Raw genomic sequence first — 195,578 nt, 5'->3', positions numbered from 1 at the left:
TTTTTTCTCTGAATAAGCGGAAAAATTACCCTTATTTACAGGCAAAACTAGCGCCATGGTGCATATAACCGGAAAATCTCCGCTTATTTTACTCGTTACTTAATGAAGGACCGGGCGGTTTTTGCCTGGCTTTTCTTGCAACGTTAGCACCAGATGATGATTTTGTAGGGCGTGGTCTGTGCGAGGATACTTTTTGTCGAGGGACCATAAATCACAATTAAATTCCGATTGGCGGGATTGTGCGAAAAATACTGTCCATTTGTTAGTAAAATTTGTGTAAAAGGTGCCGGTGTCAAGATTAATTGTCCGTCACTGCTCAGAAGATGATCGTTGAAGAAATCGACTTTGACATTTTGATTCGGATCATCTTTAACGATGATGAGCGCTCGATACTGTGGAGGATAAATCAGTGGAACAGGTACGTTTCCGTCATAATAACCCGTGATCCTGTCGCCCACGGCTACTCGGACATGATCCACAAAGTAGGTCGTAGGCGATACGACAAAATTTACGGTACCGGAATGATTTTCTAGGGTAAATAGTTTGTAACAGCCCTGACCTTCTTCGCTTGGTCCGATCATAAAATCACTGATCATTGTGACCACGCCTTGAAAGGATTGCCAGTTAATGTTCATTTAAATCACCCGGATTCTCTGCAGATTTATTCAATCTACACTATGACAATGGCCCGAATCGGTGATTCGTAATTGAATGCTTGAGGGCATAAAAAACCGTGTTCAGATTTCTGAACACGGTTGGTCAGCCTGCTTGTCCTGTTAAGGATTCAGTATGTTTTCAATTTGATTTAATGTTTCTGTATTAAGTGCGACATCAGCCGCCTTAGCGTTATCCACGATTTGGTCGGGCCTGCTGGCGCCGACAACGACACTGGCAACGTTGTCTTGACGAAGAATCCAGGCGAGTGCCAACTGAGCCATGCTGATGCCAAGTTCGGCAGCGATTTTCTTAAGCTCAGCAACTTTATTCAAGTTATCTTCCGTCAAATACTCTCGGATACCGCCTTTGTTTTCAGCTGCCCGACTTCCGGATGGGAAATCGCTAATCGACGTATATTTTCCGGCCAGAACACCCTGAGCGAGCGGAGACCAGCATACTTGGCTGACTCCATGTGCCTGACTCGCGGGAATGACTTCTTTTTCAATTTCTCGTGCGAGCATATTGTACTTCGATTGATTGGCGACAAAATGATTGAGCAATTTCTGATCGGCAATCTGCGCGGCCTCGGTGATCTGAGCTGCGGTCCATTCGCTGACGCCGATATAGTTGACTTTGCCCTGGTGGATCAGGTCATCGAACGCGCGCAAGGTTTCTTCAATTGGTGTTTCGTTATCAAAGCGGTGGCAGTAGTACAGATCGATGTAATCGACATCCAGTCGTTTTAGACTGGCATTCGCTTGCTCCATGATATGCTTACGAGACAGACCGCGGTCATTCGGTCCGTCGCCCATTGGGAAGTAGACTTTTGTTGAGAGTACGATTGATTCGCGGGGAAAGGCTTTGATTGCTTTGCCAACCACTTTTTCCGCTTCTCCGCGCATATAGACATTTGCCGTATCAAAGAAATTAATGCCGAGATCATAAGCTTTTAGAATCGTATTCACTGCATTTTCGTTGGCGACATAGCCACCGTAAGTTAGCCAGCTGCCGAGACTGACGGTGCTGACCTTAAGACCTGTGTTGCCAAGACGACGATAGTTCATGGAAACCCTCCTCAAGCCATATTTAATTATCGTTGTGTGTATGCTGCAACGTATAGTTCTATGATAATCTTGCGCATTTGTAAGCGTCAAACAATAGGGGAACAAAAAGCTAGTATGTGCAACGATTGATTCGGATGTCCGTTTGGCAATAGCTCTGTTTTTCGGTTGCTATTTTAATTGGCCATGATATAATAAAAAACAACCTTAAACAGAAAGGATCTCGAAGATGATGAACCAGCTGAAGACGAAAGACTGGTATTATTATACTTTCTATTACTTTAGATAGTCGTTCGTACCCCTCTGTGTACGAACGAGTCATTCGTTTGTATCTAGAGTTGGGGAGCTAATAATACAGCACCAGCCGGATGCAGTAAGGCAGAAAACCCGACTGGTCAGAAAGCTTCAGCATTATCTTGAGATTTCTCGAAACCAGCCGGATCGCTATTGGCTGGTTTTTATTTTTCATTATAGATAAGGGATAGGAGAGGAAAAGATGGAGAACGCAAGGCATCTACGTTTGAAAAGTGTGTTGTACCTGAATTATTTGGTGCATGGAATGGGCTTAATCATCCTGACGCAGAACATGAGGGCATTGGCGGAGAGCTGGCAGACGCCGCTCGCGACGGTTTCCTATGTCGTTTCCGGCATCGGAATCGGACGTTTGCTTGCGTATTACATTTTAGGCACATTGTCTGACAAATACGGACGGAAAACATTCATTGCCTTTGGTATGATCAGCTACGCGGTTGCTCTTTTCGGCATGGCAGTGACCACTGATTTTAAGATTGCTTATTTACTAGCGATACTCCTCGGTGTTGCTAACTCCGCACTGGATTCCGGAACTTACCCTACATTTCTTGAATTAAAGGGAGAAAATGGGTCAGCCAATATTCTGATTAAAGCAGCAATGTCGATTGGGGAATTCATCTTGCCGATCATGATTGCCTTTAATGAAAGCATCAATGGCTGGTACGGCATTATTTTTCTTTTCGTTGGAGCAATTGTTCTGATCAATCTGCTGATGCTGATTAAACTTCGATTCCCGGAACGAGTGTATCAGGAAAAAAGTCAGGCAGCATCGAATACGAGAGCAGTGAGGATTTCGCGGGCACGAATTGGCTTGTTCATCATTCTCTCGTTATACGGATATTGTTCCATGGCGATGATGATTCTCTTTACGCAATGGATTACCTTATTCGGCGTTAGCGTTCTGCACATGAGCAATTTTTCTGCACATTTTCTTTTGTCGCTCTACAGCATAGGATCAATCACGGGTGTGCTGTTAATCTTTATTTTGCTCCACCGGATTACTGATGAAATGAGATTTGTAGCGATTTTGAATGGCCTTTCATTTCTGATCCTGCTTGTCATTTGTTTTTCCGGTAATGCAATGCTCGTTACGCTTTGCTCGTTCTTTTTCGGTATGACAGCCGCAGGCGGTGTCATGCAGGTGGGTTTGAATATTTTCGGCAAGCTTTTCCCGGAGAAAAAAGGAAAGATAACAGGTATTTATTTTTCTTTTGGCAGTCTTGCTTCATTTACGATCCCGATTATTACCGGTATGCTCTCTCAATACAGTTTTGCCGCCGTCATGCGTGCGGACGGTGTGATCGCCCTCTTTTCTTTCGTCTTATGTATGATTGGTCATCGTCTCATGGAAACAGCGGATAATCAGAAGGCCGTTCTGGTCCGATGAAAACGATCGTTATTGACGGGTTAGGTCTGATCGGCGGATCGCTCGCGATGGGGATCAGAAAGCAATGGCCGAATGCTAAAATTTATGCAGTTGATACCAATCGGGCATCTCTTGAATTTGCCAAAGTACAAGGCATTATCGATGATGGCTGCGATACGTTAGAAGATATTACGAGGCAAGCAGATTTCATCATTCTTGCGACATCGGTCGATTTAATCCTCACGCATCTGAACGTATTGTCACAGCTTAAGTTAAAGAGAGGCGCTATCGTCACGGATGTCGGAAGTACAAAAAAGGAAATCATGGAGTATTCGGAACCGCTTATACATCAAGGAATATCATTTATCGGTGGGCATCCGATGGCAGGCTCGCAGCGAAGCGGCATCCATGCCGCACGTTCGGATCTGTTCCAGGAGGCAAATTATTTCCTGATTCCGCATGACGAGGATATAATGAGCGAGCAGGCCATGGGACAAATAAAAGAACTATTAAACGGATTGGGCGTCTGCTGGAAACAGTTATCAGCGGAAGCACATGATCGAATAGTCGGTCAGCTCAGCCATCTCCCGCATATTCTTGCGGCAGGTCTCGTTAATCGGACAAAGTGTGAAGCGGAGCAAATGCATTTCCCAATCCAGTATGCAAGCAGCGGATTTAAAAGCACGACGCGGATTGCCGCATCCGATCCACAGATGTGGACAGCCATTTTGCAAAGTAATTCGGACATACTGATTGAAGATATTGAGCGTTTTGAATCTTATCTTGATGAAATGAAAACGGCACTTCAAAAGGGTGATATGGAATACATCTGCCGCTATTTTCGTCAGGCGAAGGCGATCCGAACAACCTTAGACCAAGATAAAACATATAATTCAGATCGTTTCAGGTGATAAAAAAATGGTGGAAGCAATAGTGACAGGTTTTATGGGAAGCGGAAAAACGACGATAGGCAAATTGCTGGCAAATGGTGCGCATCGAAGGCATCTTGATCTGGATGATCTTATCGTGCAGCATGCATCAAAAACAATAAATCAGATCTTCGCCGAGCATGGGGAAGCCTATTTTAGAGCGCTGGAGACAGAACTCTTGTCGGCGGCTCTCGGTCAATCCGGCGTTTTATCAACGGGCGGCGGAACAATCGGAAGTGAAAAAAATCAACAACTGCTCGGGAAAAATGAAGCTCCGGTGATTTACTTAAAAACCTCCTTTGAGTCAATTATCGAACGATTGAACGGCGATCAAACACGTCCTCTTGTTCGGAAGGGCACCGAAGCATTGAAAGATCTCTATCAGCGCAGAAGACACTATTATGAACAATCGGCTGATTTGGTCATCGTCACAGATGATAAGTCTCCGGAACAAATAGTGAATGAAATTCAACAAAGCATTAGGTTGTGAACCTCATACATGGTCTAGAAAGAAGCAGGAATCTCATGATCTTGCTTCTTTTTTATACAATAAGTGATCATAAGGAATTTGCTGCACGTGAGTTTGTTTTTGCGTTCATCTTCCGTTCATTAATAGCCGCTATCATCTGATTTTAAAGAACAAGCGATAAAAAATCCGTCTGTAGGTGGAGATCATTCCCGTCGCGCGTTCATTATAAAAAATCTGGATTCCAATTATAGTAGGAAAAAGAGGAGGAATGAACATGAACGTAAATAAAAACATGCCAGTCAATGGCAAATGGGCCGTTGAAGCGCAAGGATTAGTCAAAAAATTTGGCAGCAACTATGCTGTTAACGGCGTCAATCTTAATGTGAGGCCGGGAGCTATTTATGGTGTGCTCGGGCCAAATGGAGCAGGGAAAACCACAACAATTAAAATGCTTGCTACTTTATTGCGACCTGATGCAGGATCGGCAAAAATATTCGGATACGATGTGGTCAAGGAGCCACAGATTGTACGTCAATTGATCGGAGTAACAGGACAGTATGCTTCGGTTGATGAATCGCTCACAGCAACTGAGAACTTGGTAATTTTCTCTCGGCTGCTTGGCCTAGGACGTGCAGAAGCAAAGCATAAATCAGCAGAACTGCTTGAAGAATTTGGCTTAACAGAAGCTGCAAAACGTCCGTTAAAAAATTTTTCAGGAGGCATGCGGCGCCGCCTCGATCTGGCAGCAAGCCTGATCGCCCAGCCGCCGCTCATTTTTTTGGATGAACCGACAACAGGACTGGATCCGCGGACGCGCAATCAAATGTGGGACACCATTCGCCGATTGGTCAAGACAGGTTCAACCGTGCTTTTGACAACGCAGTACTTGCAGGAAGCAGATGAACTGGCGGATCGGATCGCGGTCATTGATCGCGGGCGAGTCGTTGCGGAAGGTACAGCAGATGAGCTGAAAGCCTCAATCGGTCGCTCATCGCTGCAATTGAGAATCCAGGAGTCTCAAGATACTGAGCTTGTGCGCCGGACTGTTGAACAGGTGCTTCGTGTTCATTCCGCCGTTTCACCGGAAGGCGCTAAGATCACCGCACCAATGGCTGACGCAGACAAGGTTACCGATCTTCTTATTGCACTTCGGGCAGCCGGAATCAAGCTGGCTGAAATGAGTGTGCAGAAACCGACCCTCGACGAGGTTTTTCTGACCATCACCGGTCATGGGGTTAAGGAGGACGCATCAGAGGAGACGGACGCACGAAAAAAAATGAACGAGGAGGTTAAGTGATGAAGAACGCTTCCATTACACCGGTATCCGAACGCCGGCTGAAAAATAACACCAGCCTTGGACAGACTTTTCGCAATTCATTAACGATGGCTTACAGAGGATTATTGAAAATTCGGCGCACACCCGAGCAATTATTCGATGTCACACTTCAACCCATTATCTTTACACTGATGTTTACGTATATCTTTGGCGGAGCAATCTCCGGAGATGTACAAAGCTATCTACCGGTTATTATTCCCGGCATCCTCGTGCAGACAGTCATCACGACATCAATCGTTACAGGGGTGCAGCTGCGTGAGGATATGGATAAAGGCGTATTCGATCGATTTAAGTCGCTGCCGATCGCGCGTATCGCCCCACTTGCCGGAGCTCTGCTGGCGGATACGATCCGCTATACCATTGCGACCGTACTCACGTTCTCCATGGGGTATATCATGGGCTACCGTCCTGACGGAGGCTTGGGAAATGTCATACTTGCCGCTCTTCTTGTCATTGTGTGCTCCTGGGCAATCAGCTGGATCTTTGCGTTTTTTGGTGTGATCGCGCGAACGGCTTCAAGCGTACAGGGCATCTCAATGCTGGTACTGTTTCCGCTCACGTTTCTTTCCAATGCGTTTGTACCGGTCAAAACAATGCCGAGCTGGCTCCGATGGTTTGCAGACATCAATCCGGTTTCGCATTTAATTACAGCAGTTCGGCATTTGACGAACTCCGGAAGCTTCGGTTGGGATTTTGCATTGACGCTTATCGGTGCGGCAGTTATTGTAATTGTTTTTGCTCCGCTTACCGTTCGCGCGTACATGCGCCGTACTTGAACTTAATTTTTAAACCTGCGATCATTTGATTCATTTATATGCCGGTGATGGAATCCGTGAAAATAAGTCTTAAGGCGTAGCGAATTCCCCGCCTCACGCTCATTATCAAAACTCCAGCCGTGCATTATAGTAAGCATATAGACTTAGATCTGCATAAGTAATGGATTATTTTTTCGCTGATCAAGCTCGTACAGGGCTTACGAATGTGTCACGAAAGGAACGAATGAAAATGGGAATGATCTTTGGATTCATTGCAGCGATTATTGTTTTTGTCGTGCTTATCGTGGTTGGCGGCGCGTTAATTACAGCCTTTGCGTGGATTGCGGTCGGTATTCTTGCACTGATTTTATTTCTCTTTTTCGGGTTTATGCTGAAATGGTTATTGATCATTTTGATCATTGTAGCTATCTGGAAATTAGTGAAATGGATGTTCACGAGATAATTCCGAAAGCAGTTGAGAGAATGTCACTACTTGTTTTTGGAAAACTATTCGCGATTTCCATATTGAAAGAGCAGATCTGCACGAGGCGATCTGCTCTTTTGTCATGTTCCTGTCTTACAGATTAAGCTAATACCAACTGGTAGGCCCATCGTTTTCCGTTCGGCATATCCAAATGAACAACGCCGCGATACTCGAATCCTGCTTGCTTGATGACATGCTGCATGCGGGGATTTTCAGGATGCGTATCAATGCGGATGTCAGTATGGCCATTCAGTGCAGCGGCAGTAATGAGAAATGTCATGAGCGAAGAAGCCAAATGACGGCCGCGATAATCAGGAGAGAGCGCTACTCGATGAATGGATGCATATGAGGATGCACTCGTTTGAATCCAAGAGCCGGACTCAATGGCCTCATAGGCAGGTTCTATTTTCGCAAAAAGAACTCCGGTACCTGCAACTCGTCCGTCAACGATGAGCACATGGCTGATCTCCTGGGCGATATCCTCTTTCAAGGTTGCGTCGTCTGGGTATCCGTCCTGCCATTGATCAATTCCATCAGCCTTCAATAAGAGCTTAGCCTCATCAATAATCTTTTTAATCTCAGGAAAATCATGGCTTGTTGCCTTACGTAAATAAGTAGTCAAACGTGGTCCCCCTATCGCAATTCATACTCCTGTTGCAAAAAAATCTATGTATGCTCATTATAGGATACAGGTTCAACAAGAGGCAATTAATACACTAGTGTTTAACAAGGGAATCGTTGAAAGATGACACAATAAATAAAGGCAATGTGCTGCTAATAAAAATGGAGGAATGAACATGGATAAAAAAGAGCGTGCAACAATATTGGGTATTGGGGTCATCGGAGGGATGATTACAGGTTTGGTTTTTAAAGCTGTGTATCCGTGCCTTGTGTCAGGCATCCTTGTATCGGCGATCATAACGGTCATGCTGACACAGAAGCAGAAAAGGAATCAAAAATGAAGGTCACTAAGATCTTTACTTTTATTATGGGCCAAACAATGAACGTGAGACGTATTAATCACGTATACATATGATTTGCGATGCTCCGAGCCTAAATAGTTACGCTTTTTCTCCTTGATACGGTAAACTTAAAACGAAAAGTAGGACCACAGTACTCAAAGTAACCAGTGGTGATCAAAAAAGTGAGAGGCTTCTCGTGTAGTATGGAGAAAAATAAAGAATTCGGCCTTGGTGCGACATCGGGGCTGCTTCTTTGTAATCGAGTGATGACAAATTCATTTGGGAGTGGAGCATATGGTATTAGGTTCAATTGAAGCAGGCGGAACAAAATTTATCGCGGCGATCGGTGATCATCAAATGAATATCATCGACACGATTACAGTTCCGACAACGAAACCGGAAGAAACGATGAAGCCGATTTTTCGTTTTTTCGATCAGTTTCAACTCGATGCGGTCGGTATCGGTTCCTTTGGCCCAATTGATGTTAACCAGGATTCGAACACCTACGGGTATATTACATCAACTCCGAAACCCCATTGGAAAAATTTTAATTTTGTCGGGAATCTGAGCAGTCATTATGAAGTGCCGATCGCGTGGAATACGGACGTGAATGCGGCAGGCTATGCTGAGTATGTTTTGGGGAACGCCAAGGGTACGAAAAGCTGTCTGTATTTGACGATCGGTACCGGGATCGGCGGAGGCTTTGTCAATCAAGGCAAAATTCTGAATGCATACAGCCATCCGGACGATAACTATGAGGGAAATTGTCCGTTTCACAAGGATTGTCTGGAGGGGATGGCTTCCGGTCCGGCAGTTGAAAAGCGTTGGGGGAAAAAGGGTGTTGATCTTGCCGAACGGTCCGAAGTCTGGGAGCTTGAAGCTTATTACCTTGCTCAAGCACTGATTAGTTACACACTTGTTCTGCGTCCGGAACGGATTATTCTGGGAGGCGGGCTCATGAAACAGAAGCAGATATTTCAGCTGATCAGAGCGCATTTTAAGAACATGCTTAACGACTATGTGGATCTGCCTGACTTAGAAAACTACATCCAGCCTGTTGGACTTAACGATCAGGCAGGAATTATCGGCGGCTTTTTGCTGGCGAAAAATCAATTGGAAAAATAAATAGGTTTGCATGCAAAAATCCCTCCTAGACCGGTACTAAACCGGTGAAGGAGGGAGTTTCAAATGATGATCTTAAATTTGCCGGCGAAGTTGTCAGTCTAACGGTGTCCATTCCCAATTCACTACTTCCGGAAGGTCTGCACCTTCCTCGCGGATGTAGCGATTATGCTTGGCGATCATGCGATCCATTTGCGCAATGAACGCATCGCCTTTCTCTGCATAGCTCGGCTGCAGCATAATTGCCGTTTTGGCAAGATGGAACCGATCCAAATGGTTCAGCACGCGCATGTCAAACGGTGTTGTAATATCTCCATTTTCACGATAGCCGTGTACGGTCAGGTTTGTGTTGTGACGGCCAAAGAACAGATCTTCGATTAAGTCCTCATAGCCATGAAAAGCAAAAAGTACTGGTTTGTTTTTTGTAAAATAGTGATCGAATGCTTCATCCGTTAATCCTCTCGGACTCTTTCTAGGACTTTTCAGCTTCAACAAATCCACCACATTAATGAAGCGAATTTTCATTTCAGGGAAAGCATGGTGCAGCAATTGAATGGCGGCGAGACTCTCCAGTGTCGGTTCGGTGCCGGAGCTTGCAATAACGAGATCGGTCTCTGTTCCTTGATCGGTACTGGCCCAGTCGATAATTCCCAATCCGTTATCGACCAATTCGGAGGCCTCATCAATGGAAAACCATTGTTGCCGCGGGTGCTTCGAGGCCACGACTAAATTAATCTTGTCTCGGCTCCGGAACAGTTTATTCGCGACGGCGAGCAGTGTATTGGCGTCTGCCGGAAGGTATTCACGAATATATTCATGCTTTTTCTCAGCGAGATGCGAGAGCAGTCCCGGATCCTGGTGTGTGTAGCCGTTGTGATCCTGCTGGAAAACCGTTGAAGAAGCAATAAGGTTTAACGATGGACACGACTTTCTCCAAGCAAGTTCACTCGATTTGCGCAGCCATTTGAAATATTGTGTGAGCATCGAATCCACAACTCTCAGGAACGCTTCATAGCTGGCAAAAAATCCATGACGGCCGGTCAAAATGTATCCTTCAAGCCAGCCCTCGGCTTGATGTTCGGAGAGCTGTGCATCCAATACCCGACCGGAAGGCGCGACGAATTCATCGCGAGGCTCATCAATTTCACCCAACCATTGTCGGCTTGTGACTTCGAAAATAGATGTCAGCCGATTAGATGCCGTTTCATCAGGACCGAAAATGCGGAAATTATGCGGATTGAGCGGGATGATATCTCGGACATACTTCCCTAAGATAATCATATCTTGAGTAACTTGACTGCCTCGTTCCCGGATGTCGACCGCATAATGACGATAATCCGGCAGGCGAAGCGCTCGCGGTTCGATTCCTCCGTTCGTGATCGGATTGACCGCCATCCGCTTGTTTCCTTTAGGAATGATCGAAGCAATCTCAGTTTTTAAGGAACCGTCCGAGTTGAACAGTTCTTCCGGTTTATAAGATTTCAGCCACTGAATCAGTGCATCCACATGCTCCAAATGATGCTGGTCAACCGGAATGGGAATTTGATGAGACCGGAAAGAATCTTCAACAGGCTTGCCTTCCCACATCTTCGGTCCCGTCCAGCCTTTAGGGCTTCGGAAGATGATGACCGGCCATTTTGGCATAGCTGCATCGTTATGATCTCGGGCATTTTTCTGGATGGTTTTAATTTTTTCAAGGGCTTGGTCCAGCACTTTTGCCATGGCCGGATGAACGGCTTGCGGATCGCTGCCTGCGACAAAGTAAGGATCCCAACCCAATCCCTCAAAATAGCTTCTTAAATCCTCATCGGAAGTTCGGGAAAACAGGGTCGGATTGCTTAATTTATACCCATTAATATAGACAATCGGCAAAAGAGCGCCGTCGTATATTGGGTTAATGAAATGGTTTGCGTGCCACGAGGCGGCAAGAGGTCCTGTTTCAGCCTCACCGTCACCCACTACGACAGCAGCGATTTGATCCGGATTATCCAGAATGGCACCGACGCCGTGTGAAATGGAATAGCCGAGTTCGCCGCCTTCGTGAATGGATCCGGGGGTTTCGGGAGCGGCATGCGACGCAACACCGCCCGGCCAGGAAAATTGTTTGAAAAGACGCTGCATACCTGCTTTATCCTGCGAGATATTCGGATAAATTTCACTGTAGCTGCCGTCAAGATAGGCATTCGAAACCATAACCTGTCCGCCGTGACCGGGTCCTTCAATATAGAACATGTTCACATCATACTTGTTAATAATTCGATTCAAATGGGCATAGATAAAATTTTGACCGGAGATCGTTCCCCAATGTCCAATCGGATGAACTTTAATGTCGCTTGGCACAATCGGCCGATCAAGCAGCGGGTTGTCTTTTAAGTAAATTTGACCGATGGACAGATAGTTCGCGGCACGCCAGTATTTATCAACTTTATCCAGATAGGATTCAGAAGAGTAGTCCACTATTTTTTCTACTGATTCATTCATCATACGCGGCTCCTTTCAAAAGCGGGAATAAGTTTGACTGGTACAATAGTGCGGATAGTATAGTGTTCGTCAAGCGGGATAAAAAAATAAGTAAATGCTGGTTAATTCATGGAATGCTTTATTCTTACCATAAGTCTATTTTCGCTAAATGGGAAGCAGATTCCTGTTTGGTTTTCTGCGTACTTGGCCTTATCAATGAAAGCACTGTGAAACATATCGTGTTATGGATATAATGGAGAAGGATCCGTTAAGTGATTCAAGGCAGCAATAGGCGTGGACGCTCTGATGACCGCACTTATTAAAAATACAGATGGCAGACAGATCTCAACATAAGCAATGGAGGTTATGAGCATGAGTGAAGAACAATTGAAGCTTAGCTATTTCTTTGAGAATATGGATAGCTTCTACGTTCCGGAAGTTTTCCAAGGGGTTGAGTATCCTTGGGAAGCATTGCAAAAGGCGACGGAAATTATAAAGCAACGTGTGGAAAACAACAATCTGAAAAAGAATGACGGAGAACTTGCTGAGGGAAGCTATCTGCACGGCAATTATTCGATCGGCAAGGGGACACAAATTCATTCGCAAGTCACCATTGAAGGACCGGTCATTATCGGCGAAAACGTCACAATTCAGTCCGGGGCGCTGATTCGTCCGTATACGATGATCGGCAATAACTGTGTGATCGGCCATGGCTGCGAAGTGAAGCATGCAATTATCAGCAACGGTGCTAAGGTACAGAGCTTCACGTTTGCCGGCGACTCGGTCATTGGACAAGGCGCACGTGTCGGTTCCGGTACGATTATTGCAAATAGGCGTTTTGATCAGGGTATCATCGGGGTCAAGGTCGGCGATACGTATACAAAGTTTGATACTGATTTCTTCGGTTGTGTGCTTGGCGATTTCAGCCGAATCGGTGCCAATTCGGCAACCTTACCTGGAACGTGCATCGGGCCGTATACATGGGTGTTCCCATTGACGCGCGCCCACGGATTTATTCCAAAAGAAACACGAGTATCGATGGGCGGCAAGGAACTTAACCTTACACCGAACAAGAAAATGAAGCTGAAGCCGTAAATAAAACTGAAAGTAAAGAGAAGCGTTCTCCCGCGGAGCGCTTTTTTTTGCGCGCTTTGTGACGGATGCGACACCTCCTGGCCCCGTATTTCTTGATTTGCCCTTGGGGATGATATAATAATTAATAAAGAAACCGATTTCAATTATGAGGTGATTTAGATGAGTCGAACGGAAAAGGCGACATTTGCCGGCGGGTGTTTTTGGTGCATGGTGCAGCCCTTTGATCAGGAGCCGGGCATCGTTGACGTCGTGTCCGGCTATACCGGCGGCCATGTGGAGAATCCGACCTATCGTGAAGTATGTTATGGAAAAACCGGGCATGCCGAAGCGGTCCAGATTACGTTTGATCCGGATGTTTTTCCATACGCTAAGCTGCTTGAGCTGTACTGGCAGCAGATTGATCCTACCGATCGCAAGGGACAGTTCCATGATCGGGGCAGTCAGTATCGTACAGCTATTTTTTATCATAGTGATGAACAGAAGGCACTTGCCGAAGCGTCCAAAAAAGCACTTGAGGAAAGCGGGCGCTTTCGGAAACCGATTGTGACCGAAATTGTTCCGGCAGAACCTTTTTATCCAGCAGAGGACGTTCATCAAAATTATTATCGCAAGGATCCGATGAGCTATAAGCTTTATCGCCAGAACTCCGGGCGGGAGGATTTTATTGCGAAGCACTGGAGCGTAAAAAAAGATCGTAAACAGTTACAGGAAAAGCTGACGCCGCTTCAGTATAAAGTGACACAGAAAAAAGGAACGGAACCGCCGTTTCACAATGAATTTTGGGACAATAAAAGTCCCGGAATCTATGTGGATCTTGTTTCCGGCGAACCATTATTTTCAACCACCGATCAATATGATGCCGGCTGCGGTTGGCCGAGCTTCACCCGACCAATCAGCACGCACCGTATCGTAACGGTTCCGGACAACAGCTTTCTCATGCATCGCAATGAAGTACGTAGCAAACTTGGCGATTCGCATTTAGGGCATGTGTTCCCTGAGCCGTCTGTTTCGACGAAACATCGTTTTTGCATTAATTCCGCCGCGTTGCGATTTATTCCAAAAGAAGACTTGGAGGTGGAAGGTTACGGTGAATATTTAGCGTTTTTTAAATAGAATGATGCGCAATGAGTGGTCTTGAGGCTGCTCTTTTTTTCTGATGAAAAAACGTCTACACTGAAAAGTATTGGAAAAAAGGGGCGTTTAATCAATGCTGCAGAGGAACAAGAACCAACAGGATCATAACCAGGCGGTATTTAAGCTTTCGCCATTTAAAAAACTTTCGGAACAGCAACTGGAGCTGAAACAAAGGATTATGGACTTCTGCAGAGCACATGTATCCAATGACCAAACCGCCTTGTTTATAATACAGGGGGATGCGGGAACTGGAAAGAGCGTCGTGCTCAATTCGGTGTTCAATGAAATCCAGACGGCGGCACGAGCAGGAGGTGCCGATGATTCGCTCACGCATACCAATAATTACTTGATTGTCAATCATTCGGAAATGATCAAATTGTACAAGGAAATCGCCGAGCAACTTCCGAGTGTTCGAAAAAAAGACTTTATAAGGCCTACATCATTTATTAATCAAATGCAGAAATCCGGTAAACGCGCGGATGTGGTGCTGATTGACGAGACTCACCTTCTCCTGACCAAGAGTGATCGCTACAACCGGTTTAATCAGGACAATCAGCTTGAAGAGATTTTAAAGTGCAGCCGCACAGTGATCATGGTCTTCGATGAAAAACAAGTACTGAAACTGAAAAGCTATTGGGATGAAAGCAGGGTTCAGGAATTCATGAGGCGTGTTCCGCACGAAATTTTCTATTTGACTGATCAGTTCCGCATGCGCGCCGATAAGGATGTTCTTAACTGGATTCATGCATTTGTACATAAAGAAGTTTTACCGCTTCCTAAGAAGCAAGACTTTGATTTTCGCATTTTTCAGGATGCCGGCGAACTGTACCAGATCATCAAGGCACGAAACAGTCAGTACCATCTTTCACGATTGATCGCAACCTATGACTATCCGTATGCCTTAGACGGCAGCGATTATTATATCGACGAACCGAATTTTCATGTGCGGTGGGACCGTTCGAAGCCGACAGAAAAGCAGGCATGGGCGGAACGCGCCGATACGATTGATGAGGTTGGCTCGGTATATACCATTCAAGGTTTCGACCTGAACTATGCCGGTGTCATCCTCGGTCCATCGGTGTCCTATGACGAACACGAAGATCGAATCGAAATTCGTACCGAAAACTATGAGGACGGCGCTGCGTTTGTAAAACGAGACGATCTGAAAAATCTTGATGGCATTAAAGAAAAAATCATACTGAACTCCATAAATGTCCTGATGACGCGGGCTGTCCACGGCTTGTACATCTATGCAAGCGATCCAGGGCTGAGACGCAGATTGGCGGAGCTGCAGAAATGAGAAACAAGGGGATTTAACAGCTTCTTTTTTGTACTCAGTCATGCAAAAATTGATAGATTTTCCAAGCCATCGCCAAATTCATCCAATCCTCTGTGCTGGAGAGCTTGACGGACAAAATCTGCTCGATTTGACTGATTCGGTAGTAGAGGGTATTGTGATGAATTGAAAGCGCTTCTGTTGTTTTTTGCAGGTTACGATTGTTTTCCAAATAGACAAAGAGTGTGTGAAGCAAGTCTTTGTTTTTTTGCACATCGTATTCCAGAAGCAACCCAAGATGATCATCAACAAATAAATGCAGTTCATCAGAATCGTGGTTCATCAGCAAATGATCAATGCCGCCGCTTGAGAAGCGATAAATTTTTCCGCTTTTCTTTTTGTGGAGCAGACGGATGCACTGCTTCGCATCATTATAGGATTGATTAATCCGAATAAAGCCCAGTTCAAGACGGCCAATTCCGACTTTTATATGGGACGGAAATTGATTCATGCGTGCGCAGAAACGTGTCAATTTCTGATCGATGGCGCGTTTATCGGACTCCGATGGAAATGAAAGAAAGGCGACTATGTTGCCTCTCCGGTGAGTAACCAGCCCCTTGATGCTCATTTCTCTCATTGCTTGCTCAAGCCACTTCATGCAGGCTTCGCTCGCAAACTTTTCATTAATGCTTGACGAAACATCATGTCCGTATTCGCAGACCAAAACGGTGTAAAAATCTTTTTCGTTTAAATCCAGATTTTTAGCTTGCTGAAGCATCGTTTCATTAAAATTATTCGAAATTATTTGCTCGAAAATATCACCGAACAATTGTCGTTTCGTATTATCAATGGCCTGTCTTTTCATCGATTCCAGCCCAAGAATGGACGCGCTGTATTCCAAAAGGGTTCGATCACTGTCATTGAATGTCTGTACATTAATCCAGGCACAGAGAAAGCCAATTACTTTCTCTGCACCAACGACAGGAATAATCAGAAGAAGGTTTTCGTGGTCCAATTTGAGAAGCTGCCATTTTTTTACACGGATGGAGTAGCGTGCTTCTCTTGTTTTCAGAAAGTTTTCCGGCAGTACATGGCTATTATTCGTCCCACATGAAGCGATCGGGAGAAGCAACTCATCATAATAAGTGATGGGCGTAAGCGTCATTTCGTACATGGCGCGCATAATTTCTTTAATCCCTTTGTTATTACGGATTAGTGTTGTCAAGATATTATACAAATCAAGAGTTTTCTGCAGTTGCTTATGCTCAGTTCGGAGCGCCCGGTAGGTAATCTCAAGTTCACGTTTCGTTTTTTGGGTGTCACGGTGATTCTGATAACGGCCAAACAAAAGGGATACATAATCCATAATGTGGTACATGGTTGTCGCGACTTCATGTGGGAAACAAGCCTTGTCGCTGGATCCTTGGAGGACGACGACACCGAGTGTCCGGCCATCATTAATGATCGGAAAAGAGAGCACGGCATGAGGAGGCTGGCTCATTTTGTTCGCTTGTATCAGCAAGCGTTTATTATCCGGAGAAAGTGATTCCATCCCTTTGCACAGCGCACCTTCATCATTGAAGACAAGTAACTCTTGTTTGGTGAACGTCGTACCCGCAATCGATTCGGTTGGAGCAATCTGGATCTTCTGGTAATATTCTTGATCAAAACCAATTCCTGATCGGACGGCGAGTTTGCGTGTCCGTTGATTATAGAGCAGGAACAAGCCGGAATCGGCACTTGGAATGCTATCAATCAGTATGTTTAATAGTTTCTCATAAAAGGAACCATCGAAAACAGAGACCAGATCATCTGTCAGTTCGCGCCATAGTGTCCGATTAATAGCATATTGCTGTGAGGCAAGTGCGGATTCAAACAAAATCGGCAACCAGTGCCTTTGTTTACGCAAATGAGCGAGGAAAGCTTCCGGTTTGTCGGCAATAAAGGTAACAACATAATTTTCAGTTACAGAAAAATGGCTTGCTCTTTCTGTGTCTGTCTTTTTGAAAAATTTTGAATCAACAACCCAGATGCAATAACTTTGTTTGTTTAGGCATTCCCATAGTGAAAGGTGTTCCAATTGAAAATGAACAGACCACTCTCTAAGCAGCTCATTGAAATAGTGGCGGCTATGCTGTTGTTCTGAGTTGCTGTGTTTGAACGTCAAATTTATATTCCTCTTTCTTTGTTCATGGATGCCTGGTGATCCTCAAGCTTAATCCCTGCCTTTACTGCATTGACCCACTCATAATATTGGTCAATTAAGACATGCTTATTATTTTTATAAATTGAGTACAGTTCTTGAACAGGTTCCGGAGAATCATCGACGCGAAAGTCCACGTATGGGAACCCTTCTTCGGCAGCAACTTTTATCGCCGCTGCTTGTTTTCCACGTGAGTCACCGCCAATTTTGTCTCCTGCGAGCATAGCGGCAAGTAAACGTTCCTGAATCGGACCTTTTGTATTTTCAAAGGTTTCCGCCACGGCGTAAAGAACATCAAGGCTGGTAAGAATATTTCCTTGAACAGCAAATTGATCCCCGATGATATGGCCCTTGGCATCATCGTTTTCAACACCGGTATAGACGGCACTATTACCGAAATGATCCATAACGATGAGCTGACGCAGCTCTCTTCCCGGATCTTTCATCAGCAGTGTATTTAACGTTTCGTTGGCGGTCTTTCCTTCCTCCAAATAGGTCATTCCAATCGGACCGAGAGCAGGGTTGACCCAGCCTTGCGAAGCGATAATACCGATGTTGGCTTTTATCGTCGGCGAATAGGCGCCAATCCCGGGAAAGCATGAAGTCACTGCCGCTCCGAATAATCCTGTTTCTTTACACTTCGCCACAATGGAATAAGTCATTGTCGCGCCTCCTGTACAATGTGACATGCAACATAATGATCTTTCTCTAGTTCAACCCATTCGGGATTCTTTGTTGCACAAATATCTTTAGCAAAGGGACATCGTGTTCGAAAACGGCATCCGGATGGCGGATCAACAGGACTTGGAATTTCTCCTTTAAGCATGATTTTATTTTTTGCCCGGTTTGGATCTGCGATTGGAATTGCCGAAAGTAAAGCCTGAGTATAAGGATGAAGCGGTGTTCGATAAAGTGAATCCCGATCTGCTAATTCTACCATTTTTCCAAGATACATGACGCCGATATGGTTGCTCATGTAGTCGATGACACTTAAATCATGCGAAATAAATAAATAAGTATAATTAAATTCTTTTTGAAGATCCGTCATGAGGTTCAGAATTTGTGCTTGAATACTCATGTCCAGCGAGGCGACCGGTTCATCGGCAACAACGAATTTAGGTTTTAATGCAAGTGCGCGTGCGATGCCGATTCGCTGAAGCTGCCCACCAGAAAATTCATGTGGATATCGGTTCAGATACTGTGAAGGAATCCCAACTGCATCTATTAATTGATTAATAGTCTTCTTTCTATTCTTGCTGTTTTCACCATACGCTTTGAGCGGTTCATTAAGACTGTCATTAATGGTCATTCTTGGATTCAATGCAGAATAAGGATCCTGGAAGATAAGCTGTAAATCTCGTCGCCGTCTCCATAGGTCATGTTTTGACAGTTTAGTCAAATCATGGCCGTCAAAGGAGACCGTGCCCGCGGTAGGCGCGAGAAGCTGCAAGATTAAGCGGCCGGTCGTTGATTTTCCGCAACCTGATTCTCCGACGAGGCCAAGCGTTTCACCCTCGAAAATAGAAAATGAAACGTCATCAACTGCTTTGACTTCTTGCGCGTTCTTCCGCCGCCAACCTTTATTAATTGCGAAAGACTTTTTTAGATTGCTGACTCTGATTAACTCTTTTTTTTGTGAATTCAAATGGAATTCATCCCCTCACTGTGTAGATGGCATGCTACGTGATGATCCTCCGCTGATCTATGCAGATCGGGGTATACCTGCTGACATCTATCAAATGCAAAGGGGCATCGGTCTTTAAACAGACAGCCTGCATTCTGCTCATACAAGTTAGGCGGATGGCCGCTGATTGGGATTAGCTTTTTTCTTGAACCAATTTTCGGAATGGATGCCAGCAATCCCTTCGTATAAGGATGCAGGGGATTATTGAAAAGTGCAGCCACAGGCGCCTGTTCCACAATTTTCCCCGCATACATAACAGCAACGCGGTCACAGATTTCTGCAACAACGCCAAGGTCATGGGTAATCAATAAAATGCCGGCCTGAGTATCATCTCTGAGCTTGACCATTAAATCAAGAATCTGTGCTTGTATGGTCACGTCAAGCGCTGTAGTCGGTTCATCGGCAATAAGCAATGAAGGATTGTCGGCTAGCGCCATGGCAATCACGGCCCGTTGCTTCATGCCACCGCTGAATTGATGTGAAAATTGCTTGGCGCGCGTCTCATGATCCGGAATGCCCACCTTTTGCAGCATTTTTAAAGCAATTGACCATGCTTTATTTTTCGAGGTGCGCTGATGTATCTGTGGTACCTCTGCAATTTGATTGCCGATTGTATAGACCGGATTCAGTGATGACATTGGATTTTGGGCAATAAAGCCGATTTTATTTCCGCGAATTTTCTGCATTTGTTTATCACTTTTCTGAATAAGATCCTCACCTTCAAAAAAAGCTTCGCCTTCCAAATGTTCATTTTTTCGATAGCCGATTAGTCTGAGAAGCGCTTGCGTCGTCGTGCTTTTTCCGCAACCTGATTCTCCAACCAACCCGAGAATCTCTCCTCTTTTTAAGGTGAAGGAAAGGTCATCGACTGCCTTGACGGTTCGCTTGTTTGTTTTGAAATATGCCTTGAGATTCCGTACATCAAGAAGCAGATCATCCATTTCTGTTTCCTCCAATCTGTCATTGTCCATTGTTGATTCTCGGATCAAGTGCATCACGTAAGCCGTCCCCAACGACGTTGAAACTCAGGACAGCGAGTGTGATCGCGAGCCCTGGGAAGACTGCGGTCCACCAGGACAATTCCATCCAATCCTTAGCGCTGCTCAGCATGATTCCCCATGATGGGGTATCCGGAGAGACGCCGAGTCCTAGAAAGCTCAGTGAAGCTTCAGCTAATATTGCAAAAGCAAAGGAAAGCGTAATTTGTACGATCAGCGGGGATAAGATATTTGGCAGCAGGTGCCGCAGCAGGATTTTATACTGCTTGACCCCCATTGAATAGGCTGCCTCGATGAACAAAGAGTCCCTGATGTTTAAAACAGCTCCTCGCGCAATACGGGAAAAGATCGGTGTATAGACAATACCGATGGCAAGCATTAGATTATTCAGACTTGGACCAAGAATAGCCATGATGACCAGCGCAAGAAGAATATCAGGCAAGGCAAAGAGTATATCAGTAATTCGTGAAATGATCTGATCAATCCATCCGCCTGCATACCCGGCAATAACGCCCATGAGCGTGCCTAACACAAAAGAAAAACCAACGGCGATGATGCCCACTTGAAGGGAAATGCGCGATCCATAAATTATTCTGCTGAAAATGTCTCGGCCAAATTGATCGGTACCGAACCAATGCACGGCACTGGGGCCGGTCAAACGAGCTGTTGTACTCATTGCGTACGGGCTTTGCGGGGCCACTTGTTTTGCTAATAGAGCGGAGGCGATCAACAAAAGAATAAACAGCAGACCGCCTACTGCCGCCGGATTATGTCGAAATCGATCCCAAATTTTTATCATGCATCATTACCCCATTTCACTTACATAGTGCTGATTTAGCATTAACTGCAAGTCGTCCGTCTGGAAGGACTTATTTTTTGCATTTATTTATAACGAATTCTTGGGTTTATCAACCCGTAGATGACATCGATAGCAAGATTGATCACAATGAACGTAAGCGCGACAAACAGGATTGTTCCTTGGAGCAGACTGTAGTCGCGGTTGGAAATCGCCTGAAGTGCAAGCTGACCGATTCCCGGTAAGCCGAAAATCTGTTCAATGATCACTGAGCCGCCGAGCAGGTAACCGATTTGAATGCCGACGATCGTTGCGACCGGGACCATGGCATTTCGCAGTGCATGCTTCCAGATGATTCTTAAGTTCCCCGCGCCCTTCGCTTTTGCCATCTTGATGTAGTCCTCTTCAAGGACATCGAGCATTGCTGATCGCGTCGATCGCATTGTAACTGCTCCGACCGCTGTTCCCAGTGCAATCACCGGCATGATCATGGAAAGAAGGTTTCCAGGCACGCTTTTACTCAGCGATTGAAAACCGCTGGATGGAAGCAGGTGCAGATGTAATGAAAAGATTAGGATAAGCAATGTACCGAGCCAAAAGTTAGGGACTGAAATGCCGAACATACCCAGAATACCGGAACCATAATCGGCGGCTGTACCTCTTTTGGACGCGGCGCAGATGCCTAGCGGTATGGAAATAAGCAGGGCGGCAAGAACGCTGAGCAGGGCAAGCTCCAATGTTACAGGCAGACGCTGCAGCAGAGCAGTCAACACCGGCTGATCGGTAAATGAAGAATAACCGAGATTACCACAAAGCACATGGCCGATCCAAATAAAGTATTGGATAATGACCGGCTTATCCAGTCCCATTTGTGCTCGAAGCCGAGCCGCCTGTTCAGGGTTATAATTCGTTCCAAGCATGGCTGTGACTGTATCTCCCGGAACCAGACGAATAAGAAAGAAGGTCAGAATCGAAATGCCAATTAATATAGGAACAGCGATAATCAATCGATGAAGTATATATCTACCCATAAGCCCGCCTCTGATTTTTTTATGTATGAAAAAGACAAGTTGATTTCTTGTCTTTTCCAGGTGGAAATTATAATTATTTGCTCAACCAAGTACTTTCAAGCGACTTTGTTGTAACGGTTGGATTCACATCGAATCCATGAACATTATCTGTCATGGCAGAAGACTGATTGTTGGCATAAAGGAATACCATTGGCGCATCTTCCACGATCAATTTTTGTGCTTGTTCATAAATTTGTTTGCGTTTTGTCTGATCCATGGTCACGCGTCCTTCATCAAGCAGCTGATCAACCTTCTTATTTGAGTAGCCTTGTTGATTGTAAGCGCCGCCTGTATGGAAAATATTGTAGAAAAATTCATCCGGATCTACAAACCCAACCCAGCCTACAATCGTCATTTCAAATTGTTTCTTACCTAAAGCATTGAAGAATACACTGTCTTCCTGCTGCTGAATTTTAACCTTGATGCCAACATCTTTCAGTTGGGCCTTTACGACTTGCGCAGCGTCGATTTGATCCTGAGTTTGACCGACTTTCAATGTGACCGAGAACCCTTTCGGATAACCTGCATCGGCAAGCAGATGTTTAGCCTTTGAGACATCTCGTTTGTTGTACGTATTCAAGTTGGCATAATAAGCGTGTCCCGGAGGAATAGGTCCACCTGTAAGCGGTGTTGCTTGACCGAATTTCACTTGTTTGTTCAGTGCGTCCCGGTCAACAGCCCAAGCGATTGCGTCGCGTACATCCTTATTTTTTAACGGTCCTTTTGTAACGTTTAAGCCAATGTATTCCCAGTAGGTTCCGGTTACAGATTTCACATTAATGCCTGGAGATTTCTGAAGTAGCAGCTTGTCCTTGGACGACAGTTGGAGATCAATGTTCAATTCCTTGTTTCGAATGGCTGTTGTACGGCCGGTATCATCGGGAATAGCTTTGAAAACAACTTTGTTCAAATAAGGCAGTCCCTTTTTAAAGTAGGATTTATTCTTTTCAAGGACCATTTCTTGATCTTTCTTCCATGAAACCAGTTTAAAAGGACCGCTTCCAGCGTCAGTCTGATCAAGCTTTCCTCCGTGTGCGTCAACCACTTTTTGGTTAACGATTGCGTTCATCGGATTAGCCAGAAATGTCAGGAATGGGGCTACCGCTTGTTTCAATGTGATGACTACGGTTGTTTTGTCCGGTGTTTGGATGGAGCTTACAGCCTCAAATTGCTGCGCGCGTACACCCATTTTTTTAATTCGATTAATCGAATACTTAACATCCTTTGATGTCAGCGGATCGCCGTTGTGGAACTTAACATTGTTATAAAGATGCAGCGTGTAGATCTTTCCATCTTTCGAAATTTTGTAATCCTTCACAAGATCTTTTTCAATCACACCGTATTTGCCTTTCTTGTATTGAAAGAGTGTGTCATACATATTTTCAATATAATGAAATGATTGAGCGTTGGTTTCTTTATGCGGATCGAGCCCTTTTGCGTCATTAAGATCGGCAATAGTCAGTGTTCCGCCATATACGGGTTTTTGATCAGACTTGGATGTGCTTGTACCGCCGCTGGACGTATTGCTTGAGGAACATGCGGTTAAGATACCGAATAAAAGCAAGAAACACATTAAGAACGACAACTTCTTCATTGAGTTAAACGCCACCTCTATAAAAATTTGATATCTAAATTATAGATGAGTAAAAATACGAATTATACAGAAAATTCACCAAAAAACAAAAACCGTTTTTTGGGATATATCCCAAAAAAACGGTTGAAATTTGTTAACAAGTACAGATAGTGAGGTGATCAGTGCTATTCCCCTCGCTTAAGAGTCACCGGCAAAACGTAATTTTTCTTAATATCATTGAAATCGTCATTGATTTCTTTTAAGAGCAGATCGACGGCTAATTGAGCCATGGATCGAATGGGTTGAACGATGGTTGTCAGTTCAGGCAGACAGGTCGTGATCGTTTCCGTTCCGTCATACCCGACAATGAAAATATCTTTTTCCCGTTTTCTGACCATGCTCAATGCAATAGCCGCAGTTATATCGTCACCAAGAAACATGCCGTCAAGGTCGGGATGTTTGTCTAAAATTGATGAGAGAATCTGCTTCTTTACTTCTGTATCAAAAGGTAGATCCATTGTATACGTTTTAAAAGGCAGTCCGTGCTCCGTCATTACATCTTCGTAGCCTTTTCGTCGCTGATAGCTGGACAGTGCTTCACGCTGCATCACACTGTTAATGTGAATAATCTTGGTCCGGCCCTGGCGGAGCAGTTCCTCCGCAGCCATTCGGCCGCCTTGATAATTATCGCTGCTGACAACCGTAATCGTATCGGAGACCTTGCGGTCAATCGCGACAATGGGCAGATGCGCACGTTGATAGGTTTCAATGCCGATATTATGTGCACCGACAATCATGCCGTCTACTTGATTGGCGAGAAGCATATTTAAGTATTTATTCTCTTTTTCGGCCTGATCCATTGTATTGCAAATCAGCACTTTATAATTTTTGTCGGATAAAATAGATTCAATTTGAAAGACAAGTTCACCATAAAAGGGATGTCCGGTTGTCGGAAAAATGAGCCCTATGAAATGTGTCTTACTGACAAAGAGCGACCGTGCGATTTCATTTGGGTGATAGTTCAGCTGCTCGATCGCATTATTCACGCGCCGCCTCGTTTTATCACTGATTGCACCTCGGTTGTTGAGCACACGTGAAACGGTTGTCGGTGAGACGCCGGCAAGTTTCGCCACATCTTCTAGTTTTGGTTTTTCTGTCACAATCGAAATCCTCCTCATTGGCGCGAGTGTCCTGCTGATCTTTTTAAATAAATGGATGAAATTCCACCTTTTACTAGTATAACTTAATTTACCGGTAAAAAAGGAATTGTCATTGACTTTCCATTAATGAAAGGGATAACAAAATAAAAAAGTCCCTGCCGGTTCAGACAGAAACTTTTTCATAATGATCTTTCGTGTTAATTGATCATTTTTTTGCGATGAAGCAAGTAGGCGATGGCAAGAATCAAAAACCAGACCGGAGTCACAAAGAGTGCGACGCGCGTGTCGGAAGCCATGCCGATCAAGATGAGCAGGAAGACAAAGAAAACGAGAATGACCCAGTTGATGAACGGTGCAAGCGGCGCCTTGAATTTGGAAGCAGCTGCAAGATCAGGACGCTTTTTCAAATAAATGATGTGGGACACCAAGATAACGCCCCACACCCAGATGAAACAGATGGCACTAATGCTGGTTACGAGTGTGAACACAATATCAGGCAGGAAGTAGTTCAGAACAACACCTACTGAGAGCGCGAGCGTTGAGCTGATGAGCGCCGTGCTAGGCACGGCGCTCTTGCCCAAGACGGAGAAGCTCTTCGGTGCGCTGCCTTCACGGCCGAGTGAGTAGAGCATGCGGCTCGTTGAGAACAGACCGCTGTTGCATGCCGAAGCCGCTGAAGTCAGAACAACGAAATTAATGATTCCGGCTGCGGCGGGAATACCCACAAGCGTAAAGACCTTAACAAAGGGACTGTTGTCTGCATTCAGCTGTGTCCATGGAATAATGCAGAGCATGACAAATAGTGCACCAATATAGAAGAGTAGGACACGAACCGGCAGGCTGTTAATCGCGCGCGGCAGATTTTTCTCCGGGTCTGCGGTTTCAGCAGCAGTTACACCGACAAGTTCAATGCCGACAAAGGAAAAGACCGCCATCTGGAATCCGAGAAAGAATCCGTTAATACCATGCGGGAACAATCCGCCGTACGACCAAAGATTTTGAATAGACGCATGTCCGGTATCCGTTTTGAATCCGGTAATGATCATAATCAAACCAAGAATGATGAGCGCGATAATTGTAATGACCTTTATAATGGCGAACCAGAATTCGATTTCGCCGAACATTTTCACCGTGAGCAAATTCAAAATGGTCAGAATGATGAGGCAAAGAAAAGCAGGAAGCCATTGGGGCACGTTAAACCAAAATTGTATGTATTTACCGACGGCAGTAATATCAGCCATTGCCGTCATAATCCAGCAGAACCAGTAGGTCCATCCAGTTACAAAACCAGCCCACGGGCCAAGATACTCCACAGCAAAGTCTGTGAACGATGTGTATCCTGTATTTGACAGGAGCAGTTCCCCAAGTGAGCGCATGACAAAAAATAATGCAACCCCAATGATCAAGTAGGCAAACAAAATAGATGGTCCGGCCAAATGGATTGCTTTTCCCGATCCAAGAAATAATCCGGTACCAATGGCGCCACCAATTGCAATCAATTGAATGTGGCGATTTTTCAGCTTTCTTTCTAATTGTTGTGTCACTTCTTCATTTCCTTCCTGTTTACAGTCTCTATTTTTTGTGTGTCTTTAAAAAAATATGTGTAAAGACAGCGTTTTTTCATTATAGCAAATTGAATGAAAAAATTGATTGAAGTTTAAGTATAAAGAAATATTTTACAACGTAACAGTGTTATGTTATATTGTTGGAAGTGCTAAGAAAGTGGGGTTGTATATGGAAGATGAATTGATTGCCAAGAAAGATTTACTGGAAATGACCGGGATTTCTTATGGACAGCTGTATCGTTGGAAAAGAAAACAGCTTATTCCAGAGGCATGGTTCATTCGAAAAGCAACATTTACCGGTCAGGAAACCTTTTTCCCGAAAGTTAAGATTCTAAAACGTGTTCAATCCATTTCCGAGATGAAAGATACACTGTCGCTGGATGAGCTTGCTGAACGGTTTTCACCGCAGTCGGTAACAAAAATTGTATTATCTGAGACTGAACTGCTTGATCGAAACATTGTTTCGAATGCTACGCTCACTATTTTCAAGGAATTCGGGTCCGTGCAGCATCGTTTTGACTTTCATGATTTGCTGGCGATGTTCTTTCTTGATCACATGCTGAAAGCGGGTCAAATGAATCGCGCTGAGGCAAACGATTTGCTGAACGTGCTCAAAGAGAGCAGCCATAAAATTTATGATAAGAACAGCTGTCTCTATTTCATTCGAAAAATGGGCGTTTCCATGGTTTTCATTGCCGCAGATGATGTCGCACTTTATTTTGATGACGGCGTGAAGGTTATTGACAAACAGTTAATTTCTGCTGGTGTTGAGGCACTCAAAGCATGTATTGAAAAATCCAGTCGAGACGAAATTTCAAAGGAGGACGTGCAGTCATGAATCAGGAACACAAGCAGAATTTAAAGGTAATGGGAGAGACACAATCAAGCGGCGGTGTGTTTGATAAGGTGAGCATAATGGGTGAATGCACCATTAACGGTTCCGTTGAGGCGAATTCTTGTAAAGTGATGGGCGAGTGCATGGTGTCAGGCGATCTTAGCAGCGATTATTTTCGTAATATGGGTGAAGTAACCATTGGCGGCAGGCTGGCTGCAGCAGAATCTCGGTTTATGGGTGAGACGCGCGTTAAGGGTGATTGCGCGTTAAAGCAGGCATCTATATATGGGGAATTATTTGCCGAGCGGAATCTCACAGGCGAAGACCTGACAATACGCGGAATGCTTCATGCAGCGGGCGATGTGTCTTTGGAAACGCTTGATATGCGCGGTGGAATAAACGTCGACGGCATGCTGAATTGTGATGATATCGACATTACGCTCAAAATAAATACAGATAATTATGTGAACGAAATCGGTGCCGGACGTGTCTCGGTGAAACGAAAACATGCGATTTTCAGTGCCGCGCCTACAAAGCGGTTTCGTGCGGAAACAATTGAAGGCGATCATGTCTCTTTGGAATTTACCGAAGCCAAAATTGTCCGCGGTGTTGATGTAGAAATTGCGGACGGTTGCGCGATTGACCGTGTTGAGTATTCCGGTTCCTATAAGACTAGCGGCCATTTTGATGTTGGAAAGGTCGTCCGTTTAGACAATCAGACGAATTAATTTAATTTCGAAATGAGGGAAAATGAGAATGACTGAGGAAAAGAAAAATTTATCAATCTCCGGTTCCGGAAGCGCGCCAGGCGGCTGTTATGAGGATGTAAAGATCAGCGGCAGCGGCAAGATTCAAGGCGACTTGATTTGCAACAGTATTAATATTAATGGTTCAGGCCGCATCACTGGTGACGCAAAGGCATCGAACGTTGTGATCAGCGGTTCGGCAGTCGTTGAAAAACGACTAATTGCTGAGTCAATCATCATCAATGGCTCATGCAAAACAGAGGAAGATGTCTCGGGCGAACGCATTCAAATTAACGGCAGGGGCAAGGTGCTTGGTTCCATTCATGGTGAAAATGTACGTGTTTCAGGCATTTTGTCGGTCGACGGCGATTTAGAGGCTGAGGAATTTATTGCGGAGGGGCCGGTGAAAATCGGTGGATTATGCAGCGCAGAGCGTATTGATATTGCCTTGTCCGGCATGGCTTCTCATATTAAGGAGATCGGATGTGGGACGCTAAACGTCCATTCTCGTTTTACATCCGCTCTGTTCGGCCAGCTTTTGAATGCATTCAGCAAAAGAAAACTGATTGCCGATACGATTGAAGGCGACACTATTGTTCTTGAGGATACCGAAGCGAAAGTCGTAAGAGGTAATCGCGTGTCCATTGGCGCAGGCTGTTCCATTGGACGAGTATATTATAAGAGTGACTATAAAAAAGATGATAAAGCTACTGTGCAATCTGCGGTGAAGGAATAACAGAAATCGAGAGATGGAGGGAATTGATGAACACGAATGAGCCGATCTATTCGATGCCGAAAATTATTGGAAAAGATGCGCGTGTTCTGATTTTAGGGTCGATGCCCGGCGTCCAATCCCTGACGAAGCAGCAATACTATGCTAATCCACGCAACCAATTTTGGCGGATCATGTACGCACTTTTTAACCAAGAATACGTGAACCCGTCCTATGCTGAGAAAACGAATTTTGTTAAGAAACATCAGATTGCACTGTGGGATTCCATTCACTATTGCAAACGCCAAGGCAGCCTTGACTCTGCAATTAAAGACGAAGAGCCTAATAATATTCCCGGCTTGCTTCGCACGTATCCGGACATCCGAGCGATCGCTTTTAACGGAAGCAAGTCTTTTGCCGTATTTAAAAAGCATTTTAAATCAGTGATCCCAACCGGCATAGACTTGATTAAAATGCCGTCTACCAGTCCGACGCCTTCTCGATATCCGAAGACACTGGACGAGAAGATCGAAGAATGGTCGAAGATTAAAAATTACTTGTGAACACACTTAGATCGGAAGGATGCGCGTCGCAACTACCACGCCAAAAAAAATGGTCAGAAAAACCGTCGAAGACAGCGAAAGCAGATAGTGTTTTTTCTCATGCTCATATCTCCATTCCATCAAAGCGCGCAGACCATTGATAACAGTGACGTAAGCAATGATGCCAAAGACTTCGGCATTGAAGAAAAAAAGAGCAATGATAAAAAGAACGAATAAAAAAGCTTCCATACTGGAATGAAATCGATTTAGTGGGTGATAGAACCAACCTTTGCTTTTTGCGATGTTATACTTTCTCTTTAGGTAGTGATTCACAAGTAGGTTACTGGCGGAAAAAATGGTGCCGACAATGAAAAATGGAATAATTTTCGTAAGGAACACCTCTGCGGGATAATAAGATATAAAAAGCTGCCTATTTCTCAAACACAATACGCTCGTTCACTATGGTTTTGTGCACCGAAATGTTGCGCAGGTCGGCGGGATCAAGCGAAAAGGGATCTTGATCGAGAACTGTGAAGTCAGCTGCTTTGCCGATCTCAATCGTGCCGCGCGCCTCTTCTTGACCGCATGCGGCGGCGCTTCCTGTTGTGTAGAGTGCGATCGCTTCAAAAACACTTAATGCTTCGTTGGGAAAATAGCGTTTTCCATTTAAGTCTGTATTACATGTACGCGTTACTGCTGAGTGAATGGCCAAGAAAGGGTTTGGCACTTCGATCGGCGCATCACTGCCGCCGGCAATCGTGAATCCTCTTTTCTGAATCGCTTTCCATGCAAAAGCGAGCGGCGGGAAAGTCGGCCCGAGCACGTCCAGCGCCCATGGCATATCACTGCTCATGAATTGCGGCTGAATATCAAAAATAAGCGGCATGCCTTGCGCCGCATCCAGCATATGCGGACGGAGCCACGGCGTATGAATCATGCGATCTTTTTGACCCGGAAGCGGCGGGTATTTTTTTAGAACGCGAATCACCTGCTCGAAGGCGCGGTCGCCAATAATGTGAATGGCGACCGGCAGCTGCGCGGCGCGCGCCTGACGCACAAGATCTTCAAACACATCATCCTCATGAAATTTTAGACCGTAGTTGTGCGGCTCCCCAGCGTATGGCTTAGTCATGAAGGCGGTATGAGATCCGACCGTGCCGTCATAAAAGATTTTCATAGCGCCGAGCGCAACAAATGGATCAGATGTTTTGAGCGCTTCCGGAGCCTGAAGATAGGCATCTAATTCTCTATGATGAACAAGCAGATGTGCTCGAAACGGGTAATTTTCGTTGAGCGTGTTGCGGAATGCGCGAACGGTACCTTCAAAACCATTAAAATAGTGAAGATCCTCCGAGTGTGCGCCGACCAGTCCTTTTTTCCACAAATCATTGACAGCTAGTTTAATCAGCCGCTCCAGCTCTTTTTGGCTTTCGGACGGGAATCGATCGATGGCAAGCATTGAAGCTTCATCGCGCAAAACACCAGTTGGCACTCCCTCTCCATCCAAGTCAATCATACCGCCGCCTTCAAATACTTGGCCGCGCTTGAGACCGATTTTTTTAATAAATGGAGTATTGATGCTGACCGTGTGGTAGTCAATCCGGCGCACGAGAATCGGATGCACATCGCTGATCCTATCAAGGTCGCGCCGTGTCAGCAGCTGCGAGCTGTCGCTTAAATTGTTGTCATCATAACCTTCGACAAACAGCCACTCCCCGTCCTTTAACTGAGCTGCGCGTTCGGTAATTGCCTCCATGCATGCCTTCTTCGTTGAATAGCCGTAAAGATTCAGGCGATCTAATGCCTGGCCGTACCAGAGCAAGTGCAGATGACTGTCAACGAAGCCGGGAAAAACGATCCCACCGTGAAGATCAATCCTTTCTGCACCCCACTCTTGAGCCATAGCGGCTGCTTGTTCCTCTAAAGCAATTATTTTGCCCTTATCGGTAAGCACACGGGTCACAGTCTGCCCAGGCTTGTTCATCATGTAGAATGTTCCGTTCATCCATAGTTTCAATTTGCGGCACCTCACTTGAATGTTGTCCACCATTCGTTTTAAGTTAAACATACGGGAAAAGGCGCTGATGCACAACCTCAAACATGATGCCGAACGCTTTATCGCGTCAATTTGCGAAACTATTTCTTGGGATTTGATAGAAATCGTCTGTTAAGATCGGTATAATAACAGTACTGGGTAAAGAGTAAGACGGCTTTTGTGCCGGCCGCAATAGAAATGCTACTGTAAAAAAGTGAGGGATTCATACATGATTGCTGAAGAATTTAAGCAGATGCTCAGTCAGAAGTCGGTGATTCGTGAACTTGCGGAATATGCCACGGAACGAGCGAAACAAATAGGTTATGAAAATGTCTTTGATTATAGCTTAGGCAATCCGTCGGTACCGGTTCCTCAAGCATTTACCGATAAGCTGGTAGAACTCGCATCAAGCAAGGATTCTATGGCTGTCCATGGATACAGTCCGAGTCTTGGGATCACCTCTGTTCGTGAGAAGGTCGCGGCTTCGCTTTCCCGACGATTCGGCCTGAATTACAAAAAAGAGCATATTTTCATGACGTCCGGCGCGGCAGGCGCGCTTGCTCACGCATTGCGTGCGGTTGCGACCTCAGGCGATGAAGTGATCACATTTGCACCGTTTTTCCCGGAATATACACCTTACGTGCATGGACTTGGTGCCGTCTTGAAGGTTGTTCCGCCGGATACGGAAACAATGCAAGTTAACTTTGAAGCATTTGAAAAAATGCTCTCGCCGAAGGTTTCTGCCGTATTAATCAATACACCTAACAATCCATCAGGAGCAGTTTATTCGACGGAAACGATCAAGAAACTCGCGTCCTTTTTGTCACAGAAAGAAAAGGAATACGGTCACGATATTTATATCATTTCGGACGAGCCTTATCGTGAAATTGTTTTTGAGCATGTGGATGCACCTTACACGGCCAAATACTATACACATACAATCACTTGCTATTCATTCAGTAAATCACTGTCGCTACCGGGAGAACGCATTGGCTATGTAGCCGTCAATCCGAATGGTCCGGATGCGGCGCTGATCGTGAACATGTGCGGCCAAATCTCGCGCGGCATTGGCCACAATTGTCCGCCTTCGCTGATTCAGCTGGCAGTTGCTGAAGTGCTCGATATGACTGCCGATCTGTCGGTTTACGAAACAAATATGAACATTCTCTATGAAGGGCTTACGAAGCTCGGCTTCTCATGCGTGAAACCGGGCGGTACCTTCTATATCTTTCCGAAGGCCTTGGAAGAGGATGCGGTCGCCTTCTGCAAGCGTGCATTAAAATACGATTTGATTCTTGTACCGGCAGACAGCTTCGGCTGCCCGGGTTACTTCCGTATGGCTTATTGCATTCCAACGGAAAAAGTGGAACGCTCGCTTGCTGCATTTGAAAAGCTGGCAAAGGATTATCAGTAATTCATTGCCTTTGCATGGAGCGTTCGGTTCCTTCAATGCTTAAACTACGTTATAATCGTGGAACATGGAACAGCTTAAACGTTTATCAAGAGAAGGTAGGGGGCTGGTTTAACGAAGCTTCAGCAACCTCATACGGAAGGTGCTGAAGTCCATCAAATGAGTAGTGTCTAGAAGATAGGCAAGATATCAAAAAATAAACTCTCTTACGCGTGTTGAGTGTTCACTGGGAGAGTTTTTTTGTTGTCTAGAGAAAACAGCGGTGAAAATTAAGTTATGAAGCCATCGTCTGTCCGCCGTTCACATGGATGGTCTGTCCGGTAATATAGGATCCGTCATCGGAAGCGAGTAAAACATAAACAGGTGCAAGTTCGTAGGGCTGACCGGCACGTTTCATTGGTGTATCTGCGCCTAAAGTCTTAACGACGTCCGCCGACCATGAAGCAGGTTGAAGCGGAGTCCAGATCGGTCCCGGAGCGACAGCGTTCACGCGAATGCCTTTGTCGGCAAGATTGTGGGCAAGTGCCCGTGTAAAGCTGACAATCGCGCCTTTTGTCGAGGCATAGTCAATTAACTGGCTGCTTCCGATATTCGCTTGCACGGAAGTTGTGTTGACAATACTGTCTCCGCTGTGAAGATGCGGCACAACTGCTCGCGAGAGCCGAAAGAACGATTCAATGTTAACATTAAAGGTTGTTTCAAGCTGCTGATCTGTAATTGCCTCAAGTGAAGGCTGGGGAAACTGAACACCTGCATTGTTAATTAAAATATTTATATGCCCATATGTTTCCAGTGTTCGGGTGACAATTTGTTCGCCGGCATTTCGTTCACGCAAATCAATTGGAAGAAGGAGGCATCTCCGACCAATTTTTTGCACCGCATCCTGAACTGTTTTTGCATCTTGATTTTCGTTTAGGTAAACCAGAACCAAATCGGCACCTTCTTTTGCAAAAGCGACGGCAGCGGCACGACCAATACCGCTGTCCCCTCCGGTAATGATGGCAATTTTACCTGTTAATTTTCCAGTACCAATATAATTTGGATTGTCAAAAATCGGCTGCGGATTCATGAGATATTCTAGTCCGGGCTGCCGGTCCTGATGCTGCGGTGGAAAGGTAATCGGGACTTCTTTGCAATCAGTCATTGAACCATAATATGGAATGACAGGTTTCATCATTCAAATCATCTCCCTATTGATTTCACACAGTATATGCAAATGAATGGGGTAAGTGCCTATTATTATTGAGCGGCTGATAAATTCCCGAAATCTGCCGATAATCAGAGAAAGAGGTCAAATAACGAGAGAAAAATGATACTATATAGAAGACACAACGTCATTTGAGCTGGAGGCAGACATGAAAAAGACACTGTTAGTTATAACGATGATTGTAGCCCTTGTTCTGAGCGGCTGCGCCAATCAGGAAGATCAAGCCTATGATCAGGCAATGAAAAAAGGACAGGCTGCTCTTGTTTCAAAGGATTATGATGCTGCGGCAGGCTATTTTAAAAAGGCATTAAGCTATAAGAAAAAAGATCAAAAGGCAACCATATTATCCGCTCAAACCAATAATTTTCTGGTTGCAAAGTCAATGATGGATCATCCGGATCAAGCGATTACGTCATTAAATGCAGTCATTCTTCAAAAAAATGGATCAGGTGCATTGAGAAAAGATGCAAGGGAGTTAAGAGACAAAGTGATGGCGGCAAAACAACAGAATGCTGAGGGAACTTCATCGAGTCAAGCTTCCCAGAGCTCATCGTCAACCTCGTCAGAAAGCAGCTCGACGGCTGCTTCGTCGAGCAGTACAGATGGTTCATCATCGTCGTCATCTTCTGCATCATCGGGCAGTTCATCGAGCAATACTTCAAATAGTTCTGGTGAAACGGTGACGCAGAAGCAAGCGGAAGCGGCTGTGATTAAGGCAGCAGGCTATACGCCGGATGAAGTTTACGTCGATACGACTGACAATGGGGCTTATTATTCAATGGAGCTGCGCGAAAACCATACGAATGACAGTGCGGCGGATCCCAATACTGCTCCGTCCGCAGGATTTTTCAGATACTATAAAAGTTCGGGAAAGGTCACTCAGCTTGATCTGCTCAGTAATACGTACAAGGAAATTAAATGAATTAATTCTTAAAATTGATCGGTATTGATCATACTGTTTTGACCCATAAGCGTTGCTTGTGGGTTCTTTTATTTAATCGTGCAATAATTCAAGGTGGATAAAGGAAGGAAGCTGAAAATAAATTTTAATCGATTCGCCGCACCTTGTGTCGGTTAAAGCATACAATTGTTTGTAACTATGCTTTTTGGGGTAGCTTAAGGTAACGATGATATTGAAAATGAGCCGGTAAAGATAAACAAGTGCAGTTTTCACAAAAAAATCATTTTTTTCTAATTGTGACATTAACGAGGCAATGTTATACTTTTAACGTGAAATAAGATTTCCTAATCATTCACATAAAAGTGGTTAAACTAAGATTCTTGGAATAGTATGTGATGAGTAGGTAGAAAACTTTTTTCTTTATTGTGAAAGGAATCACGAATCAAGCTGTTCAGGTTACAACTCCCGCTGTTCAGAAACATCGGGTGTAGAATAAACTTTCTTTAGGAGGATGTTTAAGCATGGCTTTTAAAATCATTGCGTATGGTGTAGAACCTTACGAAGAACATTTGTACAGTGAATTGAACAAATACGGTTATGAATTGACTTTGGTTAATGACTTGCTGACTGCCGACAACGGTGATCTTGCAAAGGGTCACGACGGCGTACTGCTTTTCGTTAACTGTCTCGCAGACCGTGCAAACCTTGAAAAATTCAGTGAATACGGCATCAAATACGTATTTACACGTACCGCCGGCTTTAACCATATCGACCTGCAAGCAGCTTCTGATCTTGGATTGAAAGTTGCTCGTGTTCCTGCTTATTCACCGAACGCAATTGCAGAACTGGCTGTTTATCTTGGAACAGCACTTCTTCGCCACACAGTTTATACAACTGCCCGCACTTCGAAACTGAACTTTACTGTAACGGAAACGAATTTCAGCCACGAAGTTCATAAAGTTACTGTTGGTATTGTCGGAACAGGCCATATCGGCTGCGTTGAAGCAGAATTGTATAAAGGTCTCGGCGCGAAATTGCTCGGTTACGATATTTTCCAAAGCGACTTCGCTAAGAAATTGGTTGAATTCAAGGAATTGGATGAACTGCTTGCTGAATCTGATATTGTCAGCCTGCACCTTCCATACTTCCCTGGCAAGAACGAAAACTTTGTCGGCGAAGACTTCATCGGCAAAATGAAAAAGGGCGCCATTCTGGTCAACACTGCACGTGGCGAAATTGTTGACGAAGCTGCTGTCGTTAAAGCAATCAAGAGTGGTAAACTCGAAGGCTTCGGTGCCGATGTATTGACTGACGAAGCACGTTTCTTCGGCAAAGACTTCTCTGACGGCACTGAATTCCCAGATGCTACGATCAAAGAATTGGTTGAACTCTATCCTAAGGTATTGATCACACCTCACGTTGCTGCAATGACGGACGTAGCCGTTTCAAACATGATTTCAACAAGCTATGATAACTTCAATGCTGCAGTCAAAGGCGAAAGCCTCGGCCGCGCTGAAGTTGAACTTCCGCAACCAGCTGCAAAATAATAATTGATTTCAATAAGGCAGCCCCGCTCATGAGCGGGGCTGTTTTTTTGAAATAACGCGCATGTTGACGGTGTCATCAATTAGGGTGATCGTTATGTATGTACACAAGCAAGAAGAGGGTATCTCAGAAAGTCTATCTTTGACTCTGAGATACCCTCTTCTAAATTCTTTGAAAATAGAGATTAGCTGCCAAGATCTGCAGGCGGTTCGCTTTTTCCCTGGTCCATTTTTTTCTTTACAATTTGGAACAATTCATCGCTTTCAAGGAAATCAAAAAGGTGATTCAGCCAGTTGTAATAGTCTATTATATAGCGGTACTTGTCCATGTCCGCCTGGATTAGTTCGCGCTCGGTTTCTGACAGCTCAGGGTTTCTCATAAGCTGGGTTAGTTCGTTCAAGGATTGTTGTACAGCTTTTGTATTCATCGCAGTCACTTTTCGCCATTGATTTGAGAAAAAATCAGTGAAGATCTGATACCAGTCACCCTGTGCTTCATAAAGATCCTTTCGAATGCCTTTTCTCCAGACACGTTCAACCATATTCAGTTCCATAAGGGTGCGAACGGATGTACTCATACTAGTCTTACTCATCTTTAATTCTTCTTTCATATCGTCCAAAGTCATGGGTTTGCCGTTAAAGAACAAAGTGCCGTACAACCGTCCAATAGAGGGCGAAACACCGTAAAGATACATATTCTGCGACACCGACTCAATGACGCGTTCCCTTATAGTATCAACGATCTCAGAGTGCTCCATTTCATTCACCAACTTCATTGTAAAATTAACTATAGTTCATTGTACCTTTTGCTATTCTCTCTGAAAAGAAGGAATTCATTGAGCATCTATTTATTCAGTATACAGAGTTTTATCTGTTTGTACAGTTTGAACTGTATAAACGATTATGCTAACATGATAGTACTGAAGGCATCACATGAAAAGGTGCGGGTTATCAAGGCTGTTCTGATTGCGGTGCACTGCCTGCCCTTGCGGCGTACCGAGTACAAATAGATGCATGGATCTTTGAGGAACTGAGGAAGCTCTGATTTTTTTTGCTTTTAAGAGCTTTTATAAAAAGAAACGAGCGAGGTGTTTCAATGAAAAAAATTGAAGTGAAACAAGCGACAAAAATATTTGGAAAAAACCCGAAACGCGGTTTGGAGCTTTTGAGAAAAGGGCTAAACAAAAAAGAGATTAAGAAAAAGACAGATTTGAATGTCGGTGTTTCTGAAGCAAGCTTTCACGTGGAATCTAATGAAATTTTTGTGATTATGGGTTTGTCAGGCAGTGGAAAATCGACATTGGTTCGACTCTTAAACCGTCTAATCAATCCGACATCCGGAACGATACTGATCGATGGAGAAGACATTACGCAAATGAATGTCGAGCACCTACGCGAGGTACGCCGTAAAAAAATTAGTATGGTCTTTCAGGGATTCGCATTATTTCCGCATCGAACCATTCTCGAGAACACGTTCTTTGGTCTTGAAATTCAAGGAGTTGGTAAAAAGGAGCAAATCGAACGTGCACGTTATTCACTTACACGTGTCGGGCTTAAAGGATACGAGGACAGCTATCCGAACCAGTTATCCGGGGGGATGCGGCAGCGTGTTGGTTTGGCACGTGCTCTAGCTAGTGATACAGACATCCTGCTCATGGACGAAGCTTTCAGTGCGCTTGATCCTTTGATCCGCAGAGAAATGCAAGATCAATTGCTGGATTTGCAGAGTGATATGAAAAAAACGATCGTGTTCATAACCCATGATTTAGATGAAGCGTTGCGCATTGGTGATCGTATTGCGTTGATGAAAGACGGACAAATTGTTCAAATCGGCACTCCTGAAGAAATACTGATGAATCCTGCCAATGATTATGTAGAGCACTTCGTTGAAGATGTCGATCTGAGCAAGGTTATTACTGCAGGTCATATTATGACACGTGCTGAGGCTGTCAGCAATAATCGCGGAGCACGTGTTGCATTGCAGCTGATGAATGATAATGACATCTCCAGTATTTTCGTGGTTGATCGTACTAAAAAGCTGCTTGGAGTGGTTGATGCAGATGATGCGGCAGCAGCAATTAAGGCGGAGACACCTTTGGGCGAAATTATTAAAAAAGTGCAATCGGTACAAGTGGATACACATCTGAGTGATTTGTTTGACGATATCTCAAAATCACCGCTTCCGCTGGCTGTTGTCGACGAACAAGGCAGACTGCTCGGGCTGGTTCGTCGCGGGGCAATCATTAATGCGCTCGCAGGGAACACACCATTAACGAGAACAACGGAGGTGCAGAACCCATGAGTGAGACTTTTATGCCAAAGATACCGATCGGGCATTGGGCGGATTTGCTTGTTCAATTTATTACCAATCATTTTGAAGGCTTTTTTGGCTATATTGCTGCCGGAATACAAAGTTTTGTCGATAGTTTGGTTTGGCTGTTTGCTTTTATGACGCCGGTTGTCTTTATTCTTCTTTTAGCGGCGATCGCTTTTTGGCGCCGCGGTATCGGAGTCGCTTTATTCACATTGATCGGTTTGGTTTTAATTTATGATTTAGGTTATTGGGCACACGCCATGCAGACGTTCGCACTTGTCTTAACCTCAGTTGTGTTGTCGATCGTAATTGGATTTCCGCTTGGAATTCTAGCTGGAATCAATAAGACATTTCATCGCATTACAACGCCGATTCTTGATTTTATGCAGACCATGCCTTCATTTGTTTACTTGATTCCGGCCATTTTTCTGTTTGGTACCGGCATGCCTCCAGGTGTTGTGGCGACGATTGTCTTCGCCATGCCGCCAACAATTCGCATGACTGGACTAGGCATTCGTCAGGTTCCATCGGATCTAATCGAGGCTTCGGATGCATTTGGTTCGACAACTTGGCAAAAACTTTTTAAAGTGCAGATTCCAATAGCAGCGCCGACGGTCATGGCCGGTGTTAACCAAAGCATCATGCTTTCGCTGTCAATGGTTGTCGTTGCGTCACTGGTTGGTGCGCCGGGACTCGGTGCCGATGTCTATCTTGCGGTAACATCGTTGCGCACAGATATTGGTGTTGAAGCGGGTCTGGCGATCGTTATCATTGCGATCATGTTGGATCGTATTTCACAAAATACACGAAATAAAAAAACGGGGGGATCCTAACTTGAAGAAAATTAACCGTATTATTATGAGTATGTTTCTATTAGCTGCCTTGACGCTGGCGGGATGCCAAAGTCAGAGTTCAGGAAATGCCGATTCGTTCGGCAATCAAGTCGATCACAGGATTATTGGAATTGATCCGGGTGCAGGCCTAATGAAGCTGACCGATACAGCGATTAAGGATTATAAGCTGAACAATTGGACCGTACAGTCCGGTTCGGAATCGACGATGATTGCTGCACTTGATAAGGCGATAAAGAAAAAAGAACCCATCGTGGTCACAGGTTGGACACCGCATTGGATGTTCCAAAAGTATGATTTGAAGTATCTGAAGGATCCAAAGGGCTCTTATGGAGCGGCGGAGAACATTCATACAGTGGTTCATAAGGGATTTGAAAAGAAAGACCCGAATGCAACTAAGGTTCTGGATCAATTCTCTTGGACTGCCGATGATATGGGAAAAGTGATGCTGTCGATTCAAGGCGGTACCGACGCGAAAAAGGCGGCCGCGCAATGGGTGAAGGATAATAAGGACAAGGTCAGTGCATGGACAAAAGGTGCCGACAAAGTCAGCGGCAAAACAATTAAGCTCGGTTATGTCGCGTGGGCTTCTGAAATTGCCAGTACCAATGTTGTGGCAACGGTGCTTGAGGATCTTGGTTACAACGTAACGCTTGAGCAGCTCGGTGCCGGACAAATGTGGGCCGGACTGGCAAAGGGTAGCGATGATGCTATTGTTGCTGCATGGCTTCCTTCCACACACGCTGATTATATGAAACAATTTAAAAATAAAGTGACCGATCTTGGTCCAAATTTAAAAGGTACAAAGCTTGGACTTGTCGTTCCGTCCTATGTAAAGATCGATTCAATTGACGACTTAAAAGACTGATTCAAAAAACGCGCCTGCTCGTATTTGAGCAGGCGTCTTTTTTACAAGGAAAGAAAGCATATAATTTTCGCCAAAGCCAAAGGTTGTGAGCCAAATGCGCAGGTGCGAGACTCCTGCGGAGCGGTTCTGTTGATCGCAGGCCAGGGGAGACCCCGCAGGTATTAGTTTGCTTGAGGAGGCTCCCGGACTGCCCGCGGCCGCGCTCAGTTGATGCGAGCAACCGGAGCGATGATTCAACACTGTAAAGACACAAACCAATCACACATGGCTGGAGATTAAAGACCGGGCGCTTTTTGCTCGGTTTTTCTTATACACGCATAGTTGTTTTGCCAGATGTGAACAAAATATTAATTCTACTGTGTCTAATATAAATATTCGCAACATTCTATTGACACTGATAAATTGATCGTGTAAACTGACATCACTCACTAAAAAAAAGTCTTCCAAGAAGGTAAATATAATGTTCCGTTCAAAAGCGTACGAAGTAGTCGTCATTTTGATTAGCTAGGACTCAGGTGCATCAATCGTTCAATCGATCGTATGTGCTTCGAGTCCTCTTCGTTCTGATCGGGACCGGAGCTGGCCCCATTCAGAATCATCTGGATGGGGCTTTTCGTTTAGGTGAGAAGCGAGCATGCTGCGTATCAGAAAAAAGGCATGGAAGACAAAGAATGAGACAGATGTACAGAAAAAGGAGACGAGAAGGATGAAGATTGTTGTTATCGGAGCAGGAGCTATGGGTCTGAGATATGGGGTGCTGCTGCAGGAAGCAGGGAATGACGTTCATTTTGTAGACACGTGGGAACCAAACGTTGAAGAGATCAAAAAAAACGGCGGTGTCCACGTATGGCGTGACGGTAAGGATGAACGGTTTGCTGAAGTCTCTTGCAGCTATCCTGAAGACTATCATGAAGAACCTGACCTTGCGATTGTGTTTGTTAAAGACATGCATACGGTTGAGACGATGGAAAGGTGTAAGCATTTCATCGGCAAGAACACCTATGTCATGACTAATCAAAACGGCTTCGGCGGCGCTGAATACATTGCTCAGTTTGTTCCTCGTGAGCGTATTATCGCAGGTACCGCAATGATTGCAACCGTCATGAAAGGGCCTGGAAAAGTCGACTTTATCGGTAAGCGTGGCGCAGGTCATGTGCATATCGTCCGCGTAGCGGGTGAACCTAATGACTTTATTTATAAAGTCGCTGATGAAATGGAAAAGGCACTGATGCACCCGACTGTTCAGAAGGATTATATGGGTACTGTTTGGACGAAGCTCGTGTTCAACTCTGTTGTCAACACGTTATGTACACTCATGAATATGAAGATGGGTCAATTTGCGGCTTATAAGAATGCAAAGGAAATGTCACGCAAGCTGATCTATGAAGCTTATGATGCAATTGACGCGGAAGGGTTTGAACTGGAAGTCTCTCGTGATGAACTTGTCGATCAAGTCATGTACGTTTCCGAAGTCAGCAATCCGCTGCACTATCCTTCAATGCATCAGGATATGAGTACGAACCGTCCTACAGAGGTTGATTACATCAACGGCGCCATTGTCCGTCTTGCTGAGAAGAACGGACTGGAGGCTCCGTACCACTCAATACTCGTTGACCTTGTGCATCTGAAAGAAGAATCGAGAAAATATAACGAAGAATAATTAAAAATCTGATCCATTTCTTGATTCTTTGCATCGATAAATTATAAATATAAGATAAAAACTCCGGGATATGATGCTATTTTGTGCATGCGCCGGAGTTTTTTGCGGCTTTTTATCAGTTGGGGTAAAATGGACTATAGATTTTGTGCGTATAAAAATGAGCGGAACAATCACTTGATTTCATAGGAGGATAAAATGACTGAAAAATTTAAGCGTGTTCATATAATTGTGCTCGATTCGGTGGGCATTGGCGAAGCAACCGATGCAGCAAAGTATAATGATGAGGGCTGCGATACAATCGGACATACGGCAGCGGCGATGAATGGCTTAGCTGTTCCAAATTTGGAAAAGTTAGGGTTAGCTAACATTCGTCCCGAACAACCCATTCAAGGTGTTCAGATTCAGGAAAAACCGCTGGCCTATTATACGAAGATGCACGAGATTTCAGCGGGGAAAGACAGTATGGACGGGCATTGGGAAATGATGGGTCTTCCCGTGCGTACACCGCTTCATACCTTTCCAAACGGATTTCCCGATGAACTGATTCATAAAATTGAAGCATTCAGCGGCCGAAAGGTGATCTGGAACAAACCGGCGAGCGGTACGGAGATTCTCAAAAAACTCGGTGAGCGCCAGATGAAGACGGGAGAACTGATCGTGTATACTTCCGGTGATTCCGTGCTGCAGATTGCCGCTCATGAAGGAATCATACCGCTTGATGAACTGTACAAAATTTGTGAATATGCACGTGAACTGACGATTCCTGAGCCATATCATCTCGGACGCGTGATCGCTCGCCCTTATGTTGGCGATAATGCCGATAATTTTGAGCGTACGGCTAATCGACGCGACCTCACACTCGTACCGCCGGAAAAAACTGTGCTTAATCTCTTGCAGGATGCAGGTATTGATACATTAGCAATTGGCAAAATCAATGATATTTTCAGTGGAAAAGGAATTAAGGATGGCTGGCATACGGTCAGCAACGAGGATGGCATGGAACGGTTCATTGCTCTTTTAGATCAAGACTTTCATGGCCTGAGCTTTACCAATCTTGTCGACTTTGATGCGAAGTACGGTCATCGCCGCGAACCGGTGCTCTTTGGCAAAGCGCTGGAATCATTTGATCGGCAGCTTGGCCAGGCGCTTGATAAATTGAAAGAAGACGATCTGCTTGTGATCACCGCAGATCATGGCAACGATCCCGGGTTCCGAGGAACAGACCATACACGCGAGTTCGTTCCACTGTTGGTGTACTCACCTTCCTTCGCAGCAGGCAAGGCACTTCCGGTTCGCGAAACCTTTGCGGATCTTGGCGCAACAATCGCTGATAACTTTAATACGGAGAAACCAAAAGTAGGAGCAAGCTTTTTAAATGATCTAAAATGAATCCGGGGTGAGCGGAATGAGAATGGTCGACATCATTACGAAAAAGCGGGACGGATTTGCGCTGTCCCCGGAAGAAATCCGTTTTTTTATCGATGGTTATGTCAATGGCAGCATTCCTGATTATCAGGCGAGTGCGCTGGCTATGGCTATTTATTTCAAGGATATGACCGACCAGGAAATTGCTGAACTGACACGGGCAATGGTTGACTCGGGAGAAATTGTAGATCTGTCAGCGATTACCGGAATAAAAGTCGATAAACACTCGACCGGTGGTGTTGGCGACACAACCACGTTGGTTCTGGCACCGCTTGTCGCCGCAGTCGGAGTTCCTGTGGCCAAGATGAGCGGACGCGGTTTGGGCTTTACCGGCGGAACCATTGATAAGCTGGAATCGATCTCCGGTTTTTCTGTTGAGATGAGCGGTGAGCAGTTTGTCATGCATGTGAACCGTGACCATATTGCGATTATTGGTCAAACCGGCGACCTTGTTCCGGCAGATAAGAAGCTTTATGCATTACGTGATGTCAGCGGGTCGGTTGAATCCATTCCTCTGATTGCGAGCTCAATCATGAGCAAAAAAATCGCGGCAGGTGCCGATGCGATCGTTCTAGAAGTGACGTGTGGTTCCGGAGCTTTTATGAAAAGCGAGGAGGATGCCGTCCGCCTTGCGGAAACGATGGTACAGATCGGCAAGCATGTTGGCAGAAGGACGGCGGCTGTGATTACGGATATGGATCAGCCGCTAGGCTTTGCAATTGGCAACGCGCTTGAAGTGAAAGAAGCCATCGATACGCTGCAAGGACATGGTCCCAGTGACTTGCGCGAGCTTGTGCTTGAGCTAGGCAGCCGAATGGTTCTGTTTGCCGGCAAGGCATCGCATCCGGATGAAGCAAAACAGCTGCTTGAACAAGCGCTGGAACAGGGCAAGGCATTTGATAAATTTAAACAATTTATTAAAAATCAAGGTGGGGATCCGAGCATCGCTGATTATCCGGAGCGATTGCCGAAGGCCGAATATCAGATCCGGCTTCCCGCCCAATCATCCGGGGTGGTCGCTGAAATGAAGGCGGACCAGATCGGTCTTGCGGCCATGCTGCTTGGTGCCGGAAGAGCGACGAAGGAAGATACCATCAACCATGCAACAGGCATTGTTCTGCACAAAAAGGTTGGCGACTCTGTGACCGAGGGAGAAACTCTGCTCACCATTCACTCTGATTCTAAGCATATCGACCAAGTTATAGAGAAACTGAATCAAAATATAACCATTGCCGGCCATGCAGACAAGCCGGCGCTCATCCACAGAATCATTCACTAAAAGGAGAGACAGACATGAATCAGCTCGCAAAATATATTGATCATACAGCACTAAAAGCAGATGCAACGGAGAAGGATATCCTGAAGCTGACTGAGGAGGCAAAAAAATTCGATTTTGCCTCCGTATGCGTGAACCCATGCTGGGTTCCGCTCGCCGCAGAACAACTCAAAGACTCTGAAGTGAAGGTATGTACGGTTATCGGTTTCCCGCTCGGAGCGGCAACAAGCGAAGCAAAGGCATTTGAAACAAGGGATGCGATCGCCAAAGGCGCTGAGGAAGTAGACATGGTCATTAATATCGGCGCTTTGAAAAGCGGAAAAGAAGAAAAAGTTCAGGCAGACATTCATGCCGTTGTGCAAGCGGCCGAAAAACAGGCGCTTGTTAAAGTAATCATCGAAGCCTGTTTGTTAACCGATGATGAGAAGGCACGTGCTTGTCAGTTAGCTGTTCAGGCGGGAGCGGATTATGTGAAGACATCAACCGGATTTTCTACCGGAGGTGCAACCGTTGAAGATGTTGCGCTCATGCGTCAGACGGTGGGTGAAAATGTCGGCGTCAAAGCGGCAGGCGGCATTCATTCGAAAGCAGATGCCGAAGCAATGATCGCTGCTGGTGCTTCTCGGATTGGTGCAAGCTCAGGGGTTAAAATCATTGCTGAGGCAAACGGAAACGGGAATACGCTTTAATAAAGACTTGAATTAATTGTGTATAGTGTGGTATACTTTTTGTCGTGCCGAATGAGTGGGATTGTTCCCGTTCAACTGTTGCACGATGATTATAGGGCGTTGGGCAAGTGGTTAAGCCAATGGATTCTCATTCCATGATCGCGGGTTCAATTCCCGTACGCCCTCTATAAACGAAAAGCAGCCATCCGGTTAAGACGGATGGCATTTATTTTTACTTTCGTTATTGTAAGCGTTTACATGTTGAGCTACAATAAAGAAGGAAAATGTGAACAGAATGTGACGATGCAATGAGTAATTTTTGAGCATATAAAAAAATAATGAAAGGACGTGATGATTTTGGCTAAAAAACGAATTGTCATTCTTGGAGCAGGTTATGGAGGATTGCGCACATTAAAGAAATTGCAAAAAATGAAACCAAATGCAGACCTTATTCTTATTGATAAGAACAATTACCATTGTGAAACGACTTCACTTCATGAGGTTGCAGCCGGGACATCGAATTCAGATGAAATTTGCTATTCACTTAATCTTGTTATTGATCAAAAGCAGACAACATTTATTCAGGGTACTGTCCTGCATGTGGACAAGGAAGCAAGACAGGTCTTCCTGAAGGATCATGATCCTGTTTCCTATGACTATTTGCTGATTGGATTGGGTTTTGAACCGGAATATTTCGGTATCAAAGGCATGAATCGCTATGGTCTGTCCATCGCAGATATTCCTTCTGTAACGAAAATAAAAGATCATATTGAAAATCAGTTTGAAAAATGGAGTAATGATCACCGTCCGGAGCATTTGGTGATTGCAGTCGGCGGTGCAGGGTTTACAAGTTTTGAATTTTTGGGAGAACTGACTCATCGCATTCCGAAACTTATTGAACAGTTCCAAGTGGATCGGAGTTTAGTACGTATCCTGTGTATTGAACCAACGCCTCATGCGCTTCCGATGTTCAATCGAAAATTGGCGGAATACGGCGCACATAAGCTGAGCGAGAACGGTGTTGAATTTATAATCGGCAGGGTCAGCGGTATTGATGCTGAACGGATCTATTACAAATCAGGTGATCAAATCAAAACGCTTCAGGCCGGTACATTTGTTTGGACCGGGGGAGTCAGCGGAAGTTCTGTTGTCAGTGCATCGGGATTTGCGCAGCGCCGCGGTCGCGTGATTGTTAACGATGACTTATCTGTTCCTGATCATCCGGAAATTCTGATTATAGGCGATTGTTCAGCTGTCATTAATCCGGAAGATGGTCGTCCCTATCCGACCACCGCGCAAATTGCGATGCAGCAAGCGGATTGTGCGGCATATAACTTGAATGCAAGGATTGAGGAAGCGTCGACAAAGCCGTTTGTCTTTAAATTTATGGGCACCGTGTGTTCGCTTGGCCGCAATGATGCGGTCGGAGAAATTATGGGCAGAAATCTCAAAGGCCGACCGGCATCCATTATGAAAAAAGTGATTGAAAACCGATCGCTGGCAAAAATCGGCGGTGTTGAAACCATGATAAAAAAAGGGAGATTCAGCCTGAACAAATAAAAAATAATAAGGAGCCTGCAAACTAAATCGTTTGCAGGCTCCTTCTAGTTAATAACCCCCGATAGCTTTACTCTTTGTCTATTCTATTATTTAGCTGCGACCGCGTCCGGAACTTTTGCCAATGCCTGTTCCAGATCATAGATGATGTCGTCAACGCTTTCGATACCAATGGATACACGAATCAGTTCGGGTGTTACACCGGTAACGGCCTGTTCTTCCGGAGTCAATTCAGCATGTGTCGTGCTTGCCGGATGAATGATCAGCGATTTTGCATCGGCCACATTGGCGAGCAATGAGAACAGCTTTACATTGTTGATTAATGTCTTACCTGCTTGTAGTCCGCCTTTCACGCCAAATGTGAAAATCGATCCGGGACCTTTTGGAAAGTATTTTTTTGACAGTTCTTTGTATGGGTTGCCATCAAGTTCAGGATAGTTTACCCATGTGATTTTCGGATGATTGTTTAAAAACTCAGCAACTTTGCGTGCATTTTGAACATGGCGTTCCACACGCAGGGAAAGAGATTCCAAGCCTTGCAGGAACAGGAATGCATTCTGCGGGCTGACTGTTGCGCCTGTGTTGCGCAGCAGCTGAACACGTGCTTTTGCAGCGAATGAAGCAGGTGCGAGATCAGCATAGACCAAGCCGCCGTAGCTTTTGTCCGGTGTTGTGAAATCAGGGAATTTGCCACTTGCCCGCCAGTCAAATTTTCCTCCGTCAACGAGAATGCCTCCGATAGCAGTTCCGTGGCCACCAATAAATTTCGTAGCAGAATGGACAACGACATCTGCGCCGAATTCGATTGGACGAACGAGGTAAGGTGTTCCGAAGGTGTTGTCAACAATGAGAGGAATTTTATTTTCGTGTGCGATATTGGCAACGGCTTCGATATCGAGAATATTGATTTTCGGGTTACCAATCGTTTCACCGTAGAGTGCTTTTGTATTATCACGGATTGCTGCGCGGAAATTTTCCGGATCATCCGGATCAACGAATGTGACATCAATACCGAGTTTTTTCAAAGTGACATTGAACAATTCATACGTACCACCGTACAAGGTAGAGGCAGCAACAATATGATCACCGGCATTTGCAACATTCAAAATGGCGTACGTAATCGCCGCAAGTCCTGAAGAGGTGGCAAGAGCTGCGGATCCGCCTTCAAGCTGAGCAACGCGCTGTTCAAAGACATCTTCAGTTGGGTTCATAATGCGTGCATACACATTGCCCGGCCTTTTCAATTGAAAGAAGTCTGCTGCTTCGTCTGCATCCTTGAATACAAATGAAGTAGTCTGATAGATTGGTACGGCACGTGCACCTGTTGCAGGATCAGGCACTTGACCTGCGTGTACCTGCAAAGTCTCAAAACCATATTTTCTTTCCTCTGCCATGTTCATCTCTCCCTATGTTCTTTAAGTTTTACATTAAATAAAATCTTAGAAAAAAGGGTGCGCAGATTAAAAGACCGCTTCCCGCAGAGTAGATAGGGAAGCGGCCTTATTCGCCGGTTCTTTTCTTATCTGCCAGAATTTAATCTGCTGGAATTAACACCATACACATCAAACGTGCTGGTTGTCGGGCTTCGTCGGGCCAGTCCCTCCGCCACTCTTGATAAGATTTATTTAATTGTGTACAGTTTATCGTGCTGTGTTTTATTTGTCAAGCAATAAATACAAGTAATTTGATATGTTTAATCAAAAATAAAGAAAAAGGCGAATGCGTGAAGCATTCGTCTCTTTCTGATAGAATGACAGACCTGATTAATAGAGACCGTCAACTGTTTCTTTTGTGCTGATGTAGATATTCTTCGTTTGCGTATAAGCATCAAGAATACTCTTATACGTTTCACGTCCGATACCGGATTTCTTGTAGCCGCCGAATGGAGCACCTGCAGGAAGCTGGTTGTAGGTGTTGACCCACATACGACCGGTACGTACGCTGCGAGCGACACGGAGTGCCTTGTTGATATCTTGTGTCCATACCGCACCGCCAAGACCGTAATCCGATTGGTTTGCGAGTTTAATTGCTTCATCTGCATCTTTAAATTTGATAACCGTTGCAACCGGTCCGAAGATTTCTTCCTGAGCGATTCGCATGTCGTTATTTGCGTCTGCAAGAAGCGTTGGGGCCATGAAGACACCTTTATCGAGGTTGTTGTCCGTCAGCTGGCATCCGCCGGTCACAAGCTTTGCGCCTTCATCCTGGCCGATCTTAACATATTCCAAGATCTTTTCCAGTTGCCGTTTGTTGACTTGAGCACCCATTTGAACGCCGTCTTCCCAAGGCAAACCGACATTAACTTTCTCGAATGCATCTTTTAGTGCGCTAACGAATTTATCATAGATGCCTTCTTGAACGAAGATTCGTGAACCTGCACAGCATACTTGGCCTTGATTGAATAGAATGCCGAGCTGTGCGCCTTCAATGGCACGTTCCCATGGAGCGTCATCAAAGAAAATGTTGGCCGATTTGCCGCCGAGTTCAAGGGTTGCCGGAATCAAGCGCTTTGCAGCTGCCGCGGCAACTTCATAACCGATTTGGGTTGAGCCGGTGAACGCAAGCTTTGCAAAGCCGGGATGATGCAGCATATAATCGCCGGAATCAGAGCCGCGTCCGGTAATAACATTCACGACTCCTGCTGGGAGTGCCTGATCGAAAATTTTAGCCAATTCGAGCAGACTCAGTGATGTTGAAGAAGATGGGTGAATGACAACCGTGTTTCCTGCTGCAATTGCAGGAGCAATCTTCCAAGCGGCCATCAGCAATGGGAAGTTCCAAGGAACAATTTGCCCAACGACACCAATAGGTTCCTTTAGATTGATGGTCAGTGTATTTTCGTCAAGTGCGTTAGCCGTGCCTTCTTCGGAACGGATAACACCGGCAAAATAGCGGAAGTGATCTGAACTTGCCGGAACGTCAATTCCCTTTGTTTCACGAAGCGGTTTGCCGTTATCTAATGTTTCAACAAGTGCCAGGTGATCAGCGTTTTCATCAATTAAATCAGCGATCTTAAGCAACAGAGTACTTTTCTCTTGAACGCTGACATCCTTCCATGTGTCAAATGCTTTTGTAGCTGCTTCCACAGCTGCGTCTACATCGGCATGACTCGCGTCAGTGAATTCAGTCAGCTTTTCACCGGTGCTAGGATTGTAGCTTGCTATTTTTTTACCTTCAGAGCCTTCAACCCATTTACCGCCGATATATAGTTTGTATTCAGTATCTACTGCGTGTTCCAGGACTGTGTCTTTAATACTCATTGCACATCTTCCCTTCAAAATTTAGTGTAATTAATATCACATGTCTATTGTAATGCAGAGCTTCAAAAAATAAAAAGAAAACGCTCTCTATTTTTAAAACAAATGCAAAATGCTAATTGTAACGGATGCGACTGTTACTCAAATGGATAGCGGATGCCCCATTGATCACGCACGTTGGTCATAATTTTCATCACACTGTCGGTCAGCGGAAGTGTTTGTTCATCAATTTCTCGGTTTACTGCAGCATTCATGTAATCGTATTCATAAACCATTGCCTGATCAGTGCTTCCGGCTTTAAGTGTTTCCGTGCGACCATCCGGATAGGTAATGGTCGCTTGATCAGCTCGCGGAAAATTGTCCACAGTTATATAAGCTTTATCTCCGGTGACAATTCCCCGTTTCGGCAATTTCGCTCTCATCGTGAGTGTAACAACAGCCATTTGGTCATCCGGATTTTTTAAAATAATGCCGGATTGTTCATCGGCACCGGTCTCGAATTGTTTGACTGTGGTCAAGATTTCATTAGGCTGGCTGCTGAGAAAGAAACGCGCAAAGGACAGGGCGTATGCACCAATATCAAGAAGTGCGCCTCCTGCGAGATTCATATTGAAGAAACGATTGTTTACGTCATATGGTTTTAGGCTGCCGAAGGTAACGTTCACCATTTTGACTTCGCCAATGGCTCCGCTCTCGACGACTTCCTTCAGCTTTTGATAAAGTGGCATGTGATAAATCGTCATTGCCTCGGCAACAATCAAATTCTTTTGCTTTGCGTAACGAATGACAGGATCCAGTTGCCTGCTGCTGACTGTAATTGCCTTTTCGCATAGGACGTGTTTGCCTGATTCCAAACACTTAAGCAGGTAGCTGTAATGATTGGAATGAGGTGTTGAAAGGTAAACGATGTCAATGGCAGGGTCACTTAAAAGTTCATCGTAACTTCCGTAAGCTTTCTCAATATGATTCTTGTCGGCAAAGGCTTGGGCACGTTCCAAGCTTCGCGAACCGACCCCATATATTTTGCGGCCGCTCACATGCAGCGTCTGCGCAAATTCAGCAGCAATGGCTCCGGGACCGATGATCGCCCATTTTCGATCACTCATTAATGGTTCACCTCACGAGATGTCTTGCTTAGCCAGCGCATGCCGTTTTCGCCGGCGATCAATGCCTTTGTTGCAACATCGACGAAAAGAGATGTATCAATGACGCCGCGGATAGCTTGTAAATCGTCGTCCAGTTTTCGAATATCACTAACCTGATCAAAATAGACATCCATTAAAAGATGGCCGTTATCGGAGATCGTGAATCCATCCTTTGCCGCACTGCGGCGCATCTCCGGTCTTCCACCTAATTGTTCAACCTTGCTGCGTACGTAGGCCATAGCCTCGGTCAGAAGTTCTAGGACAACTGGCTTTTCGAAGGTTAATGTCTGTGCGTATTTGGATTCATCAACGAGAAGGATGTACTCATCAGCCATTGAACCGATGAGTTTCTCTAATGCATGAATCCCTCCACCGCTTTTTAGGGCAAAAAGCTGCTGGTCAACTTGGTCGCATCCGTCAAAGGCCAAATCAATATGATCGACGCACTCTGTATGGAGTACCTGCAGACCATTCTCTAAGCAGAGTAGCTTTGTTTGCATTGAGGGCGTGACAACTTGCACCTCAAAATTATCTTTTTCTTTAATAAAATGAATCAGATGACTGATCGTACTGCCTCCGCCTAAGCCAATGATCGAATGATTGGGAATGATCGCCAAAGCTTCTTTGGCACATTCTTTCTTAATATCAAAAGCGCTCGTTTTCATCACCACCGATCGCACATATGTGCGAATATAAAGAATATGTGCTATTTAATGGCTTAAGTATACCATGCTTAAATGTACTGTTCAAACAATAGTCCTCGGCAGAAGCAGAATAGTGAAAAAATTATTGTGCTGATTTGATCTGACAACCAGAAGTGAATAAAAGACCTTTAATGAAGCATATTTTAATTGTGTTGTTTGTTTTTCGGAAAAATGTTAGAATGAAATTCCGTTAAAACATATTCAATTACTCGGATATAAAAATAGGCAACGGGAGACAAACAAATCCGGCTTGATGAAACGAGCAAGGATATACGTAGCAGGAGGAAAAACAATGAAGAAATTATTGATGGGTTTTTTAATGGCGGTACTTGCATTTTCATTAATTGGATGCAGCGCGGCAGGTCATTCATCCAAAAACAAAAGCGCAGTTGATCAGATTAAGGAAAAAGGTGTGCTGAAGGTTGGAACTGAAGGTACCTATGCACCTTATACCTATCATGACAGCAAAACAAATAAATTGGTCGGTTTCGATGTTGATGTGATTCGCGAAGTGGGCAAACGAATGGGTGTAAAAGTACAATTTAAGGAATCAAATTGGGATTCACTGTTTGCGGGCCTGAATGCGAAACGATTTGACACGATTTCTAATGATGTCGGTGTGACACCCGAGCGCGTGAAGAAATATGATTTTTCACGTGTCTACTCAACATCCCAGTCCGTCATTGTCACACGTAAGAATAATAATAAGATTAAAGCACTGAGCGATTTGAAGGGAGTTAAGGTTGCCCAAGGTCTCTCCAGTAACTATGGGGAAATGACGAAAAAGGCAGGGGCGGTCATTGTGGGTCAGGACGAATTGTCCAAAGCCTTGAAGCTTGTGAGCCAGGGACGTGTCGATGCAACCGTTAATGACCAAGGAGCGGTGCTGCAATATTTCAAAGAAACGAACGACAGCAATCTCAAAATTGCGGCACTCGTTAAGTCCAATGCGGCAGACATCGCTTTTCCTGTGCTTAAGGGAAGCGATTTGGACAAAGAATTTACGAAGCAGCTCAAGGCAATGAAGAAAGACGGTACACTAAAGAAAATATCTGAGAAATACTTTGGAAAGGACATCAGTAAATAAATGGCACCCTTTGTATTAGGAGAAATCACGATTGACTGGCCGCTTGCATTTCATTCGTTTTGGCCGATTCTCCAAGGCGGTCTGATTTACACGATTCCGCTTGCCATCATTTCATTTATTTTTGGCCTTGCACTTGCCATGCTGATGGCACTCTTGCGTTTGTCGAGAGTGCAGGTGGCACAAGGAATCGCTCGCGTCTATATCTCGATTATTCGCGGTACGCCGCTGCTTGTTCAATTGGCGATTATTTTTTATGGCCTGCCGGATCTCGGTATTGAAGTCAGTCCGTTTGCCGGAGCCGTTGTCGCGCTGTCGATGAATGTCGGCGGTTATGCGGCGGAAACGATTCGCGCATCAATCCTCTCTGTTCCTAAGGGACAGTGGGAAGCGGGCTATACAATTGGCATGAACTATGCACAGGTCATGCGGCGGATCATTCTTCCGCAAGCCGCACGTGTTTCGGTGCCGCCGCTGTCCAACACATTTATCAGCTTGGTCAAGGACACGTCATTGGCATCAACCATTACGGTGACGGAGCTTTTCCGGCGCGCACAGGAAATTACCGCCACAAGTTATGATTTTCTGCTGCTCTACTCAGAAGCCGCATTCATTTATTGGGTCTTCTGTTTCATCCTTTCAATTATTCAGGGACGCATTGAAAGCAGACTTGATCGTTATGTGGCAACTCATTAATGAAGGGAGGCAGGTAGATGCTGCTTCAAGCTATGGATATTCACAAATCATTTGGCGAAAGCCGAATTTTAAAGGGCGTTGATTTAACTCTGGATGAAGGGAAGGTCCTCGTCATTATCGGACCTTCGGGCTCCGGTAAAACGACCCTGCTGCGCAGCTTGAATCTGCTTGAACTTCCGGAACAAGGAACGCTTGAAATCAATGGAAAACACGTGGATTTTAGCAAAAGACTATCAAAAAAAGAAACACGCGATATTCGAAATCAGTCAGCGATGGTGTTTCAGAGCCATAATTTGTTTCCTCACAAAACCGTGCTCGAAAATGTGATTGAAGGCCCGGTCATTGTACAAAAGATTCCCAAAGACCGAGCGATTGATGAGGCACGAGAAATCTTGGATCAGGTCGGGCTCATCGATTATCAAAATCAATACCCTTTCCAACTTTCCGGCGGACAGCAGCAGCGCGTGGGCATTGCCCGTGCCGTTGCACTGAAACCGAAGCTGCTGTTGTTCGATGAGCCAACCTCTGCACTGGATCCTGAGCTTGTTTCTGATGTGCTGAAGGTTATGAAAGATTTGGCGACAAAAGGGTGGACGATGGTTATCGTTACTCATGAGCTGAAGTTTGCTCAGGAAGTTGCCGATAAAGTGATTTTTGTTGATCAAGGAGTCATTTCGGAAGAAGGGACTCCTGATCAACTGTTTCAGCATCCGCAACATGAACGAACACGCCGGTTTCTGAGCCGAATTTTGCAGCGCACATAATTAAAAATTAATAGGACTTATATTAAAGCAAATCTGGGAGGATAAATCTGGATTTGCTTTTTTAGTTAGAAGAGTTATGGTTTGGTTGTTTCTTGCCTGAATTCATTTGTTAGATTATTCTAAAATATAGGAACGCAATTGCATTGTTGACGTTCACATCATGACCTTGGAAAAGGATTGATCGTTCGATGAATCAAATTGACTTAAACTGTGATTTAGGAGAAAGTTTCGGGCATTATGTGATTGGAAATGATGAAAAAATTTTGCCGCTCATCTCATCGGCTAATATAGCCTGCGGTTTTCATGCGGGGGATTTTTCTGAAATGCACCGAACAGTCGCTCGTGCAAAAAAGAATGCTGTGGCCATCGGCGCACATCCCGGTCTTCCAGACTTAAAAGGATTTGGAAGGAAAGAGATGCACGTTTCACCTACTGAAGTCTATGACATGGTTGTGTATCAAATTGGCGCGCTCCAAGCGGTAGCTAAAGCACAAAGTATTCGAGTGAATCATGTGAAGCCGCATGGCGCGCTGTATCATATGGCATCAGATCAGGAAAAATATGCGAAAGCAGTTGTTCAGGCAGTATCTGATGTAGATCCGAATCTGCTTTTATTTGCTATGGACGGAACTTTTTTGGCATCTGCAGGTGAGAAGGTGGGGCTGCATGTCATTTATGAAGCCTATGCGGATCGTACCTACCAGCCCAATGGATCGCTGACGCCAAGATCGGAACCAAAGGCACTCATTACTGAAACGGATCAGGCGCTGAGACAAGTGATGCAAATGCTTCAAGACAGAACAGTGACAGCGGTGAATGGCGGCAAGGTAAGTGTGCGTGCTGAAACCCTTTGCGTTCATGGAGACGGAACTTCAGCGCTTGCTTTTGCTGCGATCATACGGAAAGAGTTGCAGAATTGTGGAGTTAAGATTAAATCCTGGACCTGAATCGCTTCACAGGACAAAAGAAATTACGGTCGGAGGTGCCCTATGCTTAGAATCGAGCCATTTGGCGATCAAGCGGTTCGTGTCATTTTCGGCGATCAAATAGCACCTGAAATCCAAATGAAAATTAAACGGTTTACGGAACAATTTGACCTGGCGCCTTTTGCTGGATTTATTGAATATGTACCTTCGTACACGAATATCGTGTTTTTCTATAATCCAATAGAGGTGCTGCGTGGCGGTAGAAAAGAGATCACGGCGCAGCAGCAAGTCATCAATTATTTAGCGAACATGGCGAAACGTGTGAGCGGCAGCGTCAATCATAAAATGGAAAGACGTACTGTGCATATACCGGTATGTTATGGGGGAGACTTTGGGCCGGATTTGGACGAAGTGGCTGAACTTCGCGGCTTGAGTGTCCGTGAAGTTATTGACATGCATTCTGCTCCGGACTATTTGGTTTACATGCTTGGTTTCGCTCCGGGCTTTCCATTCTTGGGGGGGCTTTCGGAACAATTAGCCACACCAAGGAGGGCGACTCCGCGATTGAAAATCGCTGCCGGATCGGTTGGTATTGCCGGAAAACAGACAGGAGCTTACCCGCTTGATTCTCCTGGAGGATGGCAAATTATTGGGCGCACACCGCTGCCTCTTTTTATGCCGGAGTCAGATCCGCCGACTTTGCTTGCTGCCGGAGATCTCGTGAAATTCGATCCGATATCGAGACAAGAGTACATGGGTATTAAGGAGGGGCAGCCATGGGTTTGATCTTAATTCGAAAAGGATTTGCCTCTGCTGTGCAGGACCTGGGGAGATTGGGATATCAGAAATTCGGCATGATTGTCGGTGGAGTGATGGATCCGCCATCGGCAAAACTGGCAAACTGGCTGGTTGGTAATGATGAATCAGATGCGGTCATTGAGTATTCTTTTCTCGGACCAAGTATTCTTTTTCCCGAAGATGCCTTGTTTGCTATAACAGGGGCTGTCTGCCATCCAAGCCTCGACGGACAGAAAATCGGCACCGGAAAGCCATACCTCGCACGTGAAGGGCAAATCCTAACGATCGGCGGTTTGGTCTCCGGAAGCAGGGGCTATTTGGCTGTGGCCGGCGGAGTGAATACACCTTTGTGGTTTGGCAGTCGGTCCACCTTTGAAAAGGCAGGACAAGGAGGATTCATGGGGCGATTTCTGAAAGAGCAAGATCGAATCCCGGTCGGTGAACCTTCTAAAAGAGCAAAACATGTTATGGCGTCATTGGCTGAAAAGAAATCTGTGATCAGATGGTTCGCTGCAACACAAAGAACTTATCGAGATGTCCAGCCCATTCGCGTCATCCCGGATACATTATGGCCGCGTTTTTCTGAAACGAGCAGGCAGGTGTTCCTGAACACCGACTATCAGATTACTGCATCTTCAGATCGAATGGGCTACCGTCTGGAAGGTGCGGGATTAGATCTTGACAGACCTATTGAGCTTTTTTCGGAAGCAGTAACAAACGGTTCTATTCAAGTGCCAAGAGACGGACAGCCGATTATCTTGATGACCGATCACCAATCGACCGGCGGCTATCCAAGAATTGCTCAGGTAGCATCGGTGGATGTGCCGCTGCTTTCACAACTGCCGCCGAACAGCAAGTTGAGGTTTCAGCTGATTTCGAACAAGGAAGCGGAGAAACAATTCGTGCGGCAAGTGAAAAATCTTGAATTACTTCATAACATAATTACTATGCAATTAGACAGGATTGCGCGATGAATGTTCAAAAATCATGTTAAAAAAAATAACATTACCATGCGTAGACCTTTGCGGACCGTCATTTAAGACCTATAATGGTTTTGTTACGGTTTTACTTATAGGTGATGTTAAACAATGTTGTTGTTTAGTGGCTCCTCTACCGCCGGTTTATTGAACGTCGGGAGGGTGAAAGCAAGCGTTCACACATCATTTCATCAAATCGATGGATCTTTCAGTAAGCTGGAAGGCGTGAAATGCAGGGTTTTTCACGAATGAGCCAATAAACAGTGACAGACAACATAATTTTTTAACAAAGCCTACTTTTTATAAGGGGGACATTGAAGTGGCAAAGGAAATTTCGACATCAATGATTGACGCATTTTCAGACAAAATCCACAGTGTTGCTGAAAATAAGGTTGTTCAAGACGCGGTAATGAAAAGCGGAATTAAAGCGGCGACTTTAAACAGCAATGCAATTGTATCAATGAATCCAGTATTTTCAGAAGAAATTGAGACGGGCAAAGTTGCTGACCAGAAGCAAAGCGGAAGATGCTGGATGTTCGCTGCTTTGAATACATTCCGTCATAAATTCAGCGATGCTTTTAATCTTAAAGACTTCGAACTCTCACAAAATTATACGCTTTTCTGGGATAAGTTTGAGAAATCCAATTATTTTCTCGAAAGTATTTTGGATACGGCTGCTGAACCACTAGATGGCCGGCTCGTTTCGTGGCTAATGGATACGCCGCAGCAGGATGGCGGACAATGGGATATGCTCGTAGCCATTATTGAGAAATATGGTGTGGTTCCGAAGCAAGCGATGCCGGAAACGTTCCAAAGCAGCCGGACACTTGAACTGAACGGCATATTGAATACAAAGCTGCGCGAGGATGCCGGTGTCTTGCGCACGATGAGTGCGGACGGAAACTCAAGGGATGCTCTTGAAGAAGCGAAAACAGCAATGCTGGGCGATATCTATCGTATTCTTGCATTCTCACTAGGTGAACCGCCGAAAGCCTTTGATTTTGAATATAGGGATGAAGATAAGAAGTTTCACAGAGATCTTGGCATGACACCACAAGACTTTTTCAAAAAATATGTCGGCCTTGATCTGAATGATTATGTTGCAATTATCAACGCACCGACACAAGATAAACCCTACAAGAAAACATATACAGTACAATATCTCGGTACCGTTGTCGGCGGTCACAAGATTAAATATTTGAATGTTGATATGGAGACGCTGAAGTCACTCGCCGTCAGCCAGATCAAGGATAATGAATCCGTATGGTTCGGCTGCGATGTAGGCAAATATTCGGACAATACACATGGCATTATGGATACAGCTTTGTATGACTTTGATACGGCATTCGGTACAGAGTTCAAGATGACGAAAGCGGAACGGCTCGATTACAAGCACAGCTGTCTAACCCATGCGATGGTACTGACTGGCGTGAATCTTGTTGATGGTAAACCAAACCGCTGGAAAGTGGAGAACAGCTGGGGCGAGAAATGGGGCACAAAAGGGTATTTTGTCATGAGTGATCCGTGGATGGATGAATATACTTATCAAGTCGTGATCAATAAGAAGTATCTTTCCGATGAGTTAAAATCCGCTTTTGAACAAGAGCCAATTGAACTGAAACCTTGGGATCCGATGGGTGCTCTTGCAATCATGCAATAAGGACTATGCAATATGAACTTTAAAAAAACCGTTCTGATCGTTCAGAACGGTTTTTGTTTTTTTAGCAAATCGGAGGTCTTTTGGATGGCAAAAGGCAGAAAAAAAACAGGCGGTTTGTTGCGAATCTATTGTTCGTAATCTAAGAATAGCGTTATACTTAGACATAAGCTTAAAATAAATTTTGATTTACATAGATGAGATACAAATTTAATGTTCTTCCTCAATTATTTGCCTCATAGGTCATGGAGCAGTTACCTCGAAAGGAGTTTTTCACAGTGAACGGTCAATCTCGTATTAAGTACACGCAATTTTCAATCATACTTGTTGCTGTTTTGTTTTTAAGTCTATTATCCTACTATCCTGCGCAAGCGAAGAAATCTTATACATACTATGTTCATAAGACTTCCAAACTGTACACAAGCTCGAATAGTGCCAAACAATTCATACGTTATGTTCCAATTAACGCCAAGCTGAAGACCACAAGTAAGAAGACAAGTAAAATGGTTAAGGTGACCTATGGCGGAAGGAGCGGCTATGTTTTTCGGTCGAATTTATGGACAAAGCGAACCACGAAAACCCGATATATTCATAAAACATCTTATCTTTACTCAAGCCGAGATGCATCGAAACAACGCACCTGGAAAATAGCAATCAATAAGAAACTGACCACGGACAGCAATTTAAACTATAAAATGTATCATGTAAACTACAAAGGCAAACGCGGCTATGTATACAAGTCGAATTTGTCTCCGTATAAGACGACCATTGTTAAATACGTCAAAAAGAAGTCTAAGCAATACAAAAATTACAGCCGGACGAAACGTTATTCAGGAACGATTCCGCTCGGAACCCGTTTGGAAACGCAAAGCCCACAGTCAAATAAACTGTTTTGGGTTTCTTATAAAGGACGGAAGAGTTATGTTTACGCGGTCAATTTGACTAATGCCGAATTAAGCTACACGTATAACAATCCTGTTGCAGCTAACACCTATGGCGTGGTCTCGACAGGCGGAAATCATGGAATTTGGGATCAACCCTACGGAATCAAGGATGCAAAATCAGTCGGCAACATAGCTGATTATGAGCGTGTGCCGCTGAATGTACTGCGCGAGTCGGAAGTCGGCGGTGTGGTTTGGTATCAGGTCAGCGTTGACGGACGGACGCTTGGCTGGATCCATAAGAGTATTGTTCAATTGACATCAAATACGGCCAGTGACGGGAGCATTCCACATTTGGCTGTAGCAAGTGTGGCGAAGCCTAATTCATTCCTGTATCAATCGCCGGGCAATGGGGTTATTACCAGTCTTAACATCTATGCTAACCTGAGACTCAAAATTGATATGATCGCGAACAATGGCGAGTGGGTTCATATTAAGAAGTATACGGCAGGAACATCGCTCGGCTGGGCCCGAGCAAGTGATTTGTCCATTCAGTCGACAAGTGCCGGTAAAGCCTTGAACGTCAACTACGGAGCGACCATAGCCAGCAGCAAAGCGCCGATTTTTGATGATCAAGATCATTTTGTCGGATACAGCGGACAGTTTAATGCAGACGGCAGACATGTTCAAATTAATCAGGAAAAACAAGTAGAGAACGAAGAAAGATATCGTATTTCTTACAATAACCATGTGATCGGTTGGGTCGTCAGCACGGCGTTGAATCTGAATAACTCGACCATGAGTTATCAAATCGTGAAGAACACAGGCGCAATATACAACGGACAATCAAATGGGGATGCTCCTGATACAGGATTGGCACTCGGCTCCTTGTCTGCATACACGAATCGCATGCTTGAAGTCATTAAAACATCTGGTGATTGGTCGTTTATTAAGTACAACGATTGGTATGGAAAGATGGGCAAGGATATTGACCTTGGCTGGGTACGCAGCAGCGATTTGTCTGGTCTTAGATCGGGTACCGCCGATTTTCGCCATTTATTTACAGCTGGCGGAGGCAATCAGCAAGGACTGGCGTACAATCCTGATTTGGGACTGTACTATGTTGGTTATGATACCGGAGACGGGACCGGAAAAATTGTTGCTTATGATCAAAACGGCAACTACAAAGGTTCATCAGCAGTGACAACATTTGGTCATGCTTGTGCACTCAGTTATATAGACGGTAAACTCTATGAAGTCAGCAGTGCCGGACAAAAGCCGATTCTTCATGAAATTAACCCTGATCCAAATAATCTAAGCATTACAAAGACGACGACCCTTACCAGTTTTCCATACTATGTGGCGATGATGACGGCGAAGGACAGCAACACGTTAATTCTACTGACTGAATCGGTCGGCGGGAAAGATACGTTCTATGAATACACCATTTCCACAGGAAAACTGACTCAGACGGCGCAAATGAATAAAATGGGTATTGTTCAGGGCATGCATTATGAGAATGGAAAACTCTATTTCTTAGCAAATAACTATTTAACTGTTTTAAACGGAAATTATGCCATTGAAGATCGTTTCCAATTCTCCATTCCGAATGGCGGAACGCCTCAAGAGAGTGAAGGGTTGACGATGGTTAACGGTAAGTTAGCGATCGGATTCGCAGATCATACTATCTACATTCAAAATTAAACACAATCACTGGTGCCCGTGGCTCATACGGCCATTTGGGCATCTTTTTTTGAAATGACGAATCAACTATTGTTTTGCCGCGTGAAGTGAGGCTATACTCAAACTATGATTTTTAGCGAATGCAGAGAATAGAGAATTTTTATATTTAGATAAAGGGCGGGAAGGGAGCACAATTTACAGTGAAAAATCGAGTAAGGTCGACCACCTTATTAATTGTATGTGTATTCATATTTAGTTTATTGACTTATTATCCGACAAGTGCAAAAGCCTCTCGTACTTATTATGTACATAAGACCTCCAAGCTGTATTCTACTTCAGGTTCATCGAAGCAGGTGATGGGGTTCATTCCAATTAATGCACAGCTGAAAACGGCCAGTAAAACGAAGAGTAAAATGTATAAGGTAGTCTATGCAGGCCAAACGGGTTATGTATATAAGTCGAATTTGTGGACTAGGCGAACAACGGTAACGCGATATATTAAAAAGACCTCGTACTTGTATACAAGCTCAAATGCGGCAAAACAACGTGTGCAGAAAATTGCGATTAACAAAAGCCTTACAACGGATAGCAGTCTCGGCAATAAGATGTATCATGTGAATTATAAAGGAAAACGCGGCTATGTTTATGCCGTTAATCTGTCTACTAAAAAAACTCCGATCACAAAATATGTTATAAAGGCGTCGAAACGTTATAAAAATTATGCGCATACCAAAAATTATAAGGGTAACATACCTGTAAATACTGTGCTCACGACAACGAGCCCTCAGTCGAATAAACTCTACTGGGTGAACTATAATGGCGTCAATTGTTACGTATATGCTTCTAATTTAGCAAGTCAACCATTGAATTATTCCTATGACAATTCTATTCCGTCAAATACTTATGGAGTGGTTTCAGTCGGCGGAAATCATGGAATCTGGGATCAGCCGTATGGAATTGCCGGAGCCAAATCTGTTGGAAGAATTGCGGACTATGAACGTCTGCCGCTTAATATTCTTCGAGAATCAAAGGTAGGCAGTACAGTATGGTTCCAAATAGGTGTCGATGGACAGACATTGGGATGGATTCATAAGGATACGGTTCAAGTGACTTCTGAAGCAGCCGAGGACGGCAGCATCCCGCATGTGGCAGTGGCCAATGTACACAATACAAACGGACAACTCTATGCGAAGGTGAATGATTCTCCGCTCCCGGTATTTCTGAACATCTATGCAAACCTTAAGCTGAAAATCGATCAAATCGCGGACAATGGCCGATGGGTTCATATTAAGAAATATACGGCAGGTACGAGTCTCGGTTGGGTAAAGAGTGATGACTTGACGATTCAGGAAGCCAATGCGTCCGGATTAATCAATGTGAATTACAACGCAACCATCTCCAGCAGTACCGCACCGATTTTTGATGATCAATCAAGCTTTGTCGGGTATAGCGGCCAGTACAACGCGGACAATCGTGTCGTTCAAATTAACGAAGAGAAGCAGGTAGAGAATGAGGAAATGTACCGCATTTCGTACAATCATCATGTCATTGGCTGGGTGCGCAGCAATGCGATGAATCTTGTGAACCCAACAAAAGCGTATATGCAGGCGCGTGACCTAAATACGACATTCGGCATATACAATGGTCAAAGTAATGGAGATGCTCCTGACAGTAATTCGCGCATCGGCAATTTATCCAATTACAGCAGGCGCATGTTGGAAGTCACGAAGACATGGAATGATTGGTCGTTTATTAAGTATAACGATTGGTTCGGACAGGCGGATAAGGATATTGACATCGGCTGGGTTAACAATGCAAGCCTTAGTGAACTCCAGACACGAACAGACGACTTTCAGTATCATATGCAAACAGGCAATGCCTCTGACGGCAAACAGCAAGGGCTTGCTTATGACTCCAAGAGAGATTATTACTATGTCGGATACGACCTTGGGAACGGATTGGGTAAGATCGCAGCCTATGATCGCGGCGGGAAAAAAGTGAACGAATCAGGGTCAATGACTTTAGGTCATGCCTGTGCACTCAGCTATAATCCTTATAATGATCAGTTATATGAAGTAAGCAGTGCGGGAGATGCACCAACAATTTACACGATTGATCCGGATTCTCTTGAAATGACAGGACCGAAAAAGGGATCAGAAACTGGTATATCTCTTGATACAAATCGTATTCCATATGTTGCCATGATGGCAGTGAGGGATCAGGATACGCTGATTTTACTGACCGAATCGTTTGGTGATGATTCTTTCTTCACTTATAACCTGAAAACAGGGAAACTTTCTGAACGACACAGCATGCAGAAAATGGGTATTGTTCAAGGTATGCAGTATGAGGATGGAAAACTATACTTCCTGGCAAACAATTATTTGACTGTGCTTAATGACAATTGGACTATTGCGGATCGTTTCCATTTCTCCATTCCGAATGGCGGAACTCCTCAGGAGAGTGAAGGATTGACCATGATGGACGGTAAGTTAGTGATCGGATTTGCAGATCATCATTTGTATATTGAAAAATAAATAAAAGGATGAGACAGGTGCCCACGGCTTTTTCAGCTGTTTGGACACCTTTTTTATTGAAACTTTTTTTCTTGCCGGATGTAAATATATGGTTGAAACAGATTATCCTTTGCATCTGCACTAGAAAAACACTAAAATGAAAATATAATCTGTTCCTAATACTAGATATACATTTGGGGCAGGAATAAAAGGAGAAAAGGAAACAGAAACTATGAATTTACTGATCGGCTATTTGCAAAAACAATCAGTCAGACGCGTCCTTATTTTTGCTCTGCTGGTATTTATTATTTACCTGTGTCGAAGTTTGATTGATTTGCTCTTGCTTACATTTATCTTTTGTTTTCTTGTGGACCGTTTAGAAACCTTTGTCCACCAAAAATTGAAATTGCCCAGACGGTTTGTGGTCATTGTTCTTTATTTGTTAATTGCGCTAGGCATCTATGCGGCACTGACCATTTACTTACCAATTATTGCCGATCAGACGGTACAGCTGTTTGACTCGATCATGAAGACAATTAAGGAATTTCGCGGATCTGTCGTGGTCAATGCGTTCTTGGATCAGCTGCAAAAGTATAATGTCGAATCCTATCTGAAATCGGGTGTCAAATTTCTGATTGATTCGTTTTCTTCCTTTGGTTCATTTACGATCGACCTGTTTCTGGCATTGCTGCTCAGCCTGTTCTTTTCTCTGGAAAAAGAGCGGCTGCTTAAGTTCTCAAGAGGATTTAAAACGAGTAAAATCGGGTTCCTATATGATGAGGTTGCTTTCTTCGGGTCTCGTTTCGTACAGACCTTCGGCAAGGTGATTGAAGCTCAATTTGTCATCGCACTTGTCAATACGGCCATTACAGCGATTATTCTTGCGTTGCTGCATTTCCCGCAGCTGTTCAGTTTGATTCTGATGGTTTTTGTTTTGAGTCTGATTCCGGTTGCCGGCGTTGTCATCTCGCTGATTCCGCTTTGTATGATTGGCTATACGATCGGTGGAATACAGGATGTTATTTATATGGTGCTGACGATTCTTGCTGTGCATACGGTCGAAGCTTATGTACTGAATCCTAAGCTGATGTCAGCGAAAACGGAACTCCCGGTTTTCTACACGTTTGTTGTCCTAATCTTTTCCGAACATTTCTTTGGCATCTGGGGACTTATTGTCGGTCTGCCGGTCTTTGTCTTTCTTATTGATGTGCTCGGTGTTGAATACAAAAAACCAATCAAAAAACTGTCGTTGAACCGATCAAAAAAATAAATGATAGACCCAATAAGGCAGGGCGGGAGCGCTCTGCCTTTTCTTTTACAGGTATCGCTCCTTGCACGATCGTCACGAATTCAGTATGATTGAAGCATCACGCAATCTTTAAAAAGAGGTATTTTATATGAGCATAACGTCCATTTATGGATTAACATTGGATAAATTAACAGGCTGGCTGGTGAGTCAAGGCGAGAAAAAATTCAGAGCCGCACAAATTTGGGATTGGATCTATGTCAAACGTGTCGATGATTTTGAGAAAATGACCAATCTCTCCAAAAAGACAATTCAGCTGCTTGAGAACCATTTCGTTATGGGAACACTGGAAACGCAGATTGAGCAGAAAGCGAAGGACGGAACGACAAAATTTCTGTTCAAGCTTTCTGATGGTAATTTAATTGAGACCGTTTTGATGCCGCATGAATATGGACTATCCGTCTGTGTCACATCTCAGGTGGGCTGCAACATCGGGTGCAGCTTTTGTGCGAGCGGATTGTTGAAGAAAAACCGTGACCTTACAAGCGGGGAAATGGTGGAGCAGTTGGTTAAAATTCAGCAAAGCCTTGATGCACGTGAGAAAGATGAACGTGTCAGTCATATTGTTGTCATGGGCATAGGTGAACCATTTGATAATTTTGAACCGGTTATGGATTTCCTCAAGATTATTAACGATGGCAAAGGTCTCGCCATTGGTGCGCGCCATATTACCGTTTCAACCAGCGGTATTGTACCGAAAATCTATGAATTTGCCGATATTGACTGGCAAATTAATCTGGCCATTTCGCTGCATGCACCAAATAACGAACTGCGCAGTAGAATCATGAAAATTAATCGTGCCTATCCGATTGAAAAGTTGATGGAAGCTGTCGACTATTATTTAGAAAAAACCAATAGGCGTATCACGTTTGAATATATTATGCTTAAAGACATTAATGATCACAAAGAAGAAGCTCTGCAGCTTGCCAAACTGCTCGAAAAGAAACGTCATCTGGCGTACGTCAACCTGATTCCCTACAATCCGGTCGAAGAACATTCGGAATACCAACGGAGTGAGAAAGACGCTGTGGTTGCCTTCTATGAAACGTTGAAAAAGCGAGGCATAAACGCCGTTGTTCGTAAAGAATTCGGTACGGACATTGACGCCGCCTGCGGTCAATTGCGCAGTAAGCAGATCAAGAAAGAACGCGTGGTTAAGCGATAAGGCTCAAAGAGTACTAAATCGGCAGAAAGGACGTTTCCTTTCTGCCGGTTTTTCTTATTCAGACATAAATTCTATGTAACTCTCAGCTTCCAAAATGGAAAGAATGGAACGACAATTCGTTCTCAAATTAGTAATTGTTATCGATTTTATCTCTGAGCCCACAGTGCAAGATGGATGCCGAACCCAATTAGGATTGAACCGGTCACACTTTGGAGCATAAATTGGACTGAAGGTTTCTGCAGCCATTGATTGAATGCTCCGATGAGGAACACATAGGTACTGAACAAGAGAAAATTGATGAGGATGTGCGTTATTCCAAGTATAAAAAAGGGGACAATTGAGTGATTGTCCGGCCGAACAAATTGAGGCAAAAACGTCAAAAAGAAAACGACGACTTTAGGATTGGTCAAATTGGTGAGAAATCCTTGGAAGTAGCCCATTTTTTTTGAAAGGTATTTTTTCGAAAGCACAGATTGTCCATTCATTTGCGTTGCGGTCTGATTTCTAAGACTAAATAATGTTCGTATGCCAAGATAAGCCAAATACAATGCGCCGATGTATTTGAAAATGGAAAAGAAAAAAGCGGATTGGACAAGTAGGGCGGACAGACCGAGTGCTGCCGCGGTCGTATGAATGAAAAGTGCATGAGACGTCCCGGTAATAGTACTTAAGCCGACTGATCGACCGTAAAGCAGTGTATTCCGTGTGGCAAGCGCCATGTCCGGTCCGGGGAGCAGAATCAAAAAAATAGAGACAATAATAAAAAGCAGATAATGTTCCACCAGAGACCACACTCCAACAATTATTGATGCATGCTGCTTTGGGCGGCATGTTGCTTTCGCAAGGCTCTTTTCTTTATAGCACTCATCATCTGGATTTGCGCAACCATGAGCACCATAACAACTAAGAACGTGAGGACGTACATGGAAAAGATCAGTATGTTTTTAGAATCCGTTCCTCCCATGATGCCATGGGTGAGCGCCAGCAGAAAAAGCAGATACGCAATCAGATGGAAACTATGCCAGATTTTTCTCGGCATTTTCTCTTTCAGGTCAGTCGTCAGAAGTACGAACAGCAATCCATAAAGTGTGAGTGTTCCGAGTCCGTAAAGAAACGGCTCACGCGGTGCTGTGAAAGGAACAAGCAGCTGCATCCAAGAGAAAGGAACATAGGGATCAATGATCAGGAGCAGCGGATGCAGCATGGCAACAAATACGCCGGTTGTGTTGAAGAAAAAATGTATGCTTAAAAGCAGGTCGCGAGCTTTTTTTCTTCCTCTCCAAATGGGCATGCCGGCCATAATACCTAAGCATATGCCGCAGAAAAGGAGCAGGTACGCACTGATGCCGAGCACGCGGACAATGAGCCAGGTCGGTGCATGCGCAGATAAAAAGCCTGTCCGGCGTTCGAATTCAATAAATAAGCTGATGATGATCATCAATGAAAATCCAACGGTCCACTTTAAAACCTTATGCTTTTGGTCCACAGTTCATCTCTCCTTATTTGGTGGAAAGGATATTTTTTCTGGGAAATTTTTATAGCTGCACAAATTCTTCAAATTGGATGAGATGGTTAATTGACCATCCTTTTTAATGAACAGGTAGGCAAGATCCGGACGCTTCGCCTCGAACCATTCGGGTCCCTCACGGCTGTCCATAATCAGGAGGCATTTTGCATAGATTTCGCATGGCAGGAGTTCCGGCCCCACAACAGTTGCCTGAATAATATCCGATTCTGAGGGCAAGGCGGTTCGTGGATCAATAAGATGATGAAGCCGGTGCTTCCCGTCGCTCCAACTGCGTTTGATTTTGCTGCTCGTAGCGATGCCGAAGCGACGGTCTTTGACAGTAAGTTTCCCAATGATTTGGTCATCGGAAAAAGGGTGGGCAATGTTGATGACCCATGGTTGCTTGTCGGACCAGCCCATGATATCGCCGCCGGCATTGATTAATCCTTTCGAGCGACCATCATGAATAAGAGCCAAGGCCGATTTTTGTACTGCCCAGCCTTTTGCAATACCACCGAAATCCAAAGTACAGCCTGAATGCGGTGTTACGCTCCGCTGTTCAAGATCAAATTCAAAAGAAGCTGCTTGGATTGGGGAAGAAATAACACAACGGGTACGCTGAGCATGTAAACGATCGATTTCATCAAATGAACGATCATAGCCAAGTTCTTGGATAAGGCGGCCGAGAAACGGATCAAAGATACCATCTGTTTCCGAATAGAAACGCAGTGCTTCAAATAGCAGTTCGGCAAATCGCGGAGATACGGTTACAGGCATATCAGCGCTCTGATTTACCCGATAAAGCTCACTGCTCGTTAGAAATCTGGAAAATTGTTCTTCTGTCTCGGTCATTCGTTTAAAAACTCTAGACGCGTCCGGCGCGTTTAATCCAGAGATATGTACCTGAGTATTCATATGAAAACTGTGAAATTCAGGCAAAATTACGATCCTTGTGTACTTGTCGTTGGATCTTGTTTGACCGAAGCAATACTTTTGCCAGTATTAAATCCTGCACGTACATGATCTAGGAGAACACCGTGTGATTTTGCGCCGGATGGTTTGTAAACGGCCTGAGCGGTCGATTGTGTGTTGTCTTTGCCAATGGTAATTTTTCCGGTGAACACGACTCGGTTCTGCCAGTAAATGTTGCCTTCAGCTTTGTAGACGTAGGTGCCGGGTTTTACCGCCTTTCCCGCGGCGTCGGTACAATCCCAATATACAGTATGGTTACCGGCGTCTTGTTCCGGAAGTTTGACTTGATTGACTTCGGATTTGGACGCATGGGCCCAGTTTGATGCCTTGCGCCACTCCGGCAATGCCTCAGCCCGCATTTTATAGCCTCCGCCTGCTGTGAAGCTTGAGGCACGCAGCGTTTTAACATAATGGCCTTTTTCATCTTCGATCCAGAAGGCGATCTGATTGCTTGCCAACTGATCCAAGTGAAACAGTCGATAGTTTATAGCGACAAGACCGAGCGTTTTTACATCAGGGACATGGACTGCAGAAGTGTCAGATGACGAGACAGATGAGGTTGAGCTGTCGGAAGAAGGCTGGGACAAAGAAAAGGGGTTATCAGCATGAGCAAATTGGGACATGCCTGAAACAATGATAACGCCGGCGCCTAATGTACCAATGACAGGAGCTAATATTTTTTTCGTTGATCTCACTCCCAATGTTCAAAATTTATTCGCTTAACAGAATAGAAAGTTTCTTTCATTATTATACAGCTAATGCGAAATTTTTTACATTGACGCGCTTTGGCAAGAAATAAATAAAAAAAGCGATAAAAAACCGCTTGGGTTTTCCATCGCTAGTATAAAAAGGTTAAGATTCGTAATTAATGTTATTAAACGATACATCGCGCGCCACGCCGGCCGGCTGGAGTTCTTTATTTGGGATCTTCAAAATAAAGTTAACGATGTTTTCCGGAATTTGCGGATCAACGTACTGCTGCTGTGATTTCTTAATTTCTTTCAGCATCGCGACGTTGTTATCCAACAGTTCATTAATTGTCGGAACAAGATTGCCCATTGAATCGCATGTAATTGCCAAATGATATTTTTCAGCAAATCTTGGATTTCCTGCTTCTTGTCCGGGAAGAGCTCCGGTAATCACGATTGGCGTGTTGCAGGAAACAGCTTCCATCATGACATTTGGGCTGCTCCGAATAAATGCGATATCGGAATTTGCAATCAAGTCTTGGATATTTCGTGTGAATCCGTAGATTTTGACTTTGTCACCGTATTTTTTACCCAAAGTTTTTTGGAGATGTGCTTGTAATTTTTCGTTTCTTCCGGCAACAATGGTAATGTTGAAACCAAAAGTTTCGATCAATGTTTTGGCCATTTTGCCCATATTGCCAACGCCTTCGCCGCCGCTCATGAGCAAGCAATTCAATGGTTTGTTCGGTGCATAATGTTCGGCATCTTTCTGAGCGTGGTTATAGAAGCGTTCGCGCACAGGGAACCCAAACACTTTAATCTTTTCAGCCGGCACACCAAATTCAATACATTTATCCTTGGCTTCTTGTGTCGGGCTGATCACATAATCGGCACGAGCATCCGCCCAAAGCGGTGTAATGCTGATCAAATCGGCGATCAGTGTGACGAATGGTATATGGATGTCATTTTTTTCGAGAATATTGAGAATAGAACCGTTAAAATTCGGATGGACGGTCAGAATGAGATCAGGCTTAACTTTGTCAAGTAGAGCAAGAAATTTGGTTCGAATTTTCATCTCAATCAAATGATTAACAAATGGCACCTTAACGGAAGTGATATCCCAAATGACTTTCCAGAGATGTTCGGAATTTCTGGTGATGGGTCCGTACATTTTGCCGACTCTGAGCAATGTGTTACCGCCTAATGAAAAGCCATCAACCACATGAATCTTTACATCCGGAACAATATCAAATTTTTCACTAAGGGATTCTGTAATACTTTTGTGGCCGTGTCCGGTGTAATTTGAAGATATGATGAGTATATTTTTAATCATCGAAGATATCCTTTCTCTAACAATTGGACTGACTCGCTAGATAAGCAGTCTCTTCTGTCTACCTTACATTGTATGCTAAACTGGGACAAGAAACAATTTTTTTTGGAAGTTATTGAACAATCGTAACAAAAAGCTTACTATAACGCAACATAAACTTAAGGAGATCACGTTTGTATGTCACTTCAGAAATTTAAGACTGTGTACGCTATATCCGTCTATGTCAGTCTGGCGGCGTTTGACAATATTGTTATTGGTTTGTTTCCGCCGCTTTTCAAAATCATATCACACGATTTGCAGGTGCCGATCTCGTCCATGGGTGTCGTTTCAGCGGTTAATATTCTGGTGACTGCCTTCTCCTCGCTGTTTTGGGGTTACTTGTCTGGGAAGCATCACCGCAAACGGTTAGTCATTGTCGGTACATTGATCTGGGTGGCCGGTGTTTATCTAACGTCACTCAGTGGTTCGTATATTCATCTCATGCTCTGTCAAATTATCACAGGGGTCGGTTTGGGCTGCATTGCATCCATTGGCTTCAGCGCGCTGACTGATTATGTTCCCTATCACTCTCGAGGCATGATTCTAAGTTTGTGGGGCATGTCTCAGGGCTTTGGCGGCATTGCCGGTGCACTCATTGCTTCAATTATTTCGACTATGTCCAGCTGGAGATTTCCCTTTGAACTCTTGGCGATAATCGGCTTGCTGCTCATTGTCTTCTATTTTTTTGTGGAAGAACCACGCTTTGGCAGTGCGGAACCGGAACTAAAGAAGCTGATGGATCGCGGCATGAACTATACATACCGCATCGGAATGAGCCAAATTTTAACGATGATCGGTAAGAGAAGCAATCTGCTGCTCTTCTTGCAAGGGTTCTTCATGAATATCGCAACCGGCAGTCTGATCTGGCTGCCCACTCTTTACATATCTAAAATTGAAGAGATTGGTTACGGAACGAAAATTGCGATGATTGTCGCCGCCTTCCTGTTCGGTATTTTTCAAATCGGCGGTACCCTGTCCTCCTTTTTCGGTTACCTTGGGGATAAAATGCAGAGAAGGAGTTATAAGGCGCGCGCACTGATTACTGCGGTGTTCGTTTTTCTGACCATGCCTCTCTATATCTTATTATTTATTTTTCCAATCGATCAATTATCACTCCCGGACACAACAAATTCGGTAACTTTATTTATTAGTTTGCTTGGGGACTTGATTTCTAACCCTTGGATTCTGTCGCTTTTTGTCATTTCTCTGTTCGCATCGGCCGCGCAATCAGCGAATACGCCGAATTGGCTGGCTTTGATTACCGATGTGAATCTGCCGGAACATCGGGGTACCGTATTCAGTATTGCCAATCTGGCGAACAGCCTGGGGAGAACGGTAGGAAACCTTGGTATGGGGGCGGTCTATGCGATTGTCTCGATCTATTTGCATAGTCCCGGTGATTATATTCTGACGATGAGCCTCTTACAGATCCCACTCATCCCGTCAGCACTATGCTACGTGTTTATGGCTAAATATAATGTTCGTGATATTCATTCGGTGAAGAAGACGTTGGTTAAACGTGGGAAGATTGTGTAAGCAATGATGATCGAAACGTGGGGATAAAAAAACGCCGCTAAAATCCTTAAAAAGGATTCAGCGGCGTTTTTCGATATTTAGGCTTGTTCTTCAAACAAACGAGCGATTTCGACAATTGTCTGGGTCGCTTTAATCATATCGTTGACGGACAGGTATTCGTACTTGCCGTGGAAATTTTCTCCACCGGTGAACAGGTTCGGTGTCGGAAGTCCCATATAGGAGATCTGCGCGCCGTCAGTACCACCGCGAATCGGCAGGACTTGCGGTTCAATGTCGAGATTTTTCATGGCCTGATACGCAACATCAAAAACTTCTTTATGCTGTTCAACGATTTCTTTCATGTTGTAGTACTGATCTTTCAATTGGAGTTCAATCGTGCCTTCACCGTATTTTTTCTCGAGTTTCTTTACGGTTTCTTGAACGAATGCTTTTTTCGCTTCGAATTTGTCCTTGTCGAAATCTCGGATGATGTAAACGACTTTGGTTCGTTCCACGTCTCCGGTGAAGGTCAGCGGATGGTAGAAGCCTTCATATCCGTCAGTAAGCTCAGGTGCTTCTTCAGCAGGCAGTTGGTTTTGGAAATCAACAGCCATCTTGATTGAATTGAGCATTTTGTTCTTGGCGGAACCGGGATGGACATTGCTGCCCTTGAAAATCAGTTTCGCTTCTGCGGCGTTGAAATTCTCGTATTCAAGTCCGCCAAGCGCGCCGCCGTCAACGGTATAAGCAAACGATGCACCGAAAGCTTTAACATCAAATTTATGCGGACCGCGGCCGATTTCTTCATCCGGAGTTAATGCGACGCGGACTTTGCCGTGCTTGATTTCCGGATGCTGAATCAAATAATCCATGGCGGTGATGATTTCAGTAACGCCGGATTTGTCATCGGAGCCAAGCAGTGTGGTGCCGTCGGTTGTGATCAGCGTATGGCCTTTGTAATTGAGCAATTCCGGGAATGTCTTCGGGCTGAGGACAATGTTCAGATCTTTGTTCAAGACAATGTCGCCGCCGTCATAGTTTTCGACAAATTGCGGGTTAACCCCATCGCCGGTGAAATCGGTAGCTGTATCAACATGGGCCATAAAGCCGACAACAGGAGCATTCTTCTCCGTATTTGCGGGTAAGGTGGCCATAACGTAGCCGTTTTCATCCATTGTGACTTCCTGCATGCCGATACTTTTCAGTTCGGCAACAAGCTGGCGAGCAAGTGTCAGCTGTCCTGGCGTTGATGGGCAGCTTGGGCTGTCATCATCGGATTGTGTATTGACTTTTACATATGAAGTGAAGCGTTTAATCAGATCTTCTTTCAAAAGGGTCACCTTCCTTAATAATCTTTTTCTATCTTACCACTTCAAAGGCGTCAGATCATGTTAGCAGGAGGCAGCTGTGTAAAATTGAATCGCGACAAAGCACAACCGCGATATAAGCGCACGAACAAGGGGCACCGTGTGTCCCAATGCACGAAAACTAGAGTTCAATGCATGAAAATCAGAGGCCAATGCACGAACGCGTTCTAGAGCCGAGACTATGCACGAAACCAGTGATCCAATGCACGAAAATCGTGATTCAATGCATGAAAATGGTGATCTAATGCATGAAAGTCAGACCCCAATGCACGAATGCAATTCGGAGCCGACTCAATGAATGGAATTGGTGCTCCTATGCACGAAAAAAGTGATTCAATGCACGAAAACCCGAGTTCAATGCATGAAAATTAGACGCCTATGCACGAACGCGAATCGGAGCCGACTCAATGAATGGAATTGGTGCTCCTATGCACGAAAAAAAGGATTCAATGCACGAAAACCCGAATTCAATGCATGAAAGTCAGACCCCAATGCACGAACGCGATCTGGAGCCGACTCTATGAATGGAATTGGTGCTCCTATGCACGAAAAAAGTGATTCAATGCACGAAAACCCGAGTTCAATGCATGAAAATCAGATTCCAACGCACGAACGCGATACGGAACCGAATCTATGAATGGAACCGGTGCTCCTATGCACGAAAAAGAGATTCAATTGCTTTTTTGCTTGCACCCGGATGAGATGATCTGTTACTTTAAAGGACAGGGTGTATCAGACAAAAGGACGTGCTGGGATGAAACAAATGAATGTCTATTTTAATCATGATGCAGGGATTGATGACCTTGTATCCTTATTTTTATTACTGCAAATGGATCAGGTGGAGGTCACCGGCGTATCGGTCATTCCTGCCGATGGCTATTTAACACCGGGCATTGAGGCAAGCAGAAAAATCATTGATCGATTTGGAAGAAAACCTATTGAGGTTGCGCGATCAAACTCACGCGGGCACAATCCGTTTCCGAAGGAATGGCGCATGCATCCGTTTTTCGTTGACGCGCTTCCTTTATTGAATGAATCGGGAAAGGTGGAAGCACCGCTGAGTACGCTGCCTGCGCATGAGCATTTAGCGCAGACGGTCAAAGAAAGTGCGAGAAAAACAACACTCCTATGCACCGGACCATTGACTGACGTGGCGCGTGCCCTCGACTTCGCCCCTGATATTGAGGAGAAAATCGAGCGGTTAATCTGGATGGGCGGTACGCTGAATCCGGTGGGTAACGTGCAAGAGCCGGAGCATGACGGGACAGCCGAGTGGAACGCATTCTGGGATCCGGAAGCTGTGGCGCGTGTATGGCAAAGCAGTATTCCTGTGCGCATGGTCGCACTTGAGAGCACCAATCAAGTGCCTTTGACCGTGCCGATTCGCAATCACTGGGCGTCACTCCGAAAATATACAGGTATCGATTTTCTCGGCCAATGCTACGCAGCGGTGCCGCCGCTCGTTCACTTTGAAACCAATTCGACGTATTACCTGTGGGATGTTCTGACGACAATGGCCGCAGGAAATCCTGATCTGGTACAGACGAAGAAGGTGCGCACAATTGTCCATACGGAGGAACCTAGCCAAGGACGAATTGAAGAATCCGTGGATGGGCGTGAGGTTGAGATTGTTTATGACGTGAACGCTGATGCGTTTTTTGAATCAATCGTTGACCTTGCGAAGAAAGCGCGGCAGTGAGGAATTACGAGCGCAAGTAAAAACATTGAAAATGCAAAATGGTTATATTGTAGTTACAATGATTACGTGATAACGTATACACATAATAACATTTGCATAGAATAGGAGGAAAAACTATGGAGAGTGCTGCAGCTTTGGAACGGAAAATTTTTAAGATGGGCAACAGCTATGGATCAACGTACCCGAAAGAAGTGCTCGAACATTTGCATGTCAAACCCGGGGACGAAATTGTTTTTGAGAATTTGGATGACGGGACTGTGAAGATCCGCAAAAGCAAGGCGGTAAACCTTCCGGTTGGTATTGATCAGGAGTTCATTAAAATGGTGGATCAAATAATCAAGGATAATGATGCAGTGTTTCGAGGCCTTGTGGATCGATGACCGAATACTTAAATAAAAACCAAGTTATTTATCTTAATGCAGTATTGATTAAGCGTTTTTCGCCATCTGAGGACATTGGCATTAAAGAACCAAGTTTGTTGGATAGCGCGATTAACCGCCCAAAGCAATCGGTTTTGGGCGAAGATGCGTATCCAACACTCTGTCAAAAAGCGGCTGCATTGTTTCAGAGCTTAGCTCAGAATCATCCGTTTTACAATGCCAACAAACGGACTGCCTATGCTGCCCTGGAATTATTTTTGCGAAAAAATGGCTATGTCATCCAGGCAAGTCAAAAAGAAAAAGAGAATTTTACTGTTGAATTATCTGATCAGCAAAATAAAATAGCGATCCAGGACATCAGTACTTGGATCAAAGTGCATGCAACCTTGTGGCGGTAATCTGATGCATTCGTTAATAACTGCTTCAGATGCTAGTCATTTTTAACCCCTTCTATAAGAATTAGTTATTCAATAATGGGATAACGTCTGTTTGACAAGATCGCATTAATCAACATTTTATGTTCCGTAAATAGATTGTCGGGTAATGCGTCAAGTGAAAAGAACTTATTTTGCAGTGACTCTTCGTTGTGCTCAATGAATTCACCTGTATAGTCCGTGCAAGTGAAAGAAATAAGAACCAATGAAACTTGGTCGCCGTTAGAAAAAGTTTTATCGTACTGTGGACCTGAATGAATACTAAGGAGTTCAAGCTTTCCTAATTGAAGCCCTGTCTCTTCATAAACCTCTCTCCTAGCTGTATCCTGAATGCTTTCCCCTAATTCCATAAATCCGCCTGGGAATCCCCATTGTCCATTATCAGAACGTCTTTGCATCAGCACACGATGCTCCTTATCAAAAACGATTGCACCTGAAACAACCATTAACACCTTTTCGTGACCAACCATTGATCTCAAATAGTTAATGTAATCCAATGTTTCCCCAGCCTTTCTCGTTTAATTTAAATGAGCATGCTACATCAAGTTGTCATGAAGAACTAAGTCTCTCACCAAATCAAGCATGTCCTGATTTTGTTTGAAAACGAGATCGGGGGTATGATTTATATCAAAGTATTTGAGCCCCCAAGTTTCCTTGGTTTGTTTACTGAGCAGACATCCACCAATTGGTTTAACCAAAATAACATACCGATGTTTTGCAGCTTATCTCCATTTGCATACTCCATGAAATACTTGTCAAACACACCTAGTGGCCGAACAACTTTGACATTAAATCCGGTGTCTTCAAGTAGTTCTCTTTTACATGCCTCCGAATAGGATTCACCATACTCCAAATAGCCTCCAGGCAGACACCAACCACCACCAGCCCGTTCTTGCAGGAGCAACTTACCATGATCCATAACAATTCCGGTCGCTGTATTTAAAATAATCGGTGTATGTCCTACGAACTTTCTGATGCTTTTAATATAATCTGCCATATCCAACCTTCCTTTCAAAATTGATGATTACTGATATCTTGTGGATTTATTGACTACTACAAGAGCGCAGAATATTAGAACCGCCATGAGAAACACACCCCGATACCCAAATAAATTAGCTGTATAGGAGCCGAGAAACGGACCGATTACGATTCCCGCAGATTGAAAGGATTGGTTATATCCAAAAATACTGCTGGAAATTGAGACCGGTGTATTTTTAGCAAGCAGAATGCTAACTGCCGGCATTAATGCCGAGTCGGAGAGCCCAATAAGCAGTTGCAGAATTACTAATTGCCAAATGTTCGTGACAAAAGCCATTGGCAGCAAGAAACAAATGGATGCCAGCAAGCTCACTTTAAGGATTCTCTCCGTACCTATACGATCCCCTAGCTTGCCAAAATAGGATGACATCAATAAACAAGAAACACCAGGTGCCGAAGCAACCAAGCCATTCATTAAATTAACATTTCCGGTATTATTCATTAATTGTGCCACGTACAAGGGCTGTATTGGACTGATCGAATTGTTTCCGATTTGAATCAGCAGGGCGGTCAGGTACAAATTCACAATGATTTTCTTCTTCGGAAAATCGTTAAATCTCACGTGCTGCAGCGATGAGCGCTTTCTCCATGGGCGACGGTTCGTTTCGTCAACACCGAACAGATTGATAAAGAAGACGCCAATTAATAAAAAGCTGGCGAGCAAGAAAGTTAATCTGTAACCAACCAGTGAGCCGATCACGCCTCCTATTAAAGGACCAAGCAGTGAGCCTGTTATGAAGCCGATCGCCAGTGTACCTAGGGCATAACCGCCCTTCTCCTTAGGCACTTCCGCCGCCAATAAAGCATTCGTATTGCTGAAATAGCCGGCAAACGCACCTTGTAGAAGGCGCAAGCCAATGAATGCCCATACATTGGTCACCATAGTAAAAGCACCGATTGTTAGTGCGGCCCCCATAGCACTTAGCAACAGGATCGGTTTTCTTCCAAACCGATCGCCCAGTTTCCCCCAAACTGGTGAGAGAAAAAGGGCAGTAAAGTAAGTGGATGAGAACACTAGGGCACTAAAGCTATTAAGCTGATGCGTTGAAAAATTCCCCAAATCGCGCAAGAAAAAGGGCAAAAACGGCATTACTTCACTAAAAGCAATTCCCGCAACCATATTGCCAAACAACAAAATAAGCATTAATCTGCGCCAATGACTATGCGTGAGTGGTGCTGACTTTTCCTCTTTCCCAACCATTAAGACGCCCAACCTCTTCCTAAATACTGTTCATGTGTTGCTAACAGTTTAAAGGGTTGGCATAATGAGCTTAGCATCGTGTTACTTATATCGACATGAAGTGAGGAGATAAATATGATGACAATCGGAGCGTTGATCAGAACGATCAGATTGGATAAGGGCATGACACAAAAAGAAACGGCTCAAGGTATTCTCTCGCGTTCCCATTTATCGGAGCTTGAACATAATAACTACTACCCAACCTATGACAAAATGATCCTGCTAATTAATAGACTGGGGTTGTCTTTGGAAGAATTTGAACGCGAACTGCATCAGAACAAACTTTTTTTGGAGGATTACTATATTCAACGCGCGAATGATCTTTCAACAGAAAGTAAAGTTGATGAGCTGGCAGCATTGCTGGAAACAGAATTTACAGAGAGCGTTGCGAAGCATTCACTTCGTCTCGAACATAAGCGTTTAAATATGTTGGGACTAGTCGATTTTATTCGACACAACGGTCATATTAACTATGCCAAATATGAGTCGTTGTTTACCTATTTATTAAAATGTCAAAATTGGCGTCACTATGAGCTCGCTCTATTAAGCAACTCTATTTTCCTCGCAAACTATTCCGTTGCAAAAGTACTTGCCAAACAATTTGTTTCTAAATTTCAAGATAACCAATCGCATTTCAGTGACTATAAAATACCCGTGTTATTTAATAATCTAGCTGAAATGGCATTAATGAATCATGAGTACAATACGGCCTTGAGCTATTGTCAGGTTTCGCAAAACTACACGGTTAAAAACCATGATCTGTATAATCAACTCATCAGTGAAACCTTAGAACACATGGCAAATATTTTGTTGGACAGATCATCTGAGGCGGAACTGGAAGAACACCTGCAACTGTTTATTAAATTAAACTATCAGGACACTGCCAATTATTATTCCAAGCTATGTAAACAGCTAGATATTGAGGTGGGCTTAGACAGTGATTAAACGCATCGATTAAAACCGGCGGACGGTAGTAAAAGGTAAAGTCGAAATATGTTGAATAAAGTTAAAGTATTGTAAATACTATGGATTTTCATTGCCTATCTTTTTTAAAAACGAGATACTGGATTTGGTCCAATAACTTAAAGGATGCCGGCTTTTGTTTCTCTATTTTTGATCGATGATTTTTTATACCGGATGAAAATAGGAGGAGTAACTATGAAAAAAGAAACATTGATCATAACCGGAGTATCAGCAGCAGCTGTTTTCACCGCACTATTTTTCCTCGTATTCAACCTACCCGACAATGACCAGGAAAAAGCGGATAAACAAGTGAACGAAAAGAAAGAGCATGTGACTTACGATCATCAGAACGCATACTCCGAAAGCGCACAAGAACAAAATGCAACCAAATCAGAATTGCTGTCTCCGCAGCAATTAGGAATGACACCGGAAGAATATGTGAAAAAGTTCCCATCACCTGAGACTCCGAAAGAGGTCGAAAAGAAAGGGCTTGATGGGATACAGAATCCAAATCCTTTCGGTGATGAAAATAAAAATCGCGGCGTTGTCGATGATAGTGACTTTCAGCGTTACCTATTGTTAATGGCAGGCAATAAGAAGAAAATAACGGATGATCGAATTGAATGGCTGTTGTCCGCCTTGGCAATTGATAAAATAGGTTTGAAGCACAAAGACGTTTACAGTGAAATACTGAACCGTTGGAAACACGAAGACTTTTCGCATCTTGGATCAGACAAGCAGAAAGTCCTTAATCTATAGAACTAAGAGCTTTCATATTTGACGAATTTTCTTGTCCATGATGAACTAATAAACATCCATCATCTGCTCAGGAAGTCGCAAAAGTCCATTGAATGAGGAGGGTGTCTCAAAGTCGATTTTCGACTATGAGACACCTTTTAATTATACTGAATCTTGGTTTAGAGTTAGAAGAATCTACTATAATGGTATATGATCTGTTGATGAAAAAGATGTAAGAGGTGAATGACTTGGGACCATGGCAATCATTTGTATCGTATTGGAAAAATTACTTTAATTTTAAAGGAAGAAGTAGCAGAGCGGATTATTGGTGGGTACAATTATGGTTAGCACCGCATATTATTATTTCGCAACTCCCTCGATTTATAAAGATACCGTCAGCTTCAACAGTACAAGCGGAAAATGCCAACTTGACCTTTGGAATATTTCTAATCTTTGTCTATAGTATTCTATTACTGAATGCAGTCTTAACATACGTTTTTTTAATTCCTTCAATGAGTCTAACATCTCGGCGCCTTCATGATATCGGTTTAACTGCTTGGTGGTATGTGCTTGGTACGATCACTCTAATCTTTTTCAGTTTTATTTTTCACTCTCTCAGGCAAGTTGTCCCATTTTGGGCTTTGATTTTTATTGTCCTTTCACTGTTTCCGTCAAGGGGTCCTAATAAATTCGGTGAGAAGGCTGATGTATAAGCAAAACGAATAAACATAGTTAAAGTGCGTGCGTCCACCCATTTCAAACTTTTCTGACTTCAATTACAATTAGAGGAATACAGCATGAGATAATCAGTTGAGACATTGCGACTCTACAATCAGTGATTCGGCAAATCTGAGCTTTTTTTGTTTTTTTGTACGCCAACGATCCGCTTTGCTGCCTTTAAAATAGTTCTAATCAATGAGAGGTGCTTATATCAAAATGAAGAAAATCCATTTAACGATTCTGATCATCCTTATAATTAGCCTTGCTGTGAATGTTACTCTTGCTCTTAACTGGTCGAATAGTACAAAGAATGCTAGTGTGCTCGCCAAAAAGGTTGACGATTACTCCAAAAAATTAGCATCGATTAAAAAGAAAACAAAAAAAAATTTGGCAACTAAGAATGCTCTTTCAGAATTATCCAATTGGAAGATTAAACCGAAACCTATTGGTTCATACAAATATAACCGAAATAAAACGAATGGTGAGATTATGTCATTTTATGAAGCCAACGCCATTTATAACTCTGACAAAAAGTATCAGAAAGTCGGCCTTGATGGTGTGCAGGCACCGAATCCTTTCGGGGACAAAATGATTAATCGCGCTACCATTACCGATGAACGTGCACAAAAATATTTATTGAGCATGATCAATAACCCAAAGGAACGGACAAGACAACGTATCGACTGGCTTACATATGCTGTGTTTCTTAACAAGTCCAGACTGAAACATCGAAAAGTTTATGCTGACATATTGACTCGTTGGCAGAATAATTATGACTTTTCACAACTTACAAACGAACGGAAGACGATTGAAAATCTACGAAAATAATGGAAATATAGATAATTCATCAATAAAGAAAATGGGTGATTAAATATCAAAAAATATCGGGAGTTCTTTTTTTGCGTTATCGCTTGTGCTTCTTTATATGTTCTTTGATTCAAAAGTGTGTTAGAAAATGCTTTCTGGATGTTCTTGTTATTTTTTTCCTAATGTATTTGGGTTATCAAGGGCAGTAAAAATCTTGAGATGAATAGATAAACAACGCTCCATTGCAGCGGAGCGTTGATCAATGTGACACGTACCCTCGATTTCTCGCGATATTGAGGAGAAAGAAGCTATTGAATGAAAGAATGTAGTTGAAGAAAAGGTATCAATGAAAATCCAATCAGGAAGCTAAGAGAAAGGGTAAGAAAGTAATACCTCTTTTTCATTTTTATTTTTTTATAAAGTGCTCTATTGGCAAATATCAATAATGGAAAGTAAAACAAACTGATGAACAAAGCGATCAAAAGGAATAAAATTCCGTCTCCTTGCTCTGAATTGGGATCAACAAATGCTAAACCTAAATCTTGAGCAGTATAAGGTATACCTAGAATCCAAAAACAGATGACATAAAAGAATAACAAACCGAGAATGAAGTTTAATAGAGCTTCAACGGAAACGAAGATAAATTTCATTGTGTTCCACCAGTCAATATAGTATAGTTAAGCCCATTATATAGGCTTTTAGTGCTTTGATAGGGACATTTGAAAATACCGTCAGATTATTATCTATAGAATGACTATGTTTTAAGAATAGTTCACTGCATCTTTACTGGACACCTCATAGTTAAAATTCCTTCCTCAGCCCCGTTTTCCACACAATCACATTCGCGATCAGTAGGCAGACAATATAGATCAATATACCGTATCCGGGAAGAGCCCAGCGAATGACGGCGTGACCTGCGGCGAACAATCCGGCAATGAGAAACAAGAAGAAAATCATTATATTTCCGCTCGTTGGAGTGGCGTCAAAAGGCTTTGAGAACGGGAACGCTTCATTTAAACAATATCGGTAACTAATGACGGTGAAGATCGAAGCGGTTAAGAGTACCGCAATTAAATCCGGTAGAATGCGCCAATGAAAAAGAAACAGGAACAGAACGGATAAAATTAGGAACACCGGAAGAAAAAGCTGCGTGAGAGCTGCTTTGAGTGTTCCGGAAAAAATAGCCGTGCGATTGGCGATCGGCGCGGTTCCGTAGATCCATGCACCTTTATATGCGCTTGAATAGTTAAGCATGAATAGAGCAGTAGGAATCAGAAGCAAGCTGAAATAGACATAGTAGTATCCTGATCCTTTACCCAGTTGATCCAATGATGAGCCTTGTAAGCCATTCATTAAAAAAATGAAGGGAAAGACCAGTGACATTCCGAGTGAGGGGTAGACCTTCAGCTTGAACATGCGGTCCTGCTTCATCATTAAGGAAGCGAATCGGAAGAAATGGCGCTCTTCTTGTTTACGGCAGAGCAGTCTGCCGAGAAATCGGTTGAACCACCCGAGCTTCTGTCTGCTTTTTCCGGTTTGCACGGATAATTTAATGATGGCGCGTTCAAAGGATGCGCTGAATCCATGATAAATCAAAATGAGCACAATAGGCGCAACGAAACCGAGGATACCTAGAAAGATAAATTGCGACTCATGATGCCCGCCAATCAGCCATTCGGTCATTGCGCCAAACCAAAGCGGCGGAACGAAGAACTGCCACCAGGACAGAGACAGACTGATGTGGCTTACCGTAATATCGAACGCGCGAATAACGAGCTGGTAGCCAATTGCAATCGCGAATGACAGGAAAATCTGCACATAGTTGATGACATCCTTCAGTCGCTCGCCGTCAAAGAACTTTAACACAATCAGATAGATGAATGTTGTGCAGGAAATGGCGATCAAGTCAATCAGTACAAGATTTAATAAGAATAGAAGGAAAAACAGCGGACCGCTGCGCATCAGACCGACAATTGCCGAAGGGAGGCCCATTGTTCCGGTCAATAAGATGAGATAGATGCAGATGTGGACGGTTTTCGCCGCGTGAAGTGTCCTGGAATCAATGGGTTTCGTCCCTAGGATGGATTGATCACGCGTGTCGAGAAGCACCGCTGAGAAGTCTGCAATCATCGCGGTCATGACCATGAAAAGAATGATACTGAACACGAGACTCATTTTGAATAAATAGTCACTGCCGAGAAAATTAATTGGGACAATAAACAGCCCGGTTAGTGCATAGACCCAGAGTGATTTAAGAAACAAATTGCCCTCTTTTTCCTTATTCCGAGCTCTGCTGCCGAGCACAACTGGCGTTCGTCGAGCATCCATCAGCAATTTGGCGGCGAGCACCTTCCGCATGACCGGATAATCCACATGCATACGATTGAACATCCATTTCAAACGATCAAGCACTTTTAAGAAAAAGTTCTCTTCCATAGATCACACCTCTTCCACTATGGAAACGAAGTCCTCAGCGATTTGCGCGTGCTGATGAAAGCCGGTCAGCTGATTGAATATTTCCTCCAGGCTACCTTCTTTGTTTTGTGCTTTTAATTCTTCAAACGTACCGTCCGCTGCAATTTGTCCATCGTAAAGGAGCACAATGCGGTGGCTGATTTTCTCAACAATATCCATGATGTGTGATGAGTAAAAGATGGTTTTCCCTTGCACGGCTAGCTTGGCAAGTATCTCTTTGAAGACAAGAACACTGTTGGCGTCCAATCCGCTCAAAGGTTCATCGAAGAAAAGCAGATCGGGGTTGTGAAGCAGGCTGGAGATAATCAGTACTTTTTGCCGCATGCCTTTTGAAAAAGAAGAGAGGCGGGTATCAAAGACATCGGCAAGACCAAATTGGTCCATGAGCAAACGGGCTTTGCGTTCCGCCCTTTGTTCGTCCATCCCATAGCACCCGCCGGAAAAAACAAGATATTCATGGGCGGTAAGCATGTCATAAACCTCGGCTGTTTCAGGGACATAGCCGATCCGGCTTTTATACGCAACGCCGCTTGTTCGAATGTCTTCGCCAAACAGACGCGCCGTTCCACCATAGCCTTGTTGAAGCCCCAGCAAGATTCGTACCGTTGTACTTTTTCCAGCCCCGTTCGGACCGATATACCCAATGATTTGTCCGCGTTTAACCTCAAGATTGAGCCCTTTCAGAACCAATTTCCCGCTGTAGTTCATCGTTAAATCTTCCAAAGATAAAACAACGGATTGTTTTGTTTCGATTGTCCTCATCTCCCGAGCTGAATGATTAATTCTAGATTATCATTTCCTAAGCGTATTGTCCGTGACAAATCGCCGAAATTCTGACAAAGGACACGTTTGACCGCCTTTTTTTTAAAATGAATGCCTTTTCGTTTTATCAAATATGTGTCACGGCAGGAGCCCAGAGCATATATCAATATCAGAGCCCAATTTTAGTAACATGAACCGGATCGGCGGTTCGGCTGATCCGGCTGCTTTATTCAACAGAAAGATGCGGGTTTTATTTTGACTATGGAGGCGATGGTTTGGTGATTAAGTATACTTCGGCCCCTATTTCCCGCAAACCACGAAAAGGATGTGGTCATCGATGAGCGAGCTCGAAATTGCAGGTTGCAGTAAATATTATAAAAAAAACGGTGTGCCGATGTGCGCGCTGGCGGACACCGATCTGCGTGTTGAAAACGGCCGCTTTGTCAGCATCATCGGTCCGAGCGGCTGCGGAAAATCGACTTTGTTCAACATCATTGCCGGACTGATTAAGCCGTCCAGCGGCCGGATCCTGCTCGATGGCAAAGACATCACACAGGAAAGCGGCCATGTCGGCTATATGCTTCAGAAGGATTTGCTGCTTCCCTGGCGCTCGATTCTCGACAACGTCATTATCGGGCTGGAAATTCGCGGCATCCCCATGAAAGAGGCACGCAAGCGGGCATTGCCCATGCTCAAAAATTACGGATTAGGCGGCTTTGAATATGATCATCCGGATGCACTGTCCGGCGGCATGCGGCAGCGTGCCGGGTTGATTCGAACGCTTCTTTACGACAAGGATGTCATTTTGCTCGATGAACCGTTCGGAGCGCTTGATGCGCAGACGCGCATGCAAATGCAGAATTGGCTGCTTGAGATTTGGAAGGATTTTAAGAAAACGATTCTATTTGTCACGCATGACATTGATGAAGCTATTTATTTGTCGGATGAGATTCACGTGTTTACTCATCGTCCGGGAAAAATCAAGGCAACGATCGAAGTCGATTTACCGCGGCCGCGCAGTGAAAAGACACTCATGAACGACCGTTTTCTTACATTAAAAAAAGAATTGCTTCTGATGCTGAGGGAAGAGCGCGTTTCGTCTGATTGAGATGTTACATGTATGGTGAACGGAGGTGAAAACGTTGCCGGATAAATTAAAAAACAATGAGCCGTTTATTGAAGACCCGACTATCCAGACGACCAAATTGGGAAGAAGAGCATTTGTTGGGCAGGTTCTGGTTGGTGTCATCATTATCTTTCTGTGGGAATTTCTGACCCGTATCGGCTGGCTTGACAGCTATTATTGGAGCAGCCCGAGCACGATCGTGCACACCGGGTGGAAAGCGATCACCCAAGGAACACTGCTTCAGGACTTAGCCTATACCTCGGGATCAACCATTCTCGGGTTCGTGCTGGGTACGGCAGCCGGTTACATCCTTGGCCTTTCCTTTTGGTGGTCGGAGCTTTATTCCAGAATTTTCGAGCCGTATATGATCGCATTTAACGCGATTCCCAAACTCGCGCTCGCACCCGTGCTTGTGATCATGTTCGGGATTGGGTTTGATTCCAAGGTCATTTTGGCATTCCTTATGACTATTATCGTTGCGGCGATCGCTGCATACAGCGGCGTGCAAAGCGTCGACCGTGATCTTGAGAAAATGCTGGTATCACTCGGAGCGAAGCGGCGGCACGTTTTTATGAAGGTGGTTGTGCCGACGACGATTCCATGGATCGTCAGCATTCTGAAAATCAATATTTCACTTGCACTGGCAGGCACGATTGTCGGTGAATTTATTAGCTCCAGGCAAGGCATCGGGCGCATGATCCTATATGCCGGCCAAGTGCTTGATATCGATCTCGTATGGGTAGGCGTCGTTGTTCTTTCCCTATTATCGATTGTGATGTACTTAGGGACGGTTTGGCTTGAGCATGCACTGATGAAAGGAAGAACACCAAAATCATAATTGGAGGGATTTGCACGATGAAAAAAATAAAATGGGCGCTGAGTCTTCTGCTCTTGTTTGCTATGGTATTGAGCGGATGCGCTTCAAACGGCTCCAAACAACAAGTGAAAAAGATTGTGATCGCCGAACCGGTGCATCTGATCGCTTATCTTCCGCTATACGTTGCGATTGATAAGGGCTATTTTAAAGATGAAGGCCTCGATGTCAAAACAATCACTGCGACAGGCGGTGCCCATGTGACTTCGGTGGTCAGCGGCGATGCTTGGGGCGTAATTGGCGGCCCTGAATCCAACCAGATTGCAAATTATAAGAGCAAGGATCCGATTACCTCTGTCGTCAATGTGGTTAACCGCGCCAATGTCTACTTGATGGCTAATAAGAAGCTGACTTTAAAGGGTGACAGTGATAAGGATCTTGCTGCTTTCATGAAAGGCAAAACAATTGCTGCCGGACGTTACGGTGGCAGTCCGAACCTATTAACTCGCTATTTGCTGATGAAGGTTGGCTTGAATCCGAATAAAGATGTGAAGCTCGATGAACCTGCGGATGCGGCAGCTGTGGTTTCGCTTGTTTCTCAAGGCAAAGCAGATATGGCGAACGGTGCCGAACCGCAAATCAACGAAGGCATCAAAAAGGGTGCGTGGGGCGAACCGTTCTACGGATTCCCGAGTCTCGGCGATTATGCGTACTCCGTAGTCAGCGTTAAGGAATCAACCATTAAAAAAGATCCGCAAACCGTCCAAAAATTTGTCAATGCGATGCTGAAAGGCTTGAAGCTTGTCAATGATAACAAAGCAGAAGCATTCAAAGTCCTGCAAAAGGAATTCCCAACAACACCGAAAGCGAGCCTACAGGCAGCGATGGATCGCGCCTATAAGGATAATCTTTGGAGCAAGGATGGCTACATCACCAAGGCATCAGTTGCTAAACCATTGGATGTTGTCAAGAAAACGGGCATCTACACGCACGGCTATAAGTACAGCAAGCTTGTGGATATGAAATTTGTGAAGAAAGCACAGGATAAGAAGTAAACAGGAAACCGGCATTCAACAGTGCCGGTTTTTCTTATACATAGAGAACGTTTAAGATTTTGCCCCACTGGTACGACAATAAGGTCATAAGAGGCTGATTCCCAATCCCACTTATCAGTTGGGCGATCAGGCAAGCGCCCAATCTGAGAAATAGAGGGGAAAATTCCGCTTAATTTGAAAATGAATGGAAAAATCGCTTAAATAGACGGAGAAATTACCCTTATTGAATTGAAAAACGTGAAAATGGAGGGTTTTTCTTTGAATAAGCGGAAAAATTACCCTTATTTACTCGTGCTAGAAGCGCCATGATGCAAATAACCGGAAAAATTCCGCTTATTTTTTACTCGTTACTTAATGAAGAACCAGAATGCATGATGAAGTGGAAGTGAGGCGCGCCAGAAGCTGTTAGCGGGCTCAGGTGCGCAGATACGAGTATGGCCAAAGCGGCTCGCGGTGCACTGCGGTTGCGCTCAGTTGATGCGAGTAACCGAATCAATGATTCTGCACCGTAAAAACACAAACCAATGCTAAAAAAGGAACTTTCACAAGTGTAAGACTTTTGTATGTAAAGGAGTAAAGGAACTTTCGCTAAATACGCATACGTCCTGTATGCAACGCGAAAGCCATCACGTCCTGTGAAAGTACGTCCTGTATGCAACGCGAAAGCCATCACGTCCTGCGGAAGTAAGGACCGGGCGTTTATTGCTCGGTTTTTCGAATACATAAGTGTTACGATGCTTTGTGTAGTGACTACTGCCGCAAAACAGGTACAGCTTATTTGGCATAAATGGCTTGCACAAACACGGTCAGTAAAATGAGATAGCGCCAAGTGAATGGAAGATTCCAATGAGATAACGTCGTCGGTCTTTCATTGATCAGTCCGGACATCATGCCGAGTGTAGCATTATAAGGTCCCATTAAAAAAGCGGGGACCGCTCCGCCAAGCATGGCTACGGTCACGATAATTGGAGCCTGGTGGAGTGCCTGCGAACGAAGGGCTTCCGAAATCAATGCGAGGCCGACGGCAGGATGCAGACCAAGAAAAGCGAGTGCGAATGGAATGAGCGGCAGCATGATCAGGAAAAGCCGCAAACCGGTAAACTGAATGACGGAGTCCATCCCGCGCGTCACAAAGGTATCCATATGCGAGATACGAAGTGCGGTGATGAAGAATCCGGCGGTAAGGAAAATAAAAAATTGATTCTGCATGCGTGGAATATAGGTCCGGAAATGATGACGAACTCCTGAAAAGAAAGCGGGAACTTGGCTCAGCATCGCGCACCAGACAAAGGCGAACGGAATCACAATCAAACTGACGAGAAACAAAAAATTGAATGAAAGAAAATGATCAAGCACGATGATTATGGCGTTCAGAAGCAGGATCGCCCATGCGATTTGCCATAATTTTTCCGGATGCCCCTTGTCTGCCGGTGCCATGATTCCTGCTGCGGTTTCGCTGATCACTTTGTTTTGTGAATGATAATTGATGTGCGAATGTCTTGATGTTGTCCAGTCAAGTACAACACCGCAAATACTTAATAAGATAAGCGGGGGCAGAACACGCGAATAAGTTGTCCCGGTTAAATATAAGACAGTTCCCACGATCGGTGTGATCGGGCTCCATAACAAGGGCATGGCATAGCCATGCGTGATTGCCTGACTAAGAAACCGATTTTTACGTGCAATCGAGAAATGGGACAATGACGGGCCAATCGCGTGGTACGTCAACGGAAGGGCAGCTAAGTTCAGAAATGAACTGAAAAAGAAAGAGATACCCGAAATGAGTGCATAGAATTGACTGCGGCTGCTTACTTTTCTCTGGACCAGCATCTGAATTTCATCCGCATAACGGCCTAATTGAATAGGCAATGACAGAATAGGGATGAGCGCGAAAAGTGTGACCATCTGAATCATTTCTCCAAAGGAGCGGACAAATTGATTGGGACCGGCACCGCTGATTGCAAGCATCAGACTGCCTGCTCCTAAGAAGAACAGTCCGAATAAAAGAGCAAGGCCTTTGGCGCGGCGCAAACCGGTACATACGGCAAGAAGGCACATGATTGAAACGAAGAGTTTAAAAATGGGCACGTGTACAAATAGTGTTGCGAGAATGTAGCTGATCATGGCCAATATGTAGATTGTTCGTGACATTATGTGATCCCTCCTACTTTTACTGATATGGTGTCCTGTGAATCGTTGAGCAGCAAGCAATCGATGTACAGTCTTCTTAACTTGCGCAACCTTGAAAAAAATACTACTGTGATAAGTAATTGTGAATATGAGACCATGACACAATGGAACGGTCTTACTTGACCGTATTCTGCGCGACCGGTCATCGATTTCTGCTATTATTAAATTAGAATCTGCCTGGAAATATCGGAGCGACAGAAAGGTTTGATTGATGTGACGTGGCGATTATTATTCGCTATCGCCGTGGCTGTTTTGGCTGTGGCAAAGAAAAGAAATGCAGTACTTTGGTTTATCGCGGGATTCTTTTTTGAGTGGATTGCGTTGATCGTCATCCTTATCCTCCCAGGCGGCAGCGGGAGACGTATGTTTGTCGGAGGAGGGGGCAGCAGAGACAGCGGGGCTCACTGGCACAAAAAAGTATCGCGCTCATGTCCGTATTGCGGCAATCCTGTTACCTTTGACGATATTCCTGGAAACTGGACATGTCCTAATTGTGGACAGACTTTTACATATAGTTCGGACGGTCGCGTTTTCGCGTCAAATAAAGATGAATTAATGCCTCAAATGGAATTGATGGTCAAATTGTTTGCTAAAATGGCAAAGAAGGACGGAGTTGTCTCTGAAAACGAAGTGCGCCAAGTCGATCAGATCGTCCGACAAGCGTTCAGGCCAACCAAGGAGCAGCTTCGGAAAATTATGGCGCTCTTTAACGAATCGCGCTATTCAGATGAATCCTTTGAGATTATCGCTCAAAATTTATATGCATCGGTTCGCGGTCGAAGCGACATACTCGTCGACACAATTATCGCTTTACTGGCCATTGCAGCCTCCGACGGCGCGTTACGCACGGAAGAAGAGACAATGATTCGATCGGCGGCTTTAATCTTTGGTCTTGCTGATCAATATGAATCGATCAAGGCACAGTTTTTTGGACGCTCATCTTCATCAGAAGGCAGCAGTACACGAGGAGCTGGATTGGAGAATTGTTATCAGCTGCTTGGATGTACCCCTAATGATTCGGATCAGATAATAAAGAAAAAGTATCGCGAACTGATTAAAGAAAATCATCCGGATCGATTGATGAGCCGGGGGGCTTCTGAAGCCAGTATTAAAGAAGCTAACAGTAAGATAGCGAGAATCAAGCACGCATATGAACAGGTTATGGCGGCGCGATCATGACAGGAAATAAAATGGAAGAAGATGGAATAAATGGATCTAGATCAAGTATGTGAACATTTGCTTAGAAAATGTCTGGGCTTAAAAGATGGTGAGCAGTTTTTGGTCGTGACCGATGAGCTGGAGCGGAAATTAGCGGAGCCCTTTTATCGTGCGGGTCAGAAAATCGGTGCTGAATCCTTGCTGCTGGTGATAAAAGAGCGGAAACGTTCCGGTGAGGAACCTCCGATCGCTGTGGCAGCAGCTCTTACGGCTGCCGATGCAGCTGTATGTATCACGCAGTATTCAATGACGCATACCAAGGCACGGAAACAGGCAGTAGCAGCCGGAACAAGGCTGGCGACGATGCCGGGTATTACTGAAGACATGTTTGTGAACGGTGCAATCACCGCTGATTACGCAAAGGTTCGCGATTTGACGCTGCATATGACGGAATTGCTGGATCAGGGGAGTTCCGTAAGAATCGAGAAGGAAGGGCATGCGCTCACCTTCTCAATAAAGGACAGAAAAGGTGTTCCCAGTCCTGGTGTTTATTTAAATCCTGGAGAATCAGGCAATTTACCTTCGGGCGAAGCGTTTATTGCACCAATCGAAGGCAGTGCATCCGGCGAAATCTTTGTCGACGCATCAGTTGTCGGTGTTGGAAAATTGACGCACCCGCTTATCTTGACGGTTGAGAATGGCCGATTGATAAATGCAAACGGTGAAGGTGAAGCGACTCTTCTCCGAATTCTCGGGGAAGACCAGGGCCGTTCGGTAGCGGAATTCGGTATTGGAACAAACAAATGGGCACGTATCACCGGGAATGTGCTGGAGGACGAGAAAGTTTACGGAACGGTGCATATTGCCTTTGGCAGCAATTTAACCTTTGGCGGTACGGTAGATGCCGGTGTGCACATTGATTGTGTATTTTCCAAGCCGGACCTATGGATCGATGGCCAAAAAGTGATGGATCATGGGAATTTGATTTACTGAATAGTCGGAGGTGTTTTGCATGAATGAGCGTCAAACATGGATGAAGCAGGACGAGCCACTGGTTTCTATGGCACATTGTTCATCAAAAATTAACATCTATCCTTCTTATTTTTTACAAAAAATGCCGGGAACCTCGCAAGATTTATTTCTTCGTCAAGGCGTAGCAGAAAAAATAATTACGCTTGTCGAACGGCTTCCGGAAGGCATGTCCTTTGTGTTGATCGATGGATGGCGGTCGATCGAGACGCAGAGATTTATTTATGACCGTACCATTTCCCAATTTCGGGACGCCGGGTACTCCGAAGAGAAAATTACTCGAGAAATGCCGGGTTTTGTTGCCTATCCCTCAACGGATCCGCTTAAGCCGGCACCTCATTACACCGGTTCTGCGATCGATCTGACCCTTGCTGATAACAATGGGTGGCTGGAGATGGGGACCGATTTCGATGATTTTCACCAAGAGGCTTATCTGGATTTTTATGAAGACAAAGAAGGTCTTTCTGACCAAGAACGGCGAGCTCGTGACAATCGCCGTTTTCTGAAAAACATAATGGAGGGCGCCGAATTCACGCATAATCCGTCGGAATGGTGGCATTATTCATATGGCGACCGCACATGGGCCGAGGAGCATCGATCTGCTCCCCTGTACCGAGGCATCGAACCTGTACGCTGAACAAATCGTTCACAATGTTTGGAGGATCAGACATGATTTACCAACCTATGCCAATCGAATTCTATCAACAGCCGACTCTAGATTTGGCGAAGGCGCTGCTTGGCTGTCTGCTTGTTAAAGAATCGCCGGAGGGTGCAGCTTCAGGATATATCGTTGAAACGGAAGCCTACATGGGCGCTGGAGATCGTGCAGCGCACAGCTTTGGAAACAGACGAACGAAGCGAACGGAAATTATGTTTGCATCTGCAGGACATGTCTATACCTTTATGATGCACACACATACACTGGTCAATGTTGTAAGCGGGCTGACGAATATTCCGGAAGCGATTCTGATCCGTGCTGTAGAGCCGTGCGACGGATTGCAACTCATTAAATCAAGGCGGCATCGCGTGAAACAGGCCGTAAATCGAACCAACGGGCCAGGCAAGCTGACCGAGGCACTGAATATTACGCAGGAAGATTATGGACGCCTGTTAACGGAAGCACCGATTTATATTGCGGCGGGATTTGTTCCCGACCAAGTTGAAAGCGGTCCGCGCGTCGGTATTGATAATACGGGAGATGCACGATTTTATCCATGGCGCTATTGGATTTCCGGTAATCCCTATGTCTCCAAAACACGAAAGATTAAGGAATGTTAGATAATCTAACAGTGCAAATAGGTGAAAATGTTGATAGAATGGGAAATTTTAATTAAAAGGGCTTTCACAGAAAATTTTAATTTAAATTGCAAATTAGGTATTTACAACTTTCATAAAGTCTGATATTATCAGTGTCAACCACAAAAAGTCAGAAAAATAGGAGTGAGAATAATGGCACACGTTGTGAACAGCATACGAGTGAAAGGCTTGATTCGAATTATTTTGCGATTGCGCACATAAAGGACTGAGACAAAGACCATTTAATTAAAATGGAATTGTTTGAGTCTTGCTTATCATCGACAAAAATAGGCGCTCAAGCAATCGCGAAGAAGCGCCTATCCGAGAAAATCACGGATGGGTTTTTTTATTCGGATTTTCGGTGTTCGATCAGTGGTATCAGTCAAGTGGGTTGCAAAGTGTCATATCTATTCTTAATTGGGGTCTTTTGTGGCGGAATATTTTGATTATTTAAATCATAAGAGAAAAAAATTATTAAGGAGCGAAAAAGGATGAATGCAGAGAGGAAACAGAAAATGAAGGATTATTTTATGGATCGAATGTATAAGTGTTCGGCGGGTATTGCCAACGCAATCTTAGTAACATTAGGTATGGGGCTTCTCTTTGAAACATTGGGCAAATTTACCGGCTACCATCCGTTTATGGTAATCGGCGGCGCAGCCAAAGTACTGCTTGCTCCGGCGATCGGCGCAGGTATTGCTTATCAATTAAGGGCAAATACATTGACCATGTTTAGCGCGATGGCTTGCGCGGCAGTTGGTGCCAATGCTATCGTGATTCAGTCGGCCGTACCCCAAGTATTAACGATCGCTCCCGGACAGCCGGTCAGTGGTGTTATCGCAGCCGTGATCGCGGTCTTTGTCGGTAAGAAAATCAGTGGAAGAACGAAATTCGATATGATGGCGATTCCGTTTGCCTCCATTTTTGTAGGCGGAATTTGCGGATACGGTCTTGCACTAGTCGTAACACCGGCGCTGAACCAAGTAAGTGCGATGATTACCCATTCTGTACAGGGTTCCCCACTCATCGCTTCGATGGTTATCGCACTGGTTTGGAGCATATTCCTGATGTCGCCTGCTTCATCAGCGGCACTGGCGATTGCGCTTCAGCTTGATCCGGTTTCGAGTGCTGCCGCGCTGATCGGATGTACGGTTCAATTCGTTGGATTTACAGTGATGTCATTTAAGGAAAATGACTTTGGCGGTTTCTTTGCACAAGCTCTTGTTACACCTAAGGTTCAATTCCCTAATCTCGTGAAAAATCCGAAGCTTGTTATTCCTCCGTTCGTTGCGGCGGTAGTCAGTGCACCAATCGCAACCATGCTCCTTCATTTTCAAGTTCCTTACGAACTTGGCGGACTCGGCCTCAGTTCATTCATCGCTCCTTTGAACATACTGGCCTTACAAGGAGTTAAAGGTCTGATGGCATTTGTTGTCGCAGGCGTCTTAATTCCCGGTGTCATCACCATCGTGCTCTATCGTGTGATCAAGTTGTTCGGTTGGGTTAAAGCCGGCGACCTCCACATGGAAGTGCAATAATTAATCGAACAAAAAACTACAGAGAGAAAATGTTGACTGCAGCGATCAAGGATATCGCTGCAGTTTTTTTTAGGTAAGAAAGTTTATCGTTTTGGCTTGTTGGTACGATGATATGGTCATAAGATTCGGTTGGGCGATCAGGTAAGCGGCTGATCTGAGAACTAAACGGAAAAATTCCGTTTAATTAGAAAATGAATTTTTTGCTCGGTTTTCTTACAAGATAAGAAAGTATAAGATTTTGCCCCGTATTTAAACGAATAAACCAGTGCCTTGGCCGAGAATCAAAGCGGAGGAGCGAGACGCCTGCGGGATCAGGTGCCAGCGAGACCCCGCAGATACGAAAATGTATGAGGAGGCCCGCGGTGCGCCCGCGGTCGCGCTCAGTTGATGCGAGCAACCGAAGCAATGACTCAGCACCGTAAAGACACAAACCAATGCCTAAAAGAGGCTCAATTCATTCGCAGAAATCGTCTGTGACTTTAGCTGATATGGGCTGGACACATATAGGAATATATGGTGATAATATAGAGGCAGCACCCGGTATTAGAGGAGATGTGAGAAGTTGGCGAAAGCAAAAGCGAAAACAAACGCCATGCGTTTATTGGATTCAGAAGCGATCAGCTATGACGTGCAAACCTATGACATTAGTGATGGACTTATTGATGGTGTGTCTGTTGCTCAGAAGCTGGGACAAGATCCCCGGCAGGTGTTCAAGACACTCGTGACGCAAGGCCATAGCGGCGAATACTACGTATTCGTTGTTCCTGTTGCTGAAGAGCTCAATTTAAAAAAAGCAGCAGCAAGAGTATCTGAAAAAAAGGTAGAAATGATACATGTCAAAGATATTCAGAAACATACGGGCTATGTACGAGGAGGCTGCTCGCCAATCGGGATGAAGAAGGAATACAGAACAGTGATTGATGCCTCGGCACAATCCATTAATCCCATCATTGTCAGTGGTGGTAAAAAAGGCGTACAAATCCTGTTAGATGTTGACGACTTAGTGAAGGCGGCACATGCTGAATTGGCAGACATTATTAGATAATGAACATTTAATAAATAAGAGATGCAGGAATTAAAAACGGATAAGGTGCCGTAAGAATTGCGAAAAAAAGCGCAACTCTTGCGGCTTGTTTTTTTGTGAGATAGGTACTCAAATAAAAATAGTCCAATGCATAGATGATCAAACCGGAAAGCAGAACGGCAACGGCAAACATCAAGGTACTTATCGGTGATGAATAGATGGTGTCAAAATCAATGAGCGCTACATGAATTCTTTTGCTGAGTACACCGACAGAGGCAAGAAACAGTGATCCAAATAAGTTAGCAATCAGGCTGATCAGCCAGAGACCGAAGATCATGCGAAATGACTCGGTACCTCGAGCTTTAATACTGAAAAATTTAGTGGACAGAAAAAAAACGATACCATTTAGAACCAAATTTGCTATTGCAGCCAAACCGAACAAAGGCGGAAGGAAATAAAACATGAAGACTGGGAACGTCGCATTATTAAAAAATACAGGAGCGCAAATCATATCATTTTCCTTCTTCCAATGCAGCAATGGGAGCGCGCTCCCGGGTTAAAAACAAAAGATGAGAAAACTTGGCGCCGGAGGAGCGCCCCTCTAACCGAATTTCTTTTTCTCTTAGCTCCAAATATAAAAAATCAATTAATGATTCGATTGTTTGAATAAATTCCTTTAATTTCTTCAGGTGATTTTCCGCGAACAAGCAAACAAAAATTTTCATAGCCGATCTCAAGATGGGCGTTCATCAGTTGTTCCAAAGCACGCAGTCCTTGAGGATGCTTGTGAATTTTTTCAATTTCATTTTTATACAGATCAATAATTGATCTTTGAACAAAGTGGGGGGCGTATTGCAGGGCATAGGCATCTTTTCCCAGCATCAGACCGCAAAGGTACTCATATTTAAATTGAAGCTGCCGTGTGAAATTCACAAGATGCAACAGCCGATAGAATGTGTTCGGGTAGCTTTCCTTGAAATTCTCAATGGCAGTTTGTGCTTTTCTGAGATCCTGAATGCTGCTGATTGTTTTCATCGAATGAAACCCTCCTCGTCAATTGGATCCTCGCGGAAAAGATCCCTTCTAATTATATGCCTTCGTCTGGCATACCGAAACATTGTCTGTCCTAAATTCATCATTTCGCCAAAAGAAAGCGTTTGCTTTTTAAGCGATCTTATTATAAACCGATGCCGTTATTACTAAACTGCATCAATAATTGTATTTCTCTAAACAATGACTTGCTGAAGCCTATTCTAAAAAGGTTACACATTAAGAGTAACCTTTTTTTAGCACGCTGTAAAATGATTCTTTTTATTCAATGCGCGCCTTATGATTCATTCCGGCTGGTGACCGAATATAGTAAAGAAACTGACCGAAAAAATCACATCGGAATGTGCACGGATATTGAAGTTTCCGTCGGTGCATGTTATAGTTATAACTCAATAAGGGTCAATTTATAAATTAAAAAATCAAAGTTTAATATACCATAATATCTTATTTAAGTCAAGTGAAATAGATTGATTTTCATAAAATATACCATTTTTTATAAAGATCAAACAATAAGAGGTGTTCCTTTTATGGCTCAAAGTGAACGAAAGCAAGAACAAGAGCGCATTAATGAGGTTATAGATGTTATTGGAGAAAAAGTTGAGAAGATCACGGGGAAAAAAAGCGATGTTAAGCAAGGAATCGTTGATTTGAGAAAAAATTTCTGGGATGACGTCACAGTCAACTTGGATGAAACAGACGACGTATATGAAACTCAGGCAAGCATTAAGCAGCAAGCCGAATTGCTGTCGGAACGCGAACGCCGCCACGGGCAAATGAATAAGGAGTTAAAGACGTTGTTCAGACTTCAAGACACGCCTTACTTTGGCCGTATTGATTTCCGTGAAGAAGATGAACGTCGGGCAGAACATCTCTATATCGGAATTGGGTCACTGATGGACGCGAAAAATGAGGACTTTCTAATTTATGATTGGAGGGCGCCGGTTGCAAGTATGTACTATGATTACGCACCGGGTCCATCGAAGTATGCCTCATTAGATGGAGAAGTGCGTGGAAATATGACGTTAAAGCGCCAGTTTATTATTCGCGGAGGCAAAATAAAGGGCATGTTTGATACGGGGCTAACGATTGGCGATGCATTGCTTCAAGCTGTACTCGGCGGTCGTGCCTCCTCTCAAATGAAGAGTATCGTTGCAACAATACAAAAAGAACAGAATCAAATTATTCGAAATGAAACGGATCGTTACCTCATCGTGCAGGGAGCTGCGGGCAGTGGAAAAACATCTGCTGCATTACAGCGAGTCGCATTCCTTATGTATCGTTACCGCAAAACACTGCGTTCGGACAATATGCTGCTTTTCTCACCAAATCCACTCTTTTCCAGCTTTATTTCTAATGTATTGCCTGAATTAGGTGAAGAAAATGTGGTGCAGACAACGTTCAAGGATTTTATTGAGGAACGTATCGGCAGTGATCTTCAATTGGAAAATCCATTTGATCAAACGGAAAGCTGCCTAACGATGGCCGATGGAGAACAATTAAAGACGAGACTAACCGGTATTCGTTTTAAAGCGTCGCTTGCTTATCGAGATATGATTGATCATTGGTTGGAGCACTTGAAGTCTGAAGGAATGATTTTTCGAAACATTACATTCCGCGATCAAGTGATTGTTTCCGGGGAGGAAGTCGGGAACTATTTCTATGCGCTGCCGCATGAACAAACACTGCTGAACCGTTTGGAACAAGTGCGTGATTGGCTGCTGCGCCGCATGGCCGCTTTTTCAAAACGTGAACGAAAAGAAGACTGGGTACTTGAAGAGGCAGAACTGCTGGACAAATCGGACTATGCGAGCATCTTCGAGAAACTGCAGCAACAAAAGCAGTTCAGTGAGGAAACATTTGATGATTATGATCGTGAAGAACAGTTGCTGCGCAAAATTGTCATGAATCGGCGAATGAAAAAGTTGAGACGACGAGTAAAGCAGCTCGATTTTGTGAACTGCCAAAAAGTGTATAGTGAAATTTTCTATCAGAATTATAACGAGGATTCAGCACCTGACCGTTGGGCAGACATCTGCCGTTCAACACGGATGCGCTTTGAGGAAGGCGACTGTCCGTGGGAGGATGCGGTACCCTATCTCTATATGAAAGAAAAGATTCAAGGAAGAAAAGGGAACCACGAAATCCGCCATTTGATCATTGATGAAGCGCAAGATTATTCACCGGCGCAATTAGCTTACCTTCAAGCCGCTTTTCCACGTTGCCGGATGACGATTCTCGGCGATTTGAATCAGGCGATTTACGCACAGAGTCTAGACGCAGACACAATGCTTTCGGAACATCTCTATAATGCTGAGGATGTGAAGAAGCTGACGCTGCTGCGCAGCTATCGTTCGACAAAGGAAATTATGAATTTTGCCCGGGAAATTGTGCCGGGAGGCGAACAAATCGAACCCTTTGATCGCAGTGGAAAGCTTCCTGAATGGATTGATGCAGCGGGTAAATCGGATAAAGTATCAATCATTTTGGATAAAATTGCTTCATTTCAGCAGAATGGCTTTGAAACCTTTGCCCTAATCGGAAAAACAATGAAGGAATGCCGGGAAGCCTATAGGTTGTTGAAAAAGAAGATTGATGTTAAATTGATTACTCAAGCGACTTATCAATTTGATAAAGGCTTTATCATCATTCCTACTTATTTGGCAAAGGGAATTGAATTCGACGCGGCGATTATCTATGACGCTTCATCCGAAAATTATAGTCGTGAAAGCGAGCGAACCATTTTCTATACAGCATGTACACGTGCGATGCATGAACTGGTTCTGCTCTCCAGCGGCGAGGCGAGTCCGTTCCTTGATTCGGTTCCAACCGAACACTATTTGCGAACACGCATCAGCGAGTAGCATTTTGATTGTTTGAAGGGACAAGTTTATTTAGGCTAACTGGTGAGTGGCATTTTTTGCCACTCCCTTTTTTAATACACTAGAAAGGCGGAGGGCACGTTCAATTGCCGTTCGCAGGGTCTGCATGTTTGCAAACTTTACATTAGGGAGGAACTGTACTTGTGAAGAAGTATCAAGCTGTGTATTTTCTTATCCTCGCCAACCTGTTTTGGGCGGGAAATTATGTATTTGGCAAGTACGTAGTGAGTGAAATGACGCCGATTCAGATGACCTTTGTGCGTTGGGCACTAGCCATACTTGTTTTGTTCCCTCTGGCACAGGTGATCGAAAAACCAAAATGGCGCGAGGTTTGGAAACGTTGGAAGATCTTGTTGATTCTCTCCTTGCTCGGCATTGTCGGCTACAATGTGCTGCTGTACGAAGCACTTCGTTTCACAACATCGTTAAATGCCGCCCTTGTAAATTCAATAAATCCGGCGATGATTGCTATTTTTGCAGTGTGGTTACTGAAGGAAAAGCTGTCGCTTGTGAACGGATTTGGTCTGTTTGTTTCCTTAATTGGTGTGCTGCTCGTTTTGACACGCGGTGAATTGCTGCATGTGTTCACCATTCACTATAATCAGGGTGATCTGCTTATGATTCTAGCAATAACCGTCTGGACTTTTTACACTTTAATTGGTAAGAAGATGGAAAAGCTTCCGCTGATTGCCGCAACGGCAGTGTCAGCGATGCTTGGATTAATTGTGCTGTTTCCATTTTTTTTGGTGTCGGGTTTTTCCTACCATCTGAGTGGTACGGCCACCGTAGGCATCATGTACATCGCCTTCCTTCCATCGGTCTGCTCGTTTATTTTTTGGAACCGTGCTGTGCACACTGTTGGCGCCAGCCGCTCCGGCATCTACTTGAACCTGCTGACTGTGTTTACTGCATTAATCAGCTTGATCCTAGGCAATCCGATAACGATACCGCAAATCCTAGGCGGTGTATTGGTCGTCATCGGTGTTTATTTAACAAATAGAAGATCTTCAGCAAGTAAAGAACAGAACCAGCCCGCGTAAATACTTAGAACGAATCAAATGTTTCATCCTATAGATAGTCAAAGAAGAGGCTGTCCCAAAAGGTGGCTTCAAATGAAAAACTCGAGAGGATTATTCTTCTCGAGTTTTTCATTTTGAGTTGTTTTGATCACAGAAAAAAACCGCCTTTTTCTTTATAATGAAATTCCCCAATCTCATTAAAAAGAGGCGATTTTTTTGAAAACAATTATCTTCAAAGAGTATAACATGAACCAACTTATTCTTCCAATGGATTTTAGCGATAGTATTCCCAAAAATCACATGGCACGAGCAGTGAATGCTTTTGTTGATGGAATCGACCGAAAGGTCTTTCTTGAAGCTTATAAAGGTGGAGGCCGCCCGGCCAACCATCCTCAAATGATGACGAAAATTCTGCTCTCTCTACGCTTATACGCAAAAATGGTATTCTTGTCGGCAAATTGCACGTGCTCTACGTGAAAACCTTCCCATGATGTGGCTGGCCAATCAACAAACGCCCGACTTCCGAACCATCAATCGATTTCGTGTGCAACAAATGGAAACTTGTCTCCAAGCTGTTTTTGAAGACTTTATTGCTCAGATATTGGAACAGGGATACATTAGCGGTAGCGATTATTATTTGGACGGAACAAAAATCGAAGCCGATGCCAATCGTTATACATTCGTCTGGAAAAAAGCAACACAACGTTATCAAGCAGCACTACAGGAAAAGGTCAGGACCGTTTTCAAAGAAATCAACGATCAGATCAAGCTGGACCATCAGGAAATTCAGAAGTTCATTCAGAACACGAAGAAGGCCGCGTCTGCTCAAGAAGTTGAAGATTGGACAAAGGGTATCGAAGAACAGGCTGGTGAGCGATTAAAGAAGCCCGCTCGCCGATCTCCCGATCGCACACTGAGAAAACAGGTCAAAGCTCTGAAGAACGACTTCATTCCAAGAGCTAAAAAATACGAAAAACAGATGGAAACATTTGGCGAGCGTAATAGTTATTCGAAAACGGATACCGATGCCACCTTCATGAGAATGAAAGAAGATCACATGAAAAACGGTCAGCTCAAGCCAGGATACAATGTACAGATGGGTACGGAAAATCAGATGATTCTGTTCTATACACTTCATCAAAACCCAACGGACACGCGCACACTGATTCCCCATTTAAAACAGCTGGCTCACTCTCCCATTGCGCATCCGGAACACGTCATTGCCGATGCAGGCTATGGAAGTGAAGCGAATTATCTTTACTTAATGGAAGAACATTACCAAGGGCTCATTCCCTATAACCAGTTACGTCAAGAAGAACAAAGGCGATTTAAAAAAGATCTTAGTAAGATTCAGAACTGGGAATACCATGAATTAGAAGATGTTTTTATTTGTCCGAACCACCGTAAAGTAGTGTTTAAAAAATATATGACGCGGACCGATCATTACGGATATAAAAGAGACTTTAAGATCTATGAATGTGAAGACTGTACCGACTGCCCATTCAAAAGTAAGTGCACAAAAGCCAAAGGAAATCGGCAAGTTCATTACAATCCTGTGTACGAGGAAACCAAGGCTAAAGCCCGTAGGGCTCTGAACTTAGAGGAAGGACGAGCACGTTATCGACGCCGAAAATTGGAGAACGAACCCGTCTTTGGCAATTTAAAACAAAATATGCATTTCCGCCGATTTCATCTCCGAGGGCTTAAAAAAGTTCACGTAGAATTCGGCTTATTGGCATTGGCCCATAACCTGATGAAGAAAGTTAAGATGGATTTCCAGCAATAAAAAAAGAGGAAAAGTAAGCCCTCCATAAATAAAAACAGAAAAGCGGAGAGAAAAATTGAATTTTTCTCTCCGCTTATTCACTTTTAGAGGCTTTTGGGACAGCCTCTTTTTTTAACAGCAATAATTTTCATAAGTTGATCGAAGTGTCGCTTTTCAGTTGCGATGTTCTTATATCCGCATTCATCATCGATGATATTAACAAACTGTTTCGTGATATTAATGAAGAAAAGATCTGGGCAAATAATGAATGATTAGAATTTTTAGAATGATAAAAGGAGCGTTGTTTTAACAGTTCAGAATTCGTATAGATCCCCCAACTATAATGAAATTATAAGCTAATACAGAGGGAACACAAGTGATTTGTGGAACTTGTTGGAAATTCGACACAAGTTGTTTGTAGTTCTTTTTTCTGAGTAAAAGAATCGGGAGGTTTTAGAATGATGCATGAAAATGTAGCTCTGAATCTTATGTCCCGGCCAATAACCCGTCATAACCACCACTGTATATTCTAGTCACTTGACTTGGTTGCTTAAGTTCATTAAATGTCGCTGAGCTGTGATCGAATTGCCCCTTATTCCATTGTCCTGCACGTATAAAATTGAGAAAAGTTGTTTCAGAAGTAATAAGGTTTACCAATGATATGAAACCGTTACCAAAAAATTCCTAATATAAGGCGCTTAAAACGACATATTCTCCGAATCGGAGAATATATTAAAAATCGTCCTAAAAATGATTTTGCTCGGAGAGAACGAACCGTACATTTTCAAAATATTAGACGTGCGAGAAGGACAAGGGGTCAAAGTTATCAGTCTCTGTATCTCTTTTTTGCCTTGTGAATCAGTAGATAAATAGAAAGGATGAATGTAGATGAGAGCAACACGGAAAGCGCGCTTTGGCAGGAAACATAGACCAATAAGGAATCTATTCGTCGCCCTATTATCAGCACTTGTCGTCATGGCACAATTCAGCAATTTTTCCATTGGTAGAGCGCAAGCGGACGAGGCGGCGAGCCATCCGCTTTTTGATTCGGTACTTGTTACCGATCATAATAATCAAGAGGTTGATCTGGAGAAGACGGACAGCAACCCGCTGACGACTGGGGACGCCGTGCATCTTGAATACAGCTGGTCACAAAAAGAGGGCGTGACGCTGAATCCTGATAAAGAGATTTCTATTCAAGTTCCGAAAGAGCTGAAGATTGATAAAGAAATTAGCGGTGATGTCACGAACGGCGACCAAGTGATTGGTACGTATAAGGTTGCTGCTTCTGACGATACAACCGATTCGAATAAGTTGACGATTGATTTTAATGATCAGGCAAAGGATCTAACGAATGCGAGCGGAAAAATTAAATTCGATGCCGCCTTTGCCGCACAAATAGATAAGGATACGACAAAGTTGGAACTTCCGTTTGATCTTGGTGAAAACCAGGTTCAGAAATTGGAGGTGCCTGTGAAAGCTGCTGGTACGGACAGTGCGGCTACATCAGACCAGGATGAGAGCTCCGCATCCGCGGACGACGGACAAAAACAGCCGGATGCAGCTTCTGAGCCGGCGAAAGAAGAAACAAAGGCTCCTGATTCTTCCACTGACCAAGCGAAGCAAGTTGACAGCAGTTCAGTAGAATTAAGCAAACCGGAAGCGAAGGCTGATGAACCTTCTAAGGACAGCGAACAAAAGATTGAGCGCGGCTTCAGCAGTCTTGCCCAAACAGCAGCTCCAAAAAAAATTACACAGAACATTTTAACCGGTGTGACGCTGACGGATAAGGATGGTAGGCCTTATGATCAGGATAATCCGGCAAATACAGATGATCCGGCGAATATCAACTTTACGTGGGCAATCCCAAACGATCTTGGAGCGACGATTAACGCTGGAGACACATATGAATTTGATCTCCCAGACGTTTTTAAAATGCAAAATGATATTAATGGAACGCTGGGTGATTATGGTACATTCACTGTGGATATGAACGGCCATGTGGTCATGACCTTCAATGATCAAGTGAAGGAAAATTCGAATGTACATGGAACCCTGTATGTGAATACCGAATTTGATGAAAAAGAAATCACAGGCCCGGTTGATCAGCAAATCAAATTTCCTATAAACAGCGATTCACCGATCGTAACGGTACATTTTAAACCAGATGTAAAAAGCACGATTGATAAAACAGGTGCATTGGATAGCGGTTTGAATCCAACTCAGGCCACATGGAATGTCGATGTGAATAAAGAATTAGAAAAGGTAACAAATGCCAAAGTGACAGAGGACTTTCCAGATGGGTTAACCTTCAAATCCGTTCAGGTCTATCAGCTGGATGTGGCGATTGACGGCAAGGTCACACAGGGCGATAAGGTAGATCCATCTGAATATGATGTTGATTCAAATGGAAATGTTACCTTTAAAGAACCGATTAATACTGCTTATCGTTTAGTTTATACCACTAGTATTAATAATTCAGCGAAGCCGGATGATGGCGGCGAAGTCACGTTTACTAATCATGCAACATTTGGCGGAAATGAATTTGACGCCATTCCAGCTGAAGCCTCTGTCACTGCGAATTATGGAAAAACAGTTGAAAAGTCAAACACCGGTTACGACGGTGACTCGCAGACCTTCAGCTGGCAAATTAACTACAATTTTGGTGAGAAAGAAATCGCCCAAAAGGACGCGACAATCACCGACAACTTCAATTCAGCTGATTTGCAATTAGTGGACGGATTAAAAATACAGAAAGTTGATTCGTTTGACGGAACGACACCTAAGCTTGGCGATACGCTTAAGGAAGGCACGGACTATACGCTTGAAAAAACAAGCACCGGCTTTACCATTCATTTCAATGACAAGGTAACATCGGCTTATGTCATCACCTATCAGACCAAAGTTAAAGATGGCGTGATTATTGAAAATCCGACAAAATATAAAAATGACGTAAACACCGGAACCGGAAGCAGCGGGGGTTCAACTGGTGAAGCGACACAGCAGAATATTACTAAAACCATTGATTCCAGCAAGGATGTAAATTATACAGACAAAACTGCTACTTGGCATTTGACGATTAATAAAAATAAGTATGAAATGAACGATTGGAAGCTGGATGATACTTTTGTTAGCGGTGCACAGTCATTAGTCGCTGGGTCACTTAAAATTCATGATGAAACAAATGATAAAGATCTGACCGAGGGCGAGGATTACACGCTCGAGACTAAAGATAATAATGCAGGTTTTAAGATTGCCTTCATCGGCGACGATTACGCGAAAACGAGCAGCAAATTTACAATTTCCTATTCAACCCATTTTAATGTTGACTTTTCGAACCAAAAGAATGTGAAAAATTCAGCAACGGCAACATGGACCGACCAATATGGTAACGATCGAACAAATGATGCAAGTGCCGATTTCGATGTCAATAATCAAACCCAATTCAACGGTTTTAAAAATGGTACCTATAACGCAGTGAATAAAGTCATAACATGGAAGGTTGGGGTCAACTACAACGGCGAAAAGGCCAATAATGCATCGATCACGGACCCAATCACCGGCAATCAGAAATTTGTCTCCGGTTCGGTAGTCGTGAAAAGTTACACGATCAATTCAGGCGGATCGATTAAAGAAGGATCGGAACTTGACCCTTCAAAATATGAGGTCACTGAACCGTCTGCAGACAACAATAAAACGTTGACTGTGAAATTTAAAACAGGCGTCGATGATACCAATCAATACATGGTTGTGTTCAAGACATCATTGGATGGCCTAGTCGTTAATGGCGCAAGCAGCTACACGAATATTGCCACTTATCATAACGAAGGACATCCTGATCGACAGATTACAGGAACAGTATCAATTACGAATGGCGGCAAGTTAGTCACCAAGAATGGCGCACAAAGTGGAAATTATGTCAATTGGTTTGTCAACGTCAATCCAAGTCAGTCCGCACTGGATGATGTAACAGTTACCGATGATCCGTCTGATAATCAGATTTTGGATGAAAATTCATTCCATGTTTATGAGGCCAAGTATGATAGCAGTGGTGCGACAATTACGAATGGAAACCTTGATCCGAATACAGATAAAGAGTTGAAGCGGGACAAAGATTACACATTAACAATTACGACAGATAACGTAACAGGCAAGCAGCAATTCGTACTGAAATTCATTGGTGACTACCAACATATTGATCGCGCGTATGCTGTTCAATATCGTTCGATCATTAATATTGCCGGCTCAAGTGATGATGTCACAAACCAAGTGAAAATCAGCGGCGACAATGTGCAGACAGTCACTCAAGATACGACGCAAAAGATCCCGGTTGCAATTTCAACCGGCGGCGGTTCTGCGACCGGTGTAAAAGGTACGTTGCGTATTCTGAAAAATGGAGAGCTCGGACAAATTCTCCCGGGTGCAGTGTTTGAATTGTGGGATAAGGACAACACGCAGCTACTGCGTACGGGAACAACTGATGCAACGGGTACCTTGACCTTTGGAAATATCCGCTATGGCGATTATGTTCTAAAAGAGGTTCAGGCACCAAACGGCTATACGATTAGCGATGCACTTGTCGCTGGAATCCCTGTGGCAATTAATGCGGATTCAACTTTGGACGGCACGTATACAACGATTGTTGATAAGCAGAATAAAGTCACATTGACTAAACAAGACGCTGATGGGAAACTGCTTCCGGGCGCGACCTTCAAGCTGGAACAAAGTATAGGCGGTGTGTATGTTCCATATGACTACGGTTCAGATATTACGAGCGGCAGTGATGGGAAGGTAGTGCTCACCGGATTGCCTGCTGGCAACTATCACTTAACAGAGACTCAAGCACCGTCCGGTTATCTGATTAACACAAAAACAATCGAATTTACGGTAACGAAGAACGCGAACAATCAGTTGCCTGATGTCAACGCTGGAACGCTTACAGATTATCAAGGCAGCGCGAAGTTGACCAAAACTGATAGCGAGGGTCATGGACTGAAGGACGCGATCTTCAGCATCGTTGATAAAGATGGAAATACAGTGCAGGAAGGTCTGACTTCTGACAAGGATGGTATCGTCCAAAGCAAAGAAACACTGGCACCTGGGAAATACTACTTTGTTGAAACGAAAGCTCCGGACGGCTATCTGATTAATACGAAGAAAATCGGATTTAAGATTGTGAAGGAAGCACTGGAAAAACCGACAATCGTCACGGCAGAATATGCGATCAACTACAAAGGATCCGTTGTTCTGAAGAAGATTGATAAGGACGGCAATGGTCTTGAAGGAGCAGAATTTAAGATCATTGATACCGATGGAAAGTTGATTCAGGAAAATCTGAAGTCGAATGCCGATGGTATTGTCCAAGCGGATGGACTTGCGCCGGGGAGCTATCAATTTGTCGAGACGAAAGCACCAACCGGTTACGTTTTAAATACGGATAAAATTGATTTTACAATCAAGGATTCCGCGAAAAACGAACCTAAGGCGGTAAACGCCGGTAAAGCGAAGAATTATAAAGGCTCCGCTGTGTTGAAGAAAATTGATAAAAAAGGCGATCCGCTTAAAGGTGCAATATTCAACGTTGTTGCTGAGGATGGAACGACCATTATTAAAGAAGGTTTGAAATCGAACAATGCCGGCATTGTGAAGGCTGAAGATCTCGAACCAGGCACCTATTACTTTGTTGAAACCAAGGCGCCAAAGGGCTATGTATTGAATACGGATAAGATAAAGTTTGAAATCAAGGATGAAGCAGCTGGGCAGCCTGCCGCAGTTAAAGTCGGGAAACTGAAGAACTTTACAGGAACGGCGATACTCAAGAAAGTTGATAAGAAGGGTAACGGACTTGAAGGTGCCGTATTCAATGTAGTCAAAGATGATGGAGAAACAATCATTCAGAAGAAGCTGATCTCCGGTGCGGACGGCAAAGTGAAAGCAGAAAATCTCGCACCAGGCAAATACTTCTTTGTCGAAACGAAAGCACCAAAGGGTTATGTTTTGAACGAGACCAAAATTGCTTTTGAAATCAAGGATGAAGCTTCAGGAAAGCCTGTTGTTGTTAAGGCCGGCAAGTTGAAAAACTACAAGGGTTCTGTTGAATTAACGAAAGTGGATCCAAGTGGAAAAGGCTTGAAAGGCGCAGAATTTAAGATTATCAAAGCCAAAGCCAAAGGAAAAGCAGTTCGTCAGCATTTAACTTCAGACGAAAATGGCAAGGTGAGTGCTAACGGCCTGAAGCCTGGTAAATATAGTTTTGTCGAAACAAAAGCGCCGGAAGGCTACCTTTTGAACGATGAAACGATTGACTTCGAGATTCCGAAAACGGCTCTCGGGAAACCGGTAACGGTCAAGGCACCGGATGCAATTAACTATCAGGGATCTGTTGAATTAACAAAAGTGGATTCTAACGGCAATGGTCTTGAAGGAGCGGAGTTCAAGATTGTCGATGCAGATAGCAATCCTGTTCAAGAACACTTGAAATCGGATAAAGACGGTAAAGTCACGGCAGAGAATCTTAAACCTGGCAAATATAGTTTTGAAGAAACCAAGGCACCTGAAGGCTATGTTTTGAACAAAACTAAGATTGATTTTGAGATTGCAGATCATGCAAAAGGCGTACCAACTGTTATAACAGCGGGTAACGCGGTCAACTACAAAGGATCCGTCGAACTGACAAAGGTTGATTCTGATGGAAACGGCCTTGAAGGAGCGGTATTCAACCTCGTCGATAAGGATGGAAAAGTAGTCCATGAAGGATTAACTTCTAATGCTGACGGCTTGATCAAGGCGGATGGACTTGCGCCGGGCGATTATCAATTTGTCGAAACGAAAGCGCCAAATGGTTACCTGCTTGATGCTTCGCCAAAGACGTTCACCATTCAGAGTGAAGATCAAGGCAAGCCGGCAGTCGTGAAGCTGACAAAAACAAACGATGTAAACAGTGTTATCTTGACCAAGGTTGATAAAAATGATCAAGACGCTGTTTTGAAGGGCGCGGAATTCAAGCTCGTTGATAGTAATGGAGATGTGGTGACGAAAGATGCCAACGGAAACAAACTGAAGGACATCTGGACAACGGATGAGCATGGGCAGTTCACCTTAAATAATTTGCCTGAAGGTGACTATCAGTTCATCGAAACCAAGGCACCGGCTAGTTATGATCTGGATATAACACCGATTCCATTCAAGGTGACCCGAACGGATCAGAAAGCCATAGAAATCACGGCGACGAACAAGCTGACGCCGGGTGATGTGAAACTGACAAAAGTGGATGCAAACGATAAGAATGCCGTGCTGAAAGGAGCAGAATTTAAGCTCCAAGACAGTAAAGGAAATCCGGTTACGAAAGATTCAAATGGCAAGGATTTGCCTGCGATCTGGACGACGGATGACCAAGGTGAATTCCTTGTGAAAGGGCTGGCACCTGGAGATTACCAGTTCATAGAGGTTAAAGCGCCGAAAGGGTATCAGCTTGATGCGACACCGATCCCATTCACAGTAGCTAAAGGTCAGTCGAAGCCGGTTGAAGTCACAGCACTTAACAAAGCAATTCCGGTTATTGACCGCGGAGTTGATGCTGAACAACAAGGTGGCGGAACACCGAAGTCTGAACCAACGGCTAAATCGCAAACCGGTGCGAAAATCGAGCGAGGACAGTTAGGGCTCGAAGAAACATCAGCGCCAAAGAATAATAAGAACCTACCGACGACCGGCGATACCAACGATCTGCTCACGATGCTCATTGGTATTATGCTCTTGCTTGGCGGAGGCTCGATCGCTGCATTGTCTCGAAGAAAACATGATTAATAGATTTTTAAGAACTCCTGATCAGGATTGTCTGATCGGGAGTTTTTTTAACAAGTAAAGGGAGTATAAGATTTTGCCCTGTTGGTACGGCGATAGGGTAAGCTGCTGATTTCCAATCCGCACTATCGGTTAGGCGATCAAGTTAAGCGTCCAATCTGATAAATAGACGGAGAAATTACCCTTATTTAGAAAACGAACGGAAAAATAGCTTAAATAGACGGAGGAATTCCGCTTATCGAATCGAAAAGCGTGAAAATGGAGGGTTTTGCTTAGTATAGGCGGAAAAATTACCCTTATTTACCGGCGAAATAAGCTCCATGATGCAAATAACCGGAAAATCTCCGCTTATTTTACTGTTACTTGAAGAAACCAGAATGCTTAATGAAACAGAAGTGAGATGAAGGAACTTTCATATGCAAGGGAACTTTCGCTAAGTATAAGGGAACTTCGACTAACAGCACTCACATGTCATGAGCAACGTCGAAGTCACCGCATCCTGCGGAAGTAAGGACCGGGCGCTTTTTGCCCGGTTTTTCTAATCTTTAGAATCACTTTTTTTATGCTGCATGAGCAAACACTTTTCACAAAATAAAAAGAAAAAAAAGTCCGTTTTAATAATCAAATAAATGGGTAATTAGTCATAGGGGAAATTTTCTGTAATTTTACGAACCTTGCCATGAGTTCTGAATTAAGAAGAATATCTTCCTGTACGAATGCATAGCTTTTTATTCTGGGCATTGATGAAGATAAAATCTAAATGCTGTCACATAAACGGTGAAGAAAACGTCATGCAACTATTTTTTTCTATGAATAAGAGTTCGGAAGGAAAGAAGGGGAGAACGATGCAGACACAGGAGAAAAGAGTGTTGCTCGGATTAAGAAAATTTGTTGTCGCGACCCTGTTTCTATCATTGATCATCAATGGCACAGTTCATAGTCAAAAGGCATATGCTGCTGAACCCTCGGCGCCAATTGATATGAATCACTCATTAGGAGTAGCAAGTCATTTTAATGCGTTTATTCTGAATAACATGACCATGCCAAATACCGATTCGGAAGGACGATTGGCGGTTGGCAATGTGTTAAATGTGAGCAGTTATGGTATTGCTTCGAAGCTAAGTAACAATAATGATGTGAATCTAGTGGTAGGAAATGAGCTGCACTACAATAACGGGGAATTGAAGGGCCGATTTGTTATTGGCGAAAACGGCGGGCCCGCACCGATCATTGATGTAAGTGATTATTTACGTGCGAAGCAATTGACCGATAAAAAAGTTGCTGATGTTCAAGATTTTATAGATAATCAGGTCGCTAGTTTCGCTGAAGCGAGGACGCAGCTGATTGGGATAAGTCAAAGTTATCAGGGCTATACGGTTTCCCAACCGAACGGAGTGATCAATAAATCAGGCAACAGATTGACGTTCAGCTATAGCGGAAGTTCAGACTTTGTTGTTTTTTCATTGCCTTCTTCGGAATTTAATCAAGCTGGAGAAATGAATTTTGATGTGCCTAGGGGTAAAACAATCATTATCAATATAACAGGTACAACGATCAATTGGCCTGGGGGACAGCAGTTTTACCATGGCACGGGAATGAGTTATGGAGACAGCCAAGCAACTAAAATAGTGTTCAATTTTCCTGACGCGACAACGATTAATTTAGGTACCATCGGGATCTTTGGCTCAATATTAGCTCCGAAGGCTACGGTTAATGCGAACTGGGGACAGTTAAACGGTACGTTGGTTGCAAACAATTTTATTAATACAAACGGAAGCATGGAGGTCCACTATGCCCTTTTCAAGCCGACCCTTCCGCCGACAACTGTTTTAGGGAAAGTGACCGTGAAAAAGGTAGATGCAACAGATCCGGATAAAAACTTGTCTGGGGCAGAATTCGATCTTGAGAAACAAGATGGAGACAGCTGGACGAAGGTGACGACACTGACTACCGGTGCGGACGGCACGATATCAAAAGATAATCTGCCACTAGGAACCTACCGCCTAGTCGAAACAAAAGCGCCTGACGGTTATGAGAAAGGGAGCAATCCACCGGCTTTTGATCTGACCAAGGGTGACAACGAAAAAACCATCACCGTAGAGAATACGGAAATTCCGGTTTTGGGTAAGCTAACGGTGCAAAAAGTGGATGCATCAGATCCGGATAAAACTTTGTCTGGAGCAGAATTCGACCTAGAGAAACAAGACGGAGACAGCTGGACGAAGGTGACGACACTGACTACCGGAGCGGACGGCACGATATCAAAAGATAATCTGCCACTAGGAACCTACCGCCTAGTCGAAACAAAAGCGCCGGAAGGCTATGAGAAGGGAGAAAATTCACCACCATTTGATCTAACCAAGGGCGACAACGAAAAAACCATTACAGTAGAGAATACGGAAATTCCGGTTTTGGGTAAGCTAACGGTGCAAAAAGTGGATGCATCAGATCCGGATAAAACTTTGTCTGGAGCGGAATTCGACCTAGAGAAACAAGACGGAGACAGCTGGACGAAGGTGACGACACTGACTACCGGAGCGGACGGCACGATATCAAAAGACAATCTACCATTAGGAACGTACCGATTAGTGGAAACAAAAGCGCCTGACGGTTATGAGAAAGGGAGCAATCCACCGGCTTTTGATCTGACCAAGGGTGACAACGAAAAAACAGTTACGGTCAAAAATACCAAGATTACGGAAGAAGTCTTTGGCTCGGTATCACTGAAGAAAGTAGATTCGGCGAATCCGGATCAAACGCTGGAAGGAGCAGCATTTGAGCTTCAGCAGCTGATTGATAACGGACAGTGGACTACGCTGTACACGCTGACCACTGATGACAATGGTGAAATTGAACAGAGCGGACTCGAATTAGGCACGTATCGATTTGTAGAAAAGACAGCGCCGACGGGTTATGTCCTGTCGTCTAAGACAGAGCAAGTAACCTTGACTCAAAGCGATCCGACAGCAAACGTGACCTTTGAAAATACCAAGATTCCGGAAGAAGTTTTCGGTTCGGTATCACTGAAGAAAGTAGATTCGGCAAATCCGGATCAAACGCTGGAGGGAGCAGTATTCGAGCTTCAGCAACTGACTGATAACGGACAGTGGACTACGCTGTACACGCTGACGACCGATGACAATGGCGAGATCGAACAGAGTGGTCTCGAATTAGGAACGTACCGATTAGTAGAAACGAAAGCACCAACGGGTTATGTCCTGTCATCTAAGACAGAACAAGTAACCTTGACCCAAAGCGATCCGACAGCAAACGTGACCTTTGAAAATACCAAGATTCCGGAAGAAGTCTTTGGCTCGGTATCGTTGAAGAAAGTAGATTCGGCGAATCCGGATCAAACGCTGGAGGGAGCAGTATTTGAGCTTCAGCAGCTGATTGATAACGGACAGTGGACTACGCTGTACACGCTGACCACTGATGACAATGGTGAAATTGAACAGAGCGGACTCGAATTAGGCACGTATCGATTTGTAGAAAAGACAGCGCCAACGGGTTATGTCCTGTCGTCTAAGACAGAGCAAGTAACCTTGACTCAAAGCGATCCGACAGCAAACGTGACTTTTGAAAACACAAGAATTCCTGAAACGGTGACACCGGTTCCACCGACACCACCAACGCCGTTACAGCCGTCACTGCCTACCGTTCCGCTTCAGCCGTTAACGCCGGCAGTTCCAACTCAGACGCCAACACTTGAACGCGGCGTCATGGGCGAAGAACAAGTGCAGGATCAGCCGATTGCTTCTGAGTCTGACAGTCAAACACCAACGGATCAGGTAACGCAGGCACCAGCATTGCAACGTGGTTTTCTAGCGGAAACACAGTATTCCGTGCCGACAAAAGAAAACACGCTGCCGGTCACCGGAGACAGCAGTCATTCAATGGTGTATTGGTTCGGCGCGTTCCTCCTTCTTTCTGCCGGCATCATCGGTTATGCAGGAAGAAGAAAAACAAAGAAAATGCGTTAATCAATTGATGTAGGGCGTCCTTACTCGTGACTTAAGTCATGAATAAGGACGCTCTTCTTTTATAAATATCGAACACCTGTGCTCATTCAAAGAGCCTTTAAATTTAGACTTGTATCCCACGGAAGAACAGGCAGTCTTAATCAACAAGAGCATTGGGAGCAGCCGATTTGTCTAAAACCATTTTCTTGATCGTTGGAAAAGGCCTATGAGCAAACCGGTAAGGGACTTTCTTGTTCCATCAGTAGTAAAGCACTCACTCAGCTAAAGAACGACCTCCCCTGACTCAAAGAACCGGACAAATTTGCCTTGCAGAATAGTTTAAAGAACCTTTCCAATGCTTATGACCGATTCTTTAAAAAGGCAGCTCGACATCCTCGCTTTAAGGTAAGAACCCCAATCAAACGTACAAGACCTGTTTTACCAATAACAATGCCGTCGGAGCGATGGGGTTCGCCTACTCAATGAAATGAGTCCCTGCCTAACGAACGACGTGTTAGGTAAGCTTATTGTTCGCAGGAAATTTTGACTGGGAGGTCAGAAGCCCGCAACCTTAGTCGTGGAAGGTGCACTATGATAACATTTAGCGTCTAATCATGGTAAGATTTGATTAGACATTTTTTATTGAGGATGAACGAAATTTATTGATTATAATTAATTAAGAAACGGAGTAATCAAATGCGTTGGAAATGGACTGTACTTGCAGCTATCCTTGCGATTGCCGGGATTTTGCTCATCTTTTCGCCGTTCATCAAGGAGAGTATCATTGGTTATATGAGCACTCACTTTACAGAACAAAAAGTAACGGCTGCACAACTGCATAGCAACAATAGTCGAAAGGCAACTTTCGATTTCGAGACGATTCGACCTCCGTCGGTTATGGATACGTTTAGGGGAAGCGCGCAGCAGAATCCAAAGGCGATGATCGGGCTAATTTCCATTGACAGTGTCGGTATTCATCTACCCATTCTAAAAGGGACAACAAATGCAAATCTTCTTGTTGGTGCAACCACGATGCGCCCGGATCAGAAGATGGGTCAGGGCAATTATCCGCTGGCCGGTCATCACATGCGGCGACCGACCCTACTTTTCAGCCCACTTCTTAAAATAAAAATCGGTGCCCGCATCGTGATTACAGATTTGAAAAAGGATTATGTTTATGAAGTAACTTCTAGAAAAACGGTTGACGCATCAAATACGGATGTCATTCAGCAAACAAAGAAGAAACAGATCACATTAGTCACTTGTGATCGGGAAATACTGACAGATGGTCGTCTTATCGTTCAGGGGAAGCTGATTAAAGTAACCGATCATCATGCCAATTAACCACGAAGTAGTGTAAGATGATAGCAGACCTGTTTGGCGATTGATTCGTCTAGGTGGATTCGATTCATTTTTAATAATGAAAAAAAATTATAAGTTTTAAATTTCTGCCTGACTTACCCGGATTCGGCTCAATTTATCCGAAATCCGGCTTAAGAATTCTATAATTCGGCTCGGTTAAGGATGATACAGCTTGAGTATTCTCGATGTGGAAAATTTATATAAGACGTATGGAACGCAAACACTTTTTGATCATCTCTCATTTTCGATCTCGGAGGGCGAACGGATTGGATTGATCGGTGTCAACGGCACAGGCAAATCGACCTTGTTGAATGTACTTGCCGGAAAGGACTCGGCAGAAAGCGGAAACTTACGCCACGCCAATGCATTTCGACTTGCTTATCTGCCGCAGACACCTACTTTTGAACCGGGAGTCACCGCGCTGGACTATATCTACGGTGGGACCTCACCGATCATGGCAGCGGTGCGAAGTTATGAACAAGCGCTTCGTGATCTGGAGAAGAATCCGAGTGATCAGTCGCTTCAGGAAAAGTTGCTGAAATGTCAGCAGCAAATGGATACGGCCGGTGCCTGGGACGCTGAAGCAGCGGCGAAAAGCATTTTAACACGTCTTGGCATTCATGACTTTGAGACGCCGGCAAGCGAGGGATCCGGTGGGCAGAAAAAACGCATTGCGCTGGCCAGGGCATTAATTCAACCTGCAGATCTGTTGATTCTCGATGAGCCGACGAACCATTTAGACAACGACATTATCGACTGGCTGGAAGAAGCACTGAATCAGTATCCTGGCGCGTTATTAATGGTGACCCATGATCGTTATTTCCTTAATCGCGTAACACGTAAGATTTTTGAATTGGATCACGGCAATCTCTATATTTATGACGGCAATTATGAACTCTTTCTTGAGAAGAAAGCGGAGCGCGAGGAGCAGGAAGCGGCGGGGGAAACAAAGCATCAGAACCAGCTGCGCCGGGAATTGGCTTGGCTTCGACGTGGCGCCAAAGCTCGGTCGACGAAACAAAAAGCAAGAGTTGAACGCGTGCATGAGATGCAGGAGCATAAGGGCCCGGAGTTAAAGCAATCGGTGGATCTCGCGATTGGATCCACGCGTTTGGGCAAGAAGGTCATTGAAGCGAAGCAGGTGTCTAAGCGCTTTAACGGACAGCCACTTATTCATGACTTTGATCTGCTCGTGACCCCGGGTGAACGCTTGGGGATCATCGGCAGCAACGGTTGCGGTAAAACCACACTGCTCAATATACTTGCGGGACGCATCGAACCGGACTCAGGCATCGTTGAAATTGGCGAGACGGTAAAAATCGGTTACTATACGCAGGAACATGCGGAAATGAATGAGAATTTGACGGTCATCGATTATATTAAAGAGGCTGCACAGGTGATGCGGACAGATGACGGACAACAAGTGACGGCCGAACAGATGCTGGAACGCTTTCTTTTTTCACGACCGCGGCAGCGTACGTTTATCCGCAAACTGTCCGGCGGCGAACATAAGCGGCTGTATTTATTGCGTATCCTAATGTCCGAGCCGAATGTACTCTTTCTCGATGAACCGACCAATGACTTGGACACCGAGACACTGACGATTCTGGAAGACTATTTGCTTCAATTCCCAGGAACTGTTCTTGCGGTTTCCCATGATCGTTATTTTCTGGACCGAATTGCGGATCGTCTGATTGCCTTTGAAGGTAACGGCATCATTCGCCGCTATGAAGGTAACTACAGCGAGTATGTGGATGAACGGAAAATTGAGCGGGCAGCGGCAAGCAAAGCGAAATCAGAAAAAACGGAAGCCCCGGCACGCAGGCAAACGTCTCAAAAAAAGAAGCTGACCTATAAAGAACAGCAGGAGTGGAACGGGATTGAAGATCGGATCGCTGCTCTTGAAGACCGCGTAGAGCAGCTGAAGCAAGAAATTGTCGAAGCAGGCAGCGACGCCGGTAAAGTGCAAGATCTTTTTACTGAGCAGCAGAATACCGAAGCCGAACTCGATCAGGCAATGGAGCGATGGACTGAGCTGTCGCTGAAAGTGGAAGAAATTGAAAATCAATAAATGAAAAGCAAAAATCCCATTAATGGATTTTTGCTTTCTTTAAATTTTTAGATTATCAATGATTAATCACGCGAGCAAACATATTGCTGCTATTTAAGAATGTTGTAAGAAAAAAACAAGCAAGAAGGAGATTAATAATGTATCATGTTATTTTCCATATTGATGAAAAAGAAAAGTGGCCATTGGTGCTTGGTAATGTGAAAAATTTCATGGCAGATCATATGGCCGCTGAAATTGAAGTGCTGGCTAATGCAGCGGCAGTCAACGGCTATCGGTCTGGAGCGTTCATCGATCAGATGAGAGAGCTGAGTGATCAAGGAGCCAAGTTCGTCGCTTGTCAGAACGCTTTAAATGCGCAACATATCCTGAAAGAGGATCTTCCTGAATTTGTATCTGTCGTTCCGGCAGGAGTTGTGGAATTAGTGAAAAAGCAAAGCAGTGGCTACGCATATATTAAGCCATAACGTTGGTTTGATCCGTTTTTTGTAAAGGTGATTTTCATGTAGTCCATTGCTGCACAGTACCTATTTACTACGCAACACCCATAAGAAAGCAATGATCCTAGCACAAGCAGCGCACTTGGGCCAGGATCATTTATTAGTGAATTTTTTTTATGCAGGTGCATCTTTTGTTGCGACCCCGTTCACTCCACCACTTTCCTGAACCGCCACACATAGCTGCGGAAATCACCTTTTTCAATCGGCACATTCAGTCCTGTGTTCATCAGTTCGTCGCCCCCGTACACATGGCCAGTTTCGTTGTTTTCATACAAAAATTCCGAATTGAGGCCTTGAAAACGAAATGACTTTTGCACCTGAGAAGGACTGGCGAGCACGGTAAAATAGAAGCCGATCGCCTCGGACTGATCTGGTGACACAAAGCACCAAGCGGCATCGCCACGCTCAAATGGGCTTGTGATCCTATAGAAGTCGCCGAATTGAATCAGAGGGCGAATTTCTTTATAAAAAGCCACTTGTTTTTTTACTGCATCTTTTTCCTCATCGGTCAGTTTCGTGAGATCCAACTCATAGCCGAAGTTTCCAGACATGGCGACGGCTCCACGCATGGCAAGCGATGTGATACGGCCGACCTGATGATTGGGTACTGCGGAGACGTGTGCACCCATGGCAATCGGCGGATAGACAGCACTGGTTCCGTATTGAATTTTTAATCGGCAAATGGCGTCAGTATTGTCACTGGTCCACGTCTGCGGCATGTAGTAGAGCATTCCGGGATCGAAGCGTCCGCCGCCGCTTGAACAACTCTCAAACAGAATATTTGGAAATGCGTTGGTGAGACGTTCGATCAATTCATAAAGCCCAAGCATATAACGGTGAGCTGTCTCGCGTTGGCGGTCGTGCGGCAGCAGTGCTGAGCCGATTTCGGTCATATGGCGGTTCATGTCCCATTTGACGTAATTGATATTCGCGTTTGAGAGGATAGAGGATAGCGAATGTTCAAGATAATCGCGCACATCTTTGCGCGACAGATCAAGTACGAACTGGTAGCGGCTTAAACTGCGCAGACGATTCGGGACATGCAGACACCAGTCTGGGTGCGCACGGTATAAATCGCTGTCCGGAGAGACCATCTCGGGCTCGAACCAGAGACCGAATTGAAGCCCCATTTCGTGAATGCGATTGGAAAGCCATGCCAGTCCGTGCGGCAGCTTGCGTTTATCGACAAACCAATCGCCAAGTGAGCTTTTGTCATTATCGCGATGACCGAACCAGCCGTCGTCCAGTACGAAAAGTTCGATGTTCACTTTTTGCGCTTCTTTGGCAATTGCCAGCAATTTTTTTTCATTCAGCTTAAAATAAGTGGCTTCCCAATTATTGATCAGGATCGGGCGCAACTGATCACGGTATTTCCCGCGGGCTAACCGTTCCCGATATAGGTGATGATAGGTTCGTGACATGCCGCCAAGTCCTTGATCGGAATAGACAAGAACTGCTTCAGGCGTTTGAAAGGTATCATCCGGATCCAGCCTCCAACTGAAATCAAAGAGGTTTAATCCAATTGATGCGCGTGTGGTCTTGTATTGATCGACCTCGATTTGTGATCGAAAATTGCCGCTGTATACGAAACTGAAGCCGAACACTTCCCCCTTCGCTTCATCTGCATTTTGGCGCATTAAGGCGAAAAACGGATCATGCTGCGGACTGCTGGCGCCGCGTACGCTCTCAATCACACGACTGCCCGGTGCGAGCGGCCGGCGGTCCATATTGCGCTCGTTATTATGAGAGCCATAGAAACTCAGGCTGTCATATTCATCATCACGAAAGTCGATACTAGCGCTTACCGCGTTCAGAATGCGAAGGACGCCGGCTCCAATGTTTTCGAAACGCACGGATCGGGTGATCGCGTTGAAATCGCGAAACACACTATAGGTGAGCACAACGGACAGACCGGCCACCGGGTCCTGCAGCATGATATCCAGTGATTGAGCTTCTTGTTCCTGCTCTATATAGGTAGCGGGCAGACCATTCAGTTTCTTCTTTCCTGAGTAGATCACATGGCCTGCATAGCGCAGATCAGTGATTGTCGATCCGTTCTCAAGCTGGATCTGGTAGGCGGGATGACGATAATCGCCATTCCCGTATGCCGGATATTCTAATGGCAGCGTGCTCAGCGTAAATCCGCGCCGCGCAGGATCCGCATAAGGTGCGAACGATCTGGGCATCTCGGTGAGTGGTCTGCTTCCGCGGTATCTGTTTATTTTCTTACCCCAATAGAGATGAAGGAGATAGCCGCTGTCTATGTGCATTACATAGCTGGCCTTTTGGGTTTGCAGATGAAAGATCTTGTTTTTCGAATCATAATTGATCACGACAAAACCTCCATGATGACGTCGTTTGTTGTGGTGCATCTGAGATTTTTCTTAATATAGATCGATTTTAGTAGATGAGATTAATTAAGTAAAGAAAGCCCATACATATTTAGAAATCTAACAAATAGTTAGGGAATGCGCCATGTTTGCGTTCATAGATGACGAACAGTATAGTTATATTAAGAAATCTTTTTGCACTTTGTTTTCGGAGGTGAGCACGGATGGGCTTTTTAAAAAAGTTATTTAAGAAAAGTGAATTGAATGCGAATCAAGCGGAACCAAGTAATGCAGAAGTTGCTGCTTCCGGCGAATTTTATATCCCGTTAAAGGGAAAAGTTGTGTCCATAACAGAGGTGCCGGATCCTGTGTTTTCTCAAAAAATGATGGGTGACGGTTTTGCGATTATTCCGGAAAATGATATTGTCCGTTCTCCTGTCGATGGTAAGATAACGAATATATTTCCTACGAAACATGCGATCTCGCTCAAGTCGGACGATGGTCGGGAGATTTTAATACACGTGGGATTGGAAACGGTTTCTCTTAAAGGAGAGGGATTCACGTCGCTTGTAAAGGATGGTACTGCTGTGAAGAAGGGGGATCGTCTGCTGCAGGTCGATTTCTCCAAGATTTCGGATAAGGTTCCGTCGACGATTACTTCTGTTGTGTTTACCAATTTGAATGATGGTGAGCATGTTGTTGTGGAAAATAATAAAGTATCGATTCAATCATAAATGGTAATGAATCTTGAAAAACCATTGCCGAACGGCATAAAATTCGTACGAAATGATTAAATCAATGATTCGCTTCTGTTGAAAAATGAAAAATGATGCAATAAAAAGACCGAGCGAGCAGCTCGGTCTTTAAACATATCTGTAATTAATCGGCAATCGGTCGCGAACGGCGGATGACCAGAACATTGATAACAATAAAGACGACGGAGAAAAGCAGGAGAATCAATCCATCGAGCCACCACCCAGAAAAGCCGGTGCCGCGGATCATGATATTTCTCAAGGCCTCGGTCGAGTAATGAATCGGCATCAGATTGCCAATCGCACGCACCCAGCTGGGCAGGGTATCAATTGGAAACAGTCCCGACAAAAAGACCTGCGGAACAATGACAAGCGGAATGAACTGGAACATCTGCAGCTCATTCGATGCAAAGGTCGAAAGCAGGATGCTGAGCGAAAGCGCACTGAAGGACAGGATGAACACGATAATCAGTACGTCCAGCAGATGTCCGATGTTGTAGATATTCAGCACATAGACAATATAACAGGTGAGGACAAAGGACTGGACGATCACAAACAGTCCGAAACCGAACATGTAGCCCCAGATAATCTGATAACTCTTTATGGGGGAAGCCATCAGGCGATCTAGGGTTCCGGTTGTCCGCTCACGAAGGAAGGATACACCGCCGATCATGAAGATAAACAGGAAGACAAAAATACCTACCATGGCGGGCCCAAAGGAATCAAAGGTGTTCAGACTGTCATTGCCATGCAGATAGGAGACATCCAGCTTCACTTTGTCTGGTGCATTTGCTTGGTTCGGTTGCTCCGTTTTTGGTGCATTTTGCATGATTGAGGTGAGCGCTGAAGGCGCATAGCGCTGCATCGCTTCGGACATCTGCTTCATAGTTTGCTGCTGGGCCTGAATTCCTTTCTGCTGTGCGTTAATGACATCAGTGAGCTGCTTCTTCATGGATGTAACGTTCAGTTGTTGAATCGTTTGCATCGACTTCTGGATCTTGCTCATCGCGAGACCGTTACGTGATGGATCACTGCCTTCTAAATGCACTTTAATCGGATTCTTCAAATCAACATAGGCATCGATCTTCTTGTCAGCAAGAGATTGCCGCGCTTGCAGCGGACTCATTCGCGTGTAATCGGATGTTTTAAAAGCAGACAGATAATCGGAAGACTCATAATGAATAATGGCAAGATTCGGTTCGGAGGTTTTAGCCCCGAAAATATACCAGACAAGCGTCAGAATCAGAAGCGGCGCGATAATCAATAGAGCCAGGGTGCGCTTATCGCGGACAATCTGGCGAATAATGCGCCGTGCCATAGCAAACAGATTTCTCATTTCTTTGCGCCTTCCTTCTCAATCGTGATAAAGATATCTTCCACAGAAGGAACGCCGTATTGTTCGGTTAATGTTTTAGGCGCACCCTCAGCAATTATTTTCCCTTCGCTGAGCAGTCCGACCCGGTCGCATTGTGCGACCTCATCCATGACGTGAGTGGTCACGATAATGGTTGCGCCCTTTCCTTTTAAATAATGGAAAAGTGTCCACAGCTTGCGCCGGATCATCGGATCGAGGCCAACTGTTGGTTCGTCAAGCAAATAGAGCCGCGGACGATGGACGAGAGCCGCCGCCAGTGAGAGGCGCCGTTTCATTCCTCCAGAAAAATTGGACACATTTTTTTTCAAATCCTTCTCTAAATCAACTGCTTTGGCCACTTCGTAGATGCGCTGCTTTTTCTCCTTGCCGCGCATCCCTTGAATGGAGGCAAAGAATTCAAGATTTTGATAAGCACTTAATTCGTTATATAAAGCGTCGGACTGAGCCATATAGCCGAGCGAACGGAATGCGTTCAGGGTCGGGCGCTGTTCAAACAATTCAACCTTGCCGCTGTCTGCTTTTTCAAGGCCGAGCAAGATCCGGACAAGCGTCGTCTTTCCGGCACCGGACGGACCAATCAGGCCATAAATTTCCCCTTCTTGAAGCGTGAGAGACACATCATCCAGTACGATTTGATTCTTGAACCGTTTGTGCAGATGGTCTCCCTTGATCGGGTAGCTCACCGTCATCACATCCTTTGTATGCATGCTATTGAACACTGTGTTCATTAATTATGATAGAATGGGTGGGGAAAATGTTCAATAGTCAATGTTTGAGAAAATGGTCATTATTGAACACTTTGAAGCAAAACGTTGATTATCTGTCTTATTTTGTTTGATCATCGTCTTGAACGTCAATGATTTCGGAGGGGGATTTATGGCATCCGATTCAACAGATCTGCGCGTACTTAAAACACGTGCGGCCATTCAATCACACTTTCTCGATTTGCTGCTGCAGAAGAATTTTAATGAGATTACAGTTAAAGATATAGCTTCAGCCGCTAAAATCGGACGCGGCACTTTTTATCTTCATTATGAAGATAAATATGACTTGCTGGAAACCGTTATGGAGGAAGGTCTGGCAGAGACTGTCGATAAATTTCGCCCGCATGAGTATTTTGTGGATGACAAAGTAATCCCCGAACGAGTCGTCGGCTTTGCATTAACCATTTTTCAACACTTTAAGAAGCATGATCGTTTCTTTCGAGCGATGTTATTTAACGAGGGAATCCCGATGTTCCGCCATCGGATGCAATCGCTTTTTCTAACAAAATTCCGAACAGAGATTCAACCATTACAGGTTCCGTCCGAGAAAGCGGATCCTTTGATACTTGAAATCCTGCCGATCTTTATCTCATCAGCGATGATCGGGCTCGTCAGCTGGTGGTTTGAAAATCAAATGCGGATTTCAGAGCGGGAGATGGCGGAAAAGCTTTTTCTTATTATGACTCGCGGGCCACTCAGAGCGTTGGGCCTTGGTTTTCCAGATGAACGCAAATAAAAATCGCCTCACAAATTGTGAAGCGATTTTTATCTAATATATAGAGTGCAAGACTATACTTCGCTATTCATTGAAACGACGGCATGCGTCTCGGCTGATCGGAAACACATCATGACTTCTTACTCCATGCGCTTACTCTTTTGTATCCAATCATTCATTAACCTTTCGCTGCTAATTCCTTTTTATACGCACTGTGATCAGTTGGGCCGGTGTACTCATTAAGGCTGAATGAAGCGCGGATTCCAGCAGTGACAAATGCCTTAGCTACTTTAACAGCTTCAAGTACCGATTGACCCTTAGCCAGTCCCGCGGTGACGGCAGCCGCATAAGTGCAGCCTGCTCCATGAATATTCGGCGTGTCCACGCGTTCATCGGCGATGATATGAAAGTCCTTGCCGTCATAAAGAACGTCGATGGCCTGATCCGTCTCGGGTAGCCGACTTCCGCCTTTCACCAATGCATTTTTTGCTCCTAGTGCGACGATTTTTTGTGCCGCTTCTTTCATTTGATCAACAGTTGTGATCCTTGGCATGCCGGTCAGCCGTGCCGCTTCGTATAAATTCGGAGTAGTAACGAGTGCTTTTGGAATCAGCAGCTTAAGCATTGCGGCCGTATTCTCAGGCTGCAGTTCCGGCTGAATTTCCTCTTCGGCACCTTTGCAGACCATGACCGGATCAATCACCACACGTGTTAAGTGATTTTTTTCAATGGTATCAGAGGCGATTTTTATTATTTCCGGTGAGCCGAGCATACCGGTTTTCATTGCATCAACACCAATACCGACAACAATCGTATCCAGCTGTTTCTTTAGTAATTCCGTATCCAGCGTGGTGACGCTGTGCGACCAATGCTTGTACGGATCCATCGTTACAATGCAGGTCAGCGCGGTCATGCCGTAAACACCGAGCTCTTGAAATGTTTTTAAATCGGCTTGCATCCCTGCGCCGCCACTCGTATCTGATCCCGCAATGGTCATTGCTTTGTGAATTATGTTCATAAATCATCCTCCTCGTACCTATCTTTGTTTTCTATTATAGTAAGTATTCTTAAAAAAAACTATGTTCAGTATTTGTCCCTATTGTATTTCAAATCATTTGAGGATAATTTGTCGAATTTTTTTTGGATTATTCATTAAACCGATTGATATATGAGCCGATAAATAAGATGTAGACTACTGTCACTAACGGAAGATTAATGGTTGGTGATGGAAGGCAGGTGCTTTCTGTATCATGTCTGGAGACAATGAATGGCTTATAAATTTCGCCGCTTTCCTGGCGATCCTTCTTTCAATTGTTTCTCTGCTGATGTTTTTTCGCATTCAGAGATTAAGGAAGAAAGAGGAAGGCGAGAAAATAATAAAAAAAATAACCGATACCTTGCATATCGGTGCGTTTATCATAAATAAAGGTGCATTTATATACGTGAACAACCGGCTCTGTGAGTTGACAGGCTATTCTGCCGAAACATTGAAACAGATGAAATGGCAGGATGTCGTCTCATTGCAAAATTTTGAAGGAACGGCAGCCGTCATTAATGATCTGCGAGAAGGACGAACCAACGCGATCGAGGAACGAATTGTTGTGATCCGCGGCGATGGATCAAGAGTTTCACTGGTGGTCAAAAGCCAAAAAATTAGTGATATGCGTCATTCATTAATCTATGTCGGGACCGCGGATGTCGAGGATCGCGCTTATCTACAGAGCGGCGACGGCAAAGAAAGTCTTATTGATCCGGTAACCGAACTCCCGGGCAGTCTCGCGCTTCGCAGACAGCTTGAACACGAAACCATTGAAAATCCGGCGCTTTCGCTCGCACTGGTGTTTGTCGATATTGACAGCATGAACAGAGTGAACGACACTATTGGAAGAGACGCCGGGGACAAGCTGCTCCAAGAAGCGGCGAAACGGCTGAAAGAATGTGAAGGGGAGCGTGTTTATCACTATCGAGGCGATGAATTCGCTATTTTATTCAAGAACCGTACGCGAGCCGATTTGAAAATGCACATGAAACGAATCATGAACTCGTTTACAGCACCGATTCAGATTCATGATACTCCGTGGTACGAATCGATCACGATGGGTGTGAGTTTTTTCCCGGGGGATGCCGACAGCGGAGGCAGACTGATTGATTCTGCCATTGCAGCGATTCATTATGCGAAGAAAAACAGCCGCGGCAAATATGAATTCTATAACCCGGGAATAATCAATAGTCTGCGCAAGCGGCTTGAACTGGAAATGGACTTGCGCCATGCGGTGAAGCGGAACGAATTTACACTTCACTATCAACCGCAAATTGATCTTAAGGCGGGAACTGTTGTCGGCTCCGAAGCACTGATCCGCTGGATTCATCCGATTCGAGGGGTTATCTCTCCGGGTATATTCATTCCGCTTGCCGAGGAGATAGGACTCATTGAGCAAATCGGCGAGTGGGTGATGAGGACGGCTTGCAAGCAGACCAAGCAATGGAATGACCAAGGACTTTTAATTAATGTATCTGTTAATCTGTCACCGAAGCAGCTGTTCCAAGAGAATCTGGTAGACTTGGTTCAGTCGTCCTTGACCGAATCAGGTCTTCCGGCAGAGCGCCTGCAGCTTGAGATTACGGAGACGGCCGGTGCAGACCTGTTCGTGATGTCTCAGAAACTTCAGGCGCTTGAAGAGATTGGGGTCGGTATCAGCATTGATGACTTTGGAACAGGGTACAATTCTTTAAACTATCTGAAGCAATTGCCATTGAGACAGCTCAAAATTGATCAATCATTTATCCGGGGCAACCGCCATGATCATCAAGATGTTGCACTCGTCCGAATGATTGTGGCGCTTGCAAATGAGCTTAACTTGCAAGTGGTCGCTGAAGGTGTCGAGTCGGCTGAACATGTCCAGTTTCTGAAACAAACGAATTGCGCACTCGCTCAAGGGTATCTGTTTGCCCGGCCTTTAAACGCTGAGCGATTTGTTGAACAGCTGGCCCCGATTAATCAGCAAATCAGTGAAATGATTATGTAGGAAATTTGAGCGGAAGATGGGTCGATTATTTTATTAATAGTGTGCAGTGTTCAAGTACGCAGATAATTAGGAGGCGTTTTTCATGAAAAAAATGATTGTGCCTACCGCTTTAGTGAGCGGACTATTATTTTCGGCGACCGGACAGCAGGCTTTGGCTGCGTCAGGGCAGGATGTCGTGAATCAAGCGTTGAACTATCAAGGAAAATCATATGAATACGGCGCACCGGCTTATTCTGAATCTGTATTTGACTGCTCTTCGTTTACTCAGCTCATATTCAAAAAGGTTATGGATGTGACCTTGCCGAGAACTTCTGCAGCGCAGGCAACGGTAGGAGTAGGTGTGTCGAGAAGTCAATTGCAGCCTGGCGACTTGCTCTTCTTTGATACATCAGGTGATGGAGGCATCCATCATGTCGGCATTTATGTTGGTAACGGGCAGATGATCAGTTCTGAAGTCACAGTTGGTGTTCACGTCACAAATGTATTCAGCGGAGGAGGTTCACAGTCGTACTGGGAACCGAAATTCAAAACCGCTCGCCGGATTACAGGCAGTGGTACGAGCGTTTCAAGCAGCAGTCAAACTGCTAACGTTGCACAATCATCAACAGAGAGCACTGCTGCTTCAACCTATACGGTGAAAAGCGGCGATAGTCTCTGGGCAATTGCAAATCACAACAGCACGTCGGTATCTCAGCTGAAATCTCTTAACGGACTGAAGTCAGATACGATTTATCCGGGTCAGGTGTTGAAATTATCAGGGACATCCGCATCCGCCACAACGGAAAATGCCAAGTCTGTGCAATCGTCCGAATCGACCTCATCGACTCAACAGAGCTCGTCTGCTTCAACCTATACGGTAAAAAGCGGCGACAGTCTCTGGGCAATTGCAAGCAAAAACGGAATGTCGGTGAACACGCTGAAATTCGCTAATGGATTAACATCGGATCTGATCTTTCCCGGGCAAACTTTGAAACTCTCACAGACAGCAGCATCGTCTGCTTCAACTGCCACACAGACCTCATACAAAACGACAACGCAAAAATCGTCATCCAGTTCAAGCGGCGATTACAAAGTGAAAAAAGGCGACAGCCTATGGGAAATTGCAACACTCCATAGCATAACCGTGAATCAGTTAATGCGAGCGAATAATCTATCATCCATACTGATTTATCCTGGACAGCATTTGATTATTCCCGGCACCATGTGACTGTGAAATAAAATAAAAGAGAAAGCTCGGGACGGAGACATATCCGTCCCGGGCTTTTTTGGCAGGTAAATAACAGTCATGACCCGCCTGAAAGGTGTTTTTGAGCTAATAAAAAATGCCCGTCATCCGTCTCACTTCTGACTCATAAAGCATTCGGGTTCTTAAGCGAAAATTTTCCGTCTATTATCAGAATAGGCGCATACTCCGATCGACCGACCCTGGATACGTGACGCTGAACCGTATCATTAGTGAAGCGACATTTATTGCCTTAACCGCGTATGAAGTTGTTCGTATGTACAGACGGTTTGCTTCTAACCAGAAACGAGTGAAAACGCTTTAAAATTTGAAGAAAACCTTCTATAATGTGAATAATAAGTGAACGATATGTGTCTAAAACAGTAATAATATATAAAATAAAGAATATGACAACATATTGTAACAAAAATCACTTTAAAACAGTTTTATTAAAGTTATAATTTAAAGTTTATGCTATAATGTCAATGTTTACTTTGTGCGTAAAACGAAGAGAGAAAAAGAGGGGAGGAAGAGCAAACGTGAAGAAGTTAAAAATACTCATAAAACCTATGCTTCTCCTGCTGGCGGTACCGATGCTCACCATGCTCACTGGGTGCTCAGACAAGATTGCTGTGCTGAATCCGCAGGGACCTGTAGCCAGATCACAATATCATTTGATTATCTGGTCATTAATTATGATGAGCTTCGTTCTCGCCATTGTTCTTATAATATTTGTTTATGTGCTGGCACGGTATGGACGTAAAAAAAGTGCCGGATACGATCCTGATGATACGGGAAACAGGAAACTTGAAATAATCTGGATGATTGTTCCGGTGGTCATCTGCGTGCTGCTTGCAGTACCAACGGTGAAAACACTATTTTCGTTGAGTAATCCTCCGAAGGCCACGGCGATGCAGTCAAAAACGGCGGGCAAAACGCTCACGATCGACGTGACCTCGGTCCAGTGGAAATGGCTGTTCCGTTATCCGAATCAAAAGATTGAGACCGTTAATTATGTTGTGATTCCGGCAGGTACACCGGTCAAATTTCGTCTCCATGCCTATGATGCAATGAATGCGTTCTGGGTGCCGGAACTGGGAGGCCAGCAGTATACCATGACTGATATGCCAATGAAGTTATGGCTGCAGGCAGATAAACCTGGCAACTATGATGGACGCAGCTCCAACTATTCCGGCAAGGGCTTTGCACACATGACCTTTAAAGTGATGGCGCGATCAGCCACGGATTTTGACAGCTGGGTACAGTCTGTGAAAAGCAATAAACCGGCTCTGACACATGAAAAATATATGGAATTGCTTAAGCCGAATACGGTGAAACCGCAAGAGTTTTCGTCCTATCCGGAACTTGTTTCGAAGGATTTGAACAAAGCACAGATGGAAGCGCTGATGAATGGCGATCCGGTCGAAACAGACAAAATGAATGGTATGGATATGGATAAAGAGAACAACGGGAAAGGGGGGCATGACCACAATGATTGATTCCATTAAATCGTTTATGGGTTGGTTTTTTGTCACCGGAGATCCGATGATTTATGGCGCGGACGCTTCAATCGCTTTAGCTTCAATTGGCATTGTTGCTGTCTTAACCTATTTTAAAAAGTGGAAATGGCTGTGGCAAGAATGGCTGACCTCAGTTGATCATAAGAAAATCGGCATTATGTACATTATTGCAGCGCTGCTGATGCTTTTCAGAGGCGGTGTTGATGCCTTGATGATGCGTACACAGCTGACTTTGCCTAATCTGCATTTTCTTGATGCTGAACATTATAATCAAGTATTCACGACCCATGGCACAATTATGATTATTTTTGTTGCCATGCCATTTATTTTTGGTTTAATGAACATAGCTGTGCCGCTTCAAATCGGCGCGCGCGATGTTGCTTTCCCATTTTTGAACGCACTCAGCTTTTGGTTGTTCTTTGTCGGAGCAATGCTGTTTAACTTATCGTTCGTCATTGGCGGTTCACCGGATGCAGGGTGGTCAAGCTATGCTCCGTATGCGGATGTGGAAATGAACCCCGGCGTTGGACAGAACTACTATTTGCTCGGTGTGCAGATTTCCGGGATTGGATCGCTGGCTACGGGAATCAACTTCCTTGTGACCATTTTAAAAATGCGTGCTCCGGGCATGACGTTGTTTAAAATGCCAATGTTCACGTGGTCCATATTGATTACATCGGTTATTGTTGTCTTCGCATTTCCGGCCTTCACGGTTGCGCTGGCTCTGATGACTATTGACCGATTGTTTGGTGCTCACTTTTTCACGATTGCTGCCGGAGGTTCTCCGATGCTTTGGGCCAATTTGTTCTGGTTTTGGGGGCATCCGGAGGTTTATATTGTGTTGCTGCCGGTATTCGGCATCTTTTCCGAGGTCATTGCCACGTTTGCACATAAGACTTTGTTCGGGTATGCCGTCATGGTCTGGTCAATGGTAGCAATCTCCTTGCTCAGTTTTATTACTTGGCTGCACCACTTTTTCACCATGGGCAATACGGCTCCTGTTAATGCCTTTTTCTCAATATCGACGATGCTCATCGCGATACCAACCGGTGTGAAGATCTTTAACTGGCTGTTTACCTTGAATAAAGGGCGTATTCAATTTACAACTCCGATGCTCTGGGCATTGGCCTTTATTCCGAACTTCACAATTGGCGGTGTTACCGGCGTAATGCTGGCGATGGCGCCTGCCGATTACCAATATCATAACAGCTACTTTCTGGTTGCCCATTTCCACAGTACCCTGATTGCCGGTACCGTGTTCGGCATCTTTTGCGGTCTGCATTATTGGTGGCCAAAAATGTTCGGCTACATGCTGGATGAGACAAAGGGAAAATGGTCGTTTTGGATTTTCATGATTTCCTTTAATGTTTGCTTTATGCCGATGTATTTCCTCGGTTTGATGGGCATGACCCGTCGTATGTATACGTACCCTGCAGGACTTGGATGGACTCCGATCAATGTGGTGATGACCATCGGTGCCTTTGGTATGGGCGCAGGATTTGTCCTAATGGCCTACAATATTATTTGGAGCGCGATGCATGGGAAAAAGGATGCGACCGGCGATCCGTGGAACGGCCGCACTTTGGAATGGTCAACTGCTTCACCGGCTGCAGAGTATAATTTCGCACATATTCCTGAAGTTTCGGAACGAGACGCATTTGCTGTGACAAAGGAAAAACGCAAAGCAGGAAATGCAGGAACAGTTAAATCTTATGCACCGATCCACATGCCGAATAATACCGGTATTCCGGTCATCATGGCTTCGTTTATGTTTGTGGCCGGATTCGGGTGTGTTTTTGAGTGGTACTGGATGGCTATTCCAGGCGTTATCGGTGTTATCGCGTGTATGATCGCACGTTCCTTTGTATACAATGATCATCACTACATCTCAGTTGAGGAAATTAAACGAACCGAAGCTGCCACGGGGAGGTTATCCTAATGACGGAATCAACACTGAGCCTGCATGAAAAAGATCGAAGCAAAATGCCTCTTGAATACACGACAGAGGAAGGCGACCTTCGTATTGTCGGATTTTGGATCTTCCTTGCGGCCGAATTGGTCCTGTTCGGCACCTTGTTCGGCACCTATCTTGTGCTGCAGAGTCACACAGCCGGCGGTCCGACGGCAAAGGATTTGTTTGAGATCGGTCCGGTTATGGCTGAAACGATTGTACTTCTGGTAAGCAGTTTTACATGCGGATTAAGCACAATAGAACTTCGCCGTCATAATAAAAAAGGACTGATCGGATGGCTGATTGTAACCATTCTGCTTGGTCTGGTGTTTGTCGGACTTGAGGTCAACGAATTTTATACCTATGCAGTTCATGAAGGGGCACCGATATCAAGAAGCGCGTTCCTCTCCGGATTCTTTGTTCTGCTTGGTACACACGGCTGTCACGTGTCGCTTGGTATTATATGGATTATCGGTATTTTACTGCAGCTTGGAAAGCGAGGCATTACGCCGGTCACAGCACGTAAGGCATTCATGGCCGGTCTCTACTGGCATTTCCTTGACGTTGTCTGGATTTTTATTTTTACAGCTGTTTATCTGACAGGGTTGGTGATTTAAAATGGATGAAAATCAGAATCAAATGTCGGAACAGGTGCGGGCAGGTTTTCCTTGGAAGCAAGTCATTGGGCTGCTGCTTTCACTGGCACTTACTTTTATCGCCCTGTGGATTGCTGTTGGTTTGTCGTTGCCGGTGCATGTTACCCTAACAATTATTGTTGGATTAGCAATTTTTCAGGCGTTCATTCAGCTGTTCATGTTTATGCATGTGACAGAAGGAACTGAGCCTGTCCATCAACTCATTGGCATTCTTTTTGGTATTTATGTTGCATTTGCCGTTGTTGGCGGAACATTATGGATATTAGCCTACGCGCTGTAAAAAGGCGCACTATGTTAAAATTAAGGCGGAGCGCTTGTTGCCCCGCCTTTTCTGCGCAAAGAAAATATATGGGTAAGTTCATAAATCAGTCAAAAAACGGCATTTTGTGAATACTTATGAATTTATTTGATTGATAATGAACGTTTTTCACTTTATAATTAATTACTTGAGAGACCTTTCGGGTTTTTAATAGAGGCGGTCTGTAAATATGCAAGCGATTCCCTGGGAAACCGGGAAATCGCGGCCTGAAGGGTATGGATCTGTGTCAAGCGGCAGACAATACAAAAGATTAACCGATCTTAGTAATGAATCCGCTCTCTATTTGATCGTTTGAACTTTAGGCCGCAATTCGTGATTATAATAAAAATTTTAATTAGGAGCTGATCATTCGTGATCTATACGTGCACACTGAATCCGGCGATTGATTATTTTCTGCAAGTGGACAATTTCAGAGCCGGTGAATTGAACCATGTCAAAGCTGACCGTAAAATGCCCGGTGGAAAAGGCATCAACGTCTCCAGAGTTTTAAAACATTTAGGACAGAACTCCATCTGCCTCGGTTTTATCGGCGGCTTTACGGGAGAATTTATTAAAGGAAAGCTCGCTGAAGAGGGAATTGAAGCTGATTTCGTTCCTGTTGACGGTGATACGCGAATTAATGTAAAGCTGAAGAGTGATACAGAAACAGAAATCAACGGTGTTGCACCGCAGATTACTGACGAACAGTTGAATGCTCTCTTTGCAAAGCTGGAAAAGCTGACTGCCGATGATATCCTTGTTCTTTCCGGGAGCGCTCCTGCCACTCTCCCTGTTACCATTTATAAAGATATGATGGATCACGTGGCTGCAAGTGGAGCAAAGGTCATTGTGGATACGAGTGGCAAGGCCTTCCGTGAAATTGTTGAAGCAAAGCCATTCCTTGTAAAGCCGAACCATCATGAACTTGGCGAATATTTCGGTGTAACAATCGATAGCTTCGATGAAGTCAAAGTCTATGGCAAAAAGCTTGTTGAAAAAGGAATTGACCATGTCATCGTTTCGATGGGCGGCAAAGGTGCGATCTACATAGACAAGGATCAATACCTCTATGCTCCGCCGGCTAAAGGCGAATTGAAAAACTCAGTCGGTGCCGGAGATTCTTTGGTTGGCGGCTTCTTATCTGAGTATGCCGTGAGCGGCGATTTCAAGAAAGCATTCCAAAAAGGCGCGGCATCAGGTAGTGCAACAGCATTCTCTGTTGACCTGTGTACAAAAGAAAAAGTAGAAGAAATGCTGCCGCAAATTAAAATTAGTACGATCTAAAGGCAGCTCTGTTGTGGCTGAGAAAGATGGGCATAAAGTTTTAAAGAGAAATCATTAGGACTCCGCCACTGATAAAAATCAACTGGGAACCATTGTTAGATAAGAGAGGATGGGAAATCATAATGAAAGTGACGGACCTGTTAACGGCAGCGACCGTTAATTTGGATTTGAAAAGCACGACTAAGAAAGATGTATTGGACGAACTGGCGTCAACACTGGACAAGGCCGGCAAATTAAACGACCTGACCGAATATCGCGCAGCTCTTGACAAGCGCGAAGAACAAAGTACAACGGGAATCGGCGACGGTGTTGCCATTCCTCACTCAAAGACAGCTGCTGTTAAAGAAGCTGCAATTGCGTTCGGTCGTTCCAAAGAAGGAGTCGACTTCCAGTCTTTAGATGGACAGCCGGCACACCTGTTCTTCATGATCGCCGCTACAGACGGCGCCAACGCTACGCACCTTGAAGCGCTGTCGACCTTATCGACTTTCCTGATTGATGCAGGATTTCGTGAAAAACTGATGAATGCAGCAACTTCCGAAGAGATAGTTTCCTTGTTTGACGAGCAGGAATCAGAAAGCGAAAATGTGGCTGCCGAAGAGAAAAAAGCAGCAGAAAACAATACGGACGGATATGAAGTGTTAGCCGTAACCGGATGTCCGACCGGGATTGCGCATACCTATATGGCTGCTGATGCCTTAAAGCAGAAAGCAAAAGAAATGGGCGTATCAATTAAAGTACAGACCAATGGTTCGACAGGAATTAAAAACAGACTTCAAGCGGACGAAATCGAAAAAGCTAAGGGTATTATTGTTGCCGCCAGTATTAAAATCGACGTAGAACCATTTAAGGGAAAACCGCTTGTTCAGGTACCGGTTACTGATGGTATCCGTAAGCCGGAAGAACTGATTAATGAAGTAATCGAAGGCAAAGCGCCTGTTTATCAAGGCGACGGCAGTGCTCCTAAAGCAGCTGCCGAAGAAGAATCAAAAGGAAAAAAGATAAATATATACAAGAATCTGATGAACGGTGTTACCTATATGCTGCCCTTCGTGGTCGGCGGCGGTATTCTGATTGCTATTTCTTATCTGATCGCATCACTTACCGGGGTTGAACTGAGACATGTAGCCAGTGTTGCGGATGTTCATGATTTCCCAACTCTGCTCAGTTTTATCGGAAACGGCAACGCGATGTACTTGATGATACCGATTTTGGCAGGTTTTATTGCAATGAGTATTGCTGATCGTCCCGGACTTGCGCCAGGTATGGTCGGCGGACTGATGGCACTGACTAGCAATGCCGGTTTTCTTGGCGGCTTGATTGCCGGATTCCTGGCAGGCTATGTAGTTGAACTGGTGAAATGGGCATTCCAGAAATGGCCGCAATCGCTTGATGGATTAAAACCGGTGCTGATTTATCCGGTATTCGGTATTTTTATTACCGGTGCACTCATGTTCCTAATTAATCAACCGATAAGCGATTTTATGGAGGCAATGACTCATCTGTTGAACAGTATGGGCACAGGAAATCTCGTTCTGCTCGGTTTGATTCTCGGCGGTATGATGGGTATTGACCTTGGCGGACCATTTAATAAAATTGCTTTTACGTTTGGCATTGCAATGATTAGTGCCGGCAACTTCTACCCTCAGGCGGCAGTTATGGCCGGCGGTATGGTGCCACCGCTTGGTATGGCACTTGCCACAACACTGTTTGCACATAAATTCAATAAATCTCAGCGTGATGCTGGAAAAGTAGCTTATGTGCTTGGCGCAGCCTTTATTTCCGAAGGAGCCATTCCGTTTGGGGCAGCAGATCCAATCCGGGTCATGGTGTCAACAACGATCGGTTCTGCACTCGCCGGCGGGTTAGCACTTTTGTTCGGCATCGGACTTCGTCCACCGCACGGCGGAATCTTTGTTATACCGCTGGTCAGCAATGGAAACCCGTTCCTTTATGCACTTGCAATTATCATTGGAACGGTCGTCACTGCAATTATTTACGGCATTTGGAAAAAGCCACTTAAAGAGCAGAAAAGTGCTTAATATTTGGTTGTAACTTGATTTTTTAAAAGTATTGCTTATGAACCGCAGAAGAGCAGCACGCCTGCACTCTGCGGTTTCATATAAATTAATTTTTTATGATTAAACAGAAAAAAAGTTGATACAGTTAATTTTGACAAATAAAACACATTAATTGTACTCGCTTTCAATTTGAAAAAACTCTTGATATAATAATAACTGTTACGTTTTCCTAACATTTGTTTATTGGGGAAAATTAATTCGAGGTTTTTCGGATTTATCAGTTCTTGCAGATACATTTGACCTACAATTGTATGTGTAAGTGAAGTTATGTCAGCATGATCTCCTGTTGCGAGTGTTGATGAGAACGGTTCGATGTCAAATGGGCCGTATACGCTGTGACAAGAATGAGCGATTAATGAATCGCTGAACTTTTTATATCTGAAGGGTAGGGTGAACGAAAAGATGTCAGAAAAAATTACTGGTATTGCTGCTTCCGCAGGTATTGCTATTGCCAAGACTTTCATTCTTAAAAATCCGGATCTGTCCTTTGAAAGAAGTACAGTTACCGATAAAGAAGCAGAAAAGAAAAAGCTGAACGACGCTCTTGAAGTATCCAAAAAAGAATTGACGACCATTAAAGAAACGGCTGAAAGGGAACTAGGAAAAGACAAGGCGGAAGTATTTGCCGCACACCTCATGTTCCTAAGTGATCCTGAATTTGTCGGTCAGGTTGCATCGAAAATTGATGATGAAGGTCTGAGTGCTGAGTCAGCACTTGACGATGTATCAAGCTTCTTCATTCAAATGTTTGAAGGCATGAAGGATAATGAATACATGAGAGAACGCGCGGCTGATGTTCGTGACGTATCCAAACGTTTGCTGGCTCATTTGCTCGGTGTTTCCTTCACGTCTCCGGCGAGCATCACTGAAGAAACGGTGATCATTGCCGAAGATCTGACACCTTCAGATACCGCACAATTGAATCGCAAATATGTTAAAGGCTTTGCAACAAATATCGGCGGACGCACTTCGCACTCAGCGATCATGTCCCGCTCAATGGAAATTCCTGCTGTCGTCGGAACAAAAACCGTTATGGCGCAGGCTAAAGAAGGACAACTCGCTATTATCGACGGATTGAATGGTGAAGTTATTCTTGATCCAAGCGAAGAAGAAGTTAAAGAATACAAAGCGAAACAAGCTGCTTATAAAGAACAGCAAGAGGAATGGAAGAAGCTTGTTCATGAAACAACGAAAACAAAGGACGACGCACATGTTATTCTTGGTGCAAACATTGGCAATCCTGGCGATGTGACCGGCGTATTGAACAACGGCGGCGAGGCAGTCGGATTGTATCGTACTGAGTTCCTGTACATGGGCCGCGATAAACTCCCGACAGAAGACGAACAGTTTGATGCGTATAAAGAAGTTCTAGAAAAAATGGAGAATAAACCGGTCGTTATCCGTACGCTCGATATCGGTGGAGATAAGAAACTCTCCTACCTTCCGCTTCCAGAAGAAATGAACCCATTCCTTGGCTTCCGTGCGATTCGTCTCTGCCTGGAACGTCAGGACATCTTCCGTACACAGCTTCGCGCCTTGCTTCGAGCAAGCTCTTATGGCAAGCTGCGCATCATGTTCCCGATGATTGCGACGATTGACGAATTCCGTCAGGCAAAAGCAATTCTTCTTGAAGAGAAAGCGAAGCTCGTTGACGCCGGGACAAAGATTTCGGATGATCTTCAGGTCGGCATGATGATGGAAATTCCTGCTGCTGCTGTATCGGCAGATCGTTTTGCTAAGGAAGCAGATTTCTTCAGCATCGGCACAAATGACTTGATCCAATACACGATGGCTGCGGATCGAATGAACCAGCACGTGTCTTATCTTTATCAGCCATGTAACCCATCCATTCTGCGCCTTGTCAGCAAAATCATTGACGCAGCACATGCGGAAGGACATTGGGCAGGCATGTGCGGTGAAATGGCCGGCGATGCAACCGCGATTCCATTGCTGCTCGCACTTGGTCTTGATGAATTCAGCATGAGTGCCACATCGATTCTGCCGGCAAGAAGCCAGCTGCTGAAATTGTCCAAGGCAGACTTGGCAAAACACAAAGAAGCATTCCTCAACCTTGATACGGCTGAAGAAGTGCTTGACTACGTCAAAACAAAAATGATCTGATTCTAAGTAATAAAGAAAACGGACAGGTGCCCATTATGGGCTGCTTGTCCGTTTTTTTAAAATATTTTTTTGGTACGGCGCAATGCAAAATACGGATACCTGTAAGTTGAGGTATCCGTTTTTGTATGAAGCTCTTATCTTTGTTTTTTTACTATTGGAATATAAATGTCACATATCTTTCCCGTGTCCGACATGCATCGGTCATCATACAGTTCGAAGTCGGCACACCCCGGCGCATACTCGTATCCGGATTGAGCAAACCACTCATTAAAGATGTAGTTCCAAGTGCCCTGAATGGCAGCCACGAAGGTTTCAGCATGGCATGCCGGTGTTGAAAACACAGCATAAGTTGCAGGCGGCAATTCACAAACGTGATAGCTATCCGGAATTGTTGCGTCATCCTTGGGTTCAACACCGATGACATAGTCAAATGCACCGGTTTCAGGATCTTCCGGAAAACACGCACCGTACTCATCGTGTTTTTTGATAAAGCCCTCGGCGTGAAGCTTTTCCATACGCCCATCATTCATATAGTTGTTCCAAAAGTTTGGTATTTCTTTACTATTTTCTCCATCGGATGAAGTCGTTTTGAGGGCAAATCCTGCGAGTTTTACAGCGGAAAGGGTAACAAATCTCGGTTCCAAAATAATTCCTCCATTCAAATATTTGTTTGTGCGGGGAATGCTTGGCGGGAACGGACGATCACAATGCGCATGCAAACGGTAGGTTCCCGGCGAACAGCCGAAATAACGACGAAAAGCTTTACAAAACCCCGAGTGGGTCTCAAACCCATAGTTCAGAGAAATATCGAGAATTCTCCGGCCGGAAGTCAGCTCATAAGCTGCAAAAGCAAGGCGGCGGTTTCGTACATAGGCCATCACTGAATAACCAACGCCCCATTGAAAGAGCCGACAAAAATGCCAAGTCGAAAACCCGGCGCGTGCTGCTAAATGATCTGCGTTGATATCGTCTGTGATATGCTCGTCAACATATTCCAGAGTATCTTGCAAAATTGCTGTCATGTCCATAAAGCATTCCCTCCAACCGTACGGTAAGCTTAGTATAGCAAAGCAACAAAAAGATGCTGTTCCAAAATGGCGAAGTTTTATAGAGGATGCATTTTTAGAATTCAAAAAGCACCGCAAAAGTTAGTTTTTTAGCCTAACTTTTGCGGTGCACATCATAAATCTGTTACGTACTATTTATTCAGAATTTGCTCAAAGACCTTTTTAACCTTAGGCGTGACATAGTGGCTGCCGCCGTGTTTTTCGGTGTTTTCAACGATCATGGTGACCATCAGTTTAGGGTCATCCGTATTATAGGCGACGAACCAGCCGTTTTCCCGGCCGGATTCACCCTGTTTCTGTTTGAATTCCGGAGTACCTGTTTTTCCGGCAAGGGTCAAACCATTTATTTTCGCATCATGTGCGGTTCCTGAAGAATTGTCAACAACTTGGATCAGATCCTTGTTTAACAGTTGAGCAATACCTGCAGACATCACATTTTTCTTCCAGAAAGTTGGCGGATTATTGGTTTTGATCAGTCGCGGCTTGATCATGCTTCCGTCATTAACAAATGCTGAATAAATCAATGATAAATGAAGCGGGTTGACACTGACTTGGCCCTGACCATATCCGGAATTGGCAAGAAGCGATTCACTGTCCAGTTTTCCGTCATTTGAGATGGTCGATTTGCGCATCGGATACTCAATTGGCAAGGATTCGCCAAACCCGAATTTCTTGACATCGGAGGCAAAAGTTGAGCCGCCGATTTTGAGTGCTGCCTGCGCAAAATAAATATTGTCCGATTTGAACAACGCAGTCTGCAGATTGACCTTAGGATCATGATTGACTCGAGTGACATAGTAGTCTCCCCAAGAACTGTTCTCCTGCCATTTGCTTCCGCTGATTGCAATCTGCGTATCAGGACTAATTGCTTTATGAGTTAAAGCGATCGCCGCAGTCAGTGGTTTAAAAGTTGATCCGGGTGCGGATGCAGCGGTAAAACGATTTCTTAACGGTTGTTCCTTGTCATTGCTCAATTTTTGGTACTCACTCGATGAGATTCCAAGGACGAAATCATTGGGATTATAGGATGGTGCGCTGACCAGTCCGAGTATATCGCCGTTCCTCGGATCAATAGCAACTCCGGTTCCCGCATCCTTTTTAAGCTGGCCGTACAGCGCATCCTGAACGTTTCGATCGATCGTCAGCTGAATATTCTTACCGTTAACCGGATTTTTTTTCGCAATAGTTCCGGCTGCTGCTCCTGTTGGATCAAGTAAAAGGATTGCTGCGCCATTGTGCTGACGGAGCTGTTTTTCAAACAGCAGCTCGAGTCCGGTTTTACCAATCACTGAGTTGGCGTTGTAGCCCTCGTTTGGATGCTCTTTCAAAAGCTCGGCAGTCATTTTGCCAACATATCCGGTTAAATGTGCACTTGCATTTTTATCGGGATAGACCCTGCTTGCAACGTCTGTTTTAACCACACCAGGCAATTCGGTAACATCTTTCACCAGCTTGGTTTTCGACGCATCAATGGTAGTAATAGGAACAAGACTGTCCACCTTGACCCATGAAGCGGCAAGAGCCTGATTAATTTGTTCTTTGCTGACACCAAGCAGCTCGGTCAATTTTTTGATTGTGGCTGCCTTGTCACTGTCCGAACCCATCTTGCCGGGAATAAGATCAATCCGATCGGCAGTTCCATTGATCGCCAATGGTTTGCCGTTGCGGTCGACGATTTCTCCGCGCGTACTGGCCAACGTATCGACACGTATTTTGGAACCGGTGCTCATACCCGGAAGAATCATGCTCGGTTTCCAGCTGACGTACCAATTCTGCTTTTCCTTACGTTTCTCTTCCTTTAATTGTACCGATTGAGAAAATTTTACCGGGCCGGCTACCGTATTGAGCGTTGCATTCAGCTGCACAATTCCTTCTTTTTTCGTGTTTTCTTTAATGCTGGTTTTCAATTTTCCTGCTTCTATTGCATCATAAATTCGTTTGTATCTGGAAACAAAGTCTGTTTTGCTAACGCTTTTTTGCGATTGGTTTGAAAGAAAGTTATACATTTTGGAAAAGTCTTGTTTCTGCCATGCTTTGACATAGTCTTCCATACGATCCTTTGCTGTCGGCTGATTTCCGCAAGATGAGAGTGTGAGAAGTAAGACAGCGAAAATGATCAAGAGGACGGGGAGCTTAAATTGATATTTATTCATTAAGGGAAACACCTCCATAAAGTTCGGAACGGGGTCAATTCATCTCATATATATTCCAGCAATACTGATTCCATGCGGGTTGTCCAACTAGCTACTCAATTCTTATTATATAGGATAGAATGTCGAAATGCCGATAAACTTGCTAATAACAATTTTAAAACTCTGTAAAAAATGTATAATCTGGTTGAAAACATAGATTTTATCTAGTATTTTGCGTATAATGATCATGATTTTGACATGAATAGTCATTATAATTTATTCGTTTTAAATGAAAATGGAAGTGAGTGATCGAGCAATATGGAAAAAGTGATCGAGTTCAAGAATGTATCGAAAACATATCCAAACGGTACTCAAGGACTAAAGCATGTCAATTTATCGATTGATAAAGGGGAATTTGTTGTCATTGTTGGTCTATCCGGCGCCGGAAAGTCGACGCTGTTACGTTCAATTAACCGTTTGAATGAGATCACTGAAGGGGAAATCGTGATTAAAGGAAATTCGATCACAAGGGCAAAAGGCAAGCGGCTCTTGCGCATGAGGCGCGATATCGGCATGATCTTCCAAAATTTTAATCTCGTAAAACGTTCCTCAGTTTTGAAGAATGTCCTGTCGGGAAGGGTTGGCTATCATTCAACGCTTCGGACGATTCTTGGCCTTTGGCCGAAACAGGATGTTACGCTGGCATTGTCGGCGCTGGATCGTGTAAATATTAAAGAAAAGGCTTATTCTCGAGCAGATGAACTCTCCGGCGGCCAGCAGCAGCGTGTGTCGATTGCACGCGCATTAGCCCAAGAGGCGACTATTATTCTCGCTGACGAACCAGTTGCGTCCCTGGACCCTGTGACAACGGTTCAGGTTCTTGATGATTTGAAACGCGTGAATCTAGAACTTGGCATTACAACGGTCGTCAATTTGCACTCCGTTGATTTGGCAAAGAAATATGCGACGCGTATTATCGGCATTCGCGCCGGTGAAGTTGTCTTTGACGGTTCTGTGGACGAGGCAGTTGATGAAACGTTCGATCAAATCTATCAACGCTCCGGCAAAGGGCAGGGAGCGGAGGCGAATAGTCGGTGAATCTAGCAAAACGGAGAGTAGCGAAGCTCAAGCTAAGTCTGATCATACTATTTTTTATTCTGCTTATTTGGAGTGCTTCGAAGCAGACGGGAGTGTCGCTGGTTGAACTTTTTTCAAATTTATCGAATATGGGTGCGTTGCTCGCACAAATGTTTCCGCCCGATTGGAGCTATTTTAACTATGTAACCTCGGCCATGCTGGAGACGATTCGAATGGCGGTGCTCGGAACGACCTTCGGCGGGATCGTCGCGATTCCTTTTGCGTTGTTTGCTTCACGAAATATTGTGAAAAAAGGATGGATTGCTATTCCCTTCCGATTTGTCATGAATTTAATACGAACGATACCGGAACTGCTACTTGCGGCATTGTTTGTTCCGATCTTCGGCATTGGTTTTGTATCCGGAATATTTGCTCTGGCTGTCTTTTCTTTTGGGGTTATAGCCAAGCTTGCCTACGAGTCGATCGAGGCGATTGACAAGGGCCCGCTTGAAGCGATGACTGCCGTTGGCGCAAATAAATTACAGTGGATTTTTCTCGGTGTTATCCCGCAAGTAGTTGCTCCATATATGTCCTATTTCCTCTACTGTTTTGAAATCAATGTGCGTGCGGCAACGATTCTCGGTTACGTCGGTGCCGGCGGTATAGGACTGTATCTCAGCCGGACACTCGGTTTTCTTCAATACGACCGTGTCATGTCGATTATCCTCTACACCTTTGTTGTTGTCTTGATCATTGACGGACTCAGCAATAGAATTCGGGAGAAGCTGATATGATGAATACAACGATGAAAAAACCGCTTATGAAGCGTCTCAGAAATTGGACGATTGCTCTTATTGTGCTTATTATCTATGTTTGGGCATTTACGGGTTTCTTCAAAAATTTCGAATTAAAACCAACCGCTTTGCAAGCAGCTAAGGCTATTTTTTCCGGCATGTCTCATCCTGATTGGGGCTATGTCAGCCAGCCTGGCGGTGAAGATTTACTGCATGCATTACTTGAAACCTTTAATATCGCCGTTCTTGGTACATTTATTTCCGCAATTCTTTGCGTTCCCTTTGCATTCTGGGCAGCGAGAAACATGAACCGCTATCGTTTTGTTTCCTCGGCAGGAAAGATCTTTCTGAGTGCGATTCGTGTATTTCCGGAATTAATCATGGCACTTCTGTTTATTAAAGCTGTTGGTCTGGGAGCCTTTGCCGGCGTACTTGCGCTGGGCTTTCACTCAATCGGTATGTTAGGCAAGTTGTTTGGCGAATCCATTGAAGATATGGATTTTAGCGCTGCAGAGGCGTTGCGGGCATGTGGTGCAAATAAATTTCAGACCTTATGGTTTGCGATTGTCCCGCAGGTCATGCCACAATTCTTCTCATATACGCTTTATCGTTTTGAAATCAGTGTTCGTTCCGCGGCTATCTTGGGTATGGTTGGCGCCGGTGGTATCGGTGCCCCGCTCATCTTTGCACTGAACGCGCATCGTTGGGATCGAGTCGGTGTTATTCTGCTCGGTATCATCGTTATGGTATCAATTATTGACTTGATCTCGGGTGCGATCCGCAAACGATTGGTCTAATTGAAACATATTTTCTGTCCGATAAAGAAAAATTATAGTTTATTGCATCGTTGACGAAAGAGGTGCAATAACTCGTAAGATGTGCGGATGTCCGGACTTGTAACGAATCGGAAAAAAAGTTGAAACGGAATCACGAAAAGTGGAAACGAATGAAGTTCGGTAATGAGATAAAAGCAAGGCTGGAGACGATGAGTCGTCTTTGACCTTGCTTTTTATAGTTTCTTAGATTAAACCTATCAATATTTAAACATTAGAAAACTTGGCTTCGTCAAGCTTCTGATAAAGATGAAGGCTTAGTTGCGACGACCATGGATGGCCTAGGTACGGTGAGCCGCAGGACGCGGCGTTTTACCGGACCACTTACACTAAATTCCGTTAAATCTTTATACTTTATTGTTTGTGTAAAATAAAACCCCGGCGAGCTGCCTAAGCAGTGAACCGGGGCTGTTTTTGCTTTATTGTGTTTATTCGCCGATTTCTTTGTTGTATTTACGAACGGTGTCAAAGTTTGAGTCCTTGGAAGGTGCATAGCCAACATGGCTGTAAATAGCATAGATGACTTTTTCGCCTTCAGGATCTTTGCCGATCGAAACAAATGCATCAGAGATTTTTTTCTGCCATTTCTTAGACATATCCGGACGTACACTGATTGTATCGTTTGGAATTTTTTCTGTTTGGAAGAGATAGTGTGTGTCTTTGAATACATTCGGGTTTTCGGCTTTAACAATGTTACGCGCATCTACGAATACCGGTGCTGCATCAACATCTTTATTAAGAACAGCCAGAACGCCTTTATCATGACCTTGAAGAGTTACACCGGTAACATCTTTCTGCGGATCAACTCCTGCTTTCTTCATTGCAACAGCAGGGAATACATAACCGGCAGTTGACGTAGCATCCTGCCAACCAATTTTTTTACCCTTCAAGTCTTTGATTGATTTAATTCCTGAGTCATTTCGTACAAGCATACCAGAATAGTAGTAGTCTACTTTTTCAGTTGTATTTGATCCGTCTTTTGGATTGACACCATAGCGCTGTGCTTGCAGCAATACGTCTGCATAACCTTTTTCATGGGCAAGAACGTAGCTGGTAGGAGGCAAGAATCCGATGTCCATTTTCTTTGATGACATAGCTTCAATAACGCCGTTATAGTCGGTAGTAACTTGAACCTTTACCGGAATACCGAGTTTCTTAGAGAGAAGATCTCCAAGTGGTTTCGCTTTTGCTTCGAGGGTATCTGCGTTTGAAGAAGGAACAAATCCGATGACCAGCTTTTTAGGCACATATGATTTGGATTTTTCGGCAGAGTTGCTGTTTCCGCATCCAGCTAGAATACTAACGATAAGACCGAGAGCGAGAAACAGTGTGAAGCTTTTCTTGAACATAAAAAAATCGCCTCCGAGGGTTTAAATGATGTAGACATAAAACGTCTTCATCAATCATAATTCATTTTTTTCCAAAAGAATACTAAATGTGACAAAGTTATCAAATTTTTTACATTGACGTGTAATTTCTCACTTTTTTGATGATTTTATGTAAGGGTATTTTTTTTGACGCAAATCGTTCATAGCATGTTAGTATGGTAGTGGAACGAGAGGTGACACTGAGACGATGAAACTAGTTATTTTGGAGACAAGCGATGTTCATGGGAGCATCTACCCCATTCGATACGCAGATAACAGTCCGAAGGATGTTGGGATGGGGAAAATTGCCACACTTATTTATAAAGAGCGTACTGAGAATCCGTGTACTTTACTAGTGGATAATGGCGACATGATCCAAGGTACACCGCTGCTTTATTATTATGCGCGATTTGATCATAAACGTCCTAATCCGATGGCGGTTATTGCGAATAAGCTTAATTATGATTGTGCGGTATTTGGCAATCACGAGTTTAATTTTGGAAGTGATGTGCTGAATCGGGCGGTTGCTGCCTCTGACTTTCCATGGCTGGCTGCTAATATTGTTCGTGAATCAACAGGTGAACCGTTCTTTGGCACACCTTATATCATAAAAAACTATGCTCAAGGTCTTCGCGTTGCTGTCTTGGGTCTGACAACGAAGTATGTTCCGAACTGGGAGAAACCGGAACACATTAAAGGTATGCGCTTTGATGATCCGGTGGATACGGCCAATAAATGGGTTCCGTTTTTAAAAAATGAGGAGAAAGCGGACGTCGTGATTTTATCTTATCACGGCGGATTCGGACGCGATTTGGATACAGGCGAAGCGATTGAAGAATTGAAGGGCGAAAATCAAGCGTACCAAATTTGTCAGGATGTGCCGAACATCGATGTATTGCTTACAGGACACCAGCATCGGATGATCTATGGAAAGACAATTAACGGAGTGACTGTCATTCAGCCAGGATGCAACGGCACACATTTGGGAAAAGTAACTATCCAATTGGAGAATGTCGCTGAAGGTTGGCAAATCACATCGAAAAAATCCGAACTCCTTCCCGTCCAGGGAATAGAGGCAGATACGCAGCTTCTCAGTTATGTGGATGCCTATGAAAAAGATGCGCAGACCTGGCTGGATCATCCGCTTGGCAAGATTGAAGGCGATATGCTTGTTCGCGATCCGATGAAGGTGCGTACTCAAGATCATCCGCTGATTGAATTTATTAATCGGCTTCAAATGAAAGCATCCGGTGCGGATATCAGTTCAACCGCACTTTTTAATAACGAGTCACCAGGGATGCCTGAGAATGTGTCGATGCGCGACATCGTCGCAAATTACATCTATCCGAACACCCTGCGCGTACTGCGGATCAGCGGACAGGATATGCTGGACGCACTCGAACGTTCAGCCTCCTATTTCGAGACGTATACCGGCGGTCCAATTAAGGTCAGCAAGGCATTTACCGATCCGAAACCGCAGCATTACAACTATGATATGTGGGAAGGCATTAACTATATCATCGACATCTCACGTCCCGCGGGAGAACGTGTCGTTAAACTGAACTATCATGGAACTCCGGTGAAAATGGACGGACAGTACGATGTGGTGATGAACAATTACCGTGCAGTCGGTGGCGGTGATTATTTCATGTTCTGCAACAAGCCGGTTGTCAAGGACATTCCGGTTGATGTGACGGAACTGATTGCCAATGAAGTACTTGAGAAAAAAATAATCAAGGCAACCGTTGATCATAACTGGAAGCTTATTTATTAATAGAAGACCCTTTAGCGATTAGCGCTCATCATAACCAGAGAGGTGCACAAAATTGGAAAAGCACATTTTGAAAAATGACTGGGAACCCTTGCTGAAGACGGAATTTGAAAAGGACTACTATCAGAAGCTGCGGCAGTTTCTCAAAGAAGAGTATACGACGAAAACCATTTATCCTGATATGTACGATCTTTTCAATGCCCTTAATTACACGCCATACGAAAAGGTGAAGGTGGTTATCCTGGGGCAGGACCCTTACCATGAACCGGGTCAGGCGCATGGGCTCAGCTTTTCAGTTATGCCCGGCGTGAGACAGCCGCCGTCGCTGCAAAATATTTTTAAAGAATTAAAGGATGATCTCGGCTGCGAGATTCCGAAACATGGATGCCTGATCGAATGGGCGCGCCAAGGCGTGCTGCTGCTCAACACAGTGCTTTCCGTTCGTCGTGGTGCTGCCAATTCGCATAAAGGGATGGGCTGGGAACAGTTCACCGATGCTGTGATCCGCGATTTGAACGAGCGGCAGCAGCCGATCGTGTTCATTCTTTGGGGGCGGAATGCTCAGGCGAAGGAAGAATTGATCACCAATAAACAGCATTTCATCATTAAATCGCCGCATCCGAGCCCTTTTTCTGCTCGTTACGGCTTCTTCGGCAGTCATCCTTTTTCGCGAACCAATCAGTTCCTGGAATCGGTTGGCGAAACGCCGATTAACTGGCAGGTTTCCATTGAAGAACCGGAACTTTCTAAGTCATGAAAACAGTCCGTCAAGGCGATTCGCCTCGGCGGACTGTTGTTTTACAGAAACATTACCTCATTGGGTTAAAGATTCAAGTATTATTGATCGGCACTTTCTAAAGCGCGACTGACTTGTTTTTGCTTGATTAGGAGCAGAAGATAATAGACAACGTAATAGGCAAACATGATTAGGAGCAAGCCGGCTGTCCATGTGCTGTTCGTATTCAGCTGCCGCGCGGTGACGGTACTTCCTTGGAGTACGCCGCTCGAATAAACTTCATAGAATCTGTAAAGAAGTCGGCCGATAAATAGAGCACTGACCAAACCTCCGATCCATACATTGGTCCGGTAATGCCAACGATCATTCCGATGCTCCAGCTGTGTCACCTTTGAACTGTAATAAGCCAGAGATGCTCCGGCCAGTAACCCGATAAGATCCGAAATAAAACTGATCGGATGAGAGAAGCTGCCTAAAAGAAAAAATAAACCAATTATTGTGCACAATGATAGTCGAATCATCATGCGTCTGACTTTAAAAAGTTGCCAGCCAATGTTACGGCGAATGCGGCGGTAGAGAGCAAACAAAATAATTACGGTCATTATAATCCAAGAATAGTCATTCATTGACCGCTTCCTCCTCTGACCCTCATTTTTTTCTAAACCATTGAAATAACTTGTCCGCATCTGTTTCATCGAGTTGATGAATGGTAATGATTTCAGCAGTGGATGCGCGAATGGTTGCCGAGCACGTTGATAAATGAAGCTTCTTTTGGATCCGCGATTGCCTTTTCGCAAACGATTGAATATGTTCTTTTCGTGTAATTGTGGTGGTTTTTGTCAGCCATCGGTTGATCGCAATGAGTCGTTTGTCCATAAGTGCCCAGCCTTCTGAGCGATTCTTAAACCAGAAATAGGCAAGAATGAACGGCAGGGCAATAAGTGAGTATTTTCCCCAGTCCAGCCGCCAAGTAAGCACGGAGCATAAACCAATCCAAAAGATTGCCGGCAGAATCATGCGGTAGAGCGTGCCACGCATGGGTAATGGATGGCGCTTGATCGGTCCGGAAAATCTGGGAATAGCTGTTTCAAGAAAATCAGGCAATTCCTTTTTTCGAAGGAGCGGGAAGACGAGAACTGATCCGCCGTTGCTTTTCTCCAAATCAATACTGCCGCTGCAATCAGCATAGACCGTACACCAACCGAATAATTGCTGCAGCCATTGTTCTTTGATACGTATTGCTTGAACTCGGTCGGTTTTATAGGTTTCATCGCTGGTCTCCCACACGCCGCGATGGATTCGCCATTCTCCTTCATGCACGGAAAGTTTGAAGAAGCCCCAGCGAAGCAGCGCGCTGACTAAAGAAACAAGCCAAAGCATAAGAATCACCATACCGATGATGATGATCATTCCGACCAGCGAAGCATGTTCCAGGTAGCTCAATGACTGCCCTTGGATGCTGTCGGGTATAAAGTCATCGGCCTGTGACCAAAGACCAAATACTGCCGCAAGTACGACACCGACTTTAGAGGTGAGCAGCGAGGCGCCGAGCAGCCGTTTTCCGGAGAGCGCATAGACTTTTTTTGGTGAGTCATCAACGACCTTTGGAGCCTCGGTGGGATCTTCGACAGCAAAGATAATCGACTTCTGCGTTTTTCCACGGCTGACCTCTGCCTTGATTTTCTCCGCTTCCTCAAGCTTGAGCGCGGAGAGGACCATGTCGCCTTTGGATGCCTGATCCGCGGTGTCGAATTTTAATTGAACCACACCGAGCAGACGAAGCAGCAGATTCGTTTTGATCTGCACCGATTGAATTCTCTGAATGCGAATGTAACGGTCGCTGCGCACTAAAACCCCTGAACGGATATGAAATTGATCATCGACGAATTCATATTTGAACCGCAGCCATTTAAAAAAGTTAAAGACAATAATAACAAGCAGAATGATGAGGGCATAGCCGGTAATTTGACCGAGATGACGCATCCCCCATGCAAAGCCGAAGCCGAGCGGAACGATGATGCTCCACAGTGTTGAGACGGCATCACTGATTATTGCGAAGAAATGGAGATGTTTGCCTTTAGATTTCATTGGCAGGATTCTCCTTAATCAACTCCGCTATTTGATCGCGAAGAGCGAGTGCATCGGACTCTTCCAAAGCCGGAATTTCATGCTCACCGGCCGCAGTCGTGACGGATACGGCAGTCAGGTGATGCTTGCGCAGCAGCGGTCCTTGTTCGGTCTCTACATTTTGCACGCGTGTAAACGGAATAACAGTCTGAGTAATGATAAAAATGCCATCTTGAATTAATAGATCCTCTTGTCTAATTGCATAGAAAAACGTTCGGTAATTGATGCTTGGAAAAACAAACACGTAAAGGATCAGCTGGAGAATGTTGAGCGCGGCTAGAGCGCCGGCAATATAGAACAGGAAGTGCGGCCAGTCAAAAAAGAAGATACTTGTGACGAACCCGCCGATAATTAGCCAAACAATGAGATGTGTCATAATTGCCCTTTGGCGCCAAATCGTTAGAATTCTAGGATTGAGTTGTCTTTTTTCCAAATAGTTCCCACCTTTCATTGATACTGAGGCAGTATTTGACCCTTTTTGGAAGGCTCGTGCAACAGTCAATTTTTTCTATCTAGTAAAAGTATAACATGACCGAATAAATGATCTTAAAAGGAAATAAGTGGTATTTGTGGCATATTTATGTCGTAATCGATACAGACAGGAAAGTGCTGGAAATAACGATGTTATCCATGAAAATTGGTTTAATGCGGGTATAGCAGATAATGAAGGGAGGAAACAGTCATGGATACATGTCATCACTATAATGGTTACCAAAGTGGAGCGGACATGCGTGTACATCGTTCAAGCGAGTGGGCCGTAAAAAAAATTCACTGTCCGGTCTGCCACGCAGAAATTGTTGTCCGTGAGATTCCAATCGCTAGAGATCGTTCATTGCTAAAATAAAAAACCGGGCTTGTCCCGGTTTTTATTTAATGCTATTCATTTTCTCATATTCTTCATAAAGCTTGCGCCTGAGCAGTTTGTGCGAAGCGTTCTCAGGCAATTCCGCCAGAGTAAAAATACGCTTTGGCACCTTGTAAGATGCTAAATGTTGCTTACATTCGTTGATGAGTTCTGATTCGGAAAAACCAGTGCCTTCTTTAAGGCTGACGAAAGCGATGGGAACGCATCCCCATTGCGTATCCGGAACACCAATCACTCCGGCTCTCAAAATCCCCGCGCAACCATTTAAAACGGATTCAACTTCAGCAGGATAAACATTTTCCCCACCGGAAATGATCAAATCTTTTCGGCGATCCAGAACGAACAGAAATCCATCCTCATCCAGATAACCAATATCACCTGAGTGAAACCATTCACCATCAAAAGCCTCATGGGTTGCTTCAGGATTATTTAAATAGTGGCTGAAAACGGTTGGTCCTTTAATCAAAATTTCTCCAGGCTCATTGGGTGCTTCCGCTGAGATGCGAACTTGGAGCGGAAAAAGCGGCTGTCCCGCCGAACCCGCTTTTTTAAGCATATACTCAGGCGGCAAAGTGACCGCTTGCGAGGCGGTTTCACTCATGCCGTACGTTTGATAGATGGGCATCTCTTGATCGAGACAACGCTGAAGCAATGATTTGGGCACAGGCCCGCCGCCGAGCAGGATGCAGCGCAGAGTTTTTGGATAGGAAAAATGATCATCAAGCTCGTCCATCATCCGCTGTAGCATTGAGGCAACGACGGAGATATGTGTGATTCCGCTATCCGTAATTAATTGATTGACGGCCTGCGGTTCAAATTTTTCCTGCAGATATACCGGCATACCGTAAATCACACTTTTCATTAAAATGGATAGGCCGCTGACATGGAAAAGCGGGACGCAGCAGAGCCACTTGTCATCAGGTGTAAGCCCGAGATTAATTAGAGAGGCGTTCGCGTTCCACCAATGGTTCCCATAGGTGAGCACAACGCCTTTCGGATGTCCGGTTGTACCTGAGGTGAAAATAATCGTGCATGGATTCCCTAACTGGATTTCTGTATCGAAATCGTCCAGCAAGGGGTCGCATTCTATCCATTTATCTGTATGAATGAGCGCGCAGTTGATTTGTTCGATAGCTTGCGCTGCCTTTTGTTCGTACTTCTGATCCGTGATTAGGCGTTGACAGCCGCTATCCTCAATTTGTCCGGCAAGCTCGTCCACAGATAATCGGGTATTCAGAGGCACCATAACCGCGCCAAGCATCATAAGCGCATGGACCGTAATGGCGCAAGGCAAGGTGTTGCCTTGAAGCGACGCGACGTGATCGGCAGGATGAACCCCAGCGGACCGGAGCGCTGATACAGCTTGATGGACGCGCGCCAGCAATTGTTTGAACGTGAGCTGCTCATTCTCCGTTTCAAATGCGATCCGATCCGGAGTCAGTCGAGCCCGTTGGCTAAGCCACTGCGGCATGGACGGCTGTGTATCTGAGATCATGGGAACTTAGGGAATCTGCTGAAATCAGGATCGCGTTTTTCTTTAAAGGCGTCGCGTCCTTCTTTTGCTTCGTCAGTTGTGTAATAAAGCAGCGTCGCGTCTCCGCCGAATTGTTGGAGACCCGCGAGTCCGTCCGTATCCGCATTAAACGACGCTTTGAGGAATCTGAGCGCTGTGGCACTCTTCGACAACATTTCGCGCGCCCATTTTACGGTTTCTTCTTCAAGCTGGTCGAGTGGGACAACCGTGTTGACAAGTCCCATGTCCAAGGCCTGCTGCGCGTTATACTGGCGGCATAAGTACCAGATTTCACGTGCTTTTTTATGGCCGACAATACGCGCTAAATAGCCTGCGCCGTAACCTGCATCGAAGCTGCCGACTTTCGGTCCTGTCTGGCCAAAGACTGCATTGTCCGCAGCGATCGTTAAGTCGCATACGACCTGAAGCACATTTCCGCCGCCAATGGCGTAGCCGGCAACCATTGCGATAACCGGCTTTGGAATGATTCGAATCAGGTGCTGCAGATCAAGCACATTCAAACGTGGAATATTGTCTTTTCCTACATAACCGCCATTGCCGCGCACCTTCTGATCTCCACCGGAGCAGAATGCCTTCGTTCCGGCACCGGTAAGGATAATGACGCCGATGGATGCATCATCACGTGCCCAAGCGAATGCGTCGATCATTTCAACTACTGTATTCGGTGTAAACGCATTGCGGACATGCGGTCGGTTAATTGTAATTTTTGCAATTCCCTCGTAGGTTTCGAAGAAAATGTCTTCATAGTCTTTCACTTTTTTCCACTCGATTGTGGACATGAGTTCACCTGGCTTTCTCATAAATAGGTTGATTTGTCACTGTTTTGTCAAAAGTAACACTCATATTGTAGCACAACTCATAGAGCTTTTCCGATTAAGGAGCTTACTTAGAAACGAGGTCAATGAGGGAAAATTGACAGGAGGTTGATATTGGGGGACAATGCGGAAGACCGAGCATAAGCGCCGGTCACCATTGAAACCGCAGAGGGTGCAAAATATGAACAATTACAAATTAACGATTCAGTACGACGGCGGCCGCTATAAAGGATGGCAGCGGCTGGGCGATGATAAGAATACAATCCAAGGAAAAATCGAACAGTCACTTACGGTGCTCGTCGGCGAACCGGTTGAGATCGTCGGTTGCAGCAGAACAGATGCCGGCGTTCACGCGCTTGGTCAGATCGCCAATTTTAAAACGAAGAAATTGTTGACTGAGGAAGATATTTATACGCATTTGAATCATCAGCTGCCTCAGGACATCAGCGTGATTGACGTGGCCATTGTGCCCGAACGTTTTCACGCTCGTTATAATGCTAAGGAAAAGACCTATTTATATAAAATTTGGAACGGACCGATCAGCAATCCCTTTATGAGAAAATACAGCATGCATGTGGCTGAAAACTTAGATGTCGCGTTGATGAAGCAGGCAGGCCAGGACTTCATTGGCACGCATGATTTTACTGCTTACGCAAATGCAAAATCAAAGAAAAAGTCGATGGCGAGGACAATCTCAGCGATTACGATCGATGCGTATGACGGATTCTTCGACATTCGATTAACAGGCGACGGATTTCTCTACAACATGGCTCGGAAAATGGTCGGCACATTAATCGAGGTCGGACTCGGTGCGATTGATGCAGCTGCGATCCCGCAAATTCTGGCGTCAAATGAACGCATACAAACAGGCCGCATGGCCGAAGCCTGCGGACTGTATTTGGAGAAGATTACTTATTAAATAAACGCACCCCGTAAATAGCAGGTTTAGGCTCTTTAGATGTTATAATGACAGGATCAAGTAATAGCTGTGCATATGAGCGGATACGGTAGCACCCTTGTGAAAGGGGGTGGCGCCATGACAGTGTTTCAATCCTTGACTCTGATGATTTCTTTCGGTGTTCTGGTGCTCATGCTGTCTAACAAAAAGAAATGATCCGCTTCATATGCCATTCGCAGTGGCAATAATTGAAGTGAATCATTTACTGTAGTGCTGCTTTGATTTTGCGCTGCATCCGCTCAACGCGGATATTGCTTGATTCCTTGTTAACCATACGGATGAATAGATCCGTATGGTTTTATTATTCATCACTGCATGTTCTTTATACATTCATTATATAGTTAAGGTGATTATATGACAACAAAACCACTGTACTTGGAGAAGATCACTTATTAATGTTTGGGGCAATAATTTCGTTTGATTTGATCTCGATGATTCCTTTTGACGTAAGACGAATAAAAGGAAGATGCAGTTCGGTCAGGAAAAACAGGCAGAAGAACGGATCGTCAAAGGCGAATCCGTTCTTTTTCATGTGTTCGATGAATTGCTCGGCCTCGGAACTCAGTGCGTTCATCGACTTTTTACTCATGACACCAAGTAGATCGAGATTAATTGAGAATGCGCCGCTCTCATCAAATTGCGCGGTAATGCCCTGGAATCCATCACGAATCGTTTGATAAGCATGCGCCATTGCCTTTCTGTCTCGTCCAATAATCAAAATATCCCCGGAGGCACAATAGGTGCTTGCAAGAGCACGGAGAGAATGCGAAAAGTTCTTGATTCGCGTGCTCAGATGTGCACCGTTTGTACGGCAAACATACGTTAAATAACACTCGTTTTCCGCTAATGTACTCTTCGGATCAAAGGTGTACGGGCGGGTAATGACGCTGTTCTGGAGTTCAAGACCAATGGTTGTCGTTTCTTGCTCCGGACAATGGTTTGGCAGGTGCGCGAGATTCGCTTGATTAAAGTAATGTTCGCATGCAAAGCTTGCTGGGTTCGCCACTTTTTCCCCATCACGCACAAGCCATTTTCCTTCGAAAAGAACGCTTGTCGGTTCCGGATCATCCAATCGTTCGATGATATTGATGTCCGCAATTCTTCCCGGAGAGATGCTTCCGATGGTGTCATCCATGCGGTAGTACACGGCTGGATTCAAAGTCGCCATGCGGTACGCGTCCGGCATTGAAATTCCACTTTTCATTGCAAGCTTGATCATCGAGGCGTGTGTTGCCTGCTTCAAGAAAGGGAGTGAGGCACCGTCATTGGTTAACATTAATTTGGACAAATCAAGTCCCGGATGTTCCGCTAATCCACTCATGATCTCCGGAAGATCCGGACGAATGGAAGAATAACGAATCGCCGTGTAGTAGCCGAGATTCAGTCGATTGATGACATCACGCGCAGTCATGGATTCGTGGTCAGCCGAAATGCCGGCGGACGCGAACAGGTTTAATGTATTGACCGACGAGCCGGGCAGGTGGCTTTCCATCCGTTTTCCAGAATGCCTGACTGCGAAAAGCTTCTCATATAAATCAGGTGAACCCAATTTGAACGGCAGCCAGTGGCTGAGTTCTCCACCCTGCATCACATATGGCTGATCCAGCCACTTTTCCAGTGTAGCCGTAGAGGGGAGATGTTCTTCGAAATACGCCCACCAAAGCCATGTGTGGTGCCCGGTTTGATTCAGTTCATTAACAAAAGCACGCATTTGCTCTTCATTTAAATGCGCAGATGCGAAGCTATTGTCGTTGACCGAAATCATTGTTCCTTTTTCCGTTAAATAAGTGCCTAAAGTGAGCGGATTATAGAGAAGGAACGGGTGAGCATGAGGCTCGATATAAGCGGGTACTATTATCTGGTTCTCTTTTAAATGGAAAATATCCGTTTTATCTGAGATCAGCGGTTCATCCGGACCGACATAGGCAATCCGATCGCCACTGATCCATACATTTTCTTTTTGAACGATTCCTGAATAGACATGAAGCACAGAAGCATCTGGAAAATATACGGATGCCGGTTCTTTTTTACGCGCAGTTTCAATCAGACGACGGTGCGCCTCTTCGGTTAATGGTTTCATACGCTCACATCTCATTCTGACAAGTTGTCTCTATTATACAGAGATGGACAAGACTTTTCATGGACGGGACTACTTTGAGAGCGTAGAAAAATATTTTTCCGAGGGCATAAGGCAGTGTTGTGGGTTGTCCGCTCATTGACGACTACGATATTTAACGTTTACTCTCAATAGACAACGATTGTTGTTATAAGGGCTGAAGAGAGTGTTGAATGATCATGAAGATAGTTCATTACAAATGAGGTCATTTCATTTTTGATAGTGCGCAGTAATTACGCACTGCGCAGTATGCAGTGAAGTTAATGAGAAAAGTTGAAATGGGAATGTAATTTATTTTGTGTAAATGAATGATTTCTAGAATGATCGTTAAAGCTATTTGTGCTCTTACCTGACAGGGGGATAGAGCGCTGCTGGAGAGCAACTCGAGCAACCTGTCAGGGTTCAGCTGAAAAAGGGGGAGAGGATCACTCTCTTCTTTTATTTTGCCCTTTTTTAGGAGAACTTAAAGCGTTAAACTCAAACGTCAAAACTCCTTGTCTAGGAGACCGGAGGTAAAGCGATCCCCAAACATGATGCGAAGCTGTGCCCTACATTCAATCCATCCTGGGATTGCCAATGTCCACTTCTTGGTAATGTCCATCGTTGCCAGATAGATAATCTTTCGCAAGGCATCATCGGTCGGATAAGCATTCTTGGACTTGGTCACTTTTCTGAGCTGACGGTGGAATCCTTCGACGGTGTTGGTGGTATAGATCATCTTTCTGATTTCAGGCGGGTACTCAAAATAAGCCGTGAGTTCTAGCCATTTGGTTTCCCAAGAATCAATCACTCTTGGGTATTTATCTGCCCAATTTTTCTTGACCTCCTCAAAGGCTAATTCTGCCTGCTCAATCGTAAACGCTTTATAGACTTTTTTAATATCGTCGAGAAATGGCTTGCGATATTTCGTTGAAATATACTTGATATTATTACGGAGTTGATGGATGACGCACAGTTGAATACGCGTCTTCGGAAAGACTGTATTAATCGCCTCAGAAAAGCCGGAAAGCCCATCCTTACAGGCAATAAGGATGTCTTCGACTCCCCGATTTTTCAAGTCACTGCAGACGCTGAGCCAGAAACTCGCACTCTCATTTTCACCAATCCAGAGTCCGAGGATGTCCTTCATGCCCTCCGTATTAATGCCAAGTACCGTGTACGCAGCTTTATTAATAATACGATGATCCTGCTTCACTTTGAAATGAATGGCATCCAAATAAACAATGGTGTAGACCTTCTCTAAAGGACGAGAATGCCAATCATAGATGAGTGGAATGACTTTATCCGTGACCTTGCTTACCATGGCAGGTGACACACTGATCCCATAAATATCGCGCATGTGATCTTCAATATCTCGGGTCGACATGCCCTTGGCATACAGGGCAATAATCTGATGATCCAGGCCATTTAAAGCGGTCTCGTGCTTCTTGATAATCTGGGGTTCAAACGCTCCATTCCGGTCTCTTGGAATGTCGAGCGTCGTGTTTCCATACTTAGATTTGATGGTCTTCTTACTGTACCCGTTCCGGCTGTTTCCCGAGTGAATACCATCCACGGCGTTCTTGGAATAGCCAAGATGGTGTTCCATCTCGGCCTCAAAGATCACCTGGAGAGTATCCTTGAATAACTCACGGATCATCACTTGAACATCGTCGACACTTTCACATTGGCTGGCGAGTTCACGAATCGTCATGTCGCCATAATTACGGTAGTTTTGCATAAATGGTCAGCTCCTTTTATAAGGTAAGTATTTCCATTTACACAAAGTTAAATACGTTCTCGGTGAAATACAAAAGTTAAAGCTAATCCGTGAAAAGTGAAAGCTAATGATGCAAAACTTAAAGCCAACCTACCGAAAGTGAAAGCTAACCTCAAAAGTTAAAGCTAATTTGAGAAAAGTGAAAGCCAACAATGGAAAACTTAAAGCCAATCCTCCAAAAGTTAAAGCAAAATTACTAAATTCACAAAATGTATGAGACAATTGCGTTACTCTGCTTCATTCGGTCTAACTTTCACCAGGTTCGGTCTAACTTTTATCGGGTTCGGACTAACCTTTCACGGGTTTGGTCTAATTTTTATCGGATTCGGCCTAACTTTTTGGGCGTTCGGTCTAACTCCTTCTCTTCGGTTGAAATTTCCAGAAATTCGGTTCATCTTTTCGTTCGTTAGGTTGAACTTTAGCTGATTTAAATCAGCCCTTGCTGCACATCTTCCGTCAACCACGCAGTAGTCATTTTCCTCAATTATAGAGCAGAAAAAACTACTTTATCATGAAGTATGTAGGTGAATTACGGAATATCTGCTTGGGTAAAAAACTAGTTGTATTTTTCATGTACCGATTGAGTTAAAGTTTACTAAAATAATCATCTTTGGTCAGCTCGACAATTTCATCAGAAATTCTTTTGAACCCCACCTTTTGAAACGCTTTCTCTGCCGATATTCTTGTTTTAGGAAAATCATCGTATACCTTTTCTGCATCTAACTGATTGAATGCTACATCAAGAAGTAAGCGCAAGGCTTCTTCACTGTATCCATAACCCCTATATTTGGCCTCGATAACTAAGCTGACACAGTAGGCCCGTTGTTCTTCATCGTAGCGAAGTGCGGCATCACCGATAGGCAGTTGCTCATTTTTTTGAATGATATACGCGTAATAACGCTTCGATGCTTGGCTGCCCCATCGTGAATACCAGTCTGTCCAATAGTCTTTGCTAAAATCAATACATCCGGTTTTCTGATCATAATTGTCAAGCTGCAGGTCGTAGCCTTTGTTGTAGGACATCGTGTCAGGCTGCGCAAGTATTTTTTGCCGATAATTGAGTTCATTGAATAGAGGAATGTGTAAATATAATCGCTCACTCATTGAATCACCTTACATTTTTTGTTTACTCACTATTACCTATAATGTTATTATTTAGAAAAATAGTCTGTAAGACCAGTCACAATGATTAAACTGAACCAACCCCAGCTTAAACCTTTTCTGCAAAACGATCTGTTATTGCCTGCATCTACGATTCGACATGCAGCCTTTAAATCATCACATCCACCGATTTTCTTCATATTTAACCTTTTTCTAAAGCAAGGAGGACCTAATCTATGAAAAGCGTTTTACCGAAATGGGCAATTCTTATATCTGTTTTTATTTTTGTTGCGGGTTGTTCAAGTGAGGACACAAGTCTGCATAATAAAAGTGAGAAAACAATCCGAACGGTTTTGAAAAGTATAGTCACAGGTCCGGATGCAGAACAAAAGAAATTGTTTAAGATACAGGCTACAGAAGATCCGCAAGCATTGACCCCCTATTTAGAAGAAAAATATAAGTCTGTCATCGCAAAACAGTACCTTCAAGAGTTCATAAATTCTAATCAAGGAACCATTTTTCTGCAAACGGCATTTATGGCTGATTATCAATTGAAAGCGACAACACCAATCGAAGTAAAAAAAGCTAAGTCCGGAGGGTACACGTTCAAAATTGATGTGGACTACATTAAAAATGGCAAAACAAACACTGCCACTATCATGGGAGATATAAATACCACTGACGATGGCAAGGTCGTCGCAATAAATGTAATCGATGATGACGGTTTGTTGGAAAAAACGCTGTATCCGCAAATGCAAACGGCTAATGAAAAATGGGGGAAGTAGTTCATTTTATGTGATGAAACGAGAAGGGGATATCCATGCATGATGTACTGAACTATTTTTTAATTTTAGTATTCACTACTTTGACTATTGTTCAAATGTTAGGGCTGATATACATATATCTTGGACAGTTTAAATCACATCTGACTTTAGTCATCACTCATGTTGCGTTAGCTAAAGTTGAACCGTCACGTTTATCAATGGTTAAAGCCTATGCAACCATGCAAGTGCTTATAAATATATCGTTGTATACGCTCTTTATAATCGGTAACGCAGATATTCGATTTATTACAGTCATTCTGTTTTATGCTGTTCCGTATTTGTTTGAAAAATTGTTCAGCAAGCTGCTGACAAAAAATAGCGAAAGCTGATCAGCGGGTGATGAATAACTCATCCTTCACCACTATCCACTTGATCAAGCGCAGCTAAGAACGACAGTGATGCGCCAACGGCTTGTACCCAGCTTCCGGTCGCATTAATCTGGCCTGATTTTTTATCATCAACGGTTTGGTTCAATTGAAAAATGGTGGAGACGGCTTGAAGCGAGTTGCCGGCGATCTGAAGGAGATTGCCGATAACCGATAGAGCGACTGCTCGGTTCCGCTCTGCCGAAATGAGACCCGAATGGAGTGACAGTGAGCCGCCGAGTGCTTGAAGCGAGTTACCGATGATGATTGCGCGAAGGTTTTCCTCATCGGAACATTGGGCGATTGAACCATAGATAACCAGTGAGTTGCCGAATGCCTGGGTTCCTCCGCCGATCGCGTCCAGTCCGTCGCTTATATTCGCGTCCAGTGCACTTCCGGTGGCCTGAAGCGCATTGCCGGTAATGCCCAGGCCATCTTTTAGATTGTCGGGAATTGTTAAATCGGGTGTTGCTCCAATTGCAGCGACAATGGTGCCGAGCGCGTTGATCAGCGCATATTCTGCCTCCTGCATCTGCTCGTTCATCGAACGCTCCCCCAAGCCAATCACTTCTATATGCCTAGTTTATTCAATCCACTAAAATGGTTGCGGGGCATCAGACCATGAAATGATCAAAGGCAAAACCGATACAGATGAAAAGTAATCCAATCGTAAAATGAACTTTTTTATCATTTATTTTGTTTTTCTCCAGAAGAATGTAAAGGAGTCCGACTGTTCCGATGAATAAAGCGCTGCGTATGAAGTAGTTTGTATCGACAAGAAATAACCAAGGGAATTTTTGATAAAGCCCTGAGATTACACCGATTGTAAGTAAGAAAAGCGGGATTCTCAATTTCCAATACATGTCATCACCTCAGACGTTATTTTGAATTAATTTAAGTTTATCATTTTTAGAGAAAACTGTTTCTCATATTATGAGAACATTTGCCCTTGCAAGCCTTTGATAAAGACGAAGATCACTATCTCGCGCGTTCTGAAGTTTACAAGACGCTGCATGGACTTGCAAAGGATGGATGCATTAAACGTGCAAAGTGCTTGTGCTAAGATGATGGGCTTCAAGTGATTGTTGTCACTAGGATGAACGATCGACACATTAAGATCACTATATAGAGGCAATACAAAAATTCGACGCAGGCAAGGCGGACATTGCCATTATTACTCTTTGACCGACCATATTGTTTATCTTATGTGAATTATTTCAATATTTAATTAGAAAAAATATCTCATACATATAATAAGAAAAAATGAGGAGTGTTGGCATTGAAACTCAAGAAACCTATAGTTACAATTCTTTTAATAGCTTTAATTTCTACAATATCAGTTCATGTTGTGGGTGCAGAAAACAATAGTACTTCAAAGGCCCATATGATGACTCAAGAAGAAGGGAAAAAATTCAATTTAAGTCCGGAAGAGGTGGAAAAATATAATAAGGATGGGTATCTGATACGATTATCAAAAAAAGCAAAAGAAAGTGGAGTGACAGCAGAAGTTCACCATATTAATCCTTAAAACAATATTTACGTCCATAGTTTCACATAATCGTGATGTTTTTTTGAGTAATCTAAAATTTATCTCCTTTGTATTTACGCTACTTCAGAAAACCCTCAATTAAAACGTCAATTGCCCCATTTTAACTGCACTCAGAGAATTTCTTACATGAATTTTCATAAAGATGGTGACTTCATAGCGTTTATTATGTTTATAACTGAATAGAGTTAAAAAACATAAGGGGGATAAATTTGAAATTTAAAAGTTACTTTGTTGAAGAGAAATATGAAGAGATAGATAAAATCTCATAGTAATTTAATAAAGTGGCTGTAATTCCTTTTGGATTCATGGCCACTTTTTATTACATCTATATATATTTTTTTCAGGTTATCGTATCGACAATCCGATTTATCAGCTTGTCCACTCGTTGTAGCTGATCAAGCAAGATACCGACGCACATATTGATTTAATACTTCTTTAGCGGGTTTTTCAGCCATTCCTATTCCTCCTAGGTATATTTATCAGGAAATGCACTTTGGTGAATTTCTTGATTAAAGTTCATCATAGTGTTCGTTTAGACTGGTTTCAAAGGAGATGCTCGCAGTTAACGGAAGGGTCACAATATAAGAAAAACCGGGCAAAAAGCGCCCGGTCCTTAAATCATGCCGGATTTTGATTACGCTCCGGTTGCTCGCATCAACTGAGCGCGACCGCGGGCAGTCCGGGAGCCTCCTCAAGCAAACTAATACCTGCGGGGTCTCCCCTGGCCTGCGATCAACAGAGCCGCTCCGCAGGAGTCTCGCACCTGCGCATTTGGCTCACAACCTTTGGCTTTGGCGAAAATCATATACTTTCTTTCCTTGTAAAAAAGACTCGCACGGATCAATCCGTGCGAGTCTCGTATCTTTTCAATTATTTATAACGTGAACGCCGCATCGCAAAGGCTGGCTGCATCCGGCGATGATGACTGAATCGTAAAATAAGGCGGGTAGGACGTCCGCTGCGCAGTCGATTGATTACGAGCAGGAAGACTAAATAAGCGGTCGCTATGCCGACGATATACCACAAAGTCACAGACATGCCTGCGCGGTCGATAGCTACTCCGGTGACAGCCGGGAAAATGGCCGAACCGAGGCCAGACAATCCTGATATGATTGGCGTGACCAGCTGCGCGCTATTCGGAATGGAATAGTTCGCATAGACAAGCGTGATGGAATAGATGCCGGACATCATGAGTCCCAGCGTGCCGACGAAGACGTAACCCATCAGCGCATTTTTTAAAAAAATAAACAAAAGCAGTGAAACAATCGAGCCGCAGATACTCATCAGCAAATATGTGCTGTACGTAAGTTTGCGGATAATGAGTGCAGTAGCCGCGCGCCCAATAACCATCGCACCCCAGAAAATGCCGACGCTGATCGAGGCGTAGTACGCAGCTTGGTTCAGATACTGCATAAAAATCGATGACATGAAGTTATTCAAACTGCCTTCAAATCCACCATACAGGAATACGATGAGACCAAACAGTCCGAGCACGATCCATTTTAGATGCGTGCTCAGCGGCCGCTGTGTATCACTTGAACCGGAAGCGTCCAAGGGCTCGCTATTATCCACCATTTGTTTGGAGTAGGAAATTCGCGTCCAGACAATGGCAAGTACAACGGCGAGCACAGCGGTAACCACAAACAGGTAACGCCAGATGCCATGTGCAATGAAGAAGCTGGCAAGCAGCGGCATCGTGAATGCGCCTAGCCCGAAAGAAACCTCCAAATAGCTCATCGCAACTGCCTGCCGGCCAATGAACACTTCGATGAACATCGTTGCGACTACAATACCGATCGCAGCCGAGCCGACACTATTCAAAAAATAAAGAGCCATGAACAGTGGGAACGGCGGAAGCAGTAAAATACTGAATTGCGCTAAGGCAATAATCAGGGCAGAAATGGTCAAGATCGGTTTCGGGTGAAAACGGCGATTCAGATATGAAGTAAGCAGAACGCCTGCAAGAAATCCCATTGCGCCAACAAAAATCAGCCTTCCGCCAATTGTGTATGATACATGGTAATAACTTAAGAGTTCAGGCATCACGGATCCGATTGAAATAGCAGTCAATCCGGTAAGAAAATACAGGGCACAGGAGGCAAAGGTAAATTGGCGCATAGCAAGCGCTCCTTTCAAAATAAAGATTAATAAATAGAAATGTCACAGTCTTCTTAAGTCAACCAGAACATTGTAGCAGGAACAATTCGGTAAGAGAAGCTTTTTAACTCATTTTTTTTGCTTTTTTTACACTTTGTTTTCAAAGCTTTTTTTATGTAAAGCTGGGCAAGAAGTTTCTCTATAAACGTATGGAATATTAATGCAGCGAAACATGAATAATAATGTATGAAATGGATCAGATTCGGTGTGTCTGATTCTCCTTAACGATTTTATACGTGAAGTGGCGCACTTGATAACGGATTGATATAATCAAAGAAGGAAAACAAATTTTAGGAGGATTCGAATCATGGGGCAGACGATCGCGTTCCATAAAGCTGATCAACTAAAAGCGAAGCCTGATGCCAGCGGGTTAGGTTTTGGCAAGCATTTTACTGATTACATGTTTGAAATGGACTATTCTTTGGATGAAGGCTGGCATGATCCGAGGATTGTTCCCTACGGACCGATTACTCTTGATCCGGCAGCAACGATTTTTCATTATGGACAGGAAGTCTTTGAAGGCTTAAAAGCTTACCGAACTGAAGACAAGCGTATCCTGCTGTTCCGTCCGGACAAGAACATGGAACGAATGAATCAGTCCTGTGCACGGCTGAACATTCCGGAAATTGATGAGGAATTTGTGATTAAAGCAATTAAGAAACTGGTTGCCATTGAAGAGGCATGGATTCCATCTCAGCCGGGACAATCGCTGTACATTCGTCCGTTCATTATTGGTACGGATTCAGCACTTGGTGTGCATCCTTCAGCGACCTACAAGCTGCTGATCATTCTGTCCCCTGTCGGCTCCTATTTCGGCAATTCAATGAGTCCTGTGAAAATCTATGTTGAAGACGAATATGTCCGCGCTGTTAAGGGCGGTGTCGGCTATGCGAAAACTGCGGGCAACTATGCTGCCAGCCTCAAGGCTCAGACTAAGTCGGAAGAAATGGGCTTTGATCAAGTGCTGTGGCTCGATGGTGTGGAGCACAAATACATCGAAGAAGTCGGCAGCATGAATATCTTCTTCAAATTTGACGACGAAGTATGGACCCCGGCACTGAACGGCAGTATTCTCCCCGGCGTTACGCGTGCTTCGGTGATCGAAATGCTCCAGCATTGGGGCGTAACCGTCAAAGAAAAGAAAATTTCTGTAAATAAGCTGTTCAAGAAAGCGGAAAAACAGAAGCTTAAAGAAGTATTCGGCACGGGAACGGCAGCTGTTATTTCTCCAGTCGGATTTCTGAAATGGGAAGACCATGTGATTAAGGTTGCCAACGGGAAAACAGGCAAGCTGTCTCAGAAATTGTACGACACACTCACAGGCATCCAGACCGGTAAGATCGAAGACAAGCTGGGTTGGACTCAAGAAGTTAAGGTTGATCATGAAGAAGCAACTGAAAAAGTCCAACCGAAAGCGGAAGAAGCACCAGAAGCCGTAAAAACGGAAGATAAGCCAAAAGAAGCAAAAGCAGAAGAAAAACCAAAGGAAAAAAAAGCAGTGGTTACTGATTAACGGTCATGGGAACCCAAGCCTTCGCGTGCATGCAAACGCGCGGGCTTTTTCTCTATTAACGGGAGTGTGAGAGATTTGGCATCAATGGAAAACTTGATTAACAGACGGGTTCGTGCTATTCAGATCAGTGGTATCCGACAATTTTTTAATAAAGTGAAGGACTACCCCGGAGCGGTATCACTGACAATTGGTCAGCCGGATTTTGCCACACCGGAACATGTGAAGGAAGCAGGAAAGACTGCAATTGATCAGAACAAGACAACGTATACGGCGAATGCGGGTCTGTTTGAGCTAAGACAAGCTATTTCCGGGTATGTTGCGGAAAAATATGATCTGCATTATGACCCTGCTTCTGAGATCATCACAACGGTTGGCGCGAGCGAGGCCATTGACCTTGCGTTTCGCACTTTATTGGAACCAGGTGACGAGGTCATTCTTCCGGGACCGGCATATCCGGGCTATGCAGCACCGATCACACTTGCCGGCGGCATTCCAGTTTACATTGACACGCGAGAGACGGATTTTAAAATGACTGCGCAACAAATTGCCGAACATCTGACTGAGCGAACGAAGGCAGTTATTCTTCCATATCCGTCTAATCCGACCGGATGTGTGCTCAGCGAGGCGGAGGTCGCGGCTATCGCCGAGGTGTTAAAAGATAAATCCGTTTTTGTCGTGTCGGATGAGATTTATAGTGAACTGACCTATGGACAAAGGCATACTTCAATTGCAACGTTCCCAGGCATGAAAGAAAAGACATTGGTGATTAACGGTCTGTCAAAATCACATGCAATGACGGGGTGGCGTATGGGCTATATTTTGGCTGATAATCCGATTGCCAATGAACTGATCAAAGTCCATCAATACGGCATTTCCTGCATTACAAGCATTACTCAGTATGCGGCGATTGAGGCGTTGACGGTCGGCAAGGATGACGCCGAGCCGATGCGGCAAGCGTATAAGGAACGGCTGGACTATGTGATTGGCCGACTTGAGGCTATGGGATTTGACGTTGTGCGTCCCGCAGGTGCTTTTTACGTATTTCCTTCAATTAAAAAGTTCGGCTTGTCCTCAGAGGACTTTGCCCTGCAGCTGCTTGATAAAGAACGGCTGGCAGCTGTTCCCGGCAGCGCATTTTCTTCATATGGTGAGGGCTACCTGCGACTCTCTTACGCCTATTCAATGGACGTTTTGAAGGATGGCTTGGATCGCTTGGAACGTTTTGTTGCGCGGTTTTAAATAAAAGGACACCAAAAAAGAGAATCGGAGCTTGCTCCGATTCTCTTTTTTAATCAATGGAAAGATTATGTCCGGTTTTTGGTGACTTCGGTCCGTGAATTTTGAGAATGCCGTTGGTGTAGGAAGCCTGCGTGTGTGCTCGGTTGATGGCATACGGCAAAGTCACCACGCGTTCAGCATGATCGAAGCGGCGCTCATGACTGTACGCGCCGGTTTCCTGATGCTGCGATTCCATTTCCACATCATTTTCCACAGCAATTTTCACCTTATCGCCAAGCAGCTCGATATGAATGTTGTCACGATCTGCACCGGGCAGTTCAGCTTCAACGATCCATTCATCTTTTGTATCATAGAGCCTGACCGGAAACCCGGTAAATGAATGATTGCTGAAAAAATCGTCGATTGATTTCAACACATCGCCGAACGGATTACTTTGAAAAAACGCATCGAGATCATTCATCAGATTTCTTCTTTTTGGCTGCTGCGGTTCTCTAGGGTCTTTGTTATCCACTATGATCCCTCCTCCTGAATGCTTATCTAACATCAGCATATGAATTAGGATGCTTTTTGTTTCATGGTTTTAAAGGCACCAGATCGAATGCTCAGCGTGCGATTTGGAAATAATGGGTGAGCAGAGGGGGAGAAAACGATGGTAAAAAAAGATAAGGTTTTGCTGGTCATTGATATGATTAATCCGCTTCAATTCAGCAAGGCAGGATTGCTGCTAAACGGTATGAAGCATATGATTGACCCTCTGGTGAAACTGATCACGCGGGCACGCCATGAAGGCATCCCGATCATTTACGTCAATGATAATTCGGGCAGATGGGAATCTGATCGTGATTATCTGATTCGTGAGGCATTAAAGGGAACGGGAGCGTCAGTTGTTCGACGCATCCTTCCTGATTCTTCCGACTATTTCATTATTAAACCCAAGCATTCCGGATTTTTTGCTACACCACTCCATGCACTGCTGCATGATCTGGGTGTGGAGACGCTGATCCTTACCGGTGTGGCAGGCAATATCTGTGTGCTTTTTACGGCGAACGATGCATACATGCGTGATTATAAGCTGATCGTTCCACAGGATTGCTGCGCATCGAATGTTCAAGAGGACAATGAGTATGCGCTGCGCATGATGAATCAGGTGCTTGGCGCGGATACACGCGCACAAACGGATATTGAGCTGTGATGATCCGATTCCTATTTCTCCTTTAAATTTGTGATAAGATAAAACTAGTTTATTAAGGACGAAAAGGTGGTTTCATCGATGATCGACGCGGCTCATCAAGCGCTGAAAAAATATTTTGGCTACGACCAATTTCGGAAGGGCCAAGATCAAATCATTTCTCGGTTAATGGATGGTCGGGATACGGTCGGCATTATGCCGACGGGCGGCGGAAAATCGCTTTGCTACCAGATCCCCGCGCTGCTTTTCTCTGGAGTGACACTGGTGATCTCGCCGCTGATTTCCTTGATGAAAGATCAAGTTGACGCGCTTGGCAACGCCGGGATTCACGCAACCTACATAAATAGTTCGCTAAGCTTTGCAGAAGGAAAGTCGAGGCTTGCAGCTGCAGCGAACGGAGACTATAAATTAGTTTACATTGCACCGGAGCGCTTAGAGGTTCCGGATTTTGTCCGTGCTCTGGAACGTATGCATGTTTCGCTCGTGGCCATTGATGAAGCGCATTGCATTTCACAGTGGGGTCATGATTTTCGTCCCAGTTATCGGTCTATACCCGTAATGATTACTCGATTTGAGCAAAGACCTACGGTTGTCGCCCTTACAGCGACGGCAACACCGAACGTCACATCGGATATTTGTCAGTTGCTCGGTATTGAGCCGAACGGGGTCATTGCGACCGGCTTTGCTCGTGATAATTTGAATTTTCAGGTGATCCGCGGTCAGAATGCGGATACCTTTTTGCTTGACTATTTGAAGAAGAATCAAGATCAGCCGGGAATTGTTTATGCGGCGACGCGCAAGGAAGTGGATCGGCTTTATGCGCGACTCGAGCAGAAGGGGCTTGCTGTCGGACGCTATCATGCCGGTCTTTCCGAACAGGAGCGTGCTTCAAGTCAGGAGCGGTTCCTTTATGATGACTTGACGGTGCTTGTCGCAACCAATGCGTTTGGAATGGGTATTAATAAATCAAATGTACGGTTTGTCATTCACTACAATATGCCGCGAAACATTGAAGCCTATTATCAGGAAGCCGGGCGTGCGGGGCGCGATGGAGAAAAAAGTGACTGCATTCTTTTGTTTGCGCCGCAAGATATCCGGTTGCAGAAGTTTTTTATCGATCAATCTGAGATGGACGATACGCTGAAGCAAGCAGAGTACCACAAACTAGATCAGATGATTGGCTATTGTCATACCGAGACCTGTCTGCAGGGCTATATTTTGCGCTATTTCGGCGAGCAGAATCCTGAGCCGTGCGCCCATTGCGGCAACTGTCTCGATACACGTGAAAAATCAGATGTAACGGTTGATGCACAGAAGGTACTCTCGTGTGTCAAGCGTCTGCGTGAACGCTATGGGAAAATGATGGTTGCCAAGGTGCTTGCCGGCGCATCAGATCAAAAACTGCTCTCTTTTCGGCTTGACCGGTTGCCCACATACGGCATTATGAAGGACCGAACGCAAAAGCAGATCAGTGAATTTATCGACTTCCTGACAGCCGAGCAATACCTTGTGCAACAGGGCGGCGCCTTTCCCGTTCTCGCTTTAAACGAGCGGTCGCTGCCGGTACTTAAAGGAGAGGAAAAGGTCCTCAAAAAAGGACGCGTTCGTGCAGAACGGCTGGCTGTAGACGATGCACTCTTCGAATCGTTGAAGCAGGTCCGCAAAACGCTTGCTCAGAAAGAGTTTGTTCCTCCATACATCATTTTTTCAGATCAGTCCCTGCGTGAGATGAGTGCGCGACTGCCGGCGACTGACCATGACTTCCTGATGATCAAGGGGGTCGGTCAGCAAAAATTAGAAAAATACGGACAAGCCTTCATGGAAGCAATTGCCGAGTATCAGGCTGAGCAGGAAGAAACGGTTAAATTCTAATTGAACAACAGGAGGGATTATGGACCTCTAAAATGTTTATTGAGCGTTAGTATTTATGATATCAACCACAAAATGCGAGGATAAGATGAAAACAGTTGTTTATATGGTTCGGCATGGCGAATCACCGAAAAATGATCGGAATGAACGAACGAGAGGACTAACCGCTCAAGGAATAATTGACGCACATCAAGTAACGCTTTTGTTGAAAAACGAGGCAATTGATGTTTTTGTTTCAAGTCCATATGAACGAGCAGTTCTAACGATTAAAGAGCTGGCGCATTCATTAGGGAGAAAGATCATTAGGTTTGAGGATCTTAAGGAACGAATGTTTACCTCGGGAAATCAGACTTTATCTAACGAAGAGCTGGCTGCATTGTTAAAAAGATCATTTCATGATCCAAAGTATGCCTTGCACGGAGGAGAGTCGAACGAAGTATGCCAACGACGAGCGGTTCGAGTACTTCTAGACCTGATAAACACATACCAAGGAAAGAAAATTGCCATTGGTACACACGGCGCAGTTATGACGTTAATGATGGGCTACTTTGATCATTCTTACAATTTGAATTTCCTGCTTCAGACGTCCAAACCCGATGTATACCGATTGGACTTTGACGGGTTGAAACTAATAAATGTAAGAAGACTGTGGCCTAATGGTTGACGTCAAACACATTTTAATAGGAGTGCATTCCCATATGAGAGAGATTCAGTTACATACACTTTACCGACATTTTAAGGGGAATCTATATATATTATGTCGAGGATGTCGCAATGGACTCGGAAGCGGAAAAAGAGATAGTTGTTTACCGAGCAATGTATGGCGAGCGGAAACTATGGGTCAGGCCTAAAGAAATGTTTTTATCGTCGGTTGATGCGGGAAAAGTAAATCCAACCGGTCAACATGATCGCTTTGAAATTTATCAAGGGGAATAGAAAAAAACACGGTTGATAATCATTTTTAATAAAGGTACAATGAGTCCTGTTGTTAACAAATCTCCTCACAAGATCACGAGGGGGTAGAGGCGCGGCAGTTAAGATAAGCGCATCTGAGGCGAAGAGAAGCCGGACGGTGCGCGTAAGGAACTGTTGCCGAAGTACATTCGGTTTCTCTTGCCGAGTGTGCTGGGTCCGTTTTCGAAAGGGGCGGGACTGTCACATGTTTTTTAGGCATGTGGTGTGCTATCGGTGGAAGATGTGCGAGGAGTAAATGGATCAATAAGCCTGTATTTTAAACAGATCTTATTCTTTTTTACTATAAAAGTTTCCCGTCCGCCGAAGGCATGATCTTGCCTTGGCGGGCGTTTTTAGTAACCATGAATTATATTCTTCACATATCTCCCCGAAATACAGAGAGGGAGAGAGAAAAAGTGCAGCAGAAGAGAAATAATCAATTAAGGCGCGGGTTAAAATCACGTCATTTGACGATGATCGCGCTTGGGGGAGCAATCGGAACAGGGCTTTTCCTCGCCAGTGGAAACGCAATCTATACGGCCGGTCCGGGCGGTGCACTGCTCGCGTATGGATTAACAGGCATCATGGTTTATTTCCTGATGACCAGTCTTGGCGAACTGGCGACCTACATGCCGACAAGCGGATCGTTCAGCACCTACGCGACGCGCTTTGTCGATCCGTCGTTCGGTTTCGCACTTGGCTGGAATTATTGGTACAATTGGGCGATTACCATTGCGAGCGAATTGTCCGCCGCAACACTGATCATGAAATTCTGGTTTCCCAACAGTTCGTCGATGCTTTGGAGCGGTCTATTTCTGCTTGTTATCTTCTTACTTAATGCTTTAACGGTTAAGGGCTACGGTGAGTCGGAATATTGGTTTGCATTTATTAAAGTCGCAACAGTCATCCTTTTTATTGTTGTCGGGTTGCTGATGATTTTCCGTGTTCTTGGCGGCGGTGTGCCCGGATTTCATAACTTTGCCGTTGGTGACGCGCCGTTTCATGGTGGATTTCTGGCGACATTCGGTGTATTCCTCGCAGCCGGATACTCTTTTCAAGGAACGGAGCTGCTTGGTGTGAGTGCCGGTGAAAGCGAGCATCCGGAAAAAAGTGTTCCGAAAGCAATGAACACGATTTTCTGGCGGATACTCCTATTTTATATTCTAGCAATCTTCGTTATTGCCATGATCATTCCTTATACGAGTCATAATTTGTCTGCGACCGATCAGGTTATGGTCAGTCCCTTCACGCTTGTGTTTCAGAGAGCGGGGCTTGCGATTGCCGCGTCGGTGATGAATGCCGTTATTTTAACGGCGGTGCTCTCGGCAGGAAATTCCGGACTGTATGCATCGACGCGTATGCTCTATGCACTCGCTCGAAAAGGAAAAGCACCGAAATTCCTTGGCTATGTGACAACGCATGGTATTCCCATCTGGTCGCTTGTCGTTACAGCTGCGTTCGGTCTGCTTGCTTTCTTTGCCTCCGGATTCGGTGACGGCATTGTTTATAACTGGCTGCTTAGCGCATCAGGCATGTGCGGTTTTATTGCGTGGCTCGGCATCGCGATCAGTCACTATCGTTTCCGCCGTGCCTATGTTGCACAAGGAGGAAAAGTGAGTGACCTTCCTTATCGGGCAAAGTGGTTCCCGTTTGGTCCGTTGTTCGCTTTTGCGGTATGCATGGTGGTCGTGATCGGACAAAGCTTCGGCGCATTTTCCGGCGGCCGGATCGATTGGGGCGGAATTGTTGCCGCCTACATTGGTATTCCGATTTTTCTTGCTGTTTGGCTGATCGCCAAATGGAAGATGAAGTCAAAATTGATTCCGCTTGATCAATGCGATCTGTCGCGTCATTCGGATGACACCGATGAAATTTGAGAAACTCGATATTTAATGAGATAGGCCATCATGCAAATACTGGGAAAAGCATTTGTTCGTGTTAAAATAGAGACAAGTCTAGTAAATGATTCAGAGAAGAGGAAAAAACATGCATGTACTACTGCAAATACATGGCCTCGTTTGGGGGCTTGTCGTGATCCTTTTTATCCTAAGCTATCTTCTCACGGAGCAAAAAGTGTGGAGTATGATTCTGCGGACGGCTTATCTGGTTATGATTATAACCGGAGTAGTCATGCTCTTCTTAATCCATTTCCCACTGGTGCCGACGATTAAAGGCGTGCTTTCCTTCGCCTTAATCGGACTCATGGAAGTGGCGATGGGCAAACGTAAGAAAAAAGAATCATCCTGGATCTTTCTTGTTTTGATTGCCGTGCTTCTGATCTTGATTTTGCTGATGGGTTATCATGTGATCTAAAAAAGAACTTTTCCCGATAAATGCTGGGAAAAGTTCTTTTCATTTATTGGTTAATTTTGCACAGGGGTTTCATTGAGAATTCCGGAAGCTTTGATCCGTATGACGGCTTCCTTCAGGCGTTCCTCGGATTCGAGCAGTCCGGCTCGGACGAATTGATTCCCATGGGTACCAAATCCGGCACCCGGTGCCACCGCAACATGAGCACGTTCAAGTAGAGCGTCGGCAAAGGTTTCGGAGGTATAACCGCTTGGAGCCTTGAACCAGCAGAAGAACGAGCCTTGCGGTGCGATAACATCCCAACCGATCGCGCGTATGCCGGAGACGAGTACGTTGCGACGATGCTCGTACAGCGCGCATAATTCTTGAACGGATTGCTGCGGCCCGAGCAGAGCAGCTGCGGCTGCATCTTGAATGGCGCTTGGCACGTCCGAATGATCAATGTCATGGAACTGACTGAGAGCTCGAATAATTGAGGCATTGCCGACTGCGAACCCGATGCGGAATCCGGCCATATTATAGGTTTTTGACAACGTGTAAACTTCAATGCCTTGTTCCTTTGCACCAGGAGTTTGCAGAAAGCTGAGCGGGCGCTTACCGTCAAAGCCGAATGCTGCATAGGCGAAATCATGAACAACCGGAATATGATGCGCTTGTGAAAAAGCAACGGTATCCGCAAAAAATTCTTTTGTAGCCATCGCTCCGGTCGGATTGTTCGGATAATTCAGCATCAGAAGCTTTGACTTTTGCAGAATCTTTTCAGGAATCGTTTGGTAGTTTGGTAAAAATCCGTCTTCAGCATGAACCGGTATGCCATAGGTTTCAGCGCCGGCCAAGTGCGGGCAAACAAAATAGAGCGGATAGCCGGGATCGGTTGTCAACATGACGTCGCCCGGATTCAGCATCGCTTGCGGAAGTGCTGAAATAGCGACGGTTGCGCCGTCAAACACGGTTACTTCCGTCTCCGGATCAACGGAAACACCGTATTCGCGCATATAAAATTCACTGATGGCCTCTTTGAGTGTTGCTGTACCGCCCGCAGGAGGATATCCTTGATTTTCATGAAGCTGAGCAGCTTTATTCATTGCCTGAATAATTGGTTTGGGGGTCGGTTGATCAGGACTTCCGGTATGAAGATGAATGACATCAATGCCTTGCTTGACCACCGAATTGATCCGATGATCAATGCTTGTAAAGTAATTGGCGGGAAGTGCTTGAACCTGCCGGGATGGGATGAATTCAGCCATAAATAACCCTCTTTTCCTTACATTCTTTCTATACACTATGACCTATTAAGTAAAATCGTTCGCTGCGAATTGAGCAAACCATGGTGCGGTCTATCAATCTTTCAGACACGCAACGTATCCTATAATAACCTTTTTTTGTCTTCTTATCTACCTGCCGGAACCGTTCCGAACATGCTGAATAAAATAGTGTGAAATGCCTATGCATCTGCAGAATGAATAGGCCTGCAAATGACAGGAGCGGGAAGGGTGGAACTATGTTTGTCTATACAGTGAGGGCTGGTGACTCATTATTTGGAATCAGCCAGAAATTTGATATTCCTGTGAATACATTAAGAGCAGTAAATGGACTGACGGCGACGAATATCGTCACCGGTCAGTCGCTGCTCGTGACAAGTGATGTTTATACAGTACAGCCGGGCGACAGTCTTTGGACGATTTCGCGCATGGCGTATGTTCCGTTAAGCGCGGTGCGTCAAGCGAATCCAGGGATTAATCCTGATCGCTTAAGTCCCGGTCAGAAAATTAATCTTCCGGCGATTGAACGCCGTGTGGCGACCCATTTCAGCTACTCGCAGCTTCGGACACCGGCAATTGATCAAGCGGTAATTGCGGACAATGCACCATATCTAACCTATATTGGTTTGTTCGAAACTCATTTTAATTGGAACGGCGATTTGAGTCCGCTCAATGACAATGCAGCCGTACTTGCGTCTTGGCGCGGACGGGTGACACCGGTCATTACCGTTACCAATTTGACCGAGACAGGATTTAATTCAGCTCTTGTTCAACGCGTTCTGAACACACCGGATGTTCAGCAGCGCTTGATTGACAACATGATTAATTATGCCACGTCTGATGGGTACGGCGGCATCAATGTGGATTTTGAAGGTGTCCTTCCGGCTGACCGGAATGCTTTTGTTATGTTTCTCCAAGCGCTGCAGCAGCGCACGCAGGCAGCCGGGCTGAATCTCAGTATTGCGGTTCCGGCCAAGACCGACGATACGGTGCCGTGGGTGCGCGGCTATGACTATGCAGCAATCGGAGCCATTGTCGACCAATTTTTTATCATGGCTTATGATTGGCATTATGCAGGCAGTGAGCCGGGACCTACCGCACCGATTCAAGATGTCATCGCTACAGTCAATTATGCAGCTAGTGTGATGGATCGCAATAAGATTATCATGGGTACGCCGTTTTATGGCTATGACTGGCCGATTCCTTTTTCCAGCCAAAATCCGGGCAGAGCGATTACGTATCAAGCAGCGGTAAATCTTGCCATGAGTGAACAAGTGCCGATTAACTATTCGACAGCAGATCAGGCAGCATACTTCTACTATACAGATGACAGTGGGCAAAACCGTGTTGTCTGGTTTGAAGATGTGCGCAGCCTGTTTGAAAAAGCGCAGATTGTTTATAATTCGCGGATCGGCGGCATTGGTACCTGGCAAATTAATTTTGCGATGCCACAGTATCCATGGGTATTCACCCACTTTTTCCAGATTCGCAAGGTTTAATCGGCCTGCATATCACGTGAAAACGCACGTCTTTCATGCTATGGTTAATCCTAGGTAAACACATAGGAAAGCGAGTGGGATGAATGGCAGTGAAAACGATTGGATTTGTTGGAACCGGAGTCATGGGCAAGGGTATGATTCGCAATCTGATGAAGGCAGGATTTGCGCTTCAGGTCTATAATCGAACGAAAAGTAAAGCAGATGATCTTGTTTCGGAGGGAGCTGTTTGGAAATCGAGCCCTGAGGAAGCGGCAGAAGGAGCGGATGCAGTCATTACGATGGTCGGTTATCCAAAGGATGTCGCTTCCGTTTATTTTGATAACGGGATCATTGATCATGCTGAAAAAGGCGCCTATTTAATTGACATGACAACCTCATCACCTCAGCTTGCGGAAAAAATTTATAAGGCAGCCGCGGAAAAAGGTTTGCACGCACTTGACGCTCCGGTTTCCGGCGGCGATGTCGGCGCGAAGAACGGTACGTTGTCGATTATGATCGGCGGAGATTCGAAAGATGCTGAGACACTGGCACCGGTTTTTCAAGCCATGGGGCAGAAAATCGTGTATCAGGGAAAAGCAGGCTCGGGTCAGCATACGAAAATGGCGAATCAAATTGCCATCGCCTCAAACATGATCGGCGTTGCGGAAGCATTAGCCTATGCAAAGCATGCCGGACTTGATACCGATACGGTGATGGAGAGCATCGAAACAGGCGCAGCCGGCAGCTGGTCACTGACCAATCTCGGCCGACGAATGCTGAAAGGCGATTTTGAACCGGGCTTCTATATCAAGCATTTAATTAAAGATGAACGAATCGCGCTCGAATCGGCCGAAGCAATGGGCATGGATGCACCGGGACTTGCATTGTCCAAGAAGATCTATGATGAGCTCGCCGAACAAGGCGAAGAAAACAGCGGAACACAAGCAATCTACAAAAAATATTGGAATCAATAAATAGTGAAAAGGAAAGGCTGCGGCTGATGTCGCAGCCTTTTTTGCAAGATAAGAAAGTATAAGATTTTACCCCATTTTTAAACGAATAAACCACTAGTGTCTTGACCGAGAATCAAAGCGGAGGTGCGAGACGCCTGCGGGATCAGGTGCCAGCGAGACCCCGCAGATTTCTGCTTGTCTGAGGAGGCTCGCGGTGCGCCCGCGGTCGTGCTCTGTTGATGCGAGCAAACGAAGCGATGATTCAACACTGTAAAGACACAAACCAATCACACATGGCTGGAGATTAAGGACCGGGCGTTTTGTGCCCGGTTTTTCTTACAAGTAAAGAAAGTTAAGGTTTTGTCTTGCTGGTATGACGATAAGCCTCATAAGCTGCTGATTCCCAATCTGCTCTTATCAGTTGGGCGATGAGGTAAGCGTCCAATCTGATAAATAGAAGGAAAAATTACCCTTATTTAGAAAATGAACGAAAAAATAGCTTAAATAGGCGGAAAAATTCCGCTTATCGAATTGAAAAACATGAAAATGGAGGGTTTTGCTTTGCATAAGCGGAAAAATTACCCTTATTCACCGGCGAAACAAGCTCCATGGTGCATATAACCGGAAAATCTCCGCTTATTTTACTCGTTACCTAATGAAGGATCAGGATAATGAAACAGAAGTGAGATGAATGGGAGCATTTTTTATACTAGTAGCTGTGATAAAAACTCAACTATAAAAAACGGAAATGTTCGATGAAAATTTCACACCACTAATTAATAGAAACCTCTCTGAGCCGCAAATGAGACGAGTCATTGGACAGATGCTAGAATAAGAAAAGAATCGTTGTTGAGAGGACTGAACTCATGAAAAGTTTTATAGTAATTGGCGCTGTATTAGCCTTCCTGTCTGTAGCATTTGGCGCATTCGGGGCTCATATATTGAAAACGCGGCTCACCGAACAAGATTTGGCGGTATTTCAAACGGGTGTTCATTATCAGATGTACCATGCGCTGGGACTGATTGTGATCGGCATCCTCGCACTGACCGTATTCAGCGGGCAGAGCACGTTGCTTTCTTGGTCCGGATGGTTGATGGCAGTCGGTGTTCTGCTTTTTTCCGGCAGCTTGTATGCGCTGACGTTGAGCGGTGTTCGCATGCTTGGAGCCATTACACCGATCGGCGGCGTTGCCTTTCTCGCAAGCTGGCTGCTTGTTGTTATGGCCGCATTGCGCGCGTAATGGCACACAGTATTATTTAATTCGAACGATACTGGAGGCTTTTGCAATGGATTGGAGAGAAAATAGGGTTGAGTCTGCTCTAAACGGGACAAATCCAATGGTTCTAGCAAAAATGAAGAGCGGCTTTGCAGTTATCGGAGATACACAATTTTTACCCGGCTATTGTGTCTTACTGCCCAAAAAAGAAGTATTGAGCCTCAATGATCTGACAATTGATGAGCGGTCGCAGTTTCTCACAGACATGAGTTTAGTAGGAGACGCGATTATGAACGTGTGCCATCCTCTAAGAATCAATTATGATATCTTGGGGAATACAGACGCGTTCTTACATGCACATATTTTTCCAAGATATGAATGGGAAAAAGATGAGAGAAGAAAAATGCCTGTTTGGCTGTATGACTCATCAAATTGGTACGACGAAGAAAAGCATTTTAATGAGCATAAGCACGGCAAATTAAAAGAAGAACTGGCAAATTATTTGAAACATATATACGAAAAATAGCAGATTCGTAGTTGGCAGCTACGGAATCACTTGGACACAAAATGGAGCATCTCCTTGGGCGGAGGTGCTCCGTTTTTGTTAGAAAATTATCTTCCGGTCGGAGATTGCGGACCATAAGGATATTCATAGCTGAGCGGCCCGGTAAACTCGAAATAGTTGACGAAAACCATGGGAATTAGGTAACGGACGCGTGTTTCCTCATCTTCAATGATCACATGATCGCGCCCAGCGGCCTCGACCGTACCGGTAAATGATTTGGCATTCCATTGGCTGTTGCCTTCAAAGGTACAGTAAACCGTCGCTGTTTTGCCGAGATTCAGCCTTAAAATGTTTTCGATGTAGGATTGCTCAACGAACGGCAACGGCAGAACTTGCGGTACTGCAGGCGCAACTGGCTGACCGGTTTGCGGTACGGGTATTGTGTATGCAGGATACGGATAAGGAACCGTTTGCGCAGCAGGCGGGACTCCGGGAGCCTGTGTCAGCTGCCCTTGGAATGGAAAGGTACCGCTCGGTTGCTGTTGCGGTGCCACTTGCTGTCTTGAAGCGTCCCAGCCCGGCTGCGCGCCGGGATCAGGACTGAATGATGCACCATAAGGCCAGCTGTCTGGCGGAAATTGAACACCCATAAGTAAAGTCACTCCTTAGCAATAAAATGATCAATAAACACTTGGGCAGACGGATTCACTTGGGGCAAAGAAGCAATGTGCTTTAAATCGTCCGGTGTTCCATTGATTGTACCATTGGGCGGGACAAGCGCCCGAAGGCTGGAAAAACCAAAGCGAATTGGATGCGGGATGAAAACGTTCACCATTAAGCGTGCGCTGGGCAAGGCGTTTGTCCACGCTACGCGCCGCTTGATAAAAGTAGCCCTTTTGTGTCGCTTCAAATCCACCGGGACTTTGGAAAACCATCTGTTGGATCGTCCTCAATCCCTCAAAGTCAAGGCAGTTTCCGAGCACGCGATTCACGCCGACGTTGCCGACCATCAGCATGCCGAGCTGACCGTCGCCTTCAGCCTCCGCACGCATCAGCCGGGCGAGCAGTGAAACATCATTAGCAGTGTGTTGAACCACGGCCATAGCCGTAAATACCTCCTTTGTGAAAGGAAAATACAACTTATTTTCAATAGGTATGAGCTCTCCGATATTCGTACCTTAAAGCCTATGCCAGGCAGAGCAAATAATGACAATGGATACCGGAAAATCGAATCGTAAATAAAAAAAGACCTGTTTTCAGGTCTTTCGATAAAGTGAAACAATTATAATGAAAACTTTTGATTAAAAAGTTCTTGTGATAGTTGCGTGCCAACGAAAAAGGGCCCGAAGTCACCAAAGCGGGCGCTCGCTTCATCAAAGCGCATTTCGTAGACAATCTTTTTGAATTGCAGGGGATCATCTGAAAAAAGGGTGACGCCCCATTCCCAATCATCGAATCCAACGGAACCAGTGATAATCTGGTGAATTTTGCCTGCATATTTGCGGCCGATCTGGCCATGGCTTTTCATCATTTCCCGTCGTTCTTCCATCGGAAGCATGTACCAATTGTCGCCGTGCTCGCGCTTTTTATCCATCGGGTAGAAGCAGAAGTAATCGGTTTTCGGTAAAATTGGTTTTAAACGCTGCTGTACACGCGGATTGGCGTAGGGATCACCGCCGGATTTGCCTAGATAGTTGCTCAATTCAACAACAGAAACAAAGGAATAGGCAGGGTTTGCAACCTCACCCAGCTTGGATTTATCGAATTCAGTTTCCAAATCGCTAAGCTCGTCCATGGTCGGACGAAGCGAAATCATGACGAAGTCCGCTTTCTGTCCGAGTACCGAATACATGGCGAAGCTGCCGCCGCGTGCATCTTCATTCAGTTCCGCTTGGGTCAGAAACTGATTGAATTCCATCAAAGTCTGCTGCCGTTCCCACTCGGATTTCGTTTTCCATTCCTGCCAGTCAATGGTTCGAAAATCATGAAGGCAGTACCATCCATCCAGCGTTTGGGCTGCTTCAGACATAGTGAACACCTCTTTTTTATTCTAAAAAAATAATAGATCAGCTCATGTGTCGCATGAGAAAAACCTATGGCAAGTTGCCATCATGGCTTGACTGGTTTTTCTTTCGCTTAACTTAATATAGCATAGATAAAGTAAGCAAGGAGTGCATGAAAATAACTTTCCCAATGTAGGATAAGCCTAATTGGTTTATACTTATTATAGATCAAATTTAATGAGGGGGCGGATTGACAAATGGCGGATTTATTTGAACGATTGAAGCCTGAGATAAAGAAGGGCAAACCATCCATAATTTTTCCTGAAAGTGAAGATGAACGGATTGTCGAAGCGGTACAAACCCTAGCGGAAGAAGAATTGATCGTGCCGATTCTCATTGGAAAAGTCGAGGATGCTTCCAATGCCTTAAAAGAGCTTGCTGATGAGAAAAAGGTTGTGTTCATGCATCCTGAGACGGACGAGAATTTACAGGCGATGATTGAAGCGTTGGTTGCGCGCAGAAAAGGAAAAACCGATGCTGCAAAGGCAGCGGATTGGTTAAAAGATCCATGCTATTACGGTACAATGCTTGTTTATATGGGCAAAGCGGACGGGTTGGTCAGCGGTGCGGCCCATTCAACAGCGGAAACCGTGCGCCCTGCATTGCAGATTATCAAGTCCCAGCCGGGAAAGAAACGCATTTCGGGATCTTTTATTCTCGTTAAAGGGGATAAAGAATTTGTTTTCGCTGATTGCGGTATTAATATCTCGCCGGACAGTGAAACCTTGGCGGAGATTGCGGTTGAATCTGCGGAGACAGCAAAAATGTTCGGCATTGATCCGAAAATAGCCATGCTTAGTTTCTCGACAAAGGGATCAGCGAAGGATCCGTCGATCGATAAAGTAACAGAGGCAGTAAAACTTGTTAAGGAACGGGAGCCGGAATTACTTGTGGACGGAGAACTGCAATTTGACGCTGCTTATGTGCCGGAAGTTGCTGCGAAAAAGGCACCGGGGTCACCAATTGCCGGCAAGGCAAACGTATTTGTTTTCCCAAATATTGATGCGGGGAACATCGGGTACAAAATGGTGCAGCGGCTCGGAGGCTATGTAGCAATCGGACCGATCCTGCAAGGCCTGAACAAGCCGGTGAACGATTTGTCGCGCGGCTGCTCTGCCGATGATGTCTACAAGCTGGCGCTGATTACGGCAAAACAAGCGTTAAGTGCTGCTCAGCCACAGAACGCGTAATAATCCAATCTGATTTTAATCTAATAAGGAGCACGGCCGATGCTTATTGCGGTTCGTGCTCTTTTTATACCTTGTCAGAAATTTATTTTCAAAAGGACTATCAATAAATCCTAAATCTGGAAGCTGGACATTTTTCCAAAAAGAACATTTGTAAAATAAAAATCGGAAGACATACATATTCTCCCGATTTTTGTGTACCTGTTTACTTAATAATAAATCTGTTTAGCATCTGAGGGCAAATCGTGCACGTGTTTCAAATAGGCGGAGACACGTTGGTCATCAGCAGTTGCATAGATATAACCGAAATGGTCGGCAACTTGCTTTGCCAAAATGCGAAACAGATTGCCCATTTGAAACAGCGACTGCCAAATGTGCTCGGGCTCAGCGTCCGGATAGGTGAGCAGATAGCTTTGCCATACTGATTTTTCAACATAGCGGGACAAGTACTTACCGCATTTTCCGGCACTCACTGTAAAATTAGTGCGTACACCTGCGTGCCAACCGAGCATTTTGAGCAACATCTCGCGGACATAGTGTTCGAGCATGGTCTTGGCATACGGTATTTCCCCGCGCCATAATCCTTTAGCCACATAAGGCGACACCCACCAGAATTCGTTACAGCAATCGACGAACTGTTTTGCGCTCGGTGGAATCATTCGATAATCCCGATCATCTGATGAAGGAACAGATGCAAATTGTCTATCTTTATCAAGCAGGATGATGCTCAGGCTGTCTCCATTTACCCATTCCTTTGCTCTTTCCAAGGTCATCAGCGTTAAATCAATCCGATTTCCGTCATCAAACAACATTAAATAGGCGAATTTATCCTTAGCAATATCGCCGAGTCCATTTCCAATATCCATCAGGTCAGGCATTTGCATGATGATTCGCTTGCCGAATTGATCAACCCAATGATGGTTTGCCGTAAATGAAGGAACATCGCGGACCACATAGACTATATCGTAATCTTGAAAACAATCGCGCGGTGCATCAGGATTGGTTCGTGATCCGTTCATAATCACAGCGCGAATTCGTTCATCTGCCTTTGCCTTATCTAAAATCAATGCCTTCATTTCTTGCTCATTTCTCATTTTTATTATCCTCCATTAATTTTTAATCCTGTAAAAGCAGGAATGGTGGAGGAGGTCGCGCACAAGTCTAAAACCGATTCAATCATATTTTCATAAGTCATTCCCCATTTTCTAAGTGATCGTTACCATTATTCCTAGGTTCGTTACTAGTTTTTATGACTTTGTTACAAGTTCGATGATTGGTTACAACTTTTCCTTGATTCGTTACAAGATTTCATAACTTCGTTACAACTCTTGGCTGTTCGCTCTTCGTCTTTCGTTTAAGAGTGGCAAGTGCGACTCCACCGAGAATTAAGATGCTGCCAATGGCGAAATTGATTGACAGTTTTTCGCCGAGAATGAGCCAGCCAAGCAGAGTGCCGACAATCGGCTGGAAGAACAGAAAGAGTGAACCGGCACCGGCATCAATCATGGTCAGTCCTTTATTCCAAAGAAAAAATGCCCCGGCTGTCGACACAATGCCAAGATAGAGTATGCCTGCGATGACCGGTCCATTGGCAAAATGAATGGTACCCATTGACCAATCTCGGATCATAAATGGTGTCGTGAAAATCAGTGCAAAGAAAATCGAGTAGGTCGTAATCACAAGCGATGATAGTTCTTCAGCCGCCTTCTTGACGTATACGGAAAGCAGCGCCCAGGTGATCGCGGCGATGACTAAAGTGATGCAGCCCCAAAAGTAATTACCGAGCTTGTCGGGTAATCCGATGGTCAGGATGACGCCGCTGGTCGCGACGACAAGCGACATGATTTTCCGAATGGAAAAGGCTTCTTTCAATACAAAACGTGCGAACACGACGACAAAGGCTGGTGTCGCTGAGGTGATCATTGCACCGGTGTGAGCATCGGAAAGCTTCGTGCCGATAAATTGGCAGGCGATTGAGATAAAATAGCCGATAAAGCCGATCCAAATCAGCATCCACCATTGCCCTTTGCTCAGACGGAGTCGTTTGCCGGTTTTCTTTTGCTGAATCCACAGAAGGATAAACAAAAGCATTGATCCAAGCAGGTAGCGCAGCCATACAAGTGCAAGCGGAGTGACGAACTGTAAAACATATTTACTCACTACATACATGCAGCCCCAAATTGCTGCAGCAAGCGCCAGATAAATAGCGCCGATCATTGATGATTTCATGGTTTATAGCCCTTCTTTTATGGGATTTTTTATACGTGAAGTATCCCGAGGAAGGGATCGGAGACAAATAATTTACCCGTACCCTTTACTCAGGAGCGAAGGGCAGGTTGATCATTTTCAAAGAGATCAAAATAATAACGCAAGATGGAAGCCTCCTTGACAGACTTTTAAGACTATTATAAACGAACTGTGTGAAAATCTATAGATTGATTAATCATATAAAAGTATAAATTGATTAGGACTACATGTTGGTCATGTACGAATAGATTAAAAGCCATCGCGTCAAATTTCTGCGCGATGGCCATCATACAGATGTTATTCAAATAAATGCTGAGCGAAATATTCGTTTTTCTTAATACCGGCTGGAATAGCGAAAAGGCCGGTTGCGACATGATCGGTGTATTCGTTGAGTGCGTCGCTTTTCCCGAGTACACGGAGCATCGGGATAAAGCTGTCTTGCGGTTTGTTTTGAAAAGCGATAAACAGCAAGCCCGCATCAAGATTTCCTGTTGTCGGCTGGATACCGTTTGTATAAGAATAAGCGCGTCGAAAAATCTGTTTGCCGGTTCCATGTGCCAGCCGAACATGTGAATTTACCGGCTGCTTGCTCATAATCACCGGTTCTTTCTCATGAGTTCGTCCGAAGGCTGCGCCGGAATCTTTTTTTCGACCAAAAACATTTTCCTGATCGCTGTATGAGTCACGATCCCAAGTCTCGATAATCATCTTGATCTTACGATAGCCGAGATAGGTACCGCCACGCATCCATTTTGGTTCATCATTGCCGGCCCAGATGACTTTTTCCTGATCGACGGCATCGGTTACATTAGCCGTGCCGTCTTTAAAGCCAAATAGGTTACGCGGCGTTTTTCCCTTTGCTCCATTCAGAAAACCGGATTCCATCCAGCGGATATTCGCTGTTCCAAGTGCTTCCTTGATCAGATTGCGCAGAGCATGAAAAGCGACTTGCTGGATGTCGGCACATACCTGGACGCAAATGTCGCCGTTTGAAATGGATGGATCAAGTGTTTCATGCGCAATCTTCGGCATCACTGTCAATTGTTTCGGCATCTGATTTGCGAGTCCGAAGCGATCCTTTCCGTTTTTTATGAAAAAGGAGTGTCCGAAACCAAAGGTGACGGTCAGATTGGCAGCGCCAAGGTCGCGCGCCTCGTTCGTATCATTCGGTGGCAGTTCCTTGTTGCTGCTGTTGATTTCCCTCTTGCCCTGCGTCAGCGTTGCGGCAAGGCGCGTCCAGGAAATGAAGAGTGCCATGATCTTTGCCACATCATGAATCGACGGATCAATGTCGAATGCCGCAAGATAACCGTAGCTTTGATGAACGGTTGCAACACCGGATTGATGTGCTCCGAAAAAAGGAACTTTGGATTGATTCGCAGGTTCCGCTGCTGTTTTGCCGCCAAGCAGTTCGAGCGCCGTACCCAGTCCGCTTGCACCAAGGGCGATTCCGCCGCCGGCAAGTGCCGTCATTTTTAACATTTCCCGCCTGGAGTATCCCTTTTTTTGCTGCGGGGTACCAAGTTCATCGTTATCCATTCGGGATCGACCTCTTTCTTAATTAGAAAATTTTCGCCGTTTGAGCCATCAGTTTAGAGAGCTTGCTGAGTTCGTTGCTGATTTCTCGGATTTGTTCTTTGCTCAGCTTTGTATAATCTTCGTATTCCGTGTCGGACTTTTTGTATTTCAGCATTTGCTTATCAAATGCCTGGAATTGTTTATCGATTTGGTTTGCCAGGTCCTTATGTCCCTGATTCAGGGCAGGAATGGCCGCTTGATAAACGGCTTCGGAACCGTCAACGTTTGCTTGCAGGTCGACTAAATCGGTGTGAGAATAACGCTCTTCTTCACCGGTAATTTTGCTTGTTGCGGCTTCTTCAAGCAGTTCCATAGCCCCGGCAACCATTGCTTTAGGTGTTAATTTAAATGTCTTGGACTTTTTCTGCAGATCAAGAACATCGGCCATTAATTTATCGGCATATTTGCCCTGACCCTTGAGGCTGTTCTTTTCCCACAATGCGCGTTCGATTTCGTGGAAGCCGGTCCATTTAGAGAGATCATCAACATCATTAACGCGTGCGTCAATTGCGGGATCCAAATCGCCGAAGCTTTCAGCAATCGGTTCGGCACGTTCATAGTAAATACGTGGTTCGGCGTAAAGCTTCTTTGCTTTTTCAATATCGCCGTCTTTAACAGCCTTCACAAAAGGCTTAGTTGTTTTCACAAGCATGTCGATTTGTTCATCGGCATATTTGAGATAATCATCAACCGCCTGATCCATTTGTTTTGAAGGGTTTGACTTGGTTTCCTTGGCAGTAAGCAGATCATTCAATTGCCCGGTCAACGCGCTGCTGTTTTCCTTAATCTGTGCAACATCCGGATCAGCAAGATTGGATTGTGCGTAAATCGGCTGTTGATAGCGTTCGATTTTCGCGTATTGAAGCGGGAATCGGTCACGTACGTTATTTTCATAGGAAAGCCATTGTGTATTAATTTGCTTGCCATATTTTTTAATTTCATCTGTATCGTTCTTTTTCAAAGCGGTCTGGAGCTTGCTGTTCAGTTGTTTCATTTTGTTCGTGCCCTGCTTGACCGGGTCACTTGTTGTCTGCGATGTTTTCGTACTGCCTGACTGTTGCGAACTGCTGCATGCAGTGATGACCGGAAGAAGCAAGATTGCCATTAATAGTAGAAAGACAATTTTCTTTTGATGTTTCATAATGATTATTAAGCCTCCTTGGCATGTGTTTGTGTTTTATGTGATAACGCTGTCTGCTGTTCTTTAAGTATGATGAAGATGAAGAGCAGTAAGCATATAGCCTGCGGAACTGTGCTGTACCATGATGGGAAAATACTCAGGCTGTTGATTGACGGCAGGGCCTCTGAAACCGTTGAGGGGAGGACGCCTGCCATTTGAAGACTGTGAATACCTGATCCCATAAATTTGAAGCATAAGTAAAAGATGACAAAACTTGAAATCATGAAAAACGGACGGAGCGGCAGCAGAACGCCAAGCTTCAGCATGAGAAAGCCGATGACAACGAGTACGCCGAAACCGACGGCAATACCTGTTGCCAATTGCGTGTACGGCATGCGTCCGGCCATTCCGATTAAGAAGATGACCGTCTCCATTCCTTCGCGAAGTACGGCGATAAATGCAAGCACGGCGAAGGAAATCATTTTTCGCTTACTGATCGCCTGACTTGTTTTGGATTTGATAAACGCGTTCCAGCGTTTAATGTCCGCATTCCGGTGCAGCCAATAGCCTACATAAAGCAGCATCAGACTTGCGACCACTCCGGACCAACCGTTGATCAATGAATTGTTGTTTCCAAAGGCAGCGACTGAGAGCAGAAAGGAAACGAGCGCGCCGACCGCAAGACATACGATCACAGCGAGGCTTGTTCCGCTCCAGATCCACACCTTTGCCGGCTTTGAATTTGCTTTGCGCGCAAAGGTCAGCAGTGCACCGATTACCAGCAGTGCCTCAAGACCTTCGCGAATCGGAATCAGAGCAGCATCCCACATTCCATAGTTTGCTGATGCGAGCGGCTTCAAACTTGTGATCATTTCATCGACCAGCGGCAGCGCTTTTGTTCGTGTTTTTGAATCAGCGAGGTACGCATCCATCATAACTAAATCTTTCTCAGATTCGGTATAGATGCTTTGCGATTGGCTGACAACATCGCCTTCAACGGACAGCCAATCCTGTTGAAGCTGCTTGACCTGAGATGCGGCGGTGACCCAATCCTTCTGACTCATCGACTGTTTCGCGTTGCCAAGCTCGGTTATGTAAGAAGACAGAGAGTGATGTCCCGACTTGGCGGCTCCGCCGTACAAACCGCTTTGATAGTCTTGGAGTGTCTGTCGAAGTGCGCCGACACTTTTTATCGCTTCTGTTCGATCACCATTGAGCAGATCCAACGACGCAGAGCTTATATCCTGGCTTAATTGGATCGAGGCGTCAAGAGAACTCTTCGAAACGGCAGTTTTATTGTTCTGCCACCATTTTTTAAAGGAAGAAAAATCTGCTTCTGCCGATTTATTGTTCTGCAATGCAGTGATTGCATGATTTAGATCCTTGAGCGCTGGAGAAACATCAATTGCCTTTTCTGCATGTGCTGGTAGCGGATACATCGACAGCATCGCGATCAAGCAAATCAGTATAAATGCTCCGATGCACCGACCGAATTTCATAGTGAAGCACCTCCAAAACGGTAATGATAATCATTTTCAATTAAACAAGTATAGTTTAGTAGCCCAGAGACATACTGTCAATATAAATTTAAATAAAATGATCAATATTGTGACAAATAGTATAGATTAATAATATGCATGTTAATTGGCTGGCTATTCATGTGGGAAATCAGAATCAGAAGGTGTCAATTGATGATGCAGGATCGGTTAGGCAAATCGAGGCATATTCACACAAATTTGCGTACTTGCATCGACTATTGATTTCATAAGAAAAAATCGGGCAAAAAACGCCCGGTCCTTACTTCCGCAGGGTGCGGTGGCTTTCCCGTTGCATACAGGACATATGCATATTTAGCGAAAGCTCCTTCATCACTTTTCTGTTTCATTATCCTGATCCTTCATTAGGTAACGAGTAAAATAAGCGGACATTTTCCGCTTATTTGCACCATGGAGCTTGTTTCGCCGGTGAATAAGGGTAATTTTTCCGCTTATGCAAAGCAAAACCCTCCATTTTCATGTTTTTCAATTCGATAAGGGTAATTTTTCCGCCTATTTAAGCTATTTTTTCGTTCATTTTCTAAATAAGGGTAATTTCTCCTTCTATTTATCAGATTGGACGCTTACCTCATCGCCCAACTGATAAGAGCAGATTGGGAATCAGCAGCTTATGAGGCTTATCGTCGTACCAGCGGTGTTTTCTTTTCTAGTAAGAAAAAACCGGGCAAAAAACGCCCGGTCCTTACTTTCACAGGACATATGCATATTTAGCGAAAGCTTCTTAAACCTATCCGGATTTTGAATCTGCTGCGAATGCTCGCTTACCGCGGGCGTCCCACATCCTTCGTGTTTGGTTCCCAATCCTTTGTTTTGCAAAAATCATAAGCTTTTCTTTACTCATGTAAAAAAAACGCCGCAGCTATGCGGCGATTCCTTCATTTCTTAATAAATCCTTCTTCAACTAAATATTCTACTGCTTCTTTATAGGTACGGAACGTTCCATCGAGCTGGTCGCCTGCATAGACGTTCCAAAGCTCGTTGTCATAAATGATTTCAAGCTCTTGGCGTCCGCTTGGCGTCACCCATCGTTCGTGATCATTGCCGTCTGCTGTTTCTTTTTCATAAACACCTTCAGGAGAAAGGGCAAAGATTGCTTTTTTCAGCAGTGTGCGAAGCTCCTCTTCGGAGAAGTCGCGAATGTTGACCATGCCTTTCGGATCAGCCTCGTAGCCTTCAATGCCCTTTGCATATACATAGCCGTTGCCATTCGGATGCAAATGGTACACGATGGTTTTTTTATCTGCAGCACTTCCCGGATATTGAAAATTCACACGTCCCAGTGAGACAGATTTGCGCTCTAGTTCAGGAAACGATTCGAAAATCGATAATTTTTGATTGTAATCAAGTAGCAAAGATTTCTTCAACTCCATTTATTCAAATTTGTCGGTTCATTATAGCATACACAGGTCTTTAAAGATAATGGCGTAAATACGGTTTAACAAATCTTTGATGATCTAATTGAACTAGTGTGCTATATTACTAGTACAATGAGAATCGAGGGGATGCAAGATGAACGCGCGCAAGGAAGAACGAAAAAAAGTGAAAAAATACTTTCGTCACTTGGCGATTACGCTTCTGTTTCAGGCGGGAACGCTGTGGGGTGTTGTTGGTATTTATCTAATTGCTTTGATTGTACAAACGATGTTTCTTCATCCTCATTTAACGGAACAGCAGCTTGAAGCGCAGGTAGTAACACCTTTGAGTGAGAGCGGATGGCCGATGATTGTGGCAGTTTTGATTGCCTTTATCCCATTATTGATTTATCGGAGCAAGAAATTCTTTACTTATGATCTGAGAACGACGAAGCGAAAGATGACGGTGAAGGTATTTGTTCTTGGGCTGTTCGCAGTGCTTGGGGTGAATACCATGATTACACCGGTGATGTATCCTGTGGAGTGGATGCTCAATCTTTTCGGATACACGGCTGAACCGTCAAGAGAGATCTTGGAAGGTTCCAGGACAACAAGTATGTTCATATATACATGCTTGATCGGGCCGATCTTTGAAGAATTTATCTATAGAGGCGCGGTGATGCGCAGCTTGGAGCGGTTCGGTTCTGTTTTTGCGATTACGATTTCTGCGCTGTTATTCGGTATGATGCACGGGAATATCATCCAGATTCCTATGGCCTTCTCGGTAGGAATCGTCCTTGGCTACTTAGCCAAAACCTATGGTATCTGGTTGACCGTACTGATTCACATTGCTAATAATCTGTTCAGTGAATTGTACAGCGCACTTCCTTCAGCCGTGTGGTCAACTGTTTTTGACTTAATTATGTCTGCTGTTTTAATGAGCACAATCGGTATCTTCCTTTATAAAAATAAGCATCACTTAAAAAAATGGTTAAGCGACATACGTCAAAAGCAACCGGAAAAACGTTTGTGGCTATACTTTTTTACGTCTATTCCAGTGATCCTGCTGCTTCTTACTAATTTTGTGGTGACTATTCTCGGCATTGAAAAATTGTAAATATACACCATCGGAGCTTGATAATACTATTGATCTAGTGTACTGTTAAACTAATACAGAGATATAAAAACGGGGGAAAGAGCTATGGCAATTTGGTTTACATTATTTAAAAAGGAATTACGGCTGGGCTGGATGGCATTCATGATTTTTCTAATTCTGCAGCTCTTATTAATGGGACTGGGTATTTTTCTGAATATGCGTTTCGGTGATCATTCGAACGCAGCTCCAATGATTATCGGCATGATGCTGACCATTTGTCTGCTTTTCTATGTTCCGGTCTATCTGCTCTTTAATGCGATACAAGAGCGCAAGACATTTCATCTCTGGATGCAGAATCCGCTGCCCGCATGGTCGATGCTGCTGGCAAAGTTGGCGGGGGCATTGGTCTATTTTATTGTGACCACGGCAGTGGTTGGCGGCTATACATGGGCGAGCATCGCGCTTGCTCAAAGCAAAAATTTGCCGCCGCAGCTTTCTTTATTCCGCGTGGCTGTTCTGGCCGCATTGGTTCTGCTTTGGTGCGGAATCGGAGGCGGTGTGACTTTCCTGTTCCTTTGGACGGCTCGGCGCACGATGCGTTCACGGATTGGGAAGTGGTCATGGCTCGTACTGATTGTTGGGATTGGCATCTATAGTTACGTCGATAACAAACTGACACAATCAGGAATTTTCGATTTTCTCACCAACTGGGGTCATATACCAGACGCTTCTTTAATTCGCTTCGTTTTTCCTCAAAAGGCTGGATTGGACGGCGGAACATCGGGCCTTTTCAGTGACTTTTCACTAGGTTCAGATACCCTTTATTTAGGAAGCATCGTCTTCGATCTGCTGATTACGCTGATTGTTTTTCTCATTACGTCATGGCTTACGGATCACGAGTTGGAAGCATCATAAGTGAACAGGAATATAGAGATCAACTTTAAGGAGGCAAGCGAGCATGGCACAATCATTCAATACATCAGTTCCCATCTACCTGCAATTATGCGAGCGGATTAAAAATAAGATCATCCGTGGAGAAATCGGAATGGGCGAGCGCTTGCCGTCCGTGCGCGATACGGCTATTGATTCTAGTGTGAATCCAAATACGGTGCAGCGAACTTATAGAGAATTAGAAGAAAGCGGAATCGTAGAGAAAAAAAGAGGCCAGGGGACTTTTGTGACCGAGGATCCGGCCATTCTTCAAAAAATGCGTGAGGAATTAAAGATCAGTCATATTAATCTTTTTGTTTCTGAAATGCGTGAAATGGGTTATTCAGACAAGGAAATGCTAGCTGGATTGAAGGATTATTTAGTTACAAAGGAGGAAAAAGAATGATTCAGTTAGAAGGAGTAGTGAAGCGCTATTTAACGAAAAAAGCACTGGACGGCATCAGTCTTCAAATTGAACCCGGACATATTGTCGGTCTGATCGGATCAAATGGGAGCGGTAAGTCGACAACATTGAAACTGATCGCGGGGCTTCTTCAGCCGACGCACGGTACAGTTCTGGTTGACGGTGAAGTCTCAAACCGCAGAATCTGCCGGAAGGTCGCGTATTTGTCCGAGCTTGACGCGTATTACTCTTTTTTTACAGTAGCTCAAACCGTCGACTTCTATGCTCGGACCTTCAGCGATTTTAACCGTGAGAAGGCTGAAGAAATGCTCGATTTTATGAAGCTTGACCGCAATCAAAAGGTCAAGCATCTTTCGAAAGGAAATCGCGGCCGGTTAAAAATTGTTGTGACGCTTGCCCGTGAAGTTCCGTTCATTCTTATGGACGAACCGCTTTCCGGACTGGATCCGATGGTGCGAAGCTCAATCATTAAAGGTTTGATTTCATTTATTGATTTGGAAAAGCAGACCGTAATTTTAACGACACATGAATTGCAGGAAATTGAACCGCTGCTTGACACTGTTGTTCTAATCAAGAACGGAGTGATCCTTGAGCAGAAAAGCGTCGAAGACATTCGTTGTAATGAAAATTTGAGCCTAGTGGATTGGATGGTGGAAAAGTATGAGCAGTAATGCCGAAGTAAACAAACCGGCTGTGCGGCTGGAGCATGTCAGCAAGCGGATCGGCCGGAAGACGATTATTGATGATTTGAGTTTTGATATTTACAGCGGCGAGGTATTTGGATTTCTCGGACCCAATGGAGCAGGGAAAACAACAACCATTCGAATGATTGTTGGCCTGATGCGGATGACCCGAGGCAATATTTACATACAGGGACACAGTATCAAAGGCGATTTTAAAAAAGCAATCCGTCAGGTCGGCGCGATTGTGGAAAATCCGGAGATGTACAAGTTCCTTACGGGTTATCAAAATCTGGTGCATTATGCACGCATGATTCCCGGTATCAGCAAGGATCGGATTATGGAAGTTGTGAAACTGGTCGAACTGCAGGATCGAATTCACGAAAAGGTAAAACGCTATTCACTTGGAATGCGCCAGCGGCTCGGTGTTGCCCAGGCACTGCTGCACCACCCGTCGGTATTAATTTTAGATGAACCGACAAACGGGCTTGATCCTCAAGGAATCCATGATCTGCGCAACTATATGCATAAGCTTTCGCGTGAGGAAAATGTGGCGGTTATTGTGTCGAGTCACTTGCTCGCGGAAATGCAGCTGATGTGTGATCGAATCGGTATTCTGCAAAAGGGCAAGCTGATCGGCGTTGAGACAGTCAGTGAATTTATCGAAAAAGGTGCCGCTAAAGTACGGATACAAGTCGATGACAGCCGACTCGCCGCACAAATTTTAAAGGATAAACTTGCAATCGATGCGGAAGCTCCCGATGAAACAACCATTGAGGTTCCGGTTGACCATGAAAAAATCCCGGTGGTCATTGACACCTTAGTCATCTCGAAAATCAAGATTTACAGTGTTAGAACCGTCGCCAAATCACTGGAAGACAGATTCCTGGAAGTAACAGGGGGGAAGAGCGTTGAGTAACTTTTTTGGATTGCTTCAAAATGAAAATATGAAAATTTACCGCAGAAGTTCTGCAAAAGTCATGATCATCATTATGTTGGGACTGATCCTTGCCGCAGGTTTGATCATCAAATTTTCCGGCGATCAGCCTAAAGATGATCCGCACTGGAAACAAACATTGCTTCAAGAAAATAAAGAACTGAACAAGCAATTAGTATCCGTAAAAGGCAATGATCAAATGACCTACTACTTTAAGAAATCGATTGCCATGAACGAATACCGGCTTGATCATAACTTGAAGCCGGAGCAAGGCGAAACGCTTTGGAGCTTCGTCCAAGGTGCAGGCGGTAGTCTGATGATCATGGTAATCAGTATCTTCACTATCATCATTGTATCAACTTCCATCGCTAGCGAATTTAATACGGGGACGATTAAACTGCTTCTAATCCGTCCCATATACCGTACTCAGATTCTGCTTTCCAAATATATTTCCGCACTGCTATTCACGGTGGTTTGCCTGATCACACTTTTTATTGCCTCATGGCTGCTTGGAGGTATCTTGTTTGGCTTTGGCGGTGCAGGCGAGGCTTACCTGGTTTATGACAATGGAGCGGTCCATCAGTCCAGCTGGTTGCTTGCCATCTGGAAGGACTACCTGCTGAATTGTGTCTCACTCTTCATGATGGTTACCTTCGCCGGCATGATTGCTGCCGCATTCAGAAACGGAGGCCTTGCGATCGGATTATCAATCTTTACAATGATGGCCTCTTCGATGGTTGTGGGTTTGCTGCAACGGTATGATTGGGTGAAGTATGTTTTGTTTGCCAATACGGATTTGACACAATATACAACCGGAACACCGTTGCACGATGAAATGACTCTGGGCTTTTCACTTGCTGTGCTTGCTGTTTATTATGCCATTTTTGTGCTCGTCGGCTGGGCTTTCTACACGCGGCGCGATATTAAAGCATGATTGTAATAAATTACAGGAGGGGGACCGGGCGCTTCTTGCCCGGTTTTTCTTA

At 44.6% G+C, this 195,578-nt stretch carries 167 protein-coding genes, 1 tRNA gene, 1 pseudogene and 2 riboswitches; of the genes and pseudogenes, 105 read left to right on the top strand and 64 right to left on the bottom strand.

Annotated elements, in window-relative coordinates; genetic code table 11:
- Positions 1-143: 143 nt before the first annotated feature.
- Together NOM01_RS08190 and NOM01_RS08185 are read right to left on the bottom strand one after the other, a co-directional pair.
- Positions 144-635 (bottom strand): hypothetical protein, encoded by a 492-nt coding sequence (locus NOM01_RS08190; protein ID WP_255747926.1) that lies wholly within the window; start codon positions 633-635, stop codon positions 144-146.
- 141 nt (positions 636-776) lie between these two features.
- A complete protein-coding gene (locus NOM01_RS08185) occupies positions 777-1,721 on the bottom strand; it encodes an aldo/keto reductase family protein (protein WP_255747924.1) in 945 nt (314 codons plus the stop codon).
- Positions 1,722-2,214: 493 nt separating this feature from the next.
- On the opposite strand from NOM01_RS08185, the gene NOM01_RS08180 reads away from it, so the two are divergent.
- From NOM01_RS08180 to NOM01_RS08155, 6 genes are all read left to right on the top strand, one after another.
- Positions 2,215-3,417, top strand: a complete 1,203-nt coding sequence (locus NOM01_RS08180) for an MFS transporter (RefSeq protein WP_255747922.1) — start codon at positions 2,215-2,217, stop codon at positions 3,415-3,417.
- The gene (locus tag NOM01_RS08175) at positions 3,414-4,307 is read left to right on the top strand and encodes a prephenate dehydrogenase (protein ID WP_255747920.1); all 894 of its coding nucleotides are present in this window, start codon (positions 3,414-3,416) and stop codon (positions 4,305-4,307) included. The genes NOM01_RS08180 and NOM01_RS08175 overlap by 4 nt, the downstream gene beginning before the upstream one ends.
- Positions 4,308-4,314: 7 nt before the next feature.
- Positions 4,315-4,815 (top strand): shikimate kinase, encoded by a 501-nt coding sequence (locus NOM01_RS08170; RefSeq protein WP_255747919.1) that lies wholly within the window; start codon positions 4,315-4,317, stop codon positions 4,813-4,815.
- A 253-nt stretch (positions 4,816-5,068) separates the two neighbouring features.
- A complete protein-coding gene (locus NOM01_RS08165; protein ID WP_370645992.1) occupies positions 5,069-6,091 on the top strand; it encodes an ATP-binding cassette domain-containing protein in 1,023 nt (340 codons plus the stop codon).
- Positions 6,091-6,906, top strand: a complete 816-nt coding sequence (locus NOM01_RS08160) for an ABC transporter permease (protein ID WP_255747916.1) — start codon at positions 6,091-6,093, stop codon at positions 6,904-6,906. Before NOM01_RS08165 ends, NOM01_RS08160 begins: the two co-directional genes overlap by 1 nt.
- A gap of 160 nt (positions 6,907-7,066) precedes the next feature.
- A complete protein-coding gene (locus NOM01_RS08155; protein ID WP_255747914.1) occupies positions 7,067-7,348 on the top strand; it encodes a hypothetical protein in 282 nt (93 codons plus the stop codon).
- Between the two features lie 121 nt (positions 7,349-7,469).
- Here the strand turns inward: NOM01_RS08155 and NOM01_RS08150 are convergent, their stop codons facing one another.
- On the bottom strand, positions 7,470-7,991 hold the full coding sequence (locus NOM01_RS08150; RefSeq protein ID WP_255747913.1) for a GNAT family N-acetyltransferase: 522 nt from the start codon (positions 7,989-7,991) through the stop codon (positions 7,470-7,472).
- A 175-nt stretch (positions 7,992-8,166) separates the two neighbouring features.
- Here NOM01_RS08150 and NOM01_RS08145 point away from each other — a divergent pair, with 175 nt between their 5' ends.
- Both NOM01_RS08145 and NOM01_RS08140 read left to right on the top strand, forming a co-directional pair.
- Positions 8,167-8,331 carry a hypothetical protein gene (locus NOM01_RS08145; protein ID WP_255747911.1) on the top strand — a complete coding sequence of 55 codons (165 nt, stop codon included), beginning with the start codon at positions 8,167-8,169 and terminating at the stop codon, positions 8,329-8,331.
- Positions 8,332-8,625: 294 nt separating this feature from the next.
- Positions 8,626-9,456: an ROK family protein gene (locus tag NOM01_RS08140; protein WP_255747909.1), complete on the top strand. Its 831-nt coding sequence runs from the start codon at positions 8,626-8,628 to the stop codon at positions 9,454-9,456.
- Between the two features lie 93 nt (positions 9,457-9,549).
- Here the strand turns inward: NOM01_RS08140 and NOM01_RS08135 are convergent, their stop codons facing one another.
- Positions 9,550-11,934, bottom strand: coding sequence for a phosphoketolase family protein (locus NOM01_RS08135; RefSeq protein ID WP_370645989.1), 2,385 nt, complete (start codon positions 11,932-11,934; stop codon positions 9,550-9,552).
- Between the two features lie 351 nt (positions 11,935-12,285).
- On the opposite strand from NOM01_RS08135, the gene NOM01_RS08130 reads away from it, so the two are divergent.
- From NOM01_RS08130 to NOM01_RS08120, 3 genes are all read left to right on the top strand, one after another.
- A complete protein-coding gene (locus tag NOM01_RS08130; protein ID WP_255747905.1) occupies positions 12,286-13,008 on the top strand; it encodes an LbetaH domain-containing protein in 723 nt (240 codons plus the stop codon).
- 159 nt (positions 13,009-13,167) lie between these two features.
- Positions 13,168-14,121, top strand: coding sequence for a peptide-methionine (S)-S-oxide reductase MsrA (gene msrA / locus NOM01_RS08125; RefSeq protein ID WP_255747903.1), 954 nt, complete (start codon positions 13,168-13,170; stop codon positions 14,119-14,121).
- 94 nt (positions 14,122-14,215) lie between these two features.
- Complete coding sequence (locus NOM01_RS08120; protein WP_255747902.1) at positions 14,216-15,442, top strand: DUF2075 domain-containing protein; 1,227 nt, start codon at positions 14,216-14,218, stop codon at positions 15,440-15,442.
- A 34-nt stretch (positions 15,443-15,476) separates the two neighbouring features.
- Here NOM01_RS08120 and NOM01_RS08115 read toward each other — a convergent pair whose 3' ends face one another.
- From NOM01_RS08115 to NOM01_RS08075, 9 genes are all read right to left on the bottom strand, one after another.
- The gene (locus NOM01_RS08115; RefSeq protein ID WP_255747900.1) at positions 15,477-17,585 is read right to left on the bottom strand and encodes a helix-turn-helix domain-containing protein; all 2,109 of its coding nucleotides are present in this window, start codon (positions 17,583-17,585) and stop codon (positions 15,477-15,479) included.
- 2 nt (positions 17,586-17,587) lie between these two features.
- Entirely contained in the window at positions 17,588-18,283 is a 696-nt protein-coding gene (locus tag NOM01_RS08110; protein WP_255747898.1) for a DUF1028 domain-containing protein, read from the bottom strand.
- Positions 18,280-19,266: an ABC transporter ATP-binding protein gene (locus NOM01_RS08105; RefSeq protein ID WP_255747896.1), complete on the bottom strand. Its 987-nt coding sequence runs from the start codon at positions 19,264-19,266 to the stop codon at positions 18,280-18,282. The genes NOM01_RS08110 and NOM01_RS08105 overlap by 4 nt, the downstream gene beginning before the upstream one ends.
- A complete protein-coding gene (locus NOM01_RS08100) occupies positions 19,263-20,246 on the bottom strand; it encodes an ABC transporter ATP-binding protein (protein ID WP_255747895.1) in 984 nt (327 codons plus the stop codon). Before NOM01_RS08100 ends, NOM01_RS08105 begins: the two co-directional genes overlap by 4 nt.
- Positions 20,247-20,265: 19 nt before the next feature.
- The gene (locus NOM01_RS08095; protein ID WP_255747894.1) at positions 20,266-21,102 is read right to left on the bottom strand and encodes an ABC transporter permease; all 837 of its coding nucleotides are present in this window, start codon (positions 21,100-21,102) and stop codon (positions 20,266-20,268) included.
- Between the two features lie 83 nt (positions 21,103-21,185).
- A complete protein-coding gene (locus tag NOM01_RS08090) occupies positions 21,186-22,130 on the bottom strand; it encodes an ABC transporter permease (RefSeq protein ID WP_255747892.1) in 945 nt (314 codons plus the stop codon).
- 73 nt (positions 22,131-22,203) lie between these two features.
- Positions 22,204-23,763 (bottom strand): ABC transporter substrate-binding protein, encoded by a 1,560-nt coding sequence (locus tag NOM01_RS08085; RefSeq protein WP_255747890.1) that lies wholly within the window; start codon positions 23,761-23,763, stop codon positions 22,204-22,206.
- A gap of 164 nt (positions 23,764-23,927) precedes the next feature.
- Positions 23,928-24,920, bottom strand: a complete 993-nt coding sequence (locus NOM01_RS08080) for a LacI family DNA-binding transcriptional regulator (RefSeq protein ID WP_370645984.1) — start codon at positions 24,918-24,920, stop codon at positions 23,928-23,930.
- A gap of 179 nt (positions 24,921-25,099) precedes the next feature.
- Entirely contained in the window at positions 25,100-26,446 is a 1,347-nt protein-coding gene (locus NOM01_RS08075; protein WP_255747887.1) for an amino acid permease, read from the bottom strand.
- Positions 26,447-26,636: 190 nt separating this feature from the next.
- Between NOM01_RS08075 and NOM01_RS08070 the strand changes: the two genes are divergently transcribed.
- The 4 genes from NOM01_RS08070 to NOM01_RS08055 are packed head-to-tail and all read left to right on the top strand — an operon-like array spanning position 26,637 to position 29,323.
- A complete protein-coding gene (locus NOM01_RS08070; protein WP_255747885.1) occupies positions 26,637-27,305 on the top strand; it encodes a YhbD family protein in 669 nt (222 codons plus the stop codon).
- Positions 27,302-28,030, top strand: a complete 729-nt coding sequence (locus tag NOM01_RS08065; protein WP_255747884.1) for a hypothetical protein — start codon at positions 27,302-27,304, stop codon at positions 28,028-28,030. Before NOM01_RS08070 ends, NOM01_RS08065 begins: the two co-directional genes overlap by 4 nt.
- A 28-nt stretch (positions 28,031-28,058) precedes the next feature.
- On the top strand, positions 28,059-28,784 hold the full coding sequence (locus NOM01_RS08060; protein WP_255747882.1) for a bactofilin family protein: 726 nt from the start codon (positions 28,059-28,061) through the stop codon (positions 28,782-28,784).
- Between the two features lie 26 nt (positions 28,785-28,810).
- The gene (locus NOM01_RS08055; RefSeq protein WP_255747880.1) at positions 28,811-29,323 is read left to right on the top strand and encodes a DNA-deoxyinosine glycosylase; all 513 of its coding nucleotides are present in this window, start codon (positions 28,811-28,813) and stop codon (positions 29,321-29,323) included.
- Between the two features lie 6 nt (positions 29,324-29,329).
- Here the strand turns inward: NOM01_RS08055 and NOM01_RS08050 are convergent, their stop codons facing one another.
- Positions 29,330-29,743, bottom strand: a complete 414-nt coding sequence (locus tag NOM01_RS08050; RefSeq protein WP_255747878.1) for a DUF4181 domain-containing protein — start codon at positions 29,741-29,743, stop codon at positions 29,330-29,332.
- On the bottom strand, positions 29,733-31,319 hold the full coding sequence (locus tag NOM01_RS08045) for an amidohydrolase (protein WP_255747876.1): 1,587 nt from the start codon (positions 31,317-31,319) through the stop codon (positions 29,733-29,735). The genes NOM01_RS08050 and NOM01_RS08045 overlap by 11 nt, the downstream gene beginning before the upstream one ends.
- Before the next feature lie 247 nt (positions 31,320-31,566).
- Here NOM01_RS08045 and NOM01_RS08040 point away from each other — a divergent pair, with 247 nt between their 5' ends.
- On the top strand, positions 31,567-32,751 hold the full coding sequence (locus NOM01_RS08040) for a pyridoxal phosphate-dependent aminotransferase (RefSeq protein WP_255747875.1): 1,185 nt from the start codon (positions 31,567-31,569) through the stop codon (positions 32,749-32,751).
- A gap of 271 nt (positions 32,752-33,022) precedes the next feature.
- Here the strand turns inward: NOM01_RS08040 and NOM01_RS08035 are convergent, their stop codons facing one another.
- Positions 33,023-33,922, bottom strand: a complete 900-nt coding sequence (locus tag NOM01_RS08035) for an SDR family oxidoreductase (RefSeq protein WP_255747943.1) — start codon at positions 33,920-33,922, stop codon at positions 33,023-33,025.
- Positions 33,923-34,103: 181 nt separating this feature from the next.
- Between NOM01_RS08035 and NOM01_RS08030 the strand changes: the two genes are divergently transcribed.
- Both NOM01_RS08030 and NOM01_RS08025 read left to right on the top strand, forming a co-directional pair.
- Positions 34,104-34,877, top strand: a complete 774-nt coding sequence (locus NOM01_RS08030) for an outer membrane protein assembly factor BamD (protein ID WP_255747873.1) — start codon at positions 34,104-34,106, stop codon at positions 34,875-34,877.
- A 500-nt stretch (positions 34,878-35,377) separates the two neighbouring features.
- Complete coding sequence (locus NOM01_RS08025) at positions 35,378-36,403, top strand: NAD(P)-dependent oxidoreductase (protein WP_255747871.1); 1,026 nt, start codon at positions 35,378-35,380, stop codon at positions 36,401-36,403.
- 182 nt (positions 36,404-36,585) lie between these two features.
- Here NOM01_RS08025 and NOM01_RS08020 read toward each other — a convergent pair whose 3' ends face one another.
- Positions 36,586-37,158, bottom strand: coding sequence for a GbsR/MarR family transcriptional regulator (locus NOM01_RS08020; RefSeq protein ID WP_255747869.1), 573 nt, complete (start codon positions 37,156-37,158; stop codon positions 36,586-36,588).
- Positions 37,159-37,496: 338 nt separating this feature from the next.
- Between NOM01_RS08020 and NOM01_RS08015 the strand changes: the two genes are divergently transcribed.
- From NOM01_RS08015 to NOM01_RS07975, 9 genes are all read left to right on the top strand, one after another.
- A complete protein-coding gene (locus tag NOM01_RS08015; RefSeq protein WP_255747867.1) occupies positions 37,497-38,702 on the top strand; it encodes a quaternary amine ABC transporter ATP-binding protein in 1,206 nt (401 codons plus the stop codon).
- Entirely contained in the window at positions 38,699-39,547 is an 849-nt protein-coding gene (locus tag NOM01_RS08010) for an ABC transporter permease (RefSeq protein WP_255747865.1), read from the top strand. Before NOM01_RS08015 ends, NOM01_RS08010 begins: the two co-directional genes overlap by 4 nt.
- 1 nt (position 39,548) lies before the next feature.
- Complete coding sequence (locus NOM01_RS08005; RefSeq protein ID WP_304654813.1) at positions 39,549-40,433, top strand: glycine betaine ABC transporter substrate-binding protein; 885 nt, start codon at positions 39,549-39,551, stop codon at positions 40,431-40,433.
- Positions 40,434-41,067: 634 nt separating this feature from the next.
- Entirely contained in the window at positions 41,068-42,093 is a 1,026-nt protein-coding gene (locus NOM01_RS08000; protein ID WP_255747863.1) for a ketopantoate reductase family protein, read from the top strand.
- Positions 42,094-42,288: 195 nt separating this feature from the next.
- Positions 42,289-43,482 (top strand): phosphopentomutase, encoded by a 1,194-nt coding sequence (locus tag NOM01_RS07995; RefSeq protein ID WP_255747861.1) that lies wholly within the window; start codon positions 42,289-42,291, stop codon positions 43,480-43,482.
- A gap of 16 nt (positions 43,483-43,498) precedes the next feature.
- Positions 43,499-44,797 (top strand): pyrimidine-nucleoside phosphorylase, encoded by a 1,299-nt coding sequence (locus NOM01_RS07990; protein WP_255747859.1) that lies wholly within the window; start codon positions 43,499-43,501, stop codon positions 44,795-44,797.
- A gap of 14 nt (positions 44,798-44,811) precedes the next feature.
- Entirely contained in the window at positions 44,812-45,483 is a 672-nt protein-coding gene (gene deoC, locus NOM01_RS07985; protein ID WP_255747857.1) for a deoxyribose-phosphate aldolase, read from the top strand.
- A 93-nt stretch (positions 45,484-45,576) separates the two neighbouring features.
- Positions 45,577-45,648: transfer RNA gene (locus tag NOM01_RS07980), tRNA-Glu, on the top strand.
- Positions 45,649-45,819: 171 nt separating this feature from the next.
- Positions 45,820-47,022 (top strand): NAD(P)/FAD-dependent oxidoreductase, encoded by a 1,203-nt coding sequence (locus NOM01_RS07975; protein ID WP_255747856.1) that lies wholly within the window; start codon positions 45,820-45,822, stop codon positions 47,020-47,022.
- Positions 47,023-47,108: 86 nt separating this feature from the next.
- On the opposite strand, the gene NOM01_RS07970 is transcribed toward NOM01_RS07975, so the two are convergent.
- The 4 genes from NOM01_RS07970 to rpiA form a co-directional block, all read right to left on the bottom strand.
- Positions 47,109-48,413 carry an O-acetylhomoserine aminocarboxypropyltransferase/cysteine synthase family protein gene (locus tag NOM01_RS07970; protein WP_255747855.1) on the bottom strand — a complete coding sequence of 435 codons (1,305 nt, stop codon included), beginning with the start codon at positions 48,411-48,413 and terminating at the stop codon, positions 47,109-47,111.
- A gap of 122 nt (positions 48,414-48,535) precedes the next feature.
- A riboswitch (SAM riboswitch) is annotated at positions 48,536-48,640 on the bottom strand.
- A 142-nt stretch (positions 48,641-48,782) separates the two neighbouring features.
- Entirely contained in the window at positions 48,783-50,279 is a 1,497-nt protein-coding gene (locus tag NOM01_RS07965) for an aldehyde dehydrogenase family protein (protein WP_255747854.1), read from the bottom strand.
- Positions 50,280-50,413: 134 nt separating this feature from the next.
- Positions 50,414-51,382: a Gfo/Idh/MocA family protein gene (locus tag NOM01_RS07960; RefSeq protein ID WP_255747852.1), complete on the bottom strand. Its 969-nt coding sequence runs from the start codon at positions 51,380-51,382 to the stop codon at positions 50,414-50,416.
- Positions 51,382-52,086: a ribose 5-phosphate isomerase A gene (gene rpiA, locus NOM01_RS07955; RefSeq protein WP_255747851.1), complete on the bottom strand. Its 705-nt coding sequence runs from the start codon at positions 52,084-52,086 to the stop codon at positions 51,382-51,384. The genes NOM01_RS07960 and rpiA overlap by 1 nt, the downstream gene beginning before the upstream one ends.
- 331 nt (positions 52,087-52,417) lie before the next feature.
- Between rpiA and NOM01_RS07950 the strand changes: the two genes are divergently transcribed.
- From NOM01_RS07950 to rlmN, 11 genes are all read left to right on the top strand, one after another.
- Positions 52,418-53,212 carry a transporter substrate-binding domain-containing protein gene (locus tag NOM01_RS07950; RefSeq protein ID WP_255747850.1) on the top strand — a complete coding sequence of 265 codons (795 nt, stop codon included), beginning with the start codon at positions 52,418-52,420 and terminating at the stop codon, positions 53,210-53,212.
- Positions 53,213-53,905, top strand: a complete 693-nt coding sequence (locus NOM01_RS07945; protein ID WP_255747849.1) for an amino acid ABC transporter permease — start codon at positions 53,213-53,215, stop codon at positions 53,903-53,905.
- Positions 53,906-53,925: 20 nt separating this feature from the next.
- Complete coding sequence (locus tag NOM01_RS07940; protein ID WP_370646001.1) at positions 53,926-54,669, top strand: amino acid ABC transporter ATP-binding protein; 744 nt, start codon at positions 53,926-53,928, stop codon at positions 54,667-54,669.
- Between the two features lie 188 nt (positions 54,670-54,857).
- Positions 54,858-55,616 (top strand): LamB/YcsF family protein, encoded by a 759-nt coding sequence (locus NOM01_RS07935; protein WP_255747846.1) that lies wholly within the window; start codon positions 54,858-54,860, stop codon positions 55,614-55,616.
- Positions 55,617-55,658: 42 nt separating this feature from the next.
- Positions 55,659-56,381: a 5-oxoprolinase subunit PxpB gene (pxpB, locus tag NOM01_RS07930; RefSeq protein WP_255747844.1), complete on the top strand. Its 723-nt coding sequence runs from the start codon at positions 55,659-55,661 to the stop codon at positions 56,379-56,381.
- Positions 56,372-57,367 (top strand): 5-oxoprolinase subunit C family protein, encoded by a 996-nt coding sequence (locus tag NOM01_RS07925; protein WP_255747842.1) that lies wholly within the window; start codon positions 56,372-56,374, stop codon positions 57,365-57,367. The genes pxpB and NOM01_RS07925 overlap by 10 nt, the downstream gene beginning before the upstream one ends.
- A gap of 322 nt (positions 57,368-57,689) precedes the next feature.
- Positions 57,690-59,030 carry a C1 family peptidase gene (locus NOM01_RS07920; protein WP_370645982.1) on the top strand — a complete coding sequence of 447 codons (1,341 nt, stop codon included), beginning with the start codon at positions 57,690-57,692 and terminating at the stop codon, positions 59,028-59,030.
- Between the two features lie 275 nt (positions 59,031-59,305).
- A complete protein-coding gene (locus NOM01_RS07915) occupies positions 59,306-61,612 on the top strand; it encodes a GW domain-containing glycosaminoglycan-binding protein (RefSeq protein ID WP_255747841.1) in 2,307 nt (768 codons plus the stop codon).
- 179 nt (positions 61,613-61,791) lie between these two features.
- The gene (locus tag NOM01_RS07910) at positions 61,792-64,128 is read left to right on the top strand and encodes a GW domain-containing glycosaminoglycan-binding protein (protein WP_255747839.1); all 2,337 of its coding nucleotides are present in this window, start codon (positions 61,792-61,794) and stop codon (positions 64,126-64,128) included.
- A 211-nt stretch (positions 64,129-64,339) separates the two neighbouring features.
- A complete protein-coding gene (locus tag NOM01_RS07905) occupies positions 64,340-65,377 on the top strand; it encodes an AI-2E family transporter (protein ID WP_255747838.1) in 1,038 nt (345 codons plus the stop codon).
- A 127-nt stretch (positions 65,378-65,504) separates the two neighbouring features.
- Positions 65,505-66,578 (top strand): dual-specificity RNA methyltransferase RlmN, encoded by a 1,074-nt coding sequence (gene rlmN / locus NOM01_RS07900; protein ID WP_255747836.1) that lies wholly within the window; start codon positions 65,505-65,507, stop codon positions 66,576-66,578.
- A 146-nt stretch (positions 66,579-66,724) separates the two neighbouring features.
- Here the strand turns inward: rlmN and NOM01_RS07895 are convergent, their stop codons facing one another.
- From NOM01_RS07895 to NOM01_RS07875, 5 genes are all read right to left on the bottom strand, one after another.
- Positions 66,725-67,363: a LysE family translocator gene (locus NOM01_RS07895; RefSeq protein WP_255747938.1), complete on the bottom strand. Its 639-nt coding sequence runs from the start codon at positions 67,361-67,363 to the stop codon at positions 66,725-66,727.
- A gap of 17 nt (positions 67,364-67,380) precedes the next feature.
- Positions 67,381-68,064 carry a hypothetical protein gene (locus NOM01_RS07890; protein ID WP_255747835.1) on the bottom strand — a complete coding sequence of 228 codons (684 nt, stop codon included), beginning with the start codon at positions 68,062-68,064 and terminating at the stop codon, positions 67,381-67,383.
- 3 nt (positions 68,065-68,067) lie between these two features.
- Complete coding sequence (locus tag NOM01_RS07885) at positions 68,068-69,000, bottom strand: FAD:protein FMN transferase (RefSeq protein WP_255747937.1); 933 nt, start codon at positions 68,998-69,000, stop codon at positions 68,068-68,070.
- 26 nt (positions 69,001-69,026) lie between these two features.
- Positions 69,027-69,752, bottom strand: coding sequence for a DUF2271 domain-containing protein (locus NOM01_RS07880; RefSeq protein ID WP_255747833.1), 726 nt, complete (start codon positions 69,750-69,752; stop codon positions 69,027-69,029).
- A gap of 157 nt (positions 69,753-69,909) precedes the next feature.
- Positions 69,910-71,079, bottom strand: coding sequence for an MGDG synthase family glycosyltransferase (locus NOM01_RS07875; protein WP_255747832.1), 1,170 nt, complete (start codon positions 71,077-71,079; stop codon positions 69,910-69,912).
- Between the two features lie 174 nt (positions 71,080-71,253).
- On the opposite strand from NOM01_RS07875, the gene NOM01_RS07870 reads away from it, so the two are divergent.
- Positions 71,254-72,651 (top strand): MFS transporter, encoded by a 1,398-nt coding sequence (locus tag NOM01_RS07870; RefSeq protein WP_255747830.1) that lies wholly within the window; start codon positions 71,254-71,256, stop codon positions 72,649-72,651.
- A 77-nt stretch (positions 72,652-72,728) separates the two neighbouring features.
- On the opposite strand, the gene pepT is transcribed toward NOM01_RS07870, so the two are convergent.
- Positions 72,729-73,961: a peptidase T gene (pepT, locus tag NOM01_RS07865; RefSeq protein WP_255747828.1), complete on the bottom strand. Its 1,233-nt coding sequence runs from the start codon at positions 73,959-73,961 to the stop codon at positions 72,729-72,731.
- A 790-nt stretch (positions 73,962-74,751) separates the two neighbouring features.
- Between pepT and NOM01_RS07860 the strand changes: the two genes are divergently transcribed.
- The 3 genes from NOM01_RS07860 (at position 74,752) to NOM01_RS07850 (ending at position 76,474) form a co-directional block, all read left to right on the top strand.
- Positions 74,752-75,696, top strand: a complete 945-nt coding sequence (locus NOM01_RS07860) for a nucleoside hydrolase (protein ID WP_255747827.1) — start codon at positions 74,752-74,754, stop codon at positions 75,694-75,696.
- Positions 75,697-75,812: 116 nt separating this feature from the next.
- The gene (locus tag NOM01_RS07855; protein WP_255747826.1) at positions 75,813-76,076 is read left to right on the top strand and encodes an AbrB/MazE/SpoVT family DNA-binding domain-containing protein; all 264 of its coding nucleotides are present in this window, start codon (positions 75,813-75,815) and stop codon (positions 76,074-76,076) included.
- Positions 76,073-76,474: a type II toxin-antitoxin system death-on-curing family toxin gene (locus NOM01_RS07850; protein WP_255747824.1), complete on the top strand. Its 402-nt coding sequence runs from the start codon at positions 76,073-76,075 to the stop codon at positions 76,472-76,474. The genes NOM01_RS07855 and NOM01_RS07850 overlap by 4 nt, the downstream gene beginning before the upstream one ends.
- Positions 76,475-76,539: 65 nt before the next feature.
- Here the strand turns inward: NOM01_RS07850 and NOM01_RS07845 are convergent, their stop codons facing one another.
- From NOM01_RS07845 to NOM01_RS07835, 3 genes are all read right to left on the bottom strand, one after another.
- Positions 76,540-77,007, bottom strand: coding sequence for an NUDIX hydrolase (locus NOM01_RS07845; protein WP_255747822.1), 468 nt, complete (start codon positions 77,005-77,007; stop codon positions 76,540-76,542).
- A gap of 125 nt (positions 77,008-77,132) precedes the next feature.
- Positions 77,133-77,507: an NUDIX domain-containing protein gene (locus NOM01_RS07840; protein WP_255747820.1), complete on the bottom strand. Its 375-nt coding sequence runs from the start codon at positions 77,505-77,507 to the stop codon at positions 77,133-77,135.
- A 27-nt stretch (positions 77,508-77,534) separates the two neighbouring features.
- Entirely contained in the window at positions 77,535-78,749 is a 1,215-nt protein-coding gene (locus NOM01_RS07835; protein WP_255747819.1) for an MFS transporter, read from the bottom strand.
- 117 nt (positions 78,750-78,866) lie between these two features.
- On the opposite strand from NOM01_RS07835, the gene NOM01_RS07830 reads away from it, so the two are divergent.
- The 4 genes and pseudogenes from NOM01_RS07830 (at position 78,867) to NOM01_RS07820 (ending at position 82,037) form a co-directional block, all read left to right on the top strand.
- A complete protein-coding gene (locus tag NOM01_RS07830; protein WP_255747818.1) occupies positions 78,867-79,733 on the top strand; it encodes a helix-turn-helix domain-containing protein in 867 nt (288 codons plus the stop codon).
- Positions 79,734-79,946: 213 nt separating this feature from the next.
- Positions 79,947-80,510, top strand: a complete 564-nt coding sequence (locus NOM01_RS07825) for a DUF6241 domain-containing protein (protein ID WP_255747816.1) — start codon at positions 79,947-79,949, stop codon at positions 80,508-80,510.
- Positions 80,511-80,836: 326 nt separating this feature from the next.
- Positions 80,837-81,202: pseudogene (locus NOM01_RS17230) on the top strand (DUF805 domain-containing protein); the annotation flags it as partial.
- A 223-nt stretch (positions 81,203-81,425) separates the two neighbouring features.
- Positions 81,426-82,037, top strand: coding sequence for a hypothetical protein (locus NOM01_RS07820; RefSeq protein WP_255747815.1), 612 nt, complete (start codon positions 81,426-81,428; stop codon positions 82,035-82,037).
- A 780-nt stretch (positions 82,038-82,817) separates the two neighbouring features.
- Here the strand turns inward: NOM01_RS07820 and NOM01_RS07815 are convergent.
- Both NOM01_RS07815 and NOM01_RS07810 read right to left on the bottom strand, forming a co-directional pair.
- Positions 82,818-84,452, bottom strand: coding sequence for a hypothetical protein (locus NOM01_RS07815; protein ID WP_255747814.1), 1,635 nt, complete (start codon positions 84,450-84,452; stop codon positions 82,818-82,820).
- Between the two features lie 3 nt (positions 84,453-84,455).
- A complete protein-coding gene (locus NOM01_RS07810; protein WP_255747812.1) occupies positions 84,456-85,199 on the bottom strand; it encodes an ABC transporter ATP-binding protein in 744 nt (247 codons plus the stop codon).
- 391 nt (positions 85,200-85,590) lie between these two features.
- Between NOM01_RS07810 and NOM01_RS07805 the strand changes: the two genes are divergently transcribed.
- The 3 genes from NOM01_RS07805 to NOM01_RS07795 are packed head-to-tail and all read left to right on the top strand — an operon-like array spanning position 85,591 to position 88,248.
- Positions 85,591-86,361: an ABC transporter ATP-binding protein gene (locus tag NOM01_RS07805; RefSeq protein WP_255747810.1), complete on the top strand. Its 771-nt coding sequence runs from the start codon at positions 85,591-85,593 to the stop codon at positions 86,359-86,361.
- Between the two features lie 34 nt (positions 86,362-86,395).
- Complete coding sequence (locus NOM01_RS07800; RefSeq protein WP_370645979.1) at positions 86,396-87,217, top strand: ABC transporter permease; 822 nt, start codon at positions 86,396-86,398, stop codon at positions 87,215-87,217.
- A 17-nt stretch (positions 87,218-87,234) separates the two neighbouring features.
- Positions 87,235-88,248: an ABC transporter substrate-binding protein gene (locus NOM01_RS07795; RefSeq protein WP_255747808.1), complete on the top strand. Its 1,014-nt coding sequence runs from the start codon at positions 87,235-87,237 to the stop codon at positions 88,246-88,248.
- 774 nt (positions 88,249-89,022) lie between these two features.
- On the opposite strand, the gene NOM01_RS07790 is transcribed toward NOM01_RS07795, so the two are convergent.
- Entirely contained in the window at positions 89,023-90,399 is a 1,377-nt protein-coding gene (locus NOM01_RS07790; protein WP_255747806.1) for a hypothetical protein, read from the bottom strand.
- 252 nt (positions 90,400-90,651) lie between these two features.
- Here NOM01_RS07790 and NOM01_RS07785 point away from each other — a divergent pair, with 252 nt between their 5' ends.
- The 6 genes from NOM01_RS07785 to ybaK all read left to right on the top strand — a co-directional run bounded on the left by NOM01_RS07785 (position 90,652) and on the right by ybaK (position 96,504).
- Complete coding sequence (locus NOM01_RS07785) at positions 90,652-91,617, top strand: TerB family tellurite resistance protein (protein ID WP_255747804.1); 966 nt, start codon at positions 90,652-90,654, stop codon at positions 91,615-91,617.
- Between the two features lie 30 nt (positions 91,618-91,647).
- Positions 91,648-92,589, top strand: a complete 942-nt coding sequence (locus NOM01_RS07780) for an aminopeptidase (RefSeq protein ID WP_255747802.1) — start codon at positions 91,648-91,650, stop codon at positions 92,587-92,589.
- Between the two features lie 19 nt (positions 92,590-92,608).
- Complete coding sequence (locus NOM01_RS07775; RefSeq protein ID WP_255747801.1) at positions 92,609-93,262, top strand: M15 family metallopeptidase; 654 nt, start codon at positions 92,609-92,611, stop codon at positions 93,260-93,262.
- Between the two features lie 32 nt (positions 93,263-93,294).
- The gene (locus tag NOM01_RS07770; RefSeq protein WP_255747800.1) at positions 93,295-93,903 is read left to right on the top strand and encodes a DNA-3-methyladenine glycosylase; all 609 of its coding nucleotides are present in this window, start codon (positions 93,295-93,297) and stop codon (positions 93,901-93,903) included.
- 509 nt (positions 93,904-94,412) lie between these two features.
- A complete protein-coding gene (locus NOM01_RS07765; RefSeq protein ID WP_255747798.1) occupies positions 94,413-95,459 on the top strand; it encodes a PTS sugar transporter subunit IIC in 1,047 nt (348 codons plus the stop codon).
- Between the two features lie 592 nt (positions 95,460-96,051).
- Positions 96,052-96,504, top strand: a complete 453-nt coding sequence (ybaK, locus tag NOM01_RS07760; protein WP_255747935.1) for a Cys-tRNA(Pro) deacylase — start codon at positions 96,052-96,054, stop codon at positions 96,502-96,504.
- Between the two features lie 7 nt (positions 96,505-96,511).
- Here the strand turns inward: ybaK and NOM01_RS07755 are convergent, their stop codons facing one another.
- Positions 96,512-97,021: a hypothetical protein gene (locus NOM01_RS07755; protein WP_255747797.1), complete on the bottom strand. Its 510-nt coding sequence runs from the start codon at positions 97,019-97,021 to the stop codon at positions 96,512-96,514.
- A 104-nt stretch (positions 97,022-97,125) separates the two neighbouring features.
- Positions 97,126-97,518: a hypothetical protein gene (locus NOM01_RS07750; protein WP_253060569.1), complete on the bottom strand. Its 393-nt coding sequence runs from the start codon at positions 97,516-97,518 to the stop codon at positions 97,126-97,128.
- 542 nt (positions 97,519-98,060) lie between these two features.
- Here NOM01_RS07750 and helD point away from each other — a divergent pair.
- The 10 genes from helD to NOM01_RS07705 all read left to right on the top strand — a co-directional run bounded on the left by helD (position 98,061) and on the right by NOM01_RS07705 (position 118,858).
- A complete protein-coding gene (gene helD, locus NOM01_RS07745) occupies positions 98,061-100,394 on the top strand; it encodes an RNA polymerase recycling motor HelD (protein WP_255747796.1) in 2,334 nt (777 codons plus the stop codon).
- Positions 100,395-100,555: 161 nt separating this feature from the next.
- Positions 100,556-101,452, top strand: a complete 897-nt coding sequence (locus tag NOM01_RS07740; protein ID WP_255747795.1) for a DMT family transporter — start codon at positions 100,556-100,558, stop codon at positions 101,450-101,452.
- A 195-nt stretch (positions 101,453-101,647) separates the two neighbouring features.
- On the top strand, positions 101,648-101,908 hold the full coding sequence (locus tag NOM01_RS07735) for a transposase (RefSeq protein WP_255747794.1): 261 nt from the start codon (positions 101,648-101,650) through the stop codon (positions 101,906-101,908).
- On the top strand, positions 101,889-103,217 hold the full coding sequence (locus NOM01_RS07730) for an IS1182 family transposase (RefSeq protein WP_255747934.1): 1,329 nt from the start codon (positions 101,889-101,891) through the stop codon (positions 103,215-103,217). Before NOM01_RS07735 ends, NOM01_RS07730 begins: the two co-directional genes overlap by 20 nt.
- An 867-nt stretch (positions 103,218-104,084) precedes the next feature.
- Positions 104,085-111,002, top strand: a complete 6,918-nt coding sequence (locus NOM01_RS07725; RefSeq protein ID WP_255747792.1) for a SpaA isopeptide-forming pilin-related protein — start codon at positions 104,085-104,087, stop codon at positions 111,000-111,002.
- Between the two features lie 842 nt (positions 111,003-111,844).
- Positions 111,845-114,982, top strand: coding sequence for a SpaA isopeptide-forming pilin-related protein (locus NOM01_RS07720; protein WP_255747790.1), 3,138 nt, complete (start codon positions 111,845-111,847; stop codon positions 114,980-114,982).
- A 109-nt stretch (positions 114,983-115,091) separates the two neighbouring features.
- Complete coding sequence (locus tag NOM01_RS17225) at positions 115,092-115,157, top strand: helix-turn-helix domain-containing protein (protein WP_370645998.1); 66 nt, start codon at positions 115,092-115,094, stop codon at positions 115,155-115,157.
- Between the two features lie 500 nt (positions 115,158-115,657).
- Positions 115,658-116,305 (top strand): class A sortase, encoded by a 648-nt coding sequence (locus tag NOM01_RS07715; RefSeq protein ID WP_255747789.1) that lies wholly within the window; start codon positions 115,658-115,660, stop codon positions 116,303-116,305.
- Between the two features lie 190 nt (positions 116,306-116,495).
- The gene (locus tag NOM01_RS07710) at positions 116,496-118,394 is read left to right on the top strand and encodes an ABC-F family ATP-binding cassette domain-containing protein (RefSeq protein ID WP_255747787.1); all 1,899 of its coding nucleotides are present in this window, start codon (positions 116,496-116,498) and stop codon (positions 118,392-118,394) included.
- Positions 118,395-118,531: 137 nt separating this feature from the next.
- On the top strand, positions 118,532-118,858 hold the full coding sequence (locus tag NOM01_RS07705) for a DsrE family protein (RefSeq protein ID WP_255747785.1): 327 nt from the start codon (positions 118,532-118,534) through the stop codon (positions 118,856-118,858).
- A 179-nt stretch (positions 118,859-119,037) separates the two neighbouring features.
- On the opposite strand, the gene NOM01_RS07700 is transcribed toward NOM01_RS07705, so the two are convergent.
- On the bottom strand, positions 119,038-121,263 hold the full coding sequence (locus NOM01_RS07700; protein WP_255747783.1) for an alpha-galactosidase: 2,226 nt from the start codon (positions 121,261-121,263) through the stop codon (positions 119,038-119,040).
- A gap of 182 nt (positions 121,264-121,445) precedes the next feature.
- Here NOM01_RS07700 and NOM01_RS07695 point away from each other — a divergent pair, with 182 nt between their 5' ends.
- A complete protein-coding gene (locus NOM01_RS07695) occupies positions 121,446-121,955 on the top strand; it encodes a PTS sugar transporter subunit IIA (RefSeq protein ID WP_255747782.1) in 510 nt (169 codons plus the stop codon).
- Between the two features lie 145 nt (positions 121,956-122,100).
- Here the strand turns inward: NOM01_RS07695 and NOM01_RS07690 are convergent, their stop codons facing one another.
- Both NOM01_RS07690 and NOM01_RS07685 read right to left on the bottom strand, forming a co-directional pair.
- Positions 122,101-123,309: an ABC transporter permease gene (locus tag NOM01_RS07690; protein WP_255747780.1), complete on the bottom strand. Its 1,209-nt coding sequence runs from the start codon at positions 123,307-123,309 to the stop codon at positions 122,101-122,103.
- A complete protein-coding gene (locus NOM01_RS07685) occupies positions 123,306-124,031 on the bottom strand; it encodes an ABC transporter ATP-binding protein (protein ID WP_255747778.1) in 726 nt (241 codons plus the stop codon). The genes NOM01_RS07690 and NOM01_RS07685 overlap by 4 nt, the downstream gene beginning before the upstream one ends.
- Positions 124,032-124,224: 193 nt before the next feature.
- Between NOM01_RS07685 and NOM01_RS07680 the strand changes: the two genes are divergently transcribed.
- Positions 124,225-124,848, top strand: coding sequence for a TetR/AcrR family transcriptional regulator (locus tag NOM01_RS07680; RefSeq protein ID WP_255747777.1), 624 nt, complete (start codon positions 124,225-124,227; stop codon positions 124,846-124,848).
- Between the two features lie 157 nt (positions 124,849-125,005).
- Here NOM01_RS07680 and pdxK read toward each other — a convergent pair whose 3' ends face one another.
- Positions 125,006-125,845, bottom strand: coding sequence for a pyridoxine/pyridoxal/pyridoxamine kinase (gene pdxK / locus NOM01_RS07675; RefSeq protein ID WP_255747775.1), 840 nt, complete (start codon positions 125,843-125,845; stop codon positions 125,006-125,008).
- A gap of 232 nt (positions 125,846-126,077) precedes the next feature.
- Here pdxK and NOM01_RS07670 point away from each other — a divergent pair, with 232 nt between their 5' ends.
- The 9 genes from NOM01_RS07670 (at position 126,078) to ptsP (ending at position 138,986) form a co-directional block, all read left to right on the top strand.
- Positions 126,078-127,853, top strand: a complete 1,776-nt coding sequence (locus NOM01_RS07670; protein WP_255747774.1) for a putative bifunctional diguanylate cyclase/phosphodiesterase — start codon at positions 126,078-126,080, stop codon at positions 127,851-127,853.
- A gap of 82 nt (positions 127,854-127,935) precedes the next feature.
- A complete protein-coding gene (locus NOM01_RS07665) occupies positions 127,936-129,060 on the top strand; it encodes a LysM peptidoglycan-binding domain-containing protein (RefSeq protein ID WP_255747773.1) in 1,125 nt (374 codons plus the stop codon).
- A gap of 554 nt (positions 129,061-129,614) precedes the next feature.
- Positions 129,615-130,574, top strand: coding sequence for a cytochrome aa3 quinol oxidase subunit II (gene qoxA, locus NOM01_RS07660; RefSeq protein ID WP_255747772.1), 960 nt, complete (start codon positions 129,615-129,617; stop codon positions 130,572-130,574).
- 16 nt (positions 130,575-130,590) lie between these two features.
- Positions 130,591-132,534, top strand: a complete 1,944-nt coding sequence (qoxB, locus tag NOM01_RS07655; protein ID WP_255747933.1) for a cytochrome aa3 quinol oxidase subunit I — start codon at positions 130,591-130,593, stop codon at positions 132,532-132,534.
- On the top strand, positions 132,534-133,163 hold the full coding sequence (qoxC, locus tag NOM01_RS07650; RefSeq protein ID WP_255747771.1) for a cytochrome aa3 quinol oxidase subunit III: 630 nt from the start codon (positions 132,534-132,536) through the stop codon (positions 133,161-133,163). Before qoxB ends, qoxC begins: the two co-directional genes overlap by 1 nt.
- A gap of 1 nt (position 133,164) precedes the next feature.
- Entirely contained in the window at positions 133,165-133,482 is a 318-nt protein-coding gene (gene qoxD / locus NOM01_RS07645) for a cytochrome aa3 quinol oxidase subunit IV (protein ID WP_255747770.1), read from the top strand.
- Positions 133,483-133,872: 390 nt separating this feature from the next.
- Positions 133,873-134,784 carry a 1-phosphofructokinase gene (pfkB, locus tag NOM01_RS07640; protein WP_255747769.1) on the top strand — a complete coding sequence of 304 codons (912 nt, stop codon included), beginning with the start codon at positions 133,873-133,875 and terminating at the stop codon, positions 134,782-134,784.
- Positions 134,785-134,906: 122 nt separating this feature from the next.
- The gene (locus tag NOM01_RS07635; protein WP_255747768.1) at positions 134,907-136,826 is read left to right on the top strand and encodes a PTS fructose transporter subunit IIABC; all 1,920 of its coding nucleotides are present in this window, start codon (positions 134,907-134,909) and stop codon (positions 136,824-136,826) included.
- A 441-nt stretch (positions 136,827-137,267) separates the two neighbouring features.
- Positions 137,268-138,986, top strand: a complete 1,719-nt coding sequence (gene ptsP / locus NOM01_RS07630) for a phosphoenolpyruvate--protein phosphotransferase (RefSeq protein ID WP_255747767.1) — start codon at positions 137,268-137,270, stop codon at positions 138,984-138,986.
- Positions 138,987-139,120: 134 nt separating this feature from the next.
- Here ptsP and NOM01_RS07625 read toward each other — a convergent pair whose 3' ends face one another.
- The gene (locus NOM01_RS07625; protein ID WP_255747766.1) at positions 139,121-140,014 is read right to left on the bottom strand and encodes an AraC family transcriptional regulator; all 894 of its coding nucleotides are present in this window, start codon (positions 140,012-140,014) and stop codon (positions 139,121-139,123) included.
- A 170-nt stretch (positions 140,015-140,184) separates the two neighbouring features.
- On the bottom strand, positions 140,185-142,206 hold the full coding sequence (locus NOM01_RS07620) for a penicillin-binding transpeptidase domain-containing protein (RefSeq protein ID WP_255747765.1): 2,022 nt from the start codon (positions 142,204-142,206) through the stop codon (positions 140,185-140,187).
- A 306-nt stretch (positions 142,207-142,512) separates the two neighbouring features.
- Between NOM01_RS07620 and phnC the strand changes: the two genes are divergently transcribed.
- The 3 genes from phnC to phnE (NOM01_RS07605) are packed head-to-tail and all read left to right on the top strand — an operon-like array spanning position 142,513 to position 144,853.
- Positions 142,513-143,283: a phosphonate ABC transporter ATP-binding protein gene (phnC, locus tag NOM01_RS07615; RefSeq protein WP_255747932.1), complete on the top strand. Its 771-nt coding sequence runs from the start codon at positions 142,513-142,515 to the stop codon at positions 143,281-143,283.
- Entirely contained in the window at positions 143,280-144,056 is a 777-nt protein-coding gene (gene phnE, locus NOM01_RS07610) for a phosphonate ABC transporter, permease protein PhnE (RefSeq protein WP_255747764.1), read from the top strand. The genes phnC and phnE (NOM01_RS07610) overlap by 4 nt, the downstream gene beginning before the upstream one ends.
- A complete protein-coding gene (gene phnE, locus NOM01_RS07605) occupies positions 144,053-144,853 on the top strand; it encodes a phosphonate ABC transporter, permease protein PhnE (RefSeq protein WP_255747763.1) in 801 nt (266 codons plus the stop codon). Before phnE (NOM01_RS07610) ends, phnE (NOM01_RS07605) begins: the two co-directional genes overlap by 4 nt.
- 464 nt (positions 144,854-145,317) lie before the next feature.
- Here the strand turns inward: phnE (NOM01_RS07605) and NOM01_RS07600 are convergent, their stop codons facing one another.
- The gene (locus NOM01_RS07600; protein ID WP_255747762.1) at positions 145,318-146,238 is read right to left on the bottom strand and encodes a phosphate/phosphite/phosphonate ABC transporter substrate-binding protein; all 921 of its coding nucleotides are present in this window, start codon (positions 146,236-146,238) and stop codon (positions 145,318-145,320) included.
- Between the two features lie 226 nt (positions 146,239-146,464).
- Here NOM01_RS07600 and NOM01_RS07595 point away from each other — a divergent pair, with 226 nt between their 5' ends.
- Together NOM01_RS07595 and NOM01_RS07590 are read left to right on the top strand one after the other, a co-directional pair.
- A complete protein-coding gene (locus NOM01_RS07595) occupies positions 146,465-148,030 on the top strand; it encodes a bifunctional metallophosphatase/5'-nucleotidase (protein WP_255747761.1) in 1,566 nt (521 codons plus the stop codon).
- 52 nt (positions 148,031-148,082) lie between these two features.
- A complete protein-coding gene (locus NOM01_RS07590) occupies positions 148,083-148,784 on the top strand; it encodes a uracil-DNA glycosylase (RefSeq protein WP_255747760.1) in 702 nt (233 codons plus the stop codon).
- An 80-nt stretch (positions 148,785-148,864) separates the two neighbouring features.
- Here NOM01_RS07590 and NOM01_RS07585 read toward each other — a convergent pair whose 3' ends face one another.
- The 3 genes from NOM01_RS07585 to NOM01_RS07575 are packed head-to-tail and all read right to left on the bottom strand — an operon-like array spanning position 148,865 to position 151,323.
- A complete protein-coding gene (locus NOM01_RS07585) occupies positions 148,865-149,389 on the bottom strand; it encodes a CcdC protein domain-containing protein (protein WP_255747759.1) in 525 nt (174 codons plus the stop codon).
- 22 nt (positions 149,390-149,411) lie between these two features.
- On the bottom strand, positions 149,412-150,851 hold the full coding sequence (locus NOM01_RS07580; RefSeq protein ID WP_255747758.1) for a PH domain-containing protein: 1,440 nt from the start codon (positions 150,849-150,851) through the stop codon (positions 149,412-149,414).
- Positions 150,841-151,323: a PH domain-containing protein gene (locus tag NOM01_RS07575; protein ID WP_255747757.1), complete on the bottom strand. Its 483-nt coding sequence runs from the start codon at positions 151,321-151,323 to the stop codon at positions 150,841-150,843. Before NOM01_RS07575 ends, NOM01_RS07580 begins: the two co-directional genes overlap by 11 nt.
- Before the next feature lie 249 nt (positions 151,324-151,572).
- Here NOM01_RS07575 and NOM01_RS07570 point away from each other — a divergent pair, with 249 nt between their 5' ends.
- Complete coding sequence (locus NOM01_RS07570) at positions 151,573-151,734, top strand: hypothetical protein (RefSeq protein ID WP_255747756.1); 162 nt, start codon at positions 151,573-151,575, stop codon at positions 151,732-151,734.
- A gap of 22 nt (positions 151,735-151,756) precedes the next feature.
- Here NOM01_RS07570 and NOM01_RS07565 read toward each other — a convergent pair whose 3' ends face one another.
- Positions 151,757-153,250 carry an o-succinylbenzoate--CoA ligase gene (locus NOM01_RS07565; protein ID WP_255747755.1) on the bottom strand — a complete coding sequence of 498 codons (1,494 nt, stop codon included), beginning with the start codon at positions 153,248-153,250 and terminating at the stop codon, positions 151,757-151,759.
- A complete protein-coding gene (gene menB / locus NOM01_RS07560) occupies positions 153,247-154,068 on the bottom strand; it encodes a 1,4-dihydroxy-2-naphthoyl-CoA synthase (RefSeq protein ID WP_255747754.1) in 822 nt (273 codons plus the stop codon). Before menB ends, NOM01_RS07565 begins: the two co-directional genes overlap by 4 nt.
- 217 nt (positions 154,069-154,285) lie before the next feature.
- On the opposite strand from menB, the gene truA reads away from it, so the two are divergent.
- Positions 154,286-155,023: a tRNA pseudouridine(38-40) synthase TruA gene (gene truA / locus NOM01_RS07555; protein WP_255747753.1), complete on the top strand. Its 738-nt coding sequence runs from the start codon at positions 154,286-154,288 to the stop codon at positions 155,021-155,023.
- 424 nt (positions 155,024-155,447) lie between these two features.
- On the opposite strand, the gene NOM01_RS07550 is transcribed toward truA, so the two are convergent.
- From NOM01_RS07550 to NOM01_RS07540, 3 genes are all read right to left on the bottom strand, one after another.
- Complete coding sequence (locus NOM01_RS07550) at positions 155,448-157,142, bottom strand: adenine deaminase C-terminal domain-containing protein (RefSeq protein ID WP_255747752.1); 1,695 nt, start codon at positions 157,140-157,142, stop codon at positions 155,448-155,450.
- 520 nt (positions 157,143-157,662) lie between these two features.
- Positions 157,663-158,898, bottom strand: a complete 1,236-nt coding sequence (locus tag NOM01_RS07545; protein WP_255747751.1) for an IS256 family transposase — start codon at positions 158,896-158,898, stop codon at positions 157,663-157,665.
- Positions 158,899-159,522: 624 nt separating this feature from the next.
- Complete coding sequence (locus NOM01_RS07540) at positions 159,523-160,041, bottom strand: GNAT family N-acetyltransferase (protein ID WP_255747750.1); 519 nt, start codon at positions 160,039-160,041, stop codon at positions 159,523-159,525.
- 233 nt (positions 160,042-160,274) lie between these two features.
- Between NOM01_RS07540 and NOM01_RS07535 the strand changes: the two genes are divergently transcribed.
- The gene (locus tag NOM01_RS07535) at positions 160,275-160,823 is read left to right on the top strand and encodes a hypothetical protein (protein WP_255747749.1); all 549 of its coding nucleotides are present in this window, start codon (positions 160,275-160,277) and stop codon (positions 160,821-160,823) included.
- A 35-nt stretch (positions 160,824-160,858) separates the two neighbouring features.
- Positions 160,859-161,191, top strand: coding sequence for a hypothetical protein (locus tag NOM01_RS07530; RefSeq protein WP_255747748.1), 333 nt, complete (start codon positions 160,859-160,861; stop codon positions 161,189-161,191).
- A gap of 19 nt (positions 161,192-161,210) precedes the next feature.
- Here the strand turns inward: NOM01_RS07530 and NOM01_RS07525 are convergent, their stop codons facing one another.
- Positions 161,211-161,771 carry a DUF6944 family repetitive protein gene (locus tag NOM01_RS07525; protein ID WP_255747747.1) on the bottom strand — a complete coding sequence of 187 codons (561 nt, stop codon included), beginning with the start codon at positions 161,769-161,771 and terminating at the stop codon, positions 161,211-161,213.
- 70 nt (positions 161,772-161,841) lie between these two features.
- A complete protein-coding gene (locus tag NOM01_RS07520; RefSeq protein ID WP_255747745.1) occupies positions 161,842-162,090 on the bottom strand; it encodes a hypothetical protein in 249 nt (82 codons plus the stop codon).
- Between the two features lie 416 nt (positions 162,091-162,506).
- Here NOM01_RS07520 and NOM01_RS07515 point away from each other — a divergent pair, with 416 nt between their 5' ends.
- Positions 162,507-162,755, top strand: coding sequence for a hypothetical protein (locus NOM01_RS07515; RefSeq protein ID WP_255747743.1), 249 nt, complete (start codon positions 162,507-162,509; stop codon positions 162,753-162,755).
- An 891-nt stretch (positions 162,756-163,646) separates the two neighbouring features.
- Here NOM01_RS07515 and NOM01_RS07510 read toward each other — a convergent pair.
- Complete coding sequence (locus tag NOM01_RS07510) at positions 163,647-164,894, bottom strand: MFS transporter (RefSeq protein ID WP_255747742.1); 1,248 nt, start codon at positions 164,892-164,894, stop codon at positions 163,647-163,649.
- Positions 164,895-165,240: 346 nt separating this feature from the next.
- On the opposite strand from NOM01_RS07510, the gene NOM01_RS07505 reads away from it, so the two are divergent.
- Positions 165,241-166,446, top strand: coding sequence for a branched-chain amino acid aminotransferase (locus NOM01_RS07505; protein ID WP_255747741.1), 1,206 nt, complete (start codon positions 165,241-165,243; stop codon positions 166,444-166,446).
- An 84-nt stretch (positions 166,447-166,530) separates the two neighbouring features.
- On the top strand, positions 166,531-167,685 hold the full coding sequence (locus tag NOM01_RS07500; RefSeq protein ID WP_255747931.1) for an aminotransferase A: 1,155 nt from the start codon (positions 166,531-166,533) through the stop codon (positions 167,683-167,685).
- A 49-nt stretch (positions 167,686-167,734) separates the two neighbouring features.
- Here the strand turns inward: NOM01_RS07500 and NOM01_RS07495 are convergent, their stop codons facing one another.
- Positions 167,735-168,196 (bottom strand): Hsp20/alpha crystallin family protein, encoded by a 462-nt coding sequence (locus tag NOM01_RS07495; protein ID WP_255747740.1) that lies wholly within the window; start codon positions 168,194-168,196, stop codon positions 167,735-167,737.
- A 138-nt stretch (positions 168,197-168,334) separates the two neighbouring features.
- Between NOM01_RS07495 and NOM01_RS07490 the strand changes: the two genes are divergently transcribed.
- The 6 genes from NOM01_RS07490 to NOM01_RS07465 all read left to right on the top strand — a co-directional run bounded on the left by NOM01_RS07490 (position 168,335) and on the right by NOM01_RS07465 (position 174,010).
- The gene (locus NOM01_RS07490; RefSeq protein WP_255747739.1) at positions 168,335-168,877 is read left to right on the top strand and encodes a cysteine hydrolase family protein; all 543 of its coding nucleotides are present in this window, start codon (positions 168,335-168,337) and stop codon (positions 168,875-168,877) included.
- A 78-nt stretch (positions 168,878-168,955) separates the two neighbouring features.
- The gene (recQ, locus tag NOM01_RS07485) at positions 168,956-170,746 is read left to right on the top strand and encodes a DNA helicase RecQ (RefSeq protein WP_255747738.1); all 1,791 of its coding nucleotides are present in this window, start codon (positions 168,956-168,958) and stop codon (positions 170,744-170,746) included.
- Between the two features lie 85 nt (positions 170,747-170,831).
- Positions 170,832-171,407 (top strand): histidine phosphatase family protein, encoded by a 576-nt coding sequence (locus tag NOM01_RS07480; RefSeq protein WP_255747737.1) that lies wholly within the window; start codon positions 170,832-170,834, stop codon positions 171,405-171,407.
- Positions 171,408-171,460: 53 nt separating this feature from the next.
- Positions 171,461-171,679, top strand: a complete 219-nt coding sequence (locus NOM01_RS07475) for a DUF1653 domain-containing protein (RefSeq protein ID WP_255747930.1) — start codon at positions 171,461-171,463, stop codon at positions 171,677-171,679.
- Between the two features lie 76 nt (positions 171,680-171,755).
- Positions 171,756-171,936, top strand: a riboswitch (Lysine riboswitch).
- A 234-nt stretch (positions 171,937-172,170) separates the two neighbouring features.
- Entirely contained in the window at positions 172,171-173,574 is a 1,404-nt protein-coding gene (locus tag NOM01_RS07470; RefSeq protein WP_255747928.1) for an amino acid permease, read from the top strand.
- Between the two features lie 109 nt (positions 173,575-173,683).
- Entirely contained in the window at positions 173,684-174,010 is a 327-nt protein-coding gene (locus NOM01_RS07465) for a DUF1516 family protein (RefSeq protein ID WP_255747736.1), read from the top strand.
- A 50-nt stretch (positions 174,011-174,060) separates the two neighbouring features.
- Here NOM01_RS07465 and NOM01_RS07460 read toward each other — a convergent pair whose 3' ends face one another.
- The gene (locus NOM01_RS07460; RefSeq protein WP_255747735.1) at positions 174,061-175,254 is read right to left on the bottom strand and encodes an aminotransferase class I/II-fold pyridoxal phosphate-dependent enzyme; all 1,194 of its coding nucleotides are present in this window, start codon (positions 175,252-175,254) and stop codon (positions 174,061-174,063) included.
- 254 nt (positions 175,255-175,508) lie between these two features.
- Here NOM01_RS07460 and NOM01_RS07455 point away from each other — a divergent pair, with 254 nt between their 5' ends.
- The 4 genes from NOM01_RS07455 to NOM01_RS07440 all read left to right on the top strand — a co-directional run bounded on the left by NOM01_RS07455 (position 175,509) and on the right by NOM01_RS07440 (position 179,443).
- Positions 175,509-176,768: a glycosyl hydrolase family 18 protein gene (locus NOM01_RS07455; protein WP_255747734.1), complete on the top strand. Its 1,260-nt coding sequence runs from the start codon at positions 175,509-175,511 to the stop codon at positions 176,766-176,768.
- A gap of 83 nt (positions 176,769-176,851) precedes the next feature.
- Positions 176,852-177,721 carry an NAD(P)-dependent oxidoreductase gene (locus NOM01_RS07450; protein ID WP_255747733.1) on the top strand — a complete coding sequence of 290 codons (870 nt, stop codon included), beginning with the start codon at positions 176,852-176,854 and terminating at the stop codon, positions 177,719-177,721.
- Between the two features lie 845 nt (positions 177,722-178,566).
- Entirely contained in the window at positions 178,567-178,941 is a 375-nt protein-coding gene (locus NOM01_RS07445; protein ID WP_255747732.1) for a DUF423 domain-containing protein, read from the top strand.
- A 46-nt stretch (positions 178,942-178,987) separates the two neighbouring features.
- Positions 178,988-179,443, top strand: a complete 456-nt coding sequence (locus NOM01_RS07440) for an HIT family protein (protein WP_255747731.1) — start codon at positions 178,988-178,990, stop codon at positions 179,441-179,443.
- A gap of 86 nt (positions 179,444-179,529) precedes the next feature.
- Here the strand turns inward: NOM01_RS07440 and gerQ are convergent, their stop codons facing one another.
- The 3 genes from gerQ to hemQ all read right to left on the bottom strand — a co-directional run bounded on the left by gerQ (position 179,530) and on the right by hemQ (position 181,451).
- A complete protein-coding gene (gerQ, locus tag NOM01_RS07435; RefSeq protein WP_255747730.1) occupies positions 179,530-180,072 on the bottom strand; it encodes a spore coat protein GerQ in 543 nt (180 codons plus the stop codon).
- Positions 180,073-180,102: 30 nt separating this feature from the next.
- Entirely contained in the window at positions 180,103-180,525 is a 423-nt protein-coding gene (locus tag NOM01_RS07430; RefSeq protein WP_255747729.1) for a cell wall hydrolase, read from the bottom strand.
- 179 nt (positions 180,526-180,704) lie between these two features.
- Positions 180,705-181,451, bottom strand: coding sequence for a hydrogen peroxide-dependent heme synthase (gene hemQ, locus NOM01_RS07425; protein WP_255747728.1), 747 nt, complete (start codon positions 181,449-181,451; stop codon positions 180,705-180,707).
- A gap of 231 nt (positions 181,452-181,682) precedes the next feature.
- Between hemQ and pta the strand changes: the two genes are divergently transcribed.
- Entirely contained in the window at positions 181,683-182,675 is a 993-nt protein-coding gene (pta, locus tag NOM01_RS07420; RefSeq protein ID WP_255747727.1) for a phosphate acetyltransferase, read from the top strand.
- Positions 182,676-182,881: 206 nt separating this feature from the next.
- On the opposite strand, the gene NOM01_RS07415 is transcribed toward pta, so the two are convergent.
- The 6 genes from NOM01_RS07415 to NOM01_RS07390 all read right to left on the bottom strand — a co-directional run bounded on the left by NOM01_RS07415 (position 182,882) and on the right by NOM01_RS07390 (position 190,543).
- Positions 182,882-183,766, bottom strand: a complete 885-nt coding sequence (locus NOM01_RS07415; protein ID WP_255747726.1) for an aminoglycoside 6-adenylyltransferase — start codon at positions 183,764-183,766, stop codon at positions 182,882-182,884.
- 214 nt (positions 183,767-183,980) lie between these two features.
- Positions 183,981-184,901, bottom strand: coding sequence for a DMT family transporter (locus tag NOM01_RS07410; protein WP_255747725.1), 921 nt, complete (start codon positions 184,899-184,901; stop codon positions 183,981-183,983).
- Between the two features lie 315 nt (positions 184,902-185,216).
- Positions 185,217-186,458: an iron uptake transporter deferrochelatase/peroxidase subunit gene (gene efeB / locus NOM01_RS07405; protein ID WP_255747724.1), complete on the bottom strand. Its 1,242-nt coding sequence runs from the start codon at positions 186,456-186,458 to the stop codon at positions 185,217-185,219.
- A gap of 22 nt (positions 186,459-186,480) precedes the next feature.
- Entirely contained in the window at positions 186,481-187,638 is a 1,158-nt protein-coding gene (efeO, locus tag NOM01_RS07400) for an iron uptake system protein EfeO (protein WP_255747723.1), read from the bottom strand.
- An 8-nt stretch (positions 187,639-187,646) separates the two neighbouring features.
- Complete coding sequence (locus tag NOM01_RS07395) at positions 187,647-189,116, bottom strand: FTR1 family iron permease (protein ID WP_255747722.1); 1,470 nt, start codon at positions 189,114-189,116, stop codon at positions 187,647-187,649.
- 932 nt (positions 189,117-190,048) lie between these two features.
- Positions 190,049-190,543, bottom strand: coding sequence for a hypothetical protein (locus NOM01_RS07390; RefSeq protein ID WP_370645974.1), 495 nt, complete (start codon positions 190,541-190,543; stop codon positions 190,049-190,051).
- A 139-nt stretch (positions 190,544-190,682) separates the two neighbouring features.
- Between NOM01_RS07390 and NOM01_RS07385 the strand changes: the two genes are divergently transcribed.
- The 6 genes from NOM01_RS07385 to NOM01_RS07360 all read left to right on the top strand — a co-directional run bounded on the left by NOM01_RS07385 (position 190,683) and on the right by NOM01_RS07360 (position 195,526).
- Entirely contained in the window at positions 190,683-191,642 is a 960-nt protein-coding gene (locus tag NOM01_RS07385; RefSeq protein WP_255747720.1) for a CPBP family intramembrane glutamic endopeptidase, read from the top strand.
- Between the two features lie 84 nt (positions 191,643-191,726).
- The gene (locus NOM01_RS07380) at positions 191,727-192,536 is read left to right on the top strand and encodes a hypothetical protein (protein WP_255747718.1); all 810 of its coding nucleotides are present in this window, start codon (positions 191,727-191,729) and stop codon (positions 192,534-192,536) included.
- A 43-nt stretch (positions 192,537-192,579) separates the two neighbouring features.
- Complete coding sequence (locus tag NOM01_RS07375) at positions 192,580-192,957, top strand: GntR family transcriptional regulator (protein ID WP_255747717.1); 378 nt, start codon at positions 192,580-192,582, stop codon at positions 192,955-192,957.
- Positions 192,954-193,646 carry an ABC transporter ATP-binding protein gene (locus NOM01_RS07370; protein ID WP_255747716.1) on the top strand — a complete coding sequence of 231 codons (693 nt, stop codon included), beginning with the start codon at positions 192,954-192,956 and terminating at the stop codon, positions 193,644-193,646. Before NOM01_RS07375 ends, NOM01_RS07370 begins: the two co-directional genes overlap by 4 nt.
- Positions 193,636-194,574 (top strand): ABC transporter ATP-binding protein, encoded by a 939-nt coding sequence (locus NOM01_RS07365; RefSeq protein ID WP_255747715.1) that lies wholly within the window; start codon positions 193,636-193,638, stop codon positions 194,572-194,574. Before NOM01_RS07370 ends, NOM01_RS07365 begins: the two co-directional genes overlap by 11 nt.
- Positions 194,567-195,526: an ABC transporter permease gene (locus NOM01_RS07360; protein ID WP_255747714.1), complete on the top strand. Its 960-nt coding sequence runs from the start codon at positions 194,567-194,569 to the stop codon at positions 195,524-195,526. The genes NOM01_RS07365 and NOM01_RS07360 overlap by 8 nt, the downstream gene beginning before the upstream one ends.
- Positions 195,527-195,578 lie beyond the last annotated feature (52 nt).

The organism is Sporolactobacillus sp. STSJ-5, from assembly GCF_024385605.1.
Lineage (GTDB): Bacteria > Bacillota > Bacilli > Bacillales > Sporolactobacillaceae > Sporolactobacillus.
Note: the sequence above shows the minus strand (reverse complement) of the source record. Positions and strands in the feature narration are given on the sequence as shown.

Excerpts from the sequence above, each read along its gene's own strand:
- NOM01_RS07665 (WP_255747773.1), top strand. The coding sequence starts at position 127,936 with ATGAAAAAAATGATTGTGCCTACCGCTTTAGTGAGCGGACTATTATTT.
- NOM01_RS07820 (WP_255747815.1), top strand. The coding sequence starts at position 81,426 with ATGAAGAAAATCCATTTAACGATTCTGATCATCCTTATAATTAGCCTT.
- NOM01_RS07855 (WP_255747826.1), top strand. The coding sequence starts at position 75,813 with ATGGAGAGTGCTGCAGCTTTGGAACGGAAAATTTTTAAGATGGGCAAC.
- qoxB (WP_255747933.1), top strand. The coding sequence starts at position 130,591 with ATGGGTTGGTTTTTTGTCACCGGAGATCCGATGATTTATGGCGCGGAC.
- NOM01_RS07620 (WP_255747765.1), bottom strand. The coding sequence starts at position 142,206 with ATGAATAAATATCAATTTAAGCTCCCCGTCCTCTTGATCATTTTCGCT.
- NOM01_RS07500 (WP_255747931.1), top strand. The coding sequence starts at position 166,531 with ATGGAAAACTTGATTAACAGACGGGTTCGTGCTATTCAGATCAGTGGT.
- NOM01_RS07525 (WP_255747747.1), bottom strand. The coding sequence starts at position 161,771 with ATGAACGAGCAGATGCAGGAGGCAGAATATGCGCTGATCAACGCGCTC.
- recQ (WP_255747738.1), top strand. The coding sequence starts at position 168,956 with ATGATCGACGCGGCTCATCAAGCGCTGAAAAAATATTTTGGCTACGAC.
- NOM01_RS07770 (WP_255747800.1), top strand. The coding sequence starts at position 93,295 with ATGATTTACCAACCTATGCCAATCGAATTCTATCAACAGCCGACTCTA.
- rpiA (WP_255747851.1), bottom strand. The coding sequence starts at position 52,086 with ATGAAAACGAGCGCTTTTGATATTAAGAAAGAATGTGCCAAAGAAGCT.
- NOM01_RS07395 (WP_255747722.1), bottom strand. The coding sequence starts at position 189,116 with ATGAAATTCGGTCGGTGCATCGGAGCATTTATACTGATTTGCTTGATC.
- NOM01_RS08140 (WP_255747909.1), top strand. The coding sequence starts at position 8,626 with ATGGTATTAGGTTCAATTGAAGCAGGCGGAACAAAATTTATCGCGGCG.
- NOM01_RS08035 (WP_255747943.1), bottom strand. The coding sequence starts at position 33,922 with ATGAAACCTGTCATTCCATATTATGGTTCAATGACTGATTGCAAAGAA.
- NOM01_RS07805 (WP_255747810.1), top strand. The coding sequence starts at position 85,591 with ATGAGCGAGCTCGAAATTGCAGGTTGCAGTAAATATTATAAAAAAAAC.
- NOM01_RS07365 (WP_255747715.1), top strand. The coding sequence starts at position 193,636 with ATGAGCAGTAATGCCGAAGTAAACAAACCGGCTGTGCGGCTGGAGCAT.
- NOM01_RS07670 (WP_255747774.1), top strand. The coding sequence starts at position 126,078 with ATGTCTGGAGACAATGAATGGCTTATAAATTTCGCCGCTTTCCTGGCG.
- NOM01_RS07520 (WP_255747745.1), bottom strand. The coding sequence starts at position 162,090 with ATGTATTGGAAATTGAGAATCCCGCTTTTCTTACTTACAATCGGTGTA.
- NOM01_RS07830 (WP_255747818.1), top strand. The coding sequence starts at position 78,867 with ATGACAATCGGAGCGTTGATCAGAACGATCAGATTGGATAAGGGCATG.
- NOM01_RS07965 (WP_255747854.1), bottom strand. The coding sequence starts at position 50,279 with ATGAGTATTAAAGACACAGTCCTGGAACACGCAGTAGATACTGAATAC.
- qoxC (WP_255747771.1), top strand. The coding sequence starts at position 132,534 with ATGACGGAATCAACACTGAGCCTGCATGAAAAAGATCGAAGCAAAATG.
- NOM01_RS07775 (WP_255747801.1), top strand. The coding sequence starts at position 92,609 with ATGAATGAGCGTCAAACATGGATGAAGCAGGACGAGCCACTGGTTTCT.
- NOM01_RS08000 (WP_255747863.1), top strand. The coding sequence starts at position 41,068 with ATGCTGCGTATCAGAAAAAAGGCATGGAAGACAAAGAATGAGACAGAT.
- NOM01_RS07565 (WP_255747755.1), bottom strand. The coding sequence starts at position 153,250 with ATGATCTCAGATACACAGCCGTCCATGCCGCAGTGGCTTAGCCAACGG.
- NOM01_RS07505 (WP_255747741.1), top strand. The coding sequence starts at position 165,241 with ATGGGGCAGACGATCGCGTTCCATAAAGCTGATCAACTAAAAGCGAAG.
- NOM01_RS07680 (WP_255747777.1), top strand. The coding sequence starts at position 124,225 with ATGGCATCCGATTCAACAGATCTGCGCGTACTTAAAACACGTGCGGCC.
- NOM01_RS07550 (WP_255747752.1), bottom strand. The coding sequence starts at position 157,142 with ATGAAACCATTAACCGAAGAGGCGCACCGTCGTCTGATTGAAACTGCG.
- NOM01_RS07480 (WP_255747737.1), top strand. The coding sequence starts at position 170,832 with ATGAAAACAGTTGTTTATATGGTTCGGCATGGCGAATCACCGAAAAAT.
- NOM01_RS07490 (WP_255747739.1), top strand. The coding sequence starts at position 168,335 with ATGGTAAAAAAAGATAAGGTTTTGCTGGTCATTGATATGATTAATCCG.
- NOM01_RS07960 (WP_255747852.1), bottom strand. The coding sequence starts at position 51,382 with ATGAGTGATCGAAAATGGGCGATCATCGGTCCCGGAGCCATTGCTGCT.
- NOM01_RS07585 (WP_255747759.1), bottom strand. The coding sequence starts at position 149,389 with ATGAATGACTATTCTTGGATTATAATGACCGTAATTATTTTGTTTGCT.
- NOM01_RS08025 (WP_255747871.1), top strand. The coding sequence starts at position 35,378 with ATGGCTTTTAAAATCATTGCGTATGGTGTAGAACCTTACGAAGAACAT.
- NOM01_RS07600 (WP_255747762.1), bottom strand. The coding sequence starts at position 146,238 with ATGTTCAAGAAAAGCTTCACACTGTTTCTCGCTCTCGGTCTTATCGTT.
- NOM01_RS07530 (WP_255747748.1), top strand. The coding sequence starts at position 160,859 with ATGCATGATGTACTGAACTATTTTTTAATTTTAGTATTCACTACTTTG.
- NOM01_RS08010 (WP_255747865.1), top strand. The coding sequence starts at position 38,699 with ATGAGTGAGACTTTTATGCCAAAGATACCGATCGGGCATTGGGCGGAT.
- NOM01_RS07885 (WP_255747937.1), bottom strand. The coding sequence starts at position 69,000 with ATGAATACTCAGGTACATATCTCTGGATTAAACGCGCCGGACGCGTCT.
- NOM01_RS07580 (WP_255747758.1), bottom strand. The coding sequence starts at position 150,851 with ATGAAATCTAAAGGCAAACATCTCCATTTCTTCGCAATAATCAGTGAT.
- ybaK (WP_255747935.1), top strand. The coding sequence starts at position 96,052 with ATGCGTTTATTGGATTCAGAAGCGATCAGCTATGACGTGCAAACCTAT.
- NOM01_RS08030 (WP_255747873.1), top strand. The coding sequence starts at position 34,104 with ATGAAAAAGACACTGTTAGTTATAACGATGATTGTAGCCCTTGTTCTG.
- NOM01_RS07470 (WP_255747928.1), top strand. The coding sequence starts at position 172,171 with ATGATCGCGCTTGGGGGAGCAATCGGAACAGGGCTTTTCCTCGCCAGT.
- pta (WP_255747727.1), top strand. The coding sequence starts at position 181,683 with ATGGCGGATTTATTTGAACGATTGAAGCCTGAGATAAAGAAGGGCAAA.
- NOM01_RS07945 (WP_255747849.1), top strand. The coding sequence starts at position 53,213 with ATGGCACCCTTTGTATTAGGAGAAATCACGATTGACTGGCCGCTTGCA.
- NOM01_RS08175 (WP_255747920.1), top strand. The coding sequence starts at position 3,414 with ATGAAAACGATCGTTATTGACGGGTTAGGTCTGATCGGCGGATCGCTC.
- NOM01_RS08020 (WP_255747869.1), bottom strand. The coding sequence starts at position 37,158 with ATGGAGCACTCTGAGATCGTTGATACTATAAGGGAACGCGTCATTGAG.
- gerQ (WP_255747730.1), bottom strand. The coding sequence starts at position 180,072 with ATGGGTGTTCAATTTCCGCCAGACAGCTGGCCTTATGGTGCATCATTC.
- NOM01_RS07535 (WP_255747749.1), top strand. The coding sequence starts at position 160,275 with ATGAAAAGCGTTTTACCGAAATGGGCAATTCTTATATCTGTTTTTATT.
- NOM01_RS07390 (WP_370645974.1), bottom strand. The coding sequence starts at position 190,543 with ATGGAGTTGAAGAAATCTTTGCTACTTGATTACAATCAAAAATTATCG.
- NOM01_RS07430 (WP_255747729.1), bottom strand. The coding sequence starts at position 180,525 with ATGGCCGTGGTTCAACACACTGCTAATGATGTTTCACTGCTCGCCCGG.
- NOM01_RS08095 (WP_255747894.1), bottom strand. The coding sequence starts at position 21,102 with ATGATAAAAATTTGGGATCGATTTCGACATAATCCGGCGGCAGTAGGC.
- NOM01_RS07440 (WP_255747731.1), top strand. The coding sequence starts at position 178,988 with ATGGATTGGAGAGAAAATAGGGTTGAGTCTGCTCTAAACGGGACAAAT.
- pxpB (WP_255747844.1), top strand. The coding sequence starts at position 55,659 with ATGCTTAGAATCGAGCCATTTGGCGATCAAGCGGTTCGTGTCATTTTC.
- NOM01_RS07540 (WP_255747750.1), bottom strand. The coding sequence starts at position 160,041 with ATGAGTGAGCGATTATATTTACACATTCCTCTATTCAATGAACTCAAT.
- NOM01_RS08055 (WP_255747880.1), top strand. The coding sequence starts at position 28,811 with ATGAACACGAATGAGCCGATCTATTCGATGCCGAAAATTATTGGAAAA.
- NOM01_RS08130 (WP_255747905.1), top strand. The coding sequence starts at position 12,286 with ATGAGTGAAGAACAATTGAAGCTTAGCTATTTCTTTGAGAATATGGAT.
- rlmN (WP_255747836.1), top strand. The coding sequence starts at position 65,505 with ATGAGCATAACGTCCATTTATGGATTAACATTGGATAAATTAACAGGC.
- NOM01_RS08100 (WP_255747895.1), bottom strand. The coding sequence starts at position 20,246 with ATGGATGATCTGCTTCTTGATGTACGGAATCTCAAGGCATATTTCAAA.
- pdxK (WP_255747775.1), bottom strand. The coding sequence starts at position 125,845 with ATGAACATAATTCACAAAGCAATGACCATTGCGGGATCAGATACGAGT.
- hemQ (WP_255747728.1), bottom strand. The coding sequence starts at position 181,451 with ATGTCTGAAGCAGCCCAAACGCTGGATGGATGGTACTGCCTTCATGAT.
- NOM01_RS07460 (WP_255747735.1), bottom strand. The coding sequence starts at position 175,254 with ATGGCTGAATTCATCCCATCCCGGCAGGTTCAAGCACTTCCCGCCAAT.
- NOM01_RS08040 (WP_255747875.1), top strand. The coding sequence starts at position 31,567 with ATGATTGCTGAAGAATTTAAGCAGATGCTCAGTCAGAAGTCGGTGATT.
- NOM01_RS07690 (WP_255747780.1), bottom strand. The coding sequence starts at position 123,309 with ATGAGAAATCTGTTTGCTATGGCACGGCGCATTATTCGCCAGATTGTC.
- NOM01_RS08080 (WP_370645984.1), bottom strand. The coding sequence starts at position 24,920 with ATGAGGAGGATTTCGATTGTGACAGAAAAACCAAAACTAGAAGATGTG.
- NOM01_RS07410 (WP_255747725.1), bottom strand. The coding sequence starts at position 184,901 with ATGAAATCATCAATGATCGGCGCTATTTATCTGGCGCTTGCTGCAGCA.
- efeO (WP_255747723.1), bottom strand. The coding sequence starts at position 187,638 with ATGAAACATCAAAAGAAAATTGTCTTTCTACTATTAATGGCAATCTTG.
- NOM01_RS07815 (WP_255747814.1), bottom strand. The coding sequence starts at position 84,452 with ATGGAAGAGAACTTTTTCTTAAAAGTGCTTGATCGTTTGAAATGGATG.
- helD (WP_255747796.1), top strand. The coding sequence starts at position 98,061 with ATGGCTCAAAGTGAACGAAAGCAAGAACAAGAGCGCATTAATGAGGTT.
- NOM01_RS08090 (WP_255747892.1), bottom strand. The coding sequence starts at position 22,130 with ATGGGTAGATATATACTTCATCGATTGATTATCGCTGTTCCTATATTA.
- NOM01_RS07810 (WP_255747812.1), bottom strand. The coding sequence starts at position 85,199 with ATGAACTACAGCGGGAAATTGGTTCTGAAAGGGCTCAATCTTGAGGTT.
- NOM01_RS08180 (WP_255747922.1), top strand. The coding sequence starts at position 2,215 with ATGGAGAACGCAAGGCATCTACGTTTGAAAAGTGTGTTGTACCTGAAT.
- NOM01_RS07510 (WP_255747742.1), bottom strand. The coding sequence starts at position 164,894 with ATGCGCCAATTTACCTTTGCCTCCTGTGCCCTGTATTTTCTTACCGGA.
- NOM01_RS07375 (WP_255747717.1), top strand. The coding sequence starts at position 192,580 with ATGGCACAATCATTCAATACATCAGTTCCCATCTACCTGCAATTATGC.
- NOM01_RS08015 (WP_255747867.1), top strand. The coding sequence starts at position 37,497 with ATGAAAAAAATTGAAGTGAAACAAGCGACAAAAATATTTGGAAAAAAC.
- NOM01_RS07950 (WP_255747850.1), top strand. The coding sequence starts at position 52,418 with ATGAAGAAATTATTGATGGGTTTTTTAATGGCGGTACTTGCATTTTCA.
- NOM01_RS07825 (WP_255747816.1), top strand. The coding sequence starts at position 79,947 with ATGAAAAAAGAAACATTGATCATAACCGGAGTATCAGCAGCAGCTGTT.
- efeB (WP_255747724.1), bottom strand. The coding sequence starts at position 186,458 with ATGGATAACGATGAACTTGGTACCCCGCAGCAAAAAAAGGGATACTCC.
- NOM01_RS07870 (WP_255747830.1), top strand. The coding sequence starts at position 71,254 with ATGTCACTTCAGAAATTTAAGACTGTGTACGCTATATCCGTCTATGTC.
- NOM01_RS07455 (WP_255747734.1), top strand. The coding sequence starts at position 175,509 with ATGTTTGTCTATACAGTGAGGGCTGGTGACTCATTATTTGGAATCAGC.
- NOM01_RS07465 (WP_255747736.1), top strand. The coding sequence starts at position 173,684 with ATGCATGTACTACTGCAAATACATGGCCTCGTTTGGGGGCTTGTCGTG.
- deoC (WP_255747857.1), top strand. The coding sequence starts at position 44,812 with ATGAATCAGCTCGCAAAATATATTGATCATACAGCACTAAAAGCAGAT.
- msrA (WP_255747903.1), top strand. The coding sequence starts at position 13,168 with ATGAGTCGAACGGAAAAGGCGACATTTGCCGGCGGGTGTTTTTGGTGC.
- NOM01_RS08170 (WP_255747919.1), top strand. The coding sequence starts at position 4,315 with ATGGTGGAAGCAATAGTGACAGGTTTTATGGGAAGCGGAAAAACGACG.
- NOM01_RS08165 (WP_370645992.1), top strand. The coding sequence starts at position 5,069 with ATGAACGTAAATAAAAACATGCCAGTCAATGGCAAATGGGCCGTTGAA.
- NOM01_RS07995 (WP_255747861.1), top strand. The coding sequence starts at position 42,289 with ATGACTGAAAAATTTAAGCGTGTTCATATAATTGTGCTCGATTCGGTG.
- NOM01_RS08070 (WP_255747885.1), top strand. The coding sequence starts at position 26,637 with ATGGAAGATGAATTGATTGCCAAGAAAGATTTACTGGAAATGACCGGG.
- NOM01_RS08110 (WP_255747898.1), bottom strand. The coding sequence starts at position 18,283 with ATGACTTATTCCATTGTGGCGAAGTGTAAAGAAACAGGATTATTCGGA.
- NOM01_RS07380 (WP_255747718.1), top strand. The coding sequence starts at position 191,727 with ATGGCAATTTGGTTTACATTATTTAAAAAGGAATTACGGCTGGGCTGG.
- NOM01_RS07795 (WP_255747808.1), top strand. The coding sequence starts at position 87,235 with ATGAAAAAAATAAAATGGGCGCTGAGTCTTCTGCTCTTGTTTGCTATG.
- ptsP (WP_255747767.1), top strand. The coding sequence starts at position 137,268 with ATGTCAGAAAAAATTACTGGTATTGCTGCTTCCGCAGGTATTGCTATT.
- NOM01_RS07780 (WP_255747802.1), top strand. The coding sequence starts at position 91,648 with ATGGATCTAGATCAAGTATGTGAACATTTGCTTAGAAAATGTCTGGGC.
- NOM01_RS08145 (WP_255747911.1), top strand. The coding sequence starts at position 8,167 with ATGGATAAAAAAGAGCGTGCAACAATATTGGGTATTGGGGTCATCGGA.
- NOM01_RS08060 (WP_255747882.1), top strand. The coding sequence starts at position 28,059 with ATGACTGAGGAAAAGAAAAATTTATCAATCTCCGGTTCCGGAAGCGCG.
- NOM01_RS07840 (WP_255747820.1), bottom strand. The coding sequence starts at position 77,507 with ATGGCAGATTATATTAAAAGCATCAGAAAGTTCGTAGGACATACACCG.
- NOM01_RS07450 (WP_255747733.1), top strand. The coding sequence starts at position 176,852 with ATGGCAGTGAAAACGATTGGATTTGTTGGAACCGGAGTCATGGGCAAG.
- NOM01_RS08190 (WP_255747926.1), bottom strand. The coding sequence starts at position 635 with ATGAACATTAACTGGCAATCCTTTCAAGGCGTGGTCACAATGATCAGT.
- NOM01_RS07705 (WP_255747785.1), top strand. The coding sequence starts at position 118,532 with ATGTATCATGTTATTTTCCATATTGATGAAAAAGAAAAGTGGCCATTG.
- NOM01_RS07875 (WP_255747832.1), bottom strand. The coding sequence starts at position 71,079 with ATGATTAAAAATATACTCATCATATCTTCAAATTACACCGGACACGGC.
- qoxD (WP_255747770.1), top strand. The coding sequence starts at position 133,165 with ATGGATGAAAATCAGAATCAAATGTCGGAACAGGTGCGGGCAGGTTTT.
- NOM01_RS07700 (WP_255747783.1), bottom strand. The coding sequence starts at position 121,263 with ATGCACCACAACAAACGACGTCATCATGGAGGTTTTGTCGTGATCAAT.
- NOM01_RS07935 (WP_255747846.1), top strand. The coding sequence starts at position 54,858 with ATGAATCAAATTGACTTAAACTGTGATTTAGGAGAAAGTTTCGGGCAT.
- NOM01_RS07545 (WP_255747751.1), bottom strand. The coding sequence starts at position 158,898 with ATGCAAAACTACCGTAATTATGGCGACATGACGATTCGTGAACTCGCC.
- NOM01_RS07695 (WP_255747782.1), top strand. The coding sequence starts at position 121,446 with ATGGGCTTTTTAAAAAAGTTATTTAAGAAAAGTGAATTGAATGCGAAT.
- NOM01_RS07790 (WP_255747806.1), bottom strand. The coding sequence starts at position 90,399 with ATGTCACGAACAATCTACATATTGGCCATGATCAGCTACATTCTCGCA.
- NOM01_RS07725 (WP_255747792.1), top strand. The coding sequence starts at position 104,085 with ATGAGAGCAACACGGAAAGCGCGCTTTGGCAGGAAACATAGACCAATA.
- NOM01_RS08155 (WP_255747914.1), top strand. The coding sequence starts at position 7,067 with ATGGATTATTTTTTCGCTGATCAAGCTCGTACAGGGCTTACGAATGTG.
- NOM01_RS07370 (WP_255747716.1), top strand. The coding sequence starts at position 192,954 with ATGATTCAGTTAGAAGGAGTAGTGAAGCGCTATTTAACGAAAAAAGCA.
- NOM01_RS08160 (WP_255747916.1), top strand. The coding sequence starts at position 6,091 with ATGAAGAACGCTTCCATTACACCGGTATCCGAACGCCGGCTGAAAAAT.
- NOM01_RS07720 (WP_255747790.1), top strand. The coding sequence starts at position 111,845 with ATGCAGACACAGGAGAAAAGAGTGTTGCTCGGATTAAGAAAATTTGTT.
- NOM01_RS08135 (WP_370645989.1), bottom strand. The coding sequence starts at position 11,934 with ATGAATGAATCAGTAGAAAAAATAGTGGACTACTCTTCTGAATCCTAT.
- NOM01_RS07625 (WP_255747766.1), bottom strand. The coding sequence starts at position 140,014 with ATGGACATGACAGCAATTTTGCAAGATACTCTGGAATATGTTGACGAG.
- NOM01_RS07835 (WP_255747819.1), bottom strand. The coding sequence starts at position 78,749 with ATGGTTGGGAAAGAGGAAAAGTCAGCACCACTCACGCATAGTCATTGG.
- NOM01_RS07925 (WP_255747842.1), top strand. The coding sequence starts at position 56,372 with ATGGGTTTGATCTTAATTCGAAAAGGATTTGCCTCTGCTGTGCAGGAC.
- NOM01_RS08065 (WP_255747884.1), top strand. The coding sequence starts at position 27,302 with ATGAATCAGGAACACAAGCAGAATTTAAAGGTAATGGGAGAGACACAA.
- phnE (WP_255747763.1), top strand. The coding sequence starts at position 144,053 with ATGATGAATACAACGATGAAAAAACCGCTTATGAAGCGTCTCAGAAAT.
- NOM01_RS08120 (WP_255747902.1), top strand. The coding sequence starts at position 14,216 with ATGCTGCAGAGGAACAAGAACCAACAGGATCATAACCAGGCGGTATTT.
- NOM01_RS08185 (WP_255747924.1), bottom strand. The coding sequence starts at position 1,721 with ATGAACTATCGTCGTCTTGGCAACACAGGTCTTAAGGTCAGCACCGTC.
- NOM01_RS07970 (WP_255747855.1), bottom strand. The coding sequence starts at position 48,413 with ATGGCAGAGGAAAGAAAATATGGTTTTGAGACTTTGCAGGTACACGCA.
- NOM01_RS07860 (WP_255747827.1), top strand. The coding sequence starts at position 74,752 with ATGAAACAAATGAATGTCTATTTTAATCATGATGCAGGGATTGATGAC.
- NOM01_RS07445 (WP_255747732.1), top strand. The coding sequence starts at position 178,567 with ATGAAAAGTTTTATAGTAATTGGCGCTGTATTAGCCTTCCTGTCTGTA.
- NOM01_RS07765 (WP_255747798.1), top strand. The coding sequence starts at position 94,413 with ATGAATGCAGAGAGGAAACAGAAAATGAAGGATTATTTTATGGATCGA.
- NOM01_RS08085 (WP_255747890.1), bottom strand. The coding sequence starts at position 23,763 with ATGAAGAAGTTGTCGTTCTTAATGTGTTTCTTGCTTTTATTCGGTATC.
- NOM01_RS07990 (WP_255747859.1), top strand. The coding sequence starts at position 43,499 with ATGAGAATGGTCGACATCATTACGAAAAAGCGGGACGGATTTGCGCTG.
- NOM01_RS07635 (WP_255747768.1), top strand. The coding sequence starts at position 134,907 with ATGAAAGTGACGGACCTGTTAACGGCAGCGACCGTTAATTTGGATTTG.
- NOM01_RS07850 (WP_255747824.1), top strand. The coding sequence starts at position 76,073 with ATGACCGAATACTTAAATAAAAACCAAGTTATTTATCTTAATGCAGTA.
- NOM01_RS07905 (WP_255747838.1), top strand. The coding sequence starts at position 64,340 with ATGAATTTACTGATCGGCTATTTGCAAAAACAATCAGTCAGACGCGTC.
- NOM01_RS07570 (WP_255747756.1), top strand. The coding sequence starts at position 151,573 with ATGGATACATGTCATCACTATAATGGTTACCAAAGTGGAGCGGACATG.
- NOM01_RS07415 (WP_255747726.1), bottom strand. The coding sequence starts at position 183,766 with ATGAGAAATGAGCAAGAAATGAAGGCATTGATTTTAGATAAGGCAAAG.
- NOM01_RS07750 (WP_253060569.1), bottom strand. The coding sequence starts at position 97,518 with ATGAAAACAATCAGCAGCATTCAGGATCTCAGAAAAGCACAAACTGCC.
- NOM01_RS07715 (WP_255747789.1), top strand. The coding sequence starts at position 115,658 with ATGCGTTGGAAATGGACTGTACTTGCAGCTATCCTTGCGATTGCCGGG.
- menB (WP_255747754.1), bottom strand. The coding sequence starts at position 154,068 with ATGTCCACAATCGAGTGGAAAAAAGTGAAAGACTATGAAGACATTTTC.
- NOM01_RS07595 (WP_255747761.1), top strand. The coding sequence starts at position 146,465 with ATGAAACTAGTTATTTTGGAGACAAGCGATGTTCATGGGAGCATCTAC.
- truA (WP_255747753.1), top strand. The coding sequence starts at position 154,286 with ATGAACAATTACAAATTAACGATTCAGTACGACGGCGGCCGCTATAAA.
- NOM01_RS07385 (WP_255747720.1), top strand. The coding sequence starts at position 190,683 with ATGAACGCGCGCAAGGAAGAACGAAAAAAAGTGAAAAAATACTTTCGT.